Origin of the sequence: Lacinutrix iliipiscaria (assembly GCF_042686125.1) — a bacterium.
Classification (GTDB): Bacteria; Bacteroidota; Bacteroidia; order Flavobacteriales; family Flavobacteriaceae; genus Oceanihabitans; species Oceanihabitans iliipiscarium.
The window spans coordinates 1-230686 of sequence record NZ_JBHUOV010000002.1 but is presented as its reverse complement, the minus strand read 5'-3'; the positions used below and the strand labels follow the sequence as shown (position 1 = coordinate 230686).

General features: G+C 31.8%; 210 protein-coding genes, 3 tRNA genes, 1 other RNA gene and 2 pseudogenes. 110 read left to right on the top strand and 106 right to left on the bottom strand.

Annotated features, from left to right (window positions below; all coding sequences use genetic code 11):
- The first annotated feature begins 3 nt into the window (after positions 1 to 3).
- The 4 genes from ACFS5M_RS08160 to ACFS5M_RS08145 all read left to right on the top strand — a co-directional run bounded on the left by ACFS5M_RS08160 (position 4) and on the right by ACFS5M_RS08145 (position 3450).
- Positions 4 to 255: a hypothetical protein gene (locus tag ACFS5M_RS08160; protein WP_183487736.1), complete on the top strand. Its 252-nt coding sequence runs from the start codon at positions 4 to 6 to the stop codon at positions 253 to 255.
- Positions 256 to 595: 340 nt separating this feature from the next.
- A complete protein-coding gene (locus ACFS5M_RS08155) occupies positions 596 to 1483 on the top strand; it encodes a sce7726 family protein (protein WP_183487734.1) in 888 nt (295 codons plus the stop codon).
- Positions 1484 to 1486: 3 nt separating this feature from the next.
- Positions 1487 to 2440 (top strand): sce7725 family protein, encoded by a 954-nt coding sequence (locus ACFS5M_RS08150; RefSeq protein WP_183487732.1) that lies wholly within the window; start codon positions 1487 to 1489, stop codon positions 2438 to 2440.
- The gene (locus ACFS5M_RS08145) at positions 2437 to 3450 is read left to right on the top strand and encodes an RES domain-containing protein (RefSeq protein ID WP_183487730.1); all 1014 of its coding nucleotides are present in this window, start codon (positions 2437 to 2439) and stop codon (positions 3448 to 3450) included. The genes ACFS5M_RS08150 and ACFS5M_RS08145 overlap by 4 nt, the downstream gene beginning before the upstream one ends.
- 32 nt (positions 3451 to 3482) lie before the next feature.
- Here ACFS5M_RS08145 and ACFS5M_RS08140 read toward each other — a convergent pair whose 3' ends face one another.
- A complete protein-coding gene (locus ACFS5M_RS08140; protein WP_183487728.1) occupies positions 3483 to 3692 on the bottom strand; it encodes a hypothetical protein in 210 nt (69 codons plus the stop codon).
- 289 nt (positions 3693 to 3981) lie between these two features.
- Here ACFS5M_RS08140 and ACFS5M_RS08135 point away from each other — a divergent pair, with 289 nt between their 5' ends.
- Positions 3982 to 4911, top strand: coding sequence for a hypothetical protein (locus ACFS5M_RS08135; protein ID WP_183487726.1), 930 nt, complete (start codon positions 3982 to 3984; stop codon positions 4909 to 4911).
- Here ACFS5M_RS08135 and ACFS5M_RS08130 read toward each other — a convergent pair whose 3' ends face one another.
- The 5 genes and pseudogenes from ACFS5M_RS08130 to ACFS5M_RS08110 form a co-directional block, all read right to left on the bottom strand.
- The gene (locus ACFS5M_RS08130; protein ID WP_183488272.1) at positions 4912 to 5676 is read right to left on the bottom strand and encodes a TIGR02757 family protein; all 765 of its coding nucleotides are present in this window, start codon (positions 5674 to 5676) and stop codon (positions 4912 to 4914) included.
- 64 nt (positions 5677 to 5740) lie between these two features.
- Positions 5741 to 6265 (bottom strand): annotated as a pseudogene (locus ACFS5M_RS08125) (DUF2400 domain-containing protein); the annotation flags it as partial.
- Positions 6266 to 6282: 17 nt separating this feature from the next.
- Positions 6283 to 7980 (bottom strand): LIC_10190 family membrane protein, encoded by a 1698-nt coding sequence (locus tag ACFS5M_RS08120; protein WP_183487722.1) that lies wholly within the window; start codon positions 7978 to 7980, stop codon positions 6283 to 6285.
- Positions 7981 to 7995: 15 nt separating this feature from the next.
- Positions 7996 to 8658 carry an ABC transporter ATP-binding protein gene (locus ACFS5M_RS08115; protein WP_183487720.1) on the bottom strand — a complete coding sequence of 221 codons (663 nt, stop codon included), beginning with the start codon at positions 8656 to 8658 and terminating at the stop codon, positions 7996 to 7998.
- Between the two features lie 52 nt (positions 8659 to 8710).
- Positions 8711 to 11095: a DUF5916 domain-containing protein gene (locus ACFS5M_RS08110; RefSeq protein ID WP_379898503.1), complete on the bottom strand. Its 2385-nt coding sequence runs from the start codon at positions 11093 to 11095 to the stop codon at positions 8711 to 8713.
- A gap of 285 nt (positions 11096 to 11380) precedes the next feature.
- Here ACFS5M_RS08110 and folE point away from each other — a divergent pair, with 285 nt between their 5' ends.
- Positions 11381 to 11977, top strand: coding sequence for a GTP cyclohydrolase I FolE (gene folE, locus ACFS5M_RS08105; protein ID WP_183487716.1), 597 nt, complete (start codon positions 11381 to 11383; stop codon positions 11975 to 11977).
- A 33-nt stretch (positions 11978 to 12010) separates the two neighbouring features.
- On the top strand, positions 12011 to 12340 hold the full coding sequence (locus tag ACFS5M_RS08100) for a hypothetical protein (protein WP_379898500.1): 330 nt from the start codon (positions 12011 to 12013) through the stop codon (positions 12338 to 12340).
- A gap of 73 nt (positions 12341 to 12413) precedes the next feature.
- Here ACFS5M_RS08100 and ACFS5M_RS08095 read toward each other — a convergent pair whose 3' ends face one another.
- From ACFS5M_RS08095 to ACFS5M_RS08060, 8 genes are all read right to left on the bottom strand, one after another.
- A complete protein-coding gene (locus ACFS5M_RS08095; RefSeq protein ID WP_183487714.1) occupies positions 12414 to 14687 on the bottom strand; it encodes a TonB-dependent receptor in 2274 nt (757 codons plus the stop codon).
- 57 nt (positions 14688 to 14744) lie between these two features.
- Positions 14745 to 15077: a hypothetical protein gene (locus ACFS5M_RS08090; protein WP_183487712.1), complete on the bottom strand. Its 333-nt coding sequence runs from the start codon at positions 15075 to 15077 to the stop codon at positions 14745 to 14747.
- The gene (locus ACFS5M_RS08085; RefSeq protein ID WP_183487710.1) at positions 15077 to 15379 is read right to left on the bottom strand and encodes a DUF6787 family protein; all 303 of its coding nucleotides are present in this window, start codon (positions 15377 to 15379) and stop codon (positions 15077 to 15079) included. The genes ACFS5M_RS08090 and ACFS5M_RS08085 overlap by 1 nt, the downstream gene beginning before the upstream one ends.
- Positions 15380 to 15409: 30 nt before the next feature.
- The gene (locus tag ACFS5M_RS08080; protein WP_183487708.1) at positions 15410 to 15841 is read right to left on the bottom strand and encodes a DUF6146 family protein; all 432 of its coding nucleotides are present in this window, start codon (positions 15839 to 15841) and stop codon (positions 15410 to 15412) included.
- Between the two features lie 74 nt (positions 15842 to 15915).
- Complete coding sequence (locus tag ACFS5M_RS08075; RefSeq protein WP_183487706.1) at positions 15916 to 16554, bottom strand: DUF937 domain-containing protein; 639 nt, start codon at positions 16552 to 16554, stop codon at positions 15916 to 15918.
- A gap of 130 nt (positions 16555 to 16684) precedes the next feature.
- The gene (locus ACFS5M_RS08070) at positions 16685 to 17647 is read right to left on the bottom strand and encodes a D-2-hydroxyacid dehydrogenase (RefSeq protein WP_183487704.1); all 963 of its coding nucleotides are present in this window, start codon (positions 17645 to 17647) and stop codon (positions 16685 to 16687) included.
- Positions 17648 to 17655: 8 nt separating this feature from the next.
- The gene (serC, locus tag ACFS5M_RS08065; RefSeq protein ID WP_183487702.1) at positions 17656 to 18720 is read right to left on the bottom strand and encodes a 3-phosphoserine/phosphohydroxythreonine transaminase; all 1065 of its coding nucleotides are present in this window, start codon (positions 18718 to 18720) and stop codon (positions 17656 to 17658) included.
- A gap of 112 nt (positions 18721 to 18832) precedes the next feature.
- A complete protein-coding gene (locus tag ACFS5M_RS08060; protein WP_183487700.1) occupies positions 18833 to 19891 on the bottom strand; it encodes an acyl-CoA reductase in 1059 nt (352 codons plus the stop codon).
- Between the two features lie 64 nt (positions 19892 to 19955).
- Here ACFS5M_RS08060 and ACFS5M_RS08055 point away from each other — a divergent pair, with 64 nt between their 5' ends.
- The 6 genes from ACFS5M_RS08055 to ACFS5M_RS08030 all read left to right on the top strand — a co-directional run bounded on the left by ACFS5M_RS08055 (position 19956) and on the right by ACFS5M_RS08030 (position 29789).
- Positions 19956 to 20309: a 4Fe-4S dicluster domain-containing protein gene (locus tag ACFS5M_RS08055; protein WP_183487698.1), complete on the top strand. Its 354-nt coding sequence runs from the start codon at positions 19956 to 19958 to the stop codon at positions 20307 to 20309.
- Between the two features lie 105 nt (positions 20310 to 20414).
- On the top strand, positions 20415 to 21509 hold the full coding sequence (gene ychF, locus ACFS5M_RS08050; protein WP_183487696.1) for a redox-regulated ATPase YchF: 1095 nt from the start codon (positions 20415 to 20417) through the stop codon (positions 21507 to 21509).
- Positions 21510 to 21650: 141 nt separating this feature from the next.
- The gene (locus tag ACFS5M_RS08045; protein ID WP_183487694.1) at positions 21651 to 23519 is read left to right on the top strand and encodes a DNA topoisomerase IV subunit B; all 1869 of its coding nucleotides are present in this window, start codon (positions 21651 to 21653) and stop codon (positions 23517 to 23519) included.
- 52 nt (positions 23520 to 23571) lie between these two features.
- Positions 23572 to 23994: a hypothetical protein gene (locus ACFS5M_RS08040; RefSeq protein ID WP_379898493.1), complete on the top strand. Its 423-nt coding sequence runs from the start codon at positions 23572 to 23574 to the stop codon at positions 23992 to 23994.
- Complete coding sequence (locus tag ACFS5M_RS08035) at positions 23991 to 26678, top strand: DNA gyrase/topoisomerase IV subunit A (protein WP_183487691.1); 2688 nt, start codon at positions 23991 to 23993, stop codon at positions 26676 to 26678. The genes ACFS5M_RS08040 and ACFS5M_RS08035 overlap by 4 nt, the downstream gene beginning before the upstream one ends.
- Positions 26679 to 26819: 141 nt before the next feature.
- Positions 26820 to 29789 (top strand): T9SS type A sorting domain-containing protein, encoded by a 2970-nt coding sequence (locus tag ACFS5M_RS08030; RefSeq protein ID WP_183487690.1) that lies wholly within the window; start codon positions 26820 to 26822, stop codon positions 29787 to 29789.
- An 89-nt stretch (positions 29790 to 29878) separates the two neighbouring features.
- On the opposite strand, the gene ACFS5M_RS08025 is transcribed toward ACFS5M_RS08030, so the two are convergent.
- On the bottom strand, positions 29879 to 30247 hold the full coding sequence (locus ACFS5M_RS08025) for a DNA topoisomerase IV (protein WP_183487688.1): 369 nt from the start codon (positions 30245 to 30247) through the stop codon (positions 29879 to 29881).
- 82 nt (positions 30248 to 30329) lie between these two features.
- Positions 30330 to 30698, bottom strand: coding sequence for a helix-turn-helix domain-containing protein (locus tag ACFS5M_RS08020; protein WP_183487686.1), 369 nt, complete (start codon positions 30696 to 30698; stop codon positions 30330 to 30332).
- 304 nt (positions 30699 to 31002) lie between these two features.
- Here ACFS5M_RS08020 and ACFS5M_RS08015 point away from each other — a divergent pair, with 304 nt between their 5' ends.
- The 3 genes from ACFS5M_RS08015 to ACFS5M_RS08005 all read left to right on the top strand — a co-directional run bounded on the left by ACFS5M_RS08015 (position 31003) and on the right by ACFS5M_RS08005 (position 33294).
- A complete protein-coding gene (locus tag ACFS5M_RS08015) occupies positions 31003 to 32160 on the top strand; it encodes a M14 family metallopeptidase (RefSeq protein WP_183487684.1) in 1158 nt (385 codons plus the stop codon).
- 64 nt (positions 32161 to 32224) lie between these two features.
- Positions 32225 to 32704 (top strand): Lrp/AsnC family transcriptional regulator, encoded by a 480-nt coding sequence (locus ACFS5M_RS08010; protein ID WP_183487682.1) that lies wholly within the window; start codon positions 32225 to 32227, stop codon positions 32702 to 32704.
- Positions 32705 to 32778: 74 nt separating this feature from the next.
- On the top strand, positions 32779 to 33294 hold the full coding sequence (locus tag ACFS5M_RS08005) for a DinB family protein (protein ID WP_183487680.1): 516 nt from the start codon (positions 32779 to 32781) through the stop codon (positions 33292 to 33294).
- Here ACFS5M_RS08005 and ACFS5M_RS08000 read toward each other — a convergent pair whose 3' ends face one another.
- Complete coding sequence (locus ACFS5M_RS08000) at positions 33295 to 33609, bottom strand: hypothetical protein (RefSeq protein ID WP_183487678.1); 315 nt, start codon at positions 33607 to 33609, stop codon at positions 33295 to 33297. It lies immediately after the preceding gene.
- 80 nt (positions 33610 to 33689) lie between these two features.
- A complete protein-coding gene (gene aroB, locus ACFS5M_RS07995) occupies positions 33690 to 34757 on the bottom strand; it encodes a 3-dehydroquinate synthase (RefSeq protein ID WP_183487676.1) in 1068 nt (355 codons plus the stop codon).
- Positions 34758 to 34854: 97 nt separating this feature from the next.
- Between aroB and ACFS5M_RS07990 the strand changes: the two genes are divergently transcribed.
- Positions 34855 to 36021 (top strand): proline dehydrogenase family protein, encoded by a 1167-nt coding sequence (locus ACFS5M_RS07990; RefSeq protein WP_183487674.1) that lies wholly within the window; start codon positions 34855 to 34857, stop codon positions 36019 to 36021.
- Here ACFS5M_RS07990 and ACFS5M_RS07985 read toward each other — a convergent pair.
- Genes ACFS5M_RS07985 through ACFS5M_RS07970 form a run of 4 tightly spaced genes read right to left on the bottom strand, consistent with a single transcriptional unit; the run spans position 36018 to position 42232 of the window.
- Positions 36018 to 38381 (bottom strand): GumC family protein, encoded by a 2364-nt coding sequence (locus ACFS5M_RS07985; RefSeq protein ID WP_183487672.1) that lies wholly within the window; start codon positions 38379 to 38381, stop codon positions 36018 to 36020. The genes ACFS5M_RS07990 and ACFS5M_RS07985 overlap by 4 nt on opposite strands.
- 11 nt (positions 38382 to 38392) lie before the next feature.
- Complete coding sequence (locus ACFS5M_RS07980) at positions 38393 to 39181, bottom strand: polysaccharide biosynthesis/export family protein (RefSeq protein ID WP_183487669.1); 789 nt, start codon at positions 39179 to 39181, stop codon at positions 38393 to 38395.
- A 17-nt stretch (positions 39182 to 39198) separates the two neighbouring features.
- Complete coding sequence (locus tag ACFS5M_RS07975; protein WP_183487667.1) at positions 39199 to 41097, bottom strand: polysaccharide biosynthesis protein; 1899 nt, start codon at positions 41095 to 41097, stop codon at positions 39199 to 39201.
- Positions 41090 to 42232: an aminotransferase class V-fold PLP-dependent enzyme gene (locus ACFS5M_RS07970; RefSeq protein ID WP_183487665.1), complete on the bottom strand. Its 1143-nt coding sequence runs from the start codon at positions 42230 to 42232 to the stop codon at positions 41090 to 41092. The genes ACFS5M_RS07975 and ACFS5M_RS07970 overlap by 8 nt, the downstream gene beginning before the upstream one ends.
- 320 nt (positions 42233 to 42552) lie before the next feature.
- Between ACFS5M_RS07970 and ACFS5M_RS07965 the strand changes: the two genes are divergently transcribed.
- Positions 42553 to 43785, top strand: coding sequence for a GNAT family N-acetyltransferase (locus ACFS5M_RS07965; RefSeq protein WP_183487663.1), 1233 nt, complete (start codon positions 42553 to 42555; stop codon positions 43783 to 43785).
- On the opposite strand, the gene ACFS5M_RS07960 is transcribed toward ACFS5M_RS07965, so the two are convergent.
- Genes ACFS5M_RS07960 through ACFS5M_RS07945 form a run of 4 tightly spaced genes read right to left on the bottom strand, consistent with a single transcriptional unit; the run spans position 43782 to position 47642 of the window.
- Entirely contained in the window at positions 43782 to 44759 is a 978-nt protein-coding gene (locus tag ACFS5M_RS07960; protein WP_183487662.1) for a polysaccharide deacetylase family protein, read from the bottom strand. The genes ACFS5M_RS07965 and ACFS5M_RS07960 overlap by 4 nt on opposite strands.
- Entirely contained in the window at positions 44756 to 45346 is a 591-nt protein-coding gene (locus ACFS5M_RS07955) for a sugar transferase (RefSeq protein ID WP_183487660.1), read from the bottom strand. Before ACFS5M_RS07955 ends, ACFS5M_RS07960 begins: the two co-directional genes overlap by 4 nt.
- Entirely contained in the window at positions 45343 to 46548 is a 1206-nt protein-coding gene (locus tag ACFS5M_RS07950; protein ID WP_183487658.1) for a DegT/DnrJ/EryC1/StrS family aminotransferase, read from the bottom strand. The genes ACFS5M_RS07955 and ACFS5M_RS07950 overlap by 4 nt, the downstream gene beginning before the upstream one ends.
- Positions 46548 to 47642 (bottom strand): glycosyltransferase family 4 protein, encoded by a 1095-nt coding sequence (locus ACFS5M_RS07945; RefSeq protein WP_183487656.1) that lies wholly within the window; start codon positions 47640 to 47642, stop codon positions 46548 to 46550. The genes ACFS5M_RS07950 and ACFS5M_RS07945 overlap by 1 nt, the downstream gene beginning before the upstream one ends.
- Positions 47643 to 47813: 171 nt before the next feature.
- Between ACFS5M_RS07945 and ACFS5M_RS07940 the strand changes: the two genes are divergently transcribed.
- Positions 47814 to 48767 carry an ATP-grasp fold amidoligase family protein gene (locus ACFS5M_RS07940; RefSeq protein ID WP_183487654.1) on the top strand — a complete coding sequence of 318 codons (954 nt, stop codon included), beginning with the start codon at positions 47814 to 47816 and terminating at the stop codon, positions 48765 to 48767.
- A gap of 1 nt (position 48768) precedes the next feature.
- Positions 48769 to 49692, top strand: coding sequence for an ATP-grasp fold amidoligase family protein (locus ACFS5M_RS07935; protein WP_183487652.1), 924 nt, complete (start codon positions 48769 to 48771; stop codon positions 49690 to 49692).
- On the opposite strand, the gene asnB (ACFS5M_RS07930) is transcribed toward ACFS5M_RS07935, so the two are convergent.
- The 10 genes from asnB (ACFS5M_RS07930) to ACFS5M_RS07885 are packed head-to-tail and all read right to left on the bottom strand — an operon-like array spanning position 49672 to position 62509.
- Entirely contained in the window at positions 49672 to 51576 is a 1905-nt protein-coding gene (gene asnB, locus ACFS5M_RS07930; RefSeq protein WP_183487650.1) for an asparagine synthase (glutamine-hydrolyzing), read from the bottom strand. The two genes, ACFS5M_RS07935 and asnB (ACFS5M_RS07930), sit on opposite strands and share 21 nt — an antisense overlap.
- Positions 51564 to 52715 carry a glycosyltransferase gene (locus ACFS5M_RS07925; RefSeq protein WP_183487648.1) on the bottom strand — a complete coding sequence of 384 codons (1152 nt, stop codon included), beginning with the start codon at positions 52713 to 52715 and terminating at the stop codon, positions 51564 to 51566. The genes asnB (ACFS5M_RS07930) and ACFS5M_RS07925 overlap by 13 nt, the downstream gene beginning before the upstream one ends.
- Positions 52708 to 53643, bottom strand: a complete 936-nt coding sequence (locus tag ACFS5M_RS07920; RefSeq protein WP_183487646.1) for a hypothetical protein — start codon at positions 53641 to 53643, stop codon at positions 52708 to 52710. The genes ACFS5M_RS07925 and ACFS5M_RS07920 overlap by 8 nt, the downstream gene beginning before the upstream one ends.
- 5 nt (positions 53644 to 53648) lie before the next feature.
- Complete coding sequence (locus ACFS5M_RS07915; protein WP_183487644.1) at positions 53649 to 55064, bottom strand: MBOAT family O-acyltransferase; 1416 nt, start codon at positions 55062 to 55064, stop codon at positions 53649 to 53651.
- Positions 55054 to 56148 carry a glycosyltransferase gene (locus tag ACFS5M_RS07910; protein ID WP_183487642.1) on the bottom strand — a complete coding sequence of 365 codons (1095 nt, stop codon included), beginning with the start codon at positions 56146 to 56148 and terminating at the stop codon, positions 55054 to 55056. Before ACFS5M_RS07910 ends, ACFS5M_RS07915 begins: the two co-directional genes overlap by 11 nt.
- Entirely contained in the window at positions 56148 to 57992 is a 1845-nt protein-coding gene (gene asnB, locus ACFS5M_RS07905; protein ID WP_183487640.1) for an asparagine synthase (glutamine-hydrolyzing), read from the bottom strand. Before asnB (ACFS5M_RS07905) ends, ACFS5M_RS07910 begins: the two co-directional genes overlap by 1 nt.
- A 12-nt stretch (positions 57993 to 58004) precedes the next feature.
- Entirely contained in the window at positions 58005 to 59108 is a 1104-nt protein-coding gene (locus tag ACFS5M_RS07900) for an O-antigen ligase family protein (RefSeq protein ID WP_183487638.1), read from the bottom strand.
- Positions 59108 to 60454, bottom strand: coding sequence for a murein biosynthesis integral membrane protein MurJ (gene murJ, locus ACFS5M_RS07895; protein WP_183487636.1), 1347 nt, complete (start codon positions 60452 to 60454; stop codon positions 59108 to 59110). Before murJ ends, ACFS5M_RS07900 begins: the two co-directional genes overlap by 1 nt.
- Before the next feature lie 8 nt (positions 60455 to 60462).
- A complete protein-coding gene (locus ACFS5M_RS07890; RefSeq protein ID WP_183487634.1) occupies positions 60463 to 61413 on the bottom strand; it encodes a glycosyltransferase family 2 protein in 951 nt (316 codons plus the stop codon).
- A gap of 1 nt (position 61414) precedes the next feature.
- Positions 61415 to 62509 (bottom strand): glycosyltransferase family 4 protein, encoded by a 1095-nt coding sequence (locus ACFS5M_RS07885; RefSeq protein WP_183487632.1) that lies wholly within the window; start codon positions 62507 to 62509, stop codon positions 61415 to 61417.
- Positions 62510 to 62943: 434 nt separating this feature from the next.
- Here ACFS5M_RS07885 and ACFS5M_RS07880 point away from each other — a divergent pair, with 434 nt between their 5' ends.
- Positions 62944 to 64461, top strand: coding sequence for a T9SS type A sorting domain-containing protein (locus ACFS5M_RS07880; protein ID WP_183487630.1), 1518 nt, complete (start codon positions 62944 to 62946; stop codon positions 64459 to 64461).
- A 51-nt stretch (positions 64462 to 64512) separates the two neighbouring features.
- Here ACFS5M_RS07880 and ACFS5M_RS07875 read toward each other — a convergent pair whose 3' ends face one another.
- Positions 64513 to 64881, bottom strand: coding sequence for a DUF4258 domain-containing protein (locus ACFS5M_RS07875; protein ID WP_183487628.1), 369 nt, complete (start codon positions 64879 to 64881; stop codon positions 64513 to 64515).
- 3 nt (positions 64882 to 64884) lie between these two features.
- Positions 64885 to 66084 carry an alanine dehydrogenase gene (locus tag ACFS5M_RS07870; RefSeq protein WP_183487626.1) on the bottom strand — a complete coding sequence of 400 codons (1200 nt, stop codon included), beginning with the start codon at positions 66082 to 66084 and terminating at the stop codon, positions 64885 to 64887.
- A 118-nt stretch (positions 66085 to 66202) separates the two neighbouring features.
- Between ACFS5M_RS07870 and ACFS5M_RS07865 the strand changes: the two genes are divergently transcribed.
- Positions 66203 to 66820 (top strand): hypothetical protein, encoded by a 618-nt coding sequence (locus ACFS5M_RS07865; protein WP_183487624.1) that lies wholly within the window; start codon positions 66203 to 66205, stop codon positions 66818 to 66820.
- Positions 66810 to 67442, top strand: coding sequence for a hypothetical protein (locus tag ACFS5M_RS07860; protein WP_183487622.1), 633 nt, complete (start codon positions 66810 to 66812; stop codon positions 67440 to 67442). Before ACFS5M_RS07865 ends, ACFS5M_RS07860 begins: the two co-directional genes overlap by 11 nt.
- Before the next feature lie 19 nt (positions 67443 to 67461).
- On the opposite strand, the gene ACFS5M_RS07855 is transcribed toward ACFS5M_RS07860, so the two are convergent.
- The 5 genes from ACFS5M_RS07855 to porX all read right to left on the bottom strand — a co-directional run bounded on the left by ACFS5M_RS07855 (position 67462) and on the right by porX (position 70821).
- Positions 67462 to 67797 (bottom strand): hypothetical protein, encoded by a 336-nt coding sequence (locus ACFS5M_RS07855; RefSeq protein ID WP_379898476.1) that lies wholly within the window; start codon positions 67795 to 67797, stop codon positions 67462 to 67464.
- A gap of 140 nt (positions 67798 to 67937) precedes the next feature.
- Positions 67938 to 68411, bottom strand: coding sequence for a hypothetical protein (locus ACFS5M_RS07850; protein ID WP_379898473.1), 474 nt, complete (start codon positions 68409 to 68411; stop codon positions 67938 to 67940).
- Positions 68412 to 68430: 19 nt separating this feature from the next.
- On the bottom strand, positions 68431 to 68574 hold the full coding sequence (locus tag ACFS5M_RS07845; protein WP_183487616.1) for a hypothetical protein: 144 nt from the start codon (positions 68572 to 68574) through the stop codon (positions 68431 to 68433).
- A gap of 169 nt (positions 68575 to 68743) precedes the next feature.
- Positions 68744 to 69172 carry a tRNA (adenosine(37)-N6)-threonylcarbamoyltransferase complex ATPase subunit type 1 TsaE gene (gene tsaE / locus ACFS5M_RS07840; protein ID WP_183487614.1) on the bottom strand — a complete coding sequence of 143 codons (429 nt, stop codon included), beginning with the start codon at positions 69170 to 69172 and terminating at the stop codon, positions 68744 to 68746.
- 95 nt (positions 69173 to 69267) lie between these two features.
- On the bottom strand, positions 69268 to 70821 hold the full coding sequence (gene porX / locus ACFS5M_RS07835) for a T9SS response regulator signal transducer PorX (RefSeq protein WP_183487612.1): 1554 nt from the start codon (positions 70819 to 70821) through the stop codon (positions 69268 to 69270).
- A 35-nt stretch (positions 70822 to 70856) separates the two neighbouring features.
- Between porX and ACFS5M_RS07830 the strand changes: the two genes are divergently transcribed.
- From ACFS5M_RS07830 to ACFS5M_RS07775, 12 genes are all read left to right on the top strand, one after another.
- A complete protein-coding gene (locus ACFS5M_RS07830; RefSeq protein ID WP_183487610.1) occupies positions 70857 to 72086 on the top strand; it encodes an HD domain-containing protein in 1230 nt (409 codons plus the stop codon).
- Positions 72087 to 72145: 59 nt separating this feature from the next.
- Positions 72146 to 73174, top strand: a complete 1029-nt coding sequence (gene lpxD, locus ACFS5M_RS07825; protein WP_183487608.1) for a UDP-3-O-(3-hydroxymyristoyl)glucosamine N-acyltransferase — start codon at positions 72146 to 72148, stop codon at positions 73172 to 73174.
- Positions 73161 to 74567 carry a bifunctional UDP-3-O-[3-hydroxymyristoyl] N-acetylglucosamine deacetylase/3-hydroxyacyl-ACP dehydratase gene (locus ACFS5M_RS07820; RefSeq protein ID WP_183487606.1) on the top strand — a complete coding sequence of 469 codons (1407 nt, stop codon included), beginning with the start codon at positions 73161 to 73163 and terminating at the stop codon, positions 74565 to 74567. Before lpxD ends, ACFS5M_RS07820 begins: the two co-directional genes overlap by 14 nt.
- Before the next feature lie 10 nt (positions 74568 to 74577).
- Positions 74578 to 75363 (top strand): acyl-ACP--UDP-N-acetylglucosamine O-acyltransferase, encoded by a 786-nt coding sequence (lpxA, locus tag ACFS5M_RS07815; protein WP_183487604.1) that lies wholly within the window; start codon positions 74578 to 74580, stop codon positions 75361 to 75363.
- A 22-nt stretch (positions 75364 to 75385) separates the two neighbouring features.
- Positions 75386 to 75952: an elongation factor P gene (efp, locus tag ACFS5M_RS07810; protein WP_183487602.1), complete on the top strand. Its 567-nt coding sequence runs from the start codon at positions 75386 to 75388 to the stop codon at positions 75950 to 75952.
- Positions 75953 to 75956: 4 nt separating this feature from the next.
- Positions 75957 to 76721, top strand: coding sequence for a class I SAM-dependent methyltransferase (locus tag ACFS5M_RS07805; RefSeq protein WP_183487600.1), 765 nt, complete (start codon positions 75957 to 75959; stop codon positions 76719 to 76721).
- 7 nt (positions 76722 to 76728) lie between these two features.
- A complete protein-coding gene (locus ACFS5M_RS07800) occupies positions 76729 to 77664 on the top strand; it encodes a UDP-3-O-(3-hydroxymyristoyl)glucosamine N-acyltransferase (RefSeq protein ID WP_183487599.1) in 936 nt (311 codons plus the stop codon).
- Entirely contained in the window at positions 77664 to 78071 is a 408-nt protein-coding gene (locus ACFS5M_RS07795; protein WP_183487597.1) for a nuclear transport factor 2 family protein, read from the top strand. The genes ACFS5M_RS07800 and ACFS5M_RS07795 overlap by 1 nt, the downstream gene beginning before the upstream one ends.
- Positions 78072 to 78134: 63 nt before the next feature.
- Positions 78135 to 79007, top strand: a complete 873-nt coding sequence (gene sucD / locus ACFS5M_RS07790; RefSeq protein ID WP_183487595.1) for a succinate--CoA ligase subunit alpha — start codon at positions 78135 to 78137, stop codon at positions 79005 to 79007.
- A 107-nt stretch (positions 79008 to 79114) separates the two neighbouring features.
- Entirely contained in the window at positions 79115 to 79861 is a 747-nt protein-coding gene (fabG, locus tag ACFS5M_RS07785) for a 3-oxoacyl-[acyl-carrier-protein] reductase (RefSeq protein WP_183487593.1), read from the top strand.
- A gap of 108 nt (positions 79862 to 79969) precedes the next feature.
- Positions 79970 to 81898, top strand: a complete 1929-nt coding sequence (locus tag ACFS5M_RS07780; RefSeq protein WP_379898466.1) for a VWA domain-containing protein — start codon at positions 79970 to 79972, stop codon at positions 81896 to 81898.
- A 9-nt stretch (positions 81899 to 81907) separates the two neighbouring features.
- Positions 81908 to 82720, top strand: coding sequence for a prohibitin family protein (locus ACFS5M_RS07775; RefSeq protein WP_183487589.1), 813 nt, complete (start codon positions 81908 to 81910; stop codon positions 82718 to 82720).
- Positions 82721 to 82791: 71 nt separating this feature from the next.
- Here ACFS5M_RS07775 and ACFS5M_RS07770 read toward each other — a convergent pair whose 3' ends face one another.
- Positions 82792 to 83208: a hypothetical protein gene (locus ACFS5M_RS07770; protein WP_183487587.1), complete on the bottom strand. Its 417-nt coding sequence runs from the start codon at positions 83206 to 83208 to the stop codon at positions 82792 to 82794.
- Positions 83209 to 83307: 99 nt separating this feature from the next.
- On the opposite strand from ACFS5M_RS07770, the gene ACFS5M_RS07765 reads away from it, so the two are divergent.
- The 5 genes from ACFS5M_RS07765 to ACFS5M_RS07745 all read left to right on the top strand — a co-directional run bounded on the left by ACFS5M_RS07765 (position 83308) and on the right by ACFS5M_RS07745 (position 86276).
- Positions 83308 to 84090 carry a tRNA pseudouridine synthase A gene (locus ACFS5M_RS07765; RefSeq protein WP_183487585.1) on the top strand — a complete coding sequence of 261 codons (783 nt, stop codon included), beginning with the start codon at positions 83308 to 83310 and terminating at the stop codon, positions 84088 to 84090.
- A gap of 422 nt (positions 84091 to 84512) precedes the next feature.
- Positions 84513 to 84677, top strand: coding sequence for a DUF1328 family protein (locus ACFS5M_RS07760; RefSeq protein ID WP_183487583.1), 165 nt, complete (start codon positions 84513 to 84515; stop codon positions 84675 to 84677).
- Positions 84678 to 84727: 50 nt separating this feature from the next.
- Positions 84728 to 84907, top strand: coding sequence for a membrane lipoprotein lipid attachment site-containing protein (locus ACFS5M_RS07755; RefSeq protein WP_183487581.1), 180 nt, complete (start codon positions 84728 to 84730; stop codon positions 84905 to 84907).
- 52 nt (positions 84908 to 84959) lie between these two features.
- A complete protein-coding gene (locus ACFS5M_RS07750; protein WP_183487579.1) occupies positions 84960 to 85511 on the top strand; it encodes a hypothetical protein in 552 nt (183 codons plus the stop codon).
- 81 nt (positions 85512 to 85592) lie between these two features.
- Positions 85593 to 86276, top strand: coding sequence for a DUF2461 domain-containing protein (locus ACFS5M_RS07745; RefSeq protein ID WP_183487577.1), 684 nt, complete (start codon positions 85593 to 85595; stop codon positions 86274 to 86276).
- Here ACFS5M_RS07745 and ACFS5M_RS07740 read toward each other — a convergent pair.
- Complete coding sequence (locus ACFS5M_RS07740) at positions 86273 to 86689, bottom strand: glyoxalase (RefSeq protein ID WP_183487575.1); 417 nt, start codon at positions 86687 to 86689, stop codon at positions 86273 to 86275. The two genes, ACFS5M_RS07745 and ACFS5M_RS07740, sit on opposite strands and share 4 nt — an antisense overlap.
- Positions 86690 to 86809: 120 nt before the next feature.
- Here ACFS5M_RS07740 and ACFS5M_RS07735 point away from each other — a divergent pair, with 120 nt between their 5' ends.
- From ACFS5M_RS07735 to ACFS5M_RS07725, 3 genes are all read left to right on the top strand, one after another.
- Entirely contained in the window at positions 86810 to 87700 is an 891-nt protein-coding gene (locus ACFS5M_RS07735) for a DUF72 domain-containing protein (RefSeq protein ID WP_183487573.1), read from the top strand.
- Between the two features lie 9 nt (positions 87701 to 87709).
- Complete coding sequence (locus ACFS5M_RS07730; RefSeq protein ID WP_183487572.1) at positions 87710 to 88102, top strand: acyl-CoA thioesterase; 393 nt, start codon at positions 87710 to 87712, stop codon at positions 88100 to 88102.
- 114 nt (positions 88103 to 88216) lie between these two features.
- Positions 88217 to 89590, top strand: a complete 1374-nt coding sequence (locus tag ACFS5M_RS07725) for a T9SS type A sorting domain-containing protein (RefSeq protein ID WP_183487570.1) — start codon at positions 88217 to 88219, stop codon at positions 89588 to 89590.
- A 23-nt stretch (positions 89591 to 89613) separates the two neighbouring features.
- Here the strand turns inward: ACFS5M_RS07725 and ACFS5M_RS07720 are convergent, their stop codons facing one another.
- On the bottom strand, positions 89614 to 89892 hold the full coding sequence (locus ACFS5M_RS07720; RefSeq protein ID WP_183487569.1) for a DUF3817 domain-containing protein: 279 nt from the start codon (positions 89890 to 89892) through the stop codon (positions 89614 to 89616).
- Between the two features lie 47 nt (positions 89893 to 89939).
- Positions 89940 to 92132, bottom strand: coding sequence for a T9SS type A sorting domain-containing protein (locus tag ACFS5M_RS07715; protein WP_183487567.1), 2193 nt, complete (start codon positions 92130 to 92132; stop codon positions 89940 to 89942).
- Between the two features lie 97 nt (positions 92133 to 92229).
- Here ACFS5M_RS07715 and ACFS5M_RS07710 point away from each other — a divergent pair, with 97 nt between their 5' ends.
- Positions 92230 to 95070 carry a M16 family metallopeptidase gene (locus ACFS5M_RS07710; protein ID WP_183487565.1) on the top strand — a complete coding sequence of 947 codons (2841 nt, stop codon included), beginning with the start codon at positions 92230 to 92232 and terminating at the stop codon, positions 95068 to 95070.
- A 74-nt stretch (positions 95071 to 95144) separates the two neighbouring features.
- Here ACFS5M_RS07710 and ACFS5M_RS07705 read toward each other — a convergent pair whose 3' ends face one another.
- Entirely contained in the window at positions 95145 to 96002 is an 858-nt protein-coding gene (locus tag ACFS5M_RS07705) for an OmpA/MotB family protein (protein WP_183487563.1), read from the bottom strand.
- A 173-nt stretch (positions 96003 to 96175) separates the two neighbouring features.
- On the opposite strand from ACFS5M_RS07705, the gene ACFS5M_RS07700 reads away from it, so the two are divergent.
- The 5 genes from ACFS5M_RS07700 (at position 96176) to ACFS5M_RS07680 (ending at position 100665) form a co-directional block, all read left to right on the top strand.
- Positions 96176 to 97402: a class I SAM-dependent rRNA methyltransferase gene (locus tag ACFS5M_RS07700; protein ID WP_183487561.1), complete on the top strand. Its 1227-nt coding sequence runs from the start codon at positions 96176 to 96178 to the stop codon at positions 97400 to 97402.
- 23 nt (positions 97403 to 97425) lie between these two features.
- Positions 97426 to 98544, top strand: a complete 1119-nt coding sequence (locus tag ACFS5M_RS07695) for a DEAD/DEAH box helicase (protein ID WP_183487559.1) — start codon at positions 97426 to 97428, stop codon at positions 98542 to 98544.
- Positions 98545 to 98631: 87 nt separating this feature from the next.
- Positions 98632 to 99090 carry a cold-shock protein gene (locus ACFS5M_RS07690; protein WP_183487557.1) on the top strand — a complete coding sequence of 153 codons (459 nt, stop codon included), beginning with the start codon at positions 98632 to 98634 and terminating at the stop codon, positions 99088 to 99090.
- Positions 99091 to 99118: 28 nt separating this feature from the next.
- A complete protein-coding gene (locus ACFS5M_RS07685) occupies positions 99119 to 99883 on the top strand; it encodes a DUF481 domain-containing protein (protein ID WP_183487555.1) in 765 nt (254 codons plus the stop codon).
- Positions 99884 to 100050: 167 nt separating this feature from the next.
- Positions 100051 to 100665: a hypothetical protein gene (locus ACFS5M_RS07680; RefSeq protein ID WP_183487553.1), complete on the top strand. Its 615-nt coding sequence runs from the start codon at positions 100051 to 100053 to the stop codon at positions 100663 to 100665.
- A 68-nt stretch (positions 100666 to 100733) separates the two neighbouring features.
- Here ACFS5M_RS07680 and ACFS5M_RS07675 read toward each other — a convergent pair whose 3' ends face one another.
- The 3 genes from ACFS5M_RS07675 to ACFS5M_RS07665 form a co-directional block, all read right to left on the bottom strand.
- Positions 100734 to 102227: a serine hydrolase gene (locus tag ACFS5M_RS07675; RefSeq protein WP_183487551.1), complete on the bottom strand. Its 1494-nt coding sequence runs from the start codon at positions 102225 to 102227 to the stop codon at positions 100734 to 100736.
- A gap of 15 nt (positions 102228 to 102242) precedes the next feature.
- Positions 102243 to 102812, bottom strand: a complete 570-nt coding sequence (locus tag ACFS5M_RS07670; RefSeq protein WP_183487549.1) for a hypothetical protein — start codon at positions 102810 to 102812, stop codon at positions 102243 to 102245.
- 189 nt (positions 102813 to 103001) lie between these two features.
- Positions 103002 to 103916, bottom strand: a complete 915-nt coding sequence (locus ACFS5M_RS07665) for a peptidoglycan DD-metalloendopeptidase family protein (protein WP_183487547.1) — start codon at positions 103914 to 103916, stop codon at positions 103002 to 103004.
- Between the two features lie 253 nt (positions 103917 to 104169).
- Here ACFS5M_RS07665 and ACFS5M_RS07660 point away from each other — a divergent pair, with 253 nt between their 5' ends.
- From ACFS5M_RS07660 to ACFS5M_RS07615, 10 genes are all read left to right on the top strand, one after another.
- Complete coding sequence (locus tag ACFS5M_RS07660; RefSeq protein ID WP_183487545.1) at positions 104170 to 105411, top strand: peptidoglycan-binding domain-containing protein; 1242 nt, start codon at positions 104170 to 104172, stop codon at positions 105409 to 105411.
- A gap of 290 nt (positions 105412 to 105701) precedes the next feature.
- Positions 105702 to 107471: a helix-turn-helix domain-containing protein gene (locus tag ACFS5M_RS07655; protein ID WP_379898453.1), complete on the top strand. Its 1770-nt coding sequence runs from the start codon at positions 105702 to 105704 to the stop codon at positions 107469 to 107471.
- A gap of 130 nt (positions 107472 to 107601) precedes the next feature.
- Positions 107602 to 108861, top strand: coding sequence for a serine hydrolase domain-containing protein (locus ACFS5M_RS07650; protein WP_183487543.1), 1260 nt, complete (start codon positions 107602 to 107604; stop codon positions 108859 to 108861).
- Between the two features lie 41 nt (positions 108862 to 108902).
- Positions 108903 to 109532 (top strand): hypothetical protein, encoded by a 630-nt coding sequence (locus ACFS5M_RS07645; RefSeq protein ID WP_183487541.1) that lies wholly within the window; start codon positions 108903 to 108905, stop codon positions 109530 to 109532.
- A gap of 15 nt (positions 109533 to 109547) precedes the next feature.
- Positions 109548 to 110423: an SDR family oxidoreductase gene (locus ACFS5M_RS07640; RefSeq protein ID WP_183487539.1), complete on the top strand. Its 876-nt coding sequence runs from the start codon at positions 109548 to 109550 to the stop codon at positions 110421 to 110423.
- Positions 110424 to 110425: 2 nt separating this feature from the next.
- Complete coding sequence (locus ACFS5M_RS07635) at positions 110426 to 111535, top strand: serine hydrolase domain-containing protein (protein ID WP_183487537.1); 1110 nt, start codon at positions 110426 to 110428, stop codon at positions 111533 to 111535.
- A 139-nt stretch (positions 111536 to 111674) separates the two neighbouring features.
- Complete coding sequence (locus ACFS5M_RS07630; RefSeq protein WP_183487535.1) at positions 111675 to 112298, top strand: MarC family protein; 624 nt, start codon at positions 111675 to 111677, stop codon at positions 112296 to 112298.
- A gap of 70 nt (positions 112299 to 112368) precedes the next feature.
- Complete coding sequence (locus tag ACFS5M_RS07625; RefSeq protein ID WP_183487533.1) at positions 112369 to 113247, top strand: helix-turn-helix domain-containing protein; 879 nt, start codon at positions 112369 to 112371, stop codon at positions 113245 to 113247.
- A gap of 110 nt (positions 113248 to 113357) precedes the next feature.
- Complete coding sequence (locus ACFS5M_RS07620) at positions 113358 to 114236, top strand: nuclear transport factor 2 family protein (protein WP_183487531.1); 879 nt, start codon at positions 113358 to 113360, stop codon at positions 114234 to 114236.
- A 96-nt stretch (positions 114237 to 114332) separates the two neighbouring features.
- Positions 114333 to 114533 (top strand): hypothetical protein, encoded by a 201-nt coding sequence (locus tag ACFS5M_RS07615; protein WP_183487529.1) that lies wholly within the window; start codon positions 114333 to 114335, stop codon positions 114531 to 114533.
- 104 nt (positions 114534 to 114637) lie between these two features.
- Here the strand turns inward: ACFS5M_RS07615 and ACFS5M_RS07610 are convergent, their stop codons facing one another.
- On the bottom strand, positions 114638 to 114982 hold the full coding sequence (locus ACFS5M_RS07610) for a winged helix-turn-helix transcriptional regulator (RefSeq protein WP_183487527.1): 345 nt from the start codon (positions 114980 to 114982) through the stop codon (positions 114638 to 114640).
- 254 nt (positions 114983 to 115236) lie between these two features.
- On the opposite strand from ACFS5M_RS07610, the gene ACFS5M_RS07605 reads away from it, so the two are divergent.
- The 4 genes from ACFS5M_RS07605 (at position 115237) to ACFS5M_RS07590 (ending at position 118637) form a co-directional block, all read left to right on the top strand.
- Positions 115237 to 115911: an NAD(P)H-dependent oxidoreductase gene (locus ACFS5M_RS07605; RefSeq protein ID WP_183487525.1), complete on the top strand. Its 675-nt coding sequence runs from the start codon at positions 115237 to 115239 to the stop codon at positions 115909 to 115911.
- 7 nt (positions 115912 to 115918) lie between these two features.
- Positions 115919 to 116767: a DUF4437 domain-containing protein gene (locus ACFS5M_RS07600; protein WP_183487523.1), complete on the top strand. Its 849-nt coding sequence runs from the start codon at positions 115919 to 115921 to the stop codon at positions 116765 to 116767.
- Between the two features lie 90 nt (positions 116768 to 116857).
- Positions 116858 to 117835, top strand: coding sequence for an LLM class oxidoreductase (locus tag ACFS5M_RS07595; RefSeq protein WP_183487521.1), 978 nt, complete (start codon positions 116858 to 116860; stop codon positions 117833 to 117835).
- A complete protein-coding gene (locus tag ACFS5M_RS07590; protein WP_183487519.1) occupies positions 117828 to 118637 on the top strand; it encodes an SDR family NAD(P)-dependent oxidoreductase in 810 nt (269 codons plus the stop codon). The genes ACFS5M_RS07595 and ACFS5M_RS07590 overlap by 8 nt, the downstream gene beginning before the upstream one ends.
- 164 nt (positions 118638 to 118801) lie before the next feature.
- Here ACFS5M_RS07590 and ACFS5M_RS07585 read toward each other — a convergent pair whose 3' ends face one another.
- Entirely contained in the window at positions 118802 to 120097 is a 1296-nt protein-coding gene (locus ACFS5M_RS07585) for an AAA family ATPase (RefSeq protein ID WP_183487517.1), read from the bottom strand.
- 188 nt (positions 120098 to 120285) lie between these two features.
- On the opposite strand from ACFS5M_RS07585, the gene ACFS5M_RS07580 reads away from it, so the two are divergent.
- From ACFS5M_RS07580 to ACFS5M_RS07560, 5 genes are all read left to right on the top strand, one after another.
- The gene (locus ACFS5M_RS07580; RefSeq protein ID WP_183487515.1) at positions 120286 to 120513 is read left to right on the top strand and encodes a DUF2188 domain-containing protein; all 228 of its coding nucleotides are present in this window, start codon (positions 120286 to 120288) and stop codon (positions 120511 to 120513) included.
- Between the two features lie 21 nt (positions 120514 to 120534).
- Positions 120535 to 121494, top strand: coding sequence for a hypothetical protein (locus tag ACFS5M_RS07575; protein ID WP_183487513.1), 960 nt, complete (start codon positions 120535 to 120537; stop codon positions 121492 to 121494).
- A 13-nt stretch (positions 121495 to 121507) separates the two neighbouring features.
- The gene (locus tag ACFS5M_RS07570; RefSeq protein WP_183487511.1) at positions 121508 to 121828 is read left to right on the top strand and encodes a hypothetical protein; all 321 of its coding nucleotides are present in this window, start codon (positions 121508 to 121510) and stop codon (positions 121826 to 121828) included.
- 891 nt (positions 121829 to 122719) lie between these two features.
- The gene (locus tag ACFS5M_RS07565; protein ID WP_183487509.1) at positions 122720 to 123340 is read left to right on the top strand and encodes a YqaA family protein; all 621 of its coding nucleotides are present in this window, start codon (positions 122720 to 122722) and stop codon (positions 123338 to 123340) included.
- 65 nt (positions 123341 to 123405) lie between these two features.
- Positions 123406 to 124644: a mechanosensitive ion channel family protein gene (locus tag ACFS5M_RS07560; RefSeq protein WP_183487507.1), complete on the top strand. Its 1239-nt coding sequence runs from the start codon at positions 123406 to 123408 to the stop codon at positions 124642 to 124644.
- Here the strand turns inward: ACFS5M_RS07560 and ACFS5M_RS07555 are convergent.
- The 3 genes from ACFS5M_RS07555 to ACFS5M_RS07545 form a co-directional block, all read right to left on the bottom strand.
- Entirely contained in the window at positions 124641 to 125576 is a 936-nt protein-coding gene (locus ACFS5M_RS07555; RefSeq protein ID WP_183487505.1) for a pyridoxal-phosphate dependent enzyme, read from the bottom strand. The two genes, ACFS5M_RS07560 and ACFS5M_RS07555, sit on opposite strands and share 4 nt — an antisense overlap.
- 54 nt (positions 125577 to 125630) lie before the next feature.
- Complete coding sequence (locus ACFS5M_RS07550; protein ID WP_183487504.1) at positions 125631 to 127187, bottom strand: DEAD/DEAH box helicase; 1557 nt, start codon at positions 127185 to 127187, stop codon at positions 125631 to 125633.
- Between the two features lie 83 nt (positions 127188 to 127270).
- Positions 127271 to 127966, bottom strand: coding sequence for a hypothetical protein (locus tag ACFS5M_RS07545; protein WP_183487502.1), 696 nt, complete (start codon positions 127964 to 127966; stop codon positions 127271 to 127273).
- 382 nt (positions 127967 to 128348) lie between these two features.
- Between ACFS5M_RS07545 and ACFS5M_RS07540 the strand changes: the two genes are divergently transcribed.
- Both ACFS5M_RS07540 and ACFS5M_RS07535 read left to right on the top strand, forming a co-directional pair.
- Positions 128349 to 128483: a hypothetical protein gene (locus ACFS5M_RS07540; protein WP_379898440.1), complete on the top strand. Its 135-nt coding sequence runs from the start codon at positions 128349 to 128351 to the stop codon at positions 128481 to 128483.
- A 111-nt stretch (positions 128484 to 128594) separates the two neighbouring features.
- Complete coding sequence (locus tag ACFS5M_RS07535) at positions 128595 to 129152, top strand: ExbD/TolR family protein (protein ID WP_183487501.1); 558 nt, start codon at positions 128595 to 128597, stop codon at positions 129150 to 129152.
- Between the two features lie 36 nt (positions 129153 to 129188).
- Here the strand turns inward: ACFS5M_RS07535 and ACFS5M_RS07530 are convergent, their stop codons facing one another.
- Both ACFS5M_RS07530 and ACFS5M_RS07525 read right to left on the bottom strand, forming a co-directional pair.
- On the bottom strand, positions 129189 to 131351 hold the full coding sequence (locus ACFS5M_RS07530; RefSeq protein WP_183487499.1) for a S9 family peptidase: 2163 nt from the start codon (positions 131349 to 131351) through the stop codon (positions 129189 to 129191).
- 91 nt (positions 131352 to 131442) lie between these two features.
- The gene (locus ACFS5M_RS07525; RefSeq protein WP_183487497.1) at positions 131443 to 133422 is read right to left on the bottom strand and encodes an alpha-ketoacid dehydrogenase subunit alpha/beta; all 1980 of its coding nucleotides are present in this window, start codon (positions 133420 to 133422) and stop codon (positions 131443 to 131445) included.
- 137 nt (positions 133423 to 133559) lie between these two features.
- Here ACFS5M_RS07525 and ACFS5M_RS07520 point away from each other — a divergent pair, with 137 nt between their 5' ends.
- The 5 genes from ACFS5M_RS07520 to ACFS5M_RS07500 are packed head-to-tail and all read left to right on the top strand — an operon-like array spanning position 133560 to position 137510.
- The gene (locus ACFS5M_RS07520; protein WP_183487494.1) at positions 133560 to 134510 is read left to right on the top strand and encodes an isopenicillin N synthase family dioxygenase; all 951 of its coding nucleotides are present in this window, start codon (positions 133560 to 133562) and stop codon (positions 134508 to 134510) included.
- Positions 134511 to 134515: 5 nt separating this feature from the next.
- Positions 134516 to 134845 (top strand): translation initiation factor, encoded by a 330-nt coding sequence (locus tag ACFS5M_RS07515; protein WP_183487492.1) that lies wholly within the window; start codon positions 134516 to 134518, stop codon positions 134843 to 134845.
- Positions 134846 to 135787, top strand: a complete 942-nt coding sequence (locus ACFS5M_RS07510) for a DUF1835 domain-containing protein (RefSeq protein WP_183487490.1) — start codon at positions 134846 to 134848, stop codon at positions 135785 to 135787. It begins immediately after the preceding gene.
- Positions 135777 to 136646 carry a nucleoside phosphorylase gene (locus ACFS5M_RS07505; protein WP_183487488.1) on the top strand — a complete coding sequence of 290 codons (870 nt, stop codon included), beginning with the start codon at positions 135777 to 135779 and terminating at the stop codon, positions 136644 to 136646. The genes ACFS5M_RS07510 and ACFS5M_RS07505 overlap by 11 nt, the downstream gene beginning before the upstream one ends.
- A 6-nt stretch (positions 136647 to 136652) precedes the next feature.
- Positions 136653 to 137510 (top strand): substrate-binding domain-containing protein, encoded by an 858-nt coding sequence (locus ACFS5M_RS07500; RefSeq protein WP_183487486.1) that lies wholly within the window; start codon positions 136653 to 136655, stop codon positions 137508 to 137510.
- A gap of 244 nt (positions 137511 to 137754) precedes the next feature.
- Here ACFS5M_RS07500 and ACFS5M_RS07495 read toward each other — a convergent pair whose 3' ends face one another.
- Entirely contained in the window at positions 137755 to 138426 is a 672-nt protein-coding gene (locus tag ACFS5M_RS07495; protein WP_183487484.1) for a uracil-DNA glycosylase, read from the bottom strand.
- A 133-nt stretch (positions 138427 to 138559) separates the two neighbouring features.
- Between ACFS5M_RS07495 and ACFS5M_RS07490 the strand changes: the two genes are divergently transcribed.
- The gene (locus ACFS5M_RS07490) at positions 138560 to 140053 is read left to right on the top strand and encodes a YfcC family protein (protein ID WP_183487482.1); all 1494 of its coding nucleotides are present in this window, start codon (positions 138560 to 138562) and stop codon (positions 140051 to 140053) included.
- Positions 140054 to 140079: 26 nt separating this feature from the next.
- Positions 140080 to 140928 carry an FkbM family methyltransferase gene (locus tag ACFS5M_RS07485; RefSeq protein WP_183487480.1) on the top strand — a complete coding sequence of 283 codons (849 nt, stop codon included), beginning with the start codon at positions 140080 to 140082 and terminating at the stop codon, positions 140926 to 140928.
- A 13-nt stretch (positions 140929 to 140941) separates the two neighbouring features.
- On the opposite strand, the gene ACFS5M_RS07480 is transcribed toward ACFS5M_RS07485, so the two are convergent.
- On the bottom strand, positions 140942 to 141892 hold the full coding sequence (locus ACFS5M_RS07480; protein WP_183487478.1) for an alpha/beta fold hydrolase: 951 nt from the start codon (positions 141890 to 141892) through the stop codon (positions 140942 to 140944).
- Positions 141893 to 142012: 120 nt separating this feature from the next.
- Here ACFS5M_RS07480 and ACFS5M_RS07475 point away from each other — a divergent pair, with 120 nt between their 5' ends.
- Positions 142013 to 144184: an endonuclease MutS2 gene (locus ACFS5M_RS07475; RefSeq protein ID WP_183487475.1), complete on the top strand. Its 2172-nt coding sequence runs from the start codon at positions 142013 to 142015 to the stop codon at positions 144182 to 144184.
- Positions 144181 to 144597 carry a thiol-disulfide oxidoreductase DCC family protein gene (locus tag ACFS5M_RS07470; RefSeq protein ID WP_183487474.1) on the top strand — a complete coding sequence of 139 codons (417 nt, stop codon included), beginning with the start codon at positions 144181 to 144183 and terminating at the stop codon, positions 144595 to 144597. The genes ACFS5M_RS07475 and ACFS5M_RS07470 overlap by 4 nt, the downstream gene beginning before the upstream one ends.
- 7 nt (positions 144598 to 144604) lie before the next feature.
- On the opposite strand, the gene ACFS5M_RS07465 is transcribed toward ACFS5M_RS07470, so the two are convergent.
- The 9 genes from ACFS5M_RS07465 to aroC all read right to left on the bottom strand — a co-directional run bounded on the left by ACFS5M_RS07465 (position 144605) and on the right by aroC (position 153066).
- On the bottom strand, positions 144605 to 144973 hold the full coding sequence (locus ACFS5M_RS07465) for a hypothetical protein (protein WP_183487472.1): 369 nt from the start codon (positions 144971 to 144973) through the stop codon (positions 144605 to 144607).
- A gap of 37 nt (positions 144974 to 145010) precedes the next feature.
- Positions 145011 to 145274 carry a hypothetical protein gene (locus tag ACFS5M_RS07460; protein WP_183487470.1) on the bottom strand — a complete coding sequence of 88 codons (264 nt, stop codon included), beginning with the start codon at positions 145272 to 145274 and terminating at the stop codon, positions 145011 to 145013.
- Positions 145275 to 145396: 122 nt separating this feature from the next.
- Entirely contained in the window at positions 145397 to 146590 is a 1194-nt protein-coding gene (locus ACFS5M_RS07455; protein WP_379898429.1) for a flavohemoglobin expression-modulating QEGLA motif protein, read from the bottom strand.
- Entirely contained in the window at positions 146559 to 147386 is an 828-nt protein-coding gene (locus ACFS5M_RS07450; RefSeq protein WP_183487467.1) for an N-formylglutamate amidohydrolase, read from the bottom strand. The genes ACFS5M_RS07455 and ACFS5M_RS07450 overlap by 32 nt, the downstream gene beginning before the upstream one ends.
- Complete coding sequence (locus ACFS5M_RS07445) at positions 147386 to 148270, bottom strand: FkbM family methyltransferase (protein ID WP_183487465.1); 885 nt, start codon at positions 148268 to 148270, stop codon at positions 147386 to 147388. The genes ACFS5M_RS07450 and ACFS5M_RS07445 overlap by 1 nt, the downstream gene beginning before the upstream one ends.
- Positions 148267 to 149430, bottom strand: coding sequence for a sulfurtransferase (locus tag ACFS5M_RS07440; protein WP_183487463.1), 1164 nt, complete (start codon positions 149428 to 149430; stop codon positions 148267 to 148269). The genes ACFS5M_RS07445 and ACFS5M_RS07440 overlap by 4 nt, the downstream gene beginning before the upstream one ends.
- Before the next feature lie 31 nt (positions 149431 to 149461).
- Positions 149462 to 150502 carry a glutathione synthase gene (gshB, locus tag ACFS5M_RS07435; RefSeq protein ID WP_183487461.1) on the bottom strand — a complete coding sequence of 347 codons (1041 nt, stop codon included), beginning with the start codon at positions 150500 to 150502 and terminating at the stop codon, positions 149462 to 149464.
- Positions 150503 to 150544: 42 nt separating this feature from the next.
- Positions 150545 to 151870, bottom strand: coding sequence for a dicarboxylate/amino acid:cation symporter (locus ACFS5M_RS07430; protein ID WP_183487460.1), 1326 nt, complete (start codon positions 151868 to 151870; stop codon positions 150545 to 150547).
- A gap of 134 nt (positions 151871 to 152004) precedes the next feature.
- The gene (aroC, locus tag ACFS5M_RS07425) at positions 152005 to 153066 is read right to left on the bottom strand and encodes a chorismate synthase (RefSeq protein WP_183487458.1); all 1062 of its coding nucleotides are present in this window, start codon (positions 153064 to 153066) and stop codon (positions 152005 to 152007) included.
- A 226-nt stretch (positions 153067 to 153292) separates the two neighbouring features.
- Between aroC and ACFS5M_RS07420 the strand changes: the two genes are divergently transcribed.
- Positions 153293 to 154150, top strand: a complete 858-nt coding sequence (locus tag ACFS5M_RS07420; RefSeq protein WP_183487456.1) for a hypothetical protein — start codon at positions 153293 to 153295, stop codon at positions 154148 to 154150.
- A 52-nt stretch (positions 154151 to 154202) separates the two neighbouring features.
- Here ACFS5M_RS07420 and ACFS5M_RS07415 read toward each other — a convergent pair whose 3' ends face one another.
- The gene (locus tag ACFS5M_RS07415; protein WP_183487453.1) at positions 154203 to 157124 is read right to left on the bottom strand and encodes an FAD-binding and (Fe-S)-binding domain-containing protein; all 2922 of its coding nucleotides are present in this window, start codon (positions 157122 to 157124) and stop codon (positions 154203 to 154205) included.
- Positions 157125 to 157260: 136 nt separating this feature from the next.
- Here ACFS5M_RS07415 and ACFS5M_RS07410 point away from each other — a divergent pair, with 136 nt between their 5' ends.
- A complete protein-coding gene (locus ACFS5M_RS07410; protein ID WP_183487452.1) occupies positions 157261 to 157755 on the top strand; it encodes a hypothetical protein in 495 nt (164 codons plus the stop codon).
- A 59-nt stretch (positions 157756 to 157814) separates the two neighbouring features.
- Here ACFS5M_RS07410 and bshA read toward each other — a convergent pair whose 3' ends face one another.
- From bshA to ACFS5M_RS07350, 12 genes are all read right to left on the bottom strand, one after another.
- A complete protein-coding gene (gene bshA, locus ACFS5M_RS07405; protein WP_183487450.1) occupies positions 157815 to 158960 on the bottom strand; it encodes an N-acetyl-alpha-D-glucosaminyl L-malate synthase BshA in 1146 nt (381 codons plus the stop codon).
- A gap of 16 nt (positions 158961 to 158976) precedes the next feature.
- Positions 158977 to 161937 (bottom strand): glycoside hydrolase family 3 N-terminal domain-containing protein, encoded by a 2961-nt coding sequence (locus ACFS5M_RS07400; RefSeq protein ID WP_183487448.1) that lies wholly within the window; start codon positions 161935 to 161937, stop codon positions 158977 to 158979.
- A gap of 109 nt (positions 161938 to 162046) precedes the next feature.
- Positions 162047 to 163435 (bottom strand): DUF3570 domain-containing protein, encoded by a 1389-nt coding sequence (locus ACFS5M_RS07395; RefSeq protein ID WP_221267572.1) that lies wholly within the window; start codon positions 163433 to 163435, stop codon positions 162047 to 162049.
- A gap of 1 nt (position 163436) precedes the next feature.
- The gene (locus ACFS5M_RS07390) at positions 163437 to 163649 is read right to left on the bottom strand and encodes a DUF4266 domain-containing protein (protein ID WP_183487444.1); all 213 of its coding nucleotides are present in this window, start codon (positions 163647 to 163649) and stop codon (positions 163437 to 163439) included.
- Positions 163642 to 164631 (bottom strand): FAD:protein FMN transferase, encoded by a 990-nt coding sequence (locus ACFS5M_RS07385; RefSeq protein WP_379898420.1) that lies wholly within the window; start codon positions 164629 to 164631, stop codon positions 163642 to 163644. Before ACFS5M_RS07385 ends, ACFS5M_RS07390 begins: the two co-directional genes overlap by 8 nt.
- Positions 164621 to 165058: a thioredoxin family protein gene (locus tag ACFS5M_RS07380; protein ID WP_183487442.1), complete on the bottom strand. Its 438-nt coding sequence runs from the start codon at positions 165056 to 165058 to the stop codon at positions 164621 to 164623. The genes ACFS5M_RS07385 and ACFS5M_RS07380 overlap by 11 nt, the downstream gene beginning before the upstream one ends.
- A gap of 88 nt (positions 165059 to 165146) precedes the next feature.
- Positions 165147 to 166370, bottom strand: coding sequence for a phosphoserine phosphatase SerB (gene serB, locus ACFS5M_RS07375; RefSeq protein ID WP_183487440.1), 1224 nt, complete (start codon positions 166368 to 166370; stop codon positions 165147 to 165149).
- 16 nt (positions 166371 to 166386) lie between these two features.
- Complete coding sequence (locus tag ACFS5M_RS07370; RefSeq protein ID WP_183487438.1) at positions 166387 to 166872, bottom strand: ABC transporter ATPase; 486 nt, start codon at positions 166870 to 166872, stop codon at positions 166387 to 166389.
- 3 nt (positions 166873 to 166875) lie between these two features.
- Positions 166876 to 167667 carry a (Fe-S)-binding protein gene (locus tag ACFS5M_RS07365; protein WP_183487437.1) on the bottom strand — a complete coding sequence of 264 codons (792 nt, stop codon included), beginning with the start codon at positions 167665 to 167667 and terminating at the stop codon, positions 166876 to 166878.
- A gap of 172 nt (positions 167668 to 167839) precedes the next feature.
- Positions 167840 to 169153, bottom strand: a complete 1314-nt coding sequence (locus ACFS5M_RS07360; protein ID WP_183487435.1) for a 4Fe-4S dicluster domain-containing protein — start codon at positions 169151 to 169153, stop codon at positions 167840 to 167842.
- A gap of 12 nt (positions 169154 to 169165) precedes the next feature.
- On the bottom strand, positions 169166 to 170113 hold the full coding sequence (locus ACFS5M_RS07355; RefSeq protein WP_183487433.1) for an MlaD family protein: 948 nt from the start codon (positions 170111 to 170113) through the stop codon (positions 169166 to 169168).
- Between the two features lie 55 nt (positions 170114 to 170168).
- A complete protein-coding gene (locus tag ACFS5M_RS07350; RefSeq protein WP_183487431.1) occupies positions 170169 to 171290 on the bottom strand; it encodes an N-acetylmuramoyl-L-alanine amidase family protein in 1122 nt (373 codons plus the stop codon).
- A 184-nt stretch (positions 171291 to 171474) separates the two neighbouring features.
- Here ACFS5M_RS07350 and ACFS5M_RS07345 point away from each other — a divergent pair, with 184 nt between their 5' ends.
- From ACFS5M_RS07345 to ACFS5M_RS07335, 3 genes are all read left to right on the top strand, one after another.
- Positions 171475 to 174150, top strand: coding sequence for a putative LPS assembly protein LptD (locus ACFS5M_RS07345; protein WP_379898414.1), 2676 nt, complete (start codon positions 171475 to 171477; stop codon positions 174148 to 174150).
- A gap of 5 nt (positions 174151 to 174155) precedes the next feature.
- The gene (locus ACFS5M_RS07340) at positions 174156 to 174536 is read left to right on the top strand and encodes a RidA family protein (protein WP_183487427.1); all 381 of its coding nucleotides are present in this window, start codon (positions 174156 to 174158) and stop codon (positions 174534 to 174536) included.
- Between the two features lie 113 nt (positions 174537 to 174649).
- Positions 174650 to 175690 (top strand): hypothetical protein, encoded by a 1041-nt coding sequence (locus tag ACFS5M_RS07335; protein ID WP_183487425.1) that lies wholly within the window; start codon positions 174650 to 174652, stop codon positions 175688 to 175690.
- 72 nt (positions 175691 to 175762) lie between these two features.
- Here the strand turns inward: ACFS5M_RS07335 and ACFS5M_RS07330 are convergent, their stop codons facing one another.
- From ACFS5M_RS07330 to ACFS5M_RS07315, 4 genes are read right to left on the bottom strand one after another with little or no spacing between them, the layout of a single operon-like run.
- On the bottom strand, positions 175763 to 177226 hold the full coding sequence (locus ACFS5M_RS07330; RefSeq protein WP_183487423.1) for a lipopolysaccharide biosynthesis protein: 1464 nt from the start codon (positions 177224 to 177226) through the stop codon (positions 175763 to 175765).
- Positions 177226 to 178503 carry a glycosyltransferase family 4 protein gene (locus ACFS5M_RS07325; protein WP_183487421.1) on the bottom strand — a complete coding sequence of 426 codons (1278 nt, stop codon included), beginning with the start codon at positions 178501 to 178503 and terminating at the stop codon, positions 177226 to 177228. Before ACFS5M_RS07325 ends, ACFS5M_RS07330 begins: the two co-directional genes overlap by 1 nt.
- On the bottom strand, positions 178504 to 180939 hold the full coding sequence (locus tag ACFS5M_RS07320; RefSeq protein WP_183487419.1) for a YfhO family protein: 2436 nt from the start codon (positions 180937 to 180939) through the stop codon (positions 178504 to 178506).
- 30 nt (positions 180940 to 180969) lie between these two features.
- Positions 180970 to 181215, bottom strand: coding sequence for a DUF4834 family protein (locus tag ACFS5M_RS07315; protein ID WP_183487417.1), 246 nt, complete (start codon positions 181213 to 181215; stop codon positions 180970 to 180972).
- Positions 181216 to 181336: 121 nt separating this feature from the next.
- Between ACFS5M_RS07315 and ACFS5M_RS07310 the strand changes: the two genes are divergently transcribed.
- Both ACFS5M_RS07310 and ACFS5M_RS07305 read left to right on the top strand, forming a co-directional pair.
- Positions 181337 to 182335: a transporter gene (locus ACFS5M_RS07310; RefSeq protein ID WP_183487415.1), complete on the top strand. Its 999-nt coding sequence runs from the start codon at positions 181337 to 181339 to the stop codon at positions 182333 to 182335.
- An 18-nt stretch (positions 182336 to 182353) separates the two neighbouring features.
- Positions 182354 to 183475 carry a GTP cyclohydrolase gene (locus tag ACFS5M_RS07305; RefSeq protein ID WP_183487413.1) on the top strand — a complete coding sequence of 374 codons (1122 nt, stop codon included), beginning with the start codon at positions 182354 to 182356 and terminating at the stop codon, positions 183473 to 183475.
- A 61-nt stretch (positions 183476 to 183536) separates the two neighbouring features.
- On the opposite strand, the gene ACFS5M_RS07300 is transcribed toward ACFS5M_RS07305, so the two are convergent.
- The 4 genes from ACFS5M_RS07300 to ACFS5M_RS07285 all read right to left on the bottom strand — a co-directional run bounded on the left by ACFS5M_RS07300 (position 183537) and on the right by ACFS5M_RS07285 (position 185943).
- Positions 183537 to 183610: transfer RNA gene (locus ACFS5M_RS07300), tRNA-Arg, on the bottom strand.
- Positions 183611 to 183623: 13 nt separating this feature from the next.
- A tRNA-Pro gene (locus tag ACFS5M_RS07295) sits at positions 183624 to 183698 on the bottom strand.
- Between the two features lie 15 nt (positions 183699 to 183713).
- Positions 183714 to 183800, bottom strand: a tRNA-Ser gene (locus ACFS5M_RS07290).
- Between the two features lie 94 nt (positions 183801 to 183894).
- Positions 183895 to 185943: an HD family phosphohydrolase gene (locus ACFS5M_RS07285; RefSeq protein WP_183487411.1), complete on the bottom strand. Its 2049-nt coding sequence runs from the start codon at positions 185941 to 185943 to the stop codon at positions 183895 to 183897.
- A gap of 127 nt (positions 185944 to 186070) precedes the next feature.
- On the opposite strand from ACFS5M_RS07285, the gene ACFS5M_RS07280 reads away from it, so the two are divergent.
- Both ACFS5M_RS07280 and ACFS5M_RS07275 read left to right on the top strand, forming a co-directional pair.
- The gene (locus ACFS5M_RS07280) at positions 186071 to 187249 is read left to right on the top strand and encodes an acetyl-CoA C-acyltransferase (protein ID WP_183487409.1); all 1179 of its coding nucleotides are present in this window, start codon (positions 186071 to 186073) and stop codon (positions 187247 to 187249) included.
- 6 nt (positions 187250 to 187255) lie between these two features.
- Positions 187256 to 188005: a C40 family peptidase gene (locus ACFS5M_RS07275; protein WP_183487407.1), complete on the top strand. Its 750-nt coding sequence runs from the start codon at positions 187256 to 187258 to the stop codon at positions 188003 to 188005.
- Between the two features lie 48 nt (positions 188006 to 188053).
- On the opposite strand, the gene ACFS5M_RS07270 is transcribed toward ACFS5M_RS07275, so the two are convergent.
- Both ACFS5M_RS07270 and gyrA read right to left on the bottom strand, forming a co-directional pair.
- The gene (locus ACFS5M_RS07270) at positions 188054 to 189307 is read right to left on the bottom strand and encodes a tetratricopeptide repeat protein (RefSeq protein WP_183487405.1); all 1254 of its coding nucleotides are present in this window, start codon (positions 189305 to 189307) and stop codon (positions 188054 to 188056) included.
- Positions 189308 to 189334: 27 nt separating this feature from the next.
- Positions 189335 to 191887: a DNA gyrase subunit A gene (gene gyrA / locus ACFS5M_RS07265; RefSeq protein WP_183487403.1), complete on the bottom strand. Its 2553-nt coding sequence runs from the start codon at positions 191885 to 191887 to the stop codon at positions 189335 to 189337.
- 262 nt (positions 191888 to 192149) lie between these two features.
- On the opposite strand from gyrA, the gene ACFS5M_RS07260 reads away from it, so the two are divergent.
- The 4 genes from ACFS5M_RS07260 to ACFS5M_RS07245 all read left to right on the top strand — a co-directional run bounded on the left by ACFS5M_RS07260 (position 192150) and on the right by ACFS5M_RS07245 (position 195947).
- Positions 192150 to 194690: an ATP-dependent Clp protease ATP-binding subunit gene (locus tag ACFS5M_RS07260; protein ID WP_183487401.1), complete on the top strand. Its 2541-nt coding sequence runs from the start codon at positions 192150 to 192152 to the stop codon at positions 194688 to 194690.
- An 86-nt stretch (positions 194691 to 194776) separates the two neighbouring features.
- Entirely contained in the window at positions 194777 to 195175 is a 399-nt protein-coding gene (locus ACFS5M_RS07255) for a hypothetical protein (protein ID WP_379898406.1), read from the top strand.
- A 72-nt stretch (positions 195176 to 195247) separates the two neighbouring features.
- On the top strand, positions 195248 to 195622 hold the full coding sequence (locus ACFS5M_RS07250) for a hypothetical protein (RefSeq protein ID WP_183487399.1): 375 nt from the start codon (positions 195248 to 195250) through the stop codon (positions 195620 to 195622).
- Positions 195615 to 195947 carry a TraR/DksA family transcriptional regulator gene (locus tag ACFS5M_RS07245; protein ID WP_183487397.1) on the top strand — a complete coding sequence of 111 codons (333 nt, stop codon included), beginning with the start codon at positions 195615 to 195617 and terminating at the stop codon, positions 195945 to 195947. Before ACFS5M_RS07250 ends, ACFS5M_RS07245 begins: the two co-directional genes overlap by 8 nt.
- A 2-nt stretch (positions 195948 to 195949) precedes the next feature.
- Here ACFS5M_RS07245 and hutH read toward each other — a convergent pair whose 3' ends face one another.
- The gene (gene hutH, locus ACFS5M_RS07240) at positions 195950 to 197473 is read right to left on the bottom strand and encodes a histidine ammonia-lyase (RefSeq protein WP_183487395.1); all 1524 of its coding nucleotides are present in this window, start codon (positions 197471 to 197473) and stop codon (positions 195950 to 195952) included.
- Between the two features lie 125 nt (positions 197474 to 197598).
- Between hutH and ACFS5M_RS07235 the strand changes: the two genes are divergently transcribed.
- Positions 197599 to 198651, top strand: a complete 1053-nt coding sequence (locus ACFS5M_RS07235; protein WP_183487394.1) for a redoxin domain-containing protein — start codon at positions 197599 to 197601, stop codon at positions 198649 to 198651.
- 36 nt (positions 198652 to 198687) lie between these two features.
- Here ACFS5M_RS07235 and ACFS5M_RS07230 read toward each other — a convergent pair whose 3' ends face one another.
- Positions 198688 to 200244, bottom strand: coding sequence for an NAD(P)H-hydrate dehydratase (locus ACFS5M_RS07230; protein WP_183487392.1), 1557 nt, complete (start codon positions 200242 to 200244; stop codon positions 198688 to 198690).
- Positions 200245 to 200467: 223 nt separating this feature from the next.
- On the opposite strand from ACFS5M_RS07230, the gene thrA reads away from it, so the two are divergent.
- The 9 genes from thrA to ACFS5M_RS07185 all read left to right on the top strand — a co-directional run bounded on the left by thrA (position 200468) and on the right by ACFS5M_RS07185 (position 210744).
- Complete coding sequence (thrA, locus tag ACFS5M_RS07225; RefSeq protein ID WP_183487390.1) at positions 200468 to 202912, top strand: bifunctional aspartate kinase/homoserine dehydrogenase I; 2445 nt, start codon at positions 200468 to 200470, stop codon at positions 202910 to 202912.
- 3 nt (positions 202913 to 202915) lie between these two features.
- The gene (locus ACFS5M_RS07220; protein ID WP_183487388.1) at positions 202916 to 203836 is read left to right on the top strand and encodes a homoserine kinase; all 921 of its coding nucleotides are present in this window, start codon (positions 202916 to 202918) and stop codon (positions 203834 to 203836) included.
- A gap of 1 nt (position 203837) precedes the next feature.
- Positions 203838 to 205133 carry a threonine synthase gene (gene thrC / locus ACFS5M_RS07215; RefSeq protein ID WP_183487386.1) on the top strand — a complete coding sequence of 432 codons (1296 nt, stop codon included), beginning with the start codon at positions 203838 to 203840 and terminating at the stop codon, positions 205131 to 205133.
- A 103-nt stretch (positions 205134 to 205236) separates the two neighbouring features.
- Complete coding sequence (gcvT, locus tag ACFS5M_RS07210; RefSeq protein WP_183487384.1) at positions 205237 to 206307, top strand: glycine cleavage system aminomethyltransferase GcvT; 1071 nt, start codon at positions 205237 to 205239, stop codon at positions 206305 to 206307.
- Between the two features lie 3 nt (positions 206308 to 206310).
- Entirely contained in the window at positions 206311 to 207225 is a 915-nt protein-coding gene (locus tag ACFS5M_RS07205; protein WP_183487382.1) for a glutaminase, read from the top strand.
- Between the two features lie 15 nt (positions 207226 to 207240).
- A complete protein-coding gene (locus ACFS5M_RS07200) occupies positions 207241 to 208068 on the top strand; it encodes a sugar nucleotide-binding protein (protein WP_183487380.1) in 828 nt (275 codons plus the stop codon).
- A 21-nt stretch (positions 208069 to 208089) separates the two neighbouring features.
- Positions 208090 to 208383: a 4a-hydroxytetrahydrobiopterin dehydratase gene (locus tag ACFS5M_RS07195; RefSeq protein WP_183487378.1), complete on the top strand. Its 294-nt coding sequence runs from the start codon at positions 208090 to 208092 to the stop codon at positions 208381 to 208383.
- Positions 208384 to 208443: 60 nt separating this feature from the next.
- Positions 208444 to 209166, top strand: coding sequence for a YebC/PmpR family DNA-binding transcriptional regulator (locus ACFS5M_RS07190; protein ID WP_183487376.1), 723 nt, complete (start codon positions 208444 to 208446; stop codon positions 209164 to 209166).
- Positions 209167 to 209256: 90 nt separating this feature from the next.
- Positions 209257 to 210744 (top strand): carboxypeptidase-like regulatory domain-containing protein, encoded by a 1488-nt coding sequence (locus tag ACFS5M_RS07185; RefSeq protein WP_183487374.1) that lies wholly within the window; start codon positions 209257 to 209259, stop codon positions 210742 to 210744.
- A gap of 254 nt (positions 210745 to 210998) precedes the next feature.
- On the opposite strand, the gene ACFS5M_RS07180 is transcribed toward ACFS5M_RS07185, so the two are convergent.
- From ACFS5M_RS07180 to ACFS5M_RS07155, 6 genes are all read right to left on the bottom strand, one after another.
- Complete coding sequence (locus ACFS5M_RS07180; protein ID WP_183487372.1) at positions 210999 to 211556, bottom strand: 1-acyl-sn-glycerol-3-phosphate acyltransferase; 558 nt, start codon at positions 211554 to 211556, stop codon at positions 210999 to 211001.
- A 1-nt stretch (position 211557) separates the two neighbouring features.
- Positions 211558 to 212640: an iron-containing alcohol dehydrogenase family protein gene (locus ACFS5M_RS07175; protein ID WP_379898395.1), complete on the bottom strand. Its 1083-nt coding sequence runs from the start codon at positions 212638 to 212640 to the stop codon at positions 211558 to 211560.
- A 70-nt stretch (positions 212641 to 212710) separates the two neighbouring features.
- Entirely contained in the window at positions 212711 to 213412 is a 702-nt protein-coding gene (locus ACFS5M_RS07170; RefSeq protein ID WP_183487370.1) for an HAD family hydrolase, read from the bottom strand.
- Positions 213403 to 214131, bottom strand: a complete 729-nt coding sequence (gene kdsB / locus ACFS5M_RS07165) for a 3-deoxy-manno-octulosonate cytidylyltransferase (protein ID WP_379898393.1) — start codon at positions 214129 to 214131, stop codon at positions 213403 to 213405. Before kdsB ends, ACFS5M_RS07170 begins: the two co-directional genes overlap by 10 nt.
- A 47-nt stretch (positions 214132 to 214178) precedes the next feature.
- Positions 214179 to 214745, bottom strand: a complete 567-nt coding sequence (locus tag ACFS5M_RS07160) for a DUF4126 domain-containing protein (RefSeq protein WP_183487368.1) — start codon at positions 214743 to 214745, stop codon at positions 214179 to 214181.
- 26 nt (positions 214746 to 214771) lie between these two features.
- On the bottom strand, positions 214772 to 216199 hold the full coding sequence (locus ACFS5M_RS07155) for an ATP-dependent DNA helicase (RefSeq protein WP_183487366.1): 1428 nt from the start codon (positions 216197 to 216199) through the stop codon (positions 214772 to 214774).
- Positions 216200 to 216323: 124 nt separating this feature from the next.
- Here ACFS5M_RS07155 and ACFS5M_RS07150 point away from each other — a divergent pair, with 124 nt between their 5' ends.
- Genes ACFS5M_RS07150 through rsmD form a run of 3 tightly spaced genes read left to right on the top strand, consistent with a single transcriptional unit; the run spans position 216324 to position 218402 of the window.
- Positions 216324 to 217061: a hypothetical protein gene (locus tag ACFS5M_RS07150; protein WP_183487364.1), complete on the top strand. Its 738-nt coding sequence runs from the start codon at positions 216324 to 216326 to the stop codon at positions 217059 to 217061.
- Positions 217045 to 217863 carry a DUF3822 family protein gene (locus ACFS5M_RS07145; protein WP_183487362.1) on the top strand — a complete coding sequence of 273 codons (819 nt, stop codon included), beginning with the start codon at positions 217045 to 217047 and terminating at the stop codon, positions 217861 to 217863. Before ACFS5M_RS07150 ends, ACFS5M_RS07145 begins: the two co-directional genes overlap by 17 nt.
- Positions 217863 to 218402, top strand: coding sequence for a 16S rRNA (guanine(966)-N(2))-methyltransferase RsmD (gene rsmD, locus ACFS5M_RS07140; RefSeq protein ID WP_183487360.1), 540 nt, complete (start codon positions 217863 to 217865; stop codon positions 218400 to 218402). The genes ACFS5M_RS07145 and rsmD overlap by 1 nt, the downstream gene beginning before the upstream one ends.
- A gap of 67 nt (positions 218403 to 218469) precedes the next feature.
- On the opposite strand, the gene rnpB is transcribed toward rsmD, so the two are convergent.
- Positions 218470 to 218803, bottom strand: an RNA gene (gene rnpB / locus ACFS5M_RS07135) — RNase P RNA component class A.
- Between the two features lie 104 nt (positions 218804 to 218907).
- Here rnpB and ACFS5M_RS07130 point away from each other — a divergent pair.
- The 3 genes from ACFS5M_RS07130 to miaE are packed head-to-tail and all read left to right on the top strand — an operon-like array spanning position 218908 to position 221783.
- Complete coding sequence (locus ACFS5M_RS07130) at positions 218908 to 220656, top strand: DNA polymerase III subunit gamma/tau (RefSeq protein WP_183487358.1); 1749 nt, start codon at positions 218908 to 218910, stop codon at positions 220654 to 220656.
- Positions 220649 to 221200: a hypothetical protein gene (locus tag ACFS5M_RS07125; protein ID WP_183487356.1), complete on the top strand. Its 552-nt coding sequence runs from the start codon at positions 220649 to 220651 to the stop codon at positions 221198 to 221200. Before ACFS5M_RS07130 ends, ACFS5M_RS07125 begins: the two co-directional genes overlap by 8 nt.
- Position 221201: 1 nt before the next feature.
- The gene (gene miaE / locus ACFS5M_RS07120; protein WP_183487354.1) at positions 221202 to 221783 is read left to right on the top strand and encodes a tRNA-(ms[2]io[6]A)-hydroxylase; all 582 of its coding nucleotides are present in this window, start codon (positions 221202 to 221204) and stop codon (positions 221781 to 221783) included.
- A 56-nt stretch (positions 221784 to 221839) separates the two neighbouring features.
- Here the strand turns inward: miaE and ACFS5M_RS07115 are convergent, their stop codons facing one another.
- The 5 genes from ACFS5M_RS07115 to ACFS5M_RS07095 all read right to left on the bottom strand — a co-directional run bounded on the left by ACFS5M_RS07115 (position 221840) and on the right by ACFS5M_RS07095 (position 226604).
- Positions 221840 to 222364 (bottom strand): porin family protein, encoded by a 525-nt coding sequence (locus ACFS5M_RS07115; RefSeq protein ID WP_183487352.1) that lies wholly within the window; start codon positions 222362 to 222364, stop codon positions 221840 to 221842.
- An 82-nt stretch (positions 222365 to 222446) separates the two neighbouring features.
- On the bottom strand, positions 222447 to 222977 hold the full coding sequence (locus ACFS5M_RS07110; protein ID WP_183487351.1) for a porin family protein: 531 nt from the start codon (positions 222975 to 222977) through the stop codon (positions 222447 to 222449).
- Between the two features lie 88 nt (positions 222978 to 223065).
- Positions 223066 to 223971, bottom strand: coding sequence for a Ppx/GppA phosphatase family protein (locus ACFS5M_RS07105; RefSeq protein ID WP_183487349.1), 906 nt, complete (start codon positions 223969 to 223971; stop codon positions 223066 to 223068).
- A 3-nt stretch (positions 223972 to 223974) separates the two neighbouring features.
- Positions 223975 to 226014 (bottom strand): polyphosphate kinase 1, encoded by a 2040-nt coding sequence (gene ppk1 / locus ACFS5M_RS07100; protein WP_183487347.1) that lies wholly within the window; start codon positions 226012 to 226014, stop codon positions 223975 to 223977.
- 101 nt (positions 226015 to 226115) lie between these two features.
- Positions 226116 to 226604, bottom strand: a complete 489-nt coding sequence (locus ACFS5M_RS07095) for a SixA phosphatase family protein (protein ID WP_183487345.1) — start codon at positions 226602 to 226604, stop codon at positions 226116 to 226118.
- Positions 226605 to 226960: 356 nt separating this feature from the next.
- Here ACFS5M_RS07095 and ACFS5M_RS07090 point away from each other — a divergent pair, with 356 nt between their 5' ends.
- Both ACFS5M_RS07090 and ACFS5M_RS07085 read left to right on the top strand, forming a co-directional pair.
- Positions 226961 to 227443: a hypothetical protein gene (locus tag ACFS5M_RS07090; RefSeq protein WP_183487343.1), complete on the top strand. Its 483-nt coding sequence runs from the start codon at positions 226961 to 226963 to the stop codon at positions 227441 to 227443.
- Positions 227444 to 227453: 10 nt separating this feature from the next.
- Positions 227454 to 230686: pseudogene (locus tag ACFS5M_RS07085) on the top strand (hypothetical protein); the annotation flags it as partial.

Sequence of the window (230686 nt, the reverse complement as noted above, 5' to 3'; positions counted from 1 at the left end):
AACATGGCAACTCAAGAACAAAGACAAAATTATAATTGGAGACCAAATGATGAAAGTGTAACCACAAGAACACGTTATGATTTAGAAGCTGACCATTGGTATCGCTCATTCAAAAGCGCAGAGCTTAGACACAAGCCATCTTCTATTAAAAGTGATTTAGGTGTGATAGGTTTATTCATATCATTAGTTTTTTCTTTACTGACATTAATAGTTGTTTTACTAATATATTTTATAAAGTGGATGAAGTCATTATAATTGCGTAAGCATTATTATAATATTATTTAAGAAATTAGGTTTTAGTGTAGGTTGCAAAATATTCCTCTTTATGCTCTTAGCCAAAAGAGTAATACCTTGCTATTAAAAAAGAGCTTTATCTTACCTTTCTATTTTTCACCTATACCATATATAAGCAACTATTTTAAAGAACGTATTGTTTCATTCAAATCTAAACAAATGAGTAAAATTGTCCTTGTTTTTTTTATAAAATTGATAATAAAAAAATTAGGTTATAGTTATTATTAAGATACCTTTAATTACTTTTATTAAATAATATAGTAGTTTTGTATCTCTAAAAAGCGACCATTAGCAGATTTAAATGACAGTTACGCAACCTACATATTCTTCTTTTATTAAAACAATTTCTCCTGTTTTAAGCAACTCCATGTTCAATAAAATCATTAGAAATGATGAGGTTGATGTAATAAAAAAAAGGGTTTCTAAATATTTAAGTTATGATAAAGAGTTAGAGCTTAGAACTTATCATGATTTCTTTGAGCATTTATATAGTTCAATGCTAAAAAATTATCGTAGTGAATTTATATATAAAAATGAGATTGTAAATAAAATCTTGTTAGGGAAGCACAGCTTAAATACAGCAACTGTTTTAAATGAATTTAGAATCGGTAAATCAATTGCTGATTTGGTTATGCTAAACGGAACTTCTGTTGTCTATGAAATTAAAACAGAATACGATTCTCCTGAAAGATTACTATCTCAAATTAATGAATATAGAAAGTCTTTTTTGAATGTGGTCATTGTGACTCATCATTCTGTTGCAGATAAATACAAGTCATTTTTATCAGAGAATGGTTTGTCCAATATTGGATTGTTGGTACTAACACGTAGAAACACTTTAACAACCATCGTTGTGCCAATTGAAGATTCATCTCATTTAGATGTTACTTATATGTTTAAATGTTTGAGAAAAAATGAATATTCTCATTTAATAAAGAAATACTTTAATTATTTGCCAGATGTTCCAAACACTAAATTGTTTAGAGAATGTTTAGAATTAGCAAAAAAAATTAATGAAAAAGATTTTCATAACTTCATGTTTACTTATCTGAAAAAGAGAACTGTAAAAGAAAAAAATGTAGTATCTTCACATAAAGTCCCAACTTTTTTAAAGCACATTTCAATATGTTCCAATTTTAAAAAAGAAGACTTTGAAAAACTGAATTTGTTTCTAAATAAAAACCTGTAACATATGTACTTTCCTTTTTTAAGAGGGAAGCAATTTGAATTGATTGCTTTGCGAGAAATTGCTGGTGTATTATCTGGTAGCAATACCATAAATCCAATTATTGAGCCAGTTAAAAAGAAAACTTCAACCTATATTAAAACTATTGATTTATTACAAAAAGCGAATGTTAATTTCACAATAGTAATTAATCCAAGTGTAGGTGATAAAATTAGAGATATAGATTATATATGCGCTAATCTTCTACCACCACTTGCATATGAAAATTTCCAAATTGGAATCATAGTAAGAAGCCAAACAAATATGGTTGCTATAACCAATAAATTAAAAGAGTTAGGGTTGTCACAACACCCTATCGTATTAATATTAGGCACAATCTTAGATGAATCTTTTGATGCTCTAATTGACTTTATAAAAACACATACAGTGGCGCATATTTTGACAAGCCCCAAAATGAGCGGTAGGCGAAAGTTTTTAAGAGAGTTAAGAAAAGTTAACGATAATTTAATTTTCTTATCAGACACCTTTACTAGGCAATTAAGAAACAAGGACTACTTATCTGATGTTGATGAATTTTTTAGCGATGAACATATTTATTACCCTGAAGATGGTTACAAAGGTTATTCTGATTTTTTAACTGTAGGCAAGGATTATTCTGAATCAGGTTTTTCTCCCTATGCCGTAGCCATTCATCTAACTTATTTTAACGCTGAAAATGAATTTAGAATACATCATTTTGTGTCAGAATCCAATGAAGACACTTCAGATGTCGCTGGTAAATTTGCTGAAGCCATAGAGAAATTAATTCCATTCATTAATGATAATGATATGTATACTAATGCAAGTAATGAATTTAGAAAGCTATATGATGATGGTAAATATCCAGGGCTTGGTACGGTTAAAAAACTCTCAATACTAAATCATCTTGAATTAGTTCATGATTATTTTTCTAAGAAATGAATTGCTGTTCAGAATGTTTTTTAGACGTTGAATTAAAAGGATTTATTTACTCAAATTCAAATGGAACGGGTCAATGTGATTTCTGCGAAACAGTGGATATTTCATTAGTGGATGTTCTTGAACTTCAAGAGCAGTTTATTCCATTATTAGACATATACACCTTAGATGCTGATGGCGAAGGTATCGTATCAGCTCTGCAAAATGATTGGAATATTTTTAGACTGAGTAATTCTGATAAAATAAAAGAACTCTTGTCAGTCATAATTGAAGGATTAGACGAAGAATATAACACCCTAATTAACTCTACAGTAAGTATTATAATTCCAGATGAAACTAAAGAATTTATTGAGAACTGGGAATTGTTCAAAAAAGAAATAAAAGAAGAAAACCGTTTTTTCTTCAATAATAAAGCTAATCTTGAATCTTTAGAAGAAATACTCCCAATCAGAGATTATTCTTCTGGAAAGATATTTTACCGTTCCAGAATTTCAGATGATGAAAGAGGGTATCCAATTACAAAAATGGGTAAGCCACCTCATAAATCATCAAAATCTGGAAGAGCAAACCCAAGAGGAATTGCTTACTTATATGTTGCTCAATCAATCGAAACTACGATGTATGAAGCTAGGGCGACTTTTTTGGATTTTGTTTCAATCGGAAAATACAAACTAAAAGAAGATATTAAAGTTATATCATTGAGGACTTCATTTCAAGTAAGCCCATGGAGTGATTTTTCATTGGAAGATTATGTTAAAAATAAACCGTTTTTAGATATCTTAGAAAGTGATTTGGCAAAACCTTTGAGAAGACAAGACAATGAATTGGATTACTTGCCAACGCAATATCTTTGTGAGTATATTAAGTCTTTAGGATATGATGGTGTAGAATATGGAAGTTCTTTACACGAAGATGGAATCAATTTAGTTATTTTTAATGATGAAAAACTAGAATGTAATTCAGTTGAGGTTCACGAAATATCAAAAATTGAGATTCAATCGGAATTGCTTTAACTATGATATGTTAAGAAATGTGCTATCTTTTTTTACGGTGATTTCCCTTTTTTAATTTTCATATATTTTTTTAATCCTAAACCAGCGGATATTATTACCGACAATGGAATAGCCAAAGGTGTAATTATTTTTTTGAAGAAGTCTCCAATAGCTTCAATTCTAGGAATAGGAACGAAGCAAAAGACGACCACAAGAATTAGTAAAAAAATCAGGAACATTTGAAAATCAGATACTTTTTTCATAATTATTATTTATTAAGTGTTTTATTCAACTAATCAATCTTGGTAAAGTTTGGCATTAAACTTCACAAAGTTTAAGACATGAACTTTCAACCTTCACCACGCAAGGTATTTACTATGGTCCTTTTAAAATAGGACAATAAAAAGCGCAAGTTAAATCAAGTATTTAGTTGCTGCTGTGACGTGACTTAACACAAATAAAAATGAATAAATTTTAAAATTGAAGAAATGGTCGTAATCGAATATTTAACTACATTGAAGATACATTCAGTTGATAATAAAAATTAAAGTAATGTCTGATAATAGAATAAATTTGAGAGAAAGCCTGAGACAAGAATTGATTCGTATTTCAGCTGAAATGAATTTTAAAATCTCGTTTAATAACGACCTAGACAATACCCTTGTAGATTACTTAACGGTAAGATTCAAGTTGATTGATGTTAAACCTAGAATTGTAAGATTCCAAAAAGATTTATTAGCAGATGTATTTATTGGGAAACATCCAAAATCAAAGGAAATCTTTAGAATTGCAAATATTGCCAGAGCTGGTGGAAACCTCAATTGCTTCCAAAGTAAAAAAGTACTACAAACCAATTTTCATGACCATCTTATAAATGAGTGGAGAGTTCATCACTTACATTTATCGTTCAAAGAAGACAAAAAATCAGGGTTTGTAAAACAAGGCAACACTATTTTGTTTGTTTATGTAATGGACACTGAAATATTTTTTCTTGGAACTGATACACATAGAAAAGGTGTTTTTGGTGATGAAAAATGGTTGAGAATCCTACATAATGAATTTCCTAATGTCATTGAAGAGTTTAAGGCAAAAGGAGATATTATAAGTGTTTTTCCAAAGGTCAATGCTAAAGAACGCCAAGATATATGGAACAAAGGATTTACAATGGGTATGACCGAAATTGAAGACACCATCTATCATGGTCCAGGGTTAGGTCGGATGACTAGTGGACATAGTACTCAAGCCGTAATGACCAAAAATAATATATTACGTTGGATTAAAGTATTGGAAAAACAGTTAAATGAGTCAAGTGAAATAATATGTAAACTTTTCAAGATTCCTATCGAATATGCTAGGTTTGAATTAAGGTTTGACGAAAAACTAGTATTGGTTGAGACGACAAAGGAGATAATATTACTTGAGTTTAACAATCGATTTAAGCCCATTGAAGAACTTATCGCATTGGGTGACACATTGGAATAACTAAAAATTCTCATTCACACCTATACTAAAGAGTGCAAAATCGTATTTAACAGGGTCAATCGGGTCAAAAAGCCTTAGTGCTTGGTCAAGTTCGGCTAAAGCCTTAGAATCATTCTGTATGCGCTTTAGTAATCCTAATTTTCGAGCTACATTTCCTGAATGTACATCCAGCGGACAGGATAGTATGGAAGGCGAAATCGTCTTCCAAATACCAAAATCTACTCCAGCGTTATCTTTTCTAATTAACCACCTCAACATCATATTTATTCTTTTACATGCTGAACCTTTATTTGGGTCACCAACATGTTTTTGGGTTCTCACTTGATGGTCCAACGAAAAGAATAATTTTTTAAATTCGTGAATAGCTGGTTGGATACTATGCTGGTTAACATTATTTTTGAAGATAGTTTCCATGCCCTCATAGCTAGTGTAGATATTACTTAGAGCCTTTATGAAATATTTAAAATCCTCAGCGTTAAAAGTGCGGTGAACAAAACCATCAAATCTATCTAAATCAGATTCATTATAATTCATAATAAAATCATATGGCGAGTTTCCAAGTAACTGCATCATCTTATTAGCATTTTTAATAATCATTTTGCGATTGCCCCAAGCGATTGTGGCAGTTAAAAAAGCTGAAATCTCAATATCTTCTTTTAAAGTATAATGATGAGGTATTTGTATTGGGTCATTTTCAATAAATTTAGGGTTATTGTATTGTGATACTTTTGCGTCTAAAAAGGTTTTTAATTCTGAATGGTCCAATGGCATTAATTAAATTATAAGCTAAAGGTATAAATTTCTAATTTGTTTAAGCCACCTTATTTATACGTATTAACATATTTAAGCGTTTTGCAGCAGAATTTTTTAAAGGATCACTCACATGTTTTTGAGTTCTTGGTAAATGCTCAATTTCAAAAAAAGCTTTTTTAAATTGATGTATGCCATGTTGTAACGACTCAGAGGCATTCGGCTTAGAAAACACAGCTTCTAAACCTTTATGCTGCTTATAGATATACTGTAAGGCTTTAATAAAGGTGATAAAATCTAAACCATTAAAGGTTCTATGCACAAAAGATTCTAATGGTTTTAAATCGTTTTCTTTGTGATTAAGGACAAAGTCGTAAGGCGATTCATCAAGCATTTGCATCATTTTTCTAGCATTATTAATGATGCTTTTCCGATTTCCCCAAGCAATAGTTGCGGTTAAAAACCCAGCAATTTCAATGTCTTCTTTTTTAGAAAACTGATGTGGAATTTGAATAGGATCACTTTCAATAAACTTCGGATTATTATAAAGTTCAACTTTATTATCAAGAAAATCTTTGAGGTCTTTTTGGTTTAGTTTTTTCACAAATCAAAGATACTTATTCATTCTATTTTTTTTGATATAAAACCATCTTTTAAGTCATTAGTTCGCTGTTGCGGAATCACTTTAAAATAGGTTTTAAAATAGTCAAGTTGTGCTTTATTTAAAGCTGGTAAGGGAATGTCTCCTGTGCCCCAGAAAAAGTCAACATGTGTTGGAGTATATAATGTTGTTTCTCCAAGCTTTATAGTTGTATATGCTTTTGAATATTTTGAATTTTCATGAGGATGAATTAAATACTCTAAAGAAAACTGACTCGACGTTGCATGGTGTTTGTTTTTAGTAAGATGTCTATTATTTATTTGAAAAAACATAGGAATTGCTGCTAGTAGAGTACAAGTTACTAGAAGAACTTTAATGCTGTTCTTATGCATGACCACAAGTGATGCTATCAATAAAGAGAAACCTAATATAAACGGAAAGAAGAATCGGTATTGTGGTGACGAGAAAAATAATGCTATCATGTTTAAAATGGCAATACCATAGATGATCCAAAACGCTTTTGTATTGAAGAACTTTCTTATTACAAAAGGAATTATGACTAAAAAACCAATCATAACTATATTAAATAAGCCATGAGGCAAAGGAGCAAATAGCCATGTTTTTAAGCGAAATGCAATAGACGCTTTTTCATAAGCTTCAGGAGATAAATGATAGCCATAAGGCTGCATGTAATTAGCGAAATAGGTTTCAATAGAATGAGGTAAACACCAAGCTGCTTTTAAACTGTCAATACCCTGAAAAGGAAAAAGTAGGTTTCCTGAAAGTATTAAGTTTTTTACAGCAAATAGGAGGAGTGTGAGACTTCCAAATAGCACAAGTATAGAGGTTGAAGCTCTAGTATAAATGTAATAGCGTTTGTATAAGATTAATGGAAAAAGACAAAACACCAATCCTGTTAGTTTAATAAAAGAAATAAATAGAGCGAGCATGGCTACCGCTAAAAAGGAATGTTTGGTATAGTTAGAATAACAGACTATAAACTGATGTATCAGGATAAATGAGAGCACATAAATTGCAACATCTGGAGATGGTGCACTTATAAATTGAAAGAAAAAGACATTCCATAATGGAAACAAACCAAAAGCAAGATTAAGTTTAGACTTTTCTTTTTTTGTCACAAAAGCATTCAGTTTAAAAATTCCATAAACATTACCAAGAAGTAATGCTAATCCACTAAGATCATTAAAACCATTGTAGATGAAACTAAAATTAAAAGCACTTTGTAAAATATGCCAACCTGAGGTTTGACCTAAAAAAGGATGCAAATTCACTAAGCCATGCACTAAACCATATTCATTAAGCCATTTAATCGTTTGAATATAATAAGATTCATTGTCAACAATAAATGGAGGTGAAGCGCATTGTGCTAAAATAAGCACGCTAATAATAACTAAAAACCCTTTAAAGAAGGAGTGAAGCACTAGAATTTCTGCTATGAATTGTTTCCAATAGTTGACTAGTTGTTTTCTGTTTAATAGCCCAAGAACTAACACTATAATAAATAAAGCACTGTAAAAATTAAGATTTATAGCCAAAGGAATAGCCCAAAATCCAGTGATTAAAGAGACTCCAAAAAAACCAAAAAAAAGAGTAATCACAACATCTTGTTTTTGTAATTGCAAGACGCGATTTACAGTAATTCCTATAACACTACTTGTTGCTAAAATATAAAGCCATGAAATGAGAATAAACAGCATGCATTTGGTTTAAAGTTAGTCCACTATTTTACCATCAACCATAGTGAGTTTTCTGTCAGCCATATTCGCTAAATCTTCGTTATGAGTTACAATTACAAAGGTTTGACCGAATTGGTCACGTAACTTAAAAAAGAGATTGTGTAAATTTTCAGCAGAGGCACTATCTAAGTTTCCAGAAGGTTCATCGGCAAAAATTAAATCAGGATTATTAACCAAAGCTCTAGCTACAGCAACCCGTTGTTGCTCACCACCAGAAAGCTCATTAGGTTTATGTTTGTATCGATGTGATAAGCCCAGAAAATCGAGAAGTTCTTTAGCTCTTTTTTCGGCAGCTGCGGGTTTTACACCTTTAATAAAAGCAGGAATACAAACATTTTCTAATGCTGTAAATTCAGGAAGTAATTGGTGAAACTGAAAGATAAAACCAATGTTTTCATTTCTAAACTTAGCTAAAGCTTTATCGTTTAAAGACTGAATATCTGTATCTTTAATTTTAAAAGTGGAAGTTTCTTTTTTAGAGGCCTTATCTAATGTTCCTAAAATATGCAAAAGCGTTGTTTTTCCTGCACCAGAAGCACCAACTATGGAGACGATTTCTCCTTTTTTTATATGCAAATCCACACCTTTTAACACGTGTAAATCTTCAAAATATTTATGAATGTTTTTTGCTAAAATCATACGTTCATTAATGAAATGATGAAAGTAACACTTTATGCCTTAGCAAGCAACTTTAAATGGTTTTAGACCGATTAGATTTTCTGTTAAATATTTTTTTGATGCTACTATAATCTATGAAGTATTGCAAGCGCATCGAAAAAGTTTGCTCGATAGGTTGGTCAAATAAAGTGCCAATACTATCAAAATAACTTTCCTCAGACATAGAATCGCGATTAAATAATTGATTTCTATAAAGCGCAGTTAAAAAGCTTCCAGGAGCGACTTGCCAAGTATAACTTAAATCTAAGTTCCAGGTGTTAAAGTTCACATTAGGATCATCAACATCAGCTGTAGTATAACCATCGTCAGTGTTTAACGAGCCATTGTCTTCAAGTACAAATAAATCGGTATCATAATTTACAGTTGACCAAAAGTTTCTAAAGGCAAGTGAAACAGTATGAAATGGATTAAAGGTATAGCTTCCTGACAAGATATTTTCAAGAGAATATATATCGCGTTCACCAAAAATAATATCCTCATCAATTTTATTGACATAACCACGACTTCCTTTATGATTTCGTAGTGTAAAATCATAACCAATTCTAAATTTATCACTAAAGCGAATGGAAGGATCAAATCCGAATCCATAACCAGTTAAATCTCTTTCTTTATCAAACGCATGAAAACCATAAAGAAAGGTATTTACAGAAAGGGTTTTGTTGCTATCTGTTTCAATCCACCCTTCAATATTAGCAATGTCTTTGTATACAAAATAACGTTTGTTTTCAAAATCACGTGGTTCAAAATAATCGTATTGTTTTCCAGTTTCCATATTAATGTTGCCACCAAACCACATGAGTTTTTTATTTTGAGCATTAAAACTAATTCCTGCATTAGCTCCTGTGTATGTATTAGGTTTATACAGCATTCTATAATTTACCCAAGTACCAATGTAGAAATTATTTAGTTTTTCGGTAGGCTCAAAGATTTGATACCAAGCATCAATGCCAAAATTGCTATAGTTGTTAGTGTTATTTAAACCAAGATCATTGATATCATAATTACTATTTGCAAAGCTATAATCGAAACTATACCTATATTTACCATGCGTTTTAGCAATATAGAAGAAGGTACTTAAACCTGTTTCTAAGTTGTCTTTTTCAGGTAGACTTACATTACTCATTTTAATTTGACCTTGAATGTTATAAGTGTTTCTTTTATTAGAAATATCGGCTAATAAACCAGTAACATTACTGTCTCTAAAATGACCATCTCTTGTCACATTCGTGTTAATCAAACTCACTGAAGAATTGCCATTAAATTGCTGATCTACAACTATAATATTGTAATTAGATAGAGGTTCAACGACTTCTTCACGAGTATCACCTGTGACTGTGTTTTTTACTCTAGCTTTAGTTTTTTCAGTAATGGCGTTAAACACACCAATACCTAAACCGCTTTTAGTTCTTCCAGAAAGTTTAAGTGCATTTAATACTTTAACTTCATCAGGAAAATCATCTATCTCTTCATCAGTTCCCAATTCAACATTTCCACTTGGGCGATTACCAACACGTCGTGAAAAGAATAAATTACCTTTATTAAATAAATCGACACCTTCTTTAAAAAACTGGCGTTGTTCACCAAAAGTTTGCTCAAAAGGGCCAAGATTTAGTGTTCTATTATCAAAAGCTGCTTGACTAAAATCAGGGATTAAAGTTGCGTCTAAAGTGAAATTCTCTGTAACACCATATTTCAGGTCTAATCCTAACTTTAAATCGGTTTCTGTATCTCCATCATAATCGGTTATAATTCCTGAAACAAATGGATAAAAACTAAGTCGAGTAGGAGGTTTAATATTGGCAATACCAGTAACCTCACCATGATAAAGACCAATATTTCCCTTGGATCTATCAACAGCATTCCAAGTATATTGTGAATTGTCTAACCTAAATCGTCTGTGAAATTGAATTCCCCAAGTTTGTATTGCTTCATTAGAAAAGCGTAGTGCTCTATAAGGAATTTTCATTTCAACAATCCAACCATCATCAACAATTTTTACGGCACTATCCCAAACGGCACTCCATCCAAAGTCTTCGCCATTACTAGGAGTTGCAACAGCATCTGCTTGAGTTCCGCTACTAAAAACAAAAAATTCGGTATCGTTTTGTGCATCATTATTTGGATTTAAAATCACTCCAAAAAAATCTGAATTACCAAAATTATCGCGACTAGTGAGCTGCTTTTGTATATCTTCAGGTTTATCTTTTAAATATGCAGCAACATAAATAGCATCATCATCATAGGTCATTTTAACCAATGTTTTTTGGTGATCTTTAAGAGTGACACCCATTTCTGGTCTAAATTGAATGAAGTCTGTAGCAATTTCTGCAGTTTGCCAAGCTTCATCATCTAATACAGCATCAATTTTTGGTGCAGTGTTAGTTTTTACGATGTTCATTGATTTTTTTTCTTGTGCACTAAGAGGAATAGCAGTTATTAGTGCACATAAGATGATTAAGTAACGATACATTTTAGTTTAGTGTTTAGCTTTTGATTGATAGATTAAAGACAATAAAAAAATGAAACTGTTACAGTAATCCATTCAAATTTAAAACGGTATGTTCGTTTTTTTTCATAAACAAAAGTTAAAAAAAAATGAAAATGTTAATGTTGTTGTAAGGTTTAGCGATTTTTTCGACTTCTTATTTTTTGTGTATTTTTATAAAAATATAATTAATAAAGGATGCCATATAAACAGTTTGAAGAGTATAACATTGAAGCTACGGAAGAAATCACTTCTCAATTTAAAAATATTATTAAAGACTTAGGAGAAGACACATCACGAGATGGTTTAATTAAAACACCAGAACGCGCTGCAAAAGCTATGCAGTTTTTAACACAAGGGTATAATCAAGATGCAGCCAAAGTGCTTAAAAGTGCTATGTTTAAAGAGTCTTATAACGATATGGTTATTGTTAAAGATATTGAATTGTATTCATTATGCGAGCATCATATTTTGCCATTTTTTGGAAAAGCACATATAGCTTATATACCAAATGGTCATATTGTAGGACTGAGTAAATTGCCCCGAATTGTCGATATTTTTGCAAGACGATTACAAGTCCAAGAGCGATTAACCCATCAAATTTTAGACTGTATTAATGATACTTTAAAACCACAAGGCGTTGCAGTAGTTATTGAAGCTTCACATATGTGTATGATGATGCGTGGAGTTCAAAAGCAAAACTCAGTAACCACAACTTCAGGGTTTAGAGGTCAATTTGAAAAAATAGAAACCAGAAATGAGTTTTTAAAACTTATCAGCGAAAAGCTCTCTTAATGTAACAGATAGCGAAGTATTTAGACTTATAAAGTGTCAGTTAAACTTGGCACTTTTTTTGTTTATAGAATTATAATGAATTTACAGATTAAAAATAAATACAAATTACTAGCTTTAAGTATCGTGTTAGATATAATTGGGCTGATTCCTTTTATCGATTTAGTTTGGGCTCCACTTTCGGGTTATATTATGACAAGATTATATAAAGGTGAAATGGGTAAATATGCTGGAATATTCACTTTTATTGAAGAAATAATCCCAGGTTTAGACTTTATACCAACATTTACTATTATGTGGTTTTATACTAATGTGATTAAAAAGACAAAACCTGAGGATACTATAATAGAAGTCGATGCCGAATAGCGTCCTTTTATTTCATGCTAGGCATTTTAAAAACCCTCCTCTTACACTTAGGAGGAGGGTAAATATTGGTTTCTTATAACGTGTAACTTAAAGAGAAACTAAAGTTTCTTCCTATATTATAAATGCCATCTGGTTTTAAACGCGATAAATGATTTACGTATTTTTTATTAGTTAAGTTAGTACCAGTAATTTGTATTTGTAATACACTTTTAAATACGTTTATTTCACCTCCAAATCCAGCGCTTAGCAAGTTGTATCCAGAAGTTTCTGTTTCAAAAACACTTGTATTCTTTTGGGCAAAAGCAGAGCTTAAAGTCACAAAAGCATTTCCTTTATTTAATGGTTTTAAATTATATTCTACACGTAATGTATTATTCAACTTGTTTGCAGGAATTAAAGGTAAATAATCATCATTATTTAGTTTTCCTGTAACAGTTTCAAAGCTACTTTCAATATGTAACCAATCTAAAGGATGAGGATGAATATGAAGACCAACTTCTCCTCCATATAGTTTTGCGTCGTCTTGAAGGTATAAAAACACAGGATCATCATTTATCAAATCTCCATTAGGAGACAAAAAGATGTAATTTTTAATTATGTTGTAAAATCCGTTAGCAAAAATCTCTAAATGGTCAGTTTTATACTCTAAAGCTAAATCAATTTGGAGGTTTTGCTCATTATTTAAGTTCTCATTTCCAATTTCAAAACGGTTAGTCCCTTCATGAGAACCGTAAGATGTCAGTTCTGCTAGGTTGGGAGCTCTAAAACCTGAAGCTAAATTTAATCTAGCTACCACATTTTTCGATAGATTTGTTTTAACGCCTAAAGCACCATTAAAACTTGTAAAGCTTTTATCGATACTATTAACGACTTTTATATTTCTAGTATCAAATCTTGCCCCTAATTGTATATCAGCTTTTTCAAAATGAATATGAGATGTAGCTAAAACACCAAAATCATTGGTGGTAGCATCAGGAATTAGCACTTCTTCACCATAATTTGTATTGATTTGGTGCATCCCTTGTACACCCACTATAGTTTCAAACTTTCCGAATTTGGGTAAATGATATTTAGCATCATAGTTAAAAGTTTTTAACTTCATATGTAAAGCAGGATGTAAGATCTCATCATGGTGTTCTTCATCATCATGTTCATCATCATCATGTTCATCATCATCATGTTCATCATCATCATCATCATCATGATCTTCATCATCATCATGGTGGTGTTCTTCTTCAAATTCTTTTCTATCATTGTAGGTATAACCAAGGTTCAAGTCTAAACGTGAGTTTTCAAAAAACAATGTAGATTTTGAGCTAAAAATATGATTTGTTATGCCTTGATAAGGTAATAAAGGCGATTTGTTTAGGTTTTGAATTCCTATTTCTTCAGGAATACCAAGTTTTGATGCATTTAAATTGTAACGTAATTCTGTTTTAAAATTCACATCTTGATAGCCTAAAGCTGCTTTTAGATCTTTTTCGTTAAAGCGTGTGTTAGTGACTCTGTAATCTTCAGTTTTATAATCTGCATGTTCTGTAAAACTCCCTCTAATTAAGAACTTAAATTTTTCACCAGAACTTTTATACCCCAAATTGGTATTTAAGCCTTCAGTGTTTGTAAAATATTGAAAATTAAGGTTAGTCTCACTTTCATTTTCATGAGCAAAACGTTCTGGATTTAAATATAAAACACCGCCAATAGCATCGCTACCATAAAGAAGTGAAGCAGGTCCTTTTATAACTTCGACACTTTCGATACCAGCATCATTTATGCCTAACCCATGTTCGCTACCAAATTGTTGGTTTTCTAAACGGATTCCTTGTGTGTACACTAGTACGCGATTAGAGCTTAAGCCTCTAATAACGGGCTTAGCAATGCTTATACCTGTAGATACGCCATCAACACCAGGAATGTTGGTAATACCTTCAGCTAGGTTAATAGCACCTTTTGATTTTAAATCAGAGGCTTTGCGTTGCTCAACCTTCATGACATTTTCACTTTGTAGTTTGTGAAACGGTGTTGAAACAATGACTTCTTCTATTTCTATTGCTGAAGGAAGCAAAGCAATTTTTAAATCTTCTTGATACGGAATTTGTATGGTTTGCGAATAGGTTTCAAAACCAATAATAGATACCAGAATATTGTAGTTGCCAGTGGGCAAATTATGGATGCTAAATACACCAACTTCATTGGTTGTGGTTCCTTTTTCTAATTGTGGAAAATAGATGTTGGCAAAAGCAATGCTTTCATTTGTTTCACTATTGAATACAGATCCAGAAAGGCTGTTTTGTGAATATATAGATGTTACTGCTAGGAATAGCAATAGGTTTAAAAATAATTTCATTTTATTTTAGTTTAATTTAAGATGTATAATTGCTGATAAATCAGCTTTACGATGTCATTAAACTAATTGTGGAGGTCCTCTTAAGGAAAAGGATAAGCGTTGATAGTCAGAAATAAATTCATACTGAGAACTAAACACTTTATGATTGTTCTCTATGGAAAGTAAATTAAAAGTTTGAGCTTTGAAAGTAAATGCATTATTGACTTTAAATTTATAAAACTCACAATCTAAGTCTAAAGTATGTAAGTGTGCCTGTTGCTTACTTATACAAACTTCATGTTTATGGTTTTCAAAAACGTGTGCAAATTTAACTAGAGTAGGAGTTATTAATGAAATCACTAATACTACCGATAGTATTTTAAAATTAATATGTGATTTCGCTTTATTCATTAATTAGCAAATTGCTTAAAACCCATTCGTGTTAACATCTTTTTTACGAAATTCCAGAAAAAATCAAATTGACCAAAGAGCCATCCGAAGAATACTAATAAAAACTGGTACATCACAAATAAAATTATAATTCGGAGTGTCCAATAAATAAAACTATTAAAAGTTTCTGGAGTAATATTTAATAAAGCTAAAATTGGCTTTCCTATAAAAGACGCTGTTGTGCCTGTAATTGAGAACACAATTAATATGACAGCTACTTGCCAATTAGAATTTATTCCCCAACGTTGTTTTAGTTTTTCCATAAAATATATTGCAAAAGTAAAAAATAACTTCTACAATTTAGGAACAATTCCTGCTAATTGTTGCTTATATTTTATTTGAAAATAAATAAAGTAGTTGTATAGTTTGTAATTCACATCATAGCCATAATCTACACCTTGTTGATAGTTGATTTGCATGTCATATAAATTTGGGTCGTATTGCATAGAGTTAATCGCTCTTGCGTTCCAAGCTGTGACATATTGTATGTTTTTGTTTTCTAAATAGTTTTGCGAATGAAAGCCTACAGGTTTTGCTCTAGAAGCGAGCCAAGTACTGAAACCAGGTTCGATGATAATTATATCATATTCTAAATCATTATTTGAAATACGAACGGTGTCATTCTTTTGTATGGCATGAGATGTTTCTGTTGTTGATTTATTTTTGGATGTATTACAAGCAATTAATAATAAGCCTACTAATAATGAATAGAATACAGATTTCATGAGAAATGTTTATTTTAAAAATACAAAAAAAGCCAAACATGAGTTTGGCTTTTTTGTTAAAATATTGAAGAGTATTACTTCCCTCCAAAAAGTCCGCCAAGTAAACCTCCAAGGCCACCTTTTTTACTAGCATTTCCTAAAACCATACCAGCAACATCGTCAATTACACTACCATCTCCATCTGCATCTAATATTTTTTCAAGGAAACTTTGTTCTTCTTTTGCAGCGTTACCACCAAGTAAACCGCCAAGTAAACCACTTAAATCGTTTGATGAGCTTACATTGTTTTGTTTAGCTTGTTTGCCTAATACACCCATTAAAATTGGTGCAGCAACTTTTAAGATGTTACCAACTGAACCTGAATCTAATCCAGATTTTTCACCAATGATTTTCTCAACGCCTTGTTTTCTATTACCTAAAACATGACCTAATATTTTTTCACCATCGTTTGTTACCTCTTCATTCACTCCACCACTAAATAAACCACCAAGGTTATCTAAGATGCTTCCATCGTGTTTATTAGCAAGTGCTCCCATTAAACCTTCCGCGCCTTGAGGCGTAGAAGCGTTACGTTCCATGGCCTTCATAAGTACAGGCAAAGCCATTGTTAAGACGCTGCTTGTTTTATTTTGGTCTGTTCCAGTTGATCCAGAGACCCCGTTAATAATGGTTTTACCTAAGTCGCTGTTTAATAAGTCTAAAATTCCTGACATTTGTTTTATTTTTTTAATTAATATTCACCTTTTAATTTTAAAAGATGTATTACAATTTACATAAAAAAAGCCTTAACGTTTTTGTTAAGACTTTAATATTTTTTTTACGATAAAAACTATCTATAAACGGTTAATTTTTATCGGTAAGAAGTAAACTTTTTATTTGAGAAGCAAGTTCTGTACCAATTCTGTCTTGGGCTTCGTTAGTAGCAGCTCCAATATGAGGCGTTAAAGAAACGCGACCATTCATTAAAACTTGTATCGCAGGAGTAGGTTCATTTTCAAAAGTATCTAAACCAGCAAATGCCACTTTACCAGATTCTAAAGCTTCAATTAAAGCCACTTCATCTATAATTCCACCACGAGCTGCATTTACAATACCAACACCATCCTTCATAAGATCAAAGTGTTTTTTTGTAATGATATGTTCTTTTTGAGCAGGAACATGTAAAGAAACAAAGTCTGAATGCTTTAATACATCCTTCATTGGTTCAGTTTCAATTTCTACATTAATAAATTGTCCGTTATAAAACTCAACTTTAATATCTGCTTTACCCACAAATTTATCACTTGCAATAACTTTCATACCAACACCTAAAGCGATTTTAGCCACTTCACGTCCAATGCGACCAAACCCAATAATACCAAGCGTTTTTCCTCTTAATTCAACACCATTGGCGTAATTCTTTTTTAAAGCTTTAAATTTTGTGTCACCATCTAAAGGCATATTTCTGTTTGAGTCGTGTAAAAAACGAACACCTCCAAAAAGATGTGCAAAAACTAATTCTGCAACAGATTGCGATGAAGCTGCAGGTGTGTTTATAACATGAATACCTTTGCTTCTTGCGTACTCCACATCAATGTTGTCCATACCAACTCCGCCACGACCAATGACTTTTAAGCTTGGACAAGCATCAATAAGATCTTTTCGCACAGTGGTAGCGCTTCTAACGAGTAAAGTGCCAATGTTATTTGAGTTTATATAATTTATAAGTTGTTCTTGTGCTACGGTTGTAGTTAAGACTTCAAAACCAGCTTCTTGTAAGGCGTTTATTCCGCTTTGCGAAATACCATCATTTGCTAATACTTTCATGTAATTTATTATGCTTTAGTTTCTAATTCGCTCATCACTTCTACTAATGCTTTTACACTATCTAGAGGTAAGGCATTGTACATAGATGCTCTGTAGCCACCAACACTTCTATGGCCATTTAATCCGTTAATACCAGCTTCTTTAAGCATGGTTTCAAAGGTTTCTTTTAAATTTTCATTAATAAGAGTAAAAGTAGCATTCATATTTGAACGGTCTTCTTTATTTGAATAGCCTTTAAATAAAGGGTTTAAGTCAATCTCAGAATACATTACTCGAGCTTTCATTTCATTTATTTCTTCTATGGCTTTAATACCACCAAGGTTTTTTAACCATTCCAGTGTTAACATTGAAACATATACAGGAAACACAGGAGGCGTATTAAACATGCTGCTTTTACTGATATGCACTTTGTAATCCATCATAGATGGAATTTTGCGAGATACTTTTCCTAAAATATCTTCACGAACAACGACAAGGGTTGTTCCAGCTGGACCCATATTTTTTTGAGCGCCAGCATATATTAAATCGAATTTTGAAAAATCTAAAGTTCTTGAAAAGATATCACTACTCATATCGCAGACCATAGGTATTGGCGAATCAGGGAATGATTTCATTTGCGTTCCAAATATGGTGTTGTTAGAAGTGCAGTGAAAATAGTCATAATCTGAAGGAATATCATAGCCTTTAGGGATGTAATTATATCCTGCGTCTTTAGATGAGCCTACTTCATAAATATCATCGTAAATTTTAGCTTCTTTAATCGCTTTATCGCTCCAAGTTCCAGTATTTAAATAACCAGCTCTTTTTTCTAGTAGATTTAAGGCTACCATCAAAAATTGAGTACTCGCTCCACCTTGTAAGAATAAAGCTTTGTAACCTTTACCTTCAAGGCCTAAGAGTTCTAAAGCTAAAGACCTTGCTTTTTCCATTACATCAACAAATGGTTTGCTTCTGTGCGATATCTCTAATAATGATAATCCGTCATTGTTGTAATCCATTACAGCTTCAGAAGCTTTTAATAAAACTTCTTGCGGAAGAATACATGGTCCTGCACTAAAATTATGTTTTTTCATTTTTTTACTGAATTTATTTCAGGATATTTTTTAATCCTAATAACAATTTTTAACAGTTGCAAAGGTGCTAATTTTTGACAGGAATTATGTTATTAAAATGATAATTTATCAACTAAATTTTTAACAAAAATGCAATAGTATCAACATTATCTGCATAATCCCAAAGTTGAGGTTGTTGAGTTTGTCCAAAATCAATTTCATTACGATCAAAGCCTTTTGAAACTATACATTGAATCTTGTTTTTATTATTCTCTAAATATGTTTTTAGCGTAGATTTATTGTCGTAAAATTCATAAAATACAGTTGCAATTGGTGAGGAAAAGCTTAGATCTTCTTTAATCATTAAGAAGCCATTTTCTAGCATATCAAATTCACTCATAAGATAGACTGCTTTGTTGTAGTCGTAGTTATTAGCATATTTAGCTCCATTAATAATTGGGTTCCAATGAAAAACACCTTTAAAAAATGCTTCAAAATTATAGTTTTTTGGGACAAACAATTTAGATACATTTCTGCAGCCTAAACCATAATACCTAAATATATCTTCAGATAGGGCTTTTAGTTGTTCTTCAGATTCATCACCATTTAGAATTGCTATAGAATTTCTATTTTTTCTAATTATTGATGGTTTGTTTTTAAAATAATACTCAAAATAACGAGCCGTATTGTCACTTCCAGTAGCAATCACTGCATCAAAGTGTTCTAGTTGGCCTTCGGTAAATTCTATTTTGCCTTTAAATTCTGGTTCAATATACTCTAGATATTTAGCTAAAAATGGTAGTAGGTGTTTGTCGTTTGAAGATTGTTTCACTAAAACATTATGACCAGAAATTAATACAGATAAAAAATCATGAAAACCTACTAAAGGTATATTTCCAGCCATTATTATAGCGACTTTTTTAGCTTTAATATCATTAAAGTTATACTTTAAAACCCAATTATTAATATTGTTGTTTTCTAATGATTTAGACCAATTCTCTATAGAAAAAATAATATTTTCTTTTGTAAACCAACCATTGGTTTCTTCTGCTAATTTTATTTGATGTTTAAAACCATCAAAAAACAAATCATTATGATTAATATTTTCTTTTTTATGAAATCCATCAGAAGTAAACTGACTTAAAAAAATACCTAATTTGGCAAAGGCGTTAATTCTTTGTTCTAAAATCATTCTTGTATTTGGTTATGAATACTTTTGGCGTTATTTTTGCGCAAAGTTAGAAAAGAAAAATGCTATGGCAATAATAATAACAGACGAATGTATAAATTGTGGTGCATGTGAACCTGAATGTCCTAATACTGCAATATATGAAGGCGCAGATGATTGGCGTTATAAAGACGGAACAAGTTTAAGCGGCAAATTAGTCTTAACTAATGGTAAAGAAGTCGATGCCGATGAAGCTCAAGAGCCAATTAGTGATGAGGTTTATTATATTGTGCCAGATAAATGTACAGAATGTAAAGGGTTTCATGAAGAGCCACAATGTGCTGCGGTATGTCCTGTAGATTGTTGTGTTCCGGATGAAGACCATGTTGAAACTGAAGAAGTGCTTTTAGGAAAACAAAAATTTATGCATCCTGAAGACTAATTATCAATAAAAAACAGATATTAAAATCTCAAGTTTTGCTTGAGATTTTTTTGTTTATAAAAGCTGAGAATTAACTACATTTGCATTCGCTAATAAAAAAACACAATGAAAGCAGGAATTGTAGGATTACCAAACGTTGGAAAATCAACTTTATTTAATTGTTTGTCTAATGCTAAGGCACAAAGCGCAAATTTTCCGTTTTGTACTATTGAGCCAAATATTGGAGTGGTAAATGTGCCAGATCCAAGATTGCAGAAACTAGAAGAATTAGTCAATCCTGAACGTGTGTTGCCCGCAACAGTAGAGATTGTTGATATTGCTGGATTAGTAAAAGGAGCTAGTAAAGGAGAAGGATTAGGAAATCAATTCTTGGCTAATATAAGAGAAACTGATGCCATTCTTCATGTGCTGCGTTGTTTTGATAATGATAATATTGTTCATGTTGATGGTAATGTAAACCCTATAAGAGATAAGGAAACTATCGATATGGAATTACAGCTGAAAGATTTAGAAACCATAGATAAGAAATTAGATAAGGTTAAAAGAGCTGCAAAAACAGGTAATAAAGATGCTCAAAAAGAAGAATCGGTTTTATTAAAAATAAAATCTGGCCTAGAGGCAGGAATTTCTGTACGTGCCATTGAATTTGACGAATCGGATTATGAAGAATTTGTAAAGCCTTCACAATTAATAACAGATAAACCAGTAATGTACGTTTGTAATGTAGATGAAAATGCAGCTGTTTCTGGTAATGCTTATGTCGATCAAGTTAAAGAAGCGGTAAAAGATGAAAACGCAGAAGTGTTAGTGCTTGCTGTTGGTACTGAAGCAGATATTAATGAACTAGATGACTATGAAGAACGACAGTTGTTTTTACAAGATATTGGATTAGAAGAGCCTGGTTCTGCTAAATTGATTCGTTCTGCATATAAATTATTAAATCAGCAAACTTACTTTACGGCTGGAGTTAAAGAAGTAAGAGCTTGGACAATAAATGTTGGAGCTACTGGACCACAAGCAGCAGGCGTGATTCATACCGATTTTGAAAAAGGGTTTATTCGAGCCGAAGTAATTGCTTATGATGACTATATTACTTACGGAAGTGAAGCCAAAGTCAAAGAGGCTGGAAAAATGCGTGTGGAAGGAAAGAATTATGTCGTTAAAGATGGCGATGTAATGCACTTCTTGTTTAATGTGTAAATAAAATGAAACACTAAATATTTAAAAAGCCAATGTTCTCAACAACATTGGCTTTTTATTGTTAATTACTTTGTTTAATCTGTATTTCATTTTTTAGAACGAAGTACTATATTAGCAACCTGTCACTATTTTTAAGATTTTATGTCTCAACAAACCAAATATACCGAAGATAATATACGTTCCCTCGATTGGAAAGAACACATTAGAATGCGTCCAGGAATGTATATTGGTAAACTTGGAGATGGTTCTTCACCTGATGATGGTATATACATATTACTAAAAGAAGTTCTTGATAACTCAATTGATGAGTATGTCATGGGAGCTGGAAAAACCATAGATATTTCAATTCAAGGCAGTAAAGTTATTGTGCGCGATTATGGTCGTGGTATTCCTTTAGGAAAGGTTGTAGATGTTGTTTCTAAAATGAATACAGGAGGAAAGTATGACTCTAAAGCCTTTAAAAAATCTGTTGGTTTAAACGGTGTAGGTACAAAAGCTGTAAATGCACTTTCTGAGTATTTTAGGGTAGAATCAACAAGAGATGGGAAATCGGCTTCTGCTGAATTTGAACAAGGAAATTTAATAAATCAAGATTTATTAGATGATACCTCAAGACGCAAAGGAACTAAAGTGTCTTTTGTTCCAGATGAAATCATCTTTAAAAATTATAAATATAGAAATGAGTATGTTAAAAAAATGCTCAAAAACTATGTCTATCTTAATCCTGGTTTAACCATTATTTTTAATGGAGAAAAATTTTACAGCGAAAATGGTTTAAAAGATTTACTATCCGAAAATATTAATGAATCAGATCGACTGTATCCTATTATTCATTTGCGTTCTGAAGATATTGAAGTCGCTTTAACGCATAGTAAGACTCAATATAGTGAAGAGTATCATTCTTTTGTAAATGGTCAAAATACGACGCAAGGTGGAACACATTTGGCTGCATTTAGAGAGGCTTTAGTTAGAACGATAAGAGAGTTTTATGGCAAAAACTATGAAGCTTCAGATATTAGGAAATCTGTAGTTTGCGCAATTGCAATAAAAGTTATGGAGCCTGTTTTTGAAAGTCAAACCAAAACTAAATTAGGATCTACAGATATGGGAGGCGATTTGCCTACTGTTAGAACGTTTATTAATGATTTTTTAAAAACGAAATTAGATAACTTTTTACATAAAAATGCAGATGTAGCAGAGAGTATTCAGCGTAAGATTCTTCAGGCAGAACGTGAACGTAAAGAATTGTCTGGAATACGTAAACTCGCTAAGGATAGAGCAAAAAAAGCAAGTCTTCATAATAAAAAATTACGTGATTGTCGTGTTCATTTTGGAGACACAAAAAACGAAAGAAATCTTGAAACGACTTTGTTTATTACTGAAGGGGATTCGGCTTCTGGTAGTATCACCAAGTCAAGAGATGTTAATACTCAAGCAGTTTTTAGTTTAAAAGGGAAGCCTTTAAATTGTTATGGTTTAACGAAGAAAATTGTTTATGAAAATGAAGAGTTTAACCTTTTACAGGCTGCTTTAAATATAGAAGAATCTATTGAAGATTTACGCTATAATAACATCGTTATTGCAACTGATGCTGATGTTGATGGCATGCATATTCGTTTATTACTCATTACATTTTTTCTGCAGTTTTTTCCTGAGATAATTAAAGAAGGTCACTTATATATATTACAAACTCCTTTGTTTAGAGTACGAAATAAAAAGGAAACAATTTATTGCTATTCTAATGAAGAACGGCTAAATGCTATTGAGAAGTTAAAACCTAAACCAGAAATTACTCGATTTAAAGGATTAGGTGAAATATCTCCAGATGAATTTGTGCATTTTATTGGAGAAGATATTCGATTAGATCCTGTAATGCTTGACAAAGATATGTCTATTGATGATTTGCTAAGTTTTTACATGGGAAAAAACACACCAGATAGACAAGAATTTATTATCGACAATTTAAAAGTTGAACTTGATATTTTAGAAGAAGAAGCTTATGAGAACTAGTAACTCAAAAATAAAAAATATAATAGTTTCAATCTATTTTATATTAATCGTTATGGCAATATTTTCTGCTGTAATGTTTAAGACGTTTAGTTCAATATCAACAGATCCTTTTATAGTTCTGGTTATTATTGCTGTGATTTTTGGCGCACTTTTTTTTATAGTCCATTATATTTCTAAATATTTTGAATATGATAGCGATGGTCATATGGTTATTGTAACCAATAAAGAATTATTAATGTCTGACAGGTTTAGCAATAAAGAGCATATTGTTGAATTTGAAAAAGATAAGTTAATCGGCTTTAAATTTAATAACTATATCGTATTTAAAAGCTTAGTACTTCTTATAAAAAATAAGCGAGGACATACTCAAAAAGAACGGTTTAATGTTACACTAGTCTCAAAAAAGAAAAGAAGGTATATAAGACAATCATTAACTAAAGTAATTAAAGAAAATAAAAAACAAGAAGGTTCATGATAGACGAAAATGACGACTTGATTAATGAAAATAATGACAATCAAGAAACCATTACAAGAGTTACAGGAATGTACAAAGAATGGTTTCTGGATTATGCATCCTATGTGATTTTAGAACGTGCAGTACCTGCTATTGAAGATGGTTTTAAACCTGTACAACGCAGAATCATGCAATCTATGAAAGACCTTGATGATGGTCGCTATAATAAAGTAGCAAACATTGTTGGTCATACTATGCAATATCATCCACATGGCGATGCAAGTATTGCAGATGCTATGGTGCAAATAGGTCAAAAAGATTTATTAATTGATACTCAAGGAAACTGGGGAAATATACTTACTGGAGATAGCGCTGCGGCTTCTCGTTATATTGAAGCACGTATTTCTAAGTTTGGTTTAGATGTCGTCTTTAACCCCAAAATTACTGAGTGGCAATCTTCTTATGATGGTCGACGAAAAGAGCCTATAAACCTTCCAGTCATGTTTCCATTATTATTGGCACAAGGTGGAGAAGGTATTGCTGTTGGTTTGTCGACTAAAATATTACCTCATAATTTTATTGAACTTATAGAAGCTTCAATTAAACATCTTCAAGGTAAGAGATTTACAATTTTACCAGATTTTCCAACAGCAGGAATTGCAGATTTCACTAATTATAATGATGGTTTAAGAGGAGGGAAAGTTAGAGTTCGAGCAAAAATATCTCAGCTTGATAAAAATACATTAGTCATTTCTGAAATCCCTTTTGCTACTAATACATCGTCTTTAATTGATTCTATTTTAAAGGCTAATGATAAGGGTAAAATAAAAATTAAAAAAATTGAAGATAATACTGCTGCTGAAGTTGAAATTTTAGTGCATTTACCTTCTGGTATATCTCCAGACAAAACTATTGATGCCTTGTATGCATTTACTAATTGCGAAATTTCTATTTCGCCTTTAGGTTGCGTAATTGAAGATAATAAGCCTTTGTTTATTGGTGTTACTGAAATGCTTCGTCGTTCTACAGATAATACTGTTCAGCTTTTAAAACAAGAGCTTGAAATAAAACTTAACGAACTAGAAGAGCAATGGCATTTCGCATCACTAGAACGTATATTTATTGAAAATAGAATCTATCGCGATATTGAAGAAGAAGAAACTTGGGATGGCGTTATAAGTGCTATAGATAAAGGATTGCAGCCTCATATTAAACATCTAAAACGCAAGGTTACTGAAGAAGATATTGCACGATTAACCGAAATTCGAATTAAGCGTATTTCAAAATTTGATATCGATAAAGCACAACAAAAAATTGAGGCTTTAGAAGATCAAATTGCTGAGGTTAAACATCATTTAGCAAATTTAATAGATTATGCCATCGCCTATTTTGCAAGACTAAAGAAAGAATATAGTGAAGGTCGCGAACGCAAAACGGAAATCCGAGTATTTGACGATGTTGATGCTACAAAAGTAGTCATTCGTAATACTAAATTGTATGTCAACAGAGAAGAAGGCTTTATTGGAACATCCTTACGTAAAAATGAATATGTCTGTGATTGTAGCGATATTGATGATATCATTGTATTTACCAAAGAGGGCAAAATGATGGTCACTAAAGTCGATACTAAAACGTTTATTGGAAAAGATATTATTCATGTTGCGGTTTTTAAAAAGAAAGACAAGCGTACAATTTATAATATGATTTATCGTGATGGAAAAGGTGGAGCGTCTTATGTCAAACGTTTCGCAGTTACAGGCACGACAAGAGATAAAGAATACGATTTAACTAACGGAAATACTAACTCAGTGGTTTGGTATTTCTCTGCAAATCCAAATGGCGAAGCAGAAGTGGTGACTGTTTTATTGCGTCAATCAGGAAGCATTAAAAAATTAAAATGGGACTTAGATTTTTCTGAAATACTCATCAAAGGAAGAGCTTCAAAAGGAAATCGTGTGACTAAATATTCGATAAAGCGTGTTGAGCTTAAAGAGAAAGGTGTATCTACTTTAAAGCCACGTAAAATTTGGTTTGATGACACTATTCAGCGTTTAAATGTTGATACTAGGGGAGAATTGGTTGGTGAGTTTAGAGGCGAAGATCGCTTGTTAGTAATTTCTCAATCAGGAATTGTAAAAACAATCTTACCAGAGTTAACAGCACGTTTTGATGATGATATGATTGTGTTAGAAAAATGGATTCCTAAAAAGCCGATTTCTGCTATATATTTTGATGGCGAAAAAGAACGATACTTTGTGAAACGATTCCTTGTTGAAAATGAAGGTAAAGAGGAAAGCTTTATTTCAGACCATCCGAAGTCAGTATTAGAGATTGTATCTACAGATTGGAAGCCAATGGTAGAAATTGAATACACTAAAGAGCGAGGTAAAGATCGAAAAGATAATGCTGAAGTTAATTTAGAAGAATTTATAGCTGTTAAAGGAATTTCTGCTTTAGGAAATCAACTCACTAAAGAAAAGGTGAATCAAATAAGTTTACTAGAGCCTTTGCCTTATGAAGCTCCTGAGCAAATTCCAGCAGAGGATATTGAGGTTGTTGATGAGGAAAATGTTGAAGCAGATTCAGATAAAACACCTCAAAGTAATTCAGACAACACAAAAACAACACCTTCTCATGAGCAAACTAAACCTGATAATGACTTAGATTTTGAAATTGATGAGGAAGGCCAAATCACTTTGTTTTAGATAATCTACCATTTCTCAAATACTTTTTAGTATTGCTTATTGGACTAGTGTTTTTTCTTAACTTCAAATTATAATTTAAAAAAACATAAAATAGGAGTTATTATTTTAGTATTTTTATAAGATAATCAAACTCTTATTTTTATGAAAAGAACTACATTTAAAATGTTGTTTTTGCTATTATTTACGTTCTCTGTAACGTTTATTACAGCACAAACTGCTAAGAAATCTACTATTCCTCATGACATTGAGAAGGTTTTAGAAAAAATTCATTCCGTTGAAAACATTGCCTTAAATGAACCAGCAGGTTTGTTAACTAAGGAAGAAAAACATTTGCTAAAAGATTTTTATCAAACATCAGATATGTCAAGCTCTAGATTTAGAGCATTCGGCGATGTTTATGCCTTAGATGTTAGAAATGGTGGAGATTATGGAAGCTTTCCTTTAACAGGGCCATTTAATATCGCTAGTGTAGCTGTTATTCCTAACGATATTTATGCGGCCGATTTTGATTCTACAGGAACACTCTATGCTCTTGAAACTACAAATGCCAATTTATTAACTGTAGATCCTGCAACTGGAACATTAACTGTTGTTGCTCCTTTAACTGGTGCTGCTGCAGGTGTGACGTTTTCTGGTTTGTCTTGGAATCCTACCAATGATACTATGTATGCATTAACTACTGATGGTGTGGTTTCTACACTTTATACTATTGATTTAACAACTGGTGTTATGACTGCTGTCGGAGAAACAGGGACCATTTTAGGTATTTGGATTGCTATCGATAATGCGGGTATTATTTATATGGCTGACTTAGATGACGATAATTTATATACTCTTGACTCTACAACTGGTGCAGGAACTGTGGTCGGTCCATTAGGTGTTGATATTTCTTTTGCACAAGAAGCTAATATAGATCCATTAACAAATACTTTGTATATGGCTGGATATATTGGAGGTGGTGTTAATAATATTTACTCTGTGGATGTTACTACTGGTACTGCAACTTCTTTAGGTCCTGTGAATGATAATGATGCTGAGTTAGGAATGTTTGCTATTGATGGTGGTATAGATAATAATTTTATTTGTGATGACGCTATAAGTATTGGTTTAGGAGTTATTCCTTCTAACGGACCATCAAATGCTGCTGGTGGAGCTTCTAACATCTGTGAAGCAGGTGCTACAAATTCTGAATGGTATGCCTACACAGCTGAGAATTCTGGTAATTTAACCATAACTTCAGACTTGGTTTCTAATGTAGGTGTTGATACTAGAGTTTCAGTTTATAATGATGATTGTACGGCTTTGGCGTGTATTGATTCTGATGATAACTCAGGAGCAGATAATACGTCAACAGTAGTCATTCCTGTTGTTAGTGGAACAACTTATCTTATTGAATGGGATGATGCTAATGATAATGCAGCTTTTGATTTTGAGTTATCTTTAGCAATCGCTTGCCCAGATCCTGAGAATTTCACAAATGATGCAGTTACTGATACTTCAGCTGACTTTAGTTGGGATGATGTGGCTGGCGCTGCTAATGGTTATATTTTAAGTGTATTTAATGCTGGAGATGATCCTGATGTTGATACACCTGTTTATACTGAGAGTATTCCATCTGGAACGTTAACTGCAACTGCAACACCACTAAGCCCAGACTCTATGTTTGATGCTTACTTAGTCGCAGACTGTGACACAGAAGGCTTGTCAAATGCTGTGTCTGTATCTTTTGAAACTGAATTAACTCCACCAGCTTGTGGCGGAACTTACACAGATACTGGTGGTTCTGGAGGCGACTATATGCCAAGCGAGAATATAACAACGACAATTACACCAGATGTTGTAGGTGAAGTCGTAACGGTAACGTTTACTTATGTCGATATAGAAGCTAGTGCATTTGGTGATGGGACTCAGGAAGGTTGCTGGGATTTTTTAACAGTGTATAATGGACCAGATACTTCGTCTCCTGTTTTAGCGCAAACACTTTGTGGTGAAGAAAGTGGTGATGGAGGTGAACCTTTTGTGCCAGGAAGTTTGTTGTCTGTCGGGATGTCTTTTACTTCAACTGATGCTTCAGGAGCTTTAACTTTTGTTTTTACTTCAGATGATTCTGTTCAAGAAACAGGTTGGGTTGCTGATGTGACTTGTGGTCCACCACCTACATGTGTGACTCCTGATGCTTTTACAAATACCTTAACTACTGATACGGAAGCTACATACACTTGGGGCGCTATAGCTAATGCGTCTAATGGATACGTTTTTAGTGTATTTAATGCTGGAGATGATCCTGATGTTGATGCGCCAGTTTATACCGAAAATGTGCCTTTCGGAACAAATACTGCTACAGCTACTGGATTAATTCCTGCGACGCCTTATGATGCTTATATAATGGCAGATTGTGATGCAGATGGTGTGTCTGATGAAGACTCAAATTCTTTTACAACTGAAGCTGCAGATGCTGTTTGTGATGGAAATTATGTTGATTCTGGTGGCGTTTCTGGTGGTTATGCTGTAGATGAAATCACAACCACTACAATATCTCCTGATGTGGCTGGTGAAGCTGTAACTGTAACATTTACCTATGTCGATATTGAAGCTAATGCTTTTGGTGAAGGGACTCAGGAAGGTTGCTGGGATTTCTTAACAGTATATGATGGACCAGATAATACTTATCCTATATTAGCGAATACACTTTGTGGTGAAGAAAGTGGTGATGGTGATGAACCTTCTGTTCCAGGAAGTTTGTTATCTGTTGGAATGTCCTTTACATCTACAGATGCTTCAGGAGCCTTAACTTTTGTATTTACATCTGATGGCTCTGTCGCTGAGACAGGTTGGTTAGCAGATATTACTTGTGCTACATTATCTATAGACGAGTTTGATTTAGCTCAGTTTAACTATTATCCTAATCCAACAACAGGATTGTTACATGTAAATGCTAAACAATCCATTGAAACTATTAGAGTATATAATATGCTAGGGCAAGAAGTTATGAGTTTAAACCCAAAAGCTATGGAAGCCACGTTAGATTTCTCTAGCTTAAGTCAAGGCGCATATTTCTTAAGATCTTCTATTAACGGAAATATAAGTACTCATAAAGTAATTAAGAAGTAACCGTTTAAAAGTTTATTTAAATTTAAAAGACCATACTTAAAAGTATGGTCTTTTTACTTCAAAGCTATTGGTGTTATAGGATGGCTATACTACTTTTTATAAGCAATTCCTTTTTGCTTTAGTTTTTCACCTACATATGAATATTCAAAACTATAAGACGAATCTGTAGTGGTTAAAATTTTTAGATGAATATCTTTATGTTCTGCGCGACTTTTCGGGTTAATTGTCTTAAAAATCATTTCACAATCATTAATCCAACGTACTTGTGAAGAATCTATTTTACCATTGTAAGTTTCTACTTGTAAATCTGTTGTCCTTGTGAATTCCGATTTATAAAGCATACTATCAATAGTAACTTCGCTGTAAAATGTACCTGTCTTATAATCTTTACAATTGCGTTCTATATTATAGCAGCTAGTGAGTGTGATAAGGGTAATTAAGAGGAATCTGAATTTCATAAACATGTTTTTATACAAAATTATGAAATGTAAGACGATAATACAGGAAAATATAGCGTATTTGAAAAAAAGTTAAGAGATCTTATGAATTTTCAAAATTTTGGAAACTACCATCTTTATAAAAGATGATTATGCGATCTATTTCTTTTTCAGAGGATGAATTTTTTGACTGAATGCTTTTTGGTGCCATCTCAATTTTTTCCACTTTTTCAACTGTCTTAGCTTCTGATGGAAAATTACCTTTTCCATTCATTAGCCAATATAATTCAACTTCTGGAAAATAGGAGAGTACCTTCATGACGAAATCTAAACTTGGCTTATTTCTGCCAGATAGAATATGAGAAATTGTTGACCTCTGTACACCTATTTTTTCGGCAAAAGAAGATGCGCTTTCACCATAGAAATCTATGATTATTTGTAACCTTTTTGCAAAAGCCTCATTGTTTATCATTGTAAACTTAAATAAATGTATAATTAAACTACAAATGTAAACATTATTAGATTGACTTCTCTTATTTTAACATATTTATAAAACATTAATTTAATTCATTTGTTTATATAATATATCATAAAATGCTGAAAATAAGATATGTAATGTTTTAATAATAATATAAAATAATTTTTGTGTGAATTTCTTGTTTTAAGGCGTCAGAAAACAATAGATTTGTTTATCCTTGTAACCAATCAGAACAATTTTACCTGTTTACATTTGTAAATATTCATTTGTTTACCTTTGTAATCTATATAAAGTATTCATGTGCTTAGACTTATTAAATTCATTATTTATAACACATAAAGAAACCCATCTTTATCATCGTTATATTTACACAAAAGATATAGAACCTCTATTGGTAAAATTAGGTTCAAACTTTAAAATAGACGTCATTGGAAAGTCTGTTAATGATGAGAATATTTATTCTGTTACAATCGGTTCTGGAAAGAAAAAAGTATTCATGTGGTCACAAATGCATGGTAATGAAAGTACAACGACTAAAGCCGTCTTTGACTTATTAAACACTTTATCTGTCGAAAACATTTATTCTGATGCAATTTTAAAGGCTTGCACTATTAGAATAATTCCAATTTTAAATCCTGATGGCGCCAAAGCTTATACACGTTTAAATGCTAATGAAATTGATTTAAATAGAGATGCTCAAGACTTGTCACAACCAGAGAGTCGGGTGTTGCGTGAGTGTTTTAATGATTTTAAACCTGATTTTTGCTTTAATTTACATGGTCAGCGGACTATTTTTAGTGCAGGAAAAAGTAATCATCCTGCCACTGTCTCTTTTTTAGCACCCGCACAAGATGAAGCGTGTTCTATAACTCCTAATAGGAAAAAAGCAATGGAGATTATTTCTGTAATGAATGCAAATTTACAAGATCAGATACCAAATATGGTTGGAATTTATGACGATGCATTTAATTTAAATTGTGTAGGCGATACCTTTCAAAGCTTTAATATTCCTACGATTTTGTTTGAAGCAGGACATTATCACAACGATTACGAGCGTGAAAAGGTTCGAGCGTATGTTTTTCAGTCTTTATTAGTTTCATTAAACTATATTGCTCAAAACGAGGTCAGTGGAGATTTTTATAAAGAGTACTTAAAGATACCTCAAAATGAAAAACTATTTTTTGATATTATTATTCGAAATGCGAAAATTGAAGCACAAGAGGAATTAGTTGATGTTGCTATTCAATATCAAGAACAATTAATTAATGATAAAATTGAATTCATCCCTAAAGTCGAAAACATTATTGCGCCTCTTCAATTTTTTGCTCATAAAGAAATTAATGCTAAAGGTGAAACTGTTTTAAATTCAGAATACAAACCTTTAGTTATAGGTAGCGAAATCGATTTCATTTATATAAATGATATAAAATTATCATTAAAATTAACATTTTCTTAATTTTTAATAGAGAATAATCAGTAAAAATGTATTATTTTTGAGTTTAATTTAATAAAAAAGAAGAATGGCAAAATTTAAATTAGACGAAATTGATCATCAAATATTAGACATGTTGATTGATAATACAAGAATTCCTTTTACAGATATCGCGAAAAAATTATTAATTTCTGCAGGAACTGTCCATGTTAGAGTTAAAAAAATGGAAGACGCTGGAATTATTAAAGGATCGTCGTTAACCTTAGATTATAAAAAATTAGGCTATTCATTTATCGCTTATGTTGGTGTGTTTTTACAAAATACATCTCAAACTAAGTTTGTTTTAGAGCGTATTAATAATATTCCTTTTGTTACTGTAGCACATATTACTACTGGAAAGTTTAACATTTTTTGTAAAATTAGAGCTAGAAATACTGAACATGCTAAAGATGTTATTTTTATGCTTGATGATATCGATGGTGTTTATAGAACAGAAACCATGATTTCTTTAGAAGAGAGTATTAATGATAAAAAACGCTTAATGCATTCAATATTTAACGAATTATAATTAAAATAGTTATATAATAAAAAGCTCTTATTTTATAAGGGCTTTTTTATTTTCACATTAAGAAGTACAGAATTATGAAGGCATCAGATTTATTAGTTAAAGAATACATTCCTTATTATATGACTTATATTAGTAAGGTTGGCGATTTAGATTTAATAGAAGGGTTGCAATCTAGTTTTAAAACTACAGCCTCTTTTTTTGAAGTATTGCCAGATGATAAGTTTGAATATGCTTATGCAGATAAAAAATGGACTGTTAAAGAAATCATTCAGCATCTTATTGATGCAGAGCGCGTCTTTGCTTATCGCGCTTTGCGTTTTGCTAGAGGAGATAAAAATAGTTTACCTGGATATGATGAAAATGCCTATGCGCCTTTGAGTTTGGCTAATAATCGTACTAAAGAAGCACTGCTTGACGATTATTCAAGTTTGAGACAGTCAACAATAAATTTGTTTCAGAGTTTTACAGACCATATGTTAATGCAAATAGGCAGTGCAAGTGGGGGTGAAATGTCTGTAAGAGCTATTGGTTTTGTAATCATAGGTCATGAAATACATCATTGTGAAGTTATAAAAGAACGTTATTTATAGTTATTCTTCTTCCTCTTCCTCTTCGTCAGTAATAGCTTCGCTTTTCAAGTCGTCGTTTATAACAATATGACCAGAATCGTCTAATTCTAAATCATCTGAATTTTCAAAGTTAGACATCGTGTAGCGTAATCTGCTGCTTACTTTTACTAAATAAATACAGTCTTCGGTTTTTACTTCGACTGCTTCAATCGTTTCGTTTCTATGATTATCAAAGACAATAATATTATCGTCATCATAACCATCTGGAAACTTTTCGGTTAATAACTCAAGAATTTCTGGTGTGAGTTTTTTGTAGTCAACAATTACTCTTCTCATTTCTAATGGTTTAAGTTAAAAATAATTAGTTAATCCTTCGTCATAGCAATTTTAAAGTTACAATTTTTTTTAATTCAAACTTACTTCGCGTAAAATTTAAAAGCTTCAATGATTAAATCATTATCAACAATACAGTTTATTTGAGGTTTGCCAATATCTTTTAAAAGTACAAAATTGATATTTCCATGTTCATTTTTCTTGTCATATTTTAAGAGTTCAATAATGGGAGCATAATCTGAAGTTTCAAAGGTTACTTTATCAAACGTATTTAAAAGCGTGGTTTTTATGTCTTCATTTGTGGCTTCAGACAATCCTGTGACTTGAGTAGAAAGATAGCAAGCGAGAATCATTCCAACTGCAATAGCTTCGCCATGAAGTAATTCTTTTTTATCAGGATGGCTTAAAAAGTAGGATTCTATAGCATGTCCTAAAGTGTGTCCGAAATTAAGAGTCTTTCTAAGGTTTTCTTCATTTGGGTCTTGTTCTACGATGTTCTTTTTTATAAGTACAGACTCATAGATAAGCAGATCTAAATCTTCAACAGTAAGATTAGACAAGTCTTTAAATTTATTCCAATATGCTTTACTAGAAATTAAACCGTGTTTTAACATTTCAGCCAAACCTGAGCGCATTTGGTTTTCTGGAAGTGTTCCTAAAAACTGAGTGTCAATTAGCACCATTTCCCCTGTGTTAACCACTCCAATTTGGTTTTTTAAATGGTCTAAATCTATCCCAGTCTTTCCTCCAATAGAAGCGTCAACCATAGCAAGTAAAGTAGTTGGAACGTTAATAAAGTTAATTCCACGTTTAAAAGTAGAAGCAATAAATCCACCTAAATCTGTAATAACACCTCCACCAATATTTATGAGTAAACTCTTTCTGTCTGCTCCATATTCAGACAGAGCTTCCCATAATCCTAAACTAATTTCAATATTTTTCTGATCTTCTCCAGATTCAATTTCTAAAATATCATAGGTGATGTCAGCATCAATATTTGCTAAAAACAGTGGCACACAATCTATATTAGTATTTTCGTCTGCCAATAAAAAGATTTTCGAATAATGAGTGGCTTTTAAATGCGCATTTAATGCTTTATAGCCTTCGCTATTAAAATGGATGCTGTAATCTTGAGTTGTGATTGAAGTCATTAAAGGTTGAATTATTTTCGTGTAAAAATAAGGAGATTTTAAAGAAATATGACTGACATAAATTATATTTGTTTTAGATTTTTACTACACTTAACGTATGGATAGGATTTTTGAAAATACCGAAATAGCTTTTTCACTTAAAAATGATGCACAACTTGAACGTGCTTATTTCTTGTTTAAAATGATCGCTAATGAACCTTTAGTTAGAATCGGAACAGCTGCAACTAATTTTGCGTTGAAAGCTAATTTACCTATTGAAGGTTTAATTCGTTCAACTGTTTTTGATCATTTCTGTGGAGGTGTGAATGAAGAAGATTGTTTGTCGGTTATTGAAAACATGTATACTAAAGGCGTTAGTTCGGTTTTAGACTACTCTGTTGAAGGTAAAGAAAATGAAGCTGAATTTGATTCGGCAATGAAAAAAGTATTAAAGATTATTGATTTTGCTCATGAAAAGGAAAGTATACCAATTGCTGTTTTTAAGCCTACTGGATTTGGAAGGTTTTATCTTTATGAAAAACTAGGAAGTGGTAGTGCGCTTACTTCTGATGAGCTAGAGGAGTGGGAACGTGTTGAGGCTAGATTTGATAAGGTTTGTAAAACTGCAAAAGAAAAAGATGTCGTTGTTTTAATTGATGCTGAAGAGAGCTGGATGCAAGATGCAGCAGATGACTTGGTTACTAAAATGATGCAACGTTATAATACAGAAAAACCTATTGTGTATAATACTTTACAAATGTATAGGCATGATAGAATGGCGTATTTAAAAGCGCAAACTGAAATAGCTAAGCAAAACAATTATTTCCTAGGTTTTAAATTGGTTCGTGGTGCATATATGGAAAAAGAAAATGAACGTGCTGAAGCCAAGGGCTACGTCTCTCCAATTTGTGTAAACAAAAAGGCTACAGATGACAATTTTAATACAGCAGTAGAGTATATGTTAGATCATATAGAAGCGATGTCTTTATTTGCAGGAACACATAACGAAGACAGTAGTTATTTGGTAATGTCTATTATGAAAGCCAAGAATATTCCTAATAATGATCATCGTGTATGGTTTGGTCAGCTTTATGGTATGAGCGACCATATTAGTTTTAATCTTGCTAATCAAGGATATAATGTAGCTAAATACATTCCGTTTGGACCTGTAAAAGATGTTATGCCATACCTTATTCGTCGTGCAGAAGAAAATACTTCGGTAGCTGGACAAACAGGACGAGAGCTTAGCTTATTAAAAATGGAAAAAAAACGGAGAAAGGCTTAGCTAAATTTCCACCATCTCTTTTTAGAAGGATTTTTACCATAACCGTAAGAGTAATTAATACCTTTCTTATAATCGACAGCATTCAACAGTATAGCCATATTAGGCAAGCGCTTCTCAGTGTACATTGTTTGCGCAATATGTAGTTGCCTTTTATCTATATAATTTGCTCTTACCACATATACAAACATATCTGCATATTGACTGTAAAGTAGGGTATCTGTAACTAATCCAACTGCAGCAGTATCTACAATAATATAATCATATTCGTTTTTAACAGCTTCAAAAAGCTCACCAACACGATCACTCATTAATAATTCTGAAGGGTTAGGTGGAATAGTTCCTGAAGGTATAATGTCTAAGTATTCATTGCCTTCAATTTTACTTGTCACATCACTTGGTTTAAGTTCTTTATTACCAATGAAGTTTGTTACACCAACATCATTTTTAATTTTTAGATAATTGGTCGCTTTAGGAACTCTAATGTCAGTTTCAACTAAAAGGACTTTCTTTTCTGAGAACGATAGAGAAGAAGCCAAGTTTATTGAGGTATGAGATTTTCCTTCTTGACTGGTCGTTGAAGTAACGAAAATAATTTTTGCTCTACCTGTTATGTTTTGAAGCATGAAATCGATATTGGTTCTTACCATTCTAAAAGCTTCAGCTCTTGCAGAATAATCTACTTTAGAGATGAGTTTTTTGCGCTTATTAGATTTTGGAATATCGCCTAAATATGGAACATCAATATTCTTTTTAATATCTTTTATCGTATGGACTTTAGTGTCTAATAATTGGAATAAATAAATAAACCCAATAGGAAGACTCGCTCCTAAAATAAGCGCTGATAAGTATATTATTGCAGGAATAGGAGCAACGGGTTTTCCGCCAGCGTGGCCATTGTCAACTATTTTTGCATTTGGAGAAGAAATACCATGAGATATGGCAGCTTCTTCACGCTTTTGAAGCAAGTATAAATATAAAGATTCCTTAATGTTTTGTTGGCGTTGTGTATCTCTAAACTGACGTTGTTTTTTTGGCGCAGTATAAATCTGACCACTAATTCTGTTGCCTTTTTCATATAAACCTTCTAAAGTAATTTGATTAGAAGACTTAATATTATTTAAGTTTTGATTTAAGTTGCCTTTTAATTCATTGATTTGATTTGTTAGATTAACAACTGTTGGGTTTTTTTCGCTAGAATGTTTTAATAACCTATTTCTTTCAATAACTAAGTCGTTATGTCTTCTAGTAATTTCTCCAATTGAATTTTCGTTGATACCAATGTTTGAAGGTAATAAATCTGAAGTTCCGCTATTAACATCTACAAAATCCTTCATATAATCTATAAGTTGGATTTGATTTGTAGTGTTAATAATTCGAGTTTCGTTGTCTCTTTCAGTTTGTAAAAAGATATTAGATTGTGTGTCTAAATCTGTAAGTTTATTACGTTTCTGGATGGTTTCAGCAGTTAAATCAACTTCGCCTAATTCTTCAGAGACGATACTTAATCGACTATTAATAAAATCTGAAGTAACTTCAACGACTTTCTGTTTATCATTAACAACATCAAGGTTGTAAACTTCTATTAATTTATTTAAAAATGAAGCTGCTTTTACTCTATTATTATCAGTTATAGATAATTTAATAATACTAGAGTATTCTTTGGTTTCGATACGTAAATTACCTTTATATTCAGTAACTACTTTATCTACTGGTGTGATTTTTATAGTAATTGTGGCGCCTTTTTTAACATCATATCGATCAAGGTTAGGCGTAATAATCACATCACCAAATCCAGTCTTAATAGGTTGTCCGAAACTGTATAAAGTGCCTTGTTCTTCAATGTTTTGTTCTTTAGTTTTCCAAAATTTTTCTACTTCAGAACTTCCATTTAATAAAAATTGTGTTGCAGAATGAATTTTCACATTCATTACAGTGTCTGCTTTATAGAGTACAGAATCTGTAGCGCTAAAGTTTAGTTTTAAAGGTGGATCGTTATATACTTCAAGTTTTTGAATTCGACCTTCTACAAAATATTGAATATTAAATTTTAAATCTTTTATTGCTTGTTCGATGAGTGCTCTTGAGCTAATCACTTCGACTTCGTCTAAGACATTGTTTAAATCTTTTTTAACGAGTCCGTAATTCTGTAAAGAAGAAAGTTCAGGTAATTTAGTAGTCTGCTTGTCATCTTTAATTTGAATTGTAGCATTGGCCTTATATTGATATGTGGCATATCGTAAATACACATGCGCTAGTGCTAAAGCTATAATAGTGCATACAATAACTAACTTCCATTTAGATAAATAAGGATCAACTAAATCTCGAAAAAGCTCTTTTTGATTTGCGGCATTTTTATTCATGAGGACTTAAATTATTTTACAAAAATAGCAGTAAGTGCTACTAAAACAGAAACTGCAGATATAATTGCAGCAGTATTTTGATTATAATTTGATGAACGTATTTTAGTTTTGTTAGGTGTCACGTAAATAACATCATCTTGTGCTAAATAGTAATTCTGTGAATTTAATACTTTTACAGATGTTAGATCAAATTGTGCATATTGTTTTTTACCGTTATTATCTCTAATAAGCAATACATTGTCTCTTCGTCCGTAAATAGTAAGATCACCAGCATAACCTAATGCTTCAGGTAATGAGATTTTCTCATCTTCAAGAATAAAAGTTCCTGGATTTCTGACTTCACCCAAAATCGTTACCGTAAAGTTTACGAGTCTAATGTTTACAATAGGATCTTTTAGGTATTCGCTTAGTCTTCCTTTAATTAATTCAGTAGCTTCAGTTCTGCCTAATCCGCCAAGTTTTATTGGACCAAGTACAGGGAATTCAACAAATCCATTTTTATCAATTAAATACGTTTGCATTTTTTGACTTCCTTGAGTTACAGTAACAGATTGTCCTTCAGAGAAGGTAGGAAGGTTAAATGGTCTTGCAGCTTCAGGATCTACTGAAGAAACAATAATAGAAAGTTTATCATTTGTTTTATACACCACATCTGTATTAAAATCTAATTCTTCATAATTAGCTAGTGGCTCGTCTTGAAAGTATGCAAGATCTTCAGTGCTTGCACAAGAGGCAAAAAGTATGATTCCTAGTAATGCAAATAGGCTACTTGTTTTTGAATGGTTTGCGAATAATCTCATTAATAGTATTTTATAGGTTATTTAATATTTAGAACATCATATTTAGTGTTGTTCGGATTATATTCTGGTACAATTTCTTTTATGAGTGAAACAATTTCAATATTAGATGACGTAGAATCAAGCTTTAGAAGCTCTTGAATTTTTTCGCATTGATTCATATCTACATCTCTACATTTTGCAATCATTATCTTTTCATTATAGGTTGGTTTAGTATTTTCTCCATCAACTAAAAGCTCTTCATAAATTTTTTCTCCTGGTCGTAAACCTACTATTTTTATGTCAATATCTTCAGGATAATTTAAACCAGAAAGCGAAATCATATTTTTTGCTAAATCTATGATTTTTATTGGTTTTCCCATATCAAAAACAAATATTTCCTCGCCTAAGCCCATTGCTGCAGCTTCTAATACTAATTGGCTAGCTTCTGGAATGGTCATAAAATAGCGAATAATGTCTTTATGCGTGACAGTTATTGGTCCACCAGCATCAATTTGTCTTTTGAAGAGTGGTATAACCGAACCATTAGAGCCAAGTACATTACCAAATCTAGTAATAATAAATTTAGTTTTCCCTTTATGTAGCTTTTTTTGGCTGAATAAACACATTTCGGCAATACGTTTTGTTGCTCCCATTACATTCGTTGGGTTAACGGCTTTGTCTGTAGAGATTAAAATAAATTTATCTGCACCATGTTTCATAGCGAGTTCTGTAGTGTTGCAAGTCCCACTAATATTAACGCTAACAGCTTCAAAAGGGTTTTGTTCCATTAGAGGAACATGTTTGTAAGCCGCTGCATGAAAAATTATTTCTGGTTTATAAAGGTTGAAAATTTGGTCTAGACGTTGCTTATTTCTAATATCTGCAACTATAGCCATGATGTTTTCTATTTTATTTTGATGTAATTCTTGCTGTAAATCATATAATGCAGATTCAGAATTGTCGATAAGGATTAATTTTTTATAATCGAAAAGACTTAATTTTCTCACCAATTCACTTCCAATTGATCCAGCAGCTCCTGTTACAAGAAGGACTTTATTGTTGTATTCGTCAAAAAGAACTGGGTTATCGATTCTAATAGGTTCTCTTCCTAGTAGGTCTTCAATTTTAACATCCTCAATTTGACCAATGCTTAAATCACCATCTATCCATTGTTTAACATCTGGAACTATTTTTACTTTTAAATTTAAAGCAAATAATGAACTAGTGATTTCTAATAAACGATTAGAGTCTATATTTTGAATAGAGATTATAACTTCATCTATATTGTTTTTTTCTACAAATTCGCTAGTTATTTTTTTAGAGTTGTAAACATTTAGCATGTTTATTTTCTTACCGATTTTGGCTTCATTGTCATCTATAAACCCAAACACAGTAATATTACTCATGGCGTCATTAGTTATGGCATCATAAGTTAGAGTTCCTGAATTACCAGCACCATAGATGAGAACTGTACTTCTGTTTTCAAAATCTGTAAACAGACTTTTATACATTGATTTAATAAAAAATTTGGTGCCAATTAGAAAGAATATGTTAAGTAATAAATGAATATAAATGATAGATCCTGGAATATCAAAAACACTATCAAAATCATATTTTCTACTTATAAATGTTGTGATAATAAGGATTGTGGCTAAAATGTTTAATCCAATAACAACATTAACAACATCTTTAACTCCTGTAAATCTAACCACACCTTTATGCGAACTAACAACTAAAAAGCTAATTACAGTTGCAACAAAGACGAAAGGAAGTTGTTTTAAGAAGGTGTAAAAATTAAAAACAATCTCAAAGTTATACCTAATGATATAAGCTAAAAAGAAAGTAAACAACACGATGCATGAATCAAATAACAGCACTAGCCATTTTGATGCATACCTTTCGGTTAGTTTTCTTAATATGGAGTTGTATTTACTCAAAATAAGCTTGAATTAATTTTACAATTCGTTCTAAATCTTTTTCTTGAAGGTTAGAGCCACTAGGCAAGCACAACCCTTTTTCATATAAATTATTAGAGACTCCATTTAAATACGCAGGAGCATCTTTGTATAAAGGTTGTAAATGCATTGGTTTCCATGAAGGTCTAGCTTCAATGTTGTTTTTATTTAACAGTGTTAAAAGATCATCTCTCGTTTCTTTAGAGCCTAATACTATACATGTTAACCATCTGTTTGAATAGTATGTTTTTGGTTCCTTTAAAAACGAAATGGATTCAATAGTATTTAGATGTTGATAGTAATAATTATAATTGGCTCGTCTTTTTTCTACATATTCGTCAAGAACTTTCATTTGTCCTCGACCAATTCCAGCAATGACATTAGACATTCTATAATTGTATCCTATCGTTTTATGCTCATATTCTTGTCCGACTTCTTTAGCTTGAGTTGCTAAAAAAACCGTTCTGTCTTTGAGGGTTTGATTTCGACAAATTAAAGCACCTCCTCCAGAGGTCGTTATAATTTTATTTCCATTAAAAGAAAGAATAGAATAATCGCCAAAAGTGCCACATTTTTGATCATTAACATGGCTACCAAATGCTTCGGCACTATCTTCTACAACAGGAATGTTGTATTTTTTTGAAATTGCGTGTATATGATTAACATGATAAGGCATTCCGTATAGGTTTATAACGATTATAGCTTTGGGTTTTTTTCCTTTTTTTATTCTTTCATTAATAGTTTTTTCTAATAAAACTGGACACATATTCCATGTGTCTAATTCGCTATCTACAAAAATAGGGTTTGCGCCTAAATAAGTTACTGGGTTAACAGATGCAACAAACGTTTTAGTTTGGCATATAACTTCATCACCTTTATTAATACCTAAAAGCACTAACGCAAGATGTAAAGCTGCTGTTCCTGAACTTAAAACCGTTGCAAAACTGTTATGATTAAGATACTTTTCTATATCTTTTTCAAAACCATTTACATTAGGTCCTAAAGGAGCAATCCAATTAAATTTAAATGCTTCTGCAATGAATTCTTGCTCATGTCCACTCATGTGTGGTGGAGATAACCAAATTTTAGAATTCAGATTCGATTCATTAATAGCCATAGTAAATATTATCGTTTTTATAATCTTAATCAAAAATATACGATAAATAACGTATAAATTAGTTCTTTGTTTTTAAATAATTAAAGGTATTAAGTTTTATCGAAATACTGATACACTTAGTCCTATATTAATTATTTCTTAAAATGATGTACAACCTAAAAATAGTTGCAATTTTAGTTAAAGGAGAGGGAGTAAATAGGGTTAATTATGGTGTTAAAGATAAAAAGTTTTAAAAAAGAAACTAGAGTTTTATTATTTATTAAAATGAGGTTGGTCAATAACTTATAAAATACTATTTTCGTTTAAGCTATTAATCGTTTATGAAAAACCATCCATTTGGGTCGAAGACCTTTAATTCGACGTGGTCAACACATTTTAATTTTTCAAAGCAAAGTCTTCATTTTGAGTTTATTAAAGATGTAGGCTTTGTAAAGAGATCTTTTTTGCCTTTTTATTTCAATGTAGGTAAAAATATAACCAACGGAATGTTTTATACTTTAGATCACTTAGAAAATGATTTTAAAGGTAAAGCCTTTTTAGTACATGATGTACCCTCATACTTTTCTATAGACTCAATTAAGCCAAAATCATTAAAAGTTGAAAAAGCACAACAGTATAAAGGTTTCTTGACTCAGTTAAGCGGTTTTGATACTTATGAAGATTTTGCTAAAAGTCAGTTTAAATCAAATACCAGATACAAGTTTAGGCGTAATCAAGAGCGACTAGAAGCTTGCTTTGATATTAGTTATTCCATTTATCATGGAGAGATAGATAAAGCGGAGTACGATAATATTATGAATGGTTTTAAAGTTTTATTAACCAAGCGTTTTAATCAATTAAAAAAGGATAATGATATCCTGGAAACTTGGGACTACTATTATGATTTAATTTTTAAAATGCTTCATGAAAAGCGAGCTTTGCTTATTACAATTTGTAATAAAAACCAGCCAATAGGTGTGTCTTTAAGCTTTCTGTCTGATACGACTATGTTTTACGCCATCACTTCTTTTGATACTGATTATTATCGCTTTAATCTTGGGCATACTACAATTATCAAGCTTTTTCAATGGTGTTTTGACAACGGTTACACGATTTATGACTTTTCGAAAGGAGAATATGAATATAAAAACCGATGGACCAATCAAGAGTATACTTATGAGAATCATGTTCTGTATGATTCAAAAAGCTTAGTTGCGACACTTGTAGCAAAATTCATAAAAGCTAAATATGAGTTAAAGCAGTATTTAAGAGACAAAAATGTAAACGAGCAGTATGTTAAATTGAAATTTTTATTAAAAGGAAAAAAATCGAATACCACATATAATAAGAGTTACTCTATTGTTAAACATGCCAAGATTCAAGATGTTAATAATATGCAGATGATCGATATTGAAACTGAAGAGTTCTCGTTTTTAAAGGCTATTGTTTTTGATGAACTTTATAAAACTCCAGAAGCTTTTTCAGGTTTGAAAATTTATAAAACCAATGATTTAGATAACAGTAGTTATTATGTTGTAGGAGAGAAAAATAACTATGAAATAAAATACACTTAAACAGTATAAGAGTCGACAATGCCACTCATAGTATTACTTTTAAAATTATGAGTTTCATTTAATTTTTTATAATGCTTAAAGATGCTTTCTAATTCTTGAAAGTTTTTCTCGGTATTATCTGCAAAATTATGTGGATGCCACCATAAATGATAAACCTGATTGTTTTCTGCAGCATGAGTCATTCCGTTTTTAATTCTAGAAATTTTTAAATGTTCTAAAAACTTCAACTTAGTACTATAAGGTCTTAAAAAACGACTCGAAGCAATATTTACCATTCCATTTCGGACTTCTAAATCATGCGTATTATGACCTGAGATGTTTAAATATGTATCAAGCAACCTATAGATTCTGTGCTTGGAACTTTCTAGTTGCTGAGTATCTTTAGTATTGTACATCCAATGTTTTTCAGTCCCTCTAAAGCTTTTAACACCATGTTTAGCACAAATTGATAAATATTTTTCATTAATCTGATTTCTCGGAAACACAAAACTTTTAATTTTTATACCTAACCGTTCAGAAATCTTAATAGAAGCTAATAAATCGGCTTCGAATTGTTCTTCAGTTTGACCAGTTTCATTACAGTAGTAATGACAAAAAGTATGGCTGCCAATTTCATGGTTGCCATTTTGCTTAATTAAATTTATTAATGAATTGGCGTAATGGTAAGGGTCTTCAATTTCATCATTACCAATAGAATCAATTAATCTATAAGGATTGAAATTAGGATTTTTATATTCTGGTTTTATTTTTGGAGCGAACTCCATTAATTCATTTTTATTTTTAGCAAATAAAAATCCAACTGTAGCAAAAGTAAGCTTAATATTATAGGCATCACTTAGCTTAATAAGTCTTGGTACAATGTGATAAACTTTTTTAAGGTTTTGTTTAAAACTTTCTAATGAGCGAACATCAAAAACACCCCAAAATAATTCGAAGTCTAATGATATTACAAAATTTCCTTCTGTAGCTTTCATTTAATTATGGTTAAAAGGGTTTGGCAAATGATTTTTATATCAGCTATTAGGGAGTTGTTATTTAAATATTTTTTATTAAGTGCTATTTTTTTTGGCATTATATCTTCAATATATAATTTTTCAGGATGATTCGTAGCTTTTAATAATTCAGCTTCATCACGAAAAGCTATTGACGCATAATCTGTTATTCCTGGTTTTATTTTGAATATTTCTAAATCATCTTTAGAATAGTGGTCTACATATTTGCGAACTTCTGGTCGTGGACCAACAAAACTCATGTTTCCAATTAATACATTGATAAGTTGAGGCAATTCATCTAATTTGTATTTACGCAAATAATAACCAACTTTAGTGACTCTAGAATCTTTGTCTCCCAGTGTTAATAAACCTTTCTTATCAGAGCCTATGAACATTGTTCTGAATTTAAAAATTTTAAAGTCTTGGTTGTGTCTGCCAACTCTTACTTGCTTATAAAATATCGACCCTTTGGATTCTAATTTTATGAGTATTGCAATTACAAGCAATATTGGAGATAGTATTATTAATCCAATACAAGAAAACACGATATCGAACAAGCGCTTAATCATAATGTAGATTCTACTGCATTTGTTATTACGGTTACAATGTAATTTAATTCTTTTTCTGTTAATTGAGGGTAAATTGGCAGAGAAATTTCAGCTTTATAATTCTTATAAGCATTAGGGTAATCTTCAATTTTATAACCATAAGACTTAAACAAGCTTAACATTGGTAATGGTTGAAAATGGACATTAACAGCAACACCTTCCTTAGAAATTTTATCAATTATCATATCGCGTTGATTTTCTGTTGCATCTTTTATTCTCAATGCATATAAATGGCAAGACGATATTTTATCTGAATTTTGATAAGGTGGTAAAATTGCCCAGGGTTTTGTTAAAAAATAATCTTGATAATATTCAAAAATATCTTTTCGTTGTCCGAGAATAGTTGAAAAATATTTTGGAAGTTGCGCAACACCAACAGCAGCTAATAAATCAGGTAAATTTATTTTCATTCCAGGGTAAATAATATCATATCGCCAACCACCAGCTTTAGATTTTGTAAACGCATCTTTAGTCTGTCCGTTTAATGAAAAACAACGAAGAAATGCGTATTCATCTTGATTATTAAAAGGTTCTGGTAAGTTTAAGCAAACAGCGCCACCTTCAGCAGTTGTTACATTTTTTACAGCATGAAATGAAAAGACTGTAATGTCTGTAGTTATTCCAATATATTTATTTTTGTATTGCGCACCTATAGCATGAGCAGAATCAGAAATGATTAAAATACGTCCTAATTTTTCTTGATTTTCATGTGTTGGATAAAATAAAGATCTTTTAGATTCAACTAAAGTATTTAATTCGTCATAATCACATGGCCAGCCAGCAATATCTACTGGCATTATAGCTTTTGTCTTTTTAGTAATGGCTTTTTCAATGCCTTTTATCGAAATATTAAAATCGTCTTCAACATCTACCATTACAGGAGTTGCACCAATATGAATAACTGCTAAGGCAGTCGCAGCATAAGTGTATGCAGGAATAATAACTTCATCACCTTCACCAATACCAAACCATTTTAAAGATAGCATAAGGCCTGAAGTGGCAGAGTTGACACCAAGAGCGTTCGGCACTTTTGTGTATTCGCATACAAGCTCTTCTAATCGTTTTACTTTTGGACCAGTAGTAATCCAGCCAGATTCTAGAGCATCAGTAACTTCTTTAATGACATCATTGTCAATATAAGGAGGTGAAAATGGTATTTTCATTATGAATGTTGATTAATAGCATCGATAAATATATTAATATATTGTTTAGAAATGTTTTCTAAGCTAAACTTTTCGACATGTTTATATGCATTTTCGCCTAAATGCGCTGACAGCTTCTGGTTAACCGCTAATTTGATCATTGCGTCGGCTAATGCTTCAGAGTTTTTTACTTCTACCAGTAAGCCTTCTTGCTCATGTCTTACAAATTCTCTTACTCCTGTGACATCAGTTGCTACAATTGGTAATCCTACTGCTGCTGCTTCTAACAAAACACGAGCAAAACCTTCTCTAAACGTAGGGAGCACTAAAGCATCTGAAGCCAAAAGTAAATCGAATACATCATTTCGAGTTCCTAGAATATCAACAATGTCTTTATATTGGTTAAGGATATCCTGATTTAAACGTTTGCTATCTTCTTCTAACGGACCAACAAGTAAGTATTTAAAATTGTAACCTTTGTTTTGACAAATTCTAGCAGCTTCTAAAAGATTGACAATGCCTTTTTCATAAACTAATCTTGCAATACAAATAAAGGTGAAAGGATCGTTGTTTCGTGTTGCTCTTTGAGTAATATTTTTTAACTCTATACCACTACTAAATATAAGTTCATAATTAGATGCTGTGATTAAATGATGTGACTGATATAAGTCTTTATCATCATAATTTTGAAAAACAGTTTTGAACACACGATGCTTTACATGGCGATGAAGGGTGAAATAGACTTTCCTCAGCAAAAAACTAAACCAACTATTAGACATAAAAATAGTGCCTAATCCAGTAATGGTTCTCGTAATTGGTGTTTTAGTATGTTTTAAAGCTATAGGAAGTAAAAATGCAGGTTTCGTATCAAAAGTATGAATGACATCAAAATTATTTTCAGCAAAAAAACGCTTGTACCACTTTATAGTTTTCCTATCAGAAAGAGGCGAGAAGCTTCTTACTAAATTATAGTGGATGTATTTTATTGGACTAGGAAAATCATATGTGCTAGTACCAAGAATGGTAACTTCAAAACCAGAATCAATAAGATAGCTTGACAACGCAATGCGTTTATGAACATCTTCTCCACCTACTAGACAGACTTTTCTTTTCATTTTGAAGTGTTTAAAGTTTTTTTAAGTCAGAAGTCATTCGCCTAGAAAACGTAATATTATTTTCAAAAATTATAGTTTTACTCATTTCATGTCTTAAGTTTGCAACTAAAATAGGATAAGTTTTTTGTTTAATAAAATTTGTTCTAATTTAGAATTGTTAAAACGTTATTTATGCTAAAATTTGCTAAGTATTTATATCATAATACTTGGGTTGGAAAAAAACTGATCGATTTCTTTCTTGGAATTCATCACTATTATAGAACGCACTTTATTAAAGATGATGTGTTTTTAAAGCAAAACTTTAAAAAACGTTTTGGTCGCGTTCTAGATTTAGAAAATCCAAAAACATTAAATGAAAAAATTAACTGGCTTAAGCTAAACGATAGAACCGCTTTGCATACCAAATGTGCAGATAAATTTGCTGTTAGAGATTATGTTATTGATACTGTTGGTGAAAATTATTTAATTCCATTGGTGTTTCAAAGTTTTAATGTTGAAGACATTACAGCATCAAATTTTCCAGAGTTTCCTTTTATAATTAAGGCTAATCACGATAGTTCTGGAGGTATTATAGTAAGAGATAAAGCCAAAATCGATTGGAAATCAACTCAGAAACATTTTAAAAAATTATTAAATAAGAATTATTATTATTCTGGAAAAGAATGGCAATACAAACATATTAAGCCTTGTGTGATTGCTGAAAAACTTTTGGTAAATAGTACAGGAGAAATTCCTTTTGATTATAAATTACATTGCTTTAATGGTAAAGTTGAAGTGATTCAGGTTGATATAGATCGCTATACAAATCATAAACGTAATTTATATAATTCTAATTGGGAATTATTACCTTTTACATGGTCATTATGGCAAGACGACCAACCACTTTGGAACAATGGAAGAGCTTTAGAAAGACCTGTAAATCTTAATGAAATGATTACTGTTGCCGAAAAATTATCTAAAGCCTTTTGTTATGCAAGAATAGATTTATACGATTTTGAAAATAAAGTGTATTTTGGAGAAGTCACTTTTCACCATGGAAGTGGTTTAGAGACCATTCATCCTAAAAAATACGACTTAGAGTTGGGGCAATTAATCGACTTAAAAACAATTAAAAAAGAAGCTTAAAATGAAGCAATTTATTTCTGATATATATCATAATACGCGATTAGGTTTTGCTCTTATTCAACCTTTTAAAAACATTTATGAATATTTGCGGTATGCATTAGTTTCTGATACAGCTTTAATTAATAAAGAATTTGTTAAGAATTTAGGGTATAAACCAAACCTCGAAAATCCACAAACTTTTAATGAAAAGCTGCAATGGTTAAAGTTGAATGACAGAACGCCTTTGCATACAATTTGTGCAGACAAGTATAAAGTTAGAGATTATGTTAAAGAAAAAATAGGCGAGGAGTACCTTATTCCGCTAGTATTTGAAACTAAAAACCCTAGAGCTATTGTCCCTGAAAATTTACCAGATTATCCTGTAATTATAAAGACCAATCATGATAGTTCGGGAGGTATTATTGTTAGAGATAAAAGTCAGCATAATTGGATTAATGTTCAAAATACATTAGCAAAGTTTTTAAACATTAATTATTACCACAGATTTAAAGAATGGCAATACAAAAATATTGAGCGTCGTATTGTGGTTGAGGAGTTATTAATGGATAAGTCTGGCGATATTCCTTTTGATTATAAAATGCACTATTTTAATGGCAAATTAGAATTTACTCAAGTAGATATTGATAGGCAAAAAGACCATAGACGAAATTTATATGACGCCAACTGGAACTTGCTAGATGTACAATGGGTTTATAAGACTGGTAATGATGTTGAAAGACCTAAGTTGTTTGATAAAATGATAGAATTAGGAGAGAAATTCGCTCAAGATTTTTGCTATTTACGTGTCGATTTTTACCATGTTAATGATAAAATATATTTTGGTGAATTAACGTTTCATGCGGAATCTGGAAGTGGTGCTTTTAATCCAAAACATTATGATGATGACTTTGGAAAGCGATTAAAATTACATAAAACTAAAGTTTAAGTTATATACGTTCGTATACCATTTTTGAAACGTATAATAAGTCCACACTTTATAGCTATTATCTTCTTTACCAGATAAGTGATGACTTACCAATTGTTTGATATAGTCAATATCAAAAAGATTTTGTGTTTCCAGAAACTTAGTATCTATATAGCTTTCTAGTTCTTGTTTTAAGCCAGAACGTAACCAATCTCCAACAGGAACCACAAAGCCTTTTTTAGATTTTTCTAAGAAATCTTCAGGAAACTCATGTTTAAAAGCTTCTTTTAAAATGTGTTTTTTATTGTAGCTTTTTAGTAGGTAGTCTTCAGGTAAGCTATTAGAAAACTCCCAAAGCGTTTTGTTTAAAAATGGCGCTCTACACTCAAGAGAATTAAGCATACTGGTTCGATCTACTTTAACTAACATATCGCCTTCTAAACTCATATGTCTATCAATTTCGCGATAGTCATGTACTGTTTTGGGTTGTTTAATATTGGATTGCTTTTTATAAAATTCAAAAACGTCATGTTGTAACATGCTAGGCTTTAGTAGCTTGTCGATATCGTTACTATAACCTAATGAAATGATATTCCAATAATGTTCATTATTGTAATTTATAGCGTTTACAAACTTTTTAAGCTTAAAACGTTTACCTCGATTATCATCTTTAGTCGAAAGCACCTTGTTTAAAATGCTTTTAGTACTATTATGTAAAAACTCAGGAACAACACTGGTGTACTTGCTATTTAGCTTTCCTATATAATACTTATTGTAACCTCCAAAAACTTCGTCACCACCATCGCCAGTTAAAGCGACTTTGACAAAATCTCTAGTTTTTTTAGCAACGATATAGGTTGGTAATGCTGAAGAATCTGCAAAAGGTTCATCAAAATTGATAAGAATTTCATGAATGTGTGTTTCTAAATCTTTTTCTGAAATGATAAATTCATGGTGATTACTATTAATAAGTTTGGCGACTAATTTTGATTTATCTGTTTCATCAAAAGACGCTTTGTCAAATCCAATAGAAAAAGTGTCAATTTTTTGATTGGTTAGTTGCGATAAGCCTAAACTTACAATTGAAGAATCTACACCACCTGAAAGAAATGTACCTAAAGGGACATCACTAATCGAACGACTTTCAATACTTTGCATCATAAGATCGTGCAATTTTACTTTAGCATCATTAAATGAAAGGTCTTGTTTTTCGTTTTTAACGGAATTAATTTGATGAATATTGAACGTGTTGTCGGTTAAATCATATTCAATATAATGATTCGCTTCAAGCTTGAAAACATCCTTATAAATAGTGAAAGGCGCAGGTGTATAGGTGAGTTTGAAATATAGATTCAACCCTTCTTTTGATATTTCAGGTTTGGTTTCTAAATTATTTATAATAGACTTTAACTCGGAAGCCCAAAAGAACTCCTTTTCCGATTTATGATAATACAGAGGTTTTTCACCAAAAAAATCACGTGTAATAAACACTTTATTTCTGTTTTTATCATAAATGCTGAAGGCAAACATACCATCTAGTAGTGCAAAACTACTTTCGCCTTTAGTTTCGTATAATTTTAAAATAACTTCAGTGTCACTTTTAGTTATAAAGGTAACGCCTTCATTTTCAAGTTGTTTTTTTAGAATCTGATAGTTGTAAATTTCGCCATTAAAAACAATAACAATACTTTCATCATCATTATAAATGGGTTGTTTCCCAGTACTTAAATCGATAATAGAAAGCCTTTGCATTGCCATACCAACCATAGACTGATGATGTGTTTTTGTGTAAAACCCATTCTCATCTGGACCACGATGCCATATAAGCTGATTCATTTTTTGTAATGTCTTGCTTACTGCATCTAGATCTTTAGTCGTACTTATTATTCCATTTATTCCACACATAAATGCGCATCTATTAAGTTTTTCAATTGATTTCCTATTTCAGAAATATCGTATTGTTTAGCTTTTTTAAAGCTTAAGTCACTATATTTTTTTCTAAGTTCTTCATGTTCTCTATAATATGAAATGGCTTTTGCTAAACCTTCAGTATCATCGACATTAACTAACAGTCCATATTTTGCTTTATAAAAATCGCCTTTATCTATTGTAATTTCAATATTGTCATTTAGCAATTCTAAAGGACCAGACATACAATTAGTAGCAACAACAGGCACACCAAGAGACATGGCTTCAAGAATAACATTTGGAAATCCTTCAGACAAAGACGTTAATGCTAAGCAATGATTTTCTAAAATTGATTGATTAATAGTGTCGCTATTGCCATTAAAGTGAATACGCTCGGTTAATTTTAGTGTAGAACTTAAGGCTTTTAATTCCTCTTCTAAAGGTCCAACACCATATAGGTTTAAAGTTGTTTTAGGATCTAAAAGCGCGATACTTTGAATTAAACTTTCCTGATTTTTAATAGGAATTAATCGTCCTACAGAAATAACCTTAAAGTTTTCTTTAGCGTCGTTAAAGGCTTTGAAATCTGGTTTTTGGTCTTGAGTATAAATAGGATTATAAATGACTTTAGCAGGAATTTTTACGTTGAAATTTTCTTGTAAGTCAGCATTAATGTGTAATGAATTCGAGAATAAAGAATCATTTTTATTGTAAAAAAAGGCTACTAATTGTTTTCCAAAAAGACCATATGTTTTTGAAGGAAAGCAACGTTCGCTAATAATAGTTTTAAGGCTTGGGTTTAACATTTTTGTAAACCCATTAATTACATTTTGTTTTATTAAAAAAGAGATGCTAATATCTATTTCGTGCTCTTTTATAATTTTCCGATATTTTAAAGCGCTTCGTAAGAAGTTTGATAGTTTTAGCCATTTAGAGTTGTCAAAATGCTCCTCTTTATCAGAAATGCAAACAATATTTACATCGTCATGAATAGGAAGATCTATAGAGTTGTAAATTAGAACTAAGGTAACATTGTAGTAGTTTATTAGCTCATTAGCAAGTTTACTAACAACACGTTCTGTTCCACCGTAACCAATAGAAGCAACAAATAAAGCTATATTTTTTTTGTTATTCATTTAAAGATAAATCTTTGCTTAAAGTTTCAGAAAATTGATTAGCTGCGACATCAGACATATGACTTAAATCTTTCCAGTATTCTAAAGCGTTATTATCTTTAAAGTAGTTGGTGTAATCGTAATAAGTAATATTTAATTCGCTTAATATTTGAGCAAGTTCTAAGTTGTCTTCAGGGCAATCATCGACATATAATGGTGAAGTGATTAAGATTAAATTTTTATTATTTTCGTCACAAAAGGTCTTAATTTCTTTAAGATAGCTTAAGTATAGGTCGTTCATTTTTATATTTTCTCCACAATCCAAAGGGTCTCTTCTTTCCAATATTTTTTTAAAGATTTCTTTATCATTTTCACCAATATGTAAAGGGTCATATCCTGAATAATTGGTATGGTCGTATTTAGGAAAAACGGCATTTTTTAAAATACCTAAAACAAGACCATTATAATCTATAGACCAATAAAACTCTTGTAACGGATTTTCTTGTTCAGCTTTTTTTAATTCCTTTTTAATAATTGGACTTCTGTGGTATTTAACCATTAGTGTTTTAATTTCACTACGATTATAATGCTTTCTAAAAGCAACATTTGGGTCGATATGTAAGATGATTTGTTGTTTTTTATTTTTTGGTAATAACTTAATAAGTGTACTACTATAAGCAATAAATTTTCCGTCAACACCAACATTAAAGCTCGATTTAGAAAGCTTTCTCACATCGATATGATGATTTGCTCTGGAGCTACCAAAAGCTATAACTTGTGTGGTATCTTTCACTGAAAGATAGTGGTTTAGTTTTCCAATGGCTTGTCCTGTATAAACAGTATCACTAACTTTATTTAATGAATAGTAAATCACTTTATCTAAAACATAAGAGAGCACCAAGATGATGGCTAAAAGTTTTATAGTAAATATTATATGTGCTTTAGTCATAATTCTTAAAATTGAAAATAAATAAAGTTAGTCGAAGTCGAGTAAAACAGCGTTGATAACAAAATGATTACAGTCATTATAATGCTATAGTTTTTGGTGCTAAAAGTGCTACCAATTTCTTCCAGAGGTGCTTCTTTTTTACTATTAAATAGGTATAAGTCAAAACAAAAACCAATAGCTAACATTAGAATTCCTGTTGTTACAGTATTAGAGTCACCAATAAAAGGCATTTTAAAATCAAAAAACAGCATTTTTTTCATAATAAATACGGCTTCACTTAGATTTTGAGCTCTAAAAAGTGGCCATGAAATAAGTACAATTAGGTAAGGGTAGAGGTATCCTATTTTGCCAAAATCTTTTCGTTTAAAAACAGCTAAAAGGAAGCGGTCAAGAATTAAAATAAACCCATGAAAAGCACCCCAAATAACAAAGCTCCAAGAACTACCATGCCATAAGCCTGCTAATACCATAGTTAGCATTAAGTTTCTGAATGTAAAAAGCGTACTGCCTTTACTTCCTCCTAATGAAATAAATAAATAATCTCTTAACCATGACGATAATGATATGTGCCATCGTCTCCACGATTTCCATACAGAATTAGCGAAATAAGGCATGTTAAAGTTTTGGTTAAACTCAAAACCTAATAGCTTGGCACTTCCTATGGCAATATCTGAATATCCTGTAAAATCAAAATAGATTTGCCATGAATAAAATATTGTAGCTAAAAGTAATGTACTAGAATTGTGAATTTCAGGATCGCCATAAATAGAATCTACATATATAGCGAGATTATCAGCAATGACAATTTTTCTGAATAATCCTATAGCAATTTGAAACAAACCATCCTTAAACCACTTTTCCTTAAAAACACGTTTTTTCTCTATTTGTGGAATAAGATGTGATGCACGTTCTATAGGTCCAGCAACTAATTGAGGAAAGAAGCTTACAAACGTGAAAAAGGCCACAATATCTTTAGTAGGTTCGATTTCTTTTCTATAAATATCTATGGTATAACTTAACGTTTGAAATGTGTAAAAACTGATTCCAACAGGAAGAATAATATTTAGAGTCAAATCATCTACTTCCCAGCCAACTAACTGCATGGAAGCAGCAAAAGAGTCAGTAAAAAAGTTGTAATACTTAAAAAAGCCTAATAAGCCTAAATTTGAAACTAAACTGAAGGTTAGCCAGCGTTTTCTAATTTTATCAGATGTTTCAGCATGCAGTTTTAAGCCTATAAAATAGTCTAAGTAAGAACTATAAACAATTAGGCCTAAAAATCGCCAATCCCACCATCCGTAAAAGATGAAACTAGCAATTAATAAAAGCATATTTTGCTTTTTAAAATCACCTTTTAATAGCCAATACAGTATAAAAACTGTTGGCAAGAAAATTAAATATTCAATAGAGTTAAATAGCATGGTTTGTGGTTAGTTTTAAAAATAGATTTTCGTATTGATTAATAATTTTTTTGCTATTAAATCTTTCAGTAACTATCTGATTTACTTGTTGAGGGAAGAAATTAAAGTCTGTATAAATTTGGGTTAAATGATTTATACAATCTTCAATTGAATCGACAATATAACCATTTTTTCCATTTTCAATAATTTCATCAATTCCGCCAGGAGCTTTAAACGCAATAATTGGTGTACCAACGACGCAGCTTTCAATTAAAGAATTTGGAAAACCTTCAGAATATGAGCCTTGCAAAAATACATCACTTTTTCTTAAAAAAGACTCTACATCTTTTGTGTATTCTATATGTGTGACATTTTTAGTAAGCCCTTTTTGGTCGATTTTATTTAGTAATTTTTCTTTTTCAATACCATCTCCAATCATATAGTAATGAAACGGAAAGTCTAATTGCGATAAAACATCTATAATGCGTTCATGGCCTTTTTCTTTACTTAAGCGTCCTACTGTTATAATTTGCAAAGGTTCATTAGATTTTCTAATGTCGGTTTTCGGTAAAGTCGCTGAAGTAATTGGGTTATTAATTAGCGCAGTTTTATTTCTTGGCACATTATAATTTGCAACCATATCGTTCTGCATGTCTTTAGACTGACAAATTAGACAATCAATAAGTTGATAGGCTTTAACGATAAAAAACTTAGAAAAGTTAAGTTTGTTGTCTGTGCCATGTTGAGCTAAAACACTTAAAACATTGGCTTCTCTAGCTATAAATTTAATTTTTGGAAACCCAATTGACAGAAATGACATTAAGGTGTTTAAGTGAAAAATAGAGCTTAATACAATATCAGGTTTTTCAGTTCTAAGGTATTTTATAACAGGAAAAATAGCTTTTAGGACTCTTGATTTATTAAAGTACTTTACATGTAAACCTTCAACATCATAAACAGTATCTTTTTCAAAGCCAATAACTAAAAGTGTTGTGTCAAACTTTTCCTTATTTATGTTTTTAGCCACAAAAGACAAAATACGTTCAGCACCACCAGCTGCTAGTGAAGGAATCAAAAATGTTATTTTAATTTTTTGTTGACTCATTATTTAATAGTGTAATTTGCTCCGTTGTTTTTTAACCATTGTTTTAAAACCAATAGCTTCCATATTAAAGGGTATCTATTCCATGAACCATCCATGTGCTGTTTTATGCGTAACTGTACTTCTTGAACATCAATATTCGGAATTTGTTTTAGGCTTTCTTCATTTAATTCATCTAATACAAACTCTTTTAGTTCAGTTCTAAACCAATTTGAAAAAGGCATGGTAAACCCAGCTTTAGGTCGATCAAAAATATGCTTTGGCACATGATTGTAGAGCGCGTCTTTTAAAATACGTTTTTGATTGTTTTTGTGGTATTTAAAATGAGTTGGTAAACGACGTGCAAATTCAACCACTCTGTAGTCTAATAAAGGCGCTCTAGCTTCTAAAGAAAAGGCCATAGTTGCTCTATCTACTTTAGTGTTGATGTCCCAATTTAAATACGTTTTTAAGTCAAAATCAGAAATACGTTCTAATAAATTCTTTTCAGAATGTTTTAAATAAGACTGTTCTACAACGTTAGTACATTCTTTATGATTTTTAACCCAAGCATTATCAATGCCACTACTTATAGCGAGGTATAAATCTTCAATATTTTGATGCTCTAAACCTTTAGCGATGGTTTTTAATTTATAATGTGGCATACTGCCTATAAGCTTTGAAGAGCCTTGGCGAATAAAAGCAGGTAAGCGATAAAAAGGTTCGACTTGTTTTAGCCATTTATAACGCGTATAACCAATAAAACTTTCATCTCCACCATCGCCAGAAAGCGCAACAGTAACATGTTTTCTTGTGTGTTTTGCTAGTAGCATTGAAGGGATTGCAGAAGCATCAGCAAAAGGTTCATCAAAATAATGATTGAAATTTTCTATTAAATCTAAACCTTCAGAGTAGTTGCAATCTATCACATGATGTTCTGTTTTTAAGTGATTTGCAACTTGAGAAGCATATTCACTTTCATCGAAGCCTTTCTCATTAAACTTTACTGAAAAAGTTTTAATTTTACTTTCTGTGGTTTGTGATGCTAAAGCTGCAATAATTGAAGAATCAATTCCGCCAGAAAGAAACACACCAACAGGAACATCGGCAAATAAGCGTATAGAAGAAGCGTCTTTTATTAAATGCGAAAGCTCTTCTTTGGCATCGTCATAACTCCCTTTATACAATTCAATTTTACGGCTAGAAATATCCCAATATTGTTCTTTTTTAAAGTGGTTTGTTTTTAAGTCGTATTCAAAAGAATAGCCAGCTTCTAATTTATGAACCTCATTAAAAATGGAATAAGGATCAGGAATATTTCCCCAAGTTAAATACAAGGAAATTGCTTGGCTAGATATGGTTAAATCTGTGTTGTGTAATTGAATAGATGAAATCTGACTTGCAAATTCAAACCCTTTATCTTTTAGTGTATAGTAAAAAGGTTTTTGTCCCATTCTATCTCTAGCACCAAATAAGCATTGTTTTTCTTCATCATAAATTACAAAGGCAAACATACCGTTGAGTTTATTTATAAAGGCTTTTCCGTATTCAAGATACGCAGCACACAGGACTTCTGTATCGCTAGTAGTATTAAACGAATAGCCTTTAGATATGAGTTCCTTTTTAATCGTGATAAAATTGTAAATTTCGCCATTAAAAACAATATGGATATGCTTATATGTAAAAGGTTGGTTAGATCTTTCGTCTAGATCAATAATTGCTAATCTATTATGACCGAAGACGATATTTTCGTCTTTTCCTATAAAAGTAAATTGCGATGCATCTGGTCCTCGAAAAGAAGCTCGCTCAAGTTTATCTTTAACTTGGGAAGGAGAATATTTTAATGTTGAACCGTATATACCACACATAATTTAATTTATTTAAAGTTGAGTTTCAATGGCATCATTATCAACTCTAGTATAAAGCCAAATTGTAAAAAATAAAATCACATAGTTATAAAAGTAATTATGAGATACTAATAAGTAGGATGCCATAATCATGGCTAAATAAGAATATTCAGCATTAAGCCTGAAGTGTTTTAAACTTTTTACTCCTAAGCTTATATAAAATATTACCAATAGTATAAAAGGAATGATGCCAGCTTCGCCTAAAACCATTAGATAAGTGTTGTGAACACCAACTTTAATACCAACAGTATCACCTTGATGTCCTTGCATTGAACCATAACCATTTCCTATAATGGCATTATTTAAAATAACATCTGTGTAAAGCGCCCAAGTTTCTTGCCTAGATTCTCTAGTAATGGTTGTTGTTTTGACTTCTCCTTCGCTAAAAAAACTTTCAAGGGCATCAAATCTATCTTTATTAAGTTCGAATGCTGGTGTATTAATAATAACGATAATACCAATTGCGCCAACTAAAAGCCCAATTAAATTCTTCTTATTGGCAAAAAGAGAAGCGAGATTGACCACTAGTAAAAGTAAAAGGAAGTAACGCGATAAAGTGGCTATTCCAGCTAATGTGAATATAAACTGTGCGGCTATTTTATGTTTTTTATTGGCTAATCTATAAGTGAATGCAAATCCTAAAATACAAATTAGAGCGGCTCGATTAGGGTTAATATAAAAGCCAGCATACCTACCATATTCATCAGAAAATATCAAGGCATTTACAATAATACTTATGGCGCCAATAAGTAAATAGAAGCAAGCTTCAGCATTAGTAGTGTTTTTAGCAACTTCAGTAATAGATAGTATAAATAGAAAATATCTAAATATATCTTTCATGAATGTTGTTATTTCTCCAGAAAAATTTAATCCACCAATAGAGAAATACAATATTCCTAAAAGAAGCAAAGCCAATAGAGGTTTACTTTTTTTAATAAAGAAATAATAAAGCAATAATGAGACTAGAGATAAAGCACTAGCAGCTGCACCAAGTCCAGGATTAAACGATATTAAACCAAACATTGGGAGGTTTAATATGGTTAAAGCTAAAATGATATGTTTAAGTATCTCTTTCATTAATTGTGATTAATCGCTAATTTTTTTTCTTGCTTTTTAGTATAGTTTAAATACACAATGCTTCTAAACATTTGTAATAAAGCTGTACAAAGAGCAATTCCCATTACGCCATAATATTTCATTAAAATTAGGTCTAAAATAATATTTAAGATTACAGTAGCAAATGAAATGTAAGCCATATATGCATTTTTATTTATACTCGTAAGAAAACGAACTATAATGTTTCCACAGATTGTAAAGGGTAAACCAATTAAAAACATGCGCTGAATATTTGCAACAATCCTAGTGTCTTCTTGGGTAAATTCATCACGCTCGAAACATAATTCGATTATAAAATCTGAAAAAATCATAATTAAAACAGACACTAAGACTAATCCTATAAATAAGCGTTTAAGAATGTAATACAATTTTTTAAAAGCTTCTTCTTTATTATCATGATTGAGATTTGAAAAGTAGGGAAGAAGAACATTTCCTAAAGCAAGAACAATTATTGCAGTAAAGAATGCAGGTATGCGTAAGCCATAATTTAATGCAGCAATAGAACCAATAATTAATTGACCAGCAAAAATTTGATCGGTTACCGAAATCAATCCTGTTAAAAATCCTGAAGAGACTTTAGCAGGAACTTGCTTTAACATGATTATCGTATTCGAATTTAAGAAATCTGGCTTTTTAATTTTTATGATTTTTTTCTGTAAGGCAACAATAAATAGGAATAAGAATTGAATGATCGCTCCAGAAAGCATACCTACTGCTAAAACACTATCTTGTAGCTGTTCTTTAAAGAAAAAAATACAGATAAGCATGGTTATTGAAGTGAAAATAGGATATATCGAAGAATATCTAAATTCATCATATATATTAAGTAAACCACTTAATAAAGATGCAAATCCCCAAAATAGAATGCATGGTAAAAGGTAATAAAATTGAACTTTGACTAAAGCATAATATGCTGGAGTTTTTCCTTTAATTATAGTTTCAATAAAAACATCTGTAAATAAATAGGATAATAGAATAAAAAATAATGAAATCCCTAGAGTAATGATAAAGCTTGTCGATTGAAAAGCGCCAAGCTTATTGCTTGTTTTTTTCTCTGCAATATAATTTGGAATGAATACACCTTTAAAAGCATTTAAAAATACTTCACTAATAAAGCCAGGAAGTATAGCAGCCACAAAAAAGGTGTCTAATAATTCGGATAAACCAAAGGTTCCAGCAACCACTACCTCTTTGTAAAAACCTAGCCCTTTTACAAGAATAGCAATAGTTGCTACTGTTATAATATTAATAACTGTAGGACTACTAATGAGTTTTTTTAAGGCTGATATGTTGAAGTTTTTTTTCAAATTTATAATTATAAAAGACGTTTAAATGGCCAACCTAAAGTAAAGCACAGTTTTAATAATTTACTTTGGGTAGCTTGTTGGTAATCGTTTAAACTAAATTCTAAATATTGTGCAGCTCTTAATAAAGTATAGATGCGTTTTACAAAAAGCTTGGGCTGTTTGAAAAGGTGAGTTTTATAATACCAATTCAATATACTTAAAGAATAAACAGCCATTCCAAAAGCATCTTTTTCATGGTTTTGAATAGAAATGGCGTTTGCTGTATCTAAGTAATAGGTTCTCAATGTTTCATTAATATACTTAGTCTCAAAATTTTGACTTGCAATGAGTTCCCATATAACACCTTCAGGAATATAACCACGAGAAAATATAGCATTGTTTATTGTAATATTTTTTAAAACTTTTGTTTTAGTAAAGCCCCATTTTTCTTGAGAAGAAGCTTGTCGGATTTGTTGTTTAAAGGTGTTACTATAGTATGGAGACGTTGGGAACTTCTCACCAACTAAGTTTCCAAATTGATCATTACATAAGCAAGTCACTCCACTTATAGATGCTTTTCTTTCATCAGGAATAGAGTCGTACTCCTTTTTAAAAATAGCGAGAGCATCAGGAGTACACTCATCATCAGAATCAAAAGGCAAAATAAATTCACCTTTTGCAATGGCAATAGCTTGTTTAAAACACGCCATTTTATGCTGATTTTTAGCGTTGTTGATGTAATTAATTTCAAAGTTTGCAGTCTTCATTAACTCTAATGCAACTTCATGAGAATTATCTTTAGAGCCATCATTTATTAAAACCAATTCAAAATCTTTATAAGTTTGTGCATTTAAAGATTTAAAAACACGTTCTAAAGTATCAGCTCTATTGTAAACAGGCGTAAATATTGTGAAGGTATATTTATACGTTTCTTTATGGTCTTGCTTTTTATATGTTGGTAATAAATCTGTTAAATTCATATTATTGTAAGACTTTATAGATTAATTCTTTCCATTTATTTGCAATAAAATCGGCTTTAAAACACGCTGTGCTTTCCATGGCTTTTTTTCTAAATTGATTTTGTAAAACTTCATTTTCTAGAAGTATAGTTAATTTTTTTTCTAACTGTAATTGGTCGTTCACTGGAATTAGAAATCCATTTTCGCCATCATTAATTATTTCTGAAGGTCCTGAAGGACAATTGGTAGAAATACAAGCCATTCCAAAATACATAGCTTCTATAAGTGCATTTGGAAATCCTTCATAGTTAGACGGAAGCACAAATATCTTAGCACTATTATAATACTTAGAAATATCTTTAGAGTTTCCTAAGAGTTTAACAGAATCATTTAAATTTAATTGATTGATAAGGTTTTGAAATTGTTCTCTTTTATGACCTTCTCCAATTAGTAAAAGTTGCCAATTACCTCTTTCTATATTAGAGAATGCATTAATTAATAGTTCTTGGTTTTTTTGATGCTCTAATCTGCCAACACAAATAATATGATTCTTCTTTGAAACGTTTTCTAGTTTCTGATTAGCTAACTCATCAGATAAAGGATTATTAATGATAGATATTTTATTATTATGAACAAATGATTTAAAGTAATTACGAATATCATTAGTTTGAATAACTAAGGCATTAGTTTTTGGATACACGTACTTTCTAACTTTTACCCAGAAATTACTAATACTTCCATATTTAGGATGAATACGTTCACTAATTATTGAAGGAATCTTAAGCTGCTTCGCAATAATGACACTATAGATATTTGCACTAGTTGTAAATCCTATAATGACATCTGCATTAAAATCTTTTATGATCGTCTTTGACTTTTTAATTAAGTCATAGTGATTCCTTAAAGATTGAAAAAAGGAAGGTGTACTATTATATAGATTCTTCGCGTAAGCGATTTTAACTTTTGAATCAATGGAATAAAAAGGAGTGCACTTATATAGTACAACAATAACGATATCAAATTCATTAATGAGTTGATTCGCTAGTGAAGATACTACACGTTCCGCACCACCAGCTTTTAGACTTGGTATTATAAAGGCGATTTTTTTTCGTTTCAAGAAATTCTTGATTGTAGGATTTTGAACTATTTTTAGTACGAAACCTAGATTAATAGCGCAATAAAAGTATATATTTTTTAAACTCTAGCATCATGTTTTATTATTAATTAGATGAAATACCATTTTTATATTTTAAAATGTAATTTAATATTTAAAATACTGTAAGTCAGCGTGTTAATAAGTATTTCATAATTTTCGACACCAAAAACATCCAAAAACATGCATTTCAGCGTATATATTTGTAATTCATCTTTTTCAAGTGTTAGCGAAAAAGACAAAATATATCGATTAAATGTTAAAAAATACTACAAAAAACATTATATGTAGTTAAATACTTACAAAAATCGTGTATTTCGTCGAAAAAGTAAAAAGTTTACTTGTTTGAGAAAAATGAAATTATAGATTAGCAACGATTAATAGCAAAATCCCTAAAAATGAAAAACTTATACACTAATAAGTTTCTGTCGTTCAGAAATTTATTTTTGGCGCTTATTTTTACAGTTTATGCCTCAAACACAAACGTAATTGCCCAAGACTACCCGGAAGATATTCAATTATCAACAGTAAACTACCAACCTTATCAAGCTCCTACTGGAGGTTTTCCAGAGTATTTAGAGCCTTTTACCGAAACAATGTCTGGTAGTACTATTACAAGAATTAGTGATAAAGATGTTTTTGGTACAACATCTATACGTGTAAGACATAATTATGCAAAAGATCAAACATGGAATTCAGATGGTTCATTAATTAAACTTGCTGGCTATCCAGCTGCAATATTAGATGGTGAAACTTTTGAATTTTTATTTTGGAGAGATATTCCTTCTTATGGAAGATGGGCGAATACTGAGCCTAACTATATGTATGGAACACCAGGAAATCGATTCGTGAAATTTAATGTTTTAACAAATACGAGAGTTACTCTACGTACTTTTAGTTCATTTTCAAGTTTAGATTTTGGATATGGTGAAGGCAATCAATCTAACGACGATAAGTATGTTGGTTTAATTGGTCAAAACGGAAGTGATAGAACTTTAATTGTTTATGATATAGAGAATGATGAAGTTGTAGGAACCAAAAATATTGGTTCTTCTGGTGACTTAGATTGGTTTTCAGTATCACAATCTGGAAACTTTGCTGTAGTATCATGGAGAACAGATGGTTCAGGTCCTACTCAAGGATTAAAATCATATAATATTGATTTGACTAATGAAAGACATATATATGACCTAACTGCACATGGCGATTTAGGTATTGATGCTGATGGTAATGATGTGATGGTAGCCTATGAAGGACCAGATGGTTGGAATAACGATTCTTATGTGTATTCAGCTAGATTAGATGGTGGAGGTGTACAACCATTATTTCAATATCCTGGAGGAATCTGGGGAGGGCATATTAGTTGTAGAAATACAGATAGACCAGGTTGGGCTTATGTAAGTGAACAATGTTGTACTAGTCATGATGTGGCTTCTAGAGAAATATTTGCAATAAAACTAGATAATTCTGGAACTATTGAGCGTTTTACAAAACATCATAATGATGTGTCTCCAGGTAATGGTCATTCAACTATGGCTGTTCCAAATAGAGATGGGACTAAAATTTTATTTGCTAGTAATTGGAATGACAGTAATATTATGTCAGATCCTAATCCTCCAGCATGGGTTTTAGAATATCCTCAAGAAAGCTTAAGTGTAGATGAAAATGAATTTACAGATGCTTTAAAAGTATATCCTAATCCTACGAGTGACATTATTAATATCAAACTTAGCGGACCTAATAATCTAATCTCAGAAGTACAATTAAATGATATTCTTGGAAGAACTTTAATGAATAAATTAGTAGATAACGAAAGTTCTTTAACTTTAGATGTATCGTCTTATCCTAGTGGTGTGTATTTACTTTCTGTTATCGTAGATGGAAAAAAGCAAACTAAAAAAATTATTAGAGAATAATTTAATTTTATAAACGATAAAAAAGCTTCATAATTTTATGAAGCTTTTTTTTTACCATTCAATGTTTTTTAAAGTTGCAATACTATCACAGTTTTCTACAATCAGTACTACTTCTTTATCTTTGATATAGCTATCTATAGCATAAATTCCGCAAGGTTTTTTTCTAGAATCACTTTCAGAAAAATCAACATCTCCTTTTAAAAGTGCATCACTAATAGTAGCACTATCTATGTGTTTATGAATTAGGATATTTTTTAATTCATTAGAGTATACAAGTGTTTTTGTATTTATGTTTTTTAAAACACGAGCTTCAGGTCCATAAGCGCAAGATGTTTTTTTTCCGTTTAAAAAGAATGCTAAAAGGATTAATCCTAAAGAGAAACCTCCAAGGTAATAACCAATACGTTGAATTAATTTCAATTGTTAAAAGATAAGTAAGTTAATATCACTGTGTTTTAAATCGAACCATTCACCAACAGATTTGTTAGTTAAAATTCCGTGGTAAAAGTACAACCCATTTTTCAAACCTTTATCAAAACGTAAAGAATTTTCTAATCCACCATCTTCACCAATTTTCAATAAGTAAGGCGTAAATATGTTACTGATTGATATAGAAGCTGTTCTAGAATAACGAGCTGGAATATTTGGAACACAATAATGAATGACTCCATGTTTGACAAACGTTGGGTGTTTATGTGTTGTTACTTCGCTAGTTTCAAAACAACCTCCCATATCTATACTAACATCAATAATCACAGCTCCAGATTTCATACTTTCAACCATTGCATCAGTAATTAAGATAGGGGATCTGTTTTTTCCACGTACAGCACCTATGGCAACATCACATCGTTTAAGTGCTTTAGTAAGATTTTTTGGTTGAAGTGTAGAGGTGTAAATAGTGCGTCCTAAGTTGGCTTGGATACAACGTAGTTTGGTAATAGAATTATCAAAAACCTTTACATTTGCACCAAGACCAAGGGCGCTTCTTGTTGCAAACTCACCAACAGTTCCAGCGCCAATAATGACTACTTCGACTGGTGGAACACCACTGATATTACCAAACATTAATCCGTTACCTTCATTAACATTACTTAATAATTCTGAAGCGATGAGCACAGAAGCCGTTCCAGCAATTTCACTTAAAGAGCGTACAGCAGGATAGGTGCCATCTTCGTCTCGAATAAATTCGAATGCTAGTGCAGTAATGCGTTTTGAAGCCAAAGTCTCAAAATACTTTTTAGTTTGTGTTTTGAGTTGCAAAGCAGAAATTAAAATGGTTTGCGGATTAATAAGTTTTATTTGTTCTAGAGTAGGAGGTTCTACTTTTAGAATGATTGGGCAAGCATATACTTTTGAAGTATCATTGCTTATTTCTGCACCAGCTTCACTATAATCTTTGTCACTAAATTTAGCCCCTTTACCAGCGCCAGATTCAATTAACACACGATGGCCATTACTTACTAAAGCAGAAACAGCATCAGGTGTTAGGCATACACGTTTTTCTTGAAAAGCAGTTTCTTTGGGAATACCAATAAAAAGGTTTCCTTTTTTCTTTAAAACTTCTAGAGTTTCTTCTTGAGGTAATAATTGCTGTTTAGTAAAAGGCGATAAGGATTTTGACATAAAACGGACACGTTAATTGGTTAGTCAAATTACAAAATATTATTTATTTATAAATAAATTAAAATTTAAAAGATTTATATAGAATATAAACTCTATTTTTTGTATTATTATACTAATTATGAGCCTGTTATTAAATAAAATAAAGCAATTAAAAACTAAGGATGTTATTATTACAATTTCAATTGTAGCTTTACCATTTTTGTTTTTTATATATAAGTTAGCTACTAGAACTCAAGAATGGAAGACTAAATTATTTTTAATTGATTCTGGTAATTGGGATGATGTATATTTTTATTTATGGATGATAAATGTGAAATTGTTGATAATAATTATGTTAATTATTTGGTATGGAACATGCAAGCATTGGTGGCGAAAAGTGATTTTAGTACCATTAATATTAGAATTATTTAAATTAAGATCATTTTTTGACAAATCTACAGTTCATATTGATGAAATTGAATTTTTGCAAAGTTTACCTATAACTATTCCCATTATTATATTTATAATTTTTCTTACAAAAAAAATGGGGTATTTTTCTAAATACTCTGATTTACACAATGAATTAAATCAAGAGATAGAGCAAATAATTGAGGTTTTAAATCTAATTAAACAAGAAGAAATTGTATTTTTTAAAAAAGAACTTAAGTATATCAAAAGTAAAAAATCAATTCTTAGTCTGAATGAATATAATAATAAACTGTTGAATTTAAGAAAGCGACTGACTGATGATTTATAATTTAAATATGTTTAAGCCCTTTATTATTGGGAGAAATTATTTTTATAGAGACATTATAATTACAATTATTATTATGGCCTCACCTTTTTTATTTTATTTATATACCATATCTCCTAAGGAAACTAGTAGATGGGAAACTTTATTTTTTGTATTAGATTTAGAGTCAGTAGATTTAGAAGTAGATAAAATGCTTTGGCATATTAGTTATAAAATTCTTACAATAATAATTTTTAGTTTGTGGTACTTGACTTGTAAACATAAATGGAAATATGCAATTTTAATTCCTTTAATTATTGAAATAAATAAGTTAACAACTTATTTTTTTGAAATAAGTAGACAAGCTGATTATAAAATATATTATAGCTTAATGTTAAGCTTGCCATTAATATTCTTATTAACTTTTTTGTCAGTTAAATTAAGTTACTTTTCTTACTCAAAAAGTGTAAATCAGCAGCTTGATGAAGAAATTGACACAATGTTAGGCAGTGTTTCTAATTTTAAAACTGCAGACTATAAAGAAATTAAAAAGAAGCTTATACAATTAAGAAAAGAAAAAAACAACCTTGATAAAAAAGAATATTTAACCAAATTAATAAGGCTAAGAGAAGAATTTATAATTTAATAGTAATTAGCTAGGCTTATTACTTATTGTTAGCGCTTTTTATTTCTTTTAATATATCTTCTAGTAAAGCCTTTTTTTCAGAACTCCACTTTTGATTAAGACGTTCATTAATATAGGTTTCAATAGCTTGGTCAGATTGTGATGCTTCATTAGATTTTTCTTTAAGTAGCATATCGCCTTTACCAGTAATCAACCAAACCAGATTTACTTGAGGATATAATTTTACAATACGCTCTATAACATCACTACCAACAGAAGCATTATTTTTTTGCATGCGTAAAATATAGCCATTGGCAGTACCTATAGAGATATCAAACTGTCTAGCACTAATGCCTAGATGTTTAATTAGTAGCATGATCCTATGAATCGTTTTACTCATAATAACCTTATTCTATTAGTAGAATATATTCTATTGTTTGTGCTAATATATGTAAAAAAATAAAAGAGAAAACATGATGCTTTCTCTTTTATCAACATTTATATAAAATTTAACTTTTAAAAATATTGTTTGACTTTATCCCAAACACCTTTTGGTTTAATCATTAATTCATCTTCTAATTCTTGCATGGATTTGTCAATAGAATTTAGCTTATCAAATATTCTTGCACGAATCAAATAAATAGAAGGGATAACAATTGCCATTATTGGGACTAAATATAATAATTGAAATTCATCTAAATATTTTAAATCATCATTCAAAAAACCAAATATTTGGTAAGTATACATAGCAATAGGCACTAGAATAGCATGATACCACCAATGGCGACAAGTAAAAAACCATATAATTAAAAATAGGAGGGGGATTATTTTTCCAGTTAATATCCACATAGCATAATTGGCATCTTCCCAATAAGTACTATCATAGGTAAACAAAAAAGTGTTCCAGACTTGAGTGTCAGGAACACTTTCATATAAGTAAAATAAGTAAGGGCTTATTGCTATAAAGGTAGCAATTAAACTACCAAGCACTAAGCTCTTATTGACAGACCTATCCGTGTGTTGGGACTGGTCTCTTTTTCTTGTCGATTTTAGTTGTTTGTTGTCCATCTAGGTCTAATAAATTAGTTGCCTGAGCTGTAAACAACACACCACCAAAAATTGCAATTGCAATTAAATACTTTTTAGTTTTCATACGTAAGGGATTTATTAATTAATAGTCCAAAAGTAACTAAAGAGTATATTGTCATTTTGCTCCAAATGTTAAAATTATGTTAAAATCAACATTTTTTGAATTTTTGCTTACGGTTTTTCCGTAGAATTTAAGCAAAATCACTAAAGGTGTAAATGTTTTCTTACTTTTTTCAGGTTGTTTTTTTAGATTTAGGGTTATTTATAACTATTTTTCTGGTGTTATCATTATTTAATTCTAAAAATACATGTTGTGCATCTTCAGGTAAAATATCTATCACTAATTCTGGCCATTCTATTAATATCCAATCACTTTCATTTAAATAATCTTCAAAACCAAAATTATACACATCTTCAAGGTCATTTATTCTATATAAATCAAAATGATATATAGAATGTGGCGTTCCTTGGTATTCATTAACTATAGAGTAGGTAGGACTTTGTACATCATCTGCACTACCTAGAGCTTTTACTAATGCCTTAATAAGTGTTGTCTTACCAACTCCCATTGAACCATGGAACAGCAAAATTTTACTTTTACTATGCTCTAAAAGTGTTTTAGCAACTTCTTCTAGGTTGTTAATTGTGTAATTTATTTCCAAACCTTACTTTAAATTAACGTACAATTATACATATAAAAATTGTTAAAAACTAATTTTTTGCGCATTTCATCGGATTTTTATGTATTATATAGATATTATTTAGGATTTAATACCACAAACGGAATAATCATTTCTTCTAATGAAACGCCTCCATGTTGATACGTATTTCTATAATAACTTACATAATGGTTATAGTTATTTGGATAAGCAAAAAACAAATCACTTTTTGCAAAAATGAAAGAACTATTCATAGAAATTGATGGTAAATGAATACTTTTTGGGTCTTTAGCGACTAAAACATCTTTGTCTTCATAAGTTAAACTGCGACCAGTTTTGTAGCGAAGATTTAAGCTGGTGTCTCTATCTCCAACAACTCGAGAAGGATTTTTAACATTAATTGTCCCATGATCTGTAGTCAATATTAATTTAAAACCTAGCTGTTGCGCCTGATGAATCATTTCTAATAAAGGAGAATTTTTAAACCAACTTAAAGTTAAAGAACGATACGCTTTGTCATTTGATGCTAATTCTTTAACGACATCCATTTCAGTTTTTGAATGCGATAACATATCTACAAAATTGTAAACCACAACGGTTAAGTCATTATCCTTTAAACCTTTAAAATTATCAACTAATTTTTTGCCATTCTTAAGGTTGGTAATTTTGTAATATTCATGTTTAAGATGCGATAAGCCTAATCGTTTTAATTGCTCTCTTAAAAAATCGGCTTCATGCAAATTTTTACCACCTTCGTCGGTATCGTTTTTCCAGTAGTTAGGATGCAATTTTTCCATGTCACTTGGCATTAATCCAGAAAAAATAGCATTTCGAGCATATTGTGTTGCTGTTGGCAAAATGCTATAAAAGGGAATTTCTTTATCCTTTTTGTAGTAATTATTAACAATAGGTTCAAAAGCTTTCCATTGATCATAACGTAAATTATCAATAACTACTAAAAGTGTAGGCTGTTCTTTACCAATTTCTGGGACAATTTTTTCTTTAAAAAGCGTATGAGACATAACAGGAGCATCTGTATGTGCTTCAAACCAATTTGGATAATGCTTATCAATAAATTTTCCAAATTGCGTATTGGCTTCAGTTTTTTGTGATTCAAGTATTTCAAACATCCCAATGTCTTCAATGTCTTCAAGTTGAATTTCCCAATACACAAGTTTTTGATATAAACTTGCCCATTCTTCATAGGTATTAACCATAGATAAATCCATAGCTATTTTCCTGAACTCTTGCTGATAGTTAGAGGTTGTTTTTTCAGATACTAAACGCGAATGGTCTAGATTCTTTTTTAAGCTTAGTAATATTTGATTCGGATTAACAGGTTTAATTAAATAGTCTGCAATCTTATTACCAATAGCTTCTTCCATGATATATTCTTCTTCACTTTTAGTAATCATAACGACAGGAAGTCTATCACGACGTTCTTTAATTTCATTTAAAGTTTCTAGACCTGTTAGACCAGGCATGTTTTCATCTAAAAAAACAATATCAAAATTGGTGTCATCTAATACTTCTAAGGCTTCTGTACCACTTTTGCAGGTGGTTACTTTATAATTTTTTTGTTCAAGAAATAGAATATGAGGTTTTAATAAATCGATTTCGTCGTCAACCCAAAGAATATTTATATTGTTCATGTATATTTGTTTATGAAATTGTAAAAATTTGAAGCTTGCAAACTAAAAACAAACTTAAAATATTAAACGACCCAATTTACGGATTTATTACTATACCAAATTCGTTAATCTTCGATTTAATTGAACACAAATATTTTCAAAGATTAAGACGTATTACGCAAATGGGTATGTCGTACTTGGTTTATCCTGGAGCACATCATACTCGTTTTCATCATGCGATAGGTTGTATGCATCTCATGCAAAAAGCTATTCATGTACTTCGTTTTAAAGGAGTTAGTATTAATGAAGAGGAAGAAAAGGCGCTTCTTGTGGCCATCCTTTTGCACGATATTGGCCACGGACCATTTTCTCATGCCATGGAGCATAGCATTGTAAATGGTGTTTCTCATGAAGAAATTTCATTGCTTTTTATGGAAGAACTCAACACAAAATTTAACTCAAGTTTAACGCTTGCCATTCAAATTTTTAAAGGAGAGTACCATAGAAAGTTTATGTGTCAGCTTATTTCTAGTCAAATTGATATGGATAGAGCAGATTATTTAAAACGGGATAGTTTTTATACTGGTGTAGCAGAAGGGAATATTAATAGCGAACGTTTAATAACAATGTTAAATGTTGTAAACAATGAATTGGTTGTTGAAAACAAAGGCATCTATAGTATCGAAAAATTTTTAGTTGCTAGACGTTTAATGTACTGGCAAGTTTATTTGCATAAAACAAGTTTAGCGGCAGAGCAGCTACTAATTCGTGTGCTAAAACGTGCAAAAGAACTCACCAATAATGGAGTTAAGCTTGACGCAAGTGAGCCACTTCAATATTTTTTGAAACATGAAATTTCTATCTCAGATTTTAATACAGAGATATTAAAAACCTTTGCTATGCTTGATGATTATGACATTGTTTCAGCAATGAAATCTTGGCAGTTTCATGACGATTTTATTCTAAAGAATTTATGCGAAATGATCATTAACAGAGATTTACTTAAAATTAAAGTAAAGAAGAAAAAAATAAAAAAAGAATATCTAGATCAGCATATTGAAAGCCTAATTAATAAGTATAATATCACTAAAGAAGAAGCTCAATACTTTGTGTTTACTGGCGAAATTTCAAATCAGGCTTATCATCAAAAAAAGCAAAATATTAATATTCTATATAAGAATGGAAAAATTGAAGATATTGTTAAAGCGTCAGATCAATTAAACCTGAAAGCACTATCAAAACCGGTCACTAAATATTACATATGTTATCCAAAACAAAAACTTTAATGTAGGTTTGACACATTTTTCCTATTTTTGCTAGAATTACTCAAATTAAAATATAAAGTGTGAAATTCACAGCACAACAGATTGCAGGAATTTTAGAAGGCGACATCGTTGGAAATCCAGATATTGAAGTCTCTAAACTTTCAAAAATAGAAGAAGGTATGGAAGGCTCATTAACTTTTCTTGCTAATCCAAAATACACACCTTTTATATATTCTACCAAAGCATCTATTACTATTGTCAATAAATCCTTTGAACCAGAACATGCTATTAAAACAACTCTAATTAAAGTTGAAGATGCTTATAAATCATTTTCAAAGTTATTAGAGTATTATAATATGGTAAAGCTTAATAAAATAGGTGTAGAGCAACCTTCATTTATTTCTGATTCCGCAAAATATGGCGACTCAGTTTATATTGGAGCTTTTACCTATATTGGTGAAAACGTGACACTTGGTGAAAACGTGAAAATTTTCCCTAATGTTTATGTTGGTGATAATGTAACTATAGATAATGATACCGTAATCTTTGCTGGCGCTAAAATTTATTCAGAATGTATTATAGGTAAAAACTGTGTGATTAATTCTGGTGCTATTATTGGTGCTGATGGTTTTGGTTTTGCGCCAAATGATAAAGGCGAATTCAGTAAAGTCCCTCAAACAGGAAATGTCATTCTTGAAGACTTTGTTGATATAGGTGCTGGCACAACCATTGATAGAGCAACATTAGGCTCTACATTAATTAGAAGAGGTGTGAAGTTAGATAACCAAATACAAATCGCTCATAATGTTGAGATTGGAAAAAACACAGTTATTGCTGCTCAAACAGGAATTGCTGGGTCAACCAAAATTGGTGAAAACTGTATGATTGGAGGACAGGTTGGTATAGCGGGACATTTAATTATAGGAAATGGAGTGCGTGTTCAAGCTCAATCTGGTATAGGAAGAAACGTTAAAGATAATGAAACCTTACAAGGTTCTCCATCTTTTAACTATGGAGACTGGAATAAATCTTATGTGTATTTTAAAAACCTGCCTAAAATTGTTAAAAATATTAATGAACTTGAAAAAAAAGTAAATGGCGATAATTAATACTGATATTAAGCAAAAAACCATCAAAAAAGAAGTGTCTTTAGATGGTGTTGGTTTACATACTGGTAAAGATGTAAAGTTGATATTCAAACCTGCTCCAGAAAATTTTGGATTTAAGTTTAAACGTGCAGATTTAGAAGGTGAACCTGTTATTGAAGCTGACGCAAATTATGTAACCAATACACAAAGAGGAACCTGCTTAGAAAAAAATGGAGTGACAATTCAAACGTGTGAGCATGTACTTGCAGCTTTAGTTGGATTAGATATTGATAATGTTATTATTGAACTAAATGCATCTGAACCACCAATTATGGATGGATCTTCTAAGTTCTTTATTGAAGCTCTTGAATCTGCCGAAATTGTTGAACAATGTGCTGTTAGACAAGAGTATGTCGTAACGGACGTTATCTCATATACAGATGAAGAGTCTGGAAGTGAAATTTTAGTCATGCCTTCTAAAGAATACCAAGTCACGACTATGGTCGATTTTGGAACTAAAGTTTTAGGTACTCAGAATGCGACTTTAAATCATATAGCCGATTTTAAAAATGAAATCTCAGATTCTAGAACCTTTAGTTTTTTACATGAAATTGAAATGCTCCTTGAAAATGGTTTGATTAAAGGAGGCGATTTAAATAATGCCATTGTATATGTCGATAAAGAATTGTCTCCAGCGACAATGGAAAAATTAAAAATAGCATTTAAAAAAGATACAATCGCTGTAAAATCTAATGGGATTTTAGATAACTTAACATTACACCATCCAAATGAAGCAGCAAGACATAAATTACTAGATGTTATTGGTGATTTAGCTTTAGTTGGAACCAGAATTAGAGGGAAGGTTATTGCAAATAAACCGGGGCATTTTGTAAATACTCAATTTGCTAAAAAACTCTCTAAGATTATTAAGAATGAAAAACGTAATTATGTTCCTGTTGTTGACTTAAATCAAGAGCCTTTAATGGATGTCAACCAAATCATGAATATGTTGCCTCATAGACAGCCTTTCTTATTAATTGATAAGATTTTTGAGTTGAGTGAGTCTCATGTTATTGGAATGAAAAACGTGACCATGAATGAAGATTTTTTTAAAGGTCACTTTCCTGGAGCACCAGTAATGCCTGGCGTTTTAATTGTTGAAGCCATGGCTCAGACTGGAGGAATATTGGTGCTTAGCACTGTTCCAGACCCAGAAAATTACCTCACATTTTTCATGAAAATTGATAAAGTGAAATTTAAACAAAAAGTAGTTCCTGGCGATACACTTATTTTTAAATGTGATTTAATTACTCCAATTCGTAGAGGTATATGCCATATGCAAGGTTATGCTTATGCCAATGGAAAACTATGTGCTGAAGCAGAATTAATGGCACAAATCTCTAAAGTAAAATAATAAACTAAACATGAATCAACCACTAGCTTACGTACATCCTGGAGCAAAAATTGCTAAAAATGTCGTTATAGATCCTTTTACAACAATACATAACAATGTTATTATTGGTGAAGGCACTTGGATTGGTAGCAATGTTACCATAATGGAAGGTGCTCGAATAGGTAAAAATTGTAATATTTTTCCAGGAGCAGTCATCTCTGGTGTACCTCAAGATTTAAAATATAAAGATGAAGACACATTAACCGTAATTGGAAATAACGTAACCATTAGAGAGTGTGTGACCATTAATAGAGGAACGACAGATAAAATGAAAACCGTTATAGGCGATAATTGCTTAATTATGGCGTATTGCCATATAGCACACGATTGTGTTGTTGGTAATAACTGCATCTTCTCAAATAATAGTACCTTAGCTGGACATATAAATGTAGGCGATTATGTAGTTCTTGCAGGTATGACTGCTGTGCATCAATTTTGCTCTATTGGTAATCATGCCTTTGTTACAGGAGGTTCGTTAGTTAGAAAAGATGTGCCTCCATATGTAAAGGCTGCTCGTGAACCATTATCTTATGTAGGAATTAATTCTGTTGGACTAAGACGAAGAGGTTTTTCTACTGAAAAGATTAGAGAGATTCAAGACATATACCGAATTCTGTATCAAAAAAATTATAATAACTCTCAGGCTTCAGATTTAATTGAAGCTGAAATGGAAGCTACGCCTGAACGCGATGAAATTCTTCAATTTATAAAGAATTCTCATCGAGGTATTATGAAAGGCTACTTCAAATCAAATTAAAAAATAAAATCAATAAAATTAAATGGCAACAACTTCAGATATTAGAAACGGACTTTGCATAAGATATAATAATGATATATATAAAATTATTGAGTTTTTACATGTGAAACCAGGAAAAGGACCAGCTTTTGTGAGAACAAAAATGAAAAGTGTAACCAACGGGAAAGTACTTGATAACACCTTTTCTGCAGGCCATAAGTTAGAAGATGTAAGAGTTGAAACACATAAATTTCAATTTTTATATCATGATGGAGAGTTCTATCACTTTATGAATCAAGAAGATTATACACAAATACGATTATTAGAAGCTGCTCTAGATACTCCAGAGTTAATGAAAGAAGGAGAAGTTGTAACGGTGTTGATTAATTCTGAAGATAATATGCCACTTTCTGTTGATATGCCTGCAAGTGTTATTCTTGAAGTAACTGCTACAGAACCTGGTGTCAAAGGAAATACAGCAACTAATGCTACAAAACCTGCAACTGTGGAAACAGGTGCGACTGTTAATGTGCCTTTGTTTATTAATGAAGGTGATAAAATTAAAATAGAAACAGAAAAAGGGACTTATAAAGAACGTATTAAGGAATAATTTAATGAAGAAAAGCTTAGAAGAAATTGTAAAAACTGAAGCCGAATATTATGATGGAAATAAGCTTGAGCGTGGTAAAATTAGAAAACTAAGACGCCATGCCTTTCATTTTTCAGGTAAACGAGAGGCTAAAGTTTTAGACAAAATTGTGGCTACTTTTCATGATAAAGAATTATTAGAAATCGGTTCTAGTAGTTGGTTGTATTGGATTAAAGGTAAGGTAATGCCTAAAAAAATTACCTGTATTAATATTTCAGAATTTAGACTTAATAATTGTAAGAAAAAGGCTGAAGGTATTCCTTTTGAAATGGACTTCTTATTAATGGATGCCAATCAGTTAGAATTTCCTGATGAAACTTTTGATGTGGTTTATGGTGGCGCAATTTTACACCATTTAGATATAGAAAAATCTCTAAATCACGTGCATAGAGTTTTAAAGCCTGGTGGTTATATCTTATTCACAGAACCATTAAACATTAATCCTCTTTATAAAATTTATCGCAAATTAAATCCTAAAGAGCGTACGCCAGATGAACATGCTCTAGTTTTAAACGATTTTAAAATAATTAAAGAAAAATTTACATTTGAGCATTACTTTTTTGATTTCTTTAGTGTTTTTACAGGATTTATATCCTTGAAGATTTATGGAGATAAAAATTATAAAAATTGGATTAATAAAACAGGCTATTATTTAGATGTTTTATTTTCTAAAATACCATTTATGCATGTGCTATTTGCTCGTGTAATTATTTATGGAAAAAAGAAGTAAATAAAGTATGAAATTTCCACAACCACATACACTTAAACAGATCGCAAATTTATTAGATTGCAAATATGTTGGTGATGATGATTTTCCTGTTTTAGGAATAAACGAAATACATGTTGTAGAGCCTGGAGATGTTGTTTTTGTCGATCATCCTAAGTATTATGATAAGGCATTACAATCTGCAGCAACTATAGTTTTAATAAATAAAGAAGTGGATTGTCCGAAAGGAAAGGCTCTAATTTTAAGCGACGATCCTTTTCGAGACTTTAATAAAATTACCAGGCATTTCAAGCCGTTTCAATCATCAAATGTTGCTATTTCTCCTTCAGCAAGAATTGGAGAAAACACGATTATTCAACCAAATTGCTTTATCGGAAATAATGTGGTTATTGGTAATGATTGTGTTATACATTCTAATGTGAGTATATATGATGATACGGTTATTGGTAATCATGTAACAATTCATGCAGGCGCAATATTAGGTGCTTCCGCTTTTTATTATAAAAAACGCCCTGAAGGATTTGACCCTTTAATCTCTGGAGGTAGAGTTGTTATTGAAGATCATGTCGATATTGGAGCTTTATGTACTATAGATAAAGGTGTTACTGGTGATACAACCATTGGTGAAGGAACCAAACTTGACAACCAAATTCAAGTCGGACATGATACTGTTATTGGTAAAAAATGCTTAATTGCTTCACAAACTGGTATTGCAGGTTGTTGCATTATAGAGGATGAAGTCACTATTTGGGGACAAGTTGGTACCACAAGTGGAATTACAATAGGTGAAAAAGCCATAGTCTTAGGACAGACTGGAGTGACTAAAAGTATTGAAGGGGGGAAATCTTATTTCGGTACACCTATTGAAGAATCTCGAGTAAAATTAAAAGAATTAGCTTCTATTAAGCGTATTCCTAGTATAATTGAAGAACTAAAAAAGAAATAATGTCTGCTAAAACAATTGTAAAATCCTTTTATGAGTCAGACTTGGCTAATGACGAAAGTGTGATTTCTAAATTCTTTCACAAAGATTGCGAATTACACTGGAATAGTAGTCACGGATTTATGAAACTTGATTATAAAGGCGTTGAAGATTTTTTTAAAGGGACTCGTGCTTCATATACTTCTTTACGTTTTCAGTTTAGCCTATTGTTAGAAGATGGTGCATATGTAACGAGTAGACATGTGTTATATGCCAATACTATAGAGAATCCAGAGGATGAAATTGCACTTGCCTATTTTACTGCGATTTGGGAAGTAAAAGACAATAAGTTATTTCGCTGCTATGAGATGAGTCAGCAAGCAGATGAAAAAACCATGCAATCAAATTCATTTTCTGAAATAAAAATTTAGAAATTCATTTATAAATACTTTTCAAAAACTTACTTTTGTAACGTTAAAAAAAAATAATAAATAATGAGCGTTTTAGTTAATAAAGATTCAAAAATAATTGTTCAAGGATTTACTGGAAGTGAAGGTACTTTTCACGCTAGCCAAATGATTGAATATGGTACTAATGTAGTTGGTGGTGTAACCCCTGGAAAAGGTGGACAATCACATTTAGATAAACCTGTTTTTAATACCGTTGAAGAAGCTGTTAAACAAGTAGGTGCAGATACTAGTATTATTTTTGTTCCTCCTGCTTTTGCTGCTGATGCAATAATGGAAGCTGCAAATGCTGGAATTAAAGTAATTATTACAATTACTGAAGGTATTCCTGTAGCAGATATGATTAAAGCTGCTGCTTATATTAAAGATAGAGATTGTCGCTTAATTGGACCTAATTGTCCTGGAGTAATTACACCTGGAGAAGCTAAAGTTGGTATTATGCCTGGATTTGTATTCAAAAAAGGTCGTGTTGGTATTGTTTCAAAATCAGGAACGTTGACTTATGAAGCTGCTGACCAAGTTGTAAAACAAGGTTTAGGAATTACAACAGCCATTGGTATTGGTGGAGACCCAATTATTGGGACAACTACTAAAGAAGCTGTAGAAATGTTAATTAACGATCCTGAAACTGAAGCTGTGGTAATGATTGGTGAGATTGGTGGTCAGTTAGAAGCAGATGCTGCTAATTGGTATAAAGCAAGTGGAAGCAAGAAACCTGTTGTTGGTTTTATCGCTGGAGAAACAGCTCCTGCTGGTCGTACAATGGGACACGCTGGTGCAATCGTAGGAGGAAGTGATGATACTGCCCAAGCGAAGAAAAAAATTATGAGAGCTTGTGGTATTCATGTTGTGGATTCTCCTGCTGAAATAGGAAAGAAAGTTGCTGAAGTTTTAAATTAAGCAAAACTTATACATGTTAAAAACCTCACATTTTTTTGTGAGGTTTTTTTATTTGATGCAATTTGTATTTATTATATTTGAACTACAACAAATCATATTTTTTACAGATGAAATTATTAGAAGGAAAAACAGCTATAATTACTGGAGCCAGTAGAGGAATTGGAAAAGGTATTGCTCAAGTTTTTGCACAACATGGTGCAAATGTAGCATTTACTTATAGTTCTTCTGTTGAAGCTGCAAATGCTTTAGAAAAAGAATTAACAACTTTCGGAGTTAAAGCTAAAGGCTATCAAAGTAATGCAGCAGATTTTAACGAATCTCAAAAACTTGCAGATGATGTTGTTTCTGAATTTGGAAGTATTGATATACTCATCAATAATGCTGGTATTACAAAGGATAACCTCTTAATGCGTATTAGTGAAGAGGATTTTGATAAAGTCATTGAAGTCAATTTAAAATCTGTATTTAATATGACTAAAGCGGTACAACGTACCATGTTAAAACAACGCAAAGGCTCTATTATAAATATGAGTTCTGTGGTTGGTGTTAAAGGGAATGCAGGACAAACTAATTATGCGGCTTCTAAAGCTGGTATTATAGGGTTTTCAAAATCTGTAGCCTTAGAGCTTGGTTCTAGAAATATCAGAAGCAACGTGATTGCTCCTGGCTTTATTGAAACTGAAATGACTGCTAAATTAGACGAAGATACGGTTAAAGGCTGGCGTGATGCAATTCCTTTAAAACGTGGTGGAACGCCTGAAGATATTGCGAATGTATGTGTGTTCTTAGCTAGTGACATGTCGGCTTATGTGACTGGACAAACTTTAAATGTAGATGGAGGAATGTTAACCTAAAGGATGTCTTCGGAAACACTTATATATATTATACTATCTGGAATTGTAGCGCTATTATTAGCGCTTTTTCAGTATAAGACAAAAAAAAAGCGGCTAACGAAAAAGAATATGCTTTTTACCTTTTTGCGGTTTATTAGCATTTTTTCAATTTTACTCTTATTAATAAATCCTAAGTTTGAAAAGGTTAAATATTATACCGAAAAACCGAACTTAGTTGTCGCAGTTGATAATTCCAGTTCTATAGTTCACCTTAATCAAAAGGAAAAGGTGCTTCAACTTATTGAATCCATAAAATCAAACCCAGGATTAAGTAACAAATTCAATATTGACTTTTTTACCTTCGGAAAAAATATACAAGCCTCTGATTCATTCAGTTTTAATGAAAAGCAGACTAACATTGATAAGGCTTTTAATGAATTGTCTCAAATTTATAAAGGCACAAATGCACCATTGCTCTTAATTTCTGATGGTAATCAAACCTATGGGAATGACTATAGTTTTTCAGTAGATAAAGTTAATCAACCCATTTTTCCTGTTATTCTAGGTGATACAATTACGTATACAGATTTAAAGCTTCAACAACTGAATGTGAATAGATATGCCTTTTTAAAGAATAAATTTCCTGTGGAAGTGATCGTTACTTATAATGGAAATGTACCTGTAAACTCAAGATTTGTAGTCACCTCAGGTGTTTCAACAGTGTTCTCTGAAAATGTTAGTTTTAGTAAAACAGATAATTCTAAAATTTTAAATTTCACCTTACCAGCAAATCGCGTTGGCGTTCAAGCATACAAAGCGCAAATACTTCCTATTGATAATGAAAAAAACACGATTAATAATTATAAGAATTTTGCAGTAGAAGTTATAGACCAAAAAACAAATGTCGCAATAATTAGTGATTTTTCACACCCAGATTTAGGGACTTTTAAAAAGAGTATTGAAAGTAATGAACAGCGCTCAGTGTCTATTCTTAAACCTAGCGAGTATTTAAGTCAGATGAATGATTTTCAATTAGTTATGCTATATCAGCCAAACAATACATTTAAACCTGTTTATGATTTCTTGAATCAAGAGAATACTAATAGATTTATGGTACTTGGTGCAAAAACTGATTATAATTTTTTAAATAGAGTTAACTCTGCATTTAAGCACGATGTGACCAATCAAACCGAAGATTATCAGGCTAGTTTAAATGCTAATTATTCCACATTTATAGTTGATAATTTAGATTTTGAATCATTTCCACCTTTAAAATCTTCTTTTGGAAATGCTACTTTTTCTATTCCTTTTGAACCTATACTGAACAAAAGGCTTGGTAGCATAGAAACTCCAGAGCCTCTATTAATAACTTTTGAAACAAACAGTAGAAGAGAGGCTGTGCTTTTTGGGGAAGACTTATGGAAATGGAGAGCACAAAGCTATTTGAATCAAAAAACCTTCAATAATTTTGATGACTTTATTGGCAAATTAGTGCAGTATTTAGCTTCAAATCAACGTAAAAACAGATTAAATGTAGAGTATGAATCCTTTTATCAAGGAAATACAAATGTCGTTATCAAAGCACAATTCTTTAATAAAAACTACGAATTTGACACTAAGGAATCTTTAAATATTTCAGTTAAAGAAAATACAACACAAATCACGAGTACACTTCCTTTTATTTTAAAAGGAAATAATTATCAAGTTGATTTAAGTCATTTACCTGCCGGTGACTATAGCTTCACAGTAAAAGCCACTAATGAGAACATAACTAAATCTGGTACTTTTCAAATATTAGAGTATAATATAGAGGAACAATTCTTAAATGCTAATGTCGAAAAATTACAGCAAGTGGCTATTAATACCAATGGAAACAGTTATTTTATCAATAATTATGATCGTGTATTTACTGAATTAATTGAGGACGAGCGCTTTGCAACTATTCAGAAGAGTAGTAAAAATGTTGTACCTTTAATAGATTGGAAATATCTACTTGCTTTGATCATATTATGTTTAGCTGTAGAGTGGTTTTTAAGAAAATATAACGGATTAATATAAATATATAACATGGAAAAATTACCAAAAATTGCATTACCTTTTATTATACTATTTGTCGTCATAGTCATACTCATATCTAAATCTGCTGTGACTATTGGTCCAGGAGAAGGAGGCGTTTTATTTGAGCGTTTTGGCGATGGTATTGTCACAGATCATACTTATGGAGAAGGGTTTCATATTGTAGCGCCTTGGAATAATATGCTTGTGCATACAGTGCGTCAGCAATCGGTCTCAGATGAAATGAATGTGCTTTCAGTAAACGGATTAGAAGTAAAAGTATTTGGAACTATTTGGTATGAGCCAGAGTTTGTGAACCTTGGGAAACTCATAAAAACTAAAGGAGAAGATTACGAAAGAGAGCTTTTAAATCCTGCAATTAGCGCAGCAGCTAGAAGTGTTGTTGGTCGCTATACACCAGAACAATTGTATTCTAGTAAAAGAGATGTGATTGAACAAGAAATTTTAGACGAAGTCACAATACTTCTAGGTGGTCAATTTTTAACGGTTAAACGTGTATTAGTGGAAGATGTAAAATTACCTCCAACCATTAAAGACGCCATTGAACGTAAACTAAAACAAGAGCAAGAATCTTTAGAATATGAGTTTAGATTAGTGACGGCAGATAAAGAAGCTCAAAAAGTACGTATTGAAGCACAAGGTAAGGCGGATGCTAATAAGATATTAAGTGCTTCACTTACTGATAAAATCCTTCAAGATAAAGGTATAGAAGCAACTGTAAAACTAGCTGAATCACCAAATAGCAAAGTCATTGTTATTGGTTCTGGAGATTCAGGTATGCCAATCATATTGGGCAATCAATAAAAAGATTTTTAAAAATGAAAAAGGCATCAAGATTTAATCTGATGCCTTTTTTGTTGATTAGTTAGTGTAAATTATGATATCCAACCTTTTTTAGTGGCATGTTTAGATAGCCAAAGAAGTGCAATTGCAACAACAATAATCATTGGCGTCATGGCATTAGCCATATTTAAAGAGAATGTGATATAAGACATTTGGACTAAAGCAGCAATAGCTCCGATTAAAAAGAGGTAATAAGCCCATTTTTTTCTTATGATGAGTCCAATACAGCCTAGCGCTCCTCCAAAAACAGCAAGCGCAAAAGCAGCTGTATACCATGCTGGTAAGTTTTCGTACATCACACGATCAGATTCAGGTAATGCAGCTAGAGCATCATCTGTAATATAAGCTTGAGCAATATAAGCACCAACACCCATTAAATTCCAGATTAGAGCAACAATGCTTACAATCCAGAACCAAATTGGTGGTTTGTTCATTGAATTTTCTTCCATTTTTAATTGTTTTAGTTAGTTAATATGAAGACAATGTATAAAAATTTTGCCATATCTTTTAAAATAGGTTACTTGCTAATCTAAATTTTTAACTGTAAAATGTTTGAAAAACGATTTTATTATGTCATCACTATCCAATATTTAGGCTATCGTTTCCATGGTTGGCAAAAGCAACCTAATTTAAAAACGATACACTTAATGATTGATAGAACATTTAAGTTTATTTTAGAAGGCAAACCATTTAAAACCTTAGCTTCTGGAAGAACTGATGCTATGGTCTCTGCAAACGCATCAGCTTTTGAGTTGTTTTTATATGAACCTATAGACGACGATAAAGCATTTTTAGATCTATTCAATCATAATCTACCACAAGATATTCGTGCGTTAGCAATTAAAGAAGTTGATGCAGCATTTAATATAATCCAACATTCAAAAACTAAAGAGTATTTATATCTTTTTACACATGGTAAAAAATGCCATCCCTTTTGTGCACCTTTAATGACAACTATTTTAGATGAGTTGAATATTGATATTATGAAGGATGGCGCTCAATTATTTGAAGGCGAACATAACTTTAAAACCTATTGCTATAAGGCTACAGATGAAGGATTATACACTAGAGAAATCATGACATGTGAACTTATAGAAAACACTCAATTTACTGCAAATTTCTTTCCAGAAAAATCGTATATACTTCGTGTAGAAGGAAAAGGATTTGGTAGAAATCAAATTCGATTAATGATGGGAGCACTTATAAAATTGGGAAGAGGAGATTTAACCTTAAGCGATATTTCAAACAGTTTGCTGCCTGAAAGTACTGAAGTTATGGATTATATTGCTCCTGCTTCAGGTTTAATCTTAAACCGAATAGAATTCGAGTAAAAAACCAAATTTCACGAATTTTCAATGTTAATTTATTTGTGAGAGCGACTACGACTTTAACATAATTTAAGTTAAATAAATATTTAAACCGTTAAACCCTGTTAAAGGACTTGACAAAACTCATATTTCCCATAGTTTATAGAGTGTTCAAACAAAAAAGTGTTGAGCACAAAGTATTATGAAAAATCTGAATAGACATGATGATCAACAATTTCCTTTCTTTATGGAAATAAATATACTCCTTAAGATCATCTGTAGTATTCTGAATATTAAAAATTAATACACCTTTCCAATTTAGGATATTTCTATTCGATTATGAATCATCGATAGATAATCCTAAAAATATCAAGATAAATTCTCTAACCGCTAGAGTAGGACTATACAAAGTATAATCTATTTACAAACCCTTAAAACAAAACATTATGTTACGTTGGACAATCACATTTATTATTATCGCATTTATTGCTGGATTATTAGGATTTAGTGGTATAGCAGGAGCCTCAGCTGGAATAGCTAAAGTGTTCTTCTTCATCTTTATTGTACTATTTGTACTATCTCTGATTCGAGATATCGTGCGAAAAGCTTAAAGTTTTAGAAGTCTTAAAAACAATCATTAACCATTTAAATTATAAAAAAAATGAAAAAAATAATATTCGCATTAGTTCTTTTGTTCTCATTATCTACAGTCTTTATTGGTTGTAGAGAAGAGAAAAAGACACCAGGAGAAAAAATTGAAGAAGCTGTAGAAGATACTGGCGAAGCGATTGAAGATGCAGCAGATGACGTTGGAGATGAGTTAGAAGATGTAGTTGAATAATTGGTTTGTCTATTAAAACAAAAGTTTAACTATAAAAAATAATAAAAAAAAAATGAAAAATTTAATATACATATTTAGTTTGTTAATGTTTACAGGCCTTTATGCACAAGATAATAATCCTGTTGATGTTACAGAAGAAACTAAAGTAAAAACAATAAAAGTAGCAGAACAGGGTAAAGTTGTAGAAAAGAAAGTCAAAGTAAAAACTTTACAAACACAAGAAGTAAAAATCGATCCAGAAGACAGATACGATCTTAATGGAAACCGAATAGAAACACCAGTTAAGGTGACCAAAACGGTTATGGTTGACAATGATAAAGATCCGTATTATGAAACTAAAACTAAAGTGACTTACTATAAATTTAATGATGTTGATTACACATTTATACCAGACGAAAAGGGTTTTATCGTTACAATTAAAAAAGGTGATTCTGATATCACTTTTGGTAAAGCAAGATATTCTGTAAAAAATATGAGTTATATTTTCACTACAGATAAATTTACTGGTGTTGGTTATTTTGATAAACACAAAACTTTCGTAATTGAATATTATGATGGTGAAAGTGATGGTTTAGTCACTAAAGAGTTTAAAATTACGAAATAAACTCCTTATTGATTAATAGTAGAAAAGCCTCCAAAATATCGAGGCTTTTTGTATTTTTATTTCAAACTAAACATATACATCATGAACGAAACCATACCTAGAGAAACCTTCAGCTTTTTTAAGCGCTTAGAAAAGAATAATAATCGTGATTGGTTTAACGACAATAAAAAAGAGTTTAAAGAAATTGAGGCCGAAGTAAAGCAGGTGTATAATCAATTATTTGAATTGCTAAATGTTCATGATGATATTGATAAAATGAAAATGTTCCGCATCTATAGAGATGTTCGTTTTTCCAAAAATAAATTACCCTATAAAACCCATTTTGGAGGATCTTTTCATAGAACAAAACCCAAATTAAGAGGTGGTTATTATTTACATATTCAACCCAATAATGAAAGCTTTATTGCGACAGGTTTTTGGGAACCTCATAAAGATGATTTGCTCAGAATTCGAAAAGAATTTGAACAAGATGATGAGGATATTCGTAAAATTATTAATGATAAAAAATTCAAGACCATTTGGGGAGAACTCGTTGGTGATGAAGTAAAAACAGCACCTAAAGGCTTTAGTAAAGAACATAAAGCAATAGATTTAATTAAAAAGAAGCAGTTTATTTTCACAAAGAAATACTCAGATAAAGAAGTATTAGCTCCAGATTTTTTAAATCAAGTCGATAAAGCCTTTAAAGCAATTCGACCATATTTTAATTATATGAGCGATGTGCTTACTACAGATTTAAATGGTGTTTCTTTATTAAAAGATTAAACTGCAGCTAATAACTCAGGTTTCTCTAATAATTGTATGTTCCCAAGTAACTGATTCTTAACAATAGACATCATACGCTTGTTTAATGCTGATGAGTTTTTTATGTATATAAGATATTCCTCAGTAGTGAATAGTCCAATGACCATACCTTTTAAACTATTTCTAAGCTTCATATCTTTTTGAAGCGCATTTTCAATATAATCTATCCTTTTTTCAATAGTTAAACTGTAAAAAACATCTTTGTGTTTTTGGACATAGTTTTTAAAAACTTCTATAAATAAAGGGACTTGTAGTTTGCAAATAGGACGAAGGACTAAGTTCTGAAAACGCTCGTCACTACTCATGTCATCACTAATTATTACAGCGTCTAATTCTGGTCTAATATCTTTTAGGTTAAGGTTTCTAGTTGTCATTTTAGCAAGTTTTTTATAAAAATAAATATTAAATAAAACTGAAAATAGAAGTGGAGTTTTACTTGTTAACTGGGTTATGAACAATTATTATTTTGGTATCTTTATCATAAAATATTTTAGATGAAATTTGGTAGTGTTGACCATCCAGAATTAATAGATTTTACTTTACCTGAAGACCACTTAGATACAAAAAAAGTGTTTAAAACGTCTAAGGAGGATAAGAAACCCGAAATATATGTTGGTTGTGCTAAATGGAATAAAGCAGACCTCAAAGGCTTTTACCCTAGAGGCACAAAAGATGAATTAATTTATTATTCGAGTCAGTTTAATGCAATAGAACTCAATGCTACGTTTTATAGAATTTTTCCAGCAGAACAATTTTCAATGTGGTACAATAAAACCCCTAAGGGATTTAAGTTTTTTCCTAAACTTAGTCAAGAAATTAGCCATTGGAAACGTTTAAAAGAAGTTGATACAGCCGTTAATAATTATTTAAATAATGCAGTTAATCTTCAAGAAAAACTTGGAACGGTTTTTCTTCAAATGAATAATAATTTTGCGCCAAAAGATTTTGATCGAGTTATCACCTTTGTTGAATCTTGGCCAAAAGAAATCCCTTTAGCAATTGAATTTAGGCATACCAATTGGTATAATGATGAAACCATTGCTAATGACTTATATGACCTTTTAGAAACAAATAATATTTCAAATGTTATAGTAGACACAGCAGGAAGACGCGATTTAATGCACATGAGATTAACCAATTCAACAGCATTTATACGTTATGTTGGAGCAAATCATAAAAGTGATTATTCACGTTTAGATGATTGGGTTAAGCGATTAAAAACGTGGAAGGAGCAAGGTGTTAAAAATATAAACTTTTTTATTCATCAAAATATAGAGAAAGCTTCTCCTTTGCTTTCAGCACATTTTATTAAACAGTTAAATCAAGAATTAGGGTGTAACCTAACTATTCCAAGAATGGGTAATGATGAAGCCACACTCTTTTAAAACGCAATTATGAAATTTCACACTCGTAAATGGATAAAACCAGAAGATTTAAATCCAAATGGCACCTTATTTGGAGGTCGCCTTTTAGAATGGATTGACGAAGAAGCAGCACTTTATGCTATAGTTCAATTAGAAAATAACCACGTGGTTACTAAATATATTACTGAAATTGACTTTAAAAGCTCTGCTAAAGAAGGCGATATTATTGAAATAGGTATAGAAGTGGTTAAGTTTGGAGCGACTTCAATAACTTTACGTTGTGAGGTGAGAAACATGATGACAAGAGAAACTATTATTACCATTGAAAAGATAGTAATGGTCAATTTAGATTCAAAAGGGAACTCCAAAATTCATAACAAAACAAGGGTAGAATTTGTAAGTGATAGACTTAATGATAAGTAATTAAACGAATAAAAACTCATAATAACGAATATTAATGGTAATTATATAATTAGTTCTCATATTGCCGTTAATTATTTGTTAATATCACAAAATCAATACTTTAAAAACCCAATTATGCTACCAAACGCCCCACGTCAAGTTGTATTTTTATCTTTATCACGCTACAAATTCTTTGCATTTGTAATTGCACTGTTATGTTTTAGTTTAAATACACATTCGCATTCTTTTTCACCTACAACACCAATTCCTGATTCAACCTTCGAACAAGCGCTTATTGCACTTAATATAGATACCAATGGTTTAAATGGTAATATATTAAATAGTGATGCATTAGCTGTTCATACATTATTTATTGGAAATATAGGAGTAACAAACCTTTCTGGAATTGAAGCTTTTGGAAATTTGATAAATCTATATGCTTATAATAATAGTTTATCTTCTGTTGACTTAAGTAATAATACAAAACTGGAAATTTTAGATTTAGATAACAATAATCTATCGTCATTAAATATTGAAAATAATGAAGCATTAATAAAAATATATATTAGTAATAATGCTATAACGACTTTAGATTTAAGTCATAATTTACAATTAGAGTTCATTTCTTGTAATTTGAATAATTTAAGCGCACTAGATGTGTCTTTAAATACACTTTTAAAAGATATAAGATGCTACTCTAATAATCTCACGAGTATAGATCTTTCTAATAATTTAAATTTAGAGAAGCTTTTTATTTCAGAAAATAGCTTAACCTCACTTGATTTAACAATGAATACAAGTCTAGAAACATTAACTTGTGATAATAATGACTTAAATAGCATTGATCTTTCTAATAATACTGTTTTAGATTATTTAGGGTGTTCAAATAATAATTTAAATACATTAACTCTAACGAATAACACAGCTTTAAAGCGATTATTATGTAACAATAATAACTTGACTTCTATAGATGTTTCTACTGCTGAAGATTTATTCTTGTTTTATACAATGAATAATCAAATACAAAGTATAGACCTTTCTGATAATTCAGACTTAAAGTACTTTAGAGCAGAAAATAATTTGCTGACTAATGTCGATATTAGAAATAATCATAACCATAGAATTAATGAGTTTGTAGTAACTCAAAACTCTGGTTTAACATGTGTATTTGTTGATAACCCTAATGCTTCATATTTATCTGATTGGGAGTTAGATGGTAATGCTAACTTTGTAGAAGATGAAGATGAATGTCAAACATTAAGTGTTAAAGAGGATTTAAATTTAAGTTTCACTTTATATCCTAATCCTGCTAATGACTTTGTAAATGTTAATTTAAACACTCACAAGGCAAGTTTTAAACTTTATACTATTAAAGGCCAATTCATTTTTGAAAAAGACATGTTACTCGGAAGTAATACTGTCGATATTTCAGATTTGAGTGCTGGTCTATATGTTGTTGCAATTCAAACTGAAAATGGCTTAACGACTAAAAAACTAGTAATAAACTAGTTTTATAAAACTTTAAATCGATTCTATAAATACTTCTTATCTATATAGAAGGTTCCAAATGGTATAATTGAAGCAAGTAAAACAATCCATAAGATTTTTTTCTTCCAATTAAAGGTCATACTTAAAACTATAGCAAGTGCTATATAAGAAACAAAGAGTAGTCCATGTGGCATTCCTAATAGTTTTACATACTCTGGATCCCCTTGAATATATTTAACAGGTACAGCGATAAATAAAAGTAGAATATAAGATAGGCCTTCTAAAAAAGCGATTAGACGGAAAATATTTTTTAAAGAAAACATATTAGTAATTCATTAGGTGTTAAAAATACAATAAGGGATGCGTTATACTAATTTTTGATGATCTTTTTTATTAAAATATTTTCTGCATTTTGATTTAAAATTTTCACAAAATATAATCCCGAACTCATCGTAGAAATATCAATACTGCTAATTGAATTTGAGATCATTTTATTATAAACATATTTACCTTCAATGCTATATATTTCTACTTTTAAGGGTTCGTTAAGTGAGGTCTTTATATGAAGTAGCTCACTAGCTGGATTAGGATAAATACTAATAAGTGATTCTGCTTCAGAATACTCATCAGTATGTAAAGAACCATCAAAATATTGAGTCGCTAAATTAAAGGCATCAATACCTATTTCTTCTCCAATTATACGACCTCTAATATCATCAATAGGTGGGTGAATTCCTCCCCAAATACGCGATAAACTTGTTTGGTCTGAAGCATCACGATAGGTTGCCCATTGTAGAGTCATATTTTGAGTAGGTCCAGGTTCAAAAACTAGAAAATTATTTTGCTCAATATCAAAAGTTCCCATACCTCCTGGGAAAAACTCATCACCAGTTAATAAAGTAAGGACTTCAGCTGCAGCTCTTGAAAAAGTTGAATGTCCAGAAACATATCCTGCAAATGGAGGCGTTACAAAAGTCGCTCTTTGATATGGCCACCAATTCTCACCATAAATCCAATCTACGCCAGCAATATCAGTCTCTGGGTCATCAATATAATCTGGGCCTTTCCATGCGCGAATCTTAATTTTACCTACATATTCATCTCCAGCTCCAGCTAAAGGGTCACCAGACTCAACAATTTCAATAAAATTAGGAATAAGTGGTAATCCATGTGGATCATAACTTAAACGAGAGGCATCAGTACTTTGTCCTTTTCCAGCCATATAACGAATTGCAGAAATAGGTCTTATATAATCATAAAAACCTTTTATTCCCCATGTGTTTACAGCACTATCATGCATAGCACCACCTAATGTTAAATAGCTTTTAACATCCCATTCTAAATCTGATAATTCAGGACCTGTGCCATTCATTTGTTTAACAATTAGTGGGTGATCACTCACATAATTTAATATTGTAAACCAGTGTCCAGGTGGTGTTTCAGAGTCTGGGCCATCTGCCCAAAATTCAGCTAATACTCGTCCGTAATCTGCGCGCTTAACCATTTGTACTTCATAAGGTTCTCCTGTATAAGGGTTTAAGTCATGCCCTGTGCTGGCATCTCCACCTTCTTCAAAATTATAAAAGGCTTTATATTCTTCAAAGGTTTCAGGAAAATTATCTGAATCAAAATTACCAATTGAACCTGGAGAGATATCCATCATAGTTTCATCATTTGGATCTAGATGAGATGACCATGCTGCCACTAAAGCAAAATGCCATTTATAAGGATCATCAAAGCCATCTTCATTAGAGTTCTGGATATAATGTGGTGCTCCAGGATCATTATAAACATAGCAATCATAACCAGGATCGTTGTATATGTTCAGATCTTCATTCTTAAGACAAAAAGGACCTACTTTGCCCCATTCTGGACTTAAAAACGGAGGTACACTCAAAGGTAAAGTATTTCCACTTTGATCGATAAATACATCAAATGCTAAGGGTTGCCATGAGTTCGGATCAATACCAGTATTATCTTCGTATAAATCTAAAATTAATGGTTCATTAGTTGGTAAATAGTTAATGTTGGCATATTGATTTTCCTCATTAGATCCATCTTGTAAACCAAAAGCAATCATCTGACTTGCCATATAATTTCCTAGAGCAGCATAAGAATCGGAACTGTAATCAGTAGATGTAAAATCGATATCATATCCATAGCTTTGAAATAAAATAACAATCGATGGATATATATCTGAAAAATAATTTGGGGAATCTTGGAAGCGGTGTTTTATTAAATTAAAAATAGCATAGCTAATAACTTCATGGCGTGCAGCATCTATGTCTGTTGGGGTTGCGATACCTTCAAAATCCATTGTGTAGCCATCAAAAGTCTTTCCTAAAAAAACAGTTTCTGCTTGTTCGTCAAATATGGCCCAAGCATCGTACATAACTGCAGAAGTATGAAATAAATTTCTGGCGTGTACCGTTGGTCTAGCAAAGTCTAAACGAATAGCATTTAAAATTTCTTCATTCCATTCTCTTGCAACAGAATGCTGTGCAAAAACAGGACTTGTTAAAAGCAATATAAAACTGAATATTAATAAAGTAAATTTATTCATAATAAAATTTTTGATAAAAATATGAAAAAAATAGAGTTGTTTAACGATTAATTTTAAGCTAACAATTTATTATATTTATATCATCAAAAATACTGTTATGCATAAATACTTAATGATTACATTACTTGGTCTTGCTTTTATTTCTTGCGAGAAACCAGAACCTATTTCACAAAAAACTACAGAGTTTAAAATCGATTATGAAAAGTTTGTCTTAGATAATGGACTTGAAGTTATTCTGCATGAAGATCATAGCGATCCAATTGTTGCTGTTGCAACCATGATGCATGTAGGGTCTAATCGAGAAAAACCTGGAAAAACAGGCTTTGCTCACTTTTTTGAGCATATGAGTTTTAATGATTCTGAAAATGTTCCTGTAGGCGCTAATAGAAAAATGATACCTGAATGGGGTGGAAGCCGTAATGGTGGTACTTGGAGCGATGGAACTGTTTATTATGAAGTCGTGCCTAAAGATGCTTTTGAAAAAATTCTTTGGATAGATTCTGATCGTTTTGGATATATGATTAATACTGTTACTGAGGCGGCTTTAGAGCGTGAAAAACAAGTAGTTAAAAATGAAAAACGCCAGCGTGTCGATAATGCAGCTTATGGGTATACAGATGAAATCATTAGAAAAAATTTGTACCCTGAAGGACATCCTTATAGTTGGACAGTCATAGGCGCATTACCTGATTTACAAGCTGCAACTATTGATGATGTTAAAGAGTTTTATAATCAATATTATGGTGCAAGTAACGCATCTTTAGTGATTGCTGGTGATATCGATATTGAAGAAACTAAAAAATTAGTAGAACAATGGTTTGGTGAAATTCCTAGCGGACCAGAAGTTGAAGAACTGCAAGCTCAGCCAGTAACGCTTACCGAAACCAAATCGCTCTATTTTGAAGATAATTTTGCTAAACTTCCAGAGTTAAGAATGGTAATTCCATCTGTTGAAGAGTATCATGAAGATGTTTATGCTTTGCAAATATTGGGACAATTATTAAGTGGAAGCAAGAAAGCGCCTTTGTATAATGTGCTTGTTGAAGAAAAAAAATTAGCGCCAAACGTGAGCAGCTATCAATCGAGTAATGAAATTGCTGGTGAGTTTGTTTTTAGAGTTCGTGCCAATGAAGGGATAGATTTAGACGAAGTTAAAAATGCTATAGAAGAAGGCCTCGCACGTTTCGAGTCTAATGGTGTCAATGAAAATGACCTCAAACGTATTAAAGCTGAATTAGAAACTAACTTATACCAAGGCATAAGCACAGTTTTAAACAAAGCATTTCAACTTGTACAAGACAATGAATTTAAAGGCGATCCTGGGTTTATTGTTGAAAGTGCTAAACTAACCAATGCTGTAACTGCAGATGATGTTATGCGTGTTTTTAACAAGTATATCAAGAATAAGAATTATGTGATGACAAGTGTTGTTCCTAAAGGACAATTAGACTTAGCTGTTTCTGAAGCTAAAGAAGCTAAAGTTTGGATAGAACAAGTGCGACAAAACGTAGCTAATGAAGAAGTTGGACAAGGTGAAGAAGCTGTTTATGAAAAAACTGAAACCATACATGATAGAAGTGAACCCGATTTTGGTGAACTGCCATTGTTTAAAGCTCCAGAAATTTGGACGAGTAGTTTAGATAATGGATTGACTTTGTATGGTATTGAAAATAATGAAGTGCCATTAGTACAATTTGATATCACTATACCTGGAGGGCATTTATTAGATCCTATTGGTAAAGCTGGGGTTTCTAGCTTATTGAGTGACTTATTAATGGAAGGTACTGCATCTAAAACGTCTGCAGATTTAGAAGAAGCCATTGGCTTATTAGGTGCTTCAATAAATATGTATAGCGATAAAGAAGACTTTCACATTACAGGATCTTGCCTAACTAAAAACTTTGAAGCTACTATGGCTCTAGTTAAAGAGATAATTCTAGAACCACGTTGGGATGAAAAAGAATTTGAGCGATTAAAATTAGCTTTAGAAACGAGCTTAAAAGGAAGAGAGGCTAACCCAAATGCTATTGGCTCTATGGTCTTTAATAAATTAATTTATGGCGATAATCACAGATTTGGAATACCTGGTTCTGGAACCTTAGAGTCCACTAAAAATATTTCAATGAGTGACTTAAAATCTTATTATAATAATTTGTCACCAAGAGAGGCAAAGTTTCATATTGCTGGAGCAATTACTAAAGGCCAAACCGAGAATGTTGTACGTATTTTAAATGATTGGACTGGCTACAAAATTGCTATTCCTTATAATAATTTACCAATCAATTCTAAAAAGGGTAATGTTTACTTTATTGATATTCCTGATGCAAAACAATCTGTGATTAGAATTGGAAAACTTGCACTTTCTGAAAATGATAATGATGCAAATAACTTGAGTTTTGCAAATGAAATTATTGGAGGTGGTTCAAGCGGACGCTTATTTCAAACCTTACGTATTGAGAAAGGTTACACTTATGGAGCATATTCTGGTGTCTCTCAATCTAGTGAAATTGCACCTTTTTCTGTGCGAACAAGTGTTAGAGCAAACGCAACTTTAAAATCTTTAGAGATCATTAAACAAATGCTAACCGATTATGGATCTAGCTTCACAGATACTGAAGTTGAATTGACGAAAAACAAAGTTTTAAAAAGTAATACTAGAGCTTATGAAAGCCTAGGTGCTCAGCTTTCTATTTTAAGAAATATAAGTAAATACAACAAGCCTGTGACTTATATTGTCGATGATCAAGATGAGTTAGTAAGTATGACTCTAGATAACTACCATTCTATAATTAACAACTATTTGAAGGAAGAAGATATGGTTTATTTGGTTGTTGGAGATAAGAAAACACAATTCGAAGAGGTTAAAAAATTAGGTAAACCTGTTATTGAGTTAGATATTTATGGAAATATTATTGAAGGTGAAGACGCTTCATTGTAAAGTGTCAATCCCTTAAATAAAAAAACGCAACTATTATAATAGTTGCGTTTTTTAATATAATAAAGTGTATGTTATTATTCTTCAGAAGAGGCCATTAAAGCAAAGAACTTATCAATATTTGGTAAGATAATAATTCTTGTTCTTCTATTTCTAGCGCGATCTTCTCTAGTGTCATTTCCAACTAAAGGTTGGTAACTACTGCGTCCAGAGGCGATTAATTTTTCAGGAGCTACATGATATTGATTTTGTAATTTTCTAACGACTGAAGTTGCGCGTAATACACTTAAATCCCAGTTGTCTTGAATTTTATCAGTGTTAATACTTCTTGAGTCTGTATGACCTTCAACCATAACATCAATGCTTGGTTCAGAATTGATTACATCGGCAAGTTTTTGTAAAATGTCATTGGCTTTATTACTCACTCGATAACTTCCTGAATTAAATAACATTTTATCAGAAATAGAAATCATAACTACGGTTTCATCAATACTAATTGCAACATCATCACTTTCATCAAAAGTTGATGTGTCTATAGTTTTCTTTAAATTATAAGAAACAGCTAAATCCATAGAATCTTTTAAAGTCGTTGCTTGACTTAATAACATCGGATCAACATTTTTTAATGTTTCACGCATTTTTCGCTTAGTATCTGTTGAAATAACAGCAACGTTAGCAACTGTTTCCATTTTCGCATCATTTTCTTCATTTAAAGACGTATTTAGTGATGCTAAAGAATTAATTTTAGTATTGTATTCATCTACTCGTGCTTGAATAGCTGAAAATTTAGCTTCTAAATCTTCTTTTTCTACTTTTGTTTTAGTCAATTCGCTTTTAATCTCTCCATTTTCCTGTTCTAAAGCAAGAAATTTCTTTTTAGAAACACATGAAGTTAAAACTATTGCAGCAAGCAATAGGAGTGAAAATTTTTTCATAATCGATAATCGTTTTAGTTTAATTTATTTACGGAAGTAAATCTATTATAGATTTCAAGCGTCCTACTTTTTTTTATTTTTTTTTCAACTCTTCCAAAAACATGTCTTAAAAAATCGCTTTAATACTATATTCTTAACAGCTTTAAATGTTATACTTTAGCAAAAAATTTGTCATGTACTTTTCTAGAACTTTTCCTAATTCAAAACCAAGTCAACGCATTGCAGTAAAATTGAATGTAAAGGGAGAACGTTCTGTATTGCAAAATCATCCTTGGGTGTTTTCGAATAGTATTGTAAAAATGAATAAAACACCAGAAACAGGCGATTTAGCTATTATTTTTGGGAAGAATAAAAATAAGATTATTGGTTTTGGCTTATTTGATTTGTCCTCTCCAATTCGAATAAAAATGTTGCATCATGGCGATGCTATTAGTATTGATGATACTTTTTTTGCGGAGAAAATTTCGATAGCATTTCATAAACGTAAGCCTTTATTGTTAACTGAAACTAATAGTTACAGATTGATTTTTGGCGAAAATGATGGATTTCCAGGTTTAATAGCTGATGTATATGCAAAAGTTTTAGTAGTAAAACTATATTCAGAAATATGGTTAAATCATTTACAATCTCTTATAGAAAATTTAGTCAAAGTAAGTCAAAGTGAAACTGTAGTTCTTCGTTTAAGTCGAGGATTACAGCAGAGTAAAACACATGATTTAAAAGATGGAGAAGTTGTTTACGGTATGCTTGAAAATGATGTCGTGATATTCGAGGAACATGGAGTGAATTTTTCCGCCAATGTTATTCAAGGTCATAAAACAGGTTATTTTCTAGACCATAGACTTAATAGAAAACAAGTAGGTGAGTGGAGTCGAGATAAAACAGTTTTAGATGTGTTTAGTTATGCTGGAGGATTTTCGGTACACGCATTAGCCAATCATGCTAAAGAAGTCACTAGTCTAGATATTAGTAAGCAAGCGCTTCAAATGGCTATAGCTAACGGGAAATTAAATGATTATTCTGGAACGCATAAAACCATTGCTGGAGATGCGTTTAAAGCGATGAAAAAGTTAATTGCAAATCAAAAAACATTTGATCTAGTTGTAATTGATCCTCCAAGTTTTGCAAAGCAACAGAGCGAAATTGATTTAGCGAAAAAGAAGTATGCACAATTAGCACAATTGGGCTTAGAACTAACTGGCAATAATGGTTTATTGGTTCTCGCCTCATGTTCTAGTAGAATACTTGCTCAGACTTTTTTTGATATTAATGCTCAGGTATTACGTGAATCACAGAGACTTTATAAATGCGTTTTAAAAACCCAACATGATGTAGATCATCCTATCGGTTTTCCTGAGGGCGCATATTTAAAGTGTAGTTATTATAGATTTGAAGATTAAATAGAGTTAAAAAAAATATAGGTATGTCATCATTTTTCAATTTAGGAATTCAGAAGAATTATATAAAATCACTCAAGGAATTAGGGATTAAAGACCCTACAGAAATTCAGCAGCAAGCCATTCCAATTTTATTGCAATCTAAAACCGATTTTATTGGGTTAGCTCAAACAGGAACAGGAAAAACTGCGGCATATGGATTGCCAATTTTGCATAAAATCAATCCTAAGAAAGACGCTATTCAAGCACTTATTTTATCACCAACACGAGAGCTTGTTCAGCAAATTAAAAAACAACTTTTTAAGTTTACGAAGTATAATGAGGCTAAAATATTTTGTGAAGGCGTTTATGGAGGTGAAAAAATTGATATTCAAATACGTAATTTAAAACGAACAACACATATTATAGTTGCAACTCCAGGACGATTAGTAGATTTAATACAAAGAGATATTGTTGATCTAAAAAATATAGAAACTCTTGTGCTTGATGAAGCAGATGAAATGTTAAGCATGGGCTTTAAAAATGATTTAACAACCATTCTTAAAACAACAAAAGGTTCAAAAAATACTTGGTTATTTTCTGCAACGATGCCAGAAGATTTAAAAGCTATTGTAAAACGTTATATTCGAGAAGATGCGGTGAGACTTGAAATTGATAGAAATCACCTTGTCAATGCGAACATTTCACATTATTTTGTAGAAACATCAATCACAAATAAATTAGATGCGCTTATAACTGTTTTAGAAGAGCGTCATGAAGAACGTGGAATCATATTCTGCAGAACCAAAGCAGGAACACAGGCTTTAACACATCAACTGCAACAAGAGGGGTTTGATGTTGCTGCTTTAGAAGGCGATATGCAACAACGCGAACGCGAAAAAGTCATGCGTGCTTTTAAAAATACAAGCTTACAAATATTAGTTTCTACAGATGTTTCAGCTCGTGGAATAGATGTCAATAATTTAGGTTTTGTTATACATCATCAATTGCCAGAGCATTTAGAATATTACACACACAGGTCTGGAAGAACTGCACGAGCAGGAAAGACAGGTGTTTCAATTGCATTGGTGTTGCCAAATGAAGTTCCTAAAGTGCAAGAAATAGAATCGGCTTTAGGAATTAAGATAAAGCAAAAGACGCTCTAAAACCACTGTAATCTTTGCATTAGTTTAAGTAAAGAATTATATTTGAGAAATAATTTAATGATCAGTTAATCCATATTAAGCATATCAATGGCAAAATCGCAACAAACATTTAATAAAAGTGAAAAGGAAAAAAAACGTTTAAAAAAGCGTGAGGATAAAAGAAAAAAAATGGAAGCGCGTAAAGCCGAGAAAGAAGCCAATGGCGTAGAAGGGATTCAATTTGCTTATGTTGACCATAATGGTAATTTAACCGATACACCTCCAGATCCATCTAAAAAAATTAAAGTTAAAGCTGCTAATATTGAAGTTAGTATTCCTAAAACTTTAGAAAGCGATAGAGAAGCTTTTGATCCTGTTAGAAATGGTACAGTTTCATTTTTTGATTCTTCAAAAGGCTTTGGATTCATCATTGATTCAGAAAATCAAGAAAAATATTTTACTCACGTAAGTGGTATTATAGATGAGATTATAGAAAATGATAAAGTGTCTTTTGAGCTAGAAAAAGGTCAAAAAGGGATGAATGCTGTTCGTGTTAAAAAAATCTAATTCACATTAAAGTTTAGAGTTTGCATTTATGAGATTTGCTTTTGTATTTTCATTTGCGCTTGTTTTATTGAGTTCTTCAGTACATTCGCAAATTGTTAATATTGAAGGCAAACGTATGCAAACGGATTCTGTTCGTTTTGTTTTAAACAACGACCTTTATTTTAGTTTTGATTCTATTGATGATAATGATATTTATCAAATCAGTAATGGCTTATCTGCTCAGTTAAAATCTAAAGATTTAAAGAAGATTTACTTTTTAATAGGAAACTATAACCTGGTTCATGTCGAAAACAGTGACTTAAGGAATTCGTGGTTATTGCACTTCCGTTTTAATTATAAGATTACACGCTTATTTCGTTTTGAAACCTTTGTTCAAAGTCAGTATAACGCCTTCAGTAATATTAATAGAAGAAATTTAGTTGGTGCAGGTCTTCGGTTTAAAATTATTTCGGAAGAAAAGGCAAATCTGTATGTTGGGAACTCTTATATGTATGAGTTTGAAAAAATTGATGCAATCGATAAAAAATTCTATAACCACAGAAATAGCACTTACTTATCTTTTAATGCCACATTATCAAAAAGCAATATTAGTCTTTTAAACACCATTTATTACCAACCTTTATATGCTGATTTTGGGAATTATCGGATTCTTGAACAGTTTAAAGTAGAAATACCAATAGGTAAGAGGTTGAATATAAATACGCTGTTTAATTATTCTTATTTAAGTAAAACTGACCATTATGATAAGCAATCTACTTCTAGCTTAAGTATTGGTTTAGGACTAAAAATATAATTATTTAATCTTCTTTTCTGTTTTCCATTTCGGAGTTTTATATACGCATTTCATCGTGTTTTTTTGAACATGTTTTCAGTTTAGCGAAAATTTATTGCGTTCATAAGGTTTTTTATTTACTAATGGATTGAATGCTATAGTTTTAAGAACCCTAACTATGTATTATTATGAAAAATTTAATTTTATTTTTTTGTTTTACCTACTTCATTAGTGCATTTCAAACGATAAATGCACAAGATTCTGCTAACAATATCAATGATTTACTGGAGCTTTCAATTCATGAAAACGCTGAAGTTCAATTAAATAATATAGACAGTATTCCTGATTTTCAAACGAAAGAAAATAAGTTAAAGCTTACAGGAACCATTTATCACGCTGATGGTGTAACTCCTGCAAAAGATGTCGTACTTTATATCTATCAACCAAATGAAGATGGGAATTACGAAATGATAGAAGAAAATGATGTACGTCGAGTACACCATAGTGCTTCAATAAAGACTGATGCAGATGGAAAGTATACCTTTTATACTTTTATTCCTGGAACAGTTCATCGAAGTGGAGACTTAAGACATATTCATCCTGTTATTAAAGTCTTAGATGCTATAGAATATGACTTGAATAACTTTTATTTCGATAATGACCCTTTACTAACTAAATTTCGTCGTAAACGATTAATAAAAAAAGGACGTGGAGCAAGTATTTTAAAACTTGAAAAGAAAGAAGACTTTTTTGTCACCAATCGTGATATTATTCTAGGTCAAGACATGTCGAGTTGTAAATAATAAATTCCTTAACTAACTATACCTTAAAAAGCCATTCAAAAATATTTTTGAATGGCTTTTTTTATGGGTTATTCATTAATATAATCAACACCTAATTCTTTAAGCATTCTTATCGCATTCGTATTGTTTGGATTTATTTGTAATGATTTTTTATAGTTGATGATAGCTTCTTTATTTTTACCAAGAGTTTTTAAGGCTTCTGCATAACTATCATAAGGATTATCTCTATCTGGAAAGACTTCAGTACTCAGCTTAAAAACCTCTGCAGCAGCTGCAGCATTTCCAGCCTGCAAGAATCTATATCCAGCAACTATGAGTTCAGTTTCACTAACATAATATTCATCTAAATCTTTATGGTCTTTATAGAATTTAATCCCTTTCGCTATACCTTCATTTTTTATCACTTTAGACATAAACTTAGCTAATGGTTTTTTAGGAAAATCATAAGGTTTATCATGTAAAATTCCAGTAATTGCTGTCGTCATAGAAATAATAAATGCTCTATTGGTATTATTTAAGAATATAACGGTAGCGTTAATTGATGGAATTCTTGTGTATAATGCACGAAAACCACTTATAGAGCCACTATGTCCAACAGTAGGTACAGTTTCAGAAGTATTGCCAATAGGCTTATTTATTAATTCCCAACCATAGCCATAGTGTCCATTATAGCTAGGATCTGGAATATGTTTCTCAAACATTAAATCCATATATTTTTTTGGAAGTAGAATTTCTGTACTTAAGGCTTGATCCCAAAGAAATAAATCTTCAACAGTTGAATAAATCGCTCCTGCTGCATAAGCACTAGATTCATCAGACCCAATAGTATTAAAAAAATCACCAAAACCCTTTACATAGCCAGCTGCCATTTTCTTAATAAGTGGTTGATGTCTAAAATAGCCAGAATTGTTCATCTTTAAAGGTGTAAATATCTTTTCTTTTAGAACTTCTTCATAAGGTTTTTTACTAATTGTTTCGATGATATATCCTAAAAGTGTATAACCAGAATTACTGTATTTAAAATGTTCTCCAGGTTGAAATTGAAGTGGTGCATTTGCAAACTGATTCACCATATCCTTAGGTTGATTGTATTTTTTATCATCTGAAGCATCGCGCCCTAATCCTGATGAATGCGTCAATAAGTGATGAATTGTTATTAGGTTGCCATTTTCTTTTGGATAATCTGGTAAGTAGGTAGAAATTGGCAGATTCAAATCCAGTTTGTTTTCTGCTACTAACTGCATGATTAGCATGGCTGTAAAAGACTTGGTCAATGAGGCAATTTGGAATTTTGTATCAGTTTGATTTGAAATGTCCCATTCCATATGCGCAAAGCCAAATCCATTCTTGTAAATTATTTCCCCTTCTTGAGCCACTAAAACAGAACCATTAAAGCCATCATAATCGGCATATAAGCTTACAATTTCGTTTATTTTATCACTTTTTGAACTGGCCTCAGACTTAAAAGTGTTTGTTTGTCCGCAAGACGAATAAACTAAGACAACAAATATGAAGCAGCATAACGTGTAAGTTTTAGATAAGGTGTTTGTGTAATTATTCATAAAAACAGTTTTTTATTAGCATTTAGGTTCAAAAAATGTCAAAATTCCATTTTCATATGAAATTCCAAAAGGTATTTCTTCTAGTGTGCAACGAGGTTCAATAGTAAAACGGACTCTTCCAAACACTTTAAAATCTTCATCAGATTTTATCTTCAAAGTCTGTCTATAAGTTGTGTTTACTCGTACCCAATTTACCAGGCCATTTACAAAAGGATGGCTATCAAACTCTTCAACAGAAGGTGGTGTTTCTAAGATATCTCCATCAAAATCAAGATGTGTATAACTCCCAAGATCCATATAAAACTTGCCTTTAAAATCTTGTTTGGCATGCGGAGAAACAAAATGCGCACCATCATTTAATTCGATGTTAACGATTAAATCATAGGCATCATCTTTGCGTTTTTGTACATCAAACATTAGTTTATAAGGATCTGTAGTAAAGGGTCCTGTAGTCCTTTTATTTGCTATGTTTACGTTTTTTTGATCATTTGCTTCAACACTAGCAATCAGATTACTATTTGGGTTTTTATCTGAGCTACAACTCAGACTTAATAAGAGCACAAGGCTTAGAATACATGGTTTCATAGTTTATATTTTTAATGTTGATATAAAACTACCCGAAGCAATCTAAATAAATGTCAAAAGAATGTAAAAGAAGTGTCAATTTTTGCAAAGCAAAAGGATAGACTTTAGTTTATAGTGAATGCGAGGTTAAGATTAGATTGATTAAATTGCGTCATGTTTTTGGGTGTGCACTTTTAAAGTGAAATTTGATTAGTTTTCAATAACCAATTTTTGACCAACTCTAATTAATGCATTTCTATGAATAGCATTGGCTTTACAGAGTGAAGCAATAGATACATTGTTTCTTGCAGAAATTCTTGATAAAGTATCACCACGTTTGACAACATAAATTTTTGTTTGTTTTTGTAAACTTGCTAAAACGTCTTCTTCAGAACGCAATAAATTAATTTTACTTTGTCGTTTTGAGCTATGAGCATAAGGACGTGTCCATTTTTTAGTGACCCAAACCTCTTTAGACCTTATGGTATTGTCATTATTAAACGCAAATAAATACTCAGGATTTATAGAAATTCCTTTATAATTAATAACAAGATGTAAATGGCTTCCTCTTGCATTTCCAGAAACGCCACCTTTACCCAAATAAGCTCCTTTAGCTACAGTATCATTTTCTTTAACACCATATTTTGATAAGTGTGCATATGTCGTTTCAAGGCCATTAAAATGTCTTACAACGACTGTTCTTCCGTGTCCAGTATTATATCTTGCTAATCGAACAATACCATCAAACATACTATAAACACTGTCGCCAGTAACTAAATCAATATCAATGCCTTTATGTGCTCTGCCATGTCGCCATCCATAGCGAGACGTTATAACTTTATTTTTTCCGATAGGAGAGGCGTAACTTGTATCTTTAAATTGAAGTTGCAACGGAAATTCAACTTCAGCATCTTTATAAGGATTGTAAACTTTGTTGTCCCAATATTCAGCCTTAATATCTATTGCCACTACAGCAGAGTCTTCAACTTTATTACTTAGATTAGAATCAATGCTTTGAGGAGAAAATTCAAATTTAGAAAAATCTATTGTATGTAAATACTTATTCTTTTGTGCATAGGTACTTATGCTTAGTAGTATTAATGTAAAAGAAACTAATAATCTCATTAATTAATTGATGCTCATTTTTTTTGATTGCCGAATATAAATATTTTAAACGATAATTTATGTTAAGGTCGTGTTAGAAATTAACACTTAATATTTTTATTCCTTTTTGAATCTTATTTATCATGCCTAATGAACTGGAAGTTCTTTGCCATATTTTTTGTACATTTAAGTCTCCCTTAAATTAATGTTAGCAAATCATAATTATGACTTCGCTGTCATATCTAATATTAATCATCATTAAAATCAATACCAAATGGCATTACTATATCTAGGGAGTTGTGATTCTTCTAAGTACCCCAACGACAGAAAACTTTTTTTAAAACCTTATCATAAAGATGGGTTAATGAGTGGAAAAATCACCTTTCGTGATGACGATCGTACAACTTGGCGCTCATTTAGAAAAACGGAAGGGAACGATGTAGAACACTTACAACAATTTCTCAAAAATGCAGGTTTTTCAGCTAATAGAATGAACCTTGGTATTTTTGATTATGCCACACAAGCAGCGGTTCGTTTATTTCAAGAATATGTTCGTACTATTGATGAAGAAGGCGATTCTACAATGGTACCAGATGGGTTTGTAGGGAACAATACAATGAAGCATGTTAACCGTTGGATTGCTCAAAATAAGAGTTGCAGTTGGGGACCATCATCTGCAGCTGCGCCATCCCAAGAGTATAAAGATTGGTTTACATTATTACAAAAGGCGAAATCCTATTATAAATCAAATCCTGGACCGATTTTAAAACAGATCAATAACCTTAATCAGACCTATTCAACAAGAAAGATTGAAGATTGGAATTTTGACCAAAATGAAATACATCTTATAGGCATAAGACGCAATCAAGATCAGCCTGTACATGATCGTAAAAATGATGATATTTTTGTTTTATTGGTTAACGGACAAGTATTTAAATTTTGGGGATCAACAGACCCAAGTGTGCGTATGGCTGGACGAAAAGATGAACCCTTCTTAGTAGAAGGACAGCATCTTTACCGTTTTGGATGGCATAAGGTTTGGGTTGAAAAAAAGATTTACAGAGCAGCAAAACCTTTAGTGCCTGAAGGTGTTCTTGTACTGAGAGACTGGAATAATGATAACTCACTAACGTCAAAAGACTTAGATATGACAGACAGAAACGGCACACCTCTAGGTATCCGAGTAAATAATTCTATAAACATTCATTGGTCTGGTATTGGGAGCACTAACTTCTCAGCAGGATGTCAAGTCATATCAGGTAAAAGTTACATTAATAATCAATCTAAAGTTGTGGATTGTTCAGATTTCGCCTCTCGTAGTTATAGTGAGTTAACCACTTCAGCTAAAAAAACTAAAGGGGCTTATAATATGCTGGCAGATCTTGTTTTGTGTTATACAGAAGCAGGAGTTAATAGTTTAGTTTATACATTAGGACGTGAAGAATCTTTAGATATTGATGCTAATTTTGGGGCTAATTATGCAAGTAATAGTTTAGAAGCCATGACAAAAATTTAATTATGTATTAAAAAAAACTAAAAAAAATCAGGAGTTTTAAAGGTTGAATTGTTTTATACATATAACCAAAAAAAAGAAACATGAAAAAATTAGATTCAAACTACACTGTAGTTGAATGGTACATATTATTTTGTATTAAAGCCTATCAAAAAATTGATAGGCTTTTTTTTTGATGCCTTACAGTAGTAGGTAAGATAGTGTGTGTAGAATGCAGTATTGCGCAAAGATTTAAAAGGATTTACTTTAATTTTTTTTAAGTTTTTATACTTTTGTTTTCTCAAAACAATTCTTTGATTAACCAAAAATCTATAGCAGTATTGCCTTTTGTCAATATGAGTAGTCATATTGATAATGAATACTTTTGTGATGGTATTACAGAAGAAATTATTAATGCGCTTACTAAAGTAAAGGGCTTAAAAGTAACCTCTAGAACATCTTCATTTGCCTTTAAAAATAAAAATATTGATGTGCGTCACATCGGAAATGAATTGGGAGTTGCTACGGTTCTTGAAGGCAGTATTAGAATATTCAAAAAAAAAATTCGTATTACTGCTCAATTAATAAGAACAACAGATGGTTTTCATATTTGGTCTCAGAATTTTGATAGAAATTTAGAGGATGTTTTTGAACTTCAAGATGAAATAAGCCTTTGTATAGCAAATCTAATACGAGAAAATTTTGGTCACCTCGAAATACAAAAACATTTAGTTAATGAACCTACAAATAATATAAATGCCTATCAGTTATTTTTAAGAGGACGCTCACTTCAATTAAAATGGACTGCCGAAAACATTAAACTAGCCATATCATACTACAATAAAGCTATTGCTCTAGATAAAAACTACGCAAAAGCCTATTACGCAAATTTACAATGCTATGGTTTGTTAGCTATGTGGGGAGATATGCCTTATAAAGAAGCAATGGATTTAGCATTAAATAACTTTTTAATTGCTAAAGAAATAGATACTACGCTTCCAGAATATCCACTCTCATTTGTTGGGAAGTCTTTTTGGGGCGAATGGGATTTTAAAAACGCTTATGGGCATATTAACCAAGTATTAGAAATAAACCCAAATCATACAGATGGACTAGAAGCTATGTCTGAATTATTCATGGCATTAGGATTTTTTGATTATGCTACAATGTATGCTAATAAATTATTAGCTGTCGACCCATTATCTGCGAATAATCATTACACTTTGGCTCATATTTATTATTATCAAAAAAAGTTTAATAAAGCGCTTGAGAGTATAAATTATGCACTATATCTAAATCCAGAATTAGAGCTGGCACATCATTTACAATGTTATTGTTATATATGGTTAAATAGGCAAAAAGAGTTTGAAGACGCCATCATAGCTAAGCCAAATAATTATGAAAAAACACTGCTGTTCCAAGTTATTAATAATAAGGATACAACAATTCCAGTAGCATTCTTAGAAGAATGTTCAAACAATAACATCACAGAAAATAATTTAGCACCATACAACTTGTACATTCTAGCGAATTCAAAACATAAAGAATTAGCATTTTCGATGTTGCAGGACAAAGTAAACCAAAAACGCGGACAAATTATTAATTTTAGACAAGAGCCTTTTTTAATACCATTACGTAAATTAAAAGGCTTTTCTCAATTGCATCAATCAAATCTATTGCTTTCAGACATCAAGTTATCAATGCATAATGATAAAACGAAGACAAATACTTTAGATGCAGAACAATTAAAAGTATTGAAGGAAAAGCTTATAGCTTATTTTGAAGATGAAAAACCATACTTAAACCCTAAGCTTAACTTAATTAGTCTTGCTGAAGCCTTACAGCTTAATCCTAATAAAATTTCTTACCTTATCAATGAATCTTTTGGGGTCAATTTCAATGATTATATAAATAAGTTTAGATTGCTGCATTTTAAATCAATGGCTTTAAACCCTAAATTTAAACACCTCACTATTCTTGGCTTAGCCTACGATAGTGGTTTCAATTCTAAAACTGTTTTTAATACATTCTTCAAAAAAGAAACAGGGATGACACCAAGCAAATGGGTGAAATCACAAAATTAGAAGCGCTCTTTTATTAAATAAAGTTCCGAATTTCACATAAAGAGGTTCTAAATCATAATGTCGAACGATGCGTATGCCTATGGTATGCACTTTTGCATCATAATTTTTTATGAATCAAAAAACGACAATAATGATAACTTTAACCAAACAAATCACATGCTTAGCGCTAATTATTTTAAGTTTACTAACATCATGTACTAATAATGACGACGCAGCATCTAGTTCACCTTTACCACAGAACATCGTTACAACCGATGATTTATCATCGTATTTAGAGAACTTGGGTAACAGTATTGATGTTCCAGGTTTTTCAGTAAATGTTAGTTTAGGAAATAATAAAGTATTTCAAGAATCTTTTGGCTATGCAAACATTGCTAATCGAATCCCTTATACTAACCAGACTTTAAATAATTTGGCATCTGTAAGCAAAACTTTTGTTGGTGCAGCAACAGCAAAAGCAATCGCTCAAGGCTATTTTAATCTGGAGACTAATATTAACGATTTACTACCTATACCAATCATTAATCCTAAACAGCCAGGTTCTGATATTAAGATCAAGCATCTAGTCACTCATACTTCTGGAATTGTAGATGTTCCTTCAACATATATTGCAAGTAACTACTATATCTTACTAGGCGAAGATATTACAACGCCTTTGGCTAGTATTTTGGTAAACGATTTAGGTATCCAACAAATGGATCAAGTTGATTTAGAAGATTATGTGTCAGAAATTTTTGATGAAAATGGTGAACTCTACAGTTTAGACAACTATTTAGATGCAGCGCCTGGTGACACTTGGGCGTACTCAAATGATGCAGTAACATTGTTGGGTTACATTATTGAATATGTGTCTGGCCAATCTTTTGATGAGTATGTGGCAAATTATATTCTAAACCCTTTACAAATGACCAATTCTACCTTTGATGTAAATGCGGTTGATTTTCAGAATATGGCCACTCAATACTACGATGCGAATGCACCTTTCCCTAGATATGCAAATCATGGCTACGTAGAAGGGGGCTTATATAGCAATAGCGACGATATGAGTAATTATCTACTCGATATGATGAAAGGAGCCAGAGGTGAAGCATCTGTTTTATTCCCTAGCAACTATTACGATTTATTATTTACTGAACAATTAGCACATGGTGTTGTGCCTACTGGTTTTGCCGAAAATCATGGCTTGCTATGGTATATAAAAGAAGGGTCTTTAATACATGGGGGTAATAGTTTAGGGGTGTCAACACATATACAACTAAATCAAGACGGCACTTCAGGATTCTTCATTATATCTAATATGGATGGAACTTTTACAGGAAACGAATCAAAATGGGAAGAGCTTAAATCGTTAATTACTCAAGCCATACAAGAGTACATCTCTAATAATTAATATAAAAACAATCAAAAATCGAACAATTAAAAACAATTAAAATGAAAACACAAATTCACGAAAACAACTTACAAATCATTAAAAAACAAATCATGTCAAAAACTGCTTTTATAGCTTTAGTGTTCCTTTCTACACTCACGTTTGCTCAAAATAAAACAGATAATAACTTCAATCAACAAAAGGGGTTTCTTTTAGAAATAAGCCTTGGAGGTGGAATTATTAGTCTTGAAGATAGCGAGGAAATTCAAACTTTCGATAAAGCTCAAGGGGCTTTTGTTTTTCCAGATTTAAAGCTTGGTTATAGGTTAAATCAAAAACTAGCTTTAACTGCAGCAATGCCTGGAATGATATATGAATTTCAAGATAATGATAGGCATTTTGGCGGTTTCATACCTTCAGTACAATACTGGGTAAAAGAGAAATGGTGGATTCACGGAGGTATTGGTCTGGCTATCGATGGGCCTGCACTTTATGACATTAAAGATAATGTTAACGACGAGTGGAATTTTGGATGTGCTGTGATGGCAAGTACAGGGTATGAAATTTTGAAAAGAAAAAACATAACGTTAAACCTACAATCTAAAATCGTCTTAGGAAGAGCCTATTTAGATGGAGATATGCATAGAGATGCCATTTCATTAAGTGCTGGAATAGGAATCAATTGTCTGTAATTTTCATTGAGTAATATGAACACGAACAACTCACAAACCATTTTGCTTGCTGGAGCAACAGGATACTTAGGCGGCTATATTGCTAAGGCTTTAGTTGAAGAAAATATAAAAGCCAAGTTCATAGCGAGATCACCTGAAAAACTGGATTGTTTTAAAAGTAAAACGGTTAAAATAATTAAATCTGAAGTCACAAAACCAGAAACATTAAAAGGGGTTTGCAATGGCGTAACCACTGTAATTTCTACGGTTGGTATTACTAGACAAAAAGAGGGTTTAACCTATATGGATGTAGATTATCAAGCGAATCTAAATCTACTTAATGAAGCGAAAAAAGCAGGGGTTAAAAAGTTTATCTACGTGTCTGCTATTAATGGAAATAGATATCGACATCTTAAAATATTTGAAGCCAAAGAAAAATTTGTCGATGCATTAAAAAGCTCAGGACTAGATTTTACTGTAATTCGTCCTAATGGATTCTTTTCAGATATGAGAGACTTTTTAAACATGGCCAGAAAAGGAAAAATATACCTTTTCGGAAATGGCGAACAAAAGTTCAATCCAATACATGGCGAAGATCTAGCAATTGTTTGTTTACAAGCAATGCAAATAAACAATACTGAAATCACAGTTGGTGGCCCAGATATTTTAACCTTAAATGAAATAGGTGAGATGGCGCTGAATGCGCTTCAAAAACCAATAAAAATTATTCATTTACCCGATTGGTTAAGGAGATTGATAATTTGGACATTACGCACATTTACATCCTCTAAAACCTACGGACCTATAGAATTTTTTTTAACTTTAATGGCCGAAGATAATATAGCACCTAGGTTCGGAAATAATCGATTGTATCACTTCTTCAAAGACAATGCAGAAACTATAAGCCAATAAAATTGAAACCACTATTATATATTTTACTCTTTGTATCTAATCTTGTATTTGGACAAACCGACTCAATCACTCATAGAATTATTGATAAAATTAATCATTATTCTGAAAACCCTGTGCATAGTATGTTACTATACATAGACAATGAAACTAAAAATGTCATGTATAGTGAAGGCTTTGGACTGGTAGATAAAAAGGGAGATAGTGTTACAGCGCATAGCTCCTTTAAAATTGCGAGTAGTACAAAACTTTTTGTGTCAACAATTATACTTCAACTTCAGGAAGAAGCGAAACTCAACATAAATGATAAAGTATATCCTTACCTAAAGGATCTGGAATATCTTGATTTCGAAAACATCCATAACCTTGATGGTGTAAAATATGCAAAACATATTACAATCAAACAGCTTTTATCACATCGATCTGGACTTGCAGATCTATTTACCGATAGAGAAGAAGCTTTTTTTGGCATGCTCATGCAAAACCCAAAAAAGCAATATTCTCCAAAAGCACTTATGGCGCTATATTATCAATTCAACTTACATCGTGAGCCGCACTTTAAACCCGATGAAGCGTGGTACTATTCCGATATTAATTTTATTTTACTAGGATTAGTCATAGAGCAATTAGATATCAAGTCCCTATCACAATCCATAAGACATCGAATATTAGAACCCCTAAACATGCACCACACTTTTTTTGAGTTTTACGAAACACCAAAAGAGGAAGCAATCCAAGTAAACCAATATGTGGGCTCTATTAATTTTTCAGACCTCAACACCTCATTCGACTGGGCAGGTGGAGGGCTCGTATCTACAAATTTAGATTTAGCCATTTTTATAAAGGCCTTATTTAATTTCAAACTAATTAATAAGGACTCATTAACTAAAATGATAGATGTAAAAACCACAAAAGAAAATGAAAGCCGTTATGGGTTAGGCGTTTATGAGTTTATTGTTAATCAAAAGGTGTATTATGGGCATTTCGGATTTTACAACACCTTTGTTGGTTATTGTCCAGAAACTAAATCAACAATTTCTTATTGTATAAGCCAAGCAACACCAGATTTTAATACTCATAAATTGATAAGGCAAATACTAAATTTTGTAGAATAATAAAACGCTTCAAATGTCGTATCTTTTAAAGCGTCATAAAAATCACTGTTTTTTAGTTTTAAAACTATTCTAAAAAAACAAAAATACTTTGAATATAAAGAAGTAATTTTGCCTTTTTTTAAATTAAAAATCCCAATAGATGGATAACCTAATTACATTTTCAATTACAGTGTTTACGGCCTTTTTTGCCATAACAAATCCTATATCAAATATGACTGTTTTTGTGTCCTTAACACAAGGGGCAGATGTAAAAACAAAGCACGATATCAATAAGCGATCTAATTTTATCGCCTTTATCATTGTGGCGGTTTTTGTGCTTTTAGGAAAGTATATTTTCGAATTATTTAATATCAGTATTCCAGCCTTTAAAATCACAGGAGGAATCTTAATCTTTTTTATAGGGTTCGATATGCTGCAATCTAAGCAGTCCAATGTCAAAACCCTAGATAACGTACATATCGATGAAAACATTGCGGTATCTCCTTTGGCAATACCAATTTTAGCTGGCCCAGGAACCATTGTAACAGCAATGAATTTCGTATCTAATGTCGACACGGTTCATACCATTTTAGTCATTCTTATATTTGGGTCCATGAGCCTCATAACATATTTTACCTTCAAATTAAGTGACGTTATTGTAAGAGTAGTAGGTAATAATGTCATTTCTGTAATAGGAAAAATAATGGGTTTAATCATTGCAATTATCGGAACAGGAATGATTATTCAAGGCATCAAAATTTCGTTTAATTTAATGACGATATAAAAAGATCCTTGGTTTTTTTCCAGCCTAAACTAAAAAAGCAATAGAAAAACAAAAGACCAATAAGCTATTAATGCAAAAAGACATTCCACATATTGTATTTAATTCTCAAAAACCAGACAATAAGGGGATTGAAATATTAACCATTGAAAGTCTTTCTGTTAGAAAAAACGACATTGCTCATAATCCCGAAAAAGCACATCAATTAGCTTTTAATATGATTGTGTTTTATACCGAAGGAAAAAGCAAGCAGTTAGTAGACTTTGTGTGGCATGAAGTAAAGCAAAACACCATTATTCACTTATCTAAAGGACAAATTAATGCCTTTCAGTTTAACGAAGACCTAAAAGGATTCATCATACTGTTCACAGATGCCTATCTTAAAAAGCAGATAAACAATTTGCCAAAAAACGAATTAATAAGACTCTTTAATGCGCACTTGTTTTCGCCAATAATTCAGGTTCCTAAAGATGCCAATGTATCCAAATACATCCAGTTATTTTATCAAGAGTATTCAAATACAGCAGAAGACTATAATCAAGAAAACACTTATAGTGCCTTATATTCTATCATTTTTTCAAAATTAGAACGCCTAAAGCAATACCAAACAAATCATTTAAAAAGTTCCGATAAACTAAAGACATTTCTAGAGTTTAAATCGCTTTTAGAAAACAACCATACTAAAAGTAGAAATGCAGAGTTTTATGCCGATAAATTAAACATCACCTATAAACATCTTAACACTATTTGCAAAGACACCCTTGCAATAACGGCAAAACAGTTTATTGATGAATTTGTAGTTCTTGAAGCAAAACGCTTGCTTGTAAATTCAGAAATAAAAAGTACAGAATTAGCCTATGCCTTAGGATTTGAAGAACCAACTAATTTTGTGAAATACTTCAAAAAGCATACGGGATTTACCCCTAACACCTTCAAAAAAGACTACATCTAAGCATTTAGGTTCGATATTTACCAGTCTTACAACCATTTTCACCTTTAGCAAAGTGTATTGCTATAGTAATTTTGTCCTCAGAATTTAACTAACAATATAATTAGCAAAACATGAAACAAACACTTTTAGTAGCTTCACTAGTATTCATAGTAGGGGCTTGCAAATCAGAAAAAGGAGTAGAAAAGGAATCACAAATAAAAAAAGACACAAAAATGGAAGTATCAATTAAAGAAAAAACACTAGCAGTATTAAAAAGTATAGAAACCGGAGACCCACAAGGTGTAAGCTATATCAATGCAGCAAACTACACACAACACAATCTTGCAGTCGCAGATGGTCTAGAGGGGTTTGGGGCACTATTGTCTCAGGCACCAGAAGGCGGGTTTAAAGTTAATACCATACGCGCTTTTCAAGATGGCGATTATGGGTTTACACAAACAGAATACGACTTTTTCGGACCAAAAATTGGCTTTGATGTATTTAGATTCGAAAACGGACAAGTAGTAGAGCACTGGGATAACTTAATTGAAAAAAAAGCACCCAACCCAAGTGGTCGCACGCAAACAGATGGCACAACAACACTTACAGATATAGACAAAACCGAAGCGAATAAAACACTCGTTTCCAATTTTGTAAACGACGTCTTAGTGCAAGGTAAAATGGATAAAATAGCCAATTACTTTAAGGACGACAACTACATACAACACAACCCTAACATTGCAGACGGGCTATCTGGTTTAGGGCAGGCCTTAGAAGCAATGGCAAAACAAGGGGTTACAATGCAACTCGACACCGTTCATATAGTATTGGGGCAAGGTAATTTTGTACTAACAATAAGCGAAGGAACCTTTGCAGGACAGCCAACATCGTATTATGATTTATTCAGAGTCGAAGAGGGGAAAATAGCAGAACACTGGGATGTTATGGAAACCATTGCACCTAAAGGCGACAGAAAAAATACAAACGGAAAGTTTAACTTTCCTCAGTAATTTAACAAACGCCTTTGGTTTGATTAATAGCAGAAAAGGTTACCAATAGGTAGCCTTTTCATTTTAATAATAAAGAAACATTAAATATAAAAACACATGTCAGACGTTAGAACATGCCCAACTTGTGGCGCAAAAGCAAAATACAAATTAATAGAAGAAAAGGAAACCTACACAGCAGTTCAAGAGGAAGCGGTTTTTAAAAAAATCAGTCAGTTAAAAAAAGCAATAGACAAGTATAAATCAAAAGCCGAAGCTTTAGAAAAAGAAATACAAGCTATAAAATCTGATAAAAAATAAATCATAAAAACAGACTGTAAAATAAGAGCTTCACAGCCAGACAACCAAATAGAACCTCTAGTGTCCCTCGGAGATCAAGAAGTACTATAAACAAATTGTAATTCTTATGCCAAAGTCTCGCTTTTTTGCTCAACAACATAAACGCCCCAATCTGCAATAGACTGTATTATTGGTATTAATGTTTTACCAAAATCGGTTAACGAATACTCTACCTTTAAAGGAGGTTTAGAGGTATATACCTTTCTTTTAACAATGCCATCGTCTTCTAAAGTTTTTAATTGCAAGCTTAACGTGCGTTCTGTAACCGTTGGCATTTCTTTTCTTAATTCATTATAACGCAACGTTTTGTTAATTAGGTGGTATAGAATAACTGTTTTCCATTTTCCGCCTATAACTCCCATAGTTAAACTGGCACAACATGGGTATTCTTTTCCTTTATATTGATACATAATACAGTTAAAAAATTTAAGTATTCATAGTTTCTGTAAGTACAAAGATATACTACTATACTAAATTATACAACTATACTTTTTATAGTAAAATATTTTGAATGTAACAACTTGAAATACAATAAGTTAATAAATTAAGTTTATACTATCCTTTTTGACCGTTATTGTGAGAAATTAAAACTATATATACTTTTGTCACTATACTTTTGATAGTACAAACTATAAAACAATTAATCAGATAATAATATACAATCATGAACACACCAAACTTTGCAACAGAAGACATATTAAACGCATTTAACTATAGACATGCCACTAAAGAATTTGATGCCACAAAAACATTAACAGACGATCAAATTAGTTTTATTTTAAAAACAGCTAACTTATCACCAAGTTCTTTTGGTTTTGAACCGTGGCATTTTGTAGTTGTACAAGACAAAGAATTACGCGAACTATTAAAACCAGTAGCTTGGGGAGCACCTTTAAAGTTAGATACTGCAAGCCACTTTATTTTAGGTTTAGCCATGAAAGCACCTATGGTTAAACATGATGCAGAGTACATAGAGCATATGATGAAAGACGTTAAGCAATTACCAGAAGATGTAATAGACATGTATTCTAAATTTTATAGAGAATTTCAAGAGCGCGATTTTAATTTAGATTCGGATAAAAAATTATTCGATTGGTCTTCAAAACAAACATATATAGCTTTAGGGAATATGATGACTGATGCTGCTTTAACTGGCATAGATTCTTGTCCGATTGAAGGGTTTCATATAGAAAAAACGGAAGCCTTATTAAGAGAAAAATTTGGAGTAGATACTAATAAATATGGTATTTCATTTATGGCTGCATTTGGATACCGAAAAGCAGATCCAGAATTCCCAAAATCAAGACGCGCTTTTGAAGACATAGTAACTTGGAAATAACAAAACAATGAAAACATTTTTTACACTAGTAATAGGATTTGCAGTTAGCGTTAATGCAATTGCACAAACACCAACAACTGATAATACAAAATCAAAAAATGAAGTTGTTACCACAGACAAGATAGAATGGGGCTGGCTCAATCCACTTAGAGGCGATAAAAGTCCAGCAGCAGGAAAACTTTGGGGAGACCGAACAGAGACTTTAGCGTCTGGTTTTTTGGTGAAATTTAATAAAGGGTTTTCATCGCCACCACACATTCATAACGTTACTTATCGTGGTGTGGTTATTAAAGGTTTGTTGCATAATGACGATGAAAACGCAGAAGAACAATGGTTGCCAGCAGGATCTTTTTGGCAACAACCAGCAGGTGAGGCTCATATTACTGCAGCTTCTGGAGAAGAAAACTTAGCATATATTGAAATTCAAGAAGGACCATATTTAGTAAAACCTACAGTCAACGCTTTTGATAATGGTGAGCGTCCTGTTAATGTAGATGCTTCAAATTTAGTTTGGATAAATGCGAAGGATATGACTTGGGTTTCTAATGAAAGTAATGTGGAATCTACATTTTTATGGGGAAATCATCAAGACGGACAATTACGGGCGACGCTTGTAAAATTACCTGCAGGTTTTGAAGGAGCGATTAAAAACCTAAGTCCAAACTTCAGAGCAGTTATCATTCAAGGAACTATTGCACATCAAGTGTCTGATGCTAAAAATAGTGCCATTTTAGTAGCTGGAACTTATTTCGGTGCAGCTGAAAATTCTACTCATAAAATTACGGTAAAAAATGACCAAGAAGCACTTGTTTATATAAGAACTAATGGTGAGTTTGAAGTGACTTTAATAGAATAATTAATATTAATCGATAACCCTAAGTATTGATTAATAGCAGGAAGAAGTCACTTTGAATGGTGGCTTCTTCTATTTTAAATTCATATAATTATGACGTTCAAAACCATAAATAAAGCCTATAATAGCGTATTTAAACAAAACGAATTAAGTATTGGAGTAGTCGTGCCCATTGAAAGATATGCTACTGGTCCTGTGCCAAGAATGCAAGACCATGTAAAACGCGTACAGCAAGTAGAAAGTCTCGGTTTTAAATCCATTTGGATTCGAGATATACCACTTAATGTTCCAAGTTTTGGTGATGCAGGTCAAACCTTCGATCCGTTTACATATTTGGGCTTTTTGGCTGGCCAAACTTCAGAAATCGCCTTGGGAGTTTCTAGTATTGCATTGCCATTACATCATCCGCTAAATATTGCAAAATCAGCAACTAGTATTGATCAGTTATCTGGAGGAAGAATGCTCTTGGGTGTTGCTTCTGGTGATCGTTTTGACGAATATCCTGCCATGGGAATAGATTATGAAAAACGCGGTGAATTGTTTCGAGAATCATTTAACTACATTAGAAATGTACAAAGCGATTTTCCAACTTTTAAAACGAATAACTACGGAAGTTTTCAAGGACATGTTGATATGTTACCAAAACCTACAGCGCATAAAGTGCCGTTGTTAATGACAGGAAGTAGTCGACAATCTCTAGAATGGAATGCTAAAAATGCCGATGGTTGGATGAATTATCCAAGAGATTTATATAGTCAAAACAACACCATAAGGCAGTATAGAGAATTAGTAGCAGAAACATCTGAATGCGACAAACCCTTTATGCAACCGATGTATTTAGATTTATTGGAAGATGCAAACGCTAAACCACAACCCATCCAATTAGGCTTCCGATTAGGAATTAATTATTTAACCGATTATTTAGATAAATTACGAAGTATAGGTGTAAATCACTTAGCTTTAAATCTACGTTTTAATACAATGCATGTGGAAGATACTTTAGAACTCATTGCAAAAAACGTATTGCCAGAATTTCATAATAAAACACAAAAAACAGAACATCATGAATAAAACCATATTCATCACAGGAAGTACTGACGGAATAGGAAAACTAACCGCTTTAAAACTTGCTAAAGAAGGGCATCATATATATCTACATGGTAGAAATGAAGCTAAGTTAAACGAAGTCATTTCAGAATTAAAAGAAGCCTCAAACAACGAGAATATTAAAGGGTTTGTCGCTGATTTTTCAGATATCAATGCTGTAAAAGAACTCGCAGGACACATTATAAATGAAGTCCCTCAATTAGACCTTCTTATTAATAATGCTGGCATTTATAAAAGCCCTGTAGATAAAACTAAAAACGGTTTAGACATTCGAATGGCTGTTAATTATTTGGCGCCATTCGTTTTAACAGAAACGATCACTTCACTTCTAGAAAAAGGGAATCAACCCAGAATCATCAATTTAAGTTCTGCTGCACAATCTACCGTACAAGAAGGTGTCTTAACAGGTGATGCCACTGTAAACGCAAGTGAAAGCTATGCTCAAAGTAAGTTAGCCCTAACGATGTGGTCTTTTAATTTTGCCAAAAATCATCCAAACATTACTACCATTGCAGTAAATCCTGGTTCTCTTTTAAATACAAAAATGGTAAAAGAAGCGTATGGACAGCATTGGTCGCCAGCAGAGAAGGGTGCCGCTATTTTATATGACTTAGCGCTCTTAGAACGTCATAAAAATCAATCAGGCAGGTATTTTGACAATGATAAAGGAGTATATGCAAATGCACATCAAGATGCATATGATCATAAAAAAATTACAACGCTCCTTACTGCGACTCAAGAAATATTAAGCGCTAATGGGCTTTAAGTGCATATCTTTTGTTTTATAGTTTCAAATTACAATTAACTCAGTTAATGAAATCGAAGAATGAGATTAAGCAATGGTTAAGCATTCAATATGCACGAGCTACTAGTAAATCACTTTTATGCGACGACGTAGGAGGGAAGCATAATGTGTGTGGAGTGGATTATTTAAATTGCATTATCATCAAATAAAAAAAGCTGATTACTTATCTCTAAATCAGGAACTCCTTGATATTTACCGAGTAAATAATCCTTTTCAAATGAAGCATCTTTTCTAATTTTCTTTTCATACAATGACTTCATTTCAGTAATTCCATATTTATCTTTATCAGTCATAATTATTTGATCTCGTCTAAATAGTCTACTATTAGAATTGATAAAAAAAGAATTGTGAGAAGCAAAGATTAATTGAGCACCATAAGGATTATTATCACTTGAATTAAACAATTGGATTATAGCCTTGCTCAACAAAGGATGTAATCTAGCATCAAATTCATCAATAATTAAAGTCTTTCCTTTTATTAAAGTGTCAATTATTGGACCAGCTAATGAATAGTATTTTCTTGTTCCTAAAGATTCGCTTGCCATTAAGTTAAAATAAGCTTCATCTACAGGTTTATTGTTTTTATCATAGACTGTATGTTGCGTAGTAATAATAGTGTTCTCTTCGTTTGAGTCAAGAATAATCTTTTGAATTTCCTTCGGCACTTTATTTTTAGTAAGCATTTCAGCTGTTAAGCTAATTTTTTCTGTTTTAATTTTGTTAAAACCTAAATTAGCTCCTTTAATAAAATTGTTTACATAGACACTTTTTTCTGGATCACTTAACATTTCAGTTGTATAATCCATTATGAATCTGTCTTCAGTTCCAGAAACATATTGTATATCTCCAATGCTTTTCAATAAATCTATCGCAAGTGCAATATTAAATTGAGCGCAAACAGAAAGAAACAAAGCATTATCTCTTGTGATTCGAATTAAGTTTTTACTTGTTTCATCAAACTTTTTAGAAATTTCAAAGTTTTTTAAATCTCGGTCAAATAATAAATGCTCTTTATTTTTACTAGTTGAAAATAGCCATTCCTTATAAATTTTATCAGTATCTGCTTCAAAACCATAACGATATTTAACAGATTCATGAATAAACTCAATTTCAAAATAACTTGGTTCATTAATAGTTTCCAATGATAGTCTAAATGGTTCAATATCTATCGGTTCATCTGCTTGTGAATCTTTTGATGACATTAATATGAATCGTCTAACAAATTTAATAGCTTTAAACAAATTACTCTTTCCGCTAGAATTTCCTCCATATAAAACAAGACTCTTTAATAATGATACATTATTGATAGGGGATTTAATAATATTATCTGCACGATACTCTGTTAGAGACGTGGCTGTCAAGTCAATAGTTGTTCTGTTTTTGAACGAAAGATAATTTTGAACCGTGAATTTTACGAGCATTTAATCGTTTTTTAGTGCTATTAGTCGTCAAATATAGTAAAATGTACGACATTATCGTATAAAAGTACAAATAAATTTTTAAGTATGAAAATAAAATTGTAGATTTGTACGTATATTTCTCATATAATTGATTTTTTTGGAGAAATTTAACATTAATACTAGATAATAAACACGTAAATATCGATAAAATGAGCAAAAAAAATCAACACATAGTTAAACATAAAGATGGTTGGGCTGTTAAAGGAGCAGGTAATGAAAAAGCTACAAAAGTAGTTTCAACACAAAAAAAAGCCATAGAAATTGGTACTCAAATTGCCAAAAATCAAAATAGTGAATTACTTATTCATGGAAAGAATGGTAGAATAAGAGAACGAAATACATATAGTGGAAACGATCCGTTTCCGCCAAAAGGTTAAATTTAATTAAAGATTAATAGCATGAAAAAAACATTAAAAAAGAAAAAATTCACAGAACAATTTGGTATTGCAAAAAGCCAAAAAGAATTAGAATTTATAGACATTCTGGTGGATATGGATATACCATTATTCATTAGTCCTTGGCTTATTTCTGCAAGTAATTGTGATATGAGTTACAAGATTGAAATTACATTAAAAAAATATTTTGAAAAATTACTTAAACTTATAAAAGAAAATAAAAAAAATGAAGCTATAAAACTTTTATTGTTCTTAAGAGAACCTACAGAAATTCACATGGGTTATGGTTTTGAGCAATTTCATGGTAAAGCAATAGGTAGGGAAAAAGCAGAACATCTTTATGATATATTTTCTAATAGTAAAGCTGCAAAAACCACACTTCTTTCTGATATATGCTATAGTCAATTACTTGTTGAAGGAATTGGTTCTGATAATGTTAGTGATATGGTTGCTGCAATATGTAGAAATATATTTGCAGAATTTACATCACAGCAATGTATTTTACACAATGTTAAAAACACTTTTGATATAAAAATTCAAGTATTTGATTATGTAGATGAAAAATGGAAAACAAAGACTGTAAAGTTACCAGTTCATAAAGGTGAGCATATAATTTTAATACCAAAGCGCTTTATTTCAATCGATAGGTATTATTCGTCAAAGTTTGATGAATATATGATAAGAAACAAAAAAGTGCCAGAAATTATGGGAGGTAAGCAATTGTCTGCTGCTTCTGGTCTTTTTAGAATACTTAAGGATGAAACAAAAAAGCCAAGATTAAAAGCTTTTTATGCAGAGTTTTCTAAACCTAAAGGGAAGCTTTTTGATCATATTATAGAACATGGTGATAAACCTCTAATAGATTTTAAAAAAGATATTATTGAAAAATACAGTCCTTTGAGCGACGATGAAATAAATTATACAATACAGAATTATATTGATAATATCATAAAGAACAATTAAAAGTAAATATTATATGGGACAAGTAAAACAATGGATGTTTGACAAAGAACATGAAGACGATTTAAAAGACTTTTTAAGTCAATTAATGGATAGAAGTGAGTTGGAAGGTGCAATTGAAGGCATTACAAAATTCTTATTAGATAAAGGTTTTAATTCGTTATCTGATAAACAAAAATATGTTCTTGAAAACTTTGCAGAAAATTACGCAAGTGATCATGAGTGTGAAAGATGCGGAAATGGTAATGTAGCAGAACTTACAGATCATATATACATATCAGAGAATAGTTTGTGTCCAATGTGTGAATATGATAGAGAAAAATTCATGAGAGATTAAAATGGCCTCATAAAATTTTGGCTAAAACAGGAGTTTAAATAATTGATTAATACATCAATTATTTAAATCTGCCAGTTGATGCGGCTGGGTAGTAAGCGTACATAGTTTAGGCTATACAAATGCAACGAGCCGTTAATTGTTTTTAAAATACAAGTATGAGTTCTATTTTACATAATAGCACACCCGAAAGAAAAAGGAGCTCCTTCGGGTGTCCCTCGGATATGCGTCGGGTATGCCTCGGGTATGCTTCGGGTATCTGCAAGCACAAAAAAAAGCTTTTTTAAGTCCTAAGAAACCTCAAAACAACGCAATCTCAGAATATAGAATCAATTGATATTCAAGAGCAGCATTACATACAGCCAGTTTCAAATCCTTAAACACATCACTTTTAAAGAAATCCATAGCAATCACTAAGCGCTTAGAATCGCGTATTTAAAAAATCTTGAACCATTGTGCAGAATATTAAAATTATCGGAAAAACAAAACGATAAAGTGTAATGAGCTTAAAGTTTATAAATAATAAATACAACAAGGAAGCCACAATTAGCTTGTCATAATTACTAACGATATAAGTCAGGCAGCCATTATATCTGCAATTATGTCAAATATCGCTTAAAAGCGCTATTATGCTAATTGTTGTAAAATGTACTATAATTAATATTATGTAAAATAGAAAATATGAGTATCCACTCTATAGGTTACAAAACTAGTTATAATACAAATCACTGTAAATAAAGAAATTATAATAAAATGAGAAGTTTAAAATAGACTATATTTTGTTCTGCGTCCATTAAATTGGGTTTTGTATTTCATCGAAAATTCTAAAATTTTCTTTGAAATAAAATATCATACATTATATTTGATTTCCCTCCATAACCAAATCTTAACCTAATGAAACCTACTAAAACCCGACCTAAGTCAGAGAAATCGCGACTGCAATTACTTCATCAATATTATACTTATACTGGTTTTTACACATTCGTGGGCAATGCCATTAAAAAAGCATTACCATATGTAACTGCTTTAATCATACTCTTAGCAGTCATTAATCAATTTGTAGATATTAATGCCATGTTAGTAAGTATTACTCAGGCTTTACCAACGTATGGTGTATTGGCTTTCTTTTTTACTTCTGAAGCACTTTTAGGTTTAGTGCCTCCAGAAATATTTATTGTTTGGGCTGGAAAAATGACTAACCCTTGGTTGTTTTTATCTGTATTAGCTATTTTGTCGTATTTAGGAGGTTTAGTTTCTTATTATTTAGGCCATCTTATGACTAAAAAGCCTGCGGTACATAATTATATTGAAGCTAAAATGGAAAAGCAGCTTAAAAACTCTAAAAAATGGGGCGGATTTTTAATTATTGTTGGTGCACTCTTACCTGTGCCCTTTTCTGTATCCTGTATGGCTGCTGGACTTATCGAGTTTCCATTTAAAAAAGTAATGGGCTTTGGTGCTTTGCGTTTAGTGCGATTTGCAATCTACGGATTAATCATTTTTAATGTCATTTAAAAAAAACTTAAAGTCTCTAGGTATATCATCTTAGTACTGTACTTTTGTACTCTAATTATTTTGATATGAATACCTTTCAACATCTGCTTTACGATTATCTATTGTCTTTAGGCTTATCTGAGAACGCATCAAAATATCTCAACATGTTAGGCTTATTAATAGCCTTAATGATTATAACAGCTATTGTCGATTTTGTGATTCGTAAACTGTTAATTAATGCTTTTTCGGTGTTTGCCATACGCTCTAAAACAAAGTTCGATAATATCCTGGTAAAGAATAAAGCACCTAGAAATATTGCACATATCATTCCGCTTATTATTGCTTTAGAGCTTATTCCTATTGTCTTTGTTGATTTTCCTTATTTTGAAAATATCATAGAAAAAGGCCTTCAAGTATTCGGAATTATTCTCGTATTATGGATTGCTAGAAGCATCTTGAACTCAATAAAAGATTACCTTAAAACGCTTCCTAGATTTAAAGACAAACCTATTGATAGTTACATTCAAGTGTTTATGATTTTCGCTTGGATTATTGGCCTCTTCTCTATTTTCGCCATAATTACTGGTGTGTCTTTCTGGAGATTTGCAACAACGCTTGGTGCTGCTTCTGCCATTATTCTTTTAGTGTTTAGAGATACAATTCTTGGCTTTGTCGCAAGTATTCAAGTGTCTATAAATGATATGGTGCGCATTGGCGATTGGATCACTTTTGATAAATATGGTGCTGATGGCGATGTGGTAGAAATTAACCTTTCTACTGTAAAGGTCCAGAATTTTGATAAAACGATTACCACCATTCCTACTTACGCCTTAATTTCTGATTCGTTTAAAAACTGGCGTGGAATGAGCGATTCTGGTGGACGACGCATCAAACGCTCAATTATTTTAAAGGCATCGAGTATTAAATACCTTACAGCTGATGAGATTGAAAAACTTAAAAATATTCAACTCATTGCTACCTATTTATCAGAAAGAGAAAAGGAAATTAACACCTATAATACTGAACATGAAATTGACAAGTCCACTTTAATTAACGGTAGAAACCTTACGAATCTTGGTGTATTCAGAAAATACATACAGTCGTATATCGAAAACCATTCAGCCATTAATAAAGACATGACCATCATGACCAGACAGTTGGCGCCTACACCTCAGGGTTTACCTTTAGAAATTTATGCCTTTAGTAGTGATAAACGTTGGGTTAATTATGAATATATCATGTCTGATATTTTCGATCATAGCTTGGCTGCTGTTCCGTTTTTCGATTTAGAATTGTATGAATTAGCAGTAGCTGCTGAAGCCTAAAAAGGCAAGGCTTTTAAGTCGACATTACCACCAGAAAGAATGACGCCAATAGTGTGGTTTTTATAGTCCGCTTTCTGTTTTATAATAGCTGCTAAAGCGACAGCACTCGAAGGTTCTACCACGATCTTAAGGCGTTGATATATAAGACGCATGGCTTCTATAATGTCATGTTCTTCTACTCGAATAATAGAGTCAACATGCTTTTTTAGAATAGGAAAATTAATATCACCCAAATGGGTTCGCAAGCCATCAGCAATCGTACGAGTTGATGCATTTGTTTCTATCGTTCCACTTAATAGTGAACGATACGCATCATCTGCTTCAAAAGGTTCTCCACCTAGAATTTTGCAATGCTGACCAAAATGATGTGCTGCTAATGCAGTTCCTGCTAACAAGCCTCCACCTCCAACTGGTGCAATCACAACCTCCAAATCAGGATAGTCCTCTAAGAGTTCTAAGCACGCTGTAGCATTACCATGAATCACATCTATATCATTTGAAGGATGAACAAAAGTGAGTCCATTACTATCTGCAATGCGTTGCGATACAGCTTCTCTAGCTTCAGGTGTTGACTCGCATTCGGTAATTAACCCATTATAACTTAAAACAGCATCTTTTTTAACTTGTGGTGCATTTTCTGGCATTACAATATGAGCTGTTACACCTAAACTTTTAGCCGCTAAAGATAAAGCTTGAGCAAAATTACCAGAAGAATGCGTAACGACTCCTCTATCGCGTTGTTCTTGAGTGAGTTGAAGAATAGCATTCGTAGCACCTCGCATTTTAAACGCGCCCATTTTCTGAAAGTTTTCACATTTAAAAAATAACCGTGCTCCAACTATGGCGTTAATTCCTTGTGAAGTTAAGACAGGTGTATGATGAATATAAGGCTGAATCCGTTCGTGCGTCTCTAGAATAACTTGTTTATCCATAGTAAAATGTAAAACGGAAAGGTACTTAATTTTGAAGCTAACGCAAAGCGGAAATTATTCTGCAACGCGACCATGCACTTCTTCAAACACAGTATCAAAGTTTTCACGTAGATAGGCTCTGAGTTTTAATCTGTAGTCGTTTTTTAACCACTCTACAAAGTTGAAAGTACTTTTACTGATGCATTTCGTGTAGCGTCCAATACGATAATCGATATCGTCTCCTAACATTTTGGCTAATCCTAAAGCATCATATACATCTTCGCTGTTTTCAATACAAATTCTAGCATGTTGAGCTATAGAGCGCTCTAAGACAACTTTAGAAGATTCACCATTCTTAATAGAATCAATGTAGGTTTTTTTGATATCAAAATAAACTTCTTCCGAATTAGAAAATTCTGCACGTAATTCGTCAGGCATTTCATATCTAAAATTACTTTCAATATCTTCATCATTTAGAATACCATCTAAATAGAAATTAGGTGTTCTAAAAATGCGTTGCCAATCTAAATCACTTCCCCAAGGTCCAAATCTGTGAAGGTTGTTTCCTAAGTCAATGACTTGAAACGTCGATTTATTTTTTAGGATACGAGAACCACGACCAATCATTTGATAGTATAATGTAAGTGATTTGGTAGCACGATTCAGTATAATTGATTCCACAGTAGGTTCATCAAAACCAGTGGTTAAAATACTCACAGAAGTTAAAATTGCATCAGGAGTGTTCTTAAACCATTTTAGTATGGCTTTTCGTTCTTTTTTAGAGTTGGTATTGTCTAAATGCGCAATAGGATAACCAGCGCGTCTAAACGTATCATAAACATGCAATGACGTATTAATACCATTATTAAAGATTAGGGTTTTTTTCCCTTTACTACGTTCTTCATAAGCTTGAATAAGCTTTGAAAGCATGTCGTTATTCGTATATAAATCTTCTGAAGATTTTACGGTATAATCTCCATTTGCACCAACGATTAATGAGGTTAATCCAACATTATATGAATAGATTTCAGCGCGCGCCAAAAATTCATTTTCAATTAAGTGCTCAATAGTTTCACCAACAATAAGTTCGTCATAATTATCATTCATTGGAAGCTTAATATTTGAGCTTAAAGGCGTCGCAGTAACACCTAAAATGAATGATTTTTCAAAAAACTTAAAAAGCTTAGTAAAGGAGTTATAATGGGCTTCATCAATAATAACCAAACCAATATCAGAAATGTCAAGCTTATCTTCTTGCAATCTATTATTCAAAGTCTCTACCATGGCCACAAAGCAGCTGTATTGGTCTTGGTCGTCTAGATTTGCTTTACTACTTACAATTTTATTTTCAACACCAAATTCGGTTAGCATGTTCGAGGTTTGTTTGCACAGCTCGATACGATGTGTCATGACAAGCACTTTCTTTTTATGATGCTTTAGGTATTGCCTAACAATTTCAGAAAAAATCACAGTCTTCCCTCCTCCTGTAGGAAGTTGATATAGTAAATGGTAATCTTCAGGAGCATCTTCAAATGCTTTAAAAATTCTATTTATAGCTCCTTTTTGATAACTATAAAGATCTTTTCCTGCTTTTCTTTCTTCTAATTCAGATGTAGAAATTGTGTGACTCATAAGTTTTTTCAGATGTGCAAAAATAACATCTTTCTATAGTTATATAAAGTTAATTGGTAAGAAAATTTTTAAATAGTTATTAACTATTCTTTAATAATAACAATTGTGGCTTTTACACCAGCAGCAAGGCTCCATTGATTGGCTGAAATAATTTCTGAATCTTCTTCTAGGATTTGGAATTCTGCAGTATTTGGTGCCATTGAGCCAACATTTAAGGCATAAAAATCAATTTTATTAATGCCTTCTTTTAAGGCTAAAGTGAACCCATTATAGCTTCCTGATAACAGAATTCTTGGTTTAAGGATTTCACCATCAATAAAGATGCGAATATAGTCACCATCAAATTGACCATAATCTCTATATACAATGGTTACTGTTGGGGATTTTGTTGTAAAGTCACCAAGAAATTGATCTACAGTATCTCCACCATAACCTCCTTTTTCTATAACCTTGTCTTTATAAGCTGTATGCTTTTTAAGATCTTTTGCATATAACTCAGCTGGATTACCAAATTCTTCTGTTTCAAACATTGAGAATTCTTTTTTTGGTAAATCTAAGGGCTGATTCTTTTTTGGAACTGATAATCCATTCACTTTATCTTCCTGAGGATTTATTAAACCTGTGTTCTCAAGAGGTTGACTCTCGGTTTCTACCTCCTGCTCTATTTCACCTTCATCACTTTCAATTACAGGAATAGCTACAGATTTTTCTTCACTATCAACTTGTGCATAAATTGAAGTGCTTAAAACACTAAAAAGAAAAATAAATAATAATCTCATATTAATAGAATAATTCAATTCTTTGTTTTCAAAAATCGTTCCTAAGTTTATAATATGCAATTTTAATGAATTGTTTTTAATTTATTTAACGTTATTTTATTCGTTTATTACGTCTTCTATCTATATTTAAAAGACATTGTATCAGTGTTTAGTGTTAAAATTTGTTAAATTACTAGTTGGTATAGCACAGTACTGTAACATTTTGATAATTACGTCGTCTATTAAGTATAACAATCAAAAAACAAACAATCATGAGAACATTAAACACCAACCAATTATCAGGAACATTAAGTAGCACTAAAAGTTATAATTGGAATAGTAAAAGACGCTACAGATAGTAAAAATTTAAAACATCAATCAAATCAATCAAATCAATCGAGTTATGAAAAGGTTAATCAAATTATCTAAACAAGTTAATGGTATTGTAGACGAGCAAACCATAGTGAATAGACATATTCTTCGTTTTTATAATTCTGATGAAAGTATTTGGAAAGGCACAAAACGCTTTGCACATTAGGAACGTTTTGAATTAGTCTATAAAAAACAGCTGACAGAATAAGTTAGCTGTTTTTTTTATGGTACTGTTTTTGTGATTATTTAATTATTATTCACATAAACCTATCTAGTTATGAGGTATTTAAAGTCATCTCCATCAGTAAATGCAGGCTCTATGGCAGACATTGCATTTTTGTTACTTATTTTCTTTTTAGTGACAACCACGATAGCTTCAGATGAAGGGATTAATAGAAAGTTGCCACGTGAATGTCCACCAACAGTAGATTGTAGTGAAATTTTAAATGAGCGTAATGTATTGCGAATAGTCTTAAATGCAAAGGATGAAATCCTCGTTGAAAATAAGATGGTTACCATTAATGAAATTAAAGAGCTTACTAAGGCATTTATTGACAATAATGGTGATGCATCTTGTTTATATTGTAATGGACAACAACTTGCAACATCTTCAGATCATCCGAAACAAGCTGTTATTTCTTTACAGAATGATAGAAAAACCTCGTATGCAAAATTTATAAGTGTACAAGATGAAATTACAAAGGCCTATTCAGAATTACGTTCGGTTTATAGTCGATTAAAGTTCAATAAATATGCTGAAGAATTAACAAATGAAGAAATTCAAGTTGTACGAGATGCCTATCCTTTTATTATAAGTGAAGCGGAAACAAAATAAAATAAGCCTAGTTAAAAACTAGGCTTATTAAATTATTTACTCGGTAATGCCTTCTAGGTCTAAGAAGAAACTGAACATTAAAGCCGTTCGTTTGTAGCGTTCAAAACGTCCAGAAGCACCTCCATGACCATTTTCCATATTACAATCCATTAGTAACAGGTTATCATCTGTTTTCATAGCTCTTAATTTGGCAATCCATTTTGCAGGTTCCCAATATTGCACTTGACTATCCCAATAGCCTGTTGTAATTAAAATATTTGGATAGTCTTTAGCTTCTACATTGTCATAAGGGGAATAAGATTTAATATAATCGTAGTATTCTTTAATTTTCGGATTTCCCCATTCGTCAAATTCAAAAGTAGTTAAAGGTATGGTTTCATCTAACATCGTTGAAACCACGTCGACAAATGGTACAGCAGCCACAACACCATTCCATAATTCTGGTTTCATGTTAAGAATAGCTCCCATAAGCAATCCGCCAGCGCTTCCACCATAAGCATATAAATGTTCGTTATTGGTGTAGCCTTTATTAATTAAATACTCGCCACAATCGATAAAATCTGTAAACGTATTTTTCTTTTTTAATAGCTTACCATTTTCATACCAATCACGTCCCATTTCTTGTCCACCACGAACATGAGCAATGGCATAAATAAATCCACGATCTAACAAACTTAATCGAGTAGAACTAAAATTAGGATCCATGCTATTGCCATAAGAACCATACGCGTAGAGCAATAATGGGTTTTTACCATTTTTATCAATTCCTTTTTTATACACAATTGATATTGGTATTTGAGTACCATCTTTAGCTGTTGCATATAGGCGTTCGGACATATAGTTATCGCTTGAGAAATTAGGGTCTAGGACTTCTTCTTGTTTTAAAACTTGAGAAGATTTAGTGTCCATATTATATTCAAAATTTGTGAAAGGTGTGGTTAATGATGAATAATTATATCTCAATTTATTGGTGTCAAAATCTAAATTAGATGTTGTATAAGCTAGATATGCAGGATCATTAAACGGAATATAGTGCTCCTCGCCTTCCCATGCTTTAACTCTAATATTTATTAATCCATTTTTGCGTTCTTCAACCACTAAGTAATCTTTAAAAAGTTCATAACCTTCAAGATAAACATCGCTGCGATGTGGAATAACATCGACCCAATGTTCTTTTGTTGTGTTAGAAAGAGGTGTTTTAACGAGTCGAAAATTGTTAGCATCTAGATTGGTTCGAATGTAAAAATGGTCTTCATAATGATCGACTGAATATTCTAAGTCTCTCTCTCGAGGTTGAATAACTTTCCATTCGCCATTTGGAGTATTAGCATCTAGATATTGTAATTCTGTTGAAAGGGTTTGAAAGCTTCCAATAAATAAATATGCTTTAGATTTAGATTTCCAGACAAAGCATCGATACGTATCATCTTTCTCTTCATAAACCAATTCATCTTGATCTTGATGAGTACCTAGTACATGCTTAAAAATTTTATTAGACCTTAATGTTTCAGGATCTTTGGTTGTATAAAAAACAGTTTTACCATCATTTGCCCAAGTCGCGCCACCACTTGTATTATTTAACTTATCAGCTAAAAGTTCTCCAGTGTTTAAATCTTTAAAATATATAGTGTATTGACGTCTAGAAATAGTATCAATACTAAATGCTAATAGTTCGTTATTTGGACTCACAGCACTTGACCCAAAACCATAATAAGCAAACCCTTTAGCCATTTCTGGTCCATTTAACATGATTTCTTCCTTAGCATTATCTTCAACTTTCTTTCTGCAATACAAAGCATAATCACCACCTTCTTCGTAGCGCGTATAGTATGAATAACCATTGTCTGTGACAGGAACAGAAGCATCATCTTTTTTAACTCTACTCACCATTTCCTCATAAAGTTTCTCTTGAAACTTATCAGTATGACTCATGATTTTAGCAGTATATTCGTTTTCTTGATTAAGGTAATCTAAGACATCTTGAGTTTGAGCGTCTGGTGTTTCTGCATTTTTTTGCTCGTCGCTTAAACGCATCCAGAAGTAGTCGTCTGTTCTAGTGTCACCATGTGTGACAATTTCTTTAGGGATTTTTTTTGCAATTGGAGCTTCAATAGTTTTTTGCTCCTTCTGTTCCTCTTTGTTTTTACATCCAACTAAGACAAATAGAGCGATAAACAAATAATTGATTGGTGTTTTCATGTTATATACGGTTTATTATTCCATAAAGTAACAAAATAAAACAGACTCAATTATGATTTAAACTCTTGAATTTTAATTTTTTAAGAAAAAATTAATATGCTAATAAATTTAAGAGTTCACCTTCAAATTTATCACGAGATAAATACTGATCTTCTAGCTGATTAATAAAAGGGATCGGAGTTTCTAAACTTGCAACGCGTTTCACAGGAGCATCTAAATGTTCGAAACAATTTTCCATAATTAATGCAGAAATATCACTAGCAATCCCTCCGAATAAAGAATCTTCTTGTAGTATAATAACTTTTCCTGTTTTCTGAGCAGAGGTGTAAATAGCCTCAGTGTCAAGCGGTTGTAAAGAGCGTAAATCGATAACATCTGCATGAATATCAGGATGTTTATCTAAAGTATTTAACGCCCAATGTACAGCAGCACCATAAGCTATAATTGTAATGTCATGACCTTCTCTTAAAAGAGAAGCTTTGCCTAGAGGTAAAGTGAAATACGCTGTAGGAACATCTTGACGAATACTTCTGTATAAGGCTTTATGTTCAAAAAAGAGCACAGGATTAGGATCGTTAATAGCAGTCGCTAAAAGGCCCTTAGCATCGTAAGGAAACGCTGGGTACACCACTTTTAATCCAGGAGTTTTGGTAAACCATGCTTCATTAGTTTGACTATGAAAAGGTCCTGCAGCAACTCCAGCACCACAAGGCATACGTAAAACGACATCTGCATTTTGACTCCATCTATAATGTGATTTAGCTAAATAATTAACAACAGGATTAAAGCCTGAAGTTACAAAATCTGCAAATTGCATTTCTACAACACTTTTCATTCCAGCAATAGATAATCCCATTCCAGCTTCAACAATAGCAGATTCACAGATAGGTGTGTTACGTACTCTGTCTCTTCCAAATTGCTCAACAAAACCATCAGTTATTTTAAAAACACCACCATATTCTGCAACATCTTGTCCCATGATAATTAAATCATCATGACGCTCCATGCTTTGTTTTAAACCTTGAGAAATGGCATCGATTAGTCTTAATTCTTCAGTAGTATCATTCGGACTAACTTCTTGATAGGTATAATTTTGATAGACATCATTTAACTCTTCACTTTCAGAAGGAGTTATAATAGCTTCATCAAATGCTTGTTGTAAATGTTCATTTATTTCTTGAACGATATCTTCTTTAATAGCAACTTCTTGCGCCTCATCAATAATACCTTCATTTTTTAAAAACGCTTGAAAATTTTCTAGAGGATCTTTCTTTGCCCAGGCATCCATTAAATCTTGAGGCACATACTTTGTTCCACTCGCTTCTTCATGCCCTCGCATTCTAAAAGTCTTAAATTCAAGTAAAATTGGTCTCGGATTTTTTCGAACGCTTTTTGCTAAATCATTAACTTTGGTATAGACTTCTAGGATATTATTACCATCTATAATGTGGCTTTCCATACCATAACCCAAAGCGCGATCAGCAATATCTTTACAGTTATATTGTTCACTTGTTGGAGTTGATAATCCATAGCCATTATTTTCAACACAGAATAATACAGGTAATTGCCATACAGAAGCTACGTTTAATGCTTCGTGAAAATCGCCTTCGCTTGTTCCACCTTCTCCAGTAAAAACAGCTGTGACTTGATTTTTATCTTTTAGTTTGCTTGCTAAAGCAATACCATCTGCTACACCTAATTGAGGTCCAAGATGAGAAATCATACCAACAATTTTGAAATCTTGAGTCCCAAAATGGAAGCTTCTATCACGTCCTTTGGTAAAGCCATTTGCTTTTCCTTGCCATTGCGAGAATAATCTAAATAAAGGAATTTTTCTAGTGGTAAATACGCCTAGATTTCTATGCATTGGTAAGATATATTCATCATCTAGCATAGCTTTTGTAACACCTACAGAAATGGCTTCTTGACCAATTCCTGAAAACCATTTAGATATTTTTCCTTGGCGCAATAGAATAAGCATCTTTTCCTCAATAAGTCTAGGCTTAAGCATGCTTTTATATAAATCGATTAAGGTTTCTTTATTTAAACCCTTTTTGTTGTACTCAATCATAGTTTTAGAAAACGTTTCCAATCCTTTTATATTTAGTTTTCAAATGTAATTAATTTTTAATGTTAAGCTAGGTTTTAGTTTAATTTTACTGAAGATTTTCGTTACATTTGTAATTCGACTTATTAAAATATAGACTTATGGAAAGAATACCAAGTGTGAATTTAAGCGATTTTGTTTCTGGTGATCCAGTACGCAAACAAAAATTTGTTAACGAAATTGGTAAAGCCTATGAAGACATAGGGTTCGTTGCGCTTAAAGGTCATTTTTTAGATGATACTTTAGTAGATAATTTATATAAAGAAGTAAAGAATTTCTTTGCTCTTCCACTAGAAACTAAGAAAAGTTATGAAGTTCCAGGAATTGCTGGACAGCGTGGTTATATCTCTTTTGGAAAGGAAAGCGCTAAAGGAAAGAAAGAAGGCGATTTAAAGGAGTTTTGGCATTTTGGTCAGTATGTTGAAGATAATCCTGCTCTAGAAGCTGAATACCCGAAAAATGTTGAAGTAAAAGAATTGCCAGAATTTAATAGAATTGGAAAAGAAACCTATAGAATGCTTGAAAAAACAGCGAAGTATGTATTACGTGCTTTGGCTTTACATTTAGGCTTAGATGAAATGTATTTTGATCAATATATTCATAATGGAAATTCTATTTTAAGACCAATTCACTATCCTCCTATTTTAAATGAACCAAAAAATGCTGTTCGTGCTGCTGCTCATGGTGATATTAATTTAATTACATTATTGATGGGAGCGCAAGGCCGAGGATTACAAGTACAAAAATTTGATGGTGAATGGATTGATGCTATTGCCGAACCAGATGAACTTATGATTAATGTTGGAGACATGTTATCGCGTCATACCAACAACAAATTAAAATCGACTATACATAGAGTTATTAATCCGCCAAGAGAACTTTGGGGCACTTCACGATATTCTATTCCATTTTTTATGCATCCAATAAGCGATATGAAATTAGATGTACTAGAAAGTTGTATAGATGAAGATAATCCTAAAGGATTTGAAGATATTACTGCTGGTGAATTTTTACATGAGCGCCTTGTCGATTTAGGTTTGGTCAAAAAATAGATTGAATGGATTTACAAGAGCAGCTAAAAAAGATGTTCCCTGAACATGTTCAAGAAGAATCTCCAGTAGATCCTTCTGAAGGTAATTCTATTTGGTTGCAGGAAGAGCCTATTATATGCAAGTACGAGAAACGTAAAGGAAAACCTATAACCATTTTAGAAGGCTATACAGGTGCTACAGCGGACTTTAAAATTCTAGCAAAAGAGCTTAAAAAAACTCTTAGTGTTGGAGGCAGTTTTAAAGAGGATAAAATTATTATTCAAGGCGACTATCGTGATAAGATCATGTCTATGTTAAAAGAGAAAGGGTTTAATGTAAAGCGTGTTGGAGGATAAATGGCAGATCAAGTACTCCATATCACCAACGGAAGTAGTTTAACTCACTATTTAAATGAATTAGATTTTAAAGGTGATTTTTTGACTTGGCATGAAATGTTATGCGAAGGTCCGACGGTTAAGCATATTAATTCTGATGATTTCATCTCTGTTCGCAAAGCGTTTTTAAATCAGTTTTATGATGTAGAGATTGATGAATATGAATATAAAACCGAATTACATAAATTAGATGCTACCGAAAAATATTCTGAAATCATTCTATGGTTTGAATATGATTTGTTTTGCCATATTAATATGGTTGCTGTTATTAGTCTTTTAAATGAAAAGAAAATAACCCTTCCCATAAGCTTAGTGTGTAGTGGAAGAATCCCAGGAGAAATTAATTTAAAAGGCTTAAGCGAACTTACACCTGAGCAAATAGATGAACACTACAAGAATAGAATCAAATTAACGACTAAAGATATTGATATCGCTACTAGCGTATGGCAGATTTACTGCGGAAAAGATCATAATTTATTAAAGCCTTTCATTACAAAAAAATCATCTTATGAATATTTAGGATGCTGTCTAAAAGCACATTTAAGACGTTTTCCAGATTATAAAAGCGGACTAAGCGTTATCGAGCATAATATTCTTAATTTACTTAATAAGTATGAAGTAAACTCTAAACATCATTTGTTAGGTTATGCACTGAATTATCAAGGATACTATGGTTTTGGAGATATTCAGTTAATGCGTATGATAGATAAATTATCTATTTTTTATACCGAAGAAAACAATCAAGTTAAATTAAATAGAAAAGGGCATGACGTTCTTCTTAAGCATCATAACTTTGCTTCAGAAATTAATGATGCTATGATATTTGGAGGCCTTAATCGTTTAGACTACCAATTCAATAAAAAAGAAAACAAACTCATAAAAACTATATTACATGCCAATTAAAGACTCTGAACTTATTTTAAATCCAGATGGAAGTATATATCACCTTAATTTAAGACCAGAACATCTAGCAGATACTATTATAACAGTAGGAGATCCTGATCGTGTTCAAAGTGTAACTAAACATTTTGACACCATAGAATTCACAACTAAAAAGCGTGAATTTCATACACAAACAGGAACGTATAAAGGCAAAAGACTTACTGTGATTTCTACTGGAATAGGCACAGATAATATAGATATTGTATTTAATGAATTAGATGCTTTAGTGAATATTGACTTCAATACGCGTGAGATAAAAAAGGAATTAACGACTTTAAAAATTATTAGAATTGGAACTTCTGGATCTATTCAAGAAGCCATTCCAATTGATGCTTTTTTAATTAGTGAATATGCCGCTGGTTTTGATAGTTTATTACATTTTTATAAAAGTGAACATATACAGCATTTAGACATTTCAAAAGCTTTAGTACAACAAACTAATTGGTTTAATAAAAAATCAGAGCCTTATGTTGTTACATGCGATTCAGACTTATTTCAACAACTGAATTCTAGTCAAACCGTTAAAGGATTTACAGCAACTAATGTTGGATTTTATGGTCCACAAGGTCGAGTTTTAAGATTGCCAATTCAAGATCATGCTTTAAATGATAAACTTGCTAGTTTTGATTATAAAGGAATGGCGATTACTAATTTAGAAATGGAAACAGCAGGCATTTATGGTATAGCCAAACTTTTAGGTCATAAGGCATTATCTATGAATGCCATAATTGCAAATCGAGCTACGGGAGAATTTAGCCCAGACCCAAAAGCCGTTGTAGATAATTTAATAATATATACTTTAAATAAATTGATTGCATAATTTTTAATGAAGACAATTAAAATTGGTGGTGTTCCAGAGCATTTTAATTTAGCGTGGTATTTAACGCTGAAAAACGGCGAGTATAAAGAAAAGGATATTAATCTTCGATGGCATGATTATTTTGGTGGAACTGGTCAAATGTGTAAAGCTCTTCGCAATGGTGATATTGATTTAGCTGTTATTCTTACCGAAGGCATTATCAAAGACATTATTGATGGGAACCAAAGTACTATCATCCAGACATTTATTGAAACACCTTTAATTTGGGGAATACATGTGGCTCACGATTCTGCATATAACACTATAGATGATTTGAGAGGAACTAAAGCTGCTATTAGTCGGTTTGGTTCTGGCTCGCATTTAATGGCATATATTAATGCACAAAATAACCATTGGAATTTAGAAGAAGACCTAAATTTTGAAGTCATTAAAAACTTAGATGGAGCTGTTGAAGGACTAACCAATAATGTTGCAGATTATTTTATGTGGGAAAAATTTACAACCAAGCCTTTAGTTGATGATGGCACATTTAGACGTGTTGGAAATTGTCCTTCTCCATGGCCATGCTTTGTAATAGCTGTCAGAACAGAATTTTTGGAGCATAATAAATCAGATGTAAAATCTATACTAAAGATTATAAATAAAACCACTAAAGAATTTAAAGACATTCCTTGCATAGATTCTACTATTGCTAATCGCTACGAACAAAAACTAGAAGACGTTCAAGAATGGTTAAGTTTAACTGAATGGTCTCAAGATGTTATTGATGAGAAAACTATAAATAATGTTCAAGATCAGTTAATGGCTTTAGAAATTATTCCTGAAAAATGGGACTATAATAAATTAGTAACTAAAGTTTTGTAATTTGTAAATACTTATATTTTAATGGCTTAAATTTTTAATTCCGTTAAATTTTGTTAAATTTACAAACCGAAATCTTTATATTTGTCCTATTAAAGCAAATATTAAAACACATTGCTTATGTTAATAACAATTACTTCCATTCTTATTTTTCTAGTTGCCATCAACTTTATCCTTCTATTTTTTAGCTGTAATAAAACAGTAAAAAGAAACAGTGTCATTGATAAAAATAGTATTGTTCATCAATCTAAACCTTCCAATCAACAGGTTGCAAACCAGCTTGCTCCAACAGGAAGTTAGTCTTACTGAAATGCTTATTGTTAAACCAATATCCTCTATTCGCACTCAAAGGTGATGGATGGCCAGTAGTTAGTATATGATGTTTTTTAGAATTTATTAGCTTCACTTTCTTTTTTGCAAACCCACCCCAAAGCATAAATACAACATCTTTTTTTTCTTGACTTATTAATTGAATGATATGATCCGTAAAAGTTTCCCATCCTTTATTTTGATGACTTCCTGCTTGATGTGCTCTAACCGTTAATGTTGCATTTAATAATAAAACACCTTGCCTAGCCCAAGATTCAAGATTACCATTATTTGGATATGTAATCCCTAAATCAGTTTCTAATTCTTTGAATATATTTTTAAGTGATGGCGGAAATGCAACACCATTATTAACACTAAAGCACATACCATTGGCCTGATTAAAACCATGATAAGGGTCTTGCCCAATAATCACCACACGAGTATTCTCAAAGGCACATAAATTAAAAGCATTGAAGATATCTTTCCCTTTTGGAAAACATTGATGCAGTTTATATTCTTCTTTTACAAAATCTGTCAGTAATTTAAAATAAGGTTTTTTAAATTCTTCCTGTAAATGGACTTCCCAACTTTTATCTATTTTAACCTGCATTTTTTTATCAAAATTTATTTCAGTGTAAAATAGTATTATCTTTAGTTCTATCAAAAATCATTAATGTTTATATTGCTAAAACTAATTTTAAAACTACTTTCGACAGGATTTATTTAAAAAATAAAACGTATTTATGAAAACACTAAAATTTCCTTCCGCTCAAACCATTTTACTAATTATAGCTGGATTAGTAACTTTATTAACTTGGTTTGTTCCTGCTGGTAAATATGATACTCTTGCGTATAACTCAGATTCTAAAACCTTTACTAAAGTTAGTCAAGATAATATAGAAACATTGCCAGCAACACAGGAAACGTTAGAATTATTAGCTATTAAAATTCCCTTAGAAAAATTTACTAGTGGAGATATCTATAAAGCGATCAATATTCCCAATACATATAAACAACTCGAGTCTCAACCTCAAAATTTTGCCGATTTTATTAAGTCACCAATCAAAGGTATTATCGAAGCTGCAGATATTATTTTTCTCGTCCTAATCATTGGCGGACTCATAGGAATTATTAACAGTACAGGCGCTTTTGATGCTGGAATTTCTTGGTTGGCTTCAGCGTTAAAAGGAAGAGAGTACATTCTTATTATATTAGTGACTTCTTTAGTCGCATTAGGTGGTACAACATTTGGTTTTGCTGAAGAAACTATAGCCTTCTTCCCTATTTTAGTTCCTGTATTTTTGGCTGCAAAGTATGATGCACTTGTTGGAGTGGCTTGTATTTTTATAGGCTCTTCTATAGGCACTATGTGCTCCACGATAAATCCGTTTAGTACTATTATTGCTAGTGATTCTGCAGGAATAAATTGGACAACTGGTTTAGCAGGACGAACAATTATGCTCATAATGTCTTTAATAATATGTGTTATTTATATTATGCGCTATGCAAAACGGGTTAAAAATGATCCAACTAAGTCTATAATCTATAACCAAAAAGATCAAATTGAAGCACTCTTTTTGAGTAAAGAAACGACTGTGACTAATTTCACAACACGTTTGCGTTTAGCGTTATTAGTCTTTGCCGCTTGTTTTATTATTATGATTATTGGGGTATCGATGCTTGATTGGTGGTTTGTAGAAATGACAGCAACCTTTTTAGTAGGCTCGATACTAATAGGAGTTATTGCAAATATTGATGAAACAACTTTTATAGATACGTTTGTGAAAGGCGCTGGTGATTTACTTGGTGTTGCATTAATTATTGGTATTGCTCGTGGAGTTACAGTAATTATGACAGACGGATTGATTAGCGATACTATGCTGTACTACGCAAGTGATTTAACAACAGGTATGCATAAAGGTATCTTTGCCAGTGCTATGACTGTTATATATGGAGGTCTTTCTTTTTTTATACCTAGTTCGTCAGGAATGGCAGTGCTAACAATGCCTATAATGGCACCATTAGCAGATACTGTTGGTATTGGTAGAGAAATTATTGTCAATGCTTACCAGTATGGAATGGGGTTATTTTATTTTATAAATCCAACGGGACTAATTTTAGCTTCTTTAGCTATTGTAAAAGTGGGCTTTAACAAATGGTTGAAATTTATAATGCCGTTAATGATAATTATGACTTTATTTACATTAATAGTCATGACAATTTCTGTGTACATTTAAAGACAATAAAATAGTTATAATACCAAATGAAACAATTAATTAAAAAAAGTTTAAAAAAACTTGAGCTTATTAAAAAGCTTAATACTTTTAGATTAAAACAAATAAATAAAAAGTTTGTCGGTTTAAAGGAGTATGTTTTCAATTATGATGGAATTAAAATACTTTTTGACACAACAGACAGCTATTCTCATTCATGGTTTTACCCAAGATGCAGAAACGGTAAAATTCACGAACCTGCAGCAACTAATATATTTATTGACACTATTAAGGAATCTGATTGTGTACTTGATATTGGTGGTCATATTGGTTATTTCTCTTGTATATCTAGTTATTTAGCATCAAAAGGAAGTGTGCATGTTTTTGAAGTGGATCCTAAATGTATCCCATTAATTAAAAAAAATGTAGCACTTAATAATTTTGCAAACGTTACTGTAAATAATAATGCTGTTTCAAATGCTATCGGATTTGAAAAAATTCCTGTTTATGATGCACCAAGTCCAGCTTTAAGAATTTCTAATAATCGTAAACAATTTATAGAAGTGCCTTCTGTAACAGTTGATAGTTATATTTCTTCAAAAGATATAACACCAAACTTTATTAAGATTGATGTTGAAGGTGCAGAATGGAAAGTTCTAAATGGTATGAAAACTACTTTGAAGCAGGAAAATTTAAAACTCCTTGTGGAAGTTCATATTAATTTTTTGAAGAATAACTTCAATACTGATTATCGAGATATAATTGAACTTTTATTAAATGAAGGCTTTACTATTAAGGAAATAATAAATCATAGAGCAAGAAAAACAGAGTTTAATAAAATCTCTTCGATTCATGATAAACTCTCTAATATTAATACAATGCTTTATTGTGAAAAATAGAATAGTTTAAATCTTACTTATTCATATTTAAAAAATCAATTGTTTTCTGATTAATGATTTCAGCTTGATCAATAGATAAAAAGTGTCCAGCATTATTTATAGTTTCTGCCTTGACATTTGGAAGTAAACGTTTTGCTAAATCAACCGTCCGTTTTGTATTAATCATGTCATCATCACCTATTAAAACTAAAACAGGCAGTGTTAGAGATTTTAATTCATTAGATGAAAAAGGTTTCATGTTAATTATAAATTTATTGACAGAATCTTTTTCAGTTGCAATAGAATATTGTTCTAAGTATGCCTTATTGATGTTGTCCACATCACTAGACATACTTTCTAAAGTTTGTTCCATTTGTTTTTCCTTTGAAGAAAGTAAAGTGATTATATTTTTAAATAAATCTGTACTAGGCTTCACCCAAGTAAAAGTTTGAGCTGGGCTTAACAAGACTAAACTTTTAATACTATTTTGATTATTTAAAGCTATTTTTACTGCTAACCAACCACCACGAGAAGCACCAATAATATGAAAACGATTTAATTCAAGAGCAAAAAATACTTCCTTATACCATTCGGTAATAGCATCTACATTTTCGATATCATTATATAAGTAAGATTTTCCAGGTTCAAGAATAAAATCTATAGCATAAATACGATGTGTTTTAGTTAGGGCTTCTACATTTGGATACCACATTGTAGAACTAGCATTCATTCCATGGAGTAAAACTACAGGATCTCCATCTTTTGGACCACTTACAATGACATGAGCAATACCATTAGTTGTTGGAACATATAACTCTTCAAAAGAAGTATTCCATAGCTTCAAGGTTTTGTCATAAGCTTCAAAATAAGACTTATCTGATGCTTTAGCGTGTGTAATATAATCAGGCTCATTTTTGTATTTATCATATACATCAGAACAACTCAAACAAAATATTAAAAGGATAAGTATAAAAAATGCTCGCATTAGGTGTCTGTTATGTATTAAATCTAGTGAATTTTCATTTAACACTAAAGGTTATTCTTATGAATTAAAAGTTTAATATGTAAATTTGCACTGTTCAAAAAAGAACACAGCTTAATTCAAATGATTAATATTCACAACAAAACTTTAAAAGATTTAGAATTTGCGACTGTTTTGCAACAAGTCAGTGAGCTTTGTATTACACCTTTAGGCCATAACAAAGCTTTGCAAATAGCACCTTTTACATCTAAAGAAGAATTACTGCTTAATTTGCAGTTTGTGAATGAGTATCTAGCTTCATATTATAATGATAATCGCATTCCTAATCATGGATTTGATGAGATTTCTAAAGAACTTAAACTTATAAAAATTGAAAATGCTTTTTTAGAAGTTCATGGCTTAAAAAAACTGGTTGCTATTTCATTAACCACAAATGAAATTGTAAAGTTTCTGAAAAAATTTGAAGAGTACTATCCCAACTTAAATACGTATGCTTCAAACATTGAGGTGACGACTGTGATCATCGAAAAAGTCGATCGTATTGTTGACCGCTTTGGAGATATTAAAGATGATGCTTCTACTCTATTATCTAGTCTAAGAAAAACGATGAATGCACTTAAGGGGAAAATCAATCAGAGTTTCACTTCAGCATTAAATGCAAATCATCAATTAGACTATTTAGATGATATTCGAGAATCTGTTGTAGATAATAAGCGTGTGCTTGCTGTAAAAGCCATGTATAGGCGCAAAGTTAAAGGCGCTATTATGGGAAGCAGTAAAACAGGAAGCATTGTTTATATAGAACCAGAAACGACTTTACAACATACTCGAGAACTCAATAATTTAGAGTTTGAAGAACAAGAAGAAATTGTAAGAATATTAAAAGAGGTTACTAATTTTATTAGGCCTTTTTTGCATTTATTAGAGCAATATCAAGAGTTTTTAACAGCCTTAGATGTTATTTCAGCAAAAGCGAAGTATGCAAAATTTATGAATGCTATTCTTCCAGAAATTACTGAAGAACGCAGCTTGTTCTTAAGAGATGCCTATCATCCACTGCTCTATTTAACGAATAAAGAAAAGAAAGAAAAAACATTTCCTCAAACTATAGAATTAAAACAAGACAGTCGGATTATCGTGATTTCTGGTCCTAATGCTGGTGGGAAAAGTATCACGCTTAAAACGGTAGGTTTATTGCAAGTGATGTTGCAAAGCGGATTTCTGATTCCTGTGCATGAGCGTAGTAAAGTTTGTTTATTTGATCGTATATTAAATGATATTGGTGATAATCAATCGATTGAAAACCATTTGAGTACCTACAGTTATAGGCTCAAGCAAATGAATTACTTCTTAAAGAAGTGCAATAAAAACACACTCTTTTTGATTGATGAATTTGGAACAGGTTCTGATCCTGAATTAGGAGGAGCTTTAGCAGAAACATTCTTAGAAGTTTTTTATGAACGAGAAGCTTTCGGCATCATCACGACACATTATTCAAATTTAAAGTTATTGGCCAATGAATTGCCTTATATGCAAAATGCCAATATGCTTTTTGATGAACGTAGTTTAGAGCCAATTTACAAGTTAGTTATTGGTCAAGCAGGAAGTTCATTTACGTTTGAAGTCGCACAAAAAAACGGCATTCCGTATAGCTTGATTAATAAATCTAAAAAGAAAATTGAACGCGGAAAAGTACGTTTTGATGCTACTATTGCAAAGCTTCAAAAAGAGCGCTCTAAACTTGAAAAAACAGGACAATCTTTAAAGCTCAATGAAAAGAAAAAGCTTGCTGAAGCGGATAAGTTAGAAGAGATTAATGCGAAAATTCAAAAGAAATTAGAAAGCTATCAAGAGTTATATGATAGTAATCAACGCCTCATTTATTTAGGACAAAAAGTAAATGATTTAGCCGAGAGATTCTTCGATAACAAACAAAAGCGAGAATTAATGGCTGAGCTATTTAAGTTGGTTCAGATTGAAAATTCTAAACGCAAAAAAGTATCAGCCAAGCAGAAAAAATCAATTAAAGCCAAAGAAATTCAAGTCAAAAAAGAAGCTGAGAAAAAAGTTGAAGTCATTCGTAAAAAGAAAAAACAAGCCAAGAAAAAAGCAATAGTTCCAGAAAAACCAAAACCTATTTTAAAAATTGGAGATCGAGTGCGTATGCAAGATGGTCGTGCTGTTGGTAGTATTGATAAGATTGAAAAAAATAAAGCTGTTGTAAATTATGGTATCTTTACGACTAATGTTAATGTAGACATGTTAGAGCTTGTTGAAGCCAAAAAAATAATATGAATCAATTACCAAAACATAAAAAATTAATCCTATTTGATGGCGTTTGCAATTTATGCAATAGCACAGTACAATATGTGATTAAGCATGATAAAAAGGACGTGTTTCGTTTTGCGGCTTTGCAAAGTGATGTTGGTAAAGACATCATTCAGAAATATAATATCGATACTTCAAAAACAGATTCCATCTTACTTTACTCAAATGAAAATGGCCTAAAAATAAAGTCGACTGCAGCTTTACATATTGCAAAACACTTAGGTTTTCCAAATAATATGATGGTTGTCTTTTTAATTATTCCTGCTTTTATTCGTAATTGGGTGTATAATTACATCGCAAAAAATCGTTATAAATGGTATGGAAAAAGAGAGGCTTGTATGATCCCTACACCAGAATTGAGGGCAAAGTTTTTAGATTAATATTTTTTTAATCTAATTTAATAAAAGGAAAATCAGATACAGAATTTAAATAAAGTCGTCCTTCAGAATCAAAATAATAATCCGTTATTATTTCTTCATTTATAAAAAGGGTTAATTCATTATCTATAGTACTCCACTCTAAATCTGTTGCATTAGAAATTACAGTTGTACCATTGTTTTCAGAAGAAATTCTAAGACCAGAATGATTGGTATCAAAAATAAGCTTATACTCGAAATTCGCGTTAGAATCTGCTCGTTCCCAAGTCCCTACTAATTCATGAGTAGTATTCATAGTACCATCGTCATTACTACTACAAGAAAAAAAAGTTGCAGCAAAGAATAATGTAATTAGGCTAAGTTTAATTAATGATTTCACAGTTTTAGTATAGAAGTGGGTAAATAAGTTGCTTTTATTAGCAAATTTTAATGTCGCGTTTAGCTTTAAAGATTAAAAACTTTTCACCAGATAAAGTTTTTTCAATAATATTTTTATAAGACTTCTTTCTTACTAATAAAGATTTTGAATCTTTATTAAATAAATTAAGATTAGCGTCTTCAATTAACTCAATAGTATTGTTTTCAATAACAATTGGAGTAATTTGTAATTCATTGTTTAACTCAATGTCTTGAGCAGTTGCAGAAAAGGAAACTAGAAAAATAGCAATTAATAATTTCATAATACTTTCGATTTGTTTTGAGCAAAACTAAGGGTACATTGAAGTAATTAGAAATAAATTCGACAGAAAACACTAAAATCTAGTTATATCAAAAATAGATGTGAAAATTATCGATGAACTACCTATTTGAGGCTTTCTAAAATGAAATCAACCGTTTTATTGGTATTGTTATTCTTTAAATACGAGTCAGTTATATGTTTTACTGGTGCTGTAAAGCCTTTTTTACGAAGCGATTCGATAGAAGTTAAGTACGATAAAGAAATTTTACCAGTTAGTAAGCATTTCAAATCTTTACCTTCTTTATAATAGTTATACACTTTCTTCAGACCAGTTAAATATAAGTAGTCTTTTGTAAAGCCTCCTCCACGATGTGCTCGCACAGTAATATAAAATGCACGCTCTCTTTCTAAATCGTATTGATTATGTAAAAGTCTAAACGTTTTAGAAAATGAATAGCCTTTAGCTAAGCTATCTACAGCTATTACACGATAGGCTAATTCTTTTAATCGTCTTACAGTTAGACTATTGCTCATATATTCAGAAAACACAGCTAGACCTTCTTGAGTTTCTTCATAATTAGGAAAACCATGAGAAAATATCTTTAAAGGATGAAGGATGCCATTCATAGAAGTTACCATGTGTACTCCTATTTCATGATTGGTTAAAACAGCAATCTCATTATCCGAAAACGTATGGTTTTGATTAATGACTAAGGTTTTAGTATTATTTAAAACCATAGCAATAGCACTCATAGTATTAGAAAATTTAATAGTATAAGTAAAATCGTAGCGTTTAGAGTAATCTCTAAACTTTTGTTCTGTTTGCAATTCATTATACTTCGGACGAAATTGTTCATCTTTATCATCCTCATCATCAAAATGAAGAATGAATTTGGCATTTTCAACATCGTCTTCGGTTGGTGTTCCAAAAGAATGCAATGAATTATAATAGAATTTTTTTCCTTCTCCTATAGTTTCTATACATTGAATTAATCCAGAATAGGCATAAATAATATCTTGATATAATTGTCTTATTTCAGTATCTTCTATCTGTTCTATAGGTTGAGAAAATAACTCGCGATGTAAATTAAAACGATCAAAATTAATTTCTGGGTAAATAAATACAGGGTCTGTTAAATACTTTGAAGCAAAAAAACGTTCTTTTTCTGCCTCAATATTTGTTGGGTTTACATAACTTAAAAGTTCAATCTTTTTGACCAAAATATCAATTTGATTGTCAATTTCAAATAATGCCTTAGTACTGGTATGAGGTGTATTCATTATACTATCTGTAATTATTATAAAAGGCTTTAGCATGTGCAGGTAATCGTTCCCGTAATTCACGTTCTACAGCTGCAACGACTTCTGGATATATGATATAGTCATATTCATCGCAATAAACCTTGGCGATTTCTGTTGCCAAAACTAATGTATTTTTAAAATTCTGAGTAATATATTTTAAGAAATAGCCATTCCCTTGAAAGGTGTCATTAATTAGCGACGTACTTTTTATGTCATTTGGCAATTGCATTTCATTTAAGCTCTGTCTCCAAGATTCAATAAAGGTGCCAAAGCGATTATTATCAACGTTAGATGTGCCTAAATTCCAAGTTGGCACTTCCCTATCCCAACGCTTCCAATTATAGCTATGCATGTCATATACAATACACACTCCAAACTTTTCTTCTAGCTTATTAATTAATGCATGAACCACCTTGTAAAAGTTGGCATGCTTATTTAAGCTTTTTGTGGTCATGGCTTCAGAAAGCGGACTTTTCCATAATTGTTTTCCCCAAGCATCTGTATAAATAGCAGTTTCAGGCGCTCTATTTAGATCATACTCAAAACGTGAATCCATACCTGCAATAACAATAGGATGCGAATTGACCATGTTTTTAGTTTCAGGATCTTCTTCATACCAACGCTCATATTCGGTATGCAAGCACATATCCCAAAGTTCTTTTCTAAACTGATGTCCATCATGTACAGCACCACACACATAGTGTACATATTCATCAATTTTTATGGTAAATGAATAGTCTGAAGCTACTGCATGAAAGCAATCTTCAGCATTAATTTTATTAATTATTTGTTGAATAGATAAGCGTTCCATTAATCTAAATTAAAAAGCGAGTTTAAATTGAGTTTATTTTCTTTCGGCATAAAAAGATAATCATTTAATTGCAAACTTTCAGGAGACCATACCTTAGTTTCAAAAGTTTTAATATGATTAAATGCATGAATATTGAGGTCCTCTTTTGTTCTTATGATTTGATATATCTCATAGTTAGTATTATGCAATAGCGTTTTCATATTTTTTAAATGCAGCTGATGAGTTTCTAAAGTGTCTTCAGCATGAGTGTCTAAAACTTCACAAATGATAAGAGGTCTTTTTTTCTGAATAAATTCTTGCATGCCTTGAAGCGCGTGATATTCTGCACCTTCAATATCAATCTTAACAATGTAAGAAGCGTTATCAGTAAGCTTATTTTTAAAGAACTCATCAAACTTCACAGCTTGAATTTCTTTGGTATAACCATCTTTATAAACATTTGGTCTAAAGGCATTTAAAGTTGTAGCAGTCGTATCTGCATTGGTGTTGTAATATAAATTTAGAGTTCCCGTAGTGTTAGAAATCGCAAAAGGATAAATGGTTGATTGCTTCTTTTGATTCGCATTTATTAACTCTTCTATATAGGTTACACAATTGGTATTGGGTTCAAATCCTATGTATGTCCATTTTGGAGCAGCAGCTAACACTTGAATAAACGTTTGTCCGATATTTGCTCCAATATCTAAAAAAACATGATGAGGATATTGTGAATAAAAACGTTCCAACATTTGTGTAAACCATGTGTTTTTTTGATTTAAATTATGAAGTCCTAAGCCATTAATAATTGGAACTTTAATTGTTTTTTTTAAAATCGAAAGATTCGCAGTAAAACGGAAGTACTTTAGAACACCTAATTTATTTAAAAGTTTTAAAATGAATTTCACTGTTCTAAAATATGCTTTAAACTTCTGTACATTATACGCTCTGTAACATCAAATTCGCCATCAGCAAAAAATAACATTTTAATTTCAGCGAGTAAGGCATTGATATCGTTAGTATTAAATTGATGATCTTTCACACCTTGTACTATTTTTTGAATACTTTGGTAGTCATTATCGGCATCAAACTCGTCATGAATATTTTGAAATGTTTGCATATCAACACGTTCAATGATTACATTTTTTTCTTTATTATCTTCAATAAAGTTTGAGTTTGCAGCATATAACAAGGTATAAGCAATCAATTCATCTTTTGTCCAATGCATGGTATTTTCATTTGTAATTAAACTTCCGTATTCTGTCCATGAACCATCATAAACAGCTATATTTTTATAACCAATAACGTCTGCTCCTAATGCCAAGACACATGCTGTAATTCCACTACCACAAGAGAATATAAGTTGTTCTTTTTGATCTGTTATAGTCGCGAATTTCTGCTCAAGATGCTCTTTTGAAAGCAATCTGTAATCACTCAGCAAGTTTTCAAAGGGTAAATTTTTAGAATGTGGTATGGTTCCGCTACGTAAACCTTCTCTTGGTTCAGGTGCTAATCCATGAAATCGATTAGCCGAACGAGCATCTAAAATTTTATATTTGCTATTATTCTTTAAAACTTGAATATCATTAAAAAACAATAAATAGCCTTCTTGATACTTAGCAATAAAGTTGCCCGTACTATAATTTATGGGATGTTTTTTTTCTAACGGAAAATGCGCTTGCTTCCATTCTGGTAAACCTCCATTTAAAACAGCGACATTATCATGTCCGAAAGCTTTAAATAGCCACCAAGCTCTTGCACTCGAATAAATACCATTGTCATCATAAACGACTATTGCTGAATTTTTATTAATCCCAATATTTTGCGCTTCCCTTGTAAATTGTGCTTCCGAAGGACATGTATTTGGAAATGGTCCATCAGGATCGCTAAACTTCTTTTTAATATCGAAAAAGCGCGCTTTTGGGAATTGAAATGCTTCAGTATCTAAAGAACTTGTATGTGTAACTTTTGGTATAGTGGCATCTAGAATCACCAAATTAGATGCATTTAAATGCGCCTTAAGCCAGCTTACTGATACTATTGATTCTTCTAAAATAAGTTCAGACATTTTAATTTATTAAGCTGGAATTCTTTTAGGATTAAGCGTCTTCAACCGTTTTACGTAAACGAGAACGTCTGTCAAAAGCTTGAAGTTTATCTAACACTTTGCTCTCTAAGAAATCGATAACACGTTCTTCAACTTTGACTTTAGCTTTATACACTTTGTTAATATAAGTAATGCCTCCAGGTGACATGACATTAACTTCTACAAGCTTTCCTCCAATAACATCTATACCAACAAAATAGAGTCCATCTTTCACTAATTTCGGCCCAATTTGTTTACATAAGGCTTTTTCTGCTTTGGTTAAAGTATGCTTAGCGATGCTACCTCCAGCAGATACATTAGAACGATGGTCATCGCTTCCAGGGATACGACGCATTGCACCAACAGGTTCTCCGTTTAAAAGTAAAATACGAACATCGCCTTGATCTGCACCTTCAATATAATCTTGAAGGATGACATAGTTTGAAGTACCATCTGAGTTACTATTAATATAAAAATCTAAAAGTGAATTAATATTACTCATTGCCGACTTTTCAATAAGAATTACTCCAGAACCACCAAAACCATTTAAAGGTTTGATGATCATTTTATCAGATTTAGAGTCTTTAATTTGCTGTACTAAATACTCTTTATTTTTTGAAACATGAGTATTAGGAATAATGTTACTATGAGCATCACCAAAAGCAGCTGTATATAGTTTATTATTCGCTTCTCGCATACCTTGAAGTGAATTAATAATAAACACATCGTCTTTAACCGAATCTAAAAAGTTGAGCATTAATGGATCTAAAGGCGGATTTGCTCTAAAGAAAATGGCGTCAAATCCAGCAAGAGGTAACATTTCATCTCTTAATTTTGCTTTATTATAAAACGCTTTTAATGAGCTTGGTGTTTTATCCATTCTACCAATAACAGTACAGAAGGCATTAGTTACACTATCTCGAATGGTAAGATTGGCAGGTGAACACAAAGCAACACCATGATTCCTTTTTACGCATTCTTTCATTAAAGCTAAACTTGTATCATTTTCAGGGTCTATTTCACTCCATGGATACATGATAAAGCAAACATTCATAATTGTATATTTTTGGTTGATTAGTAATTAAATTTAAAACTTTTATTTCACTTTTTCATAGTTGTCATCCCAGTTTTTTACTTTAGGTTTTCCTAATTTCCCTAAAGATTTAGCGACCAGCATAGAGACTGTAGCATCACCAGTAACATTTACAACCGTTCTGCACATGTCTAATGGTCTATCGACTGCAAAAATTAGAGCTAATCCTATTGGTAATAATTCTGCAGGGAAGCCTATAGATTCTAATACAATGACCAGCATTACCATACCTGCACTTGGCACAGCAGCACTACCAATTGATGCTAATAAAGCTGTAGCAATAATGACTAATTGATTCGTAAATGTTAATCCTTCTGGCCAAATGACTTGCATGATAAATACTGCAGCAATACCTTGATATAAACTTGTACCATCCATATTTACAGTCGCTCCTACAGGTAAAACAAATCCAGAAACTTCTTTGTCAACGCCAAGATGTTCCTCAACACGCTCCATAGTTACAGGAAGTGTTGCAGCACTACTACTGGTTGAAAAGGCTAATAATTGCGCTGGACTGATTTCTTTTAAAAACCATAAAGGTGATTTTTTTGTATATACTTTTACAAGCATCAGGTAAAAACAGATCATTAAAACTAATCCGAAAACAACACATAAGGCATAACCTAAAAGTTTGACTAAAATTTCGGTGTCATCAAAAGCGATAATCACATTTGCCATTAAAGCAAAGACAGCGTATGGTGCAAAAAGCATAATAAGGTCGACCATTTTCATGACGACTTCATTAAGTGAATCGAAAAACTTAACGAGTGGTTTGGCTTTTTTCTTTGGAACGAGTAATAAACAAATACCAACAAAGAGAGCAAAAAATATAACTTGAAGCATTTTTGCTTCCCCTAAAGCTGTAAATATATTACTAGGAAAAATGTCTACTAAGGCTTGTAAAGGACCAGCATCATGCTGATTAGAGGCTTTATTTAATTTATCGACAACTCCTTCTGAATTTTCATATTTCGTTTTTATTTTTTCAATGGTGTCTGGCGACATGCCAACACCTGGTTGAATTGTATTTACAATGGTTAAACCAATGATAATTGCGATTAGTGTGGTGCCTACGTAAATTAGAATGGTACGTAGTCCCATAGTTTTAATTTTAGAGATATCTTTTAAATCTGAGATTCCTTTTATTAACGATGCTAGTATTAATGGCACCGCAATAAGTTTTAATAAATTAATGAAGATAGTTCCAAATGGAGCAATCCAATCTGAAATAAATTTAGGACCCATTTCGAGTGTATTCATGATAAATCCGAAAATGATACCTAAGACCATTCCTATAATGATTTTCCAATGTAATGCGATTTTTTTCATTTGTTCTTTATCGTTAGTTGTTTAGTCTAGCCTCGATTGAGGCATTTGTTGAAGCTCTTTTGTTTTGTCACCTTAAGCACAGTCGAACGATCTTTACAAAACAAAAAGCGACTGCCGAAAGCGAGAAACAGCTTCTAATTATACATTTTATTTAACAAGTAATAATCTGCTAAAACCAATGCAGCCATAGCTTCCACGATAGGAATCGCTCTAGGAACGACACAAGGATCGTGACGACCTTTGCCTTGCATTTCAACAATTTTACCGTCTTTATTTATTGTGTTTTGCTTCTGCATAATTGTGGCTACAGGTTTAAAAGCGACACGAAAATAGATGTCCATTCCATTACTAATACCACCTTGAATTCCTCCAGAGAGATTAGTTTTAGTTGTTCCGTCTTCATTAAATAAATCGTTGTGTGCGCTGCCTTTCATTCGAGCACCACAAAATCCGCTACCATATTCAAAGCCTTTTACGGCATTTATAGACAACATGGCTTTTCCTAATTCTGCGTGTAATTTATCAAACACAGGTTCGCCTAAACCGATTGGGACATTTTTTAGCACACAAGTGACAGTACCTCCAATGGTATCGCCTTCCTTGCGAATGGCTTTTATTTTGGCAATCATTTTTTCTGCGGAAGCCTGATCAGGACAGCGTACAATATTACTTTCGGTTTTTGAAAAGTCTAATTCCTGATATGGTTTATCGATAAAAATATCTCCAACAGAAGATGTAAAAGCATTAATTTTTATGTCTTTTAATAGTTGTTTGGCAATAGCTCCAGCTACGACACGACAAGCGGTTTCACGCGCAGAACTTCGTCCACCACCTCTATAATCACGAATGCCATACTTTTTTTCGTAGGTAAAATCGGCATGACTAGGACGATAGACTTCTTTGATATGTGAATAGTCTTTTGACTTCTGATTGGCATTTTTAATCATAAAACCAATAGGAGTTCCAGTGGTTTGGTTGTCAAAAATTCCAGAAAGAAATTCGACAGTATCTGGTTCTTTGCGTTGAGTGACGATTTCAGACTGACCAGGTTTTCTTCGGTTTAATTCGCTTTGTATAGCATCAAAATCTAAGGTTAATCCTGCAGGACAACCATCAATAACACCACCAATAGCAACACCATGAGATTCACCAAATGTGGTAAGTTTAAAACAATTTCCGAAGGAATTTCCAGCCATTTACTAATTAATTTTGCTAATACATTAAGAATATATCGCTAATGTAAATTTATTATTAGACAAATTAAAACATCTATGCTTAATTTTTGTGCATGCAATTAGTGCTTAACAGGTAATTTTGAGGCTTAAATTGATTTGAAACGAATCCATTAAAAAATGGCTTCAGTAAAAGGTTGTTAGTCCTATTAATTTTTATATTTTTGAAAAAAATTTTAAAACCTTAATTATGAAAAACTTAAAAGCAATTATGCTGCTTTTTTTAGGACTAGTATTAGTTGGATGTAGTAGTGACGATAGTGGTGGAAGTTCAGAACCAGCAACTGGAAACTATTTTCCATCAACCATGGATGATCTTTGGATTTACAACGTTGAAAACAGAAATGCAGATGATGATACTTTTGATTTTGATGCTACAGATTTGTTAACAGTAAATTCTGTGACAGCGACAAGCTTTACAGTAGATGCAAATGGTGCAGATCCAGCAAATGGAAGAATGAGTGAGTTTTTAGAAAATGGGACTCTAGGAAAAACTGAAAGCACTTTATTATATAATGGTGTTTTAGACTTACCAGCTGAGTTTTCAGATTTTTCAGATGAGACAATTACATTAGTAGATTTCGTTTTATACGATTTAAACGCTTCTAATGGTGAAGAGTTATCTAGTACTTCTGGTACATTTACTCAAGATTTTCCTTTTGATGGAGCAACAATTCCTTTAACAATAGACTATGTATTAAGTACAACCAATGTAAATTCAGGAAGTAATACACTAACTGTTGATGGTACAGAATATACAAATGTAATTCAAGCTAATATCAGTTTAGAGGTTACAGTTATTGCCTCTATGGATATATTAGGTACAGGTACTATAACAGAAGTTGATGTATTAAACACACAAGATGTGTTGTCTATTGATTATTATTTTTCTCAAGATGTTGGACTTATAAAAGCAAATGCGACACAAGGTTATGCTGTTGCTGATACTTTTGTAGAAATATTAACTTTTGGAGGTATTGTATTAGATATACCAACAACAGTTACAGTTACCAATAATCAAGAAATTGATTCATTTATTGTAGAATAACAGAAAACTCTAGTAGTTTGAAAAACGCTCTAATTTTAATTAGGGCGTTTTTTTATTTTAAAGCATGTCTTATTATGCTTATAGGATGTAATGCTTCACGTTGTGTTCCATCTTTTATTTGATGCCTACAGCTCGTTCCATTTGCGGCAATGATAACGTCTTTATTCGACTTCCTTATTGCTGGAAATAAAGTCTGTTCGCCTATTTGCATGCTCACTTTATAATGCTCCTTTTCGTAACCAAAACTTCCTGCCATACCACAGCAACCACTAGGAATAATGGTTACTTTATAGTTCTCTGGTAGATTTAAGAGTTCAAAACTGGACCATTGATTTGCTAATGCCTTTTGATGGCAATGGCCATGAAACTTAATGGTTTTGGCTTCATTCGTAAACTGTGAAGCCTTGATGTGTCCTAATTGTATTTCTTTCTGAAGAAACTCTTCGATTAAAAAGGTGTGTTTTGCTATGTGTTCTGCTGAAGGTAAGTCGTCTGCAAGTTTAAGATATTCATCTTTAAACGTGAGTATTGCTGAAGGTTCTATACCAATAAGTGGTGTTTCATCAGAAATTAAATCTTTAAAAATAGATACGTTTTTATTTGCTAATTGTTTGGCTTGTTTTAAAAGGCCTTTAGATAAAAATGCACGACCAGATTCTTCGTGATTTATCATTTTAACCTTGTAGTTAAGTTGTGTTAGTAATTGTAGTGCATCGATTCCAATGGTGGTATCTAATAGATTTGTAAACTCATCATTAAATAGATAAACAGTCTTTATGTGATTATTTTTAATAGACTGATTTTCAAAATTTAGATAATACTTACTTAAACTTTTATTTGAAATTAAAGGAAGACTTCTTTTTTGAGCTACACCTAATGAAGATTTTAAAATTCCAGAGCTAAAACGATTTGAAAACACAAAATTTGTAAGTCTAGGAAAACGACTACCAATGGTATTGAGTTTATTATTATAAGCGAATAGTTTGGTTCGCAAAGCCACTCCATTTGCTTGTTGGTATTGGTACTGAAACTCCGCTTTTAAACTTGCGACATCGACACTACTCGGACATTCACTTGCGCAGGCTTTACAGCTCAAGCATAAATCGAAAACCGCTTTAAGTTCTTTATGATTAAATTTATTAGCTTTTTCGGAATGCGTTAAAAATTCTCTTAAGGCATTCGCTCTAGCACGTGTTGTGTCTTTCTCATTTTTAGTAGCTCTATAACTCGGACACATGGTTCCTCCAAACTCTGGAAGTTTCCTGCAATCACCAGAACCATTACATTTTTCAGCTTCACGAAGAATGCCTTGTGATTTCGAAAAATCTAAAAGCGTATCGACTTTGGGTTCTACTCTATCGGCTTCATAGCGTAGGTTTTCATCCATAGGAAATGCATCAACAATTTTTCCAGGATTGAAGATATTGTCAGCATCAAAAACAGCTTTAATCCGTTTTAAAATCTTGTAATTGGCATCACCAATCATTAAAGGAATAAATTCTGCTCGCACAATACCATCACCATGCTCGCCACTAATTGAGCCTTTATATTTCTTTACTAACTTAGCAACATCTGTTGTTATTTGTCTAAATAAAACAACATCTTCTTTTTGTTTTAAATTCAGTATTGGTCTTAAATGCAACTCACCAGCACCAGCATGTGCATAATACACTGCATTTTGATTATAGGTTTTCATCAATGCCGTAAAGTCTTCAATATAGTTTGCTAAATCAGGTAACGCTACAGCAGTATCTTCAATACAAGCAACGGTTTTCTTATCGCCAATCATATTTCCTAATAAACCCAATCCTGCTTTACGCAATTCAACAGCCTTAGTTATCGTGTCATCATGTAATAAAGGATTTGCATAGCTTAATCCTTGTGCTTTTATGGTATTGTGAAGAAGATTCGCTTTCTGTTTAACTTCATCAGAAGAGTGACTTCTAACTTCACACATAAGAATGGCTTCAGGATCACCTTGAATAAACTGTCTGTTTTCCTGTTGTGTTTTATTATGTTTGGTTAGATCTAGAATGGTTTTATCCATCATTTCACAGGTATGCAAATCATGTTTCATCACTGTTTGAACGCTTTGTAAGCAGTCAGAAACACTTTTAAAATGAGCAGCTACCATTATGCTTTCACTTGGAGGGAGAAGATCTAGCTTTAGTGTAATTTCGGTTGTAAATGCTAGAGTCCCTTCACTACCTGCAAGCAACTTACAGACGTTAATTTTTTCTGTGGACGCAGAAAACACTTCAGATTTTATGAGTTCATCAATAGCATATCCTGTATTTCTTCGATGGATTTCTGGGTTGGGGAACTCCGATTTAATTTGCTGTTGAGCCGTTTCAGAACTAAGTTCAGAATAAATAGTTCTATAAATATCACCTTCAAGCGTTTGTAATTCTGCTTTAATTTTAAAGGCATCTGGAGTCAATTCACCAAAAGCAACCGAAGTACCATCACTTAATATGGTTTGCAATTCAACAACCTTATCTCTAGTTACACCATACTGAATTGAGGTAGTTCCAGAAGAATTATTACCAACCATACCTCCTATCATACAGCGATTTGAAGTGGATGTATTAGGACCGAAGAACAATCCGAAAGGTTTTAAGAAATTATTAAGCTCGTCACGAATAACACCAGGTTGTACTCTAACTGTTTGTTGCGATTCGTTAACGTCTAAAATTTTTGTGAAATGCTTTGAGACATCAACTACAATACCATGCCCAACACATTGTCCAGCTAATGAAGTTCCAGCAGTTCTAGGAATTAGAGAGGTTTTATGAGTTCGTGCAAAATCAATAAGGCGTTTAATATCGTTTTCATTTTTAGGAAAAGCAACTGCCAATGGTAGAGTTCGATACACAGAAGCATCAGTGGCATAAATAGTACGCATTAAGCTATCAAAATGTAGTTCTCCTGTCAGTTGAGAATTTAAAACATTCAATTTTGAGTGTATATCCATAAAAAATGAAAAGTCATTATAAAACTAAAAAGAAATCTAATATAAATTGATTTTTGGCGTTGTTTTTGTAAATGAATGTGAAATAAAAATGTTTAAGTCATTTATAAATCCGTATTAATTATAAAAATTAAAGTTTATGAAAAAATTAGTTTTAGTCATTGTTGTGTTTATGGGAAGCTTTGGGATAATAAAAGCTCAAGAAATTGCACCTAATGCTATTGGCTTACGCTTAGGAGATAGCGAAGGCTTTGGAGCTTCTGTATCGTATCAACGTGCCATTTTAGAGCATAATCGCTTAGAATTTGATTTGGGATGGCGAAATGGAAGAAACCTTAGAGGCGTTAAAGGTGTTGCCTTATTTCAATGGATTAAGCCATTGGTTAATGATTTCAATTGGTATTTTGGAGCTGGAGGAGGCTTAAGCTCAGTTACGATAGATATTCGAGGCACTAATGATAATGTTACTGATACTTTTGGATTTATTGCTGGAGACATTGGTGTTGAGTATCATTTTGATTTTCCTTTGTTATTATCCTTAGATATCAGACCTGAATTAGGTTTTGGTGATGATGTTTACGATAATGACAATCTAGACTTTGATGTTGGTGTTGGTGTTCGTTACACGTTTTAATCGAAGAACTATTTTAAAATATTATAAAGCCACTTTATTTAAAAGTGGCTTTAATATGTTTATAGCTTTTGTGTAAACAAACACATTTTTAGAGTATTCTCGTATATAGTTTCATATTGCGGAACAATGTTATGAATATCAAATTTTGCCGCTTCAACTTTGGCATTTTGTTTAAAGGTTTTTAAACGCTCCTGATTGCTTAAAATATGAATGGCATTTTTAGACATGTCATCGATATCACCAACATGACTTAAAAACCCTGTTACACCTTGTTTATTGACTTCTGGTATTCCTCCAGTATTGCTAGAGATTACAGGCACTCCTGAAGCCATTGCTTCTAAAGCAGCAAGACCAAAACTTTCTGTCTCACTTGGTAGCAGGAATAAATCACTAAAGCACAAAATTTTATCTATTTCATGACTTCTTCCAAAGAAGATTACTTTTTCTAAAATATCAAGTTTTTCACAAAGTTGTTCTGCTTTTTCTTTTTCAGGGCCTTCTCCAACCATCATTAGCTTTGCAGGGATTTCTTTTTGAACATTATAGAATACATTAATAACATCTTCAATACGCTTTACAGGTCTGAAGTTACTGATATGAGTTATAATTTTTTCATTTTCATGAGCCATCATATCACGTTGGCAGTCCGTAAAATGAAAATTATATTTATTAATATCGATAAAGTTGGTGACGACATGGATTTCATTTTTAATATCAAACAATCGCATAGTGTCATCTTTTAAGCTTTGTGAAACCGCAGTAACGGCATCAGATTTATTGATGCTAAATGTTACAGCAGGTTTATAAAAAGGATGGGAACCTACAAGTGTAATATCTGTGCCATGCAGAGTTGTTACAATAGGAATATATATACTTTCTTCTCGAAGCATTTTCTGTGCCATGTATGCAGCATAAGCATGAGGAATCGCATAATGAACATGCAAAATTTCAATGTTATGAAGCTTAACCATATCTACCAATTTACTAGATAAAGCCAGCTCATAAGGTTGGTAATGAAATAGTGGATATTCAGGGACATTTACCTCGTGATAATGCACATTATTGCTTAATTGTTCTAATCTTACAGGTTGATTATATGTTATAAAATGAATCTCATGTCCACGTTTAGACAACTCAATACCAAGCTCTGTAGCAACAACTCCACTTCCTCCAAATGTAGGATAACATACTATTCCTATTTTCATATATTCTTAAATGTATCTATTCTATAATGGCTTCATAAATAGCCTCTTGAATATTGGTTCTAATATTTTCTCTTAATAATAAATTTTTACCTGCTTTAGGATAGGTTCTATTTGCTAAAAATATATATACAATTTCTTCTTCAGGGTCTGCCCAAGCATAGGTTCCTGTAAACCCAGAATGTCCAAAACTAGTCATTGAGATACAACCACAAGTTGGACCTGAATCTCCTAATTGAGGCTTGTCAAATCCTATTCCGCGTCGGTTATCTTTATCGCAATAATAGCATTTATTAAACTTATCTAAAGTTTCAGGTTTAAAATAACGTTTGCCTCCATAATAGCCTTTTTGCAAGTACATTTGCATGATTTTAGCGACGTCGTTTGCATTACTAAAAACACCAGCATGTCCACCTACTCCACCTTGCATTGCAGCTCCCATATCATGAACATACCCATGAATTTTTTGATATCTAAAATAATCGTCTTCTTCAGTAGGGACAATATTCTTATTACTGACTTTATTATTAGGGTTATACATAGTATGATTGGCACCTAAAGATTCATAAAAATGATCTTTTGTTAATTCATCTAAAGGTTTGTCGTAATGTTTCTCAATAAATTTCTTTAGAATATAATATGGTAAATCACTATAGCGATAGCGCAGACTAGATAGTAAATCGGTATCTTTAATTATACCTTGAATTGAATCTTTATAATCTTTTCGCATATACAATTCATCAGCAACCTTAACACTAAATGTTTTATCGAATTTTTTTCTGTAATATTTTGGATCAGGATGTTTGGTTATTGAATCTAAAGTGGCATAATAAAACGGAATCCAAGGTTTTAACCTTGCATAATGAGACAACATTTGTTTGATTGTGATATTTTCTTTATTCGTGCCTTTATATTCTGGAATTAATTTAGAAAGCTTACTATCTAATGACAGGATTCCTTGTTCTTCAAGTTCCATTAATAAAGGTAATGTTGCTAAAATTTTAGTGAGAGACGCTACATCATAAATATCATTAAACTTAACACTTTCTGCATTTTTATCGTAGGTATGTTTACCAAAATTTTTATTGTATATCACCTTACCATGTCGCGCTACCAATAATTGAATTCCAGGCGTCATTCCTGAATTTACGGCATGATTTGCAATAGAGTCAATTTTATTCAATTGAGATGAACTCATACCAACTCGCTCAGGAATCGTGTATGCTAATCTGTTTATTGGATTGTAGATTTCACCTTGACCAACACTAAAATGTTCTCCTGCAGAAACAGGTAAAGAGCCTTTTGCTGCAATTGCTCCAAATATGAGTTGTGCTGATTTTTGCTGAGCGATAGGACTGTTTTGATAACTCACCACGATTCCTTCAATGTTGGTTACTGTATTTAAATCTAAAAGGGCATAAGGCTTTACAAACAGGTCTAAAATCACAGTATTTGTTCTGGCAATTTCATATAACCATACCAACTCTTTATCTGTGAACTTATAACTTTTCCATGGATTAGCATTGGAACGATGCAAACCAACAATGACTGTATTATACGGTTTTAATTTATTGAGTAGTTCGTCAAGTTTTTCAGCTTTAATCTCATGAACACGTGTATATTTCTGAAGCTCACTTAAAAAATCTGAGCCCTCATCATCTCCTAATTTAACATAGGCAATACTCTTAGTTTCTAATTTTCGTAATGGCAGCAAGCCAGGTTTGTTTTTAGCAACTGTAATTGCATTTTCTAAGAGTTCTTCATATAAAGCATCATCTTTAATTCTATTTAAATCTTCTACTAAATTATGTGTGCCAATAGGTTTGTAATGATTTAATCCGACTTTATATTTAGCTTGTAATATTTTTTTAACAGAATGTGCTAAACGTTCTTCTGTAATCACTTCAGTATTGTATGCATCCACGAATTTAGCGATTGCTTTTTCTGGAGCTTCAGACATTAACATTACATCGTTTCCAGCTAAAAATGCTGCAAGGTCTATTTCTCCTCCAGTAATAATTTTTTTATTGGTAGTTCCATCGATGGATTTTTCTATAAAATCGGCAGCACCTTTCATTGTTAGTGCATCAGTGAATATTAAGCCTTTAAAGCCTAAGCGTTCTTTTAAAATATCTGTCACAATATGTTTTGATAAAGAAGAAGGAAAGCCACTGCGAGCTTCTAAACTAGGTACATTTAAATGTGCCACCATGACGCTTGATAGACCTTCTTTTATTAATCGTCTATAAGGATATAATTCTACGGAATCGATACGTGCTTTATCAAATGAAATGGTTGGTAAGGTTTTATGCGAATCTGCATCTGTATCACCATGACCAGGGAAGTGTTTAGCATTGGCTAAGACTCCAGCGCTTTGCATGCCTTTCATAAAGGCCAGTGCTTTTTCGGTTACATTATCTCGATCTTCACCAAAAGAGCGATTACCAATAATTGGGTTTTTAGGATTGGTATTAATATCTACTACAGGAGCAAAATTAAAATGAACCCCTAAGCGCTTACAATGTTCTCCTATTTGTCTTCCAGCTTTTTCAACCAATTCATTATTTTTTATAGCGCCAAGCGTCATATTCCACGGAAAGGCATAAGTAGAATCCAGTCGCATACTTAAACCCCATTCAGCATCCATACCTACCAATAATGGAATTTTTGAAGCTGCTTGTAATTCATTATTTAATTTCGCTTGTCTTACTGGTCCACCATTGGAATAGATTAAACCTCCAATATGTTGCTCTTTAATGAGTTTGACAATTTTATTTTTTGACTTGATGTCTTGGTTCGAAAAGACTTGAACCATAAAAAGTTGACCGATTTTTTCATTTAAATTCATGCTATTATACACACTATCAACCCATTTGTTTTGACCGACAGCATCTTTTTTGACAAGAGGGTTATCCTCTTGAGCAGAACAATTAAAAAATGAAAATAAACTTAATGTAAGTAGTAAATAGAATTGACGCATAAAATTGTTTAATAAGTATAGCTAAAAAACTATGCCAAAATAACATTTTTAGAACGAATTTAATCAGACTTTATGATAGATTTATCAAGAATAATAGTAACAATTATTCTTAGTCCATTACAAACTTAAAGGCTATGGCAAAAATATTAGCCTTTAAACCTGTATTACGCTTATAATTATTGTATTTAAAGTCAATGTTTTTTAAGCCAAACTTCCAAAGATGAAACTTAGAAAATATATCTGTATATGATATTCCAAATCCATATTGGTTTGCATTGAATTTAGACAAATCATAGTCTGAAGTATAATACTCACTAGTTGAGAGGTTTTCTTCATAAGGCGCAAAATAATCTGCAGCGGTTTGATTATAAAATCTATATGATGGATATAATGTGAACTTTTGAGTAATTTTTACAGGCACCTCTATACTAGCTGTATGTGCATTAACTCCCCAATTATCAAAATAATAGCGATAGTATGTCCTTAAGGAAATAACTTCATTTAAATAATAATTAAAGCGCAGTCCTATTGGAACTTTAAAGCGACTATTAGGTAATCTTTCGATATCATCTGCTAACTGAAAAACATCTGTATTATTAGAAGATGTATAATTATCAATACTATTTGGATTACCAATATAGTAATTATCAATATCAGCAAAATAAACACGCTGCATAGGGTTTGCTAACCAACCATCTTGTTTTACTAAATCAAAAAATAAAGACATTTGAGTAGTCTTACTTAGTATTTGAGAAAAACTAAACGATAATGCATAAGAATTTCTAGATTTATCATTTATTAAATCAAAACCAGAAACTGGACTCCAATTTGGATTTACATTACCATTTTGACTTAAAACATCGACGTTTGCAAAAAAGCCTTCATTTAAATTGCCATTATTTTTTAAATAAGCATCAAGTTCTATTGGGTACTTAGGGCTCCAAGTGTCTAAATATATGCTGGCTTTAATTCCTATTTCTGTATTTTTCTCATTAAATAGCTTAGTAAAACCACCTCCAAAACCAACAGATGTATAATCATATTCTGTAGCGAAAGATATATTGGCGTTCCAATTATTATTTCTATTGTCAGAACTGTGTGCATAGCTCACATTAATACTTCCCCATGTATCTTTTTGAGATGCACCAGACGATGCTACCCAAGGACTACCTGTTATATTATTTCCTTCGGAATCATCAAAAGGATTTAAATTACTAGACGAGGCTGAAGTATATGTTGATATTCCTGCATCAATAGTCAGTACATCATCAGCATTTAGAGGTAAGTTAATAATAATTGTAGGTGTGAAATCGGTTAGCTCTTCAGTACCTACACCTCCTGACACCGAAGCATTGTCACCATCTTGCGAATAATAACTAGTCAAAAAATCCACTTCGGTAGTTTCTAAAACTCGTTTTTTATAAACTATTGTTGAGTCTTGTTGGCTAAATACTTGGCTAAAGCAAACTAAAAATAATATTGCAAATGTTTTTTTCATATTAATTACATCCACAGCCTCCTCCAGATTTTCCTCCATTAGCACCAGATGCAGCCTCACGATAGACTTGGAAATTTGTTTCAAACCGATCTACCTTTTTTTGAGACAATACCATATCAGGATCATTTAAAAATACTTTCTCGTATTCCTTTACAGAAATGCAAGAGCTGACAGTTGTTATTAACAAAATGAATACTAATAATCTCTTAATCATGATTTTCTTGTTTTAACTTGATATTATTTGATGTGTTAATATGATTGTTAGCATCAACAATTATACATTCAATATCTTTAAGTTGATTTATAAAGTCGAGTCCAACCTCTACTCCCATGACAAAAACAGAAGTTGCTAAGGCATCTGCTAGTTCTGCAGATGTTGTAAAAACGGAAACACTTAGGATGCCTTTACTGGGATATCCCGAACGTGGATCAATAATATGAGAATAAAGCTCATCATTAAACTTAATGTATTTTTCATAATTTCCAGAAGTGACTACAGCACTATTATAGATTGGTAACCAAGAAAAAACTTTAGTTTTATTTAATGGGTTCACAATAGCAACCATCCAATCTTTATTATTAGGTTGTTTTCCCCAAGCATTTAAATCACCAGATGCATTTATTATGCCAGATACAGCCCCTTTACTTTGCAGTAAAGCTTTGGCTTTATCTGCAGCATAACCTTTTCCAATAGCTCCAAAGCCAATTTTCATTCCTTCTAATTTTAAGAACACAGTTTGGTTTTCTTTATTTAGGATGATGTTTTGATAGCCTACTTTTTCGATTGATTTTTTAACGCTTTCAGGAGATGGCATTTCTGCCATTGAACCATCAAACTTCCAGACTTTGTCCATAGAAGCATAACTAATATCAAAAGCACCATTAGTTAGCTTAGAAATTTTGATGGAGCGTTCTATTAGCTGAAACAGTTCTTCGTCAACTTTTATTGGTTGGATTCCTGCGTTGGAATTAATTAATGATGTTTGTGAATTCTTATCCCAAGACGAAATTAGTTTTTCAATTCTTGTAATTTCTTCAATAGCTATATCTATATAATTATTACCTTCTACATTAGAATTTGCAACTACTGAAAAATCAAATCGACTTCCCATTAGTATTACTGTTCTTTGAAAAACTTCTTGTGAAAAAGTAATGGAAACAGTTAAGAATGCTAATATGAATAGATTATTTTTCAAAAGCAATTAGTTTGTCAAAATAAAGTTCTGGCGTTGTTTTTTCATAACCTAGAGTTCCTAATACTTTTCCTTTAGTATTCAAAACTACAACATAGGGGAAATAGCCATTAGGATTGTAAGACTCTGCTAGTTTGTTATTTTGTGCTTGTAATTCAGAAGACAATCTATTTTGCTTTCGTCTTGGGAAATCTGCTTGCAACATTACAAAATGATTTTCTGCTAACTTTTGAAATGATGAAGTACTCCAAACTTCTTTATCTAATTTAATACATGGACCACACCAATCAGACCCTTGAAAAACTAAAACAATATTATGATTATTCTTCGTTGCTATATTTTTAGCCTCTTCAAAAGAAGTAATCCATTCTTGAGCAGTTAAACTTATAGTAAACAATAAGAAAATAATTAAAGCAATTGATTTTTTCATTCTAATTAAATATAATAAGTACAATAACGAAAAAAGTGGCTCAATATTTTGTAACTAATGTTACAGAGTAAAATGTATAAATTGAAATTTAATCAATTAAGTCTATGTGTCTGTCATGATATCCTAACAGATAAAGCACACCATCTAATCCAATACTAGATATAGAGCTTTGCGCGTTGTCTTTAACGGTTGGTTTTGCATGAAAGGCTATGCCTAATCCAGCTAGATTTAGCATTGGCAAATCGTTAGCACCATCACCAACAGCAATAGTTTGACTTATGTTTATGCCTTCTTTATCAGCTATTTCTTTTAAGTATTCTGCTTTTTTATTACCATCAACAATGTCGCCAATATAACCACCAGTTAGCAGACCATCTTTTATTTCTAACTGATTGGCGTAAACATAATCTATGCCTAATTTTTTTTGCAAATAATGTCCAAAGTAAGTAAACCCTCCAGATAGAATAGCTGTTTTAAATCCGTAATTATTAAGAGTATCAATTAGTCTTTTAGCTCCTTTTGTTATTGGTAAATTTTCTGCAACCTTAAGTAAGACATCTTCGTTTAAGCCTTTTAAAAGCTTCATACGTTTGATAAAGCTTTCATTAAAATCGATTTCACCTTGCATAGCGGACTCTGTTATTGCTCTGACTTCATCGCCAACACCAGCTATTTCTGCTAATTCATCAATAACTTCGGTTTGAATAAGTGTAGAGTCCATATCAAAACAGACTAAACGTCTATTTCTTCTGTAAATATTATCTTCCTGAAAAGCAATATCAACATCTAAGTCTCTAGAAATTTGCATAAACTTTTCTGTAAAGTCAGATTTACAATCAATTTTACCTCTAATAGAAAGTTGTATAGAAGCTCTAGGATATTCTTCTTTTTGGATAAGAGAAGTACGACCAGTCAGTCGTTTTATAGCATCAATATTCAAATTTTTATCTGAGATCACTTTCGTGACTTTAGAAATTTGTTCTGCCGATAGTTTTTCACCTAGAATGGTAATGATATATCGATCCTTACCTTGAAGTTTCACCCATTTTTCATAATCCTCGAGTGAAATAGGTGTAAATTTAGCTTGTACTCCAAGTTCATAAGCTTTAAAAAGTAAATCTTTTAAAACAGTTGCAGAATTGTTTCCAGATTCAATTTCAAACATAAATCCCAAAGACAAAGTATCGTGAATATTTGCTTGTCCAATATCTAATATTTTAGCACCATAATTGGTTAAAACATGTGTTAAACTCGACGTTAATCCAGGCTTATCTTGTCCTGAGATATTTAATAAAAAAATTTCGTTGGCCATACTAAAAAATCGCTTCTTATTTTAAAAATCTGCTATGCCAACTTTCGCTTGCAGGAACTTCCCAATTTTCTTTGAATTCTGCGACTGTATTTACCAAATTATTGAATACAATAGTGTTTTTAGAAACGGCTTTGTCTTTAGCCATTTTTTTAAAATCGGTTAGTGTTTTATGTGCAATAAATTCGCCCTGTTTATAGGATACATTCATTTTATCCATTAAATCGACATTATAATCTTTTTCTAGTTGTTGGATAAAATGCACAGAAGCATCAATAGAGCAGCCAGTAGCATGGTTTAAATTTTGATTTAAACCAATAACGATAAAGCGCTTATATACAAGAGTATGACCAGCTTGTAAGTCACTACCATGAGCCGTCCAATTTTCAATAAACAGATTGAGTTTATTAGAAATGTCTTGGATTTCCTGTTCGGTAAAAGAACGATTGGCTTGATAAATCCATACACGAGATTCTTCAGGTAAGGTATTAAAGTCTACGAGCATTATTTATAATTCTTGAGTGTTTGCAATTAATTCGGCGACATCCATTACTTGTATGTCCTGTTCTTTTTCTTTGACTTTAACACCATCAGACATCATGGTCATGCAATAAGGACAACCAGTTGCGATGATATCTGGATTGGTTTTTAAAGCATCTTCCGTACGTAACTCATTTATATCTTTATCACCTTTTTCAGGTTCTTTAAACATTTGAGCACCTCCTGCACCACAGCATAAAGCAGTAGCTTTGCTGCGCTTCATTTCTTCCATATTAGCATTTAGTGTGGCTAACACCTCTCTAGGTGCATCGTATTCTGAATTTGCTCGCCCTAAATAGCAAGGATCATGAAAAGTGATGCGCTTGCCTTTATAGCGTTCGTCCTTAATTTCAATCTTATTAGTATCGATTAGCTCTTTTATGAATTGTGTATGGTGTAATACCTCGTAGTGGCCACCAAGATTGCGATATTCGTTTTTTAGGCAATTAAATGAATGTGGATCGCAAGTGACTATACGTTTAACTTCGTAAGCATTTAGCAACTCAATATTCATTAAGGCTTGCATTTGGAATAAAAATTCGTTTCCTGCACGTTTAGCCACATCACCTGTTGAACTTTCTTCTGTACCTAGAACCGCAAAGTTAACTTGAGCTTTGTTTAATATTTTTACAAAAGCTTTGGTTATTTTTTTTGCTCTATCGTCGTAACTTCCAGCAGATCCAACCCAAAATAGAATATCAGGTTTTTCGCCTTTTGCCATCATTTCTGCCATTGTTGGCACTTTCAGTTGTTCGCTCATGTTATTGAGTTTATATGTTATTTTTATGTTGGTTGCCGCGTTAAGGATTGAGGCTTTGTTGAAGCTCTTTATTTTTTGTTATCGATATTCTTTTGCTGAGTAAAAAGCCTCGAATAGAAAAAATAAAAGCGACTGCCGAAAGCCTGACCCTTGTGGTAACGCCCAAATTATGTTACTCATCCTTCCAATTCAAGCGATCCATTTGGTTGTAAGGCCAAGGTGCTCCATTATTTTCGATATTGGTCATCATACTATTTAATTCTGTTGGTGCAGCACTTTGCTCCATGACCAAATAACGTCTCATGTCAATGATGATCGATAAAGGATCGATACTCACAGGACACGCTTCAACGCAAGCATTACAACTTGTGCATGCCCAAATTTCTTCACGAGTAATATAATCGTCTAGTAATTGCTTGCCATCGTCTTTAAACACGCCATTGTTAGCATCTATATTTTTACCAACCTCTTCCAGACGATCTCTGGTATCCATCATGATTTTACGAGGCGATAATTTTTTACCAGTTAAGTTTGCAGGACATTCGCTAGTGCAACGACCACATTCTGTACAGGTGTATGCATTTAGTAAGTTGACCCAAGATAAATCTTGCACATCGCTAGCGCCAAATTTAGCAGGAACCGCATTTTCTGCACCTTCAGCAGGAGCTGCAAAAGGATCGATATTTGGATCCATCATCATTCTAACTTCTTTAGTCACTGCGTCTAAATTATTAAACTCTCCTTTGTTATTAACGCGACCATAGAATGTGTTTGGGAAAGCCAGTAGAATATGCAAATGTTTCGAAAAGTATAAGTAATTTAGGAAGATTAAGATTCCAATAATATGCAGCCACCATGCTCCTCTTTCTACCATGTGAAGTGTTCCTTCAGATAGCCCTGAAAATAAAGGTGCAATATATTGACTAATCACATTTCCAGCATTCATGTCTTGAAAGTGAATGTCTGTAGCATTCATCACTAAGAATAAAGTCATTAAGACCATTTCAAAGTAAAGGATAAAGTTTCCATCATTTTTAGGCCAAGACGTCATTTCGGCTTTCCAGAAGCGTTTTAGTTTAATTATATTTCTTCGAACCCAAAAGATGGTTACAGCAACTAAAACCAAAATGGCTAAGATTTCAAAGCTTCCGATTAAGAAGCCATAAACCGCTTGTGGTAAGACTTCAGAAAAGATACGATGTGTACCAAATAAACCATCGATAATAATTTCTAAAACTTCAATATTTATAATGATAAATCCAATATATACGATAATATGTAAAAGGCCAGCAATGGGACGACGTACCATTTTACTTTGACCTAAAGCAATCATGGCCATGTTTTTCCAGCGTTGCGATTTATTATCACTAACATCTACATCTTGTCCGAGTTTAATATTACGTACAAGTTTTTTTACATTTTTAGCAAAGTAACCAAAGCCTAAAACAAGTGCTATGGCAAAAAGTATATTTGGTAAGTAATTCATGTCAAGGTTGGTTTATTGTCTTTCGTCTTCTGGTTTAACATAACCAGATTTATCTTTTTTACCAAAGACAGAGACTTTAATATATCGACTAGGGTTTAATTTAAAATCCTGTAATAGTTCTTGTAATTGTTGTGAGGCAACTTCAAGGTTGTTGTATAGTTCGTCATCATTGAGGAGTTTCCCTAAAGTACCATCGCCATTATCTAGGCCTGCTAGTAATTCATTTACACTCAATAAAGTTTGGTCTAAATTTTTAACTGTTTTAGAAATCTCAACATCTTTTAAGTCCGCAGAAAGTGTTGCTAAATCTGCGCTTACTTTATTGAAGTTTGAAATCACAGCAGTTAGGTTGTCATCATTTTTAGAAATTAATGAATTGAAAGAATAAGATAATGATTTAAAAGATTTAATGGTTGAATTAAGTTCTGCTATAGCACTTTTTAGGCCTTTATCTGAATCGTCTTCAATTAGTTTATTTAAGTTGACTAAGAGTGAATCTGCAGATTCCAAGGTATCATCTAAACCAGAGCTCAATCCAGAAAAATTACTAGTTAGACTTTTAACTAAGCCTTCTTCAACTTCTGAAGCTAAGAAATCACCGTTTTTAGCAGGTGTACCACCTTCGACAGGAATAATAGCCATTCCGTTTCCTCCCATTAATCCGAGTTCATACAACCGCATTTTACTGTCTTTAGAGAATTTTAGACCTTTATCTATAGAAAAAGCCACTCTAGTTTTACCTGTTTCAAAATCGTATTTAATACTGTTTATTTTACCAACGATATTTCCTTTAATTGTAACAGGAGATGAAGGAGTAAGCGCATTATAATCGAACTCTGTATAGAATTCATTTTTAGGTTCAAAGATGTTAATCCCTTTTAGATAATTAATCCCAACGATTAAAAATAGAATTCCTGAGATTACAAGTATTGCAGTTTTAACTTCTCTAGATAACTTCAAAGTAATTTGGATTGGTTATTAAACAAAATTAGAAATAAATTTATAAAAAAGGACTCTAATTGGCAGTTGTTTTTAAGGCTTGGTCGAGACTAATTTTATTTCCATCTTTAAAAGCGACAATAAAGCAAGAGCTATAGCCTTTACTTTTAGCATTAGCTTGCAATTGTTTTATTTTGGAATAATCTGATGTATAGCCATAAAAATACTTATACAATGTGCCTTCAGTCTCTCTAGAAATGTCTGATAAGCCTTTAAAATTATAAGATTTAGGTTCTAATTTTCTAGAGCTTGCGGCTATTTGTACTTTAAAAACAATGTTATTAATGATTTGTTCTGGTTCGCTTGTGTTAACAACGAAATCATCATCAGCAGGAATAAATACAGATTCACCAATATTTTGATCTAAATTCTTTTTATAACTCATAATAGCATCAAAAATAGATTTAGACAATTCCGTTTGTCCTTGTTTAGAGTTTAAATATTTACCTTCTGTTTTATTCGTGATAAATCCAGTTTCAATAAGTACGCTAGGCATATAGGTGTTATGTAGCACCCAAAGACTAATTTGTTTTACGCCTCTACTTTTTCGATTAAGTTTATTCTGAAAATTTTTCTCAACTAAATCGGCCAGCATGATACTTTGATCAACATACTCCTCTTGCATTAGCGTTAATCCGATTAGTGACTCTGGAGCATTAGGATCAAAACCTTCGTAATGTTTTTCATAATTCTCTTCTAAAAAGATCACTTCGTTTTCTGCTTTAGCCACATTAAAATTTCGATCTGTATTGCCAACACCTAAGACATAGGTTTCGGTACCATAAGCTTGAGTGTGGTGTGCATTACAATGAATAGATACAAATAAATCAGCATCTGCATCGTTCGCTATTTTAGCTCTACCACGTAAGGTTACGAAAACATCTGTTTTTCTAGTATAAATAACTTTAACGTCTTTATTAGACTCTAAATACTTACCAACCTCTAGTGCTATTTTTAAGGCGATATCTTTTTCTTTATAACCATTTTTAGTTGGCCTTCCAGGATCATGACCTCCATGTCCAGCATCAAGAACAACTACAAATTGATCTGACTTTTGCGAGAAAATTGTGGATGTATTAACAAAAAACGTTAATACTATTATAATAAATAAGAAACGTGATATACTATTCGTTTTCATAAAGATAATAACTAATTAAGATGCGGTTTATTTTAAATTGCGTAATATTAAATTAATCATAAAAAATATATGTAATTTTGGCAATTCAAAAACCGAGCCATACTTTTACAAAAATACATTAAAAGCGTTGCGTACAAATAACTTTCAAATAATTTTTGCCTTAAGTTTTACCATGTTTATTAACATGTTTAGCTACGCACAAGATAGACCTAATTCTGGAGGAGAAATTAAACCTTCTAAAAAAGAGGATAGTATTTCTGTGAATATTAAGGAGGTCATAAATCCCACAAAAACAGATTCTACGTTAGTGATTTCAGAAAAAGGACAAGATTCTACAAAAATAGATTCGGTGAAACCTAATCCTGAATTTCTTACAGATATTGTGACCTATAAAGCGACTGATTATACTTCATTTAACAGAAAAGAGCAAAAACTGTATTTATATAACGAAGCAGAGATTTACTATCAAGATATGGAAATTAAAGCTGGAATAATTGTCATTGATTATAGTAAAAATGAAGTGTATGCGGGACGATTAAAAGACTCGTTAGGTGAATATACGCAACATCCTGTTTTTAAGCAAGGTGTGCAAGTTGTTGAACCAGATTCGATTCGATTTAATATAGACACCGAAAAAGCATTAATATTTAACTCCAGAACCGAACAAGCTGGAGGTTATTTTGATAGTGAAATATCAAAAAAAGAAAACGATTCGGTTTATTTTGTGAAGAATGCAAAGTACACTACATCTAGCAATCGAGAAGATCCAGAGTATTATTTTCTTTTAAGAAAAGCTAAGGTCGTTCCTGATGAAAAAGTGGCTACTGGATTAACAAACATGTTTATTTATGGTGTTCCTACTCCCATAGGATTACCCTTTGCTTATTTTCCATTAACAAAAAAGCAAACCTCAGGAGTTATTTTTCCAAGTTTTGGAGAGCAAAATGATAGAGGTTATTTTTTACAAAATGGAGGTTATTATTTCGCGATTAGTGATTATGTGGATTTAGCTGTTTTAGGTGATTATTATACCAACGGAAGTTATGGTATGCGCTTTGAAAGTGCGTATAAGCTTCGGTATCGTTTTGGTGGAAACATAGGGTTTAGATATGAAAATTTAATTAGTAGTGAACGAGGGTTTCCTGATTATGCAAAAAATACGATTTATAATATACGATGGACGCATACACAAGATGCAAAATCAAATCCGAGTTCCCGTTTTTCTGCATCTGTTAACTTAGGAAGTAGTAAGTATTATCAAAGCACCATTAATCAAGTTAATGCACCCAGTTTTTTAAATAATACTTTAGCATCATCAATTTCATACTCAAAAACATTTGCTGGAGAACCTCAAGTTAATATGAGTGTTACTGCAACACATTCTCAAAATACAAATACCGAAGTTATAAATATGACACTTCCTACAGTGCAAGCAAGTGTGAGCAGAATTTTTCCTTTTGCGCCAGAAGGTGAAACCAAAAAGGGCATCTTACAAAATATAAACTTTCAGTATAATTTTAGAGCTGAAAATAGGATTACAACTACAGATTCTTTGTTTTTTAAAAAGGAAATGTGGGATGAAGCAAAAAATGGAATTAAGCACAGTATTCCGATATCTACAAACTTTAAACTTTTTAGATATTTTAGTTTAAGTGCAAGCACCAGTTATGAAGAAAATTGGTCATTTAAAACCATAAGAAAATATTATGATGCAGAGTTAGATGATATAGTATCTACTGATGTTAATGGATTTGACGCTTACAGAACTTACAATTTTAGTACCAGTTTAGGAACAACAGTTTATGGGCTTTTTAATTTTGAGAAAGAAGGCAAGGATAGGAAAATAAAGGCGATTAGACATGTGGTTAGACCTTCTATTAGCTACAATATTAATCCAGCTTTCGATAAATATTACGATACTGTAGAAGTTGTAAATGCAGATGGCGATACTGTTGAAGAGGTTGAGTTTACACGTTTTGAAAACTCTATTTTTGGTGTGCCTAATAAAAATTTCTCTAGCTCAATAGGATTAAATCTTTCAAATAATTTTGAAGCCAAAGTACGAGACAAAGACAGTACCGCAACTGAAGACAAAAAAATCATATTATTAAACAACCTTAATTTTTCTACATCATATAATTTAGCAGGAGATTCATTACAATGGAGTCCAATACGCGTTACTGGAGGCACACAAATATTGAATGATAAAATGACTATAAATTTTGGAGCGACTTTAGATCCTTATGCTTTAGATAACAACAATACAAAAATTGATAAGTTCAATATTGATAATGGCGGAAGTTTATTCAGATTAACAAGTGCCAACCTAACTATGAATTATTCATTGAGTAGTAAATCTTTTGAAGGAGAAGATGAAAGTCGATCTAAAAGTCGAGATGAAAACTTAAGAAGTGGTGGTCGTGCAGATGATCTTTTTGGTGTTGCTCAAGACTTTGCTGATCAGCGTTTAAATGACAGTGATAATGACCAAAAGAAAGACGAGAAACCTAGCGATTTATACAAGTATAAAATCCCATGGAGCTTACGTTTTGCTTATGCCGTAAACTATTCAAATTCAGCAAGACAAGATGAAATTTCATCACATTCCATTATGTTTTCTGGTGATATAGAATTTTCTCCACGTTGGACAGTTGGAGCCTCTTCGGGTTATGATTTAAAAAATCAAGGATTTACTTATACACAATTACGTTTTGAACGTGATTTATTAAGTTGGCGAATGAACTTTTCTTGGGTGCCTTTTAGTTCTCGTAGTTCATGGAATTTCTTTATAGGTATTAAATCGAGTGTGCTGAAAGATATTAAGTACGATAAGCGAAAACAACCAGATCAACAATTATAGTCTAAATGAAAAAAATTATTACGACACCTCATGCGCCTGCTCCAATTGGACCTTATAATCAAGCTGTTTTAAGCGGTAATACTTTATATACCTCTGGACAAATTGCAATTCATCCTGAAACAGGTGACTTGGTTTTAGATGATATTAAAACCGAAACTAAACAGGTCATGGAAAATATGAAGGCTGTACTTCATGCAGCAGATATGACTTTTGAAAATGTGATAAAGACCTCTATTTTTATTAGTGATATGCACAATTTTTCACAAATCAACGAAGTTTACGCGCAGTATTTTAATGACGACTCTGCTCCTGCTAGAGAAACTGTTGAAGTTGCCAACTTGCCAAAATTCGTCAATGTTGAGATCAGTATGATTGCAGTAAAGTAATCGCCTCGCAAAATCACTTAAACACTTAATTATTAACGCCTTACAAAAGCTTAACAGTTTTTGGCACGATGCTTGTATTTCTAGAAGTAAGTTCAATTTTAAAACTTACAATTATGAAACAGCTAATAGCACTATTTACAAGCATCCTTTTTATAGGATTTACAGCAAACGCAACCGCAACCAACCACATCGAGACTAATTCAATTAATTCATCATCAGTGAGAGGTTATGGTAATTCTTTCATTTTTGTAGAACAAAATATTGAGTTTTCAATATTTCCAGATGGTCAGTTTGATTTTTATATGCCAAATTATGGGCCGAGTATTAATGTATCAGTAAATACACCAAATGCAAGCATTAGTTTTAACTCTGGCTATGATTATAATGCGTATGTGCAGTATGATGAATTTGGTGCAATTGTTCAAATAGAACATGTGCCTGTATTTTACGATTATTATGGACGTGTGAGTCAAGTTGGTAATGTATTGATAAACTATAATGGTTTTGGATATGTTCATCAGGTTGGTGGATTATATGTGCACTATAATAGATACAATCGTTTTTCACATTGTTCAGGTTTTATTAATATTCATAATAGGTTTTATGTCTTCAGACCTTGGCACACCTACTTTAGGATTCCAAGCTTTAATCACTGTGTTGTTTTTAACAGACCATACAGACAACATTATAGACCTGTTAGATATCAATACACAAGACCTTTTGTGAATAATCATAGACGTACAACTGCTGTGGCAAGTAGACGCGGTAATACAATAACGAGACGAAGTGAATTGGCAACAAGAGGAAATGATAGACCTAGAAGTACTGTAAATGCAAATTCTGTGGGTCCAAGACGTGGTAATGCAACTGCTTCACCAAGAACAAATACGCAAAGCACTCCAAGACCTCGAGTGACAACAAGTAACCCAAGATCTAGTGTTTCTACAAAACCAAGAACGACAAACAATACTGTAAAACCTAGAGTCAGTACTAGACCAAAAACGCAATCTAAGCCAAGAGTGACTAGTCCATCTAGAACACCATCGAAATCTAGAGTTCAAAAAAGTGCATCTCGATCTAAAGTATCTCATGCATCAAGAAAAACAAGTTCTAGCAATAAGCGAACAGCTTCAACATCTAGAAAACGAAGATAATATTAGTTAGCTATCTGAAAATCCTGCAGCAGGTTTGCCTCAAACCAACGTTGCAGGTTTTTCTTTTACCAACTATTCAGACTTTAATTTAAAAATTTTATTTAGTATCGAGCTAATGTCTTCAGAAAGGCAAAACTTGTGTACCACAAAAGCATATAACAGGCTGGCAAGAATACTTTTAATCGCAATATTTATTATTGGATGAAATGGAAATTCCCAAAAATAGAATCCAAAACAAAGAATAATGATAAGCACCAGTGTCTGCAAAGTTTTTTGTGAAAAAGGATGCATTTTAAATTTTAAATTCACATACCATAGTTTTAAGCTGTCATAGATAAGAAATGCAATAAGACTTGCTATTGCAGCACCTTCAATTCCATATTTAGGAATCAAAATTAAATTTAAAATTATAGCTAATAACACAATACAAAAACCGAAGGTTAGAATGATTCTATAATAATTAGAATTAAAAATAATGGCGTTGTTATTTCCTAAAAGATTATCTATTAATTTCACAACAGAAATAATAAAAACAATATATAAACCTTGGCTGTATTCTGGCTTAAGCAGTTCATATAATTGATTGATATTCACTATAATTAGCACAAAGATAAATCCTCCAATAATAAAAAGATTAATGGAGCTTTTTTTATAAAGACTTTTCAAGTCTGAATACTGCTTGTTATTTAAAAAAGAAGCTGTTAATGGGTTTACTATTTGATGCATTGCTCTAGCTGGAACTGCAATAACAGTAGCAATAAAAATGGCAACACTATAATAGGCTATATTTTCTATTTTTATTAATTCGCCAAGCATAAACTTATCTAAATCTAATAATACCATAGAAACAGATCCAGCAATAATAATTAGAAAACTATATTTTAAAACGGTTGAATAATTAAACGATCGATTAAAATTTAACTTAGGAAAACGAATACTAAAGGCATAAAACATCATAATAAAGGTTCTCACTATGTATACAATAACAATTGCATAAATAAACTCTTCAACTGTAAGCTTTTTTAAGTAAACAGCCAGTAATAAAATCATTGTAAAGATTCTATGAAAAGCTTCTCGCATGAAATTTCCAAATACTGATTTAAAATGGACTTTACTCCAGGAAAAAAAGATTTCAAAATAAGCAAGAACTGCTGATAAAACGTAAATAAGCCAAGTATAGTCCTTTATAATATAGTTTTCTTTTGAAAGCCAAGTCGCAATTGTTTCATAAAACAGACTTCCTATTAAACCTAATGGAATAATAATCAATAATGGCAAAAACAGCATAAAACTTAAAAAATTACTTTGTAGTTTTTTAGTCTTATAGGATGAATAAAATTTGATTAAACTATTATTAACACCAAACATTAATAGAGGCATCATTAAGTTCGCAGTTGAAAGCACAAAAACAACTAATCCAAAATAATCAGCAGATAAGAACTCGGTATATAAAAATAAGGTATTAATGGCTCCAATACCAAAGCCTAAATAAGTAACAATGGTGTTTTTAATAGATTGTGTTGCAACAATTCCCATTATATTATTTCGGTGAGTTTTTTAGTTAATGCTTTCCTACTGTATTTTTGTAATCCAATAGGATGAGATTGCAATGTATTTTCTTGAAACGCCTTAAAGTGCTTTAAAATTACACTTTTTAAATTTATTGCATCATTGTAAGTGAAATAGTTGCCTGTATTTGTTTCTGAAATAATAGTTTCTACATCTGAGCCTTTTGGTCCTATAGCTATTATTGGTCTGTTAGAAACCATATACTCAAATAATTTACCAGGAATAATACATTTGGTATCTTCAGAATTAATTTCAATTAACAGCAATACTTGAGATGCTTTTTGATGTCTAATAGATTCATTATGTGAAAGATATCCTAGGTTATCAACATAGTTAGTTAAACTATAATCTTGAATGGTTTTTAATATTTCATTGCTGACTGAACCTACTAGTTTTAGTTGAAAACAATTTGCAAAGGTTTCATTTTCTGTGACTAATTCCTGAAGGACTTTCCATAATATTTTTGGATTACGTTGAGATAATAAAGAACCAATATGTGCCAAGGTGAATTTTTCATCTAAAGCCACTCCTCCAGTCTTTTCAAGGTCATAGCCATTGGTAATGACAGTAATAGGTTGATTCGTTTTCTCTTTAAATTCGACTTTAGTCACCTCACTGGTCACTATAATATGATCGGCTGTTTGAAGTACTTGTCGTTCAAAATTTAAATGTTTTTGTTTTGATATTTCAGTAAGGCGTAATTCTTTATGATAGCCAATGGTCGTCCAAGGGTCTCTAAAATCGGCAAGCCACTTCACTCCTAACCGTTCTTTCAATTGCATGCCTATTAAATGTAAGCTATGAGGAGGACCAGTCGTAATAACAGTATTAATATTAAAATCTGAAATGTAGGTCGACAAATAGCTCACAGAGGGCTTAACCCAGCTTTTTCGAGAATCAGGAATAAAAAAATTCCCGCGAATATAAAGCATCAACTTTTCAGCAATAGATTGCTTTTTCTTTTCTGGAATTAGTCCTTTGCTTATGGCTTTAGTCTTCTTTTTAGATAAGAAGTTCGCTAATTTATAAGGCTCACGAATGGGCTGTTTAAGTAGGGTTAGTTGATTAGAAACTTCAGCAAGTAAACTTTCATCAACAATTGGATAATTAGGATTTGAAGGTATGTAAACAACAGGTTCAATGTTTAAAGTAGGTAAATATTTTACAAACTTTAACCAACGCTGTACGCCTGGACCTCCAGCAGGAGGCCAATAATAGGTTATAATAAGTACTTTCTTTGACACTTATTCTTGTTTCTTAAAGCTATAAAACAAGCCTCCAAGCAGTAGCAAAACCAATACAATAGAACTTGCTAAAGCAATAGAACTTCCTGTTTGTATGACTTTAGGTTCAAATTTAAACTCTATGGTATGTGAACCAGATGGAATAGGCATTCCTCTTAGCACATAATTAACTCTTAAATGAGGTGTTGCTTTACCATCAATATAAGCTTGCCAACCTTGTCCGTAATAAATTTCAGAAAACACAGCAAAGCTATCATTAGAGTTATTGGATTGGTATTTTAAATAATTAGGCTTGTATTCTGTTAATTTTATTGAAGCTAACGAATCAATTTTAAATTCTTTTTTTGCTTTTATGTTTTCTACATTCTGTCTATTAGCAATTAATACAGCTTCCTTTTTAGTATTTAAGCTATCTAAAGCTTTTATTTCTTCATTTGCCGATTGCGCCACATTTAGCTTTTCAACAAACCAAGCATTACCATTAGCATCAGTATTTTCAAAAGGGAATATTTTGCCATTCTCTTCAGCAATAATATACTTTGTATTAAGCATATTTAATACATTCATATTATTTCTCGCGATATGAAAGTCGAATAATTCATCGTAACGCTTCAACTTAGCAGCATGATATCCACTTAAAGCATTATGAAAATAAGATGCTCGTGTTGTGCCATCAACAATATCAAACACTCTAAAATGTGTGGTGTCTTTTAGTATTTCAACATCAGCTTCGTTAGCTTGGTAGGGTTTATTGACTTGTAAAGCCGAAACAAAATTGTCATTATTAACATAGCGTCTATCAACAGACACTAAATCAAAAATAATTAATGCGCCAAAAATCACAATCACCAAGGTTTCTGAAAGCTTTTTTCTTAAAAACATAAACAGTGTTCCTGCAGAAAGCAATACTAGCAGAAGTGTTCTAAATGTATCTTGAGTGAACAACATTTTTCTGTCATCACGAAGCGCATCCATAAATTGTTGTCCGTAATTTTGCTTAAAATAACCATCATTTACACCTGCAAAATCAACACCAATAACACCTAATGAGTTTTTGAAAATCAAAAAGAAAATAGCTATTCCAGCAGTAATCCCAAGAGTATATTTTAAGCCTTTTAATTTTTCTTCATCTTGTTCAAAATTGTTAAACAAACGCGATAAACCAAAAATGGCTAAAACAGGAATGCACAATTCTAAAATAACCTGAATCGAAGACACAGCTCTAAACTTATTATATAAAGGTACATAATCGATAAAAAAATCTGTCAAGAAGCCTAGATTTTTTCCATAAGACAATAATAATGAAAACAATGTGCCACCAACGAGCCACCATTTTAAGCGGCCTTTTACTAAAAACAAAGCAAATACAAATAAAAATAAAACAACAGCTCCAACATAAGCTGGAGCTTCAACAATGGGTTGGTCACCCCAATATGTTGGTGTTTGTTTAACATATTCTTTAGCTTGTAATGGCGGAACACCTTGACTTGTAAAAAAGTCGTAAGATGCAGAATGTTTACCAACATCCTCGTTATTTCCACCACCCAAAAACCTCGGTATATATAAATTAAAAGTTTCTAAAATACCATAGCTATATTCAGTAATATATGCTTTACTCAATCCAGAAGAGGCTTCCTTTGGCGAGCCATCTGGAAGTATAGTTAATTCACTTTTGCCACGTGTGCTCTCTTTAGCATACTCTTGAGTTGCTAAAATATTAGTAGCATTTAATCCAACTGCTAATATAACGGCAAGTATTAAGATTCCTACAGATTTAAAAAAATGAGGAAGTAATTGTTTTTTGTAAGCGTCAATTAGATATGTGATTCCTAAAACTATGACCAATAGTAGTAAGTAGTAGGTCATTTGAAAATGATTCGCACAAATCTCTAAAGCCATTGCAACTGCAGTGAGTAAAAACCCAGCGATATATTTCTTCTTAAAAGTGAGTATAATTCCACTTAAAACTAAAGGCATATAGGCAATTGCATGAGCTTTACTATTATGACCAACGCCAAGGATTATGATGAGATAGGTTGAAAACCCAAAGGCTAATGCACCAAGAGCAGCGAGTTTAAAATCTACTTTTAGAACCAATAAGAGGATATAAAACCCGATAAAATATAAGAACAGGTAATCTGCAGGTCGTGGTAAAAAGCGTAAAGCCGAATCTAGCTTTTTAATGTAATTGTGAGGATATTTTGCGCCAAGTTGATAGGTGGGCATTCCACCAAAGGCGCTATTTGTCCAATACGTTTCTTCCCCAGTATCTGCTTTGAAATCGGACTGTTGTTTAGACATTCCAATATACTGTTTGATATCACTTTGATAGATTTGTTTCCCTTTTAATACAGGACTAAAATAAGCAAGAGAAAGTATAATAAAACCTAATAGAACAAGAATGTGAGGAATTACTTTTTTTATATAAAACGGCATGAAAATAATTTATAACAATAAGTTTGAAAATTAATCAATTTCTTCGTAATCTACATATTCACCTACATTTTTATTTGATGATTTACTATTTGGAATTTTGTCTATGGTAATTTCGCCATCTTTTTTTGGTGGCTCAGGCTTTTGAAAACCGCCAAACTGTTGTCCGAAACGTTGTTCTGCTTTTTTTGAAACATACTTTAGTAGTACTGGAGCAAATAACCTAGATAGTATTTTTACACCAAAATAAATTAATGCAATAATTAAGATAATTTTCATAAATCCATTCTTCTTTTAAAAAAGTAAGACAAAAATACAATTCTTATGCCTTAATTTATGTTATAAATACTTAAAAAAAATATAAAATATATATATTTGAAGTCTAACAAACCCCATAAATATGAAGTCTTTAAAATTCTATTTACTAATTCTAGTTTTTTCTATTTCATTGACAAGCTTTTCTCAGTACACAGATGTAATAAATTCTAATAGACCTGGTGTCTCAAGAAGTGCATTTTCTGTTGGAACTAATGTCATACAGTTTGAAGCTGGTCCTTATATGCTGAATGAAAACCATTCTCGTTTAGAACGCGAAGATAAAAGCTTCGGGATTGATTTTACAGCTAGATATGGTTTGCTTTGGGAAGAATTAGAACTTAATGTCGAAGGTACTTTTCAATCTACAAAAAGAACATTTACAAATACAGTTTCTAATGAAGACCAGTTTAGCAATTTTAAAACGTTGACCATTGGAGCCAAGTATTTAGTGTATGATCCTTATAAAAAGTCTGAAGAAGAAAAACCAAATTTATACAGTTGGAATGCCAATCATAAATTTAAATGGAAATCTCTTATTCCTGCGGTTTCTGTGTATGTAGGAGGTAATTATGACACAAAAGACAACCCATTTACGGCTTATGGTGTAGAAGGCTTTAGTCCAAAAATAATGGTGGCAACGCAAAATAATTTTGTAGGTGGTTGGGTTTATGTTATGAACTTTATAAAAGATAGAATTGGGACAGACCAATCCGACTTTCAATATATTCTAACATTAACAAAATCAATAAACTCTGAATGGGTTGTATTTGGTGAAGCTCATGGGATTAGTAGTGATTTTTATGCCGATAATCTAATACGTTTTGGTGGTGCATATTTATGGAGTCGAAATTTTCAGTTAGATACAGCATTAACACTTAATACTAAAGATACACCTTCAGTTTTTGGTGTGACTTTTGGAGCTTCATATCGATTAGATTTTCATGAAGACAAAGAAATAGATAATGGCTTTGATGGTAATGATGGAAAAAAGAAAAAGGACAAAAAAGATAAAGGCGATAAAAAGTCAAGAAAATCACAAAAAAACAACCGAGAAAAACAAGAGCAAGATTTTGATGATTAAAACCGAGTTACTAACTGTATGATTACTGTAAAACAAATTCATACAAAGAAAGAATTTAAAGCTTTTGTGAAGTTTCCATTTAAGCTTTATGAAAATTCAAAATATTGGGTACCACCTATTATCACTCAAGAGCTTAAAACTTTTGATCAAAAAGAGAACCCTGTTTTTAATGATGCTGATGCCTTCTTCTTTATCGCTTATAAAGGAGAAGAAATTGTTGGTCGTGTTGCAGCTATAATTAACTGGCTAGAAGTTAAAAAGCAGAATCAAAAAAAAATGCGTTTTGGTTGGTTTGATTTTATTGATGATTTAGACGTTTCTAAGGCGCTTTTAGATAAGGTAGCAGAAATAGGTAAAGCTCATGAATTAGAATATATCGAAGGTCCAGTAGGCTTTTCAAACTTAGATAAAGTTGGCGTTTTAACCGATGGGTATGACTATATAGGTACTATGATAACATGGTATAATCATCCTTACTATGTCAACCATTTTGAAGCACATGGTTATCGTCCAGAAAAAGAATATATAGAAAGCCAATTTTCATTTAACAATATAAATCCAGATTCATTTATTAAGGCTAATGCTTTAATAAAAAAAAGATATCAAGTAAAAGCTATAAATTTTAAGCATACAGGAGAAGTCATGCCTTATGCAGACACCATGTTTGATTTGTTTAATAAAACGTATGCTTCATTATCTTCTTTTGTAGAAATAACAGACATTCAAAAAGAATACTTCAAAAAGAAATTTATCAATTTTATAAACCCTGAATACATCAAATTTGTTGTTGATAAAGATGATAACATGATTGCGTTTGCTATTGTAATGCCTTCATTTTCTAAAGTTCTTCAAGATGTAAAAGGAAAGTTATTTCCGTTTGGTTTTTTAAAATTATTAAAAGCGAAAAAAGAAAGTAAAGACGTTATGTTTTATTTAATTGGTATTGATCCAGAATATCAAAATAAAGGAATAACAGCAGTTATATTTAATGAATATTATAAGACATTTTCTGAAAAGGGAATAGAAAACTGTATTAGAACACCAGAGTTAGCTGATAATATGGCTATTCAACAAATTTGGAAGCACTTCAATCCTAAAATTATTAAGCGTAGAAAAACGTTTAGAAAAGAACTTCAATAAAAATTTTATTGCATTATAACTAAAAACAAAAAAGCCTCACTATAATTAGTGAAGCTTTTTGTGAGCCCTGAAGGATTCGAACCTTCGACCGCCTCCTTAGAAGGGAGGTGCTCTATCCAGCTGAGCTAAGAGCCCTTAACTCTTATAGTCGGGGTGGCAGGATTCGAACCTGCGACCTCCGCGTCCCAAACGCGGCGCGATAACCGGGCTACGCTACACCCCGAAGTTTCATAAAAAGCAGAGAGGAAGGGATTCGAACCCTCGATACCCGTAAAGGTACAACTCCTTAGCAGGGAGCCCCGATCGACCACTCTGGCACCTCTCCATTTTATTATGAACTTTTGCAATAAAATTGCGGTTGCAAATGTAACGCATCATCTTTAACAACGCAACTATTTTATTTTATTTTTTCAAAATAATTACTCTGGATATTCAATGCGCAAATGATAAATATTTGCAAGCTTGTGTTTTAGCACTTTTTTTATGGATTGAATTTCTTTAAATGTAATATTAGCATTTAAAAATTGTTCATTCTCCATTTGCTTATTTATAATGTTTTCAACAAAAGCATCAATCTTTGAAGAAGTTGGTTCTTTTAAACTTTTTGAAGCAGCCTCAACACTATCACACATCATTAATATTGCCGTTTCTTTACTAAAAGGTTTTGGACCAGGATATCTAAAATCTTCGATATCAATATCGTCATTTAAAGCTTTTTCTTTTTTATAGAAATAATAGACCACACTTGTACCATGATGTGTACGAATAAAATCTACTATACGATCTGGAAGATTATTCTTTCTGGCTATTTCTATTCCATTTATAACATGATCAATAATTACTTTAGCACTTTCAATTGATGATAATTCATCATGAGGATTAATTCCTGTGGATTGATTTTCAGTAAAAAATGTTGGATTTTTCATTTTACCAATATCATGATATAAAGCCCCTACTCTAACTAGCATTGCATTTGCTCCTATTTCATTTGCAGAAGCTTCAGCTAAATTTGCCACATTTAAAGAATGATGAAAAGTTCCAGGTGCTTTGTTAGATAACTCTTTTAATAGCTTAGAATTTGTATCAGATAGTTCTAATAAAGAAACATCAGAAACTAGACCAAATAGTTTCTCATAGGCATATATAAGTGGTTGTACAAATAAAGTAGCTAGACCACATAAAATAAAGAGTCCAAAAGTTTCCCATTCTAAAGCATCAAAACTACCTTCATGTATCACAAAAAAAGCGAAATAAGCAATAATATAAATAAGTGTAATTTGTCCGACAGAAACGAATAAGTTTGCACGTTTATAAAGTTCAGAAACTGTAAGAATAGTCACTATTCCTGCGATAATTTGAAGGAACATATATTCATAACTATTTGGAACTATTGAACCTAATAATAACACCGTAATAACATGCGTAAACATACCTAATCGAGCATCAAAAAAAGCTTTTAAAACTAAGGGCAAAATACAAATTGGGATAACATATATATATTGTGAATTATAGCTAATTACTAGTGTTGTAATAAGAACCATTAAAATAATATTGAAAAAAATAAAAGTCACTTTAGTGTTATTTTCAAACACTTCGATTCTATATTTTCTTAAAAACAGAAGCAACATCAGCAATGCTAATGCCACTAATAAGGTATGCGCAAATACAATCCAATTATAATTTGATGCACTCCAGACTTGAGATTTATATTCATTTTTTAAAGATTCTAGAGTTTGATATTTTTCACCTTCAACAACTTCGCCTTTTGATATAATTAAAGTTTCTTTTTCTATACTTCCTCGAGTATATGCAATTTTATTTAAATCTTCCTGCAGAGCTTTATCTGTAAGCGACTTGTTAAAGGTTAAACTCGGCTCAACAACATCAAAAAATAAAGCTAGAAACTCCGTTTGATAATCAATATGGTTATTCTCTGTTAAGATAGAATTTATTATACTAGATAAATCTTTTTGCTGTACTAGATCTATAAACTGAGCTTGTTTAACCGTTGTTTGTCCATCTAATATGATGCATTTTTTATCATTAGAAAATGTATAATTTTCATTTAAAACACCATTGTTGTACAATTTATCAATAATGAGTTCCCCAGTTTTAAATAAACGACTAAACGTTTCATCTGGAATAGAATCAGAAAACACTTCATTAAAAGTAGCTTTATAATTTATTCTAACGTTATTAACTACAGACGTATTTAAGCTAAAATATAAGTTTGATTGATTTTCAATGGTTTGCTTTTCGGCATCAACTTCTTCAGTCGTTTTTTTAATTGCAAAATCAAAAGGTGCATATAGATTTTCTGACTGCCAAGGCTTTCCCTGCTCAAAGTTATATTTAAATTTTCCTTGCTTTGGAAATAAATATACAATAAGTATAGTTGCACAAATAAAAAGTAAAACCTTATATATTAGAGCATGATTTTTATATAAGGTGTTTATAAAGTCTTTCATATAAAGAATATCGTATTTCAAAAATACATAAAATATACGCTTTATAAATATTTATAAAATGTTAATCATATTCATTTATGCCAAAAAATGATTATTTTTGCAGAATTAAAATTAAACACATTCAATAATGAGTAAAGAGGTCGTAATAGTATCAGCAGCCAGAACACCTATAGGTAGTTTTTTAGGTGCTTTATCAACAATACCTGCTCCAAAATTAGGTGCAATTGCAATAAAAGGAGCTTTAGATAAAATTAATTTAAAACCAGAAATGGTTCAAGAAGTTTTAATGGGAAATGTTGTTCAGGCAGGAACTGGCCAAGCACCAGCAAGACAAGCAGCAATTTATGCTGGAATACCAGATACTGTACCTTGTACTACTATTAATAAAGTTTGTGCATCTGGAATGAAGACAGTCATGCAAGCTGCGCAATCTATTGCTTTAGGCGACCATGAAATTGTTGTTGCAGGAGGAATGGAGAATATGAGTCTAATTCCGCATTATTACCACGCTAGAACTGGAACTAAATTTGGTCCAGCAAAAATGGAAGATGGAATGCAGCGTGATGGATTAGTAGATGCATATGACCAAAATGCAATGGGAGTGTGTGCAGATGCTTGCGCTACAGAGTATGAATTCACTAGAGAAGATCAAGATGCATATGCGATTCAGTCTTATAAACGTTCATCCGCAGCTTGGGATGCAGGTAAATTTGACAATGAAGTTGTTCCTGTTGAAGTTCCTCAAAGACGTGGAGAACCAATTATTGTTAATAAAGATCAAGAATATACAAATGTAAAGATGGATAAAATTCCTGCTTTACGTCCTGCTTTTACACCTGATGGAACAGTAACTGCAGCTAATGCTTCTACAATAAATGATGGTGCTGGTGCGATGGTATTAATGAGTAGAGAAAAAGCTAATGAACTTGGTTTAAAACCCCTTGCGACTATAAAAAGTTATGCAGATGCAGCACAAGAACCGAAATGGTTTACTACTGCTCCTGCGAAAGCACTGCCTAAAGCTTTAGATAAAGCTGGAATCTCGATTAATGATGTTGATTTTTTTGAGTTCAATGAAGCCTTCTCTGTTGTTGGTTTAGCTAATATGAAAATTCTAGGATTAACTGATAGCAATGTGAATGTCAATGGAGGTGCTGTATCATTAGGTCATCCTTTAGGATGTTCTGGAGTTAGAATTATAATTACCTTATTAAATGTTTTAGAACAGAATAACGCAAAAATTGGAGCTGCTGCAATCTGTAATGGTGGTGGTGGCGCTTCAGCAATTGTTATTGAACGAAACTAAAATTACATGCAATACGGAATTTGTAACTTAAGCATTGTTCCTTTACGATTTGAACCTTCTGATAAAACCGAACTCGTTTCGCAAGTTTTATATGGTGATTATTTTAAAGTACTTGAACAACGTAAATCATGGAGCAAAATTCGTTTAGCATTTGATAAGTATGAAGGGTGGATTGATAATAAACAATATGTTGAAATCACTCAAGAGGACTACAAATCGCTTCACCAAGAAAAACCAATCCTTTCAAGTGATTTAATTGAATTTGTTCAAGACCAAAACAAACAACTCTACCCTATTACATTAGGATCTTCATTAAATGGATTGTCTATTTTAAATCATACTCATGATGGCCATACAATAAGTTCTATTAAGCCTAAAGCGGCTATCATTGATACGGCCTTTTTGTATTTAAATGCACCTTATCTTTGGGGAGGAAAAACTCCTTTAGGGATTGATTGTTCAGGGTTTACCCAAATGGTTTATAAACTTAATGGTTATAAATTATTACGTGATGCTTCACAGCAATCGACACAAGGAGAAGCGCTTAGTTTTATTGAAGAAAGCGAGCCTGGTGATTTGGCTTTTTTTGATAATAGTGAAGGGCAAATTATTCATGTTGGTATCATCATGAAAGATAATTATATCATTCATGCGCATGGAAAAGTAAGAATTGATAGATTAGATCACTCAGGTATTTATAATGCAGAAAAAAGCATTCATACTCATAAACTAAGAGTTATAAAAAAAATAATATAAAAAAAGCCACTTTTTAAAAAGTGGCTTTTTAATGTATAAGTATATCGCTTAATTTCCTCCTGACAAGGCATCAACCAACGCTTTCATTTCATCAAATTTTGCGGTATTATCAACTGCACTATAAATATTCATTAGAGTTCTAGCAACATCAATACTTTTAGGATCTATTTTTAATACAGCTTCTAAATATGGTACTGCCTCATTATAGATGTTTACACGTTTAGCTTTTAACTCGTCATAACGCTTATTATCTGCAGATGAAGTTCCTAAGCTATTCATCTCTTCTATGATATTCTGTTCTTCACCTAAAATTAATGCAGCCATATTTGTTTGCGCATTAATATAAGTAGGATCTAAGTCGATTACTTTTTGGTAATATTCTCTAGCTTTTTCTATATCGTTATTATCAGATGATATAACGCCCAAATTAAAAACTAAATCTAAATTATTTGGATCTAATTTTATAGCTTCTTCTATCAAGTTTTTATAAGAATCTAAATCTCCTGTTTCATGATATAAATTCGCTTCAGTTAAAATTAAACTAACATCATTTGGCTCATTTTTTCGAGCTTCTTTGATGGCGGCTAAAGCTTCAGTTGTTTTGCCTTGGCTTACATAAATAAAGGCAATATTTTTTATAATCTCACCTTTTTTAGATTCGGTTTGACGCTCACCTGGATTATTATAAGCTCCTATCTTTACATAGTTATCTCTTTCATCTTTTGAAGATAACACTTCCTCTTCACCTGTAGCTTGATTGGTCGCAAAATATTCTTTTTCAACACCTGTATATCCTATCTCATTTAAATTATTATAATGCTTTAAAGCTGTATCATAATCCTTGCCGTTTACTGCACTTGCTGCTGCATAATAAAGATAGGTTGTATCTGTTGGGATAAGCTTATATAATTTCTCAAAACCTTTTACAGCTTCAGAATATTGACTAGATTGATAGTGACTATTAGATTCTGTAATAATCGAATTAATCATGTTTTGCTTTACTTCTTGAACTTCGACTTTATATGAACTATTAACCATATTTAAGTTATCAATCGCCATATTTAAGTCGGCATCTGTTCCAGCTCCATTAGCATATAATGCTTGACCTTTTAAGTAGTGAAACTTATCTTTTGATTTTTCATCCATACTAGAAAGCATAGATTCTACTTGATTTAAAATTGATTTTGCTTCAGAAAAATTATTGTTTTTTATCGCTTTTTCAGCAGTTTTAAGCTCTTTCTTTTGCGCAAAACTAAATATACTGAAGCCTAGTGCTAAAGCTAAAATGACATGTTTTTTCATTTTTAAATTTATTAAATTAGTTATTTTTTATTCTTCCTCTTGGTTCATATCAAGAGTTGTGCCATCTTCATTTTGTGTACTGTTTTCAGTACCTTCAGCAACTATAACATTTCCATCTTCATCTAATTCAACTTCATCTTCATCGTGCATCACTTTAGCAACTGCTGCAATTGAATCACTTCCTTTTAGGTTAATTAATTTAACACCTTGTGTAGCTCTTCCCATCACGCGCAAATCTTTAACAGCCATTCTTATGGCAATACCTGATTTGTTAATAATCATAAGATCGTCGGCATCTGTAACATTCTTAATTGCAACTAAACTTCCTGTTTTTTCTGTTATAGAAATAGTTTTAACTCCTTTTCCTCCTCTATTGGTAATTCTGTAGTCTTCTAAGCTAGAGCGTTTACCATATCCATTTTCTGAAACTACAAGAATATTACTTTCCATATCATCAACAGCAATCATTCCTACAACCTCGTCAGTCTTTTCATTTTGCAATCTAATGCCACGAACACCTGAAGCATTTCTTCCCATTGGTCTCGTTTTAGCTTCTTCGAAACGAATAGCTTTACCAGATTTTAAGGCAAGCATGACTTGACTTTCTCCTGTGGTTAGTTTTGCCTCTAATAAAATGTCATCATCTTTGATTGTAATGGCATTAATTCCATTAGTTCTTGGACGAGAATATTGTTCTAATGACGTCTTTTTAACTTGGCCTTTTTTAGTTGCCATAATGACATAATGACTATTAATATAATCCTCGTCTTTTAAATCTTGAGTACATATAAAAGCTTTCACTTTATCATCTTGCTCAATATTTATAAGATTTTGAATGGCTCTACCTTTAGACGTTTTACTTCCTTCTGGGATTTCATAAACTCGCATCCAGAAACATTTCCCTTTTTGGGTAAAGAACAACATGTATTGGTGATTTGTACCTACAAATAAGTGCTCTAGGAAATCTTCATTTCTAGTTGTAGATGCTTTTTGACCTACACCACCTCTATTTTGTGTTTTATATTCTGTAAGTGAGGTACGCTTAATATATCCTGCATGAGAAATAGTAATCACTACTTTTTCATTAGGAATCATATCTTCAATACTTAAATCACCTCCAGCATATTCTATTGATGAACGACGTTCATCACCATATTTATCTCTAACAACCTCAAGTTCTTCTTTAATGATATTCATTCTACGTTCTTTCTTGTCTAGAATATCTTTAAGGTCTTCAATCGTTTTCATGATCTCTTCATACTCAGATCGCAATTTGTCTTGTTCTAATCCAGTTAACTGGCGCAGACGCATTTCGACAATAGCTTTGGCTTGTATTTCAGAAAGTTTGAAACGTTCAATTAAATTCGATCTTGCTTCATCGGCATTTGATGATGCTCTAATAATTTTAATAACTTCATCAATATTGTCTGACGCAATAATTAAACCTTCAAGAATGTGAGCTCTTTCTTCAGCTTTTCGTAATTCGTAAGTTGTTCGTCTTACAACTACTTCATGTCTATGTTCAACAAAGTAATGTATGAGTTCTTTTAGATTCAGTAATTGTGGTCTTCCGTTAACTAGTGCAATATTATTTACACTAAAAGACGACTGTAAAGCAGTATACTTATACAATTTATTTAAGACGATATTAGGAATTGCATCACGTTTGAGTACATAAACAATACGCATTCCATTTCTATCTGACTCGTCTCTAATGGTCGAAATGCCTTCCAGTTTTTTATCGTTTACCAAATCAGCAGTCTTTTTAATCATGTCTGCTTTATTAATTTGGTAAGGAATTTCTGTAACAATGATGCACTCTCGTCCTTGAACTTCTTCGATATTAGCTTTACCACGCATCACGATACGTCCACGTCCAGTTTGAAATGCTTCTTTCACACCATCATAGCCATAAATGGTTCCTCCAGTTGGAAAATCTGGTGCTTTAATATGAGTCATTAACTCATCAATTTCAATATCATGATTATCGATATAAGCAATTGTACCATTAACCACTTCGGTTAAATTATGAGGTGGCATATTTGTAGCCATACCAACTGCAATACCAGAAGCTCCATTCACTAAAAGCCCTGGAATACGTGTTGGTAAAACGGTTGGTTCTTCAAGAGTATCGTCAAAATTTAACTTATGATCTACAGTTTCTTTATCAATATCTGCAAGCATATCCTCAGATATTTTGCGCATACGTGCTTCAGTATAACGCATTGCTGCAGGACTATCGCCATCAACAGATCCAAAATTTCCTTGACCATCTACTAGCATATATCGCAAACTCCATTCTTGAGCCATACGTACCATTGCATCATATACAGAAGTATCTCCATGTGGATGATACTTACCTAAAACTTCACCAACTATTCTTGCCGATTTCTTATGTGCACTATTTGCTCTAACACCCAATTCATGCATGCCATAAAGCACACGTCTATGTACAGGTTTTAATCCATCTCTTACGTCTGGTAATGCACGTGACACAATGACTGACATTGAGTAGTCAATGTAAGCCGATTTCATTTCATCTTCAATGTTAATAGGAATGAGTTTTTCTCCTTCTGCCATATATAAAATATATTAAATTATTCGCTTATTTTCAAAACACGCTAATATAAAACTTTCATTAGTCATAGTAAGACATTCAATTGGTTTTTTTGCGACTTTTTATTAACAATTTTAGGTTCTTTTTTAGTTAATAAGTAAGCTGTTAATTATTTTGATTTTATAAAGATTTTTTCGTCTATTAGCATATAACATATAATTTAAGGTATAGTTTTTGTTTTTAGTTATATGATTTTAGTATTTTTAAAGTAGAAAGGATTAATTTATGGATGATAATTTTTCACCAAGAGTAAAAGATGTAATTGCATTTAGCAAAGAGGAAGCATTGCGCTTAGGCCACGATTTTATTGGTACTGAACACTTAATGCTTGGTTTATTGCGTGATGGAAACGGAAAGGCTATTAACATTCTTAATGCTCTAGAAATTGATTTAAATCACTTAAGACGAAAAGTAGAAATTTTAAGTCCTGCAAATCCTAATTTGGCAGTTGCGTCTAACGAGAAGAAAAATTTACACTTAACAAGACAAGCCGAACGTGCTCTAAAAACTACTTTTTTAGAGGCAAAACTATTTCAAAGTAATTCCATAAACACAGCACATTTATTGTTGTGTATTTTAAGAAATGAAAATGATCCTACAACTAAGCTTTTAAATAAACTTAAAGTGGATTATGATAATGTTAAAGAACAATTCAAATTTATGATCACTAACGACGATAATTATATAGAACCAAAAGCTGAATTTCAAGACGATGATGCTGCTGCCGAAGATGCTTCAAAAGATATTTTTAATTCTCCTACTGGAAAATCCAATAAAAAATCTAAAACACCTGTTTTAGATAACTTTGGACGTGACCTTACAGCTATGGCTGAAGAAGGAAAACTAGACCCTGTAGTAGGACGTGAAAAAGAAATTGAGCGTGTTTCGCAAGTATTAAGTCGAAGAAAGAAAAACAACCCTTTACTTATTGGTGAGCCAGGTGTTGGTAAATCTGCTATTGCTGAAGGATTAGCGAATAGAATTGTTAGTAAGAAAGTATCGCGTATTCTTTTTAATAAACGCGTTGTTACTCTCGATCTAGCAAGCTTGGTTGCAGGAACAAAGTATAGAGGACAGTTTGAAGAACGTATGAAAGCGGTTATGAATGAACTTGAAAAGAATGATGATATTATTCTTTTTATTGATGAAATACATACAATTGTTGGCGCTGGTGGTGCTACAGGAAGTTTAGATGCTTCAAATATGTTTAAACCTGCGTTAGCACGTGGTGAAATTCAATGTGTTGGAGCAACAACTCTTGATGAATACAGACAGTATATCGAAAAGGATGGAGCTTTAGAGCGTCGTTTTCAAAAGGTCATTATTGAACCAACTTCTGTTGAAGAAACCATTGAGATTCTGAACAATATTAAAGCTAAATATGAAGACCATCACAATGTTGAGTACACCGACGAGGCTATTGAAGCTTGCGTAAAGCTGACCAATAGATACATGACTGAACGCTTCTTACCAGACAAAGCTATTGACGCCTTAGATGAAGCAGGTTCTCGTGTGCACATCACAAACATTGATGTTCCTAAACAAATTTTAGAACTAGAAAAACAACTAGAAGATGTAAAAGCCACTAAATCTTCTGTTGTAAAGAAGCAAAAATATGAAGAAGCGGCCAAGCTAAGAGATGATGAAAAACGTCTAGAGAAAGAACTTGCTGAAGCTCAAGAAAAATGGGAAGCTGAAACTAAATTACATCGCGAAACGGTTACTGAAGATAATGTCGCTGATGTGGTATCTATGATGACTGGTGTTCCAGTTAATAGAATCGCTCAAACCGAAAGTAACAAACTAGCGCAATTACCAGAACTTATTAAAGGAAAAGTAATAGGACAAGATGAAGCTGTTGCTAAGGTTGTAAAAGCCATACAACGCAATCGTGCTGGACTTAAAGATCCTAATAAACCAATTGGGTCATTTATATTTTTGGGACAAACAGGTGTAGGTAAAACTCAATTAGCGAAAGTATTAGCAACACAATTATTTGATAGTGAAGATTCTTTAATTAGAATTGATATGAGCGAATACATGGAGAAATTTGCTATCTCAAGACTTGTGGGCGCACCTCCTGGTTATGTAGGTTATGAAGAAGGCGGACAACTTACTGAAAAAGTGAGACGTAAACCTTATGCTGTAGTTTTATTAGATGAAATTGAAAAAGCGCATCCAGATGTGTTTAATATGATGCTACAAGTGTTGGATGATGGCTATTTAACTGATAGCCTTGGACGAAAAATTGATTTTAGAAATACCATTATTATTATGACCTCAAATATTGGTTCTAGAAAATTAAAAGATTTTGGTACAGGAGTTGGATTTGGAACTGCTTCTCAAAAAGCACAAGAAGATGCAAATGCTAGAGGTGTTATCGAAAATGCTCTAAAAAAAGCATTCGCTCCAGAGTTTTTAAATAGAATTGATGATGTTGTTGTCTTTAACGCTTTAGAAAAAGAAGATATTAATAAAATTATTGATATTGAGTTAGAGAAATTGCTTCTTAGAATTAAAAGCCTTGGTTACACTTTAAAATTAAGTAAAGCCGCTAAAAATTATATAGCAGATAAAGGCTTTGATAAACAGTATGGTGCTAGACCATTAAAACGTGCTATTCAAAAGTATATTGAAGATACTTTAGCTGAAGAAATTATTGCTTCACAAATTGCTGAAGGTGATAAAATTATTATGGATTTAGATAGCAAAACTAAAGAATTAAAAATTAAAATTGAAAAAGCTAAAAAAACTCATGAATCGTAGTTTTAAGAGTTCTTAATTAAAAAACACACTTCAACTAAAATAAAATTATCAATTAATTCGTAACTTACCTATGAATTTATCTGATAATGGGACAAACTATTGACATTGATATAGGTATAGGAATTGCAACTTTGCATGATTACTACATGATAACTGTTATGCATGAAGGTGTAACCGTTTCTGTAGACACCTCTCAAGTGCTTATCGATTTTGCAAAATCCCATTTTAAAAACAAACCTTTTATTTATATCACTCATCGTAAACATTCGTATGCTGTAGATACTGCTATCTATAAAGAAACGATGAAAATTAAAAATCTAATTGGATTTGCAGTCGTGTCAACAAAAGGAATGGCCATAACAAATGCTTCTATTGAAAAAATGTTTGTTAATAAACCTTTTGAAATTTTTGAAGAACTTGATGAAGCTATTCTATGGGCAAAAAAAATATATAAACTTCATCAACTGAAGAAAAAAACGAATTGACAAATAATAAAGCATGTCCTGATATAATAGACTTGCTCTTTATTATAATTAAGAGTTATCACATTCAATTTTATGGTTGTAGAGTTAGACTTTTGTGTTTTAAAATTCACTAAAAATTATATTATAAGTACTGTTAATGAAAATATTCATTTAACAGAAAGCAAGGCTGCACTAATTAGTAAAGAAATTGTAAACTACTTTAAAGGAAATCCGTTTATTTATATATCGCATAGAATACATAATTATACCGTTGAACCTCATGTTTATAAGATTGTCTCTAAGAATAAAAATTTACTAGGAATTATAGTCGTTAGCAACGATAAATCATTAATTAAAAAGAGTATTTCCGAAAAACCTTTATTAAATAACCAACCTTTTTTTGAGATTTTTAACGATTTAGAAGATGCCCTATTTTGGGCAAATACGTTCAGCAAAAAAAATGAATAAAACCGAATTAAAAAACATTGAAGCCTTAATTCATCAAGAAATAGAAAACACTCAAATTTCTATTAATAACCTTGAAGAACTGACTCAGCCTATTGCTCCTGAAAATGCTATTGGACGAGTATCTCGAATGGATGCTATAAATAATAAGTCTGTGAATGACGCTGCTTTACATAAAGCCAATCAAAAATTAAAAAACCTTCAAATTACTTTATCAAACTTACATGAACCAGAATTTGGTATTTGTGCTAAATGCAAGAATACTATTCCTATTGGAAGAATTATGCTCATGCCTCATAGCAGGTTTTGTGTAAATTGTGCGAGTTAAGTCTAACTGTAATTATTCAAAAACAGCTCTTCTATTTCAATATCTACGTCTTTTAAAAACTGAATAGAAGCTTCAATATCATTATGCAAAACTCGATCCTTCTTTACAAAAGAGACTTCTTTTCTGTATTCTGCTAAAAAAGATTCTAAAAAATCTGAAGTCTTTAACGGATTTCTAAATGCTATTGCTTGTGAGGCATTCATCAATTCAATAGCAATTATACGCTCAACATTTCTAATTAAAGTATAGGCTTGAGTCGCAGCATTTGCGCCCATACTTACATGGTCTTCTTGACCATTACTTGACACAATACTATCTACACTCGCTGGAGTTGCTAATTGTTTATTAGCACTTACAATACTAGCTGCAGTATATTGCGGAATCATAAACCCTGAATTTAAGCCTGGATTATTAACTAAAAAAGGAGGTAAATCTCTTAGGCCTGAAACTAATTGAAAAGTTCTACGTTCAGAGATATTGCCTATTTCTGCCATGGCTATCTTTAAGTAGTCTAGTGCTAATGCTAATGGTTGTCCGTGAAAATTTCCTCCAGAAATAATGAGGTCTTCGTCAGAAAAAATATTTGGGTTATCGGTTACTGAATTAATTTCGGTCAGTATGGTTTTCTCTACAAAATCTAATGTATCTTTAGTGGCGCCATGCACCTGCGGTATACATCGGAAAGAATAAGGATCTTGCACATGTGCCTTTTCTCTTGTTATTAATTCGCTGCCTTTTAAAAACTCATTAAAACGTTTCGCAACTTTAACTTGTCCAGCATGAGGACGAACTTGATGTACTAAATCGTGAAAAGGTTCTATCCGTCCATCAAAAGCATCTAATGAAATACTTGCAACTAAGTCAGCTAAATAAGATGTTTTATGCGACATTAATAATAAGTACACACCATAAGCACTCATAAATTGCGTTCCATTTAAAAGTGCTAAGCCTTCTTTGGCTTCTAATTTAATAGGTTTCCAGTTAAATGTTTTTAAAATTGTTGACGCATTTACAACCCTTTTATTGTGAACGACTTTCCCTTTTCCTATTAATGGTAATGCCAAGTGCGCTAATGGCGCTAAATCACCAGAAGCACCAAGTGAGCCTTGTGTATATACAAAAGGAAAAATATCGTTATTAAAAAAATCAATTAATCGATTTACAGTATCTAATTGTACACCACTATGCCCATAACTTAAAGATTGGATCTTTAAAAGCAACATCACTTTCACAATACTTTCTGGCACACGATCTCCAGTTCCACAAGCATGAGACATGACTAGGTTTTCTTGAAGTTTTGTAAGATCACGTTTAGATATTTTAACATTATAAAGTGAGCCAAACCCAGTGTTTATTCCATAAAAAGGCTTATCATCAGCTTCAAGCTTACTATTTAAATACGCTTTACACTTTTTAATGTTTTGAATTGCTGCTGAAGAAAGTTTTAACTTTTTACCTTCCTTAAAAATATTATAAATAGTTACAATGTCTAATTCTTCAGATGAAATTTGGTGATATTTACTCATGGCTTTTATAATAGTGTTTCAAAAGTCATAATTCAAAACAACTTATGCAACAATTGTTAATAATTTAAAAAAATGCAAATTATTAATCTTTTGTGCATTATTTTTGAGAAACTAAAACAAATAAAATGAAAAAATTAATAATGACTTTATCTGCCATAACGACGCTTATTGCATGTAAGGAAGAACCTAAAGATTATATGACCTTTTCAGGTACTATAATAGATAAGAATAGTGATTCTATTGTTGTTAGCAATAAAACCTATTCTAAAACTATTAAAGTTAATGAAGATGGAACTTTTAGTGATACTTTAAAAATTGAAAGCGGACGCTATAGCTTTTATGATGGTGGTGAAAGCACAAGCCTGTATTTGCAAAACGGATTCGATCTTAATATGACTTTAGACACTAAAATGTTTGATGAAACTATTGTGTATGCAGGATTAGGCTCAGAAACAAACAACTATTTAGCAAAAAAATCCTTAATGGAAGAAACGCTTTTCCCTCCTAGTCTTTTTGATTTTGAAGAAGCCGATTTTAAAGCTGCCATTTCTGAAATCAGTGCTAAAAAAAGTGAGTTTTTAAACAATAATAAAAACATAGACTCTACTTTATACGCCAGTGAAATGGAAAGTTTGAATCAGTTTGAAAGCCAGTACTTAGAATATTATGCAAAACAAGAAGAAAGAAATAAGGCTAGAGCAGCTAAGTTTGCGGATTTAATTGGACAACCTTCACCAACATTTGAAAACTATGAAAACTTTAACGGAGGAGATACTTCCTTAAACGACTTAAAAGGTAAATATGTATATGTAGATGTTTGGGCAACTTGGTGTGGACCATGTAAAGCCGAAATTCCTTCTTTAAAAGCAGTTGAAAAAGAATATCATGATAAGAATATAGAATTTGTAAGCATTTCTGTAGACAATGGTAGAGGTTATAAAAACAAATCACAAGAATTAGCTTATGAAGGTTGGAAAAAAATGATTGCTGATAAAGAAATGGGAGGTGTACAATTATTTGCAGATAATGCGTTTCAATCTGATTTCATAACAGGTTACAAAATTAATAGTATTCCTCGTTTTATCTTAATTGGTCCTGATGGAATTATTATTAATCCAGATGCACCAAGACCTTCGAGTCCAAAATTGAAAAAACTATTTAATTCATTAAATATCTAAAAAAAAAAGCCACTCAATAGAGTGGCTTTTTTTATTCTATTCTTTAGAATCTTCTGGCTCCTCTTCTACTTGTGGCTGTTCAGGCTGCTTAAACAAATCAATATACGCTTCACCTAAAGCTTCAATTACATGACTAGCAATTAAGCTCTGATACCCTAAATCTTCTATAGCTATATCTGCAGATTTTCCATGTAAATAAATACCAAATAATGTTGCTGCGATAGGTGCATAACCTTGAGCGATTAAACCTGTAATTATACCTGTTAATACATCACCTGTTCCAGCTGTAGCTAAACCAGGATTACCTGTTGTATTTACATAGCCTTTGTCTTGAAAAACAGTAATTGTATTAGCGCCTTTGATGACAACAATAAGATCATACTTTTTAGATAGGGCTTTTACTTTCTTTAATTTATCAAAATCGTCTTTCCATGTACCAATTAAGCGTTCTAATTCTTTAGGATGTGGTGTTAAAATTGTTTGTTGAGGAAGTAATTTTAATAAAGCCTTTTTTTGTGCTAGCATATTTATACCATCTGCATCTATTACTAAAGGCGTTTTATTCGTTTTTAAGAAGGTTTCAAATGCTGTTATCGTTTTTGTCGCAGTTCCCATTCCTACACCTAAGGCAATGACTGAAGGCTCAATATCATACTTAATATGTGTAATACAATCTTCATTTACATCTGTAATCACCATAGCTTCTGGGAAAGAAGATTGTATTGCATTATAACCACATTTAGGGATGAAAGTAGTGACTAATCCAGCTCCAGATGATAATGCAGCACGACTAGCCAAAGTTACAGCACCAATTTTGCCATAACTGCCTCCAATAATTAAACAATGTCCAAACTGACCTTTATTAGAAAATTTCTCTCTTGGTTTATAAACAGGAAGCATCTCATGCTTTCCAATCAACTCATAAGCAGTTGCTGTGGTATATAAATATTCTGGATCAATTCCTATATCTAAAACTTCCCATTGAACAGTATACTTTGCTGTTTCTGGTAAAAAGAATAATAATTTTGGCGTTTGAAAACTAAGCGTATAATTTGCCCAAACCACATCATTTTCATTAGCAGGCACTTGATCTGGAAATAATCCTGATGGAATGTCTATAGATAATGTAAAGGCTTTTGACGCTCTAAAATGAGTAAATAAATTCTTAACCCAATCAACAACAGGTCTATTTAAGCCAATACCAAACACTGCATCTACAATAATATCATCCTGATGAATTACAGGAAGCGCTTCTGCATCTGTCATTAACAAAGGCCACTTTTTTGATACATTTTTAATTCGGTCGTAATTGATTAAAAAATCTTTAGAACGTGTATCGCTATAATTAATAACATAAGTATTCACATTATAACCATGAGTAATTAAATGCCTTGCTAAAACTAATCCATCTCCTCCATTATTACCAATACCGCAAAACACATGAATTGGCACTTGGGCACCTTGCATGCGTATATGCATCCAATTAAAAATTTGAATGGCAGCGCGTTCCATTAGTTCTGTTGATGTAATGCTTTGCTTCTCTGCTGTTAATTTATCACCTTCGTATATTTGTTCTTTAGAAAATATTTTCATTTCATCAAAAATAGGTATGTATTTTTATCGATTCTTCAAAAAGAAGAATTTAGTTTTATAATTGGAGTAAAAGTAATACTTTTCTAATTTCTAAACACATTTTATGGTATTGAAAAATGAACCGTTTAAAGTGACTAAAGGAATTTTTATCGGATATATTATGAGTCTTAAATTAATGTTCTTTTATTTGAAAAAGCTTTAAAAGACAGAAAAGTAATTTAAAATGAAAGTATTAAAATTTGGAGGGACATCTGTAGGTTCAACGAAAAACATCAATAAAGTAATCAGTATTTTAGGTGCCTATTCAATTACTGATCAAATTATTTGCGTAGTTTCTGCTGTTGGAGGAATTACAGATCGGCTTTTAAAAGCTGGAACACTAGCGAATCAGAAAGATAAAGGCTATGTCGCTGAATTTGAAGCTATAAAAAAAACTCATTTTAATCTTGTTGCAGAATTAATTCCGAAGCAAAATAAATCAGTTTTAAATCATGTAGAAAATACACTTTTGGAGCTAAAAAGTTTGTTAGATGGCATATACTTGATTAATGAATTATCGCCTAAAACCTCAGATAAATTAGTCAGTTTTGGAGAATTATTATCCTCTTATATTATAACTGAAACTCTAAAAAATCAGAAAGCAAATGCGGAGTTAAAGAATAGCCAAGAACTTATTGTAACGAATTCTAATTTTACAAAAGCAGAGGTTGATTACAGTTTAACAAATAAAAACATAAAAGCTTATTTTAAAAGTATAGACCATAAAATCACTGTACTTCCAGGTTTTGTTTCGAAATCAAAGATTGGAGAAATAACAACATTAGGACGTGGTGGTTCTGACTTTACTGCTGCCATAATCGCAGCTGCTTTAAAAGTGGAACAACTTGAAATATGGACCGATGTAAGTGGCATGTTTACAGCAAACCCTAAGTTGGTAAAACAAGCTTTTCCTATTGAAAAAATATCATATCAAGAAGCGATGGAGCTATCGCATTTTGGAGCAAAAGTATTATATCCACCAACGGTACAACCTGTTTTTGATTTAAATATTCCAATTCACATTAAAAACACTTTAAAACCCGATGATGCTGGTACTATTATTTCAAAGAATAGCACCAATAACAAAGCACCAATAAAAGGGATTACTCATATTAGTAATATTGCACTATTAACATTAGAAGGCAGTGGAATGGTTGGTATTCCTGGGTTTTCAAAGCGCTTATTTGAAACCCTTGCTCAAGAAAAGATAAACGTTATTTTAATTACTCAAGCGTCTTCAGAACATTCTATATGTTTTGGTATTGAAACAAAAGATGCTGAACTTGCTAAAAACACCTTAGACGCGACCTTCGAAAATGAAATATCATTGCATAAAATCAACCCAATTATTCTTGAAGATAACCTATCTATTATAGCCGTAATTGGAGATAATATTAAAAATCATCAAGGCGTTAGTGGTAAAATGTTTAGTGCTTTGGGTAAAAATAATATTAATATTAGAGCCATTGCACAAGGCGCTTCAGAAAGAAATATTTCTGCAGTAATTGCAGATAAAGATGTAAAAAAGGCATTAAATACTTTACATGAACGCTTTTTTGAAGTCAAAACCAAGCAACTTAATCTTTTTATTACTGGTGTTGGAAACGTTGGAGAAAAGTTAATTGATCAAATCGAGCAGCAACACAATTTCTTAAAAAAGAATCTCAAAATTGATGTTCGTATTGTTGGTTTAGCAAATTCTAAGAAAATGATTTTTAATGCTGAAGGTATAAACCTTAGCAATTGGGCTTCACAGTTTCATTATGCAGATAAATCAAGTTTAAAAGGCTTTTTAAATAAAGTCATTGCACTGAATTTACGGAATAGTATTTTTGTTGATGTAACTGCCAATGAAGCTGTAGCAGAATTGTATGCAGATTACTTAAAAAACAGTATTGCTGTGGTGGCTTGTAGTAAGATTGCTTGCTCAAGTACTTATGAAAATTACAAAAACCTTCAAGATTTATCCCTTAAATATAATGCGCCATTTTTATATGAAACTAACGTTGGTGCTGGATTGCCAATTATTAACACTCTAAATAATCTAGTTGCTTCAGGAGATAAAGTTACAAGTATTCAAGCAGTACTTTCTGGAAGTTTAAATTTTGTGTTTAATAATTTTAGTGATCATACAAATTTTCATGATACGGTAAAACGTGCTCAGTTTGAAGGCTATACTGAGCCTGATCCTAGAATTGATTTAAGTGGTATTGATGTAGCAAGAAAGATATTAATCTTAGCAAGAGAAAATGGTGGAATTATGGAAATTGAAGATATTCAGAACGACTCTTTTCTAACTCCAGCGAATTTAGAAAGCAAATCTGTTGATGAATTTTATAAAACACTTAAAGCTGATGAGGCTCATTTTCAAAAATTATACGCTTCAGCAAAAGCTAAAAATTGTCAGTTAAAATACGTTGCAGAATTTAAAAAAGGAAAAGCTAAAGTTGGTTTACGAGAAATTCCTGAAGGTCATCCTTTTTATAATTTAGAAGGAAAAGATAACATCGTTATGTTTTATACTCAACGCTATCCAGAACAGCCTCTTATTGTTAAAGGTGCTGGTGCTGGAGCAGATGTTACCGCTTCAGGTTTGTTTGCTGATATAATACAAATTGCTAATAAATAGCATATGAAAGACATTAAAATATTTTCTCCTGCTACTGTGGCTAATGTGTCTTGTGGATTTGATGTTCTTGGGTTTTGTTTGGATACAGTTGGAGATGAAATGCTTATCCGTAAAACAGAAAACAAAGGCATTTTTATCACTAAAATTGAAGGCTATGATTTGCCTTTAAAAACGGAAGACAATGTAGCTGGCGTATCTGCTTTAGCACTATATGAAGATGCCAAACCTAACTGTGGTTTTGAGATTGAAATTTACAAAAAAATTAAACCAGGAAGTGGTATTGGTAGCAGCTCTGCTAGTGCTTCTGGAGCTGTATATGCTATCAACGAACTGTTAGGTAAACCTTATAATAAAACACAGCTTACACGTTTTGCAATGAAAGGCGAAGCATTAGCCAGTGGTAGCGAACATGCAGATAATATTGCTCCTGCCCTTTTTGGAGGTTTCACTTTAGTGAAAAGCACTACACCTTTAGACATATTGCAATTACCAACACCAAGTGAATTATATGCAACCATTATTCATCCACAAATTGAAGTCAAAACTTCGGAAGCTAGAGCAATATTACCTAATCATATTCCTTTAAAAGATGCCATAACTCAATGGTCTAACGTAGGTAGTTTGGTACATGCATTACATATTAATGATTATGAATTATTAGGGAAAACATTAAATGATGTTATTGTTGAACCATATAGAAGTCAGTTAATTCCCTCCTTTGATGCTGTTAAAAAAGCTGCAATTTCTATAGGTGCCTTAGGTTGTGGAATTTCAGGTTCAGGACCATCCATTTTTGCATTAAGTAAAGGTCAAAAAATGGCTACACGTGTTGAGAACACTATTCATGATGTATATTCTAAAACAGGAATTGACTTTTACACGTTTACCTGTAAAATAAACACTGAAGGCATTAAAGTTATTTAAAATGAATTATTACTCACTCAATCATAACGCACCAAAAGTGTCCTTTAAAGATGCTGTTATCAAAGGCTTAGCGCCTGATAAAGGATTATATTTTCCTGAAATAATTACACCATTATCGAATTCGTTTTTTGAAGATATTGATACTTTGTCTTATTCAGAAATCGCATTTCAAGCAATTAAACAATTTGTTACGCCTGAAATTCCTGAAGAGGTTTTAAAAACTATTATTGAAGAAACCCTATCTTTTGATTTTCCTGTAATAGAACTCAACAACCATATATCTACTTTAGAGCTATTTCATGGGCCAACCATGGCATTTAAAGATGTTGGTGCTCGATTTATGGCAAGATGTTTAGGTTATTTCAATCAAAATAACAGTAATGAAGTTACAGTTTTAGTTGCTACTTCTGGTGATACTGGAGGTGCTGTTGCAAATGGATTTCTTGGAGTAAAAGGAGTAAATGTAGTTATACTTTATCCTTCTGGTAAGGTTAGTGATATCCAGGAAAAACAATTAACAACTTTAGGTCAAAACATCAGAGCTTTAGAGGTCGATGGTGTTTTTGATGATTGTCAGGATATGGTAAAACAGGCATTTTTAGATAAAGATTTAACAAGTAAAATGCAATTAACTTCAGCCAATTCGATTAATGTTGCGCGTTGGTTACCACAACTCTTCTATTTTATATTTGCGTATAAACAACTGCATAATACTTATAATGATATTACATTTTCTGTACCTAGTGGTAATTTTGGTAATGTCTGTGCAGGTATGATGGCACAACAATTAGGTTTACCTATCAAACATTTTATTGCATCTAATAATGCTAATAATGTAGTGACTCAATATTTAAAGACAGAAAATTATCAAGCCAAACCTAGTGTACAGACCATCAGTAATGCGATGGATGTTGGAAATCCTAGTAATTTTATTCGAATTCAGGAAATCTATAAAAACAAGTTTGAAAACTTAAAAATGAACCTCTCTTCTTTTAGCTTTTCTGATACTGAAACTCGAGAGGCTATGCTAGAAATTTACAACAATTTTAATTACATTTCTGATCCTCATGGTGCTGTTGGCTATTTAGGTTGCAAAGCCTATTTAAAACAACATCCTAATGCACATTGTGTGTTTTTAGAAACTGCTCATCCTACCAAATTCTTAGATGTTGTTGAAGAAGTGATTAAAACAAAAGTCGCTTTACCAGAACAAATCCAATCCGTAATGCATAAAGAGAAAGTAGCTACAAAGATTAGTTCTTATGAAGAGTTGAAAGTCTTTTTGCTTCATACATAACTGGCTTTTGGTCTCAAAATATTCAAAATTTTAGTCTATTTGTGCCTAACTTAATCGATATTTTTTCGATACATTTGTGTACCAATTTTTTAAAATTTAGAGAATGAAAAACACAGCTTTAACATCAACTCACGAAGCACTTGGAGCAAAAATGGTGCCTTTTGCAGGTTACAATATGCCTGTACAATATGAAGGTGTAAACATTGAACATGAAACCGTTAGAAATAGTGTTGGCGTTTTTGATGTGAGCCATATGGGCGAATTTTTAATTGAAGGACCTCAAGCCTTAGCGTTAATTCAAAAAGTGTCTAGCAATGATGCGAGCAAACTAACCGTTGGAAAAGCACAATACAGTTGCTTACCTAATGATGATGGTGGTATTGTAGATGATTTAATTATTTATAAAATTAAAGAAGAACAATACTTATTGGTCGTAAATGCAAGCAATATTGAAAAAGATTGGAATTGGATTCAATCGAAAAATGATGTTGGTGCAGACATGAAAGATTTAAGTGAAGATTATTCATTATTAGCTATTCAAGGCCCAAAAGCTGTTGAAGCTATGCAAACGCTTTCTAGCCATGACCTAGCTGCTATTAAATTCTATAATTTTGTTGTTGGTGATTTTGCAGGTATTGAGCATGTAATTATTTCTGCCACTGGTTATACTGGAAGTGGTGGTTTTGAAATTTACTGTAAAAATTCTGAGGTTAAACAGATTTGGGATAAAGTTATTGAAGCTGGTGCAACACCTATCGGTTTAGCTGCTCGAGATACCTTAAGATTAGAAATGGGTTATTGTTTATATGGAAATGATATAGACGATACGACCTCGCCAATTGAAGCTGGTTTAGGGTGGATTACTAAATTCACAAAAGATTTTACAAATTGTGAAGCGCTTGAAGATGAAAAGCGTCGTAGACCAGAACGCAAGCTTGTAGCTTTTGAATTAAATGAAAGAGGCATTCCTCGCCAAGGTTATGACATTGTAGATGGTCATGGTAAAAAAATTGGAGAAGTCACCTCTGGTACTATGAGCCCAATGCTTGGTAAAGGAATAGGATTAGGTTATGTGCCCACCATATTTGCTGATGTTGATAGCAAAATAAATATTCAAATAAGGAAAAATGCTGTCCCTGCAACAGTCGTGAAACTCCCTTTTTATAAAGGCTAACGAATGATGGACTTTCAACATGTAATTAATTCAATACACGATGACTTAAAACATGAGGTTAATCGTGGACTTGTAGCTAATTACATTCCTGAATTATCACACATAGATGCTAATAATTTCGGAATATATTTAAAGCTCATCTCTGGCGAAAATTTTTCAGTTGGACATTCAAATACACCGTTTTCAATTCAAAGTATCTCTAAAGTTTTTGCGCTTTCTATGGCCTTCAATTTTAAAGGAGATCAACTTTGGCAACGCTTAGATGTAGAACCTTCTGGCGATCCTTTTAATCATTTATCTTTATTAGAGCTTGAAAATGGCATCCCTAGAAACCCTTTTATTAATTCTGGAGCCATAGTAATTGCAGATATTTTAATCTCTCAATTAGATAACCCAAAAGCAGATTTTTTAAATTATGTTCGTGAACTAGCTAATGATAATAGTATAAATTATAATGAGTCAGTTGCAACATCTGAGAAAACTACTGGTTTTAATAATTATGCGGCAGCTAATCTTTTAAAATCTTATGGCAACCTAGAAAATAAGGTCGAAGATGTCCTTGATTTTTATTTTCATCAATGTGCTATAGAAATGAATTGCGAACAATTAACAAGTGCCTTCTTTATGTTTGCCAATCATGGTGTTTGTTTGCAAAACATTAAAAGACTAAGCTCAAGTCAAATAAAACGAATTAATGCCATCATGCTTACTTGTGGATTTTATGATGAAGCTGGTGAGTTTGCTTTTGAAGTTGGCTTACCAGGAAAAAGTGGTGTTGGTGGTGGCATTGTAGCACTACTTCCAAATCAATTTGTTATATCTACATGGTCTCCAGGACTAAATCCAAAAGGAAATTCAAAAATTGGAATGCAAGCTTTAGAAGCTTTTACTACCAAAACAAAACTTTCAATTTTTTAAAGAATTGCGCCAATAATGCTCGACAACTCAAAACACAAAATCCTAATACTTGGTGTTAATGGCTTCATAGGCAATGCTATTTATAAAGAATTACATGCTTATTTTAGAACTTATGGCACATATAACACGCCTACTAAAGAGCTAGAAAAAAACAAGCAATTTTTTCATTATAATCATGAAGAAGATGATATTATTGAAATACTTGAAATTACAAAACCTAGCATAATTATTTCTTCACTTCGCGGAAATTTTGCAACTCAAACTATGGCACATCAACATATTGTCGATTATATAAAATATCAGGAATGCAAGATGTTGTTTTTATCATCATCTAATGTATTTGATGCTTATAGTAAGTTTCCTAGTTATGAAAATGATAAAACATTTAGCAGTAGCATATATGGTCATTTTAAAATTAAAATTGAGAATATGTTCATGCGTTTACCAAAACATAAATGGGCTATTCTAAGAATACCAATGGTACTAGGCACAAACTCTCCTAGAATTTTAGATCTAAAAAAACATCTCAAAGAGAAAACAGCTATTGAAGTATTTCCAAACTTAATAATAAACTTGACTACAGACAACAAACTGTCTCAGCAAATTCACTATATAATAAATAGGCAAAAAACTGGAGTCTTTCATTTAGGAAGTACAGATTTAGTGTACCATAATGATTTTATTAAAGATATCGTAAACGCGTTAGGCAATTATAAACCCATTTATAAACAAGTATATACAACTAATGACGATAGATATTTAGCTGTTCTTTCTAAACACAACAAATTGCCAAAAAATTTACAAATACGAAGCAAAGATGTTTTAAAAAGCAGTATTTTGTAATATCAATTAAATTATAAGTTTATGGATAAGTTATCTGAAGAAGATATAGAAAAACGCCTGCTTCATTTTCCTGATTGGGAATATTACGATCAAGCGCTTCATGCTGAATTTGAATTCGAAAATTTTAAAGATTGTTTTAGCGCGATGAGCAGAATTGCTTTTGAATGTGAAGCTTTAAACCACCATCCAGATTGGTCAAATACATATAATATTTTAAAAATTTCTTTATCAACACACGATGTAAAAGATGTTACTCATAAAGATTTTATACTTGCAAAAGCGATTGATGCTATTGTAATACCTGAAGATGAATAATATTTTTGTTCCTCCACTTTTTTTTTAAATTTGTCAATTATATCATAAAACAAGATTACTATGGGAAGAGCTTTTGAATTTCGTAAAGCACGTAAAATGAAACGTTGGTCTGCCATGAGCAAAGCCTTTACACGTATTGGTAAAGACATTGTTATGGCTGTTAAAGAAGGAGGTCCTGATCCAGCAAGTAATTCACGATTACGCGCAGTGATTCAAAATGCTAAGGCTGTAAATATGCCTAAAGATAACGTTGAACGTGCTATTAAAAAAGCAAGTGAAAAAGATCAAGGGGACTATAAAGAAGTGGTTTTTGAAGGTTATGCACCTCATGGAATTGCGGTTTTAGTTGAAACTGCTACAGACAATAACACGCGTACTGTTGCCAATGTAAGAAGTTACTTTAATAAATGTGATGGGAGTTTAGGTACTTCAGGCTCTGTTGTTTTTATGTTTGACCATACTTGTAATTTTCGAATTAATGCCGAAGGCTTAGACCCAGAAGAAATAGAATTAGAATTTATTGATTTTGGTGCTGAAGAAGTTTTTGCCGATGATGATGGCATCTTAATTTATGCACCTTTTGAAAGCTTTGGAGCCATTCAAGCTGAGCTTGAAAAACGGGAAATAGAAATTCTATCCTCTGGTTTCGAGCGTATTCCTCAAGTGACTAAACCTCTTAGTGCAGAACAAGCCGCTGATGTTGAAAAACTCCTAGAAAAACTTGAAGAAGATGATGATGTCCAGTCTGTATATCATACTATGGAAGAATCCTCTGATGATTAAAAGAATCACAAATTATTAAAACCTAAGCATTAGCTTAGGTTTTTTTGTAACATTCTTTTAACTTATTCGTTATAAAATAAACATCACTTTATGAAATTTAACCATCGCTATTTTTTTTTCATATTTGCTAGTCTTTTAGCTTCTAATATATACTCGCAAACTGTTTCTGGAAAAGTATTAACAGCAAGTCAAGAAGCCATTCCATATGCTACTGTTCAAATTGGTGAAAGCTATGGTGTAATTACAAACGAAGAAGGCCTTTTTTCTATTAAAACAAATGATTTTGACGACAATGAAATGGTTAGAATTTCATGTCTTGGCTACGAATCTGTTGATCTTAAACTCATCAATTTCAAATCACAAGATTATACGTTAAAAGAAAAAGTCAACGAGCTTTCCGAAGTATTTATAACAAACAAACCACTTAGTGTAGATTCCATTATGTTTTATGTGAATGCTAAACTAAAAGAAAACTATAGGTTTCATTTAAATGAATTTAAAATCTTTAGTAGAAAAACTGAATATATTGTTGGTGAAAATGCAGATTTTGAAATTACTAAATCTACTGGATTTAGAAAAAAGCAATTAGAATTATTCAATACAGATTTTGATAAGCTAGAAACTTCGTTACTAAATAATAATTCTAAACAATATACAGATTTTATTGGGTCTTTAATGATTTTAGACGACTCTCAAGCGAAACTAAAAGTAGAAAAAGCAATACGTTTACTGGATGAACGCAATAATCAATCATTAGAAAGTTTAGCTGAAAAAGGAAATGATATCGTATTAAAACACTTAGATAAAGACAAAATATATACTGTAAAAACGGGATTGTTTAAGATTTCCGACTCTGTGTCACTAGATAATAGAGAAGATAAAATGGCAGACACCATTAATTCCTTGGGTCATATTAGAACTAAATCATTTGAAATGATTATGAATAATGCTTTAAACAATTCAAATAACAGGCTTGATTTTATTAGTGAAACCAAAAAATACAATTACGAATTAAAAGATGTGACTTTCATAGATGATGAGATGGTGTATATTATTGATTTTAAACCTAAAAGATCATCAGTAAAATACACAGGAACTATTTATGTTTCTAACGAAACGTTTGCTGTTATACGAGCTGATTACCGATTTTATAAAAATCGTGTTGGCGAAAAACTAAATTTACGATTATTATTTGGTGTCAAATATGTAGAAAAAAATCAAGAAGGGATTGTGGCGTTTAAAAAAGATGATGATGGATATTATTATCCGAGTTTTATCAATGAACAAATTGATCGCTATTTCTATATCAATAGGCCTTTTAAATTTATTGAGAACTCTAACACATCTAATAAAGTCTCTTTTAGCTTTAAGATTGAAGGGACATTTAAAGAAAAAACAGAGCTGCTTATTTTATCAAGGAATGAGATTGAAACATCAACTTTTAATAGTTACAAAGAACTCAAAGACGTTGACTATGAAACTCCTAAAACTTATGATGCCTCTATTTGGTCAGATTATAATGTCATTGAGCCTTTAAACGAAATGAAAGATTTTAAAATTCCTGTAGAAGAATACTAAATTCTACAAAAAAAGCTACTTCAATAAGAATTAAAGTAGCTTTTAATAGTAGGAACTAATGTTTCTTTTTAGGGACTTTAAGTTTACTTTATGTTTCATTAGTCACTACAATTATAGTAAAATCAAATAATATGCCAAAAAATATTTGATATTTTTTTAATTGACCTATAAAATCTATAAACCACTAATAAGTTAATTGTTGATTTTCTACTTTCTGAAATGTACTACGTGAAGACTAATTATTGATTTCTATTTTAAATATTAAATGACTTCTCTGGAATTTTACCTTGTACGCCTTTATAGAAACTGTACATATAATCAAAATCAGCTTCAATATTATCTGTAGGATAAAAAGGTTCAGAAACAAGATTTTGTTTTTTACCAAAATCGAGCGTAAACATAATTATTGGCACTTTTGCAGCTTTTGCTATAAAGTAAAAACCCGTTTTCCATTCTTCAACTTTATTTCTTGTACCTTCTGGAGCCAATGTAAGCCTAAATTCTTTGTTTTCTTTAAAGAGTTTCGCAATAGCTTCTACTTTATTTTGTCCTGGTGTTCGATCAATAGGCCTACCTCCTACGGCTTTAAAATACCAACCAAAAGGCCATTTAAAAAGCTCTTTTTTACCAACAAAATTAGTTTTTACACCACTTATTTTTCGTATTAATATACCAATGTAGAAATCATGCCAACTGGTGTGAGGCACTGCAATAATTACAGATTGTTTAATGGTTTCTTTTGAAAATGAAATATTTCCAACTAATTTCCAACCCAGAAGTTTAAAATAAATGAATTTTGCTAACCAGCGCATATTACATTTTTAAATACAACTCTTTAAGTTTTTCGCGAGTAATGGTTTTTTGCCAATTTTTACCTATTGCATTTTCCCAAAGCGGTTCAAGACTTAAGGCAACATCTATCATAATATCAAACTCTCTATCACCAAGGTCTGCACACAAACCTTGAGGTAATTGAATGTTATGTTTATCTTTCATTTGCTTGAAGATTTTTACACCTTCAGGATAAAACTCCTCTAAATGATCAAAAACAATACAGTTTCCAATACCATGTTTAGTACCAAGTAAATAGCTTAATCCATAACTCATTGCATGAGCTACACCAACTTGTGAATACGCAATACTCATTCCTCCATGCCAAGAAGCCATCATAAGCTTATCTTGGGCGACTTCTTTTGGTAAGTTATTATTCAAAAATAAATCTAAGCAAAGCTCATATGCTTTTTCGCCATAAGTTTGACTAAACGCATTTAAATAGGTGCCATTTAAAGATTCGATACAATGAATATAACAATCCATTCCAGTATAAAACCATTGTTCTTTAGGCACATTCTTGGTTAGCTCAGGATCTAAAATAACTTGATCAAAAGGTGTGTAATCACTATTTATTCCTAATTTTTTTTCAGGACCAGTCAATACAGTTGTTCTAGAGACTTCTGCTCCTGTTCCAGATATAGTTGGAATACCAACATGATATATCGCTGGGTTTTTAACCAAATCCCAACCTTGATAATCTTTAGCTTCGCCATCGTTAGTAAGCATAATAGACACTGCTTTAGCCAAATCTAAAATGGTTCCACCTCCAATTCCAATAATTCCAGAAGGTCTTTCTTTATGAGTCAAAATAATTTGTTCTACAAGTTCATCGACTTGAGATGTTTTTGGCTCTTCTTCTGCAGATATATAATGAAGTTTATCATCATAAGATAAAGGTATTCTTGAGGTTAACCAAGATTTACCTTTAAAGACATCATCCACTAAAAAAATAAATGGTGCTTTAGAACTTAATCGTTTTGGCGCTAAAATTTCATTTAATTGATTGAAACTTCCACGTCCGAAAACAACTCTGGACACCATTGGATAATTTTTATAACTCATTTAATTAATTTCCTTTTGAAAAAATAAAAATAACATTATTTATTTTACTCGTTTATATATTTTGAAGTTTTTATACTAGTTTCAAAATATCACTGACTTTTTTTACTGTTTTATAGGCTTTACCATTTGTTTCTTTTTCACTCACTTGCTCATGTGCCCAAGTGGTATGAAATGGAATATGAATCGCTTGTGCTTTTATATTCACTAAGGGTAAAATATCAGACTTTAATGAATTTCCAATCATTAAAAACTCTGATGGTTTAATATCTAAATGATTTAATAATTTAGAATAATTTTCTTCTTTTTTATCACTTAAAACTTCAATATGATGAAAATAATCTAACAACCCAGATTTTTCAAGCTTGCGTTCTTGGTCTAGCAGGTCGCCTTTAGTTGCAACAATCAATCTATATTTTTTTGATAATGCATCTAAAGTTTCTGTAACCCCTTCAAGCAGCTCTACAGGTTTGTTAATCATGTCTTTACCAATATTAAGAATCTGCTCAATAGTTTGATTTGAAACGGTATAATTAGAAAGTTCTAAAGCCATTTCAACCATCGACAATACAAACCCTTTAACACCATATCCATATAATGGTAAATTCTTCATTTCCATTTTAAAAAGTTCTTGATCAACTTTGTTAGCAGTTTCAAATCCACTTAAAAGTTTTGCAAACTCTAATTCTGCATCACGAAAATAAGTTTCATTAACCCAAAGTGTATCATCGGCATCAAAGCCAATAACTTTTATATTTTTATAGTCTATTTCCAAAGTTTTTTCGCACGCTCTAAATCTTCAGGAGTATCAATTTCAACACCTTGAACATTTGTTTCTACCATTTTTATTCGCTTTCCATACTCTAAATAACGAATACACTCTATTTTTTCTGAAGCTTCTAAAGGCATCATTGGTAATCTATAAAAATCTAACAAAGCCTCTTTTCTAAAAGCATACACACCTTTGTGTTTGTAATACTTTGCACCAACATCTGTAGCTCTTGGGAACGGAATTGGACTTCTAGAAAAGTATAATGCTAATTGATTATTATCGACAATAACCTTAACTGTATTAGGGTTATTAATTTCGTCATCATCAGTAATATGAACCATCAATGATGCTAAATCTATTTGCTTATCGTTATCCTCTTTAAATACTTCAATAAGTTTTTTTAACGATTCCACTTCAGTAAAAGGTTCATCACCTTGCACATTAACTACTATATCGACATCCATGAACTCAACTGCTTCAGCAATTCTATCACTTCCACATTCGTGAGTTTTCTTACTCATTATGGCTTTTCCACCATTATTAACAATTTCTTTAAAAATAATTTCGCTATCAGTAACAACAAATACATCATCAAACAAACCTGTCGCTTTGGTAGCCTCATAAGTCCGAAGTATTACCGTTTTTCCATTAAGGTCTTGCATGAGTTTCCCTGGAAAGCGAGATGCACTATAGCGTGCAGGTATCATTGAAATTATTTTCATGTGATGATTTAAATAGAGCTACAAAAATAAAACATTTAAAATAGAATTTAGGTCTTCCTTGATTTAAACTTTCTATAAATTCGAAAAATGATAAACAAGAGTATTATTACCAATATTATAGCTAAAATTGGGATGAATAAAGAAATTATAGACATAACGAGCGATGTGCCTGTTTCTAAAGTTGATACTATTGGATTTGCAAAGCCTCCTGTTGTACTTGTAGAGGCTAATCGTGTAAGACTTGATGTTCCAGCAATAGCTGCAGCAGTGCCTCCTCCTGCTATAATAGCTAGAGCCCAAGTGATTACTGGACTTAAATCTGCAACAGTTGAAACCATAACTGCAGTTCCAGCAATTGCTGCTAATGGTACAGCAATCGAGTCTAACAAGTTATCGACCAAAGGAATATAGTAAGCAAACACTTCTACACACGTTGCGACTCCTAGAGTAACAACAGCAGTCATACTGCCAACCCATTCCCAAGAAGCATTGAGTTCCCATATATTGAAATGTGCTGCTAGGCTTAGTACAAATAAAGGTACAAAGATTCTAAACCCGACAGATGCAGCTAGACCAATACCCAAAAAAATACTTAACATAGTTTCTGTTGTCATACTTGAAAATTTAAGACATTAATCTTCTAATCTTCATGAAAAAAATCATCTTTAAAACCAATAAGATACAATTTTTCTTTAGCTCTAGTAACAGCTGTATACAACCATCGTAAATAATCACGATCAATACCATTAGGTAAATAAGGTTGCTCAACAAAAACAGTATTCCATTGTCCACCTTGTGATTTATGACATGTTATGGCATAAGAAAATTTGACCTGGAGCGCATTAAAATGCTTATTGCCTTTAATTTTCAAAAACTTTCGATAATTACTCGTTTCATCTTCAAAATCCTTTTGGACTTCTTGATACAATCGATTAGAATCTTCATAAGCTAAAGAAGGTGTTTCAGCAGTAATAGTATCTAGCAACAGAACTGTTTCAAAAGGGCGCATTTTAGGATAATCGACCATGCGGATTTTAACTTCCGCGAAGCGAAAACCATATAGCTCTTGAATTGAAAATATTTCTAAGACTTCAATAATATCGCCATTAGCGATAAAACCAGCTTCTGTGGTTGGCTTAATCCAGAAATAATTATTTTTAACAACCATTAAATAATCTCCAGTGGTTAATTCGTTTTCATTAAACAAAATACGTTCTCGGATTTGCTGATTGTAAAGATTTGCGCGTTTATTACTTCTAACAATAATAGCGGTTTCTTCATTTCCTAAGTGACTATAAGAATCGTTAATCGCATCCATTATTTCATGTCCATCTATAAGTCGTACAATATCTTTAAAGCTTTTTAAATTAAACTTAAATGTATCAACAAAGGCACTAGCTAAAGCTTCTCTTAAAACAGTTGCGTTTTCAAGAATACCTGAATTTTGTTCTTGACGAACGACTTCATCCAACTCCATTTTAGTAACTTCCTTATTGTAATTTAAGCTTAAGGTCTTTTCATCTAAGGCTGGACTTAAATCTAATTTAACAGGAGGCAATTGTGCAGTATCGCCTATAAGCAACAATTTACATTGATGCCCTGAATAAACATACTGCATTAAATCGTCAAGTAAAGACCCATTTTCAAAAAGCTTTGACTCGCCAGGTGTATCTGGAATCATAGAGGCTTCATCAACTATAAAAATGGTATTTTTATGTTTGTTAGGCTGTAAAACAAACTTAACACCTCCTCCTTTATCTTTTTTAGGGAAGTATATTTTTTTATGAATCGTAAATGCTTCCTTATTAGAATAATTTGAAATGACTTTTGCTGCTCTACCTGTTGGAGCCATAAGTACAGCGCTTTTTTTAGCCTTCCACAAATTAGTAACAATAGTTCCAATAATGGTAGTCTTGCCAGTTCCTGCATAGCCTTTTAATAAATATAAGGCATTTGGTGTTTTAGAAAAAATAAACTCAGAAAGCTGTAATAAAACAATATCTTGCTTTGTCGTTGGTTGGAACGGAAATTGCTGTTTTATAAGGGAATAAAATTCAGATGAGTTCATTAAATTAGACTATAAAGTAATATTTCATCAAATATAGTAATGATTTTTACGCACATTGGTTTTTACGATTAAAAAAAAATTGTAGATTTGCGAAAGACCTATTTTAAATTTAATAAAAAACACTATGCTAAAATTAATATTAATTGCAATTGCCGTAATAGCACTTACCATAGGATTGGTTTGGATTATTGATAAGTTTATTCCTGCAAAGTTTAAACCTATTCTAGTTGTTGCACTTTGGGCTTTGATTGCTGTTCTTGGATATCAAACATTCATGTCCATTTATGAGCCAATTCAGTTTAATAAAGTGAAGAAAAAACGTTATGCTGAAGTCATTGATCGTATGATTGATGTTAGAGAAGCACAATTAGCGCATAGACAAGTTACTGGAACTTATGCTCCAAATTTTGAAAACTTGATTAAATTTATAGATTCTGCACAATTTACAATTACACAACGTCGAGATTCTACTGTTTTAGATGAAGTGAAAACGAAACAGTATGGTGTTGACTTTTTTAAAGAAATTACAATAATCGATACTTTAGACTATGTTTCGGTTAAAGATTCTCTTTTTAAAACTTCAGATCGCTATAAAACGATGATGAATGTGCCTAATTCTAATGGAGCTAAAGTTGAAATGAAATCAGGATTTATTGGTGAAGAAGGCGATGTTAGAATTCCAGTTTTTGAAGCAAAAGTCTTAAAAAGTGTTATTTTACATGATCAAAACCAAGATTTAATTAAACAAGAAAATGAAGTAGTTGCTGTTGATGGTGTTAATGGAGATGCCATTATAGTTGGCTCAATGGAAGAAGTTAATACTAGTGGAAACTGGCCAAAAACTTATGGCGACAGCGAATAACAATTTACATATACTAACTAACCAAGAATTGTCCATTCAAATAAGTTTGAATGGACTTTCTTTTTGTATCCTGCAATCAGATATAAATACTATTACTTATTTAAAACATTTTCCAAGTCCACAAAAACAAACACCTTTTCAATTATTAGATGATTTAAAACTCATATTCAATTCAGAAAATGAATTACAAAAGGAGTTTAATACTATTCAAGTAATATACATTAATGAGCTATCGACTTTAGTCCCTAAACCCTTATTTAATGAAAACGTATTAGCGGATTATTTAAAGTTTAATTCTAAAATTTTAAAAACAGATTTCATTGCTTATGATGAAATTAATATAAATGATTCTGTGAATGTTTATGTTCCATATATGAACATTAATAATTATTTATATGAAAAGTTTGGTGCATTTGATTACAAGCATTATTCTACAATTTTAATAGAAGAAATATTACAGATAGAAAAACATGAACAAGATGCAAAAATGTATGTGCATGTTGAAAAAACTCACTTTGAAATTATTGTAATTAATCATGGAAAGCTTTTACTCTATAATACTTTTAATTATAATACTAAAGAAGATTTTATTTACTACATCTTATTTACTGCAGAGCAATTATCATTAAATCCAGAGAGCCTTATACTTGTGCTTCTAGGTGATGTAATTGAAGGTGATGAAATATACAATGTAGCTTATAAGTATATAAGACATATTCAATTTGGGAAATCTAATACAAACTACACTCAAAACACCAAATCATTAGAGCATTCTAATTTCATTCTAAAACACAGCTTTTAATGCGAATTATTTCTGGTACATATAAAGGCAGAAGAATTACTGCTCCAAAAAAATTACCGATTCGCCCTACTACAGACATGGCGAAAGAATCCTTATTTAATATCTTAAATAATCAATATTATTTTGACGCTGTTTCTGTGTTAGATTTGTTTTCAGGAAGTGGTAATATTAGTTATGAATTTGCTTCTAGAGGAACAGAACAGATTACCAGTGTTGATGCTAATTATGGCTGTATTAAGTTTATAAACGAAACTGCAGAATCTTTTAATATGCAGATTCAAACTATTAAAAGTGATGTCTTTACTTTTTTAGAGAAAACTTCTACGCCATATACTATAATATTTGCTGATCCTCCTTATGATTTTCCTCTTGAGAAATTCGCAAAAATCCCTGAATTAATTTTTCAAAATAAATGGCTTGAAGACCAAGGTGTTCTAATTATTGAACACTCTAAACATACCGATTTATCGCACTTAGCTAACTATTCTCATTCTAAAAGTTATGGTGGAAATATGTTTAGTTTTTTTGAGGAAAACTGAGATAACCCTAAAAAAGAGCTCGAGATATAACAAAAACAAAGTCCTTTGCACGAGCAAAGGACTTGTATGTTTAAGTAAATCTATAAGCCGAATTCTGTACATTTTCTTTTTATGAAAATAAATTCTTAAAAAGAAAAGCCCTTATCATTTATCTGAGTGTATTGTTACCAAAACACTTTAGCTGCCTACCCTCTAGCATCGCGCGTGTACGCTCAAGCACTAGTTTACATGACATTGCACCACATAGAGTTTACCTGATTTCACTACAGCATGACCTGTACATTCTTTCTGTTGCACTTTTCCTAGCCTCACGACTGGTGGCTGTTAACCACTATGCTTACACTATGGTGTTCGGACTTTCCTAACCAAAACAAGTTTGGTTCGATAAGGCGATTTACTTATGGCAAAAATAGTAGAATAATTGTTAATAACTCCTATTAAAATGTCTAAGCTTTATTCATAAATTTAAGCTGAATTTTTAACTTTGTTATTCTAATTATTTACAATGGAACACTTTGTAGTATCTGCTAGAAAATATAGACCACAGACATTTAAAGATGTTGTTGGTCAGCAAGCTATTACAAATACTTTATTAAATGCTATTGAGAATAATCATCTTGCTCAAGCCTTATTATTTACTGGTCCACGTGGTGTAGGAAAAACGACTTGTGCTCGTATTCTAGCAAAGATGATTAATAGTGATGGGACAGAAAATCCTGATGAAGACTTTGCCTTTAATATTTTTGAATTAGATGCGGCTTCAAATAATTCCGTTGATGATATTAGAAGCCTTACTGATCAAGTGCGTATTCCACCTCAAGTTGGAAAATATAAGGTTTATATTATTGATGAAGTTCATATGCTTTCACAAGCGGCCTTTAATGCATTTCTAAAGACATTAGAGGAACCACCAAAACATTGTATTTTTATTCTTGCAACAACTGAAAAGCATAAAATTATACCAACCATCTTATCGCGCTGTCAAATATTTGATTTTAAGCGCATAACTGTTACTGATGCAAAAGAATATTTAAAGTATATCGCTAAAGAACAAGAGGTTGTTGCTGAAGATGATGCCCTTCATATTATAGCCCAAAAGGCTGATGGAGCCATGCGTGATGCTTTATCAATTTTTGATCGTGTGGTTAGCTTTTCAGGAAAAAATTTAACACGTCAAGCTGTCACCGAAAACCTAAATGTTCTTGATTATGAGACCTATTTTAAAAGTACAGATTTAATCCTTGAGAATAACATCCCAGAACTTTTGGTTCAATTTAACACCACCTTAGCTAAAGGTTTTGATGGTCATCATTACATTGCAGGATTAGCAAGTCATTTTAGAGATTTGTTAGTTTGTCAAAATGAACACACTATTGCATTACTTGAAGTTGGAGAACAAACTAAAGCCAAGTATTTAAAACAAAGTAAAAAGGCCTCTCAACCTTTTCTATTAAAAGGAATAGAGTTGGCAAACGACTGTGATTTGAAATATAAAAGCAGTAAAAATCAACGCTTACTTGTTGAACTTACTCTAATGCAATTAGCCTCTATCACTTTTGATGGAGAAAAAAAAAATAGCAAAAACTATATAATTCCACCTTCGTATTTTGCTAGCAAAGGGATTACACCCATTCCTGTTCAAAAACCTGAATTCGTTTCGCAAACTCATTCTATAAATAATTCAGAGGAAAAACCTCCAGTTAGCAAAACTGAAACTCAATCACCTTCAAAAACAGAAACTGCTTCTGAAACTATAGTAGAAAAAAGACCAAAGATTCTTTTAAATAGTCAGAAAAAATCGACATCAGGACTCTCTTTAAGCAGTATCAAGCTTAAAAAAGAACACCAAATAAAACAAATGGAAGTTGTTCTTGATGAAGAAGACCTTCCTAAAGATGAGTTTACAGAAGACGCATTAATTAAAGTTTGGAATACTTATGTAAAACAAATTGAAGAAAAAGGACAATACAATTTAGCTTCTATTCTGTCTATTGATACACCAAAAGTTGATGGCACAACTATTTATTTAGAATATCCTAATGCAACCAACAAGGTAGAAGTAGAAAGACAACAGTATAATTTATTAGGGTTTATTAGAAAAGAACTCAATAACTTTGATATTCATTTGTCAATAACTGTCAATGAAGAAATGGAAAAGCAATATGCTTATACTCCTATAGAAAAGTACGAGAAATTAAAAGAAAAAAATAATGCAATTGAACTATTGCGAAAAAGCTTTGATTTAGATGTCTAAAATAAAAATACTTCTACCTCTATTCTTTTTAACGCTGACTATTATGTTTACTAGCTGTGATGGACGTGATAAAGCTTTTAGAAGTGCACAAACTGATCTTTTAGAAAATAAAATACTTGACACATTTACAGAAGCCCTAAATTATTATCCAAAAACATATGCAGAAAAGGTTACTGATACCATTTTAAGTAATGGTTTTAAAGTGCATATTAAGTTGTATTCTGATATGAATAATGCCATCATCGTTAAAGATAAAGAGCATACTCATTTTAGAGATTTTATAGTCGATGTGAAAATCACAAAAGACAGTCAGGAGCTTTTTAATGGCACTATAGACAAATCTTTTCTTTTAGAAAAAGAGCTATTTGATGTCAATGCGACGAAACAATTTTTAGTTCAAGACTTTTGGATTGAGAATTTAGAGCATATCTACAACGGGACTCCTACACTATTTTTAGAGTATATAAATCCAGAGTCTAGAAAAAACAGAGTGCTGAAATTTATTTTTCTTGAAGACGAATTATTATTCGAAGAAATCATTTGATATGTTAGGATTAAAACTACCAACAGATCCACGTTGGGTAAACATTGCTGAAAAAAATATAGAAGAAATACTTACAGATCATGCTTTTTGTGAGCAAAAAGCAACCAGTACTGCAATTTCACTTATCGTAAGTTTTCCTGAATATACAGAACTAGTTCAAGAAATGGTGGCTTTAGTTAAAGAGGAAATAAGTCATTTTAAAATGGTGCATGATAAAATCCTAGAACGTGGATGGACACTAGGTCGCGATAGAAAAGATGAATATGTAATTGCGCTATTAAAATTCTTTCCTAAAGGAGGTAGTAGAACCACACAACTAGTGCATAGGCTACTATATGCCGCATTAATTGAAGCCAGAAGTTGTGAACGCTTTAGGCTGCTTTCTGAAGCATTAAAAGATAAAAAGTTAGCTGACTTTTATAAGAATTTAATGGTGAGTGAAGCCAATCATTACACGATGTTTTTAGGTTTTGCTAGGCAATATGGAGACCGAAAAGAAGTTGATAAAAAGTGGCAAGGTCTATTAGCTTATGAAGCTGAAATCATGAAGAAATTAAGTAAGAGTGAAACAATACATGGTTAAAAAAAAACCTCCAAAACATAAAGCTTTGGAGGTTTTTTTTTAAATTTTTGTGTCTTTTAAATCTTTAATCCAATACCCAATTGAATCGTAGAATTCTTTGCTTCTACGCCGACTTCGTCATCATAAATATTAGAAAAACCATAGTTGAATCTTGCATCAATAAAGAAATTATCTGAAATATCATATTGAGCGCCTCCAACTGCTGAGAAGATAAAATTTCTATAACCATCCTCATAGCTCCATATTTTTAAGTTCGCTTGAGGACCAACACCTACAGACATTTTTCCAAAATGGAACCGTAATGTAATTGGCATTTGAATATAATTCGCTCTAAGTTCTTTTTCTTTACCACCTTCCGCAGAATACATAAGTTCTGGCATGATAGACATTTTTTCTGAAAAAGCATAATCAAGAAATGCACCAATGGCTAAACCATTTCTATGCGTATTATCAAAAGTAGCATCAGGTTCGAAATCTAAATTGGAAATATTATAAGCAACACGTACACCAGAAGTTGTGTTTTGTGCATGCATCGTAAAACTTACAAATATAAAAGCGATTAAAAGTAAAGTATTTTTCATTCTATATGTTTTAATTAATTACTGTAAATTAAAGAAACAAAAATGTCAATAAAAAATTGAATAGCCAAAATGTGCTAAAAAATTACATTTTATAACCTATTCCAAACTGAACATTTGTGTTTTTTGCTTTATAACCAGTTTCTTCATCTAATATATTTGTTAATCCATAAGTATATCTTGCATCAATAAATATTTCATCGGTTATGGCAAATTCTAATCCTGCTTGAGCAGATAGAGAAAAGTTTTTAAAACCATCATTTTCTTCATGGATTTTAACACCAACTAATGGACCAGCTCCAGCGTGTAACCTATCAGATATTGTGTATTTAAAAAATATAGGCGCTTGAATATAATCCACTCGCAAATCTTTTTCTTTAGCACCTTCAGAAGAATATTGAAGTTCTGGCATAATTAATAGCTTATCACCTAATTCATATTCAGCAAAAAAACCGAAAGCTAAGCCATTTCTATGTGTATTTCCAAAAGTAGCATCTGGATCAAAATCTAAATTAGAGATATTAATTCCTGCGCGAACTCCATAGGCTCCGTTTTCTTGAGAAAATCCATAAAAAGTACTTGTAAGTACAACAATAGTAAGTAGTAAATTTTTCATAATATAGTAATTTGGTTCATTAATTATAGCGGCTAAATATAAATTATTTTGCTAAAAATCAAACATTTAAAAGATAAAAAGTAAATATTTACTGTATGTTGCTTGAAACAGTATCATAATATATACTCTTAATGATGCCATCTGCTAAACCTATTTTAGGAACATAAATATCTTTCGCTCCACTCCACTTCATTGCCGATAAATAAATTCGAGTTGCAGGAATAATAACGTCGGCTCTATCTTGATTAAGGTCTAATTCAGAAATTCTTTCTTCATAAGAATAACTTTGCAACATATTATAATAAGAGGTTAAATAAAAGTATGTTAAGGGTTTACCTAAAGCTTTACCAGATATTTTAAATATTTTATTGATATTTCCTCCAGAGCCTATAACTTCAATTTTGTCATATAAAGATGTATGTATTTTAATCCAACTTTCTAATTCTTGCCAAGTTTCATTTTTAACAATATCGTTAAGCAGTCGTACTGTCCCTATTTTAAATGATTTTGAAGTGATTGAATTTCCGTTATGAATAACTGTAAATTCTGTACTTCCTCCCCCAACATCAACATATAAATACGTTTTGTTGTTATCTATGAACGCATGTAAATCTGTGGCTGCAATAATAGCAGCCTCTTCTTCACCTTCAATAATATCGATAATAATTTGAGTTTTTTCGAAGATTAACTTGGCCAGTTTTTTCCCATTTGAAGCTTCTCGCATTGCAGAAGTTGCACAAGCTTTGTACTTATCAACTTTATGAGATTGCATAAGCAATTTAAAAGCCAACATCGTATCGAGCATGCGTTGAGTGTTTTCTTTAGATATTTTATCTTTTAAAAACACATCAGCACCTAAACGAATTGGAACACGAACTAACGAGCTTTTTTTAAACCTTGGTGGCTTCCCTTTTTCTTCAATAATATTAGCGATTAATAGTCTTACTGCATTAGAGCCAATATCTATTGCTGCATATTTTTTTATTGTAAGCATTTTTTACTGCTTATTTTTATAATAGTTATAAGTTTCAAATTGTGAACGCACTTTTTCCTTATTATTGCGCTTATACTCATTATTCTGGTTATGATTTAGAATTCTAGCCTTTACATTGTCGCTCCAGCATATATTAAAAGTATCTATTAGTTCTTGCTTAATTTCCTGATCATATATAGGACAACTTACTTCTACTCTATTCTCAATATTTCTAGTCATCCAATCTGCTGAAGAAATATAAACCTTTGGATCATTATTATTACAAAAAACAAATAGTCGTGTATGTTCAAGGAATTTATCAACAATACTTATGGCTTCAATATTTTCACTCATGCCTTTTATGCCTGGTATTAAACAGCAAATACCTCTAACTATTAACTGAATTTTCACTCCAGTTTGGCTAGCTTCGTATAGTTTATCTATCATTTTATAGCTAGACATACTATTCATTTTAAGTCTTATATATGCTGGTTTTCCTGATTTGACATTTTCAATTTCTTCATTTATAAGTTTAAAAAATGAAGCCTTTGTGTAGTGAGGCGATTTAATAATATGTTTATATCTAAAGACGCGATAGTTCGTTTCGAAAAAGTTAAACACTTTATTCACGTCCTTCAATATTTTTTGATTGGAGGTAAACAAAGTATAATCTGTATATATTTTAGCTGTAGATTCATTAAAGTTTCCAGTACTAATAAATCCGTAACGTTTGAGCTTATTATTTTCTTCGCGTTCTATAACACACATTTTACTGTGTACTTTTAAGCCTTGCACACCAAAAACCAAATTCACACCTTCCTGTTCCATTTGTTCAGCATAATCAATATTAGCTTGCTCATCAAATCGCGCTTGAATTTCAATAGACACATTAACTTTCTTTCCGTTTTTTGCTGCATTAATTAATGAACTGGCAACATGAGAGATCTGAGCTAATCTATAAATTGTAATCTTTATGGTTTTAACTTTAGGATCGAGAGCTGCTTCTCTTAAAAATTTTACAACATAAGAAAAGGTATGATAAGGTGCATATAGTAAATAATCTTTCTTAGATATTTCATTAAAGATACTATTCTCAAGACTTAATCCTTTAATAGGTAAAGCTTCAATTTTATCATATAATAAATCTGTTCGTCCAAGACTAGGGAAATCCATATAATCCCTTCTATTATGATATCGTCCACCAGGAATAATACTATCTGCGGATTCAATTCCCATTTTAGTCATCAAATAAGTTAGTGATTCTTGATCAATGGTTTTGTCATAAACAAATCGAACAGGAGCTCCAAGTTCACGATCTCTAACACTATCAGATATTTTTTCAATAAAACTTTTACTTAAATCACTTTCAAGATCTAATTCACCATCTCTAGTAATTTTAATCATATGTGCAGAAATGCTCTTGTAATCAAAAATATTAAAGATATCATCCAGACAATAACGAAGTAAGTCATCGACCATTATAATGTAGTTTTTTTCGCCTTGCTTTGGCAATACTACAAACCTATCCATGGTTTTAGAAATCTCGATTAAAGCATGTTGGTTTTGATTATTTTGCAAAACCATATTAATTGCTAAATAGGCTGCACTATCTTTAAGGTTAGGCAATTTAACCGAATCGTTTAAAACAATAGTAACAAGTGCAGGGCTTACTTTTTGTATAAAGTAGTTTTTAATGAATTTATGCTGAAGCTCATTGATTTGAGTTTCGTTAATGAAGAAAATATTTTCTGCTTCTAATTTCTTTTGAATAACACTTAAAATCTCTAAGCTTTCACTTTGTTGTTTTATTACAATTTGAGTTATTTTCTCTAATAGTTCACTAGCTTTAATGCCTCCAAGTTCGCTTTTCCCACCTTTACCTGCTTCATCAATACGCTTTACAGTAGCATATCGTACTTTAAAAAATTCATCTAAATTATTAGAAAAAATACCTAAGAACCTCAATCGTTCAATTAATGGAACACTTTCATCTGCAGCTTCTTGTAAAACCCTAGCGTTAAATTGTAGCCAGCTTACTTCTCTATTGATATATGTATTTGTCAAATTTTAAATGAGTTGTTTTATTTATCACAAATATATTTTAATTATGTGCAATATCTAAATCACTTTAACATAAGTTATAATTTATTAAAGATTGATTGCAATTATGATCTTAAACCTTTAGGAAAAATAGTAAAAACTGTTTCTCCATGGATTAAGTTTTTCCAATCTTCACTTTTAAACCTTATAAATACAACTCCACATGTTGGTACATTTTCTATATATTTTGAACCAAAAGTGTTTACAAATGATGTAATGGCATGATTATGACCAAAAATCATTAAGCTTTTTACTTTATTATCACAATTATGTATGGTTTTAAGAAGATTAGAGCCAGAAAAATCGTACAAATCGTTATGTAATTGAAAATCAATATCATAAAAACTCATAGAATCAATAAAAATTTCAGCTGTCATTTTCGCCCTTTTGGCATCACTAGAAAGGATCAAATCTGGCTTAATATTTTGTAAAATTAAATGCTTAGAAACCAGATGAGAATCTTTTAAACCTCTGGCTTTTAGAGGCCTTAAAAAATCTATTACATTGTGTTCCCAAGATGATTTTGCATGTCTAATAAGTATTAAATTTTTCATAAAACAACTCGTTTAAGTGTAAGTTTTTTTCGATTAAATGCATTTTTTTTTCATTTTAACGAATTTTTTAGTTATTTAGCACTTTTATTTGATGGTAATATAAAATCAATTTTTATTTGTTATCAATGCTATTAATAAAAAGATTAAAGCGACCCAAATTTAAATAATATTAACTTAATCAAAACCGCATTAAATTTAATGTACTTCCCTCACTAAAAGATTATTGGCTTATTTGCATTTCGGAGTTTTAATATATTTTAATTATAGTTAAAAAATAATTAACTGAATAATAAATTATATAAAGAGCATTGTATGTTACAATGTTTAAAAAATTAGAAATTTTAAGATTTGTTGACATGAAGAAAGTAATCGTATTATTTGTAGTCTGCTGCCTCTCACATTTAAGTTTTGCTCAAGATTTAACAAGACTAGAACATAGTGATATAGCAAACCGTCAGTTTATTGAAACTAACAACCTAAAAGATTTTTCTCGTTTGGCTACAAGTGCCGATGTTGGAGTTGCTTATATTAAGCAAAACCAAGTTAAGACTTACAACAAGGAAAAAGGAATTCAGTTAGTGCGTATTAAAAGTAATGATCTTAATTATTTAGATACTAATTTGAATTTTGCAAGTACTATCGAAATGATAGTTATTTCTATTTCAAAACCTGGTTTTGATATTCAATCTATCGATTGCTCAAAATTCAATCAATTTAAAAACTTGAAATACATCTACTTCGTATTTCAATCTAACCTCATTGAAAATAAAAAATTACCAAAGTTGAATTGTGTTACTGATGACATTAAACAGTATTACAGTAACAACCGACCAATTTAAACCTATGACTATGAAAACATATATTAAACCATATTTCAAAATTTTAGTTGCTTTATTATGCTTATCTAGTCTTAGTGATATGTATAGTCAGGTTACTTTTACATCTAGAGGTCAAGCCGTTTATAGTATAAAAGGTGACTTTACGCTTATTGGTAATACCAATTTAACTTTACAAGATTATTCTGCTTCCGAGAATAATAGTGATGAAGTTATGATTTTTGTAGATGAAGATGATAACATTTCACCTACACATCCTGCAAGTAGTGGAACATCTAACTCTTCGTCTGCAACCTTAGTTTTCAGTGAAGAGAATAATGCAGTTCAAGCCTGTTCTAATGTGCTTTTTGCTGGATTATATTGGACAGGTAGAACCGATGGTACACCGACAACTTTACAAAAACGTACCATTAAATTTAGACATGAAGATCAAAATAGCTACCAAACTATTGTAGCTGATCCAGGTGACATCCAATATCCTGGAAGTAATAATATGTATGCTGCTTATGCAGATGTTACAGATGTTGTTATGGCCAACGGTTTAGGTGAATATTGGGCTGCTGATATTGCAATTACTACTGGAAATGGTGGTAATACTGGTTACTATGGTGGCTGGGCTATGGTAGTGGTTTATGAAAACGACCTAATGAAATGGAGAGATGTTACTGTATTTGATGGTTATGCTTATTTAGCAGGAAACCAAACCGCTAGTGAAATATTAAACGTTAGCGGATTTAATGCTGTTCAAAGCGGACCAGTAAATGTAAAAATGGGTATGGTCGCTGGTGAAGGTGATGTTGGTATTTCTGGAGACTACTTCCAAATTAGAAATGCTGCCGATAATGCTTGGGTACCTTTATTTCACAGTGGAAACTCTGCCACAAACTTCTTTAATTCTTCTATACAAACTGGAGGAAATCCAAGAACACCAAACTTAACAAACAATACAGGACTTGATATTAGTATGTTCAATATCAATAATGCTGGAAACTTAATTATTGATAATGGCGACACGTCTACAAGATTTAGATTTGGAACCACACAAGATACATATATCATATTTAATATTGCCATGGCTATTGATGCCTTTGTACCTTCTACTGTTGGTGCCTTAATGGTAAATAGTATTGATGGTGATATGAGTGTTACCCAACCATATTCGATGAACCCTGGTGAAGTAGTTGAATATAGTCTTGATATTTCAAATAATGGTTCTGAAGCACTAACTGATGTTATGCTTACTATTCCTCTACCAAATACTGGTATGTTTATTCCTGGTAGTATAAATTATCAAGTAAATGCTCCAGCCACAACTACTAATGCTCCTTATTATGATCCTGGTTATGGACTTTATGGAGGAATTATTTGGGATATAGGTAACCTTCCTTTACCTGCAAATCCAAATGACATATTATTATCTATAGATTTTGATTTAGAAGCTTCAACAAATTGTGAAGCATTTAATCCACCTAATTGTACACCTACAATAACCTTAGCATCGTCATCACTATCTGGTAATGGTGCGGTTTCTGGAAGTCCATTTTTTATTAAGTTTATTCAAGGTTATGAATCGTCTGGCCCTTGTATAAATACCCCAATTACAGAACCTATTGTTATTTCAGTAATTCCTGATCTTCAAATTGATTCTCAAGCAACACCTTTAACTGTTGAATGTGATGGAAATGGAAATATTGCTGAAGTGAATGCCTGGTTAAATGCTGGTGGTAATGGATCTGTCGTTGGAGATTGTGTTGTTACTTGGACTAACGATTATACAGGAGTTACAACTAACCAATGTGGTACAGGTGGCTCAACTATTGTAACATTTACTGCTGAAGATTCTTGTGGTAATACTACGACAACTTCTGCAACACTTACTATTGAGGATACTACACCTCCAGATTTATCAAGCTGTTCTGTTGATGATGAAGTCCTTGAATGTAATGGTTCCGACAACGAATCAATTGCTGATGCTTGGAATGCTGCTAATATTGCTGCCCTTGAAACTTGTCCTATAGACGCTTGTCACGGAGTTGGTAACTATACTATTGTATCTGATTATGACTTTAGTAACTTAACACCTAATTGTGGTGCTGGTGGTAGTATTACGGTAACTTATACAGGAACAGATAATTGTGGGAATTCTGCTAGTATTTCTGCAATACTAACGCTTGAAGATTCTACAGGTCCTGACTTATCGAACTGTTCTGTTGATGATGAAATTATTGAATGTAATGGTTCTGCTGAATCGATTGCTGATGCATGGAATGCAGCTAATATTACTGCTCTTGAAACTTGCCCAGTAGATGATTGTGATGCAGATGCTGTTTATACTATAGTGTCTGATTATGACTTTAGTAACTTAACACCTACATGTGGTGCTGGTGGTACAATTACTGTAACTTATACAGGTACTGATGATTGTGGAAATTCTGCTAGTGTTTCTGCAACTCTTACAATTCAAGATAATACAAACCCTACTTGGACTAACGCGCCTGCAGATGAAACTGTTCAGTGTGATGGCTCTGCCGATCCTAATGGGGCTTTTGCGGCTTGGTTAAATAGCTTCACAGGAACTGATTCTTGTGGTAATGTAACAGTGACTCATGATAGTACTGGATTAAGCGACCTTTGTGGTGCAACGGGTTCGGAAACTGTGACCTTTACTTTAACTGATGAGTGTAATAATTCTATTTCACAATCTGCTACATTTACCATTGAAGATACTACAAACCCTACTTGGACTAACGCGCCTGCAGATGTTACTGTTGATTGTGATGGCTCTGCCGATCCTAATGGTGCTTTTGCCGCTTGGTTAAATAGCTTCACAGGAACTGATTCTTGTGGTAATGTAACGGTGACTCACGATAGTACTGGATTAAGCGACCTTTGTGGTGCAACGGGTTCGGAAACTGTGACCTTTACTTTAACAGATGAGTGTAATAATTCTATTTCACAATCTGCTACATTTACCATTGAAGATACTACAAACCCGACTTGGACTAACGCGCCTGCAGATGAAACTGTTCAGTGTGATGGCTCTGCCGATCCTAATGGGGCTTTTGCCGCTTGGTTAAATAGCTTCACAGGTACTGATTCTTGTGGTAATGTAACGGTGACTCATGATAGTACTGGATTAAGCGACCTTTGTGGTGCAACGGGTTCGGAAACTGTAACCTTTACTTTAACTGATGAGTGTAATAATTCTATTTCACAATCTGCTACATTTACCATTGAAGATACTAC

Bases quoted from the DNA above. Each gene is read 5' to 3' on its own strand.
- ACFS5M_RS08160 (WP_183487736.1), top strand. From the start codon at position 4: ATGGCAACTCAAGAACAAAGACAAAATTATAATTGGAGACCAAATGAT.
- ACFS5M_RS08155 (WP_183487734.1), top strand. From the start codon at position 596: ATGACAGTTACGCAACCTACATATTCTTCTTTTATTAAAACAATTTCT.
- ACFS5M_RS08150 (WP_183487732.1), top strand. From the start codon at position 1,487: ATGTACTTTCCTTTTTTAAGAGGGAAGCAATTTGAATTGATTGCTTTG.
- ACFS5M_RS08145 (WP_183487730.1), top strand. From the start codon at position 2,437: ATGAATTGCTGTTCAGAATGTTTTTTAGACGTTGAATTAAAAGGATTT.
- ACFS5M_RS08140 (WP_183487728.1), bottom strand. From the start codon at position 3,692: ATGAAAAAAGTATCTGATTTTCAAATGTTCCTGATTTTTTTACTAATT.
- ACFS5M_RS08135 (WP_183487726.1), top strand. From the start codon at position 3,982: ATGTCTGATAATAGAATAAATTTGAGAGAAAGCCTGAGACAAGAATTG.
- ACFS5M_RS08120 (WP_183487722.1), bottom strand. From the start codon at position 7,980: ATGCTGTTTATTCTCATTTCATGGCTTTATATTTTAGCAACAAGTAGT.
- ACFS5M_RS08115 (WP_183487720.1), bottom strand. From the start codon at position 8,658: ATGATTTTAGCAAAAAACATTCATAAATATTTTGAAGATTTACACGTG.
- ACFS5M_RS08110 (WP_379898503.1), bottom strand. From the start codon at position 11,095: ATGAACATCGTAAAAACTAACACTGCACCAAAAATTGATGCTGTATTA.
- folE (WP_183487716.1), top strand. From the start codon at position 11,381: ATGCCATATAAACAGTTTGAAGAGTATAACATTGAAGCTACGGAAGAA.
- ACFS5M_RS08095 (WP_183487714.1), bottom strand. From the start codon at position 14,687: ATGAAATTATTTTTAAACCTATTGCTATTCCTAGCAGTAACATCTATA.
- ACFS5M_RS08090 (WP_183487712.1), bottom strand. From the start codon at position 15,077: ATGAATAAAGCGAAATCACATATTAATTTTAAAATACTATCGGTAGTA.
- ACFS5M_RS08085 (WP_183487710.1), bottom strand. From the start codon at position 15,379: ATGGAAAAACTAAAACAACGTTGGGGAATAAATTCTAATTGGCAAGTA.
- ACFS5M_RS08080 (WP_183487708.1), bottom strand. From the start codon at position 15,841: ATGAAATCTGTATTCTATTCATTATTAGTAGGCTTATTATTAATTGCT.
- ACFS5M_RS08075 (WP_183487706.1), bottom strand. From the start codon at position 16,554: ATGTCAGGAATTTTAGACTTATTAAACAGCGACTTAGGTAAAACCATT.
- ACFS5M_RS08070 (WP_183487704.1), bottom strand. From the start codon at position 17,647: ATGAAAGTATTAGCAAATGATGGTATTTCGCAAAGCGGAATAAACGCC.
- serC (WP_183487702.1), bottom strand. From the start codon at position 18,720: ATGAAAAAACATAATTTTAGTGCAGGACCATGTATTCTTCCGCAAGAA.
- ACFS5M_RS08060 (WP_183487700.1), bottom strand. From the start codon at position 19,891: ATGATTTTAGAACAAAGAATTAACGCCTTTGCCAAATTAGGTATTTTT.
- ACFS5M_RS08055 (WP_183487698.1), top strand. From the start codon at position 19,956: ATGGCAATAATAATAACAGACGAATGTATAAATTGTGGTGCATGTGAA.
- ychF (WP_183487696.1), top strand. From the start codon at position 20,415: ATGAAAGCAGGAATTGTAGGATTACCAAACGTTGGAAAATCAACTTTA.
- ACFS5M_RS08045 (WP_183487694.1), top strand. From the start codon at position 21,651: ATGTCTCAACAAACCAAATATACCGAAGATAATATACGTTCCCTCGAT.
- ACFS5M_RS08040 (WP_379898493.1), top strand. From the start codon at position 23,572: ATGGCAATATTTTCTGCTGTAATGTTTAAGACGTTTAGTTCAATATCA.
- ACFS5M_RS08035 (WP_183487691.1), top strand. From the start codon at position 23,991: ATGATAGACGAAAATGACGACTTGATTAATGAAAATAATGACAATCAA.
- ACFS5M_RS08030 (WP_183487690.1), top strand. From the start codon at position 26,820: ATGAAAAGAACTACATTTAAAATGTTGTTTTTGCTATTATTTACGTTC.
- ACFS5M_RS08025 (WP_183487688.1), bottom strand. From the start codon at position 30,247: ATGAAATTCAGATTCCTCTTAATTACCCTTATCACACTCACTAGCTGC.
- ACFS5M_RS08020 (WP_183487686.1), bottom strand. From the start codon at position 30,698: ATGATAAACAATGAGGCTTTTGCAAAAAGGTTACAAATAATCATAGAT.
- ACFS5M_RS08015 (WP_183487684.1), top strand. From the start codon at position 31,003: ATGTGCTTAGACTTATTAAATTCATTATTTATAACACATAAAGAAACC.
- ACFS5M_RS08010 (WP_183487682.1), top strand. From the start codon at position 32,225: ATGGCAAAATTTAAATTAGACGAAATTGATCATCAAATATTAGACATG.
- ACFS5M_RS08005 (WP_183487680.1), top strand. From the start codon at position 32,779: ATGAAGGCATCAGATTTATTAGTTAAAGAATACATTCCTTATTATATG.
- ACFS5M_RS08000 (WP_183487678.1), bottom strand. From the start codon at position 33,609: ATGAGAAGAGTAATTGTTGACTACAAAAAACTCACACCAGAAATTCTT.
- aroB (WP_183487676.1), bottom strand. From the start codon at position 34,757: ATGACTTCAATCACAACTCAAGATTACAGCATCCATTTTAATAGCGAA.
- ACFS5M_RS07990 (WP_183487674.1), top strand. From the start codon at position 34,855: ATGGATAGGATTTTTGAAAATACCGAAATAGCTTTTTCACTTAAAAAT.
- ACFS5M_RS07985 (WP_183487672.1), bottom strand. From the start codon at position 38,381: ATGAATAAAAATGCCGCAAATCAAAAAGAGCTTTTTCGAGATTTAGTT.
- ACFS5M_RS07980 (WP_183487669.1), bottom strand. From the start codon at position 39,181: ATGAGATTATTCGCAAACCATTCAAAAACAAGTAGCCTATTTGCATTA.
- ACFS5M_RS07970 (WP_183487665.1), bottom strand. From the start codon at position 42,232: ATGGCTATTAATGAATCGAATCTGAATTCTAAAATTTGGTTATCTCCA.
- ACFS5M_RS07965 (WP_183487663.1), top strand. From the start codon at position 42,553: ATGAAAAACCATCCATTTGGGTCGAAGACCTTTAATTCGACGTGGTCA.
- ACFS5M_RS07960 (WP_183487662.1), bottom strand. From the start codon at position 44,759: ATGAAAGCTACAGAAGGAAATTTTGTAATATCATTAGACTTCGAATTA.
- ACFS5M_RS07955 (WP_183487660.1), bottom strand. From the start codon at position 45,346: ATGATTAAGCGCTTGTTCGATATCGTGTTTTCTTGTATTGGATTAATA.
- ACFS5M_RS07950 (WP_183487658.1), bottom strand. From the start codon at position 46,548: ATGAAAATACCATTTTCACCTCCTTATATTGACAATGATGTCATTAAA.
- ACFS5M_RS07945 (WP_183487656.1), bottom strand. From the start codon at position 47,642: ATGAAAAGAAAAGTCTGTCTAGTAGGTGGAGAAGATGTTCATAAACGC.
- ACFS5M_RS07940 (WP_183487654.1), top strand. From the start codon at position 47,814: ATGCTAAAATTTGCTAAGTATTTATATCATAATACTTGGGTTGGAAAA.
- ACFS5M_RS07935 (WP_183487652.1), top strand. From the start codon at position 48,769: ATGAAGCAATTTATTTCTGATATATATCATAATACGCGATTAGGTTTT.
- asnB (WP_183487650.1), bottom strand. From the start codon at position 51,576: ATGTGTGGAATAAATGGAATAATAAGTACGACTAAAGATCTAGATGCA.
- ACFS5M_RS07925 (WP_183487648.1), bottom strand. From the start codon at position 52,715: ATGAATAACAAAAAAAATATAGCTTTATTTGTTGCTTCTATTGGTTAC.
- ACFS5M_RS07920 (WP_183487646.1), bottom strand. From the start codon at position 53,643: ATGACTAAAGCACATATAATATTTACTATAAAACTTTTAGCCATCATC.
- ACFS5M_RS07915 (WP_183487644.1), bottom strand. From the start codon at position 55,064: ATGCTATTTAACTCTATTGAATATTTAATTTTCTTGCCAACAGTTTTT.
- ACFS5M_RS07910 (WP_183487642.1), bottom strand. From the start codon at position 56,148: ATGAGTCAACAAAAAATTAAAATAACATTTTTGATTCCTTCACTAGCA.
- asnB (WP_183487640.1), bottom strand. From the start codon at position 57,992: ATGTGTGGTATATACGGTTCAACATTAAAATATTCTCCTTCCCAAGTT.
- ACFS5M_RS07900 (WP_183487638.1), bottom strand. From the start codon at position 59,108: ATGAAAGAGATACTTAAACATATCATTTTAGCTTTAACCATATTAAAC.
- ACFS5M_RS07890 (WP_183487634.1), bottom strand. From the start codon at position 61,413: ATGAATTTAACAGATTTATTACCAACATATAAAAAGCAAGACCATAAA.
- ACFS5M_RS07880 (WP_183487630.1), top strand. From the start codon at position 62,944: ATGAAAAACTTATACACTAATAAGTTTCTGTCGTTCAGAAATTTATTT.
- ACFS5M_RS07870 (WP_183487626.1), bottom strand. From the start codon at position 66,084: ATGTCAAAATCCTTATCGCCTTTTACTAAACAGCAATTATTACCTCAA.
- ACFS5M_RS07865 (WP_183487624.1), top strand. From the start codon at position 66,203: ATGAGCCTGTTATTAAATAAAATAAAGCAATTAAAAACTAAGGATGTT.
- ACFS5M_RS07860 (WP_183487622.1), top strand. From the start codon at position 66,810: ATGATTTATAATTTAAATATGTTTAAGCCCTTTATTATTGGGAGAAAT.
- ACFS5M_RS07855 (WP_379898476.1), bottom strand. From the start codon at position 67,797: ATGCTACTAATTAAACATCTAGGCATTAGTGCTAGACAGTTTGATATC.
- ACFS5M_RS07845 (WP_183487616.1), bottom strand. From the start codon at position 68,574: ATGAAAACTAAAAAGTATTTAATTGCAATTGCAATTTTTGGTGGTGTG.
- porX (WP_183487612.1), bottom strand. From the start codon at position 70,821: ATGAACAATATAAATATTCTTTGGGTTGACGACGAAATCGATTTATTA.
- ACFS5M_RS07820 (WP_183487606.1), top strand. From the start codon at position 73,161: ATGGCGATAATTAATACTGATATTAAGCAAAAAACCATCAAAAAAGAA.
- lpxA (WP_183487604.1), top strand. From the start codon at position 74,578: ATGAATCAACCACTAGCTTACGTACATCCTGGAGCAAAAATTGCTAAA.
- efp (WP_183487602.1), top strand. From the start codon at position 75,386: ATGGCAACAACTTCAGATATTAGAAACGGACTTTGCATAAGATATAAT.
- ACFS5M_RS07805 (WP_183487600.1), top strand. From the start codon at position 75,957: ATGAAGAAAAGCTTAGAAGAAATTGTAAAAACTGAAGCCGAATATTAT.
- ACFS5M_RS07800 (WP_183487599.1), top strand. From the start codon at position 76,729: ATGAAATTTCCACAACCACATACACTTAAACAGATCGCAAATTTATTA.
- ACFS5M_RS07795 (WP_183487597.1), top strand. From the start codon at position 77,664: ATGTCTGCTAAAACAATTGTAAAATCCTTTTATGAGTCAGACTTGGCT.
- sucD (WP_183487595.1), top strand. From the start codon at position 78,135: ATGAGCGTTTTAGTTAATAAAGATTCAAAAATAATTGTTCAAGGATTT.
- fabG (WP_183487593.1), top strand. From the start codon at position 79,115: ATGAAATTATTAGAAGGAAAAACAGCTATAATTACTGGAGCCAGTAGA.
- ACFS5M_RS07780 (WP_379898466.1), top strand. From the start codon at position 79,970: ATGCTTTTTACCTTTTTGCGGTTTATTAGCATTTTTTCAATTTTACTC.
- ACFS5M_RS07775 (WP_183487589.1), top strand. From the start codon at position 81,908: ATGGAAAAATTACCAAAAATTGCATTACCTTTTATTATACTATTTGTC.
- ACFS5M_RS07770 (WP_183487587.1), bottom strand. From the start codon at position 83,208: ATGGAAGAAAATTCAATGAACAAACCACCAATTTGGTTCTGGATTGTA.
- ACFS5M_RS07765 (WP_183487585.1), top strand. From the start codon at position 83,308: ATGTTTGAAAAACGATTTTATTATGTCATCACTATCCAATATTTAGGC.
- ACFS5M_RS07760 (WP_183487583.1), top strand. From the start codon at position 84,513: ATGTTACGTTGGACAATCACATTTATTATTATCGCATTTATTGCTGGA.
- ACFS5M_RS07755 (WP_183487581.1), top strand. From the start codon at position 84,728: ATGAAAAAAATAATATTCGCATTAGTTCTTTTGTTCTCATTATCTACA.
- ACFS5M_RS07750 (WP_183487579.1), top strand. From the start codon at position 84,960: ATGAAAAATTTAATATACATATTTAGTTTGTTAATGTTTACAGGCCTT.
- ACFS5M_RS07745 (WP_183487577.1), top strand. From the start codon at position 85,593: ATGAACGAAACCATACCTAGAGAAACCTTCAGCTTTTTTAAGCGCTTA.
- ACFS5M_RS07740 (WP_183487575.1), bottom strand. From the start codon at position 86,689: ATGACAACTAGAAACCTTAACCTAAAAGATATTAGACCAGAATTAGAC.
- ACFS5M_RS07735 (WP_183487573.1), top strand. From the start codon at position 86,810: ATGAAATTTGGTAGTGTTGACCATCCAGAATTAATAGATTTTACTTTA.
- ACFS5M_RS07730 (WP_183487572.1), top strand. From the start codon at position 87,710: ATGAAATTTCACACTCGTAAATGGATAAAACCAGAAGATTTAAATCCA.
- ACFS5M_RS07725 (WP_183487570.1), top strand. From the start codon at position 88,217: ATGCTACCAAACGCCCCACGTCAAGTTGTATTTTTATCTTTATCACGC.
- ACFS5M_RS07720 (WP_183487569.1), bottom strand. From the start codon at position 89,892: ATGTTTTCTTTAAAAAATATTTTCCGTCTAATCGCTTTTTTAGAAGGC.
- ACFS5M_RS07715 (WP_183487567.1), bottom strand. From the start codon at position 92,132: ATGAATAAATTTACTTTATTAATATTCAGTTTTATATTGCTTTTAACA.
- ACFS5M_RS07710 (WP_183487565.1), top strand. From the start codon at position 92,230: ATGCATAAATACTTAATGATTACATTACTTGGTCTTGCTTTTATTTCT.
- ACFS5M_RS07705 (WP_183487563.1), bottom strand. From the start codon at position 96,002: ATGAAAAAATTTTCACTCCTATTGCTTGCTGCAATAGTTTTAACTTCA.
- ACFS5M_RS07700 (WP_183487561.1), top strand. From the start codon at position 96,176: ATGTACTTTTCTAGAACTTTTCCTAATTCAAAACCAAGTCAACGCATT.
- ACFS5M_RS07695 (WP_183487559.1), top strand. From the start codon at position 97,426: ATGTCATCATTTTTCAATTTAGGAATTCAGAAGAATTATATAAAATCA.
- ACFS5M_RS07690 (WP_183487557.1), top strand. From the start codon at position 98,632: ATGGCAAAATCGCAACAAACATTTAATAAAAGTGAAAAGGAAAAAAAA.
- ACFS5M_RS07685 (WP_183487555.1), top strand. From the start codon at position 99,119: ATGAGATTTGCTTTTGTATTTTCATTTGCGCTTGTTTTATTGAGTTCT.
- ACFS5M_RS07680 (WP_183487553.1), top strand. From the start codon at position 100,051: ATGAAAAATTTAATTTTATTTTTTTGTTTTACCTACTTCATTAGTGCA.
- ACFS5M_RS07675 (WP_183487551.1), bottom strand. From the start codon at position 102,227: ATGAATAATTACACAAACACCTTATCTAAAACTTACACGTTATGCTGC.
- ACFS5M_RS07670 (WP_183487549.1), bottom strand. From the start codon at position 102,812: ATGAAACCATGTATTCTAAGCCTTGTGCTCTTATTAAGTCTGAGTTGT.
- ACFS5M_RS07665 (WP_183487547.1), bottom strand. From the start codon at position 103,916: ATGAGATTATTAGTTTCTTTTACATTAATACTACTAAGCATAAGTACC.
- ACFS5M_RS07660 (WP_183487545.1), top strand. From the start codon at position 104,170: ATGGCATTACTATATCTAGGGAGTTGTGATTCTTCTAAGTACCCCAAC.
- ACFS5M_RS07650 (WP_183487543.1), top strand. From the start codon at position 107,602: ATGATAACTTTAACCAAACAAATCACATGCTTAGCGCTAATTATTTTA.
- ACFS5M_RS07645 (WP_183487541.1), top strand. From the start codon at position 108,903: ATGAAAACACAAATTCACGAAAACAACTTACAAATCATTAAAAAACAA.
- ACFS5M_RS07640 (WP_183487539.1), top strand. From the start codon at position 109,548: ATGAACACGAACAACTCACAAACCATTTTGCTTGCTGGAGCAACAGGA.
- ACFS5M_RS07630 (WP_183487535.1), top strand. From the start codon at position 111,675: ATGGATAACCTAATTACATTTTCAATTACAGTGTTTACGGCCTTTTTT.
- ACFS5M_RS07625 (WP_183487533.1), top strand. From the start codon at position 112,369: ATGCAAAAAGACATTCCACATATTGTATTTAATTCTCAAAAACCAGAC.
- ACFS5M_RS07620 (WP_183487531.1), top strand. From the start codon at position 113,358: ATGAAACAAACACTTTTAGTAGCTTCACTAGTATTCATAGTAGGGGCT.
- ACFS5M_RS07615 (WP_183487529.1), top strand. From the start codon at position 114,333: ATGTCAGACGTTAGAACATGCCCAACTTGTGGCGCAAAAGCAAAATAC.
- ACFS5M_RS07610 (WP_183487527.1), bottom strand. From the start codon at position 114,982: ATGTATCAATATAAAGGAAAAGAATACCCATGTTGTGCCAGTTTAACT.
- ACFS5M_RS07605 (WP_183487525.1), top strand. From the start codon at position 115,237: ATGAACACACCAAACTTTGCAACAGAAGACATATTAAACGCATTTAAC.
- ACFS5M_RS07600 (WP_183487523.1), top strand. From the start codon at position 115,919: ATGAAAACATTTTTTACACTAGTAATAGGATTTGCAGTTAGCGTTAAT.
- ACFS5M_RS07595 (WP_183487521.1), top strand. From the start codon at position 116,858: ATGACGTTCAAAACCATAAATAAAGCCTATAATAGCGTATTTAAACAA.
- ACFS5M_RS07590 (WP_183487519.1), top strand. From the start codon at position 117,828: ATGAATAAAACCATATTCATCACAGGAAGTACTGACGGAATAGGAAAA.
- ACFS5M_RS07585 (WP_183487517.1), bottom strand. From the start codon at position 120,097: ATGCTCGTAAAATTCACGGTTCAAAATTATCTTTCGTTCAAAAACAGA.
- ACFS5M_RS07580 (WP_183487515.1), top strand. From the start codon at position 120,286: ATGAGCAAAAAAAATCAACACATAGTTAAACATAAAGATGGTTGGGCT.
- ACFS5M_RS07575 (WP_183487513.1), top strand. From the start codon at position 120,535: ATGAAAAAAACATTAAAAAAGAAAAAATTCACAGAACAATTTGGTATT.
- ACFS5M_RS07570 (WP_183487511.1), top strand. From the start codon at position 121,508: ATGGGACAAGTAAAACAATGGATGTTTGACAAAGAACATGAAGACGAT.
- ACFS5M_RS07565 (WP_183487509.1), top strand. From the start codon at position 122,720: ATGAAACCTACTAAAACCCGACCTAAGTCAGAGAAATCGCGACTGCAA.
- ACFS5M_RS07560 (WP_183487507.1), top strand. From the start codon at position 123,406: ATGAATACCTTTCAACATCTGCTTTACGATTATCTATTGTCTTTAGGC.
- ACFS5M_RS07555 (WP_183487505.1), bottom strand. From the start codon at position 125,576: ATGGATAAACAAGTTATTCTAGAGACGCACGAACGGATTCAGCCTTAT.
- ACFS5M_RS07550 (WP_183487504.1), bottom strand. From the start codon at position 127,187: ATGAGTCACACAATTTCTACATCTGAATTAGAAGAAAGAAAAGCAGGA.
- ACFS5M_RS07545 (WP_183487502.1), bottom strand. From the start codon at position 127,966: ATGAGATTATTATTTATTTTTCTTTTTAGTGTTTTAAGCACTTCAATT.
- ACFS5M_RS07540 (WP_379898440.1), top strand. From the start codon at position 128,349: ATGAAAAGGTTAATCAAATTATCTAAACAAGTTAATGGTATTGTAGAC.
- ACFS5M_RS07535 (WP_183487501.1), top strand. From the start codon at position 128,595: ATGAGGTATTTAAAGTCATCTCCATCAGTAAATGCAGGCTCTATGGCA.
- ACFS5M_RS07530 (WP_183487499.1), bottom strand. From the start codon at position 131,351: ATGAAAACACCAATCAATTATTTGTTTATCGCTCTATTTGTCTTAGTT.
- ACFS5M_RS07525 (WP_183487497.1), bottom strand. From the start codon at position 133,422: ATGATTGAGTACAACAAAAAGGGTTTAAATAAAGAAACCTTAATCGAT.
- ACFS5M_RS07520 (WP_183487494.1), top strand. From the start codon at position 133,560: ATGGAAAGAATACCAAGTGTGAATTTAAGCGATTTTGTTTCTGGTGAT.
- ACFS5M_RS07515 (WP_183487492.1), top strand. From the start codon at position 134,516: ATGGATTTACAAGAGCAGCTAAAAAAGATGTTCCCTGAACATGTTCAA.
- ACFS5M_RS07510 (WP_183487490.1), top strand. From the start codon at position 134,846: ATGGCAGATCAAGTACTCCATATCACCAACGGAAGTAGTTTAACTCAC.
- ACFS5M_RS07505 (WP_183487488.1), top strand. From the start codon at position 135,777: ATGCCAATTAAAGACTCTGAACTTATTTTAAATCCAGATGGAAGTATA.
- ACFS5M_RS07500 (WP_183487486.1), top strand. From the start codon at position 136,653: ATGAAGACAATTAAAATTGGTGGTGTTCCAGAGCATTTTAATTTAGCG.
- ACFS5M_RS07495 (WP_183487484.1), bottom strand. From the start codon at position 138,426: ATGCAGGTTAAAATAGATAAAAGTTGGGAAGTCCATTTACAGGAAGAA.
- ACFS5M_RS07490 (WP_183487482.1), top strand. From the start codon at position 138,560: ATGAAAACACTAAAATTTCCTTCCGCTCAAACCATTTTACTAATTATA.
- ACFS5M_RS07485 (WP_183487480.1), top strand. From the start codon at position 140,080: ATGAAACAATTAATTAAAAAAAGTTTAAAAAAACTTGAGCTTATTAAA.
- ACFS5M_RS07480 (WP_183487478.1), bottom strand. From the start codon at position 141,892: ATGCGAGCATTTTTTATACTTATCCTTTTAATATTTTGTTTGAGTTGT.
- ACFS5M_RS07475 (WP_183487475.1), top strand. From the start codon at position 142,013: ATGATTAATATTCACAACAAAACTTTAAAAGATTTAGAATTTGCGACT.
- ACFS5M_RS07470 (WP_183487474.1), top strand. From the start codon at position 144,181: ATGAATCAATTACCAAAACATAAAAAATTAATCCTATTTGATGGCGTT.
- ACFS5M_RS07460 (WP_183487470.1), bottom strand. From the start codon at position 145,274: ATGAAATTATTAATTGCTATTTTTCTAGTTTCCTTTTCTGCAACTGCT.
- ACFS5M_RS07455 (WP_379898429.1), bottom strand. From the start codon at position 146,590: ATGCTAAAGCCTTTTATAATAATTACAGATAGTATAATGAATACACCT.
- ACFS5M_RS07450 (WP_183487467.1), bottom strand. From the start codon at position 147,386: ATGGAACGCTTATCTATTCAACAAATAATTAATAAAATTAATGCTGAA.
- ACFS5M_RS07440 (WP_183487463.1), bottom strand. From the start codon at position 149,430: ATGTCTGAACTTATTTTAGAAGAATCAATAGTATCAGTAAGCTGGCTT.
- gshB (WP_183487461.1), bottom strand. From the start codon at position 150,502: ATGAATGTTTGCTTTATCATGTATCCATGGAGTGAAATAGACCCTGAA.
- ACFS5M_RS07430 (WP_183487460.1), bottom strand. From the start codon at position 151,870: ATGAAAAAAATCGCATTACATTGGAAAATCATTATAGGAATGGTCTTA.
- aroC (WP_183487458.1), bottom strand. From the start codon at position 153,066: ATGGCTGGAAATTCCTTCGGAAATTGTTTTAAACTTACCACATTTGGT.
- ACFS5M_RS07420 (WP_183487456.1), top strand. From the start codon at position 153,293: ATGAAAAACTTAAAAGCAATTATGCTGCTTTTTTTAGGACTAGTATTA.
- ACFS5M_RS07415 (WP_183487453.1), bottom strand. From the start codon at position 157,124: ATGGATATACACTCAAAATTGAATGTTTTAAATTCTCAACTGACAGGA.
- ACFS5M_RS07410 (WP_183487452.1), top strand. From the start codon at position 157,261: ATGAAAAAATTAGTTTTAGTCATTGTTGTGTTTATGGGAAGCTTTGGG.
- bshA (WP_183487450.1), bottom strand. From the start codon at position 158,960: ATGAAAATAGGAATAGTATGTTATCCTACATTTGGAGGAAGTGGAGTT.
- ACFS5M_RS07400 (WP_183487448.1), bottom strand. From the start codon at position 161,937: ATGCGTCAATTCTATTTACTACTTACATTAAGTTTATTTTCATTTTTT.
- ACFS5M_RS07395 (WP_221267572.1), bottom strand. From the start codon at position 163,435: ATGAAAAAAACATTTGCAATATTATTTTTAGTTTGCTTTAGCCAAGTA.
- ACFS5M_RS07390 (WP_183487444.1), bottom strand. From the start codon at position 163,649: ATGATTAAGAGATTATTAGTATTCATTTTGTTAATAACAACTGTCAGC.
- ACFS5M_RS07380 (WP_183487442.1), bottom strand. From the start codon at position 165,058: ATGAAAAAATCAATTGCTTTAATTATTTTCTTATTGTTTACTATAAGT.
- serB (WP_183487440.1), bottom strand. From the start codon at position 166,370: ATGGCCAACGAAATTTTTTTATTAAATATCTCAGGACAAGATAAGCCT.
- ACFS5M_RS07370 (WP_183487438.1), bottom strand. From the start codon at position 166,872: ATGCTCGTAGACTTTAATACCTTACCTGAAGAATCTCGTGTATGGATT.
- ACFS5M_RS07365 (WP_183487437.1), bottom strand. From the start codon at position 167,667: ATGAGCGAACAACTGAAAGTGCCAACAATGGCAGAAATGATGGCAAAA.
- ACFS5M_RS07360 (WP_183487435.1), bottom strand. From the start codon at position 169,153: ATGAATTACTTACCAAATATACTTTTTGCCATAGCACTTGTTTTAGGC.
- ACFS5M_RS07350 (WP_183487431.1), bottom strand. From the start codon at position 171,290: ATGAAAACGAATAGTATATCACGTTTCTTATTTATTATAATAGTATTA.
- ACFS5M_RS07345 (WP_379898414.1), top strand. From the start codon at position 171,475: ATGTTTAGCTACGCACAAGATAGACCTAATTCTGGAGGAGAAATTAAA.
- ACFS5M_RS07340 (WP_183487427.1), top strand. From the start codon at position 174,156: ATGAAAAAAATTATTACGACACCTCATGCGCCTGCTCCAATTGGACCT.
- ACFS5M_RS07335 (WP_183487425.1), top strand. From the start codon at position 174,650: ATGAAACAGCTAATAGCACTATTTACAAGCATCCTTTTTATAGGATTT.
- ACFS5M_RS07330 (WP_183487423.1), bottom strand. From the start codon at position 177,226: ATGGGAATTGTTGCAACACAATCTATTAAAAACACCATTGTTACTTAT.
- ACFS5M_RS07320 (WP_183487419.1), bottom strand. From the start codon at position 180,939: ATGCCGTTTTATATAAAAAAAGTAATTCCTCACATTCTTGTTCTATTA.
- ACFS5M_RS07315 (WP_183487417.1), bottom strand. From the start codon at position 181,215: ATGAAAATTATCTTAATTATTGCATTAATTTATTTTGGTGTAAAAATA.
- ACFS5M_RS07310 (WP_183487415.1), top strand. From the start codon at position 181,337: ATGAAGTCTTTAAAATTCTATTTACTAATTCTAGTTTTTTCTATTTCA.
- ACFS5M_RS07305 (WP_183487413.1), top strand. From the start codon at position 182,354: ATGATTACTGTAAAACAAATTCATACAAAGAAAGAATTTAAAGCTTTT.
- ACFS5M_RS07285 (WP_183487411.1), bottom strand. From the start codon at position 185,943: ATGAAAGACTTTATAAACACCTTATATAAAAATCATGCTCTAATATAT.
- ACFS5M_RS07280 (WP_183487409.1), top strand. From the start codon at position 186,071: ATGAGTAAAGAGGTCGTAATAGTATCAGCAGCCAGAACACCTATAGGT.
- ACFS5M_RS07275 (WP_183487407.1), top strand. From the start codon at position 187,256: ATGCAATACGGAATTTGTAACTTAAGCATTGTTCCTTTACGATTTGAA.
- ACFS5M_RS07270 (WP_183487405.1), bottom strand. From the start codon at position 189,307: ATGAAAAAACATGTCATTTTAGCTTTAGCACTAGGCTTCAGTATATTT.
- gyrA (WP_183487403.1), bottom strand. From the start codon at position 191,887: ATGGCAGAAGGAGAAAAACTCATTCCTATTAACATTGAAGATGAAATG.
- ACFS5M_RS07260 (WP_183487401.1), top strand. From the start codon at position 192,150: ATGGATGATAATTTTTCACCAAGAGTAAAAGATGTAATTGCATTTAGC.
- ACFS5M_RS07255 (WP_379898406.1), top strand. From the start codon at position 194,777: ATGGGACAAACTATTGACATTGATATAGGTATAGGAATTGCAACTTTG.
- ACFS5M_RS07250 (WP_183487399.1), top strand. From the start codon at position 195,248: ATGGTTGTAGAGTTAGACTTTTGTGTTTTAAAATTCACTAAAAATTAT.
- ACFS5M_RS07245 (WP_183487397.1), top strand. From the start codon at position 195,615: ATGAATAAAACCGAATTAAAAAACATTGAAGCCTTAATTCATCAAGAA.
- hutH (WP_183487395.1), bottom strand. From the start codon at position 197,473: ATGAGTAAATATCACCAAATTTCATCTGAAGAATTAGACATTGTAACT.
- ACFS5M_RS07235 (WP_183487394.1), top strand. From the start codon at position 197,599: ATGAAAAAATTAATAATGACTTTATCTGCCATAACGACGCTTATTGCA.
- ACFS5M_RS07230 (WP_183487392.1), bottom strand. From the start codon at position 200,244: ATGAAAATATTTTCTAAAGAACAAATATACGAAGGTGATAAATTAACA.
- thrA (WP_183487390.1), top strand. From the start codon at position 200,468: ATGAAAGTATTAAAATTTGGAGGGACATCTGTAGGTTCAACGAAAAAC.
- ACFS5M_RS07220 (WP_183487388.1), top strand. From the start codon at position 202,916: ATGAAAGACATTAAAATATTTTCTCCTGCTACTGTGGCTAATGTGTCT.
- thrC (WP_183487386.1), top strand. From the start codon at position 203,838: ATGAATTATTACTCACTCAATCATAACGCACCAAAAGTGTCCTTTAAA.
- gcvT (WP_183487384.1), top strand. From the start codon at position 205,237: ATGAAAAACACAGCTTTAACATCAACTCACGAAGCACTTGGAGCAAAA.
- ACFS5M_RS07205 (WP_183487382.1), top strand. From the start codon at position 206,311: ATGATGGACTTTCAACATGTAATTAATTCAATACACGATGACTTAAAA.
- ACFS5M_RS07200 (WP_183487380.1), top strand. From the start codon at position 207,241: ATGCTCGACAACTCAAAACACAAAATCCTAATACTTGGTGTTAATGGC.
- ACFS5M_RS07195 (WP_183487378.1), top strand. From the start codon at position 208,090: ATGGATAAGTTATCTGAAGAAGATATAGAAAAACGCCTGCTTCATTTT.
- ACFS5M_RS07190 (WP_183487376.1), top strand. From the start codon at position 208,444: ATGGGAAGAGCTTTTGAATTTCGTAAAGCACGTAAAATGAAACGTTGG.
- ACFS5M_RS07185 (WP_183487374.1), top strand. From the start codon at position 209,257: ATGAAATTTAACCATCGCTATTTTTTTTTCATATTTGCTAGTCTTTTA.
- ACFS5M_RS07180 (WP_183487372.1), bottom strand. From the start codon at position 211,556: ATGCGCTGGTTAGCAAAATTCATTTATTTTAAACTTCTGGGTTGGAAA.
- ACFS5M_RS07175 (WP_379898395.1), bottom strand. From the start codon at position 212,640: ATGAGTTATAAAAATTATCCAATGGTGTCCAGAGTTGTTTTCGGACGT.
- kdsB (WP_379898393.1), bottom strand. From the start codon at position 214,131: ATGAAAATAATTTCAATGATACCTGCACGCTATAGTGCATCTCGCTTT.
- ACFS5M_RS07160 (WP_183487368.1), bottom strand. From the start codon at position 214,745: ATGACAACAGAAACTATGTTAAGTATTTTTTTGGGTATTGGTCTAGCT.
- ACFS5M_RS07155 (WP_183487366.1), bottom strand. From the start codon at position 216,199: ATGAACTCATCTGAATTTTATTCCCTTATAAAACAGCAATTTCCGTTC.
- ACFS5M_RS07150 (WP_183487364.1), top strand. From the start codon at position 216,324: ATGCTAAAATTAATATTAATTGCAATTGCCGTAATAGCACTTACCATA.
- ACFS5M_RS07145 (WP_183487362.1), top strand. From the start codon at position 217,045: ATGGCGACAGCGAATAACAATTTACATATACTAACTAACCAAGAATTG.
- rsmD (WP_183487360.1), top strand. From the start codon at position 217,863: ATGCGAATTATTTCTGGTACATATAAAGGCAGAAGAATTACTGCTCCA.
- ACFS5M_RS07130 (WP_183487358.1), top strand. From the start codon at position 218,908: ATGGAACACTTTGTAGTATCTGCTAGAAAATATAGACCACAGACATTT.
- ACFS5M_RS07125 (WP_183487356.1), top strand. From the start codon at position 220,649: ATGTCTAAAATAAAAATACTTCTACCTCTATTCTTTTTAACGCTGACT.
- miaE (WP_183487354.1), top strand. From the start codon at position 221,202: ATGTTAGGATTAAAACTACCAACAGATCCACGTTGGGTAAACATTGCT.
- ACFS5M_RS07115 (WP_183487352.1), bottom strand. From the start codon at position 222,364: ATGAAAAATACTTTACTTTTAATCGCTTTTATATTTGTAAGTTTTACG.
- ACFS5M_RS07110 (WP_183487351.1), bottom strand. From the start codon at position 222,977: ATGAAAAATTTACTACTTACTATTGTTGTACTTACAAGTACTTTTTAT.
- ACFS5M_RS07105 (WP_183487349.1), bottom strand. From the start codon at position 223,971: ATGCTTACAATAAAAAAATATGCAGCAATAGATATTGGCTCTAATGCA.
- ACFS5M_RS07095 (WP_183487345.1), bottom strand. From the start codon at position 226,604: ATGAAAAATTTAATACTTATTAGACATGCAAAATCATCTTGGGAACAC.
- ACFS5M_RS07090 (WP_183487343.1), top strand. From the start codon at position 226,961: ATGAAGAAAGTAATCGTATTATTTGTAGTCTGCTGCCTCTCACATTTA.